General features: G+C 56.9%; 210 protein-coding genes, 4 tRNA genes, 6 pseudogenes and 2 riboswitches. Of the genes and pseudogenes, 119 read left to right on the top strand and 101 right to left on the bottom strand.

What is annotated here, in order from left to right; genetic code table 11:
• On the top strand, positions 1-450 hold the full coding sequence (locus M3A44_01100) for a DUF4124 domain-containing protein (GenBank protein MEQ6340266.1): 450 nt from the start codon (positions 1-3) through the stop codon (positions 448-450).
• A gap of 88 nt (positions 451-538) precedes the next feature.
• On the opposite strand, the gene M3A44_01095 is transcribed toward M3A44_01100, so the two are convergent.
• Positions 539-3,199: a hypothetical protein gene (locus M3A44_01095; protein ID MEQ6340265.1), complete on the bottom strand. Its 2,661-nt coding sequence runs from the start codon at positions 3,197-3,199 to the stop codon at positions 539-541.
• Positions 3,200-3,219: 20 nt separating this feature from the next.
• Entirely contained in the window at positions 3,220-4,062 is an 843-nt protein-coding gene (gene speE, locus M3A44_01090) for a polyamine aminopropyltransferase (GenBank protein MEQ6340264.1), read from the bottom strand.
• A gap of 114 nt (positions 4,063-4,176) precedes the next feature.
• Between speE and speA the strand changes: the two genes are divergently transcribed.
• On the top strand, positions 4,177-6,060 hold the full coding sequence (gene speA, locus M3A44_01085; GenBank protein ID MEQ6340263.1) for a biosynthetic arginine decarboxylase: 1,884 nt from the start codon (positions 4,177-4,179) through the stop codon (positions 6,058-6,060).
• A gap of 57 nt (positions 6,061-6,117) precedes the next feature.
• On the opposite strand, the gene waaA is transcribed toward speA, so the two are convergent.
• The 4 genes from waaA to M3A44_01065 are packed head-to-tail and all read right to left on the bottom strand — an operon-like array spanning position 6,118 to position 9,851.
• Entirely contained in the window at positions 6,118-7,419 is a 1,302-nt protein-coding gene (gene waaA, locus M3A44_01080) for a lipid IV(A) 3-deoxy-D-manno-octulosonic acid transferase (protein MEQ6340262.1), read from the bottom strand.
• Between the two features lie 43 nt (positions 7,420-7,462).
• Positions 7,463-8,014 (bottom strand): autotransporter outer membrane beta-barrel domain-containing protein, encoded by a 552-nt coding sequence (locus M3A44_01075; GenBank protein ID MEQ6340261.1) that lies wholly within the window; start codon positions 8,012-8,014, stop codon positions 7,463-7,465.
• A complete protein-coding gene (locus M3A44_01070; GenBank protein MEQ6340260.1) occupies positions 8,011-9,120 on the bottom strand; it encodes a 6-bladed beta-propeller in 1,110 nt (369 codons plus the stop codon). Before M3A44_01070 ends, M3A44_01075 begins: the two co-directional genes overlap by 4 nt.
• Positions 9,105-9,851 carry a cytochrome c3 family protein gene (locus M3A44_01065; protein MEQ6340259.1) on the bottom strand — a complete coding sequence of 249 codons (747 nt, stop codon included), beginning with the start codon at positions 9,849-9,851 and terminating at the stop codon, positions 9,105-9,107. Before M3A44_01065 ends, M3A44_01070 begins: the two co-directional genes overlap by 16 nt.
• Positions 9,852-10,042: 191 nt before the next feature.
• Between M3A44_01065 and M3A44_01060 the strand changes: the two genes are divergently transcribed.
• The 9 genes from M3A44_01060 to M3A44_01020 all read left to right on the top strand — a co-directional run bounded on the left by M3A44_01060 (position 10,043) and on the right by M3A44_01020 (position 21,413).
• Positions 10,043-11,242 (top strand): c-type cytochrome, encoded by a 1,200-nt coding sequence (locus tag M3A44_01060; GenBank protein ID MEQ6340258.1) that lies wholly within the window; start codon positions 10,043-10,045, stop codon positions 11,240-11,242.
• 74 nt (positions 11,243-11,316) lie between these two features.
• Positions 11,317-12,219, top strand: coding sequence for a c-type cytochrome (locus M3A44_01055; GenBank protein MEQ6340257.1), 903 nt, complete (start codon positions 11,317-11,319; stop codon positions 12,217-12,219).
• A gap of 396 nt (positions 12,220-12,615) precedes the next feature.
• A complete protein-coding gene (locus M3A44_01050; protein ID MEQ6340256.1) occupies positions 12,616-15,399 on the top strand; it encodes a DEAD/DEAH box helicase family protein in 2,784 nt (927 codons plus the stop codon).
• Positions 15,396-16,961 (top strand): restriction endonuclease subunit S, encoded by a 1,566-nt coding sequence (locus M3A44_01045; protein ID MEQ6340255.1) that lies wholly within the window; start codon positions 15,396-15,398, stop codon positions 16,959-16,961. The genes M3A44_01050 and M3A44_01045 overlap by 4 nt, the downstream gene beginning before the upstream one ends.
• Positions 16,962-16,963: 2 nt before the next feature.
• Positions 16,964-17,800, top strand: a complete 837-nt coding sequence (locus M3A44_01040; protein MEQ6340254.1) for a Bro-N domain-containing protein — start codon at positions 16,964-16,966, stop codon at positions 17,798-17,800.
• A 157-nt stretch (positions 17,801-17,957) separates the two neighbouring features.
• Positions 17,958-18,248: a GIY-YIG nuclease family protein gene (locus M3A44_01035; GenBank protein MEQ6340253.1), complete on the top strand. Its 291-nt coding sequence runs from the start codon at positions 17,958-17,960 to the stop codon at positions 18,246-18,248.
• A 178-nt stretch (positions 18,249-18,426) separates the two neighbouring features.
• Positions 18,427-19,905: a type I restriction-modification system subunit M gene (locus M3A44_01030; protein MEQ6340252.1), complete on the top strand. Its 1,479-nt coding sequence runs from the start codon at positions 18,427-18,429 to the stop codon at positions 19,903-19,905.
• 123 nt (positions 19,906-20,028) lie between these two features.
• Positions 20,029-20,433, top strand: coding sequence for a PA2779 family protein (locus tag M3A44_01025; protein ID MEQ6340251.1), 405 nt, complete (start codon positions 20,029-20,031; stop codon positions 20,431-20,433).
• 8 nt (positions 20,434-20,441) lie between these two features.
• Positions 20,442-21,413 (top strand): PA2778 family cysteine peptidase, encoded by a 972-nt coding sequence (locus M3A44_01020; GenBank protein MEQ6340250.1) that lies wholly within the window; start codon positions 20,442-20,444, stop codon positions 21,411-21,413.
• 3 nt (positions 21,414-21,416) lie between these two features.
• On the opposite strand, the gene M3A44_01015 is transcribed toward M3A44_01020, so the two are convergent.
• Entirely contained in the window at positions 21,417-21,824 is a 408-nt protein-coding gene (locus M3A44_01015) for a M67 family metallopeptidase (GenBank protein MEQ6340249.1), read from the bottom strand.
• Between the two features lie 333 nt (positions 21,825-22,157).
• Here M3A44_01015 and M3A44_01010 point away from each other — a divergent pair, with 333 nt between their 5' ends.
• From M3A44_01010 to M3A44_00995, 4 genes are all read left to right on the top strand, one after another.
• The gene (locus M3A44_01010; protein MEQ6340248.1) at positions 22,158-22,835 is read left to right on the top strand and encodes a lytic transglycosylase domain-containing protein; all 678 of its coding nucleotides are present in this window, start codon (positions 22,158-22,160) and stop codon (positions 22,833-22,835) included.
• A gap of 99 nt (positions 22,836-22,934) precedes the next feature.
• Positions 22,935-26,786, top strand: a complete 3,852-nt coding sequence (locus M3A44_01005) for a DUF3683 domain-containing protein (GenBank protein ID MEQ6340247.1) — start codon at positions 22,935-22,937, stop codon at positions 26,784-26,786.
• A gap of 346 nt (positions 26,787-27,132) precedes the next feature.
• On the top strand, positions 27,133-29,001 hold the full coding sequence (locus M3A44_01000; GenBank protein ID MEQ6340246.1) for an RNA-directed DNA polymerase: 1,869 nt from the start codon (positions 27,133-27,135) through the stop codon (positions 28,999-29,001).
• A gap of 99 nt (positions 29,002-29,100) precedes the next feature.
• The gene (locus M3A44_00995; GenBank protein ID MEQ6340245.1) at positions 29,101-30,267 is read left to right on the top strand and encodes an IS4 family transposase; all 1,167 of its coding nucleotides are present in this window, start codon (positions 29,101-29,103) and stop codon (positions 30,265-30,267) included.
• 783 nt (positions 30,268-31,050) lie between these two features.
• Here M3A44_00995 and arsC read toward each other — a convergent pair.
• Positions 31,051-31,404: an arsenate reductase (glutaredoxin) gene (gene arsC / locus M3A44_00990; protein ID MEQ6340244.1), complete on the bottom strand. Its 354-nt coding sequence runs from the start codon at positions 31,402-31,404 to the stop codon at positions 31,051-31,053.
• Between the two features lie 67 nt (positions 31,405-31,471).
• Here arsC and apaG point away from each other — a divergent pair, with 67 nt between their 5' ends.
• The 3 genes from apaG (at position 31,472) to M3A44_00975 (ending at position 33,232) form a co-directional block, all read left to right on the top strand.
• Positions 31,472-31,849, top strand: coding sequence for a Co2+/Mg2+ efflux protein ApaG (apaG, locus tag M3A44_00985; protein MEQ6340243.1), 378 nt, complete (start codon positions 31,472-31,474; stop codon positions 31,847-31,849).
• Between the two features lie 193 nt (positions 31,850-32,042).
• Complete coding sequence (locus tag M3A44_00980; GenBank protein MEQ6340242.1) at positions 32,043-32,351, top strand: hypothetical protein; 309 nt, start codon at positions 32,043-32,045, stop codon at positions 32,349-32,351.
• Positions 32,352-32,365: 14 nt separating this feature from the next.
• On the top strand, positions 32,366-33,232 hold the full coding sequence (locus M3A44_00975; protein ID MEQ6340241.1) for a PfkB family carbohydrate kinase: 867 nt from the start codon (positions 32,366-32,368) through the stop codon (positions 33,230-33,232).
• Between the two features lie 124 nt (positions 33,233-33,356).
• Here the strand turns inward: M3A44_00975 and M3A44_00970 are convergent, their stop codons facing one another.
• Positions 33,357-34,748: an insulinase family protein gene (locus M3A44_00970; GenBank protein MEQ6340240.1), complete on the bottom strand. Its 1,392-nt coding sequence runs from the start codon at positions 34,746-34,748 to the stop codon at positions 33,357-33,359.
• Positions 34,738-36,120 carry an insulinase family protein gene (locus M3A44_00965; GenBank protein MEQ6340239.1) on the bottom strand — a complete coding sequence of 461 codons (1,383 nt, stop codon included), beginning with the start codon at positions 36,118-36,120 and terminating at the stop codon, positions 34,738-34,740. Before M3A44_00965 ends, M3A44_00970 begins: the two co-directional genes overlap by 11 nt.
• 115 nt (positions 36,121-36,235) lie before the next feature.
• Between M3A44_00965 and ftsY the strand changes: the two genes are divergently transcribed.
• From ftsY to rpoH, 5 genes are all read left to right on the top strand, one after another.
• On the top strand, positions 36,236-37,279 hold the full coding sequence (gene ftsY / locus M3A44_00960; protein MEQ6340238.1) for a signal recognition particle-docking protein FtsY: 1,044 nt from the start codon (positions 36,236-36,238) through the stop codon (positions 37,277-37,279).
• 13 nt (positions 37,280-37,292) lie between these two features.
• The gene (locus M3A44_00955; protein MEQ6340237.1) at positions 37,293-37,598 is read left to right on the top strand and encodes a hypothetical protein; all 306 of its coding nucleotides are present in this window, start codon (positions 37,293-37,295) and stop codon (positions 37,596-37,598) included.
• Between the two features lie 3 nt (positions 37,599-37,601).
• A complete protein-coding gene (gene ftsE / locus M3A44_00950; protein MEQ6340236.1) occupies positions 37,602-38,267 on the top strand; it encodes a cell division ATP-binding protein FtsE in 666 nt (221 codons plus the stop codon).
• Positions 38,268-38,305: 38 nt separating this feature from the next.
• Positions 38,306-39,226, top strand: a complete 921-nt coding sequence (gene ftsX, locus M3A44_00945; GenBank protein ID MEQ6340235.1) for a permease-like cell division protein FtsX — start codon at positions 38,306-38,308, stop codon at positions 39,224-39,226.
• Positions 39,227-39,409: 183 nt separating this feature from the next.
• Positions 39,410-40,267, top strand: coding sequence for an RNA polymerase sigma factor RpoH (gene rpoH, locus M3A44_00940; protein MEQ6340234.1), 858 nt, complete (start codon positions 39,410-39,412; stop codon positions 40,265-40,267).
• A 105-nt stretch (positions 40,268-40,372) separates the two neighbouring features.
• Here the strand turns inward: rpoH and M3A44_00935 are convergent, their stop codons facing one another.
• From M3A44_00935 to M3A44_00915, 5 genes are all read right to left on the bottom strand, one after another.
• Positions 40,373-40,675, bottom strand: a complete 303-nt coding sequence (locus tag M3A44_00935; protein MEQ6340233.1) for a DUF3240 family protein — start codon at positions 40,673-40,675, stop codon at positions 40,373-40,375.
• 28 nt (positions 40,676-40,703) lie between these two features.
• On the bottom strand, positions 40,704-43,757 hold the full coding sequence (locus M3A44_00930) for a CusA/CzcA family heavy metal efflux RND transporter (GenBank protein ID MEQ6340232.1): 3,054 nt from the start codon (positions 43,755-43,757) through the stop codon (positions 40,704-40,706).
• Positions 43,757-44,881, bottom strand: a complete 1,125-nt coding sequence (locus M3A44_00925; protein MEQ6340231.1) for an efflux RND transporter periplasmic adaptor subunit — start codon at positions 44,879-44,881, stop codon at positions 43,757-43,759. The genes M3A44_00930 and M3A44_00925 overlap by 1 nt, the downstream gene beginning before the upstream one ends.
• A complete protein-coding gene (locus M3A44_00920; protein ID MEQ6340230.1) occupies positions 44,878-46,149 on the bottom strand; it encodes a TolC family protein in 1,272 nt (423 codons plus the stop codon). Before M3A44_00920 ends, M3A44_00925 begins: the two co-directional genes overlap by 4 nt.
• Before the next feature lie 97 nt (positions 46,150-46,246).
• Complete coding sequence (locus M3A44_00915) at positions 46,247-46,678, bottom strand: hypothetical protein (GenBank protein ID MEQ6340229.1); 432 nt, start codon at positions 46,676-46,678, stop codon at positions 46,247-46,249.
• A gap of 106 nt (positions 46,679-46,784) precedes the next feature.
• Between M3A44_00915 and M3A44_00910 the strand changes: the two genes are divergently transcribed.
• A complete protein-coding gene (locus tag M3A44_00910) occupies positions 46,785-47,018 on the top strand; it encodes a hypothetical protein (protein MEQ6340228.1) in 234 nt (77 codons plus the stop codon).
• Between the two features lie 53 nt (positions 47,019-47,071).
• Positions 47,072-47,572, top strand: a complete 501-nt coding sequence (locus M3A44_00905) for a DUF1499 domain-containing protein (protein MEQ6340227.1) — start codon at positions 47,072-47,074, stop codon at positions 47,570-47,572.
• 62 nt (positions 47,573-47,634) lie between these two features.
• Here the strand turns inward: M3A44_00905 and M3A44_00900 are convergent, their stop codons facing one another.
• Positions 47,635-47,868 carry a hypothetical protein gene (locus M3A44_00900; GenBank protein MEQ6340226.1) on the bottom strand — a complete coding sequence of 78 codons (234 nt, stop codon included), beginning with the start codon at positions 47,866-47,868 and terminating at the stop codon, positions 47,635-47,637.
• A gap of 259 nt (positions 47,869-48,127) precedes the next feature.
• Here M3A44_00900 and M3A44_00895 point away from each other — a divergent pair, with 259 nt between their 5' ends.
• Positions 48,128-48,859, top strand: a complete 732-nt coding sequence (locus M3A44_00895) for an alpha/beta hydrolase (protein MEQ6340225.1) — start codon at positions 48,128-48,130, stop codon at positions 48,857-48,859.
• 77 nt (positions 48,860-48,936) lie between these two features.
• Here M3A44_00895 and M3A44_00890 read toward each other — a convergent pair whose 3' ends face one another.
• The 5 genes from M3A44_00890 to M3A44_00870 all read right to left on the bottom strand — a co-directional run bounded on the left by M3A44_00890 (position 48,937) and on the right by M3A44_00870 (position 54,538).
• Complete coding sequence (locus M3A44_00890) at positions 48,937-50,334, bottom strand: HDOD domain-containing protein (protein ID MEQ6340224.1); 1,398 nt, start codon at positions 50,332-50,334, stop codon at positions 48,937-48,939.
• 26 nt (positions 50,335-50,360) lie between these two features.
• Positions 50,361-51,530, bottom strand: coding sequence for a molybdopterin-synthase adenylyltransferase MoeB (gene moeB, locus M3A44_00885; protein ID MEQ6340223.1), 1,170 nt, complete (start codon positions 51,528-51,530; stop codon positions 50,361-50,363).
• A 193-nt stretch (positions 51,531-51,723) separates the two neighbouring features.
• Positions 51,724-52,530 carry an RMD1 family protein gene (locus tag M3A44_00880; GenBank protein ID MEQ6340222.1) on the bottom strand — a complete coding sequence of 269 codons (807 nt, stop codon included), beginning with the start codon at positions 52,528-52,530 and terminating at the stop codon, positions 51,724-51,726.
• Positions 52,531-53,553: a formylglycine-generating enzyme family protein gene (locus M3A44_00875; GenBank protein ID MEQ6340221.1), complete on the bottom strand. Its 1,023-nt coding sequence runs from the start codon at positions 53,551-53,553 to the stop codon at positions 52,531-52,533.
• A 79-nt stretch (positions 53,554-53,632) separates the two neighbouring features.
• A complete protein-coding gene (locus M3A44_00870) occupies positions 53,633-54,538 on the bottom strand; it encodes a LysR family transcriptional regulator (protein ID MEQ6340220.1) in 906 nt (301 codons plus the stop codon).
• A 171-nt stretch (positions 54,539-54,709) separates the two neighbouring features.
• Between M3A44_00870 and M3A44_00865 the strand changes: the two genes are divergently transcribed.
• From M3A44_00865 to M3A44_00840, 6 genes are all read left to right on the top strand, one after another.
• A complete protein-coding gene (locus tag M3A44_00865) occupies positions 54,710-55,930 on the top strand; it encodes an efflux RND transporter periplasmic adaptor subunit (GenBank protein ID MEQ6340219.1) in 1,221 nt (406 codons plus the stop codon).
• 15 nt (positions 55,931-55,945) lie between these two features.
• Positions 55,946-59,122, top strand: a complete 3,177-nt coding sequence (locus tag M3A44_00860; protein MEQ6340218.1) for an efflux RND transporter permease subunit — start codon at positions 55,946-55,948, stop codon at positions 59,120-59,122.
• 109 nt (positions 59,123-59,231) lie between these two features.
• The gene (locus M3A44_00855; GenBank protein MEQ6340217.1) at positions 59,232-59,930 is read left to right on the top strand and encodes a pirin family protein; all 699 of its coding nucleotides are present in this window, start codon (positions 59,232-59,234) and stop codon (positions 59,928-59,930) included.
• A 27-nt stretch (positions 59,931-59,957) separates the two neighbouring features.
• A complete protein-coding gene (locus M3A44_00850) occupies positions 59,958-60,587 on the top strand; it encodes an NAD(P)H-dependent oxidoreductase (GenBank protein ID MEQ6340216.1) in 630 nt (209 codons plus the stop codon).
• A gap of 10 nt (positions 60,588-60,597) precedes the next feature.
• A complete protein-coding gene (locus M3A44_00845) occupies positions 60,598-61,212 on the top strand; it encodes a nitroreductase family protein (protein MEQ6340215.1) in 615 nt (204 codons plus the stop codon).
• Positions 61,213-61,243: 31 nt separating this feature from the next.
• Positions 61,244-61,900 carry a DUF3047 domain-containing protein gene (locus tag M3A44_00840; GenBank protein ID MEQ6340214.1) on the top strand — a complete coding sequence of 219 codons (657 nt, stop codon included), beginning with the start codon at positions 61,244-61,246 and terminating at the stop codon, positions 61,898-61,900.
• 13 nt (positions 61,901-61,913) lie between these two features.
• Here M3A44_00840 and M3A44_00835 read toward each other — a convergent pair whose 3' ends face one another.
• On the bottom strand, positions 61,914-62,885 hold the full coding sequence (locus tag M3A44_00835) for a hypothetical protein (GenBank protein MEQ6340213.1): 972 nt from the start codon (positions 62,883-62,885) through the stop codon (positions 61,914-61,916).
• A 17-nt stretch (positions 62,886-62,902) separates the two neighbouring features.
• Positions 62,903-64,444 (bottom strand): glycosyltransferase family 39 protein, encoded by a 1,542-nt coding sequence (locus tag M3A44_00830; GenBank protein ID MEQ6340212.1) that lies wholly within the window; start codon positions 64,442-64,444, stop codon positions 62,903-62,905.
• Positions 64,445-64,553: 109 nt separating this feature from the next.
• On the opposite strand from M3A44_00830, the gene M3A44_00825 reads away from it, so the two are divergent.
• The gene (locus tag M3A44_00825; protein MEQ6340211.1) at positions 64,554-65,714 is read left to right on the top strand and encodes a DUF484 family protein; all 1,161 of its coding nucleotides are present in this window, start codon (positions 64,554-64,556) and stop codon (positions 65,712-65,714) included.
• Between the two features lie 12 nt (positions 65,715-65,726).
• On the opposite strand, the gene M3A44_00820 is transcribed toward M3A44_00825, so the two are convergent.
• Positions 65,727-66,050: a pentapeptide repeat-containing protein gene (locus tag M3A44_00820; GenBank protein ID MEQ6340210.1), complete on the bottom strand. Its 324-nt coding sequence runs from the start codon at positions 66,048-66,050 to the stop codon at positions 65,727-65,729.
• Positions 66,051-66,218: 168 nt separating this feature from the next.
• Here M3A44_00820 and M3A44_00815 point away from each other — a divergent pair, with 168 nt between their 5' ends.
• Positions 66,219-66,941, top strand: a complete 723-nt coding sequence (locus M3A44_00815) for an SDR family oxidoreductase (GenBank protein ID MEQ6340209.1) — start codon at positions 66,219-66,221, stop codon at positions 66,939-66,941.
• A gap of 122 nt (positions 66,942-67,063) precedes the next feature.
• Here M3A44_00815 and M3A44_00810 read toward each other — a convergent pair whose 3' ends face one another.
• Together M3A44_00810 and M3A44_00805 are read right to left on the bottom strand one after the other, a co-directional pair.
• Entirely contained in the window at positions 67,064-68,623 is a 1,560-nt protein-coding gene (locus M3A44_00810) for a methyl-accepting chemotaxis protein (GenBank protein MEQ6340208.1), read from the bottom strand.
• Positions 68,624-68,658: 35 nt separating this feature from the next.
• The gene (locus tag M3A44_00805; protein MEQ6340207.1) at positions 68,659-70,290 is read right to left on the bottom strand and encodes a methyl-accepting chemotaxis protein; all 1,632 of its coding nucleotides are present in this window, start codon (positions 70,288-70,290) and stop codon (positions 68,659-68,661) included.
• Between the two features lie 494 nt (positions 70,291-70,784).
• Here M3A44_00805 and M3A44_00800 point away from each other — a divergent pair, with 494 nt between their 5' ends.
• From M3A44_00800 to M3A44_00790, 3 genes are all read left to right on the top strand, one after another.
• Positions 70,785-72,707 (top strand): PrkA family serine protein kinase, encoded by a 1,923-nt coding sequence (locus M3A44_00800; GenBank protein ID MEQ6340206.1) that lies wholly within the window; start codon positions 70,785-70,787, stop codon positions 72,705-72,707.
• Between the two features lie 125 nt (positions 72,708-72,832).
• Positions 72,833-74,095 carry a YeaH/YhbH family protein gene (locus M3A44_00795; GenBank protein ID MEQ6340205.1) on the top strand — a complete coding sequence of 421 codons (1,263 nt, stop codon included), beginning with the start codon at positions 72,833-72,835 and terminating at the stop codon, positions 74,093-74,095.
• Between the two features lies 1 nt (position 74,096).
• A complete protein-coding gene (locus tag M3A44_00790) occupies positions 74,097-75,596 on the top strand; it encodes a SpoVR family protein (GenBank protein ID MEQ6340204.1) in 1,500 nt (499 codons plus the stop codon).
• 167 nt (positions 75,597-75,763) lie between these two features.
• Here M3A44_00790 and metH read toward each other — a convergent pair whose 3' ends face one another.
• From metH to M3A44_00775, 3 genes are all read right to left on the bottom strand, one after another.
• Complete coding sequence (gene metH / locus M3A44_00785) at positions 75,764-79,456, bottom strand: methionine synthase (protein ID MEQ6340203.1); 3,693 nt, start codon at positions 79,454-79,456, stop codon at positions 75,764-75,766.
• A 93-nt stretch (positions 79,457-79,549) separates the two neighbouring features.
• Positions 79,550-80,233 carry a zinc metallopeptidase gene (locus M3A44_00780; GenBank protein ID MEQ6340202.1) on the bottom strand — a complete coding sequence of 228 codons (684 nt, stop codon included), beginning with the start codon at positions 80,231-80,233 and terminating at the stop codon, positions 79,550-79,552.
• A 69-nt stretch (positions 80,234-80,302) separates the two neighbouring features.
• Positions 80,303-80,827 carry a hypothetical protein gene (locus tag M3A44_00775; protein ID MEQ6340201.1) on the bottom strand — a complete coding sequence of 175 codons (525 nt, stop codon included), beginning with the start codon at positions 80,825-80,827 and terminating at the stop codon, positions 80,303-80,305.
• Positions 80,828-80,942: 115 nt separating this feature from the next.
• On the opposite strand from M3A44_00775, the gene sat reads away from it, so the two are divergent.
• Positions 80,943-82,160: a sulfate adenylyltransferase gene (sat, locus tag M3A44_00770; protein MEQ6340200.1), complete on the top strand. Its 1,218-nt coding sequence runs from the start codon at positions 80,943-80,945 to the stop codon at positions 82,158-82,160.
• A gap of 36 nt (positions 82,161-82,196) precedes the next feature.
• On the opposite strand, the gene M3A44_00765 is transcribed toward sat, so the two are convergent.
• From M3A44_00765 to M3A44_00755, 3 genes are all read right to left on the bottom strand, one after another.
• Positions 82,197-82,550 carry a hypothetical protein gene (locus M3A44_00765; GenBank protein ID MEQ6340199.1) on the bottom strand — a complete coding sequence of 118 codons (354 nt, stop codon included), beginning with the start codon at positions 82,548-82,550 and terminating at the stop codon, positions 82,197-82,199.
• Positions 82,551-82,688: 138 nt separating this feature from the next.
• Positions 82,689-83,246, bottom strand: coding sequence for an ankyrin repeat domain-containing protein (locus M3A44_00760; GenBank protein ID MEQ6340198.1), 558 nt, complete (start codon positions 83,244-83,246; stop codon positions 82,689-82,691).
• A gap of 102 nt (positions 83,247-83,348) precedes the next feature.
• The gene (locus M3A44_00755; GenBank protein ID MEQ6340197.1) at positions 83,349-84,281 is read right to left on the bottom strand and encodes a carbohydrate kinase family protein; all 933 of its coding nucleotides are present in this window, start codon (positions 84,279-84,281) and stop codon (positions 83,349-83,351) included.
• Positions 84,282-84,534: 253 nt separating this feature from the next.
• Here M3A44_00755 and M3A44_00750 point away from each other — a divergent pair, with 253 nt between their 5' ends.
• The 8 genes from M3A44_00750 to M3A44_00715 all read left to right on the top strand — a co-directional run bounded on the left by M3A44_00750 (position 84,535) and on the right by M3A44_00715 (position 92,785).
• Positions 84,535-85,098, top strand: a complete 564-nt coding sequence (locus M3A44_00750; GenBank protein ID MEQ6340196.1) for an AraC family transcriptional regulator — start codon at positions 84,535-84,537, stop codon at positions 85,096-85,098.
• A gap of 288 nt (positions 85,099-85,386) precedes the next feature.
• Complete coding sequence (locus M3A44_00745; GenBank protein ID MEQ6340195.1) at positions 85,387-86,535, top strand: tetratricopeptide repeat protein; 1,149 nt, start codon at positions 85,387-85,389, stop codon at positions 86,533-86,535.
• 1 nt (position 86,536) lies between these two features.
• Entirely contained in the window at positions 86,537-89,740 is a 3,204-nt protein-coding gene (locus M3A44_00740; GenBank protein MEQ6340194.1) for a tetratricopeptide repeat protein, read from the top strand.
• Complete coding sequence (locus tag M3A44_00735) at positions 89,737-90,006, top strand: hypothetical protein (GenBank protein MEQ6340193.1); 270 nt, start codon at positions 89,737-89,739, stop codon at positions 90,004-90,006. The genes M3A44_00740 and M3A44_00735 overlap by 4 nt, the downstream gene beginning before the upstream one ends.
• Positions 90,007-90,092: 86 nt before the next feature.
• On the top strand, positions 90,093-90,743 hold the full coding sequence (locus tag M3A44_00730) for a MotA/TolQ/ExbB proton channel family protein (GenBank protein MEQ6340192.1): 651 nt from the start codon (positions 90,093-90,095) through the stop codon (positions 90,741-90,743).
• The gene (locus M3A44_00725; protein ID MEQ6340191.1) at positions 90,743-91,246 is read left to right on the top strand and encodes a biopolymer transporter ExbD; all 504 of its coding nucleotides are present in this window, start codon (positions 90,743-90,745) and stop codon (positions 91,244-91,246) included. Before M3A44_00730 ends, M3A44_00725 begins: the two co-directional genes overlap by 1 nt.
• Before the next feature lie 21 nt (positions 91,247-91,267).
• Positions 91,268-91,759 carry a biopolymer transporter ExbD gene (locus M3A44_00720; protein ID MEQ6340190.1) on the top strand — a complete coding sequence of 164 codons (492 nt, stop codon included), beginning with the start codon at positions 91,268-91,270 and terminating at the stop codon, positions 91,757-91,759.
• Between the two features lie 3 nt (positions 91,760-91,762).
• Complete coding sequence (locus M3A44_00715) at positions 91,763-92,785, top strand: AgmX/PglI C-terminal domain-containing protein (GenBank protein ID MEQ6340189.1); 1,023 nt, start codon at positions 91,763-91,765, stop codon at positions 92,783-92,785.
• Positions 92,786-92,797: 12 nt separating this feature from the next.
• Here the strand turns inward: M3A44_00715 and M3A44_00710 are convergent, their stop codons facing one another.
• The 7 genes from M3A44_00710 to lipA form a co-directional block, all read right to left on the bottom strand.
• A complete protein-coding gene (locus M3A44_00710; GenBank protein MEQ6340188.1) occupies positions 92,798-93,157 on the bottom strand; it encodes a diacylglycerol kinase in 360 nt (119 codons plus the stop codon).
• A gap of 3 nt (positions 93,158-93,160) precedes the next feature.
• Positions 93,161-94,612 (bottom strand): aminomethyl-transferring glycine dehydrogenase subunit GcvPB, encoded by a 1,452-nt coding sequence (gene gcvPB / locus M3A44_00705; GenBank protein ID MEQ6340187.1) that lies wholly within the window; start codon positions 94,610-94,612, stop codon positions 93,161-93,163.
• A gap of 74 nt (positions 94,613-94,686) precedes the next feature.
• On the bottom strand, positions 94,687-95,187 hold the full coding sequence (gene tpx / locus M3A44_00700) for a thiol peroxidase (GenBank protein ID MEQ6340186.1): 501 nt from the start codon (positions 95,185-95,187) through the stop codon (positions 94,687-94,689).
• A 31-nt stretch (positions 95,188-95,218) separates the two neighbouring features.
• Positions 95,219-96,586: an aminomethyl-transferring glycine dehydrogenase subunit GcvPA gene (gene gcvPA / locus M3A44_00695; protein MEQ6340185.1), complete on the bottom strand. Its 1,368-nt coding sequence runs from the start codon at positions 96,584-96,586 to the stop codon at positions 95,219-95,221.
• A gap of 31 nt (positions 96,587-96,617) precedes the next feature.
• A complete protein-coding gene (gene gcvH, locus M3A44_00690) occupies positions 96,618-97,013 on the bottom strand; it encodes a glycine cleavage system protein GcvH (GenBank protein MEQ6340184.1) in 396 nt (131 codons plus the stop codon).
• A 239-nt stretch (positions 97,014-97,252) separates the two neighbouring features.
• Complete coding sequence (gcvT, locus tag M3A44_00685) at positions 97,253-98,395, bottom strand: glycine cleavage system aminomethyltransferase GcvT (GenBank protein ID MEQ6340183.1); 1,143 nt, start codon at positions 98,393-98,395, stop codon at positions 97,253-97,255.
• Between the two features lie 161 nt (positions 98,396-98,556).
• Positions 98,557-99,480, bottom strand: a complete 924-nt coding sequence (gene lipA, locus M3A44_00680; GenBank protein MEQ6340182.1) for a lipoyl synthase — start codon at positions 99,478-99,480, stop codon at positions 98,557-98,559.
• Between the two features lie 143 nt (positions 99,481-99,623).
• Positions 99,624-99,723: riboswitch (glycine riboswitch) on the bottom strand.
• 138 nt (positions 99,724-99,861) lie between these two features.
• On the opposite strand from lipA, the gene M3A44_00675 reads away from it, so the two are divergent.
• Positions 99,862-101,676: a diguanylate cyclase gene (locus tag M3A44_00675; protein MEQ6340181.1), complete on the top strand. Its 1,815-nt coding sequence runs from the start codon at positions 99,862-99,864 to the stop codon at positions 101,674-101,676.
• A gap of 36 nt (positions 101,677-101,712) precedes the next feature.
• Positions 101,713-102,405, top strand: coding sequence for an EAL domain-containing protein (locus tag M3A44_00670; GenBank protein MEQ6340180.1), 693 nt, complete (start codon positions 101,713-101,715; stop codon positions 102,403-102,405).
• Between the two features lie 343 nt (positions 102,406-102,748).
• On the opposite strand, the gene M3A44_00665 is transcribed toward M3A44_00670, so the two are convergent.
• Together M3A44_00665 and M3A44_00660 are read right to left on the bottom strand one after the other, a co-directional pair.
• The gene (locus M3A44_00665) at positions 102,749-104,365 is read right to left on the bottom strand and encodes an iron ABC transporter permease (GenBank protein MEQ6340179.1); all 1,617 of its coding nucleotides are present in this window, start codon (positions 104,363-104,365) and stop codon (positions 102,749-102,751) included.
• A gap of 13 nt (positions 104,366-104,378) precedes the next feature.
• Positions 104,379-105,395, bottom strand: a complete 1,017-nt coding sequence (locus tag M3A44_00660) for a Fe(3+) ABC transporter substrate-binding protein (GenBank protein MEQ6340178.1) — start codon at positions 105,393-105,395, stop codon at positions 104,379-104,381.
• A 216-nt stretch (positions 105,396-105,611) separates the two neighbouring features.
• Between M3A44_00660 and M3A44_00655 the strand changes: the two genes are divergently transcribed.
• The 4 genes from M3A44_00655 to M3A44_00640 all read left to right on the top strand — a co-directional run bounded on the left by M3A44_00655 (position 105,612) and on the right by M3A44_00640 (position 110,687).
• The gene (locus tag M3A44_00655; GenBank protein MEQ6340177.1) at positions 105,612-107,555 is read left to right on the top strand and encodes an Ig-like domain-containing protein; all 1,944 of its coding nucleotides are present in this window, start codon (positions 105,612-105,614) and stop codon (positions 107,553-107,555) included.
• A gap of 140 nt (positions 107,556-107,695) precedes the next feature.
• Entirely contained in the window at positions 107,696-108,226 is a 531-nt protein-coding gene (aroK, locus tag M3A44_00650) for a shikimate kinase AroK (GenBank protein MEQ6340176.1), read from the top strand.
• Between the two features lie 114 nt (positions 108,227-108,340).
• A complete protein-coding gene (aroB, locus tag M3A44_00645; protein ID MEQ6340175.1) occupies positions 108,341-109,423 on the top strand; it encodes a 3-dehydroquinate synthase in 1,083 nt (360 codons plus the stop codon).
• A gap of 82 nt (positions 109,424-109,505) precedes the next feature.
• A complete protein-coding gene (locus tag M3A44_00640) occupies positions 109,506-110,687 on the top strand; it encodes a deoxyguanosinetriphosphate triphosphohydrolase (protein ID MEQ6340174.1) in 1,182 nt (393 codons plus the stop codon).
• A gap of 189 nt (positions 110,688-110,876) precedes the next feature.
• Here M3A44_00640 and M3A44_00635 read toward each other — a convergent pair whose 3' ends face one another.
• Together M3A44_00635 and M3A44_00630 are read right to left on the bottom strand one after the other, a co-directional pair.
• A complete protein-coding gene (locus tag M3A44_00635; GenBank protein MEQ6340173.1) occupies positions 110,877-111,845 on the bottom strand; it encodes a formylglycine-generating enzyme family protein in 969 nt (322 codons plus the stop codon).
• Positions 111,835-112,776 (bottom strand): formylglycine-generating enzyme family protein, encoded by a 942-nt coding sequence (locus M3A44_00630; GenBank protein ID MEQ6340172.1) that lies wholly within the window; start codon positions 112,774-112,776, stop codon positions 111,835-111,837. Before M3A44_00630 ends, M3A44_00635 begins: the two co-directional genes overlap by 11 nt.
• Before the next feature lie 410 nt (positions 112,777-113,186).
• Here M3A44_00630 and M3A44_00625 point away from each other — a divergent pair.
• A tRNA-Phe gene (locus M3A44_00625) sits at positions 113,187-113,262 on the top strand.
• 62 nt (positions 113,263-113,324) lie between these two features.
• Here the strand turns inward: M3A44_00625 and M3A44_00620 are convergent.
• From M3A44_00620 to M3A44_00605, 4 genes are all read right to left on the bottom strand, one after another.
• Entirely contained in the window at positions 113,325-114,344 is a 1,020-nt protein-coding gene (locus tag M3A44_00620) for a site-specific integrase (protein MEQ6340171.1), read from the bottom strand.
• Positions 114,345-114,827: 483 nt separating this feature from the next.
• The gene (locus tag M3A44_00615) at positions 114,828-115,082 is read right to left on the bottom strand and encodes a hypothetical protein (GenBank protein MEQ6340170.1); all 255 of its coding nucleotides are present in this window, start codon (positions 115,080-115,082) and stop codon (positions 114,828-114,830) included.
• Positions 115,079-115,417, bottom strand: coding sequence for a hypothetical protein (locus M3A44_00610; GenBank protein MEQ6340169.1), 339 nt, complete (start codon positions 115,415-115,417; stop codon positions 115,079-115,081). Before M3A44_00610 ends, M3A44_00615 begins: the two co-directional genes overlap by 4 nt.
• A 5-nt stretch (positions 115,418-115,422) precedes the next feature.
• A complete protein-coding gene (locus M3A44_00605; GenBank protein ID MEQ6340168.1) occupies positions 115,423-116,709 on the bottom strand; it encodes an ISL3 family transposase in 1,287 nt (428 codons plus the stop codon).
• Between the two features lie 83 nt (positions 116,710-116,792).
• Here M3A44_00605 and M3A44_00600 point away from each other — a divergent pair, with 83 nt between their 5' ends.
• The 3 genes from M3A44_00600 (at position 116,793) to M3A44_00590 (ending at position 118,946) form a co-directional block, all read left to right on the top strand.
• Entirely contained in the window at positions 116,793-117,293 is a 501-nt protein-coding gene (locus M3A44_00600; GenBank protein MEQ6340167.1) for a hypothetical protein, read from the top strand.
• A gap of 99 nt (positions 117,294-117,392) precedes the next feature.
• Positions 117,393-118,559: an IS4 family transposase gene (locus tag M3A44_00595; protein ID MEQ6340166.1), complete on the top strand. Its 1,167-nt coding sequence runs from the start codon at positions 117,393-117,395 to the stop codon at positions 118,557-118,559.
• Between the two features lie 108 nt (positions 118,560-118,667).
• Positions 118,668-118,946: a type VI secretion system Vgr family protein gene (locus M3A44_00590; GenBank protein ID MEQ6340165.1), complete on the top strand. Its 279-nt coding sequence runs from the start codon at positions 118,668-118,670 to the stop codon at positions 118,944-118,946.
• Positions 118,947-118,972: 26 nt separating this feature from the next.
• On the opposite strand, the gene M3A44_00585 is transcribed toward M3A44_00590, so the two are convergent.
• The 3 genes from M3A44_00585 to M3A44_00575 form a co-directional block, all read right to left on the bottom strand.
• On the bottom strand, positions 118,973-120,529 hold the full coding sequence (locus M3A44_00585) for an IS66 family transposase (protein ID MEQ6340164.1): 1,557 nt from the start codon (positions 120,527-120,529) through the stop codon (positions 118,973-118,975).
• Positions 120,530-120,680: 151 nt separating this feature from the next.
• Positions 120,681-121,022, bottom strand: coding sequence for an IS66 family insertion sequence element accessory protein TnpB (tnpB, locus tag M3A44_00580; protein MEQ6340163.1), 342 nt, complete (start codon positions 121,020-121,022; stop codon positions 120,681-120,683).
• Positions 121,019-121,336, bottom strand: a complete 318-nt coding sequence (locus M3A44_00575; protein ID MEQ6340162.1) for an IS66 family insertion sequence element accessory protein TnpB — start codon at positions 121,334-121,336, stop codon at positions 121,019-121,021. The genes tnpB and M3A44_00575 overlap by 4 nt, the downstream gene beginning before the upstream one ends.
• Positions 121,337-121,390: 54 nt before the next feature.
• Here M3A44_00575 and M3A44_00570 point away from each other — a divergent pair, with 54 nt between their 5' ends.
• The 5 genes and pseudogenes from M3A44_00570 (at position 121,391) to M3A44_00550 (ending at position 125,012) form a co-directional block, all read left to right on the top strand.
• The gene (locus M3A44_00570) at positions 121,391-122,461 is read left to right on the top strand and encodes a type VI secretion system tip protein VgrG (GenBank protein MEQ6340161.1); all 1,071 of its coding nucleotides are present in this window, start codon (positions 121,391-121,393) and stop codon (positions 122,459-122,461) included.
• 9 nt (positions 122,462-122,470) lie between these two features.
• Positions 122,471-123,163: a hypothetical protein gene (locus M3A44_00565; protein MEQ6340160.1), complete on the top strand. Its 693-nt coding sequence runs from the start codon at positions 122,471-122,473 to the stop codon at positions 123,161-123,163.
• An 89-nt stretch (positions 123,164-123,252) separates the two neighbouring features.
• Positions 123,253-123,603: a hypothetical protein gene (locus M3A44_00560; GenBank protein ID MEQ6340159.1), complete on the top strand. Its 351-nt coding sequence runs from the start codon at positions 123,253-123,255 to the stop codon at positions 123,601-123,603.
• A 21-nt stretch (positions 123,604-123,624) separates the two neighbouring features.
• Positions 123,625-124,311 (top strand): penicillin-insensitive murein endopeptidase, encoded by a 687-nt coding sequence (locus tag M3A44_00555; GenBank protein ID MEQ6340158.1) that lies wholly within the window; start codon positions 123,625-123,627, stop codon positions 124,309-124,311.
• A 5-nt stretch (positions 124,312-124,316) separates the two neighbouring features.
• Positions 124,317-125,012, top strand: a pseudogene (locus M3A44_00550) (type VI secretion system Vgr family protein).
• A gap of 45 nt (positions 125,013-125,057) precedes the next feature.
• On the opposite strand, the gene M3A44_00545 reads toward M3A44_00550, so the two are convergent.
• Together M3A44_00545 and M3A44_00540 are read right to left on the bottom strand one after the other, a co-directional pair.
• On the bottom strand, positions 125,058-125,441 hold the full coding sequence (locus M3A44_00545) for a response regulator (protein MEQ6340157.1): 384 nt from the start codon (positions 125,439-125,441) through the stop codon (positions 125,058-125,060).
• Between the two features lie 15 nt (positions 125,442-125,456).
• Positions 125,457-125,987, bottom strand: a complete 531-nt coding sequence (locus M3A44_00540) for a hypothetical protein (GenBank protein MEQ6340156.1) — start codon at positions 125,985-125,987, stop codon at positions 125,457-125,459.
• A gap of 254 nt (positions 125,988-126,241) precedes the next feature.
• Here M3A44_00540 and M3A44_00535 point away from each other — a divergent pair, with 254 nt between their 5' ends.
• The 4 genes from M3A44_00535 to M3A44_00520 all read left to right on the top strand — a co-directional run bounded on the left by M3A44_00535 (position 126,242) and on the right by M3A44_00520 (position 129,194).
• A complete protein-coding gene (locus M3A44_00535) occupies positions 126,242-127,162 on the top strand; it encodes a LysR substrate-binding domain-containing protein (protein MEQ6340155.1) in 921 nt (306 codons plus the stop codon).
• 133 nt (positions 127,163-127,295) lie between these two features.
• Positions 127,296-127,769: a rubrerythrin family protein gene (locus tag M3A44_00530; protein ID MEQ6340154.1), complete on the top strand. Its 474-nt coding sequence runs from the start codon at positions 127,296-127,298 to the stop codon at positions 127,767-127,769.
• Positions 127,770-127,805: 36 nt separating this feature from the next.
• The gene (locus M3A44_00525; protein ID MEQ6340153.1) at positions 127,806-127,976 is read left to right on the top strand and encodes a rubredoxin; all 171 of its coding nucleotides are present in this window, start codon (positions 127,806-127,808) and stop codon (positions 127,974-127,976) included.
• 75 nt (positions 127,977-128,051) lie between these two features.
• Positions 128,052-129,194 carry an FAD-dependent oxidoreductase gene (locus M3A44_00520; GenBank protein ID MEQ6340152.1) on the top strand — a complete coding sequence of 381 codons (1,143 nt, stop codon included), beginning with the start codon at positions 128,052-128,054 and terminating at the stop codon, positions 129,192-129,194.
• Positions 129,195-129,404: 210 nt separating this feature from the next.
• Here the strand turns inward: M3A44_00520 and gyrB are convergent, their stop codons facing one another.
• The 17 genes and pseudogenes from gyrB to greB all read right to left on the bottom strand — a co-directional run bounded on the left by gyrB (position 129,405) and on the right by greB (position 147,720).
• A complete protein-coding gene (gyrB, locus tag M3A44_00515; protein ID MEQ6340151.1) occupies positions 129,405-131,825 on the bottom strand; it encodes a DNA topoisomerase (ATP-hydrolyzing) subunit B in 2,421 nt (806 codons plus the stop codon).
• Positions 131,826-131,897: 72 nt separating this feature from the next.
• Complete coding sequence (recF, locus tag M3A44_00510; GenBank protein ID MEQ6340150.1) at positions 131,898-132,983, bottom strand: DNA replication/repair protein RecF; 1,086 nt, start codon at positions 132,981-132,983, stop codon at positions 131,898-131,900.
• 56 nt (positions 132,984-133,039) lie between these two features.
• Positions 133,040-134,140 (bottom strand): DNA polymerase III subunit beta, encoded by a 1,101-nt coding sequence (gene dnaN, locus M3A44_00505; GenBank protein ID MEQ6340149.1) that lies wholly within the window; start codon positions 134,138-134,140, stop codon positions 133,040-133,042.
• A 209-nt stretch (positions 134,141-134,349) separates the two neighbouring features.
• Complete coding sequence (gene dnaA, locus M3A44_00500) at positions 134,350-135,711, bottom strand: chromosomal replication initiator protein DnaA (protein ID MEQ6340148.1); 1,362 nt, start codon at positions 135,709-135,711, stop codon at positions 134,350-134,352.
• A gap of 542 nt (positions 135,712-136,253) precedes the next feature.
• Positions 136,254-137,627 carry a magnesium transporter gene (gene mgtE, locus M3A44_00495; GenBank protein MEQ6340147.1) on the bottom strand — a complete coding sequence of 458 codons (1,374 nt, stop codon included), beginning with the start codon at positions 137,625-137,627 and terminating at the stop codon, positions 136,254-136,256.
• 117 nt (positions 137,628-137,744) lie between these two features.
• A pseudogene (gene ptsP / locus M3A44_00490) lies at positions 137,745-139,491 on the bottom strand (phosphoenolpyruvate--protein phosphotransferase).
• A gap of 44 nt (positions 139,492-139,535) precedes the next feature.
• Complete coding sequence (locus tag M3A44_00485; GenBank protein ID MEQ6340146.1) at positions 139,536-139,805, bottom strand: HPr family phosphocarrier protein; 270 nt, start codon at positions 139,803-139,805, stop codon at positions 139,536-139,538.
• 8 nt (positions 139,806-139,813) lie between these two features.
• Entirely contained in the window at positions 139,814-140,215 is a 402-nt protein-coding gene (locus M3A44_00480; GenBank protein MEQ6340145.1) for a PTS fructose transporter subunit IIA, read from the bottom strand.
• Positions 140,212-141,063, bottom strand: a complete 852-nt coding sequence (gene rapZ, locus M3A44_00475) for an RNase adapter RapZ (protein MEQ6340144.1) — start codon at positions 141,061-141,063, stop codon at positions 140,212-140,214. Before rapZ ends, M3A44_00480 begins: the two co-directional genes overlap by 4 nt.
• Positions 141,060-142,046 carry an HPr(Ser) kinase/phosphatase gene (hprK, locus tag M3A44_00470; GenBank protein MEQ6340143.1) on the bottom strand — a complete coding sequence of 329 codons (987 nt, stop codon included), beginning with the start codon at positions 142,044-142,046 and terminating at the stop codon, positions 141,060-141,062. The genes rapZ and hprK overlap by 4 nt, the downstream gene beginning before the upstream one ends.
• A 273-nt stretch (positions 142,047-142,319) precedes the next feature.
• On the bottom strand, positions 142,320-142,802 hold the full coding sequence (ptsN, locus tag M3A44_00465) for a PTS IIA-like nitrogen regulatory protein PtsN (protein ID MEQ6340142.1): 483 nt from the start codon (positions 142,800-142,802) through the stop codon (positions 142,320-142,322).
• 71 nt (positions 142,803-142,873) lie between these two features.
• The gene (locus tag M3A44_00460; GenBank protein MEQ6340141.1) at positions 142,874-144,427 is read right to left on the bottom strand and encodes an RNA polymerase factor sigma-54; all 1,554 of its coding nucleotides are present in this window, start codon (positions 144,425-144,427) and stop codon (positions 142,874-142,876) included.
• Positions 144,428-144,672: 245 nt separating this feature from the next.
• Complete coding sequence (gene lptB / locus M3A44_00455; protein ID MEQ6340140.1) at positions 144,673-145,398, bottom strand: LPS export ABC transporter ATP-binding protein; 726 nt, start codon at positions 145,396-145,398, stop codon at positions 144,673-144,675.
• A complete protein-coding gene (gene lptA / locus M3A44_00450; GenBank protein MEQ6340139.1) occupies positions 145,395-145,970 on the bottom strand; it encodes a lipopolysaccharide transport periplasmic protein LptA in 576 nt (191 codons plus the stop codon). Before lptA ends, lptB begins: the two co-directional genes overlap by 4 nt.
• Positions 145,951-146,544 carry an LPS export ABC transporter periplasmic protein LptC gene (lptC, locus tag M3A44_00445; protein MEQ6340138.1) on the bottom strand — a complete coding sequence of 198 codons (594 nt, stop codon included), beginning with the start codon at positions 146,542-146,544 and terminating at the stop codon, positions 145,951-145,953. The genes lptA and lptC overlap by 20 nt, the downstream gene beginning before the upstream one ends.
• Positions 146,545-146,594: 50 nt before the next feature.
• Entirely contained in the window at positions 146,595-147,131 is a 537-nt protein-coding gene (gene kdsC, locus M3A44_00440) for a 3-deoxy-manno-octulosonate-8-phosphatase KdsC (GenBank protein MEQ6340137.1), read from the bottom strand.
• Between the two features lie 88 nt (positions 147,132-147,219).
• Positions 147,220-147,720, bottom strand: coding sequence for a transcription elongation factor GreB (greB, locus tag M3A44_00435; protein ID MEQ6340136.1), 501 nt, complete (start codon positions 147,718-147,720; stop codon positions 147,220-147,222).
• Positions 147,721-147,986: 266 nt separating this feature from the next.
• Here greB and M3A44_00430 point away from each other — a divergent pair, with 266 nt between their 5' ends.
• Genes M3A44_00430 through msrA form a run of 3 tightly spaced genes read left to right on the top strand, consistent with a single transcriptional unit; the run spans position 147,987 to position 150,708 of the window.
• Positions 147,987-149,249, top strand: coding sequence for a hypothetical protein (locus M3A44_00430; GenBank protein ID MEQ6340135.1), 1,263 nt, complete (start codon positions 147,987-147,989; stop codon positions 149,247-149,249).
• A gap of 12 nt (positions 149,250-149,261) precedes the next feature.
• Positions 149,262-150,053 (top strand): dienelactone hydrolase family protein, encoded by a 792-nt coding sequence (locus tag M3A44_00425; protein ID MEQ6340134.1) that lies wholly within the window; start codon positions 149,262-149,264, stop codon positions 150,051-150,053.
• Positions 150,054-150,057: 4 nt separating this feature from the next.
• On the top strand, positions 150,058-150,708 hold the full coding sequence (msrA, locus tag M3A44_00420) for a peptide-methionine (S)-S-oxide reductase MsrA (GenBank protein MEQ6340133.1): 651 nt from the start codon (positions 150,058-150,060) through the stop codon (positions 150,706-150,708).
• A gap of 120 nt (positions 150,709-150,828) precedes the next feature.
• Here msrA and M3A44_00415 read toward each other — a convergent pair whose 3' ends face one another.
• From M3A44_00415 to M3A44_00395, 5 genes are all read right to left on the bottom strand, one after another.
• A complete protein-coding gene (locus tag M3A44_00415; GenBank protein ID MEQ6340132.1) occupies positions 150,829-152,139 on the bottom strand; it encodes an OmpA family protein in 1,311 nt (436 codons plus the stop codon).
• A 164-nt stretch (positions 152,140-152,303) separates the two neighbouring features.
• Entirely contained in the window at positions 152,304-152,960 is a 657-nt protein-coding gene (gene rpiA / locus M3A44_00410; protein MEQ6340131.1) for a ribose-5-phosphate isomerase RpiA, read from the bottom strand.
• 72 nt (positions 152,961-153,032) lie between these two features.
• Positions 153,033-153,614: a hypothetical protein gene (locus M3A44_00405; protein ID MEQ6340130.1), complete on the bottom strand. Its 582-nt coding sequence runs from the start codon at positions 153,612-153,614 to the stop codon at positions 153,033-153,035.
• Positions 153,615-153,660: 46 nt separating this feature from the next.
• Positions 153,661-153,918, bottom strand: a complete 258-nt coding sequence (locus tag M3A44_00400) for a GIY-YIG nuclease family protein (GenBank protein ID MEQ6340129.1) — start codon at positions 153,916-153,918, stop codon at positions 153,661-153,663.
• 16 nt (positions 153,919-153,934) lie between these two features.
• Positions 153,935-155,035 carry an alkene reductase gene (locus tag M3A44_00395; protein MEQ6340128.1) on the bottom strand — a complete coding sequence of 367 codons (1,101 nt, stop codon included), beginning with the start codon at positions 155,033-155,035 and terminating at the stop codon, positions 153,935-153,937.
• A 194-nt stretch (positions 155,036-155,229) separates the two neighbouring features.
• On the opposite strand from M3A44_00395, the gene M3A44_00390 reads away from it, so the two are divergent.
• From M3A44_00390 to M3A44_00375, 4 genes are read left to right on the top strand one after another with little or no spacing between them, the layout of a single operon-like run.
• Positions 155,230-155,610 (top strand): transposase, encoded by a 381-nt coding sequence (locus M3A44_00390; protein MEQ6340127.1) that lies wholly within the window; start codon positions 155,230-155,232, stop codon positions 155,608-155,610.
• Positions 155,532-156,086 carry a transposase gene (locus M3A44_00385; GenBank protein MEQ6340126.1) on the top strand — a complete coding sequence of 185 codons (555 nt, stop codon included), beginning with the start codon at positions 155,532-155,534 and terminating at the stop codon, positions 156,084-156,086. Before M3A44_00390 ends, M3A44_00385 begins: the two co-directional genes overlap by 79 nt.
• Positions 156,087-156,114: 28 nt before the next feature.
• Positions 156,115-156,630 (top strand): hypothetical protein, encoded by a 516-nt coding sequence (locus M3A44_00380; protein MEQ6340125.1) that lies wholly within the window; start codon positions 156,115-156,117, stop codon positions 156,628-156,630.
• Positions 156,615-156,992: a hypothetical protein gene (locus M3A44_00375; GenBank protein MEQ6340124.1), complete on the top strand. Its 378-nt coding sequence runs from the start codon at positions 156,615-156,617 to the stop codon at positions 156,990-156,992. Before M3A44_00380 ends, M3A44_00375 begins: the two co-directional genes overlap by 16 nt.
• A gap of 41 nt (positions 156,993-157,033) precedes the next feature.
• Here the strand turns inward: M3A44_00375 and M3A44_00370 are convergent, their stop codons facing one another.
• Entirely contained in the window at positions 157,034-157,153 is a 120-nt protein-coding gene (locus M3A44_00370) for an Arm DNA-binding domain-containing protein (protein MEQ6340123.1), read from the bottom strand.
• A gap of 865 nt (positions 157,154-158,018) precedes the next feature.
• On the opposite strand from M3A44_00370, the gene M3A44_00365 reads away from it, so the two are divergent.
• The 8 genes and pseudogenes from M3A44_00365 (at position 158,019) to M3A44_00330 (ending at position 164,052) form a co-directional block, all read left to right on the top strand.
• Positions 158,019-159,252, top strand: a protein-coding gene (locus M3A44_00365; GenBank protein ID MEQ6340122.1) for an IS3 family transposase whose coding sequence is annotated in 2 segments (ribosomal slippage) — positions 158,019-158,311 and positions 158,310-159,252 — 1,236 coding nt in all. Because the reading frame shifts where the segments join, the coding sequence is not laid out codon by codon here.
• A gap of 24 nt (positions 159,253-159,276) precedes the next feature.
• Positions 159,277-160,362: a hypothetical protein gene (locus tag M3A44_00360; GenBank protein MEQ6340121.1), complete on the top strand. Its 1,086-nt coding sequence runs from the start codon at positions 159,277-159,279 to the stop codon at positions 160,360-160,362.
• A gap of 127 nt (positions 160,363-160,489) precedes the next feature.
• A complete protein-coding gene (locus tag M3A44_00355; GenBank protein MEQ6340120.1) occupies positions 160,490-160,780 on the top strand; it encodes a nucleotidyltransferase domain-containing protein in 291 nt (96 codons plus the stop codon).
• A complete protein-coding gene (locus M3A44_00350; protein ID MEQ6340119.1) occupies positions 160,777-161,133 on the top strand; it encodes a DUF86 domain-containing protein in 357 nt (118 codons plus the stop codon). The genes M3A44_00355 and M3A44_00350 overlap by 4 nt, the downstream gene beginning before the upstream one ends.
• Before the next feature lie 70 nt (positions 161,134-161,203).
• Positions 161,204-161,572: a hypothetical protein gene (locus M3A44_00345; protein MEQ6340118.1), complete on the top strand. Its 369-nt coding sequence runs from the start codon at positions 161,204-161,206 to the stop codon at positions 161,570-161,572.
• 43 nt (positions 161,573-161,615) lie between these two features.
• The gene (locus M3A44_00340) at positions 161,616-161,861 is read left to right on the top strand and encodes a ribbon-helix-helix domain-containing protein (GenBank protein ID MEQ6340117.1); all 246 of its coding nucleotides are present in this window, start codon (positions 161,616-161,618) and stop codon (positions 161,859-161,861) included.
• A 12-nt stretch (positions 161,862-161,873) separates the two neighbouring features.
• A pseudogene (locus M3A44_00335) lies at positions 161,874-162,044 on the top strand (transcriptional regulator).
• A gap of 721 nt (positions 162,045-162,765) precedes the next feature.
• Positions 162,766-164,052 (top strand): ISL3 family transposase, encoded by a 1,287-nt coding sequence (locus M3A44_00330; GenBank protein ID MEQ6340116.1) that lies wholly within the window; start codon positions 162,766-162,768, stop codon positions 164,050-164,052.
• Between the two features lie 293 nt (positions 164,053-164,345).
• Here the strand turns inward: M3A44_00330 and M3A44_00325 are convergent, their stop codons facing one another.
• From M3A44_00325 to trmB, 6 genes and pseudogenes are all read right to left on the bottom strand, one after another.
• Positions 164,346-164,903 carry a hypothetical protein gene (locus tag M3A44_00325; protein ID MEQ6340115.1) on the bottom strand — a complete coding sequence of 186 codons (558 nt, stop codon included), beginning with the start codon at positions 164,901-164,903 and terminating at the stop codon, positions 164,346-164,348.
• Positions 164,875-165,525: pseudogene (locus tag M3A44_00320) on the bottom strand (type VI secretion system tip protein VgrG). Before M3A44_00320 ends, M3A44_00325 begins: the two are co-directional and overlap by 29 nt.
• A gap of 78 nt (positions 165,526-165,603) precedes the next feature.
• Positions 165,604-166,419 (bottom strand): annotated as a pseudogene (locus M3A44_00315) (type VI secretion system tip protein VgrG).
• Between the two features lie 143 nt (positions 166,420-166,562).
• On the bottom strand, positions 166,563-167,237 hold the full coding sequence (locus M3A44_00310) for a hypothetical protein (protein MEQ6340114.1): 675 nt from the start codon (positions 167,235-167,237) through the stop codon (positions 166,563-166,565).
• A 157-nt stretch (positions 167,238-167,394) separates the two neighbouring features.
• The gene (locus M3A44_00305; GenBank protein ID MEQ6340113.1) at positions 167,395-169,389 is read right to left on the bottom strand and encodes a phage late control D family protein; all 1,995 of its coding nucleotides are present in this window, start codon (positions 169,387-169,389) and stop codon (positions 167,395-167,397) included.
• Positions 169,390-169,613: 224 nt separating this feature from the next.
• Complete coding sequence (gene trmB, locus M3A44_00300; GenBank protein MEQ6340112.1) at positions 169,614-170,249, bottom strand: tRNA (guanosine(46)-N7)-methyltransferase TrmB; 636 nt, start codon at positions 170,247-170,249, stop codon at positions 169,614-169,616.
• Positions 170,250-170,383: 134 nt separating this feature from the next.
• Between trmB and M3A44_00295 the strand changes: the two genes are divergently transcribed.
• From M3A44_00295 to M3A44_00285, 3 genes are read left to right on the top strand one after another with little or no spacing between them, the layout of a single operon-like run.
• Positions 170,384-171,142, top strand: a complete 759-nt coding sequence (locus tag M3A44_00295; GenBank protein ID MEQ6340111.1) for a pteridine reductase — start codon at positions 170,384-170,386, stop codon at positions 171,140-171,142.
• A gap of 30 nt (positions 171,143-171,172) precedes the next feature.
• Complete coding sequence (locus M3A44_00290; protein ID MEQ6340110.1) at positions 171,173-172,354, top strand: hypothetical protein; 1,182 nt, start codon at positions 171,173-171,175, stop codon at positions 172,352-172,354.
• A gap of 15 nt (positions 172,355-172,369) precedes the next feature.
• Positions 172,370-173,767 carry an RsmB/NOP family class I SAM-dependent RNA methyltransferase gene (locus M3A44_00285; GenBank protein MEQ6340109.1) on the top strand — a complete coding sequence of 466 codons (1,398 nt, stop codon included), beginning with the start codon at positions 172,370-172,372 and terminating at the stop codon, positions 173,765-173,767.
• A 19-nt stretch (positions 173,768-173,786) separates the two neighbouring features.
• Here M3A44_00285 and M3A44_00280 read toward each other — a convergent pair whose 3' ends face one another.
• The 3 genes from M3A44_00280 to M3A44_00270 are packed head-to-tail and all read right to left on the bottom strand — an operon-like array spanning position 173,787 to position 176,135.
• Complete coding sequence (locus tag M3A44_00280) at positions 173,787-175,109, bottom strand: TolC family outer membrane protein (protein ID MEQ6340108.1); 1,323 nt, start codon at positions 175,107-175,109, stop codon at positions 173,787-173,789.
• 15 nt (positions 175,110-175,124) lie between these two features.
• Complete coding sequence (locus M3A44_00275) at positions 175,125-175,445, bottom strand: rhodanese-like domain-containing protein (protein ID MEQ6340107.1); 321 nt, start codon at positions 175,443-175,445, stop codon at positions 175,125-175,127.
• Positions 175,446-175,493: 48 nt separating this feature from the next.
• Positions 175,494-176,135 carry a protein-L-isoaspartate O-methyltransferase gene (locus tag M3A44_00270; GenBank protein ID MEQ6340106.1) on the bottom strand — a complete coding sequence of 214 codons (642 nt, stop codon included), beginning with the start codon at positions 176,133-176,135 and terminating at the stop codon, positions 175,494-175,496.
• 147 nt (positions 176,136-176,282) lie between these two features.
• Positions 176,283-176,381: riboswitch (TPP riboswitch) on the top strand.
• 106 nt (positions 176,382-176,487) lie between these two features.
• Here M3A44_00270 and thiC point away from each other — a divergent pair.
• The gene (thiC, locus tag M3A44_00265; protein MEQ6340105.1) at positions 176,488-178,362 is read left to right on the top strand and encodes a phosphomethylpyrimidine synthase ThiC; all 1,875 of its coding nucleotides are present in this window, start codon (positions 176,488-176,490) and stop codon (positions 178,360-178,362) included.
• Between the two features lie 50 nt (positions 178,363-178,412).
• Positions 178,413-178,808, top strand: a complete 396-nt coding sequence (locus tag M3A44_00260) for a YkgJ family cysteine cluster protein (GenBank protein MEQ6340104.1) — start codon at positions 178,413-178,415, stop codon at positions 178,806-178,808.
• A gap of 62 nt (positions 178,809-178,870) precedes the next feature.
• On the opposite strand, the gene cysK is transcribed toward M3A44_00260, so the two are convergent.
• The 3 genes from cysK to M3A44_00245 form a co-directional block, all read right to left on the bottom strand.
• Entirely contained in the window at positions 178,871-179,788 is a 918-nt protein-coding gene (cysK, locus tag M3A44_00255; GenBank protein ID MEQ6340103.1) for a cysteine synthase A, read from the bottom strand.
• Between the two features lie 189 nt (positions 179,789-179,977).
• Entirely contained in the window at positions 179,978-181,711 is a 1,734-nt protein-coding gene (gene recJ / locus M3A44_00250) for a single-stranded-DNA-specific exonuclease RecJ (GenBank protein MEQ6340102.1), read from the bottom strand.
• 44 nt (positions 181,712-181,755) lie between these two features.
• On the bottom strand, positions 181,756-182,808 hold the full coding sequence (locus M3A44_00245; GenBank protein ID MEQ6340101.1) for a hypothetical protein: 1,053 nt from the start codon (positions 182,806-182,808) through the stop codon (positions 181,756-181,758).
• Positions 182,809-183,041: 233 nt separating this feature from the next.
• On the opposite strand from M3A44_00245, the pseudogene M3A44_00240 reads away from it, so the two are divergent.
• Positions 183,042-184,934 (top strand): annotated as a pseudogene (locus M3A44_00240) (potassium transporter Kup).
• 241 nt (positions 184,935-185,175) lie between these two features.
• Here the strand turns inward: M3A44_00240 and M3A44_00235 are convergent.
• The 3 genes from M3A44_00235 to M3A44_00225 form a co-directional block, all read right to left on the bottom strand.
• Positions 185,176-185,252 (bottom strand) — tRNA-Glu (locus M3A44_00235).
• Positions 185,253-185,297: 45 nt separating this feature from the next.
• Positions 185,298-185,373: transfer RNA gene (locus M3A44_00230), tRNA-Ala, on the bottom strand.
• Between the two features lie 156 nt (positions 185,374-185,529).
• Positions 185,530-186,537 (bottom strand): class 1 fructose-bisphosphatase, encoded by a 1,008-nt coding sequence (locus M3A44_00225; GenBank protein MEQ6340100.1) that lies wholly within the window; start codon positions 186,535-186,537, stop codon positions 185,530-185,532.
• 104 nt (positions 186,538-186,641) lie between these two features.
• Here M3A44_00225 and M3A44_00220 point away from each other — a divergent pair, with 104 nt between their 5' ends.
• The 5 genes from M3A44_00220 to M3A44_00200 all read left to right on the top strand — a co-directional run bounded on the left by M3A44_00220 (position 186,642) and on the right by M3A44_00200 (position 192,066).
• Positions 186,642-187,454: a ferritin-like domain-containing protein gene (locus M3A44_00220; GenBank protein MEQ6340099.1), complete on the top strand. Its 813-nt coding sequence runs from the start codon at positions 186,642-186,644 to the stop codon at positions 187,452-187,454.
• A 169-nt stretch (positions 187,455-187,623) separates the two neighbouring features.
• Complete coding sequence (locus M3A44_00215; GenBank protein ID MEQ6340098.1) at positions 187,624-189,795, top strand: YgiQ family radical SAM protein; 2,172 nt, start codon at positions 187,624-187,626, stop codon at positions 189,793-189,795.
• A gap of 116 nt (positions 189,796-189,911) precedes the next feature.
• Positions 189,912-190,265: an iron-sulfur cluster insertion protein ErpA gene (gene erpA / locus M3A44_00210; GenBank protein ID MEQ6340097.1), complete on the top strand. Its 354-nt coding sequence runs from the start codon at positions 189,912-189,914 to the stop codon at positions 190,263-190,265.
• A 115-nt stretch (positions 190,266-190,380) separates the two neighbouring features.
• Positions 190,381-191,541, top strand: a complete 1,161-nt coding sequence (locus M3A44_00205; GenBank protein ID MEQ6340096.1) for a citrate synthase — start codon at positions 190,381-190,383, stop codon at positions 191,539-191,541.
• A 180-nt stretch (positions 191,542-191,721) separates the two neighbouring features.
• The gene (locus tag M3A44_00200) at positions 191,722-192,066 is read left to right on the top strand and encodes a hypothetical protein (GenBank protein MEQ6340095.1); all 345 of its coding nucleotides are present in this window, start codon (positions 191,722-191,724) and stop codon (positions 192,064-192,066) included.
• 350 nt (positions 192,067-192,416) lie between these two features.
• Here the strand turns inward: M3A44_00200 and M3A44_00195 are convergent, their stop codons facing one another.
• Complete coding sequence (locus M3A44_00195) at positions 192,417-192,926, bottom strand: hypothetical protein (protein MEQ6340094.1); 510 nt, start codon at positions 192,924-192,926, stop codon at positions 192,417-192,419.
• Between the two features lie 189 nt (positions 192,927-193,115).
• On the opposite strand from M3A44_00195, the gene nudE reads away from it, so the two are divergent.
• The 18 genes from nudE to glmS all read left to right on the top strand — a co-directional run bounded on the left by nudE (position 193,116) and on the right by glmS (position 208,940).
• On the top strand, positions 193,116-193,664 hold the full coding sequence (gene nudE, locus M3A44_00190) for an ADP compounds hydrolase NudE (GenBank protein ID MEQ6340093.1): 549 nt from the start codon (positions 193,116-193,118) through the stop codon (positions 193,662-193,664).
• Positions 193,654-194,472 (top strand): 3'(2'),5'-bisphosphate nucleotidase CysQ, encoded by an 819-nt coding sequence (gene cysQ, locus M3A44_00185; protein ID MEQ6340092.1) that lies wholly within the window; start codon positions 193,654-193,656, stop codon positions 194,470-194,472. Before nudE ends, cysQ begins: the two co-directional genes overlap by 11 nt.
• Positions 194,473-194,480: 8 nt before the next feature.
• Positions 194,481-195,146 carry a 16S rRNA (guanine(527)-N(7))-methyltransferase RsmG gene (gene rsmG / locus M3A44_00180; protein MEQ6340091.1) on the top strand — a complete coding sequence of 222 codons (666 nt, stop codon included), beginning with the start codon at positions 194,481-194,483 and terminating at the stop codon, positions 195,144-195,146.
• A gap of 5 nt (positions 195,147-195,151) precedes the next feature.
• Positions 195,152-196,015 carry a ParA family protein gene (locus M3A44_00175; protein ID MEQ6340090.1) on the top strand — a complete coding sequence of 288 codons (864 nt, stop codon included), beginning with the start codon at positions 195,152-195,154 and terminating at the stop codon, positions 196,013-196,015.
• 64 nt (positions 196,016-196,079) lie between these two features.
• Positions 196,080-196,958 (top strand): ParB/RepB/Spo0J family partition protein, encoded by an 879-nt coding sequence (locus tag M3A44_00170; protein MEQ6340089.1) that lies wholly within the window; start codon positions 196,080-196,082, stop codon positions 196,956-196,958.
• A 114-nt stretch (positions 196,959-197,072) separates the two neighbouring features.
• Positions 197,073-197,273, top strand: coding sequence for an AtpZ/AtpI family protein (locus M3A44_00165; protein MEQ6340088.1), 201 nt, complete (start codon positions 197,073-197,075; stop codon positions 197,271-197,273).
• 1 nt (position 197,274) lies between these two features.
• Positions 197,275-197,664: an ATP synthase subunit I gene (locus M3A44_00160; protein MEQ6340087.1), complete on the top strand. Its 390-nt coding sequence runs from the start codon at positions 197,275-197,277 to the stop codon at positions 197,662-197,664.
• A 44-nt stretch (positions 197,665-197,708) separates the two neighbouring features.
• Positions 197,709-198,557, top strand: coding sequence for a F0F1 ATP synthase subunit A (gene atpB / locus M3A44_00155; protein ID MEQ6340086.1), 849 nt, complete (start codon positions 197,709-197,711; stop codon positions 198,555-198,557).
• Between the two features lie 53 nt (positions 198,558-198,610).
• Complete coding sequence (gene atpE / locus M3A44_00150; GenBank protein ID MEQ6340085.1) at positions 198,611-198,904, top strand: F0F1 ATP synthase subunit C; 294 nt, start codon at positions 198,611-198,613, stop codon at positions 198,902-198,904.
• A gap of 43 nt (positions 198,905-198,947) precedes the next feature.
• Complete coding sequence (locus M3A44_00145) at positions 198,948-199,418, top strand: F0F1 ATP synthase subunit B (protein MEQ6340084.1); 471 nt, start codon at positions 198,948-198,950, stop codon at positions 199,416-199,418.
• A 2-nt stretch (positions 199,419-199,420) separates the two neighbouring features.
• On the top strand, positions 199,421-199,957 hold the full coding sequence (locus M3A44_00140; GenBank protein ID MEQ6340083.1) for a F0F1 ATP synthase subunit delta: 537 nt from the start codon (positions 199,421-199,423) through the stop codon (positions 199,955-199,957).
• A 98-nt stretch (positions 199,958-200,055) separates the two neighbouring features.
• Positions 200,056-201,597 carry a F0F1 ATP synthase subunit alpha gene (gene atpA / locus M3A44_00135; protein ID MEQ6340082.1) on the top strand — a complete coding sequence of 514 codons (1,542 nt, stop codon included), beginning with the start codon at positions 200,056-200,058 and terminating at the stop codon, positions 201,595-201,597.
• Positions 201,598-201,611: 14 nt separating this feature from the next.
• Complete coding sequence (gene atpG / locus M3A44_00130) at positions 201,612-202,475, top strand: F0F1 ATP synthase subunit gamma (protein MEQ6340081.1); 864 nt, start codon at positions 201,612-201,614, stop codon at positions 202,473-202,475.
• A gap of 64 nt (positions 202,476-202,539) precedes the next feature.
• Positions 202,540-203,916: a F0F1 ATP synthase subunit beta gene (gene atpD, locus M3A44_00125; protein MEQ6340080.1), complete on the top strand. Its 1,377-nt coding sequence runs from the start codon at positions 202,540-202,542 to the stop codon at positions 203,914-203,916.
• Between the two features lie 26 nt (positions 203,917-203,942).
• Entirely contained in the window at positions 203,943-204,368 is a 426-nt protein-coding gene (locus M3A44_00120) for a F0F1 ATP synthase subunit epsilon (protein ID MEQ6340079.1), read from the top strand.
• 520 nt (positions 204,369-204,888) lie between these two features.
• The gene (locus tag M3A44_00115; protein ID MEQ6340078.1) at positions 204,889-205,470 is read left to right on the top strand and encodes a hypothetical protein; all 582 of its coding nucleotides are present in this window, start codon (positions 204,889-204,891) and stop codon (positions 205,468-205,470) included.
• A gap of 267 nt (positions 205,471-205,737) precedes the next feature.
• Positions 205,738-207,102 (top strand): bifunctional UDP-N-acetylglucosamine diphosphorylase/glucosamine-1-phosphate N-acetyltransferase GlmU, encoded by a 1,365-nt coding sequence (gene glmU, locus M3A44_00110; protein ID MEQ6340077.1) that lies wholly within the window; start codon positions 205,738-205,740, stop codon positions 207,100-207,102.
• An 11-nt stretch (positions 207,103-207,113) separates the two neighbouring features.
• A complete protein-coding gene (gene glmS / locus M3A44_00105) occupies positions 207,114-208,940 on the top strand; it encodes a glutamine--fructose-6-phosphate transaminase (isomerizing) (protein MEQ6340076.1) in 1,827 nt (608 codons plus the stop codon).
• Positions 208,941-209,005: 65 nt separating this feature from the next.
• Here glmS and M3A44_00100 read toward each other — a convergent pair whose 3' ends face one another.
• Positions 209,006-210,202, bottom strand: a complete 1,197-nt coding sequence (locus M3A44_00100; protein MEQ6340075.1) for a hypothetical protein — start codon at positions 210,200-210,202, stop codon at positions 209,006-209,008.
• 230 nt (positions 210,203-210,432) lie between these two features.
• Between M3A44_00100 and M3A44_00095 the strand changes: the two genes are divergently transcribed.
• The 4 genes from M3A44_00095 (at position 210,433) to M3A44_00080 (ending at position 214,694) form a co-directional block, all read left to right on the top strand.
• Positions 210,433-210,828: a YchJ family metal-binding protein gene (locus M3A44_00095; protein MEQ6340074.1), complete on the top strand. Its 396-nt coding sequence runs from the start codon at positions 210,433-210,435 to the stop codon at positions 210,826-210,828.
• A gap of 228 nt (positions 210,829-211,056) precedes the next feature.
• A complete protein-coding gene (locus tag M3A44_00090; protein MEQ6340073.1) occupies positions 211,057-211,788 on the top strand; it encodes a DUF3025 domain-containing protein in 732 nt (243 codons plus the stop codon).
• Between the two features lie 64 nt (positions 211,789-211,852).
• Positions 211,853-213,886, top strand: coding sequence for a DNA helicase Rep (gene rep / locus M3A44_00085; protein MEQ6340072.1), 2,034 nt, complete (start codon positions 211,853-211,855; stop codon positions 213,884-213,886).
• Between the two features lie 136 nt (positions 213,887-214,022).
• Complete coding sequence (locus M3A44_00080; GenBank protein ID MEQ6340071.1) at positions 214,023-214,694, top strand: hypothetical protein; 672 nt, start codon at positions 214,023-214,025, stop codon at positions 214,692-214,694.
• A gap of 148 nt (positions 214,695-214,842) precedes the next feature.
• On the opposite strand, the gene M3A44_00075 is transcribed toward M3A44_00080, so the two are convergent.
• The 3 genes from M3A44_00075 to M3A44_00065 form a co-directional block, all read right to left on the bottom strand.
• Positions 214,843-218,709 carry a TIGR02099 family protein gene (locus M3A44_00075; protein MEQ6340070.1) on the bottom strand — a complete coding sequence of 1,289 codons (3,867 nt, stop codon included), beginning with the start codon at positions 218,707-218,709 and terminating at the stop codon, positions 214,843-214,845.
• A gap of 46 nt (positions 218,710-218,755) precedes the next feature.
• Complete coding sequence (rng, locus tag M3A44_00070; protein MEQ6340069.1) at positions 218,756-220,228, bottom strand: ribonuclease G; 1,473 nt, start codon at positions 220,226-220,228, stop codon at positions 218,756-218,758.
• A 104-nt stretch (positions 220,229-220,332) separates the two neighbouring features.
• Complete coding sequence (locus tag M3A44_00065; protein MEQ6340068.1) at positions 220,333-220,923, bottom strand: Maf-like protein; 591 nt, start codon at positions 220,921-220,923, stop codon at positions 220,333-220,335.
• A gap of 207 nt (positions 220,924-221,130) precedes the next feature.
• Here M3A44_00065 and M3A44_00060 point away from each other — a divergent pair, with 207 nt between their 5' ends.
• The gene (locus M3A44_00060; protein MEQ6340067.1) at positions 221,131-222,465 is read left to right on the top strand and encodes a L,D-transpeptidase family protein; all 1,335 of its coding nucleotides are present in this window, start codon (positions 221,131-221,133) and stop codon (positions 222,463-222,465) included.
• A 187-nt stretch (positions 222,466-222,652) separates the two neighbouring features.
• Here M3A44_00060 and M3A44_00055 read toward each other — a convergent pair whose 3' ends face one another.
• From M3A44_00055 to M3A44_00040, 4 genes are all read right to left on the bottom strand, one after another.
• On the bottom strand, positions 222,653-223,792 hold the full coding sequence (locus tag M3A44_00055) for a 5-(carboxyamino)imidazole ribonucleotide synthase (GenBank protein ID MEQ6340066.1): 1,140 nt from the start codon (positions 223,790-223,792) through the stop codon (positions 222,653-222,655).
• On the bottom strand, positions 223,789-224,283 hold the full coding sequence (gene purE / locus M3A44_00050) for a 5-(carboxyamino)imidazole ribonucleotide mutase (GenBank protein MEQ6340065.1): 495 nt from the start codon (positions 224,281-224,283) through the stop codon (positions 223,789-223,791). The genes M3A44_00055 and purE overlap by 4 nt, the downstream gene beginning before the upstream one ends.
• Before the next feature lie 36 nt (positions 224,284-224,319).
• A tRNA-Arg gene (locus tag M3A44_00045) sits at positions 224,320-224,396 on the bottom strand.
• Between the two features lie 284 nt (positions 224,397-224,680).
• Positions 224,681-225,082: a hypothetical protein gene (locus M3A44_00040; GenBank protein MEQ6340064.1), complete on the bottom strand. Its 402-nt coding sequence runs from the start codon at positions 225,080-225,082 to the stop codon at positions 224,681-224,683.
• A gap of 411 nt (positions 225,083-225,493) precedes the next feature.
• On the opposite strand from M3A44_00040, the gene M3A44_00035 reads away from it, so the two are divergent.
• The gene (locus M3A44_00035) at positions 225,494-226,639 is read left to right on the top strand and encodes a hypothetical protein (protein MEQ6340063.1); all 1,146 of its coding nucleotides are present in this window, start codon (positions 225,494-225,496) and stop codon (positions 226,637-226,639) included.
• A complete protein-coding gene (locus M3A44_00030; GenBank protein MEQ6340062.1) occupies positions 226,605-227,090 on the top strand; it encodes a phosphate ABC transporter substrate-binding protein in 486 nt (161 codons plus the stop codon). The genes M3A44_00035 and M3A44_00030 overlap by 35 nt, the downstream gene beginning before the upstream one ends.
• 82 nt (positions 227,091-227,172) lie before the next feature.
• Here the strand turns inward: M3A44_00030 and asd are convergent, their stop codons facing one another.
• Positions 227,173-228,069: an archaetidylserine decarboxylase gene (gene asd, locus M3A44_00025; GenBank protein ID MEQ6340061.1), complete on the bottom strand. Its 897-nt coding sequence runs from the start codon at positions 228,067-228,069 to the stop codon at positions 227,173-227,175.
• 109 nt (positions 228,070-228,178) lie between these two features.
• Between asd and M3A44_00020 the strand changes: the two genes are divergently transcribed.
• The 3 genes from M3A44_00020 to M3A44_00010 all read left to right on the top strand — a co-directional run bounded on the left by M3A44_00020 (position 228,179) and on the right by M3A44_00010 (position 229,887).
• Positions 228,179-228,673 (top strand): nicotinamide-nucleotide amidohydrolase family protein, encoded by a 495-nt coding sequence (locus tag M3A44_00020; protein MEQ6340060.1) that lies wholly within the window; start codon positions 228,179-228,181, stop codon positions 228,671-228,673.
• Complete coding sequence (gene thpR, locus M3A44_00015) at positions 228,657-229,235, top strand: RNA 2',3'-cyclic phosphodiesterase (GenBank protein MEQ6340059.1); 579 nt, start codon at positions 228,657-228,659, stop codon at positions 229,233-229,235. Before M3A44_00020 ends, thpR begins: the two co-directional genes overlap by 17 nt.
• A gap of 331 nt (positions 229,236-229,566) precedes the next feature.
• Entirely contained in the window at positions 229,567-229,887 is a 321-nt protein-coding gene (locus M3A44_00010) for a hypothetical protein (GenBank protein ID MEQ6340058.1), read from the top strand.
• A gap of 88 nt (positions 229,888-229,975) precedes the next feature.
• Here the strand turns inward: M3A44_00010 and M3A44_00005 are convergent.
• The coding region (locus M3A44_00005; GenBank protein ID MEQ6340057.1) for a TorF family putative porin at positions 229,976-230,686 on the bottom strand (711 nt) is incomplete at its 5' end.

Genomic DNA, 230,686 nt, shown 5'->3' with positions numbered 1-230,686 from the left:
ATGAAATACACTTTGATAGCAGCAAGCCTGATGATGCTGGCTTGTGGGGCAACTGCGCAGGCTGATGGTGTTTACAAATGGGTCGATGCCCAGGGCCGAGTACACTATGGCGATCAACCTCAGAGCAATAAGGCGCAGCCGCTCAACATACAGTCTGCGCCACCTGTGGATGAAGGCCTGCGGCAACGGCGAGAAGCCATGAGCAAGCAGCCCAAGGCCAAGCCGGAGGCACAGAAAAAACAGGATGACACCATCAGCAGCGCCAAAGAGGCGCGGGAACAGATCACCCAAAATTGCGAGCGAGCAAAGGAGCGCCTAGGCAAATACGCAGCCGCCGCGCTGCTCTCTGACAAGGGCAATGATGGCGAACAGCGCCTGCTCAATGAGGATGAACGCAGCAAATTAATTGAAGAGACGCGCGGCGAGGTTGAGAAGTGGTGCGCCCCATAAGGGAAACCCTGAAAAATCCATCCGTGTATTTTTCAGAGACGCATCCATGCGCCGCACGGAACCTCAAATAAATCAGAGGCTCCTAAGGTCATGCCGCCAGCAGGGTCCGCCGCTTCCAACCCACCAACAGGCCCGACGCCCCCACTAAAAACAGTCCCAAGGCAGGCCAGGGATACTTCACCGCATACACCACGGGCGTCAACACCGCCCGTGCGGCCATCTTCAAGCCTTCATGCTTTGCGATAAACGCCGCGAGCGGCGGAGAGTTCCGGTAATACCACGCAACGAAGTCTCGACCCAGCGCATTGGTCAGCAAGTATTTGTCCCTGAAATCACGCAACACCTGGACATGCGGATCGAGGAATGAGCCATAGGCGGCGGTGGCGATGAAGCATTTGTTGGTCGAGGCGCCAACCGACGAGTTGCTGATACTGGAAAACTCGGGATTGGCTTCGTTGGCGATAACGCGGGCGGTGTTGTTAAACGTGACATCCGGGCCATTTGGACTAACAACAACCCTGACGGACACGCTTTTGCCGGCATCCAGATCGCCTAATTGGCAGGTCAGGATATTATCGTTTGACGCGTCGCATGGCGTGGCCTGCGTGGAACGGAAAATGACGTTGTCCGGCAGCCAGTCGGTTACCACCACACCCGTGGCTTTGGTGGTAGTGCTGTTGTTGGTTACTGTAAGGGTGTATGTGACCGGAACATATTGCTGATAAGGGCCGGGGGATATGGTTTTTGTGATGGAGAGTCGCACGGTGGGCACCCCCGTGGCAGGGTTGAGCAGAAAGCCGTGGGGCACCCCATTAAGCTCCCCCGACCCCACGATCTGCCCGGCATTGTTGATGGCCGTGGCGTTGTGCAGCTTCCAGTTCGCACTATCAGCAGCAGGGATGAGGCCGTTGAGGTCTTGCATGTTGTTGGTTAATAACCAGCTTGTGCCGGTTTCGGTGAATCTGAACATGCCGCTCTGGGTGCCGGCGTAGATCGCAGGATTCGGTGAGAGCGGTGCTACTGCCAGCGAGGGTATATCCTTGTTGGTCAGGCCAGTGTCAGGCATGGCTGCCCACGTCGCCCCGCTATCTGTGCTTTTGAAGACCCCACCCGTGGTGGCGGCATAGACAGCTCCTCCAGTGGGATTAGTGACCAATTTTCGGATATTGAGGCTTGTGAGTCCGGAATTGGCAGCGCTTAAGGATGTGCCGCCAACAGCACCTTTAAAAACCCCTCTGAGGGGCGTCCCCGCATAGAGGGTGGCAGGCGTGGTAGTGGGATCGACGGCTACCGTGGCGACGGTGTTTTCGGTGTACCCTTCAAGGGTGATTAGTGTCCAGGCAGCGCTTCCGTCGCCCTTGAACAGACCGGCGGAGGTCGCGGCATACAGTGTAGAGCCGCTGACTTTCAGATCGTTGATGGCGGGTATATTGGTAAACCCATTGTTGATGGCGCTCCAGCTCACACCGCCATCGCTGGTTACATACACGCCATTCGGCGTTCCTGCAAAGAGGGTCGAAGGGTTCGCAATGGCTAACGCATTTATTGCCTGTATCACCTGCACAGGGGGTGACTGGGTATTTGGTGCAGACAAGCCATTACTGAGGGCAACCCAGCTCTCGCCGCCATTGTCGCTTTTGAACACGCCCCCTGAAGTGCCTGCGTACACAATATCAGCAGTAGCGCCAAGGGCCAGTGCGGTCACGTTGAGGCTGGTCAATCCGCTATTTTTCGCTACGATGCTCTCACCACCATCCGTGCTTTTGAACACACCATTGGAGGTACCCAGATAAAGAGCGGTGACAGTGGTCGGGTTGGTGGGAGAATTAAGCGCGCCCGCAATCGCGGCGACGCCGCCACTCTTCCTGTCATTGAAAAAGGCGCGTGTATCGCCCTCGGTATCGGAGCGGGCGGAGTAACCCACGACATGGCCGGCGTTATTGATGCTATTGGCGGCGCTGCCTTTATCGCCACCGATCACACCGAGATCCTGCATGTCGCCACTGCCGGGCGCCCAGACGAAAGCGCGCCATCTGCTGGAAGGCAGCGGCACTGAAAACGCCCAGCCAACCACCTGATTGGCATCGTTAATGGAAGCCGCATGGCTGGAGGTGAAACCCAATCCCTTGAGGGTTCCGAAATTCCGTCGATCCGTTCCTGCTGCATTGGTATAAAAGGCAAGCTGGATACCATTATCATCAAACGCGCTGCCCGCCAGTGACCCGGCACTATTAATAGCGCTGATCCAGTGCTCACTCACCAGGGTTGTGATCTGGCGCATCCGCCCGGTTTTGTAGTTATAAATAAACCCGCGGCGTTGCCCGTTTACCAACATTGACCCGACTAGTTGATCAAGCTCATTAACGCCGAATGCCTCAACGGCGTTAGCGTCAAAATTGTTAAGGCCCTTTCCCTCCTGCCACAGGAACGCGCGCTTTTGTGTTGAATCAAGAAAGTTGTAACCTACCACCAGCCCCGCGCTGTTGACGGCGCTGGCACTACCCTCAAACGTGGACGGCGATATCGGTGCAAGCGCACCGGCCTTGCCCGCAACGGCAGAAAATGGCGACTTGTTTTTGTCAACGCCAGCAATGATGCCATTGTTGCTGATGCCGTTGGGAAACACGTTGGCGCCCAGATCGGTGATGGTGTAGCTTTCCGCGCTCGCCTGCGGAACGGAGAAAAAGCCCGCCACGGCGCAAAAAACCAGGCCAATACGGCATAAAATCGGATTTTTCCGGTTACGCATGGCGGGGGGTACTCCTCACTTCAGGTGGTCATGAACTCAGGCTGCGCCATCGCGGCGCGGTGGATGGCGGCATTGTAATACAGGGTTTTGAAGGTATTGTTGGACGCATCCTGCTCGCGGAAACGCGACAAATCACCCCCCTTGCCGGCCATGGTCGCCGACCACCAGCCGGAGGGATAGCTGCACTGCGGGAAATTCAGCGTCAACGTGCTGTCGAAGCCGGCACTGCGCATCGCGGTATACATGTCGTTGATCAGCTTCTTGTGATACAGCGGCGACTCGCTCTGCTGCACGATAATGCCTCCCGCACGCAGCGCACGGTGGCAATCGCGGAAAAACGCGGCGGAAAACAGACCTTCGGCGGGGCCGACCGGATCGGTGCTATCGACGATAATGATGTCGTAGCTGCCGGGTGCGGCATCCTTCACCCACTTGATGCCGTCATCGAAATACAGCTCCGCGCGCGGATCATGGTTGGAGTCGCATAGCTCCGGAAAATACAGTTCGGCGGCGCGCGTTACGCCCTCGTCGATATCCACCTGCTGCGCCCGCGTCACGCCCGGATGCTTGAGCACCTCGCGCAGCGTGCCGCAATCTCCACCACCGATGATCAGCACATCCTTGGGGTTGGGGTGGGTAAACAGCACCGGGTGCGAGATCATCTCGTGGTAGATGAAGTTGTCGCGGTCGGTGACCATGACCAGGCCGTCGATAGTCATCAGCGTGCCGAACCCTTCCGTCTCATAGACCTCGATGCGCTGGAAAGGGGTCTGCACGTCGTGCAGCTTTTCCTTGATTTTCAAGGAAAAGGCGGAGCCTTCCGACGCATGGATTTCGGTGTACCAGCTTGTGTCTAATGCCATGCCAAACTCCAAGGATAAGATGTAAAGATACAAGATTATGAAAGATTCGTCCTCGGAATGAAACCAAACCCGTTATAATTCTTGCACCTTCCACATTGTATCAGCCCTTTTACCATGACCGACTGGAACATACAGCACGCCCGCGACGCCTATAACGTCTCCCACTGGAGTGGCGGCTATTTTGATGTCAACGACAAGGGGCACCTGCTGGCCCGCCCTGACCGCAAACATGCCGGGGTGGATCTCTATCGCCTGACCGATGAGATCCGCCAGGCCGGCCTTGCACTGCCGGTGCTGGTGCGGTTCACCGGCATCCTGCACGATCGCGTCGACACCCTGTGCAACGCCTTTAGCCAGGCGATGGCCACGGATGGCTACCAAGCGCGCTTTACCGCCGTCTACCCCATCAAGGTCAACCAGCAGCGCAGCGTGGTGGAGCAGATCCTCAGCCACGGCGGCGAGCGGGTGGGGCTGGAGGCGGGCAGCAAGCCGGAACTGCTGGCGGTGCTGGCGCAGGTACATCCCAACGGTGGCACGGTGATCTGCAACGGCTACAAAGACCGCGAATATATCCGCCTGGCGCTGATCGGCAAGCAGCTCGGCCACCGCGTGTACATCGTGGTGGAAAAGCTCTCCGAACTGGAGCTGATCCTGCAAGAGGCGCAGAACATGGGCATCAAGCCTCTGTTGGGAATGCGTATGCGTCTGGCCTCGATCGGCGCGGGCAAGTGGCAGAACACCGGCGGCGAGAAGTCCAAGTTCGGTCTCTCGGCATCCCAGGTGCTGGAGGTCGTGGATCGCCTGGGTGCAGCGGACATGCTTGATGCACTGCAATTGCTGCATTTTCACCTGGGCTCGCAGATTGCCAATATCCGTGACATCCAGAATGGCATGCGCGAAGCGGCGCGCTATTACGCCGAGCTGCACCGCATGGGCGTCCCCATCGCCTGTGTCGACGTCGGCGGCGGCCTGGGCGTTGATTACGAGGGCACACGCTCGCGCAGTTTCTGCTCCATGAATTACAGCGTGGAGGAATACGCCAACAACGTGGTGCATGCCTTGTGGGAGATTTGCGCCGAACAAAATCTGCCGCACCCCGATATCATCACCGAATCAGGGCGCGCCATGACCGCTCATCATGCGGTGCTGATCACGAACGTCACCGATATCGACCGCATCCCGGACGGGGCCGCGCTCGCCCCAGCCACCAGCGACGAGCCGCTCATCATCCAGGATCTTTGGTATGGCCTGGCCAACCTCTCCAGCCGCTCGGCGCTCGAAGCCTATCACGACGCGCAGCACTGGCTGGCCGAGGCCCAGGCCATGTATACCCACGGCGTATTGACCCTGGAGCAGCGTGCGCGTGCCGAGCAGATCTATTTCGCCACCTGTCACAAGGTGCGCGCACTGCTGCAACCGGGCGCCAAATCGCACCGGGAGGCGCTGGACGAGCTCAACGAGAAGCTGGCGGATAAATATTTCTGCAACTTCTCGCTGTTCCAGTCGATGCCCGATGTATGGGCCATCGACCAGATCTTCCCCGTCGTCCCGCTGCATCGGCTCGACGAAGCGCCCACCCGACGTGCCGTGATCGAAGACCTGACCTGTGACTCCGACGGCTGCATCGGCCAGTATGTCGACCGCGAAGGCGTGGAAAGTACCCTGCCGGTACACGACTGGCAACCGGGACAACTCTACCTGCTGGGCATCTTCCTGGTCGGCGCCTACCAGGAGATTTTGGGCGACATGCACAACTTGTTCGGCGACACCGACTCGGTGAACGTCGAACTCACCCCCGACGGTAATTACCGCCTCACGCAGCCGCAACGCGGCGACACCGTGGAATCCGTGCTGCGCTATGTTAATTTCGACGCCGCTGATCTGCTCGAAGCCTACCGCACCAAGATCAACAACGTGCCACTGACCGGCGAGCAGCGTAGTGCATATCTGGTGGAGCTGGCGGCGGGGCTGGAGGGATATACTTACCTGGAGGAGTGACCCCAACTCTAAAGTCAGTAGTAGAATCACAGGGTGCGTGGGACGCACCCTGCATAATTATTGGTGCGTTGAAATAGGACTCGAGTAACCAGCCTGAACGATATCCACAAGCTTCATTAACGCGCCGCGATTCTGTTCCACCAAGTGCCTGCCTTTTTCGCCCGCCGCCCGGCGCAGATCGTTACCCTTGAGATACGCTGTCACCACTTCAGCGAGCTGCGTTGCGTCATTCACCTGCCGTGCCGCGCCTGCATTAAGCAGCATGCGGCTGATCTCCGTGAAATTGAAGGTGTGCGGGCCGGTAATGACGGGGATTCCCAGTGCTGCGGGTTCCAGCATGTTGTGGCCGCCGGTGGCAACCAAACTGCCGCCGAGAAACGCGACATCGGACGCCGCATAAAACAGCATCAGCTCGCCCATGCTGTCGCCGACAAACACCGCTGTCGTGGCATTTACCCTAAAGGGCACAAGGCGCAGGCTTTGCTCGCTGCGCAACGCCACCTCATAGCCCCGCTTGCGGCATAGCGCTGCTACCCTGGGAAAGCGTTCCGGGTGACGCGGCACTAGCACAAGCAAGGCATCGGGCACCGCCTGACGCACGGCAGCGAAGGCTTCCAGCACCTGTTCATCCTCGCCCTCGTGCGTGCTGGCGGCTATCCATACCGGGCGTTCCGCGCCCCACTCTTGGCGTAGCGCAACCGCCTGTTCATGCAGACTCGCCGGAATGCTTATGTCGAACTTTATATTGCCGGTGACGTGGACACGAGCGTCATCTGCGCCCAGTGAAATCAGGCGTCGTGCGTCGTCCTGGGTTTGCGCGGCGACGGCGGTGATATTACCCAGCGTCTGGTGGGTCAGTCCAGCGATGCGCCGGTAGCCTGCCGCCGAGCGTTCGGAGAGGCGGGCGTTGGCCAAAATCAGGGGTATGCCGCGCGCGTGGCAACCGTGGAACAGATTGGGCCACAGTTCGGTTTCCATGATGATCGCCACGCGCGGGCGAATGCGTCTCAGAAAACGCCGTACCGCGCCGGGCAGGTCATAGGGCGCGTAGACGTGAAACACCGTATCCCCCAACGCCGCCCGCACCCTCGCTGAACCGGTGGGCGTCGTGGTCGTCACCACCATACGGACGCTGGGATAACGCGCTTGCAGCGCCTTGATGAGCGGCAACGCCGCCTGAAACTCGCCCACCGAGACGGCATGTATCCAGATCGTCTCGTTCAACCTTGGAGCGGAAAAAAAGCCAAACCGCTCCGGCCAACGCTTCCAATACTCCGGCGCACGCGTTCCGCGCCACGCCAGACGCAGCAACACCAGAGGCGTCAGCAGGTATAAGATGAGCGAGTAGATGAATCTCATAAAAGCGCAACCAAGCTGGCTGCTTTTGCACGCATGGGGAACTTTAGAAAGTGACGCCGACGCTGATAATGTTCATGTTAACGTTCTTGCTGCCTATCGTATTTGAATATTTTATGATGACAGCCGAGGTTCTCGTGGTTTTGATCGTGGCGCCTAAACCATAGGTGGCGCCCGTCGAGCTGAACTGTGTTGATCCGCAGGTGTTCCCGTTACCAGGTGTGGCGTTATCACCAGCGGCCTGCTCCACAGGGCATGTCTGCCGATTCAGTATCGCGCCTGTCACGCCCGTCAGGATAAATGGGTTTACCTGCGACTCGGGAAGCATATTATATTTTACAAAAACGTCGGATTTTAAGCTGACTCTTTCGCTGCCGCTTTGATCACCTAACGTAACATTCATGCCGCCCCCCACGAGACTGGCCGGATTGTAGTCAACCCCCAGATTGAGTAATGCAGCTCGATTATCGCGCGCGCTACCAACCGTTGAGGTGATGAATTCAGTCCCGATAAAGGGCTTAACATCGCTTCCGCAGGCATTTAGGGAAAAGAGGGCCAGACAAATTAAAAATAATTTTTTAACTGTACCGTTGATCATAATTTCGCCTTCTCCTGAAAGCCCTTCCCCGCATACCCCTCATCCGCCCGCAGTCCCACCGGCCTGAACACATCCACCTTGCGGAAGAACTGGTCGACGACGTAGATGCGGCCGTCTTCGTCGACATCGATCCCGGCGGGGAGCATGTATTTGGCAGGGGCGCCGGAGGACCCGCGCTCGCCGATGAACATCAGCAATTGCCCATCCTTGTTGAAGATCTGGAAATTACCGAAGGCGGTGTCCACCACATAGATGTTGCCCTGGGGGTCGGTGGCGATGCCTTTGGGGCTGGCGAACTGGCCAGGGAAACGTCCGGGCGTGCCGAAAGCCAGCGCGAAGCTGCCATCGGGCCGGAAGGCCTGGACGCGGAAGTTACCCTTGTCCACCACGTACAATGTGCCATCGGGGCCGACGGCAGCCTGCAAGGGCAGGTTGAACTCGCCGTCCTTGATGCCGCGTTTTCCGATGGTTTGCAGCAGTGCGCCCGTCTTGGCGTCATACACATACACATGGTGCGATTCCGAGTCCACGCCGCCGGTATCAGCCACATAAAGGCGGGTGCCGTCGGGATTAACGGCCACGCTTGAAGGGCGCTGCAGGGTGTCTTTGTCGCCGATGGAACGCAGGAATTTGCCGTCGCTGTCGTAGACCAGGATGCGCTTGAGCGTCATATCGGAGACGAAGACCTCGCCCTGGTTGGAGACGTCGATACCCATCGGCTTGGTGAGCTGGCCCGGCTTGTCTGTACCGATTTCGACGTAACGCCCGCCGGGGATGTCAAACATGACAACCAGCCGCTGCGCAGTATCGGATACATAGACACGGCCCCGGTGAACGGCGACGCCGAACGGTTTGATAAGGGCCTTGGCCCCCTTTTTCTCGCCCAGGGCGAAGAGTCTGAGGCGTTCGGCGGCACTGCTGGCCTGTTCGACGTTGTCGCTGAAGCTGAGGGTGCGCTCATAAATGAAGCGCGGGGCATCAGGGGCGGCGGGGAAGACCGGCGGAATAAATGCCGCCTCTTTGGGCGCGGTGGCGCATCCCGCCAGGGCGAGGATGAAAAGCGCATGAAACATGCCGCGCCACAGGCGAGCTATTTGATGTGGCATGTCTCGCACAACCTGTCGGACGTGGCACGCAGCAGCAGGTTGATGTCCGGGTTGTGAACATTATGGCAAGTGGCGCATTCCACCTTGCCATCGTACAGCTTCACGCCATTGTCGAAGCCATATGGCCCATCGGGCTTCCAGAAATCTACATCTTTCTGGTTCAGCCCGGCGTATTGCATGGAGATGGGATGATCGTTGCGCAGATCCGTGCCCAGATGCTTGATTTCGATGCTGTGCGCCACGTTTCCATTGTGGCATTTGCCGCAGCTCATCAGGTCATTGCCGCCATTGAGCCGGACATGCAGTGCGGCGTCCTGGCTGCTGTTCCAGCCGTTGGGTTTGAATACCGTCATGTCCAGGGCCATGGTGCCGTCGTGGCAGGACAGGCACAGCAGGCTGATCGGGCTGGGGGTGCGCACCTTGTTTTCAAGGCTGCGGCTGTCATACAGGGCGTAGCTGTCGGGATTCGGGACAAATCGATTCCAGCCCGGATTGCCGCCCGTCTCTGCCGAATCGGCGCCCTTCTTGTCCGGTGGGATATGGCAATACACGCAGGGCGAACCGTAATCCGAAAACGCCACGCCGGACATCGCAGTAACACCGACGCGGGCATTCAGCCCGGTGAAGTCGTGCTTGGTGCCAAGGATCGTGCCGCTCAGGGTGGGGCCGATCCACGCACTATTCAGCGCCAACGCCACACCACCCGCAATAAACCATTTACGCTTGTTCACGCATCGCCTCGTTCCGGTTTTCTGCAAGGTAGTGATGGGCATGCATGTTGTTTTGTTATGGCGCCAGCGAATTTTTGGTTTAACAGTAGTCAAATATAGCGCACGGTGTCAAGATATCGCAAACTTTCAGTGTGTTTGTTATGTTGGGCGCTGATCTGTGAGCGTTTTTATTTGAGAGTGGCGGGTTTTGCATGACAAAGTTTTTGCGGCGGATGGTATGGGTGTCTATGATTGCCGCTGTGCCGGTAAGCGCGTGGTCTGCGCCCTCTGCGCCTGCGTTATACCAGAAATACTGCTCGGCCTGTCATGGCGAAAAAGGCAACGGCCAGAGCCGGGCGGGGAGCGCGCTGAATCCCCCACCGCGCGATTTCACTGCGCCCGCCGTGCGTCAGGATCTGACGCGGGAGCGCATGATCACCTCGGTAACGCACGGCCGTCCCGGCACCGCCATGGTCGGCTGGGGTAACCGCCTGTCGTCACAGCAGATCGAGGGTATCGTAGATTACATCCGCGCAACCTTCATGCAGCCCCAACCTGCCGCCGCCGCGCCTGCATCATCTGTAACGGCACCTTCCGCGCCATCACCGCACGCCCATACGGCCACAGCCCCGCGCGGCGGGCCAGGCTCCAACTCGCGGCGGGTGATCCCGCCCAACGCCAGCCTCGGTGAGCGCATATACATCAACAATTGCGCGGTGTGTCATGGCGACAAAGGTGCGGGGGCGATGTGGACGCAGACTACCCTCAACCCGTCACCGCGCAATTTCACCTCGGCACAGGCGCGGCAGGAGCTGACGCGGGAGCGCATGATCAACTCCGTGACCTATGGTCGCCCCGACACGGCCATGATGTCATTCAAGTCGCGCCTGTCAGACCCGGAAATTGCCGCAGTGGTGGATCATGTCCGTGCCACTTTCATGAGCGGTGCGGTACCCAGCGATGACACTGCAGCCAGCGCCCCCGCCACCGTTCCGCAGCACGGCCACGGCGCTGCGGGCGCCGGGCAAGGACAGTCGCCCCCACCACCGCCCGCCGCGATAGTTGATGCCGACATGTCGCAGCCCTTCCCCAATGGTTTGAAGGGCGACCCGGCCAAGGGGCAGGCGTTTTACATGTCCAACTGCTTCACCTGCCACGGCAAGGCGGGCGACGGCGAGGGGCCGCGCTCCACGTTCATCCGCCCCAAGCCGCGCAACTTCCTGCATCCCGATGCGCGCCGCACCCTCAATCGCCCGGCACTGCTCAAGGCCATTCATAACGGCAAGACCGGCACGGTCATGCCCGCCTGGGGCAAGGTATTGAACGACCAGGAAATCGCCAACGTCGCCGAGTTCGTTTTCCGGGAATTTATCCAAGCGGACGAGCAGAAAAAAAAAGTCCCCGGCAACTAGGTAATCCCAGCCCCACTTCCGGTTATGGTGCCGGCCGGGCAAAGCCGAGTAACGCCCATGAACTGGGGCGCGACATCTATAACTACCGCTGCTATTTCTGCCACGGTTATTCCGGCGACGCCAAGACCGTCGCCGCCACCTATCTTTCCCCTCCACCGCGCGACTTTACCAGCCGTACCATTGACCGCCGGAAAATGATCAGAGCGGTGACGGACGGACGCTCCGGCACCGCCATGATGTCCTTCAAGGGGATGTTGAAGCCGCGTGAGATAGAAGCGGTGGTGGACTTTGTGCGCCAGGAATTCATGGCCCGCAAGGCCGAGAACACCCGCTACCATACGCCGGAAAACGGCTGGCCCAACCACGAACGCTACAGGGCCGCCTATCCCTTCGCTAGTGGCGAAATGCCGCTCGATACACCATGGGAGGCGCTGACGGCCGAACAACGCACCGGCAAGCAATTATTCATGTCTTCGTGCGTCACCTGTCATGAGGGTTCGCGCACCAAGGGCGGCAAAGACCCCGCAGTGTGGGATCCGCGCGCGCTGTCCTATCCGCGCAACGGCTATTCGCACCGGCAGCCGCCACCTAAACCGGTTGATAGCGTGTCAGGCGCGAGCGTCTACGCCAAACACGATGTTGCCCCAAAACTGACAGGGCTTTCTCCTCAGGAACGGCAGGGCGAAGCGCTGTTTCAGCAAAATTGCGCCTTCTGCCACGCCGCAGACGGCACCGGCCGCAACTGGATAGGCAGCTTTCTGCAACCGCATCCCCGCGACCTCACCAGCCGTACCACCATGGCGGCCATGACCCGCGCCCGCCTGAAACACGTCATCCGTGACGGCCTGCCCGGCGCCACCATGCCGGCATGGAAATCGGTACTCACCGACGAGCAGATTGATGCGGTGATTGCTTATGTGGCGCGGGCGTTTTATCCGTTGGCGACGCAGGGGAAAAACATGCAAGACCTCCGTTAACGCCATCACCGTAATCACCGTGAAGGTGACAATGAGGTGACAATGTGTCAGCAACGGTATCAACGGGTCGGCAGTGAGAACATCAAACGTGACATGATCTTCTCGTGACCGCGCGCCCTGGAGCTAACGAGCGGGGGGCAATCTCACTCTGCGCTATTCGCCATCGTTGCATCAGTTGTGCGCGTTGCGTAGTATTCGTTTGACTGTGAAACTCAATTAGATTCCCGTTTCTTGGAAATACTACGGCATTCGGCGTCGAGAGCGGCGCGCCAAAAACCGAGGGACGGTGCATGTTCCAACATGGCATCGCGAGCAAAAGGAAGTATGTTTGGCTGCGGCAGGGGCTGATGCCCGAAATATCATCGGAGAACTCTTCGCCCAGGGCCAGCAAGCGACATGACTGAAAACCAAAACCCCGAACAGAAAGCCCGCGACACTATCGACGCCCAGCTCAAGCAGGCCGGCTGGGTCGTTCAGTCATCCAAGAAGATGGACTTTAATATCGGGCCAGGTCAGGCCGTGCGCGAATATCATACCGATGCCGGTCCGGCTGACTACGTGCTGTTTGTGGACAAAAAAGCGGTGGGCATAATCGAGGCCAAGCGCGAAGAAGAAGGGCAGCGACTCACTGCCCATGAAACGCAAACTGAAGGTTATGCCAGCGCTAGGCTGAAGTGGGTCAACAACAAGGAGCCGCTGCCCTTCCTGTACGAAACCACCGGCATCATCACCCGCTTTACCGATGGCCGCGACCCCAAGCCGCGTTCGCGCGAGGTATTCAGTTTTCATCGCCCGGAAACGCTCAAGGAGTGGCTATCCCAAAGCGCCAGCTTGCGCGAACGCTTGCACCACATCCCACCACTCAACCCGAACCATCTGCCCGCCAAAGAGCTGCGCCTGCGCGATTGCCAGGAGATCGCCATCACCAACCTGGAAGCGTCTTTCAAGTTGGATAAACCGCGCGCCCTGATCCAGATGGCCACCGGCGCCGGCAAGACCTACACCGCCATCACATCTATTTACCGCCTGCTCAAATACGCCCACGGCAAACGCATCCTGTTTCTGGTCGACACCAAAAACCTCGGCGAACAAGCCGAACAGGAGATGATGTCCTATGTGCCGCTCGACGATAACCGCAAGTTCACCGAGCTCTACAACGTGCAGCGGCTCAAATCCTCGTTCGTCGCCAAGGACAGCCAGGTCTGCATCAGCACCATCCAGCGCCTCTACTCCATCCTCAAGGATACGCCACTCGACGATGCCGCCGAGGAGATCAACCCCGCAGAACTGAAGCAGCCCAAAACGCCGATGCCCGTCGTCTACAACGAAAAAATCCCGCCGGAGTTTTTCGACTTCATCTTCATCGACGAATGCCACCGCTCCATCTACAACCTCTGGCAACAGGTGATCGACTATTTCGATGCCAGCCTCATCGGCCTCACCGCCACCCCCGACAACCGCACCTACGGCTTTTTCAAGAAGAACGTTGTCAGCGACTACAGCCACGAAAAAGCGGTGGCCGATGGCGTGAACGTCGGCAATGAAGTCTATGTGATCGAAACACAGATCACCCAGCAAGGCGCGCAGATCAGCGCCCATCAGCAAATCGAGCGGCGCGAAAAACTCACGCGCAAAAAACGCTGGGAACAGCAGGACGAAGACGAGGCCTATTCCGCCACGCAGCTCGACCGCAACATCGTCAACCCCGACCAGATCCGCACCGTCATCCGCACCTTCCGCGACAAACTGCCGGAGATCTTCCCCGGCCGCACCGAAGTGCCCAAGACACTGATCTTCGCCAAGACCGACAGCCACGCCGACGACATCATCCAGACCGTGCGCGAGGAATTTGGCGAGGGCAACGCCTTCTGCAAAAAGCTCACCTACAAGATCGAGGAAGACCCCAAATCGGTACTGGCCGATTTTCGCAACGCCTACTACCCGCGCATCGCCGTCACCGTCGACATGATCGCCACCGGCACCGACGTGAAGCCGCTGGAGTGCCTGCTCTTCATGCGCGACGTCAAAAGCCGCAACTACTTCGAGCAGATGAAGGGGCGCGGTACCCGCACGCTGGACATGGACGACCTGAAGAAAGTCACTCCCTCCGCCGTCAGCGCCAAGACCCACTACGTCATCGTCGACGCCATTGGCGTCACCCGGTCGCTCAAAACCGCCAGCCAGCCGCTCATCACCAAGCCCAGCGTGCCGCTCAAGGATTTGGCCATGAGCGTGATGATGGGTGCAACCGACGATGACACCGTCAGCTCACTCGCCGGACGCCTGGCGCGGCTCAACAAACAACTCGATGCCGACGACCAGCGCCGCATCCGCGAAGCCGCCGACGGTCTGGAACTCACCCAACTGATCGGCAGACTGTTCGGTGCAATCGACGCCGACAACATCGAAGCCCGCGCCTTGGAGCTGGCAGGTCAGCCCATCGGCACCGACCCCGGCGACGACAAACGCCAGCAGGCACAAGAGCAACTGGTAAGCGAAGCCGCGAAAGTATTGAACGGCGAACTGATCGAACTCATCGACACCATCCGCCGCGACAAGGAACAGACCATCGACCACGACAACATCGACACCGTATTACGCGCCGAATGGGACAAGAATGCCGCAACCAATGCGCAAGCCCTCACCGCTGAATTCGCCGATTATCTCAAAGCCAACCGCGACAACATCGAAGCGCTCACCATCTTCTTCAGCCAGCCGCAAAGAAGACGCGAACTCAGTTATGACCTCATCCGCCAGGTGCTGGACAAACTCAAGGCCGACAAACCCAAGCTCGCTCCTCTGTATGTGTGGCAAGCCTACCGCCAGCTGGACGACTATAAAGGCGCGCAGCCCGTCAGCGAACTCACCGCACTGGTCGCGCTCATCCGCCGCGTCTGCGGCATGGATGCCAAGCTCTCCACCTTCGACGACACCGTGCGCCGCAACTTTCAGAACTGGATCATGAAACACCACTCCGGCGGAAGCGAAAAATTCAATGAAGAACAAATGGAATGGCTGCGCATGGTACGCGACCACGTCGCCAATTCCTTCCACATCGAGCGCGACGATCTGGAAATGTCACCGTTCGACGGGCAAGGTGGGCTGGGCAGAATGTATCAGTTGTTCGGGGCGCGAATGGATAGGTTGCTGGATGAATTGAATGAGGTTCTAGTAGCGTGAACGGAGAAGAGAAAGAAATTCCATTTGGCTGGACGGCTGCAAATATTGAAGTCGTGTCATCAGAATTAATCTCTGGCTCTGGGTTTCCCAAGGAATATCAAGGTGACTCATCTGGTGAATTTCCATTCGCAAAAGTTGGCGATATTTCCAAAGCATTCCGCGCAAAACAAAAATGTATAGATAGCGCGAACCACTTTATCTCTGAAGAGGTTCGGGAGGAAATTAAGGCAAAGATATTTCCGAAGGGCACGATTGTTTTTCCCAAAATTGGAGAAGCACTAAAAGGCAACTATCGCTTGGTTACAAGCCGGGAAATGCTCTTTGATAATAATGTTATGGGAATAGTCCCAAACACGAAAATCATCAGCGCAGACTTTCTCTTCTATTTTCTAAACACGCAGGACCTCGGGAAATTTTCGGTTGCTACGGCGGTACCATCTGTTCGTCGCGGAGATGTGGCAGCAATTCAGATGCTTCTTCCACCTATCAATGAACAACACCGCATCGTCGCCAAAATCGAAGAGCTGTTTTCCGAGCTGGACAAGGGCATCGAAAACCTGAAGACCGCCCGCGCGCAGCTCAAGGTGTATCGCCAAGCGCTGCTGAAACACGCCTTCGAGGGCAAGCTCACCGCGCAGTGGCGCGCGGAGAATCAGGACAAACTCGAAACCGCCGACACCTTGCTCAAGCGCATCCAGCAAGAGCGCACGCAACGCCACCAGCAACAACTCGCCGACTGGGAAGCCACCGGCAAACAAGGCAGTAAACCCAAAGCCCTCAAACCCCTGCCGCCGCTCACCCAAGAAGAGCTGACCGAATTGCCAGAAGGATGGATTGCGCTTTGTGTTGAAAATCTCTGCGATATCGAAGATGGAGACAGAGGGGAACATTACCCAACTAAAGGCGATTTTTCTGATTCCGGATATTGCCTATTTCTTAATGCGAAAAATGTAACGAAGCGAGGCTTCGCATTTCAAGAGAATAGTTTTATCTCCGAGCAAAAACACTTGGCACTGAGGAAGGGAACGCTCAAACGAGGCGACATTGTTTTTACGAGCCGTGGAACCTTGGGCAACATTGCACATTACAACGATGCAATTAAATATGAACATGTCAGAATAAATTCAGGAATGTTCCTCATCAGAAATTACGACGTTTCTTTAACTCCTGATTTTCTCTACTACCATTTGAATGCACCAATCATCACGAGGCAAATTGAGAAGCTTCAATCTGGAACTGCACAACCTCAGTTGCCAATTCGTGAATTCAAATCTTTTCGGTTTGTTATTCCAGGCAAAGAGGAACAACAACAAATTGTTCAAGAATTGGAAGCAAAGCTGTCTGAAGCCGACCAACTCGACCAAACCATCACCACCGCTCTGCAACAAGCCGAAGCCCTGCGCCAGTCCATCCTGAAAAAAGCCTTCTCCGGCCAGCTGGTGCCGCAAGACCCGCACGACGAACCCGCCTCCAAGCTGCTGGCACGCATCAAGGCAGAACGGACTGATATCGCCGCCAAGCCGCGCAAGAATGTAAGCACAAAATTCATTAAGGAGACCTGACCATGCAACCTCAACCAGCCATTTTTGAAGAACACGAAATCCGCCGCGTATACGACGAGGCCATGGAAACCTGGTGGTTTTCGGTGGTGGATATTGTGCAGGTGTTGACCCAGCAGCCCGATTACCAGACGGCGCGTAAGTACTGGAACAAGCTGAAAGAGCGGCTGGGCAAGGAAGGAAGCCAACTGGTGACAATTTGTCACCAGTTGAAAATGACCGCCGAGGACGGCAAGCAGCGCCTTACCGACGTCGCGACCGCAGAGACATTGCTGCGTTTGGTGCAGTCCGTACCCAGCCCCAAGGCCGAGCCGATCAAGCTGTGGCTGGCGAAGGTGGGCTTCGAGCGGATGCAGGAGATGGCCGATCCCGCCCGTTCGCTGGATCGCGCCCGCGAGACCTGGCAAAAACACGGACGCAGCGAGAAGTGGATACAGCAGCGCATGACCGGCCAGGAGACACGCAACAAGCTGACCGATTACTGGAAAGAGCACGACATCAAGGAGGGCGAGGAGTACGCGATCCTCACCAACATCATCCATCAGGAATGGGCCGAAGTGGATGTGAAGGCGCATAAGGCGATGAAGGGCTTGAAGTCGCAAAACCTGCGCGACCACATGAGCGAGGCCGAGCTGATCTTCACCGCGCTGGCGGAGCTTTCCACGCGCCAGATCGCCGAAAGCATGGATGCCACCGGCATGAATGAGAACGAGGCGGCGGCGAAAACCGGCGGTGGCATTGCCAAAAAGGCGCGGTTTGAGCTGGAAGGTAAAACGGGCAAGAGGGTGGTTTCGGCAGAAAACTATTTGCCGCCGAGCAAGAAGAAATTAGCGCAGAAATAATGGGTGCGTTGAATAGCGTATAAGCCGTCATCCCCGAATGTTTTTATCGGGGATCCATGATGTTGGTCGGCTACAAGCTGGATTCCCGATCAGAAGCGTCTCGGGAATCACGGGGTTGGAATTGCTTCGGGAATGACGGGATAACAGAGGTGGCGCAATGGATAAACAGCCTGCGGTTTATATTCTGGCGAGCGGATATAACGGTACGCTGTATATCGGTGTAACCAGCAATTTGATTCAGCGAACTTGGCAACACAAGAATGATCTGGCTGAGGGATTTACAAAAAAATATTCAGTTCACTCTCTGGTGTACTACGAGGTGCATGAAGAAATGCTTTCAGCGATTCAGCGCGAGAAACAACTCAAGAAATGGAACAGGAAATGGAAAATAGATTTGATCGAAAAGACCAACCCGGAGTGGAAGGATTTGTGGGATGAGTTGGTGTGAACAGGATCACTAATCTTTCGCAACCAGCTCGTCATCCCCGAATGTTTTTATCGGGCCGTCATCCCCGAATGTTTTTATCGGGGATCCAGAATTGCAACCAGTTAAAAGCTGGATTCCCGGTCAGGACCGTTTCGGGAATGACGGGAGCACAGAATAACGGCATATTTGAGGTAAACACATGAACGCAACCGCATCCATCGTCTCCAAGGTCTGGAGTTTCTGCACCACGTTGCGCGACGACGGGGTGGGCTATGGCGACTATCTGGAGCAGCTCACCTATCTGATATTTTTGAAGATGGCGGACGAGTACAGCCAGCCGCCCTATAACCGCAAGGTGGTCATCCCCGCCGAGTACAACTGGCAGAGCCTGAAGGCGAAGCGCGGAGCGGAGCTGGAGGTGCATTACGTGACGTTGTTGCGCGAGCTGGGCAACAAACCGGGGATGCTGGGGACGATTTTCACCAAGGCGCAGAACAAGATTCAGGACCCGGCCAAGCTCTATCGCCTGATCGATATGGTGAACGAGACGAGCTGGGTGACGATGGGGGCGGATGTGAAGGGCGACATCTACGAGGGGCTGTTGGAGCGCAACGCCGAGGACACCAAGTCTGGCGCGGGGCAATACTTCACGCCGCGCGCCTTGATCCGCGCGATGGTGGAGTGCGTGCGGCCGGAGCCGAACAAGACCATTGCCGATCCGGCCTGCGGCACGGGCGGCTTCTTTCTGACGGCTTACGACTTTCTGGTGAAGGAGTACCCGATGGACAAGACGCAGAAGGCCTTTCTCAAACACGACACCTTTCACGGCAACGAGATTGTGGCGGGCACACGTCGCCTGGCGTTGATGAATATGTTCTTGCACAACATCGGCGAGATCGATGGCGAGAGCATGGTGTCGCCCAACGATGCTTTGGTGGCCGACAGTGGCAAACGCTACGACTATGTGCTGGCGAATCCGCCGTTCGGCAAGAAGAGCGCGATGAGCTTCACCAACGAGGAAGGCGAGCAGGAGAAGGACGACCTGACCTACAACCGCCAGGATTTCTGGGCAACCACGTCCAACAAGCAGCTCAACTTTGTGCAGCATATACGCACCATGCTGAAGACCACCGGACGCGCGGCAGTGGTGGTGCCGGATAATGTATTGTTTGAAGGCGGCGCGGGCGAAACGGTGCGCAGAAGGCTGCTGGAAACGACGGAGCTGCACACCATCCTGCGCCTGCCCACCGGTATCTTCTACGCCAACGGGGTGAAGGCGAATGTGCTGTTCTTCGACAACCACGCCGCCAGCAAAGAGCCGTGGACAAAGGAGGTGTGGTACTACGACTACCGCACCAACATTCACCACACGCTGAAAAAGAAGCCGCTGCGCTTCGACGATTTGCAGGAGTTCATCGCCTGCTACAACCCGCTCAATCGCCATGAGCGCAAGGAAAGCTGGAGCGAGGCTGCGAACCAGGAAGGCCGCTGGCGCAAATTCAACTACGAGCAGATCATCGCGCGCGATAAAACCAGTCTGGATATTTTCTGGCTGAAGGACAAGAGCCTCGCCGATCTGGATAATCTGCCCGAGCCAGATGAGCTGGCGCTGGAGATCATCGACAACCTTGAGGCGGGGTTAAATAGCTTTCGGGAGATTGCGGCGGCGCTTTCGTAAATAGAAGGGCGCAGCGCCATTCTGCCACATGTAAAAAGATACCCTCTTGGGGTACACTATCAATAAATCCGAATCAAAAAAACAGGCTTTTATTCTCAAACCCTCAAACCAAGGAGAACCATCATGGAAAAACTTCGCCGTATCGCCAAGCCCATCAGCCACTTTGTGATTCTCGCCTTTCTCTGGCTTGGCGTTCAGCTTCCCGCCGCTCATGCGGGCATAGTAGGCACCGAAACCCTGGTAAGTTCTGAACAGGCACAGCAGGATCGTGCGCATATTCTGAAGCTGCTGGAAAGAAAGGACGTTCAGGAGCAGTTGGTGGCTTATGGTGTTGATGCGGAGCAGGCCAAGGCCCGCGTGAATAGTCTCACCGATACCGAGATGCGCAGCCTGGCGGGCCAGTTGGATCAACTGCCGGCAGGCGGCGATAGCGTGGTGGGAATACTTTTCGCTATCTTCATCATTCTGCTGATCACAGACATTTTGGGCCTGACCAACATTTTCCCGTTTGTCAAACACAGACGTTAATTTACCCTATGCTGATCAAACGGCCGCCTGGCGTACTCCGGGCGGCTTTTTGGCTGATAGCGGCGCTGCTCGTTACGGGATGCGGCGCACCCCTGCAAATCGACCATCTGCTGAAATCGCCCGATGCCATCGGGCCGCCGGTGGAGCTGACCGCCGTTCCCTTTTTTCCACAGGAAGATTTTCAGTGCGGCCCGGCTGCGCTGGCCACGGTGCTGAACTGGTCGGGCACTGCCGTCACCCCCGAGGCATTGGCACCCCTGGTGTATCTGCCGGAGCGGCAGGGCAGCCTGCAAGTGGAGCTGCTCGCCGCTACCCGCCGCGCTGGCCGCATCCCGTATCTCATCCAGCCCAAGCTTGAGACACTGCTCGCCGAAGTCCGGGCGGGCAATCCGGTGCTGGTTTTGCAGAATCTTGGGTTAAGCTGGTATACCAAATGGCATTACGCAGTAGTGGTGGGGTTTGACCTCCGCCAGGACGTGGTGATCCTGCGTTCGGGCCGCGAGCGGCGGCATCTTTTGCCGTTCAAACTGTTCGAACGCACCTGGCGGCGCGGCGATTATTGGGCAGTGGTTGCCTTACCCCCAGACCGCCTGCCTGCAAGCGCGGAGGAAATGCCTTTCCTGCGGAGTGTTGCCGGGCTGGAGCGGCTGCAACGCTGGCAAGAGGTCAAAACCGCCTATACCAGCGCACTGACGCGCTGGCCGGACAGCACGGCGGCGCGTATGGGGTTGGGCAACAGCCTGTATGCGATGAAGGATCTGCCCGGCGCGGAACAGGCCTACCGGCACGTTACTTTGGCCAACCCCACGCTCGCGCCCGCCTTCAATAACCTGGCTCAGGTGCTCGCCGAACAGGGCCGCCTGCAAGAAGCCGAACAAGCCGCACGGCGCGCCGTGAGCCTGGGTGGCCCGTTGCTGGCAAGCTATGAGGAAACCCTGCAACAAATACTTGTGCTCCAGTCACGGGAAAATCAGAACTGACGGTTACTGTAATTCGAGCATTACTTCGGCAACATCCTGGCCAGTCAAACGAAAACCCCGCATCTCCAGCACACCCTTGGTGTTTAACGAAGTTATCAGGTAAAGCACGCCGGGATAAGCCGCCTCGTCAAGATCCATGGCCGATGGCAGCGCCGGGGAAGCAGGGTGCGAATGATAAATGGCAAACAATTCCTCGCCGCGCTCGCGCATCTGACGCATGGCGCCGATCTGCGCCTTGGGGTCCATGGTATATCGCACCTGGGGCGAGGGTGCAACATTGGCAACCGGGTAACAGCGCACCGGATTTCCCTCGCGCGCGCCGATCAGGCCGCACACCTCCCTGTCTGCGCCAAGCTGGGCCTGGTGCAGCAATTGGTTGACCAGCGGGCGAGGTAATTTGATAGTTGGCATGGTTGCAATGTCGATTAGAGGCTATTCACCCGCCAATACTATCAAAATCGCTTGAGAAACGGGGGCGCGCGCAAGAGCGAAAAACCTGCTCGACCAATTGGACATGCCCTACGAGGTACTGTGATCGCCACAGCGTCTGAGCTAACCAGCCAGCAGCTTATAGCTCTTGACGGTAGCGGATGTTACCAGGCTGTGATGCTCGCTACCAGAAAGTAGCTACATCGACATGCTATTTCACAGCGCCTGGCACAGCACTAAAGGTATAATCCCGGGAGCCGAAACAAAGACGAGAGCGGTGGAATATATTTCCGCCGCCATGATTTGCTGATTTCTGTGACCCTGTCCACAGAATATTTGGTGGATAATCCGCAAAATGACAACAAAGTCGAGGATTACCGCGTGACATTCAGGCTCACATTGTTGCTCTTAATGCTCACTGCCTGGATATGCCCCGTCCGGGCGGACCTCTACGCCTTTACCGACGAGAACGGTGTGCTCAACATCACCAATGTGCCGAGCTACGATGCGCGCTACAAGGTAATCCACAGGGAGCCGAAAAGCGCGCCGCGCCGCGATTATTCCACCGGATCGTTACGGTCGCTGCGTGTGGCGAAGAGGCCGCCGGGGCTTGACGGCATGGTAAGCAGAGCGGCGCAGACCTATCAAGTGGATCCTGCATTGGTACATGCGGTGATTCATGCCGAATCCGGCTTCAACCCGCAGGCCGTGTCGCCCAAGGGCGCGTCGGGGTTGATGCAGCTCATGCCTGCTACCGCGCGCCGCTATGGGGTGCGCGATATTTTCGACCCCTCCCAGAACATCACCGGCGGGGTGCGTTATCTGCGCGACCTGCTCAAGATGTTTGGCAATAACCCGCGCCTTGCGGTGGCGGCCTATAATGCCGGCGAAAACTCCGTGTTACGCTTCGGTGGCGTCCCCCCTTATCCCGAGACTACCAACTACGTCAGCCGTGTGTTGAGCCTGCATAGCCGTTACCGCAGTCACAGCTAATCCGTTCCCCGTTAAATCCCCTAGCAACTGCTTCTCAATTATCCGCGCTGCGCGTGTTAAAATGCCGATTCTTTCATACACTGTACCGGCCATCCCCCCATGAGCAGCACCCCCCGCATCCGTGAAATTCCGTATAACTATACCTCGTTCTCCGACCGCGAGATCGTGATCCGCTTTCTGGGCGAGCGCATGTGGGAGGTGTTGAACGAGCTGCGTGGCACGCGCCGCACCGGGCATTCGGCGCGCCTATTGTTCGAAGTGCTGGGGGATATGTGGATCGTGACGCGCAACCCCTATATCCAGGACGATTTGCTGGAAAACCCCAAGCGCCGCGCATCGCTGATTAATACCTTGCTGCAACGCCTGGAGCAGATCCGCACCCGCGCCGGAGAAAATCCCTTGGCGCTGGAGCTGGAGCAGGCGGCGCACAAAGCGGTACAGGAGTTTCAAACCTGGTTTTCGAGCCAGTATGACTTGCGCAAAAAGACGCTCAAGCGCCTCACCAAGGTCACGCGGCGTGACAACATTGATTTCAGCGGCTTGGCGCGCGTCTCTCATGTCACCGACGCCACTGACTGGCGCGTGGAATATCCGTTCGTAGTGGTGGCCCCCGACAGCGAGGAGGAAATGGCGGGTGTGGTGCAGGCCTGTATCGAGCTGGGGCTGACCATCATCCCGCGTGGCGGCGGCACTGGCTATACCGGCGGCGCGGTGCCGCTGCATCCGGACAGCGCGGTGCTCAATACCGAAAAACTGGAAGGGCTGGGAGCAGTGGAGTTCCGCACCTTGCCCGGCGTGCCACAACAGGTCGCCACAGTGCGCGCCGAGGCGGGCGTGATCACCAAGCGTGTCTCGGAGCTGGCCTATGCCGCCGGTCACGTGTTCGCCGTCGATCCCACCTCGCAGGACGCCTCCACCATCGGCGGCAACATCGCCATGAATGCGGGCGGCAAAAAGGCCGTGCTGTGGGGCACGTGCCTGGACAACCTGGTGTCGTGGCGCATGGTTACCCCCGATGCGCAATGGCTGGAGGTGGAGCGTCTCAACCACAATCTGGGCAAGATCCACGAGGTGGCGTTCGCCGAGTTCCGCGTCACCCATTATCGTGCCGATGGCAAGACGCCGACCGGCGTCTCCGAGATTTTGCGCATCCCCGGCCCGGAGTTGCGTAAAGAGGGTTTGGGCAAGGATGTCACCAACAAATTCCTGGGCGGGCTGCCCGGTGTTCAGAAGGAAGGCTGTGACGGGCTGATCACCTCTGGGGTGTTTATTCTGCACCGCGAACCGCGCTTTACCCGCACCGTGTGTCTGGAGTTCTTCGGTGCCGACCTGTGCAACGCCGTGCCCGCCATCGTGGAGATCAAGAATTATATAGATACCGTGCCCGGTGTATTGTTGGCGGGCATGGAACATCTGGATGAGCGTTATGTGCGCGCGGTGAATTACAGCACCAAGGCGCCGCGCCGCGAGCGGCCCAAGATGGTGTTGATCATCGACGTGGCGGGTGACGAGGAAAATGCGGTGGCGCAAGCCGTCTCCCAGGTGGTGCGTCTCGCCAACGCCCGCGAGGCGGAGGGCTTCGTCGCGGTGAGCCCCGAGGCGCGCAGCCGCTTCTGGGCAGACCGTTCCCGCACTGCCGCCATCGCCGCGCATACCAACGCCTTCAAGATCAACGAAGATGTGGTGATCCCGCTGGAACGCCTCGCCGATTACACGCTGGGCATCGAGCGCATCAACATCGAGCAGTCGATGCACAACAAGCTGCTTCTGGTTGCAGCGCTGCTGGAGTATCTGGGTGGTGATTTGACAGAATTGCGCCGCAGTGCCGATTATCAAACCAGCACAGAGAGCGACGAGATCATCGCCAACAAGATCAGCGCTGCCCGTGACTATTTGCTCAAGATCCAGCAACAGTGGACGGCCATCCTGGAGTATCTGGATGCCCCCGCTTCGTTATCCCCAACCTTGCTCGATACCGAGACACGGGCCAAGGTGCGTGTAGGCGATACCCTGTTCGATCTGCTGCAGCGCCGTGAATTGCGCATCTCATACCGCCACGAGGTGGAACGACCGCTGAAGGCTATCTTCGCCGGCCGCGAACTGGAGAAATTCCACACGCGCTTCGACGAAATCCACACCCGCATCCGCTCCAGCCGATTGTTCGTGGCGACCCACATGCACGCCGGCGACGGTAACGTACACACCAACATCCCGGTCAACTCCAACGATTACGAAATGCTGCAAGAGGCCGACCGCATCGTTGATCGCGTCATGGCTCTGGCCGTGGCGCTGGGCGGGGTGATTTCCGGCGAGCACGGCATCGGCATCACCAAGATGCACTATCTGGAGCCCGAGGTAGTGGCGGCCTTTGCAGGCTACAAACAGAAGATCGACCCCCATGGCCGTTTCAACCGTGGCAAGCTGCTGGCCGGTTCCGGTCTGCACAATGCCTATACGCCCTCGCTGCGGCTGGTGCAGCAGGAGGCGTTGATCCTGGAACAAAGCGAGCTCGGCGCGCTCAACGACGACATTCGCCACTGCCTGCGCTGCGGCAAGTGCAAGCCAGTGTGCAACACCCATGTGCCGCGCGCCAATCTGTTCTACTCGCCGCGCAACAAAATCCTCGCCACCGGCCTGATCATCGAGGCCTTTCTCTACGAAGAACAGACCCGGCGCGGTATCTCGATTCGTCATTTCGACGAGATGAACGATGTCGCCGATCACTGCACGGTCTGCCACAAATGCCTTAATCCCTGCCCGGTCAACATCGACTTCGGCGATGTCACCGTGCGCATGCGCCGCATTCTGAAGCAGCGCGGTCAGCGTCACGCAAGCCCTGGCACGGCGGTCTCGATGGCCTTCCTGAACGTCACAGATCCAGCCACCATCAAGCTGATGCGCAAGACCATGATCGGCTGGGGCTATGCCGGCCAGCGCCTGGGGCATAACCTCGCCAAACGCATGGGGCTGCTCGGCAAAAAGCAGGAGCGCCCTGCCGCCACCACCGGCAAGCCCAAGATCACGACGCAAGTGATTCAATTCGTGAAAAAGCCGCTGCCCGGCGCCCTGCCCGCCAAGACCACCCGCGCCCAGCTCGGAGTGGAAGACAAAGGCGTCATACCCATCCTGCGCGACCCCGCCAAGGTCAACGACGATTCCGATGCGGTATTTTATTTCCCCGGCTGCGGCTCGGAACGGCTGTTCAGCCAGGTTGGGCTTGCCACCCTCGCCATGCTCCATGAGGTGGGCGCGCAGACGGTGCTGCCGCCGGGTTACTTGTGCTGCGGCTATCCGCAGACCTCCAGCGGTGACGAAGCCAAAGGCCGCCAGATCAGCACCGAAAACCGCGTGCTGTTCCATCGCATGGCCAACACCCTGAGCTATCTGGACATCAAGACCGTGATCGTCTCCTGCGGCACCTGCATGGACCAGCTTCTCAAATACGAATTCGATTCCATCTTTCCCGGCTGCCGCCTGCTCGATATCCACGAATACCTGATGGAAAAGGGCATAAGCCTGAATGGCGTGCCCGGCGTGAAATACATCTATCACGACCCCTGCCACACGCCGATGAAAACCCACAACCCAATCAGCGTGGCCTCCAACCTGATGGGTCAGGGCGTGCAACTCTCCGAGCGCTGCTGCGGCGAAGCCGGCACCTTCGCCGTCGCCCGCCCCGACATCGCCACCCAGGTGCGCTTCCGCAAGCAGGAAGAACTGCACAAGGGCATCAAGGCACTCACCGGTGCGGAAACCGTGGAACACAACGAAGTTAAAATGCTCACCTCCTGCCCCGCCTGCCAGCAAGGCCTGTCGCGCTACGCCGGTGACACCGGCATGCAGACCGATTACATCGTGGTGGAGCTTGCCAATAGACTGCTTGGCGAAAACTGGCAGCAGGTGTTTGTCGAGAAAACGAAGCAGGGTGGGATTGAGCGGGTGCTTTTGTAGGTAAGGGGAAAGCGAGTAAGTAGTCCGGATGGAGTAACACGCAATCCGGGATTGCGAAGGAGTGGCGACCTCCGGAATACGCTATCGCTTCATCCGGGCTACTCGCTGGATTTGTTGCAGGATAAGGGGGTGATGGGGAAGGGGTGAGGCCAGCTTTAACACGTGATGTGGCGGGCTTCAAAATGGCCGTATTCGGCGTTTCATCGTTTGGGGGGCAAGGCATTTATCCGCCGGATTGGGCGGGTGGTGAGAAAACGGAGTTGGGTTATTCCGATTGACATCCGGCGCAATGCCCTTCGGATATTGCGCACTGGTATAGGCAAGCAAACAGAGCACAAGAACAATAATGGGCAAGACCATGGTCGACGACTATGACCGGATGTGTTCATCTGCGAACCTGCAAAGGGCTTATCGGTGGACGCAATCCAACCCAGATGCCTTCTACAAAGGCCATTTCCGGGACACGTACACAGCTTATGCAGCCGCCTCGAAGCTCCACCTTTCCCGTCTTCGGCGGGTTCTGGCAAGGAAGGCGTTTCGGCCTTCTCACGCCTCCAAGCTCTACTTCCCGAAGCCATCTGGCCTGCTGCGAACGTTTTCGCTGCTCAGCGTCGACGACCAAATCGTCTACCAAGCGTGTGTGAACATCATCGCGGATAAGTTGAAACCCCTCGTAAAGAGCCGATACAACAAGTCCATCTTCGGGCATTTGTACGCCGGCAAATCCTCCCTGTTCTTCTATCTCAAGTGGCAGGACGGATACCGCGCGTTCGGCCAACAGATCGTTGCTCACGTAGAGAGCGGCCACCGATTCGTAGCCAATTTTGATCTCACTGCGTTCTACGACTCCATCGACCATCGCGTGCTTCGGCACTTCCTGCAAGACATCGAGGTCGATGCAGACCTCATCGACTTCCTGATGTCCGGCCTAGTGGTCTGGACCTCCAGCACCTGGCCGAATGGTGAGGAACCTATCTATCACGGTCACGGCATACCGCAAGGTCCGTTGCCGTCTGGGCTTCTGGCCGAGGCTCTCCTTAAGTACCTCGACGACAAAGGCATCCAGTCCGGCGCTCGTTATCTGCGGTACGTCGACGACATCAAGATTTTTGCGAAGACGGAACATCAACTCCGTCAGCGGTTGGTGGGTCTTGACCTTGCATCGAAAGAGGTGGGCCTGTTCCCACAAAGCTCGAAAGTCGCCATCTCCGAGGTCAAAAACCCGTACGAGCAAATCAAGTCGGTCAGTCACCCTCCAGAACCTTCACTGCGGCCCAAGGCGAACCAGGAGAAGCTCCGCAAGAGACTGCTGGAACTGACACGGCGTGGCCGAGTATCCGACGACACCAAGACGCGCTTCAAGTACTTGCTGGGCAATGCCCAGCCGCATTCCCAGCTGAACCTGCGGCTCCTGAAGGTCCTTGAACACCAACCCGCGCTATCGACGAACATCAGCAACTACATTGCCAAGTACCCAAAGCTACCCCAGCAATTTGGCGCGACCTTGGTGCAGGTCATCAAGGAACAACACATCTACCACGCCGTCGCCGCCGACCTGCTACGCGCGTCCCTAATGAACTTGGCCGGTAAGCCACGAATCGACTGCGCCGCATACTGCGAGACAAGACTATTCAATCCGCCAGCCAAGTCCGAGCCACTGCAGGGCTCGCTTAGAGCAGCCCTCTGGGCGTGGATACTGAAGGAAGGGCGAGTAACCTACGCCCGCACGCGAGAGGGCTTAGAGCAGGAACACGACCCGTGGGTGGTGAAGGAAATCGTGATGCACCTTCGTGTCGATGCCTTCGGTCCAGCATCCCACGAAGAACTCCTCAACATCTCGCTTCGGTCACAGCATCCGGACGTTTCCCGTTGCAGTGCGTTGCGCTTAGTGGAGGATAAATTGGCGGTCACTGGCGAAGAACGCACGATACCGGAATCAGCAAAGCCTATCCTGTTCTCGGCTGCGAAGATACGCCGCATCGGGCAGCCGGAAAGCCTCATCCATATTGCCCTTTCTCAAGTCTTGGCTCAAAATTTTGGGGCATTAAATTGGCAGAAATTCTTGGGTCCGGGCCATCATGTCCAAGCTGAACACATCGCTTTCGCGGTCAGAAGCTACTTTGAGTCGAGCATCGACTCGTGCATTCTCAGCCTTGATAGCCTCTGTGATCTTATATCAGAAGTGTCCGGCAATTTCGCAAAGACGGCTATATAACATGATGATGTTGAATAGGAAAGTGTGTGTTTAGGGGTGTCACCGACTTGAACGTGAATTTTTTGGGAAACTGGGGCTTTCCCCCCAGGAGTTTCCGTCATGTATTCAGGCCAGTTGGTGTTCGCACAACTCATGGAGCATTTGCCCCTTCACACATTCCGTCGCTGCGTGCAGCGCTACCCTTCCAAATATCCCACCAAGACTTTTTCGCATCTCGATCAATTTCTCTGCATGGCGTTCGCGCAGCTGACTTACCGCGAAAGCCTGCGCGACATCGAAACCTGTCTGCGCGCCCACCAAGCCAAGCTCTATCACTTGGGCATACGAGGCAACATCGCCAAGAGCACGCTGGCCGATGCCAACGAGCAACGCGACCGTCGCATCTACGCGGATTTCGCGATGAGCTTAATCCAGACCGCCAGAAAGCTTTACGCCAGCGACAGCTTTGCGGTCGAACTGGAACAGACGGTCTACGCACTCGATACCACGACCATCGACCTGTGCTTGAGCGTCTTTCCGTGGGCACGCTTCCGCTCCACCAAAGCTGCCGTCAAGATGCATACGCTGCTCGACCTGCGCGGCAACATTCCAACCTTCATCCACATCAGCGATGGCAAGATGCACGAGGTCAATGTGCTCGATATCCTGATACCCGAAGCCGGCAGCTTTTACATCATGGATCGTGGCTTCACCGACTTCGCTCGCTGGTTCACCCTGCATCAAGCACAGGCGTTCTTTGTCATCCGTGGCAAATCCAATCTGCTCTTTCGTCGCGTCTACTCTCGCACCGTGGACAAGTCCACTGGACTGCGCTGCGACCAGACCATTGCATTGACTGCTCGCAAGGCCAGCAAGGATTACCCGCAGCACCTGCGACGCATCAAGTTCTACGATGCCGAACACGACAGGTTTCTGGTCTTTCTGACCAACAACTTCGACCTGCCTGCGCTGACCATCGCTCAGCTTTATCGTTGCCGCTGGCAGGTCGAGCTATTCTTCAAGTGGATCAAACAGCATCTTCGAATCAAGCGGTTCTATGGCACCACCGAGAATGCAGTCAAGACGCAAATATGGATCGCCATCGCGGTTTACGTCTTGGTCGCCATCGTGAAAAAGCGGCTCAATACCGAGGCTTCGCTTTACACAATCCTACAGATTTTGAGCCTGACTCTTTTCGAGAAAACGCCACTCGATCAATTACTTAAAAATGCGGAGACGCAAATGAGCATGCAGAAAGACAATAACCAATTGAATCTATTCAATTAAATTACCGGACACTTCTGATCTTATATACACCTCAATCTATCGGCAGGTGAAGCCCAACGCTCAGCGCCCCAAGTACGGCCATGCACTAAAGGACGCCGCTGCCCAAATCGCTTACCCCTTGGTATGCGCAGGGTTCAAGGCGCTGCATGACTTACGAATTCAGTCATCGACCGCGCATCCGGTACAGCAGGCTACAGGGCAACCATCTCGTCGGCTGAAACACCAGGACCTCTACAAGGTTCGGCCCGCAGTGGTAGCTGCGATAAATGAAATCGTGCAAAAATTCGCCTAAATCTTTCGGGCAATAGGGTAGGTGCGCTTTGCGCACGACGCTTTAGGTGCCGGTCTGTCAACCTGCTGTGCAAAGACATGGAAATAATCTGCTGGCCCGCCACATTAATCCCAGATTGTCCATTAGGCGAAATAGAGCGCACAACGCCGTTCGTGGCGATCTGGTCGAACCATGAACGGCCCTTCGACAGGCTCAGGGCGAACGGTTTTGGGGCTAATGGACAATCTGGGTTAATACCTTACGAAGTGTTGTGAGATCAGTGCAAACACGTCACCCATTTCTGATCCATGGTTGTGTTGCCCGAGCATCTTCATTGTGTGATTGAATTACCGTCCAGTGACACAGCAAGTAGCCCGGATGGAGCAAGTAGCCCGGATGGAGTAACACGCAATCCGGGGTGCGACGGAGTGGCGAGTCCCGGATTGCGCTATCGCTTCATGCGGGCTGCTCGCTGGAAAGGAAAGCCGGGCGGGGCATGACCCACCTCGGTATTAAAGAATATCCAGCACAGCTTCCGGCGGACGTCCCACCGCCGCCTTGCCATCAACCACCACGATGGGCCGCTCAATCAGGATGGGATGCGCAACCATAGCTGCGATCAGCTCATCACGTGTCAACGCTGGATCATCCAGCCCCGCCTCCTTGTATATCGCCTCCTGCTTGCGCATCAAATCGCGCGGTGCCATGCCAAGGAGGGAGAGAATCTTTTTCAGCCCGGCCTTGCTGGGCGGATCTTTCAGGTATTCGATGACGAGCGGTTCGATACCCTTATCCCGCAAAAGCTGGAGCGTTTGCCGTGATTTGCTACAATGCGGATTATGGTAGATGGTGACGTCGGCGCGCATGGCGGATATCCCGGAAGTTTGGATGGGTCATTTTATCAGGTGCGCCGCCCTTAGATGAGACAAGTTTATGAACAGTGATTACAACGTGCAGGTCCAGGCGGAATCCTTTTACATCGAGGATCAGTCTATCCCGGAGCGGGACCAGTATGTATTTGCCTACCGCATCACCATCCGCAATGCCGGGGAGGTGGCGGCCAAACTCATGACCCGTCACTGGGTTATCACCGATGCCAATGGCAAGGTGCAGGAAGTACGCGGCGAAGGGGTGGTCGGCGAGCAGCCACATCTTAAGCCGGGCGATGAATTCCAGTATACCAGCGGTGCGATTATCGAAACCCCGGTCGGCACGATGGAGGGTAGTTATCAGATGGTCGCCGATGACGGCGGACATTTTGACGCGGAAATCTCTCCATTCACGCTCGCCGCGCCGCGCGTGTTGCACTGACAAGCCGCCTCGAGCACAGATTGTCCATTACCCAAAAACCATTCGCCCTGAGCCTGTCGAAGGGCCGTTCATGGTTCGACCAGCTCACCACGAACGGCGGTGTGCGCTCTATTTCGCCTAATGGACAATCTGGGCTGAATGGACGAGGCCGCTGACTTTATGGTAGAACTTTTATCTCCCGCAGCAAATTGAGATGACCATGCACAACTTCCCCTGCCCACGCTGCCAAACACACAGCATTACCTTCAAAGACAAGTTCCGCGCCGACTTATGGATACCCATCTTTTGCAGCAATTGCGGAGCGAAATTGACAGCGCTGCCAATTTTACTTGCGCTGCTGCACGGTGTTTATGTTTGGAACGTTCTGTGGCTTTATGCCACCTACAAGTTCGATCTCACCGTGTGGTGGTACCCCATTGTCATGGTGGAGTGGGTAGTGTTTGAACTGCTAAGCATCTGGTATATGCCGCTCGCCGTATTGCGAGCCGCGCCTCGCGAATAAGCCCGTCCCGGCCCATGACGCGAATACTCGGTGTCGGCATCGCCACCCTGGACATCATCAATACCGTGGATGGCTTTCCCGCGGAAGATAGCGAGGTCCGCGCATTAACCCAGCGTATTTGCCGTGGCGGCAATGCCACCAATACCCTGGTCGTGCTGAGCCAGCTTGGACATGCTTGCGCCTGGGGCGGAGTGCTGGCGGACGAGCCGGACGGCAAGCGCATCCTGGAAGATCTCTCCCGTCACCGCATTGATACACGCGCCTGCCGCCAGGAGGCGCAGGGCAAGGTGCCGACCTCGTACATTGCGCTGAACCGACGCAACGGTTCACGCACTATCATTCATTACCGTTACCTCCCCGAATATAGCTTTGACGACTTCAGCCGCGTCGACTTGTCCGCTTTTGACTGGCTGCACTTCGAAGGGCGCGCAGTTGACGAAACACGCCGCATGTTGGAGCTGGCTCGCGCCGTAACGCCCTGCACTCCGCGCTCGGTCGAGATCGAAAAACCGCGCGACGCTATCGAGAACCTGTTTCCCCTCGCCGATGTGCTGTTGTTCTCGCGCAACTACGCCCAGTCGTGCGGCATCGAAGATGCCGGCGCTTTTTTGCGCCACGCGCGCAACCTCGCACCACACGCCAATCTAGTGTGCGCCTGGGGTGAGGATGGTGCGTATGGCCTGACGCGGGACGGAAAAACGCACCACAGCCCCGCCTTTCCTCCATCTGTAGTGATTGACACCCTGGGCGCGGGCGACACATTCAACGCGGGCATCATTCACGCCCGTTTGAACGGCTTTACCTGGGAGCACGCCTTACGATTTGCCTGCGAGCTTGCAGGGAAGAAATGCGGGCGGGTGGGGTTTGATATTGGGTTGTGAGGCCGCTGCGAACCTGTTTAATTGCGATTTAATCGAGAGAATTATATACACCCTCTCCCCAACCCTCCCCCGCCTTGCGGGAGAGGGGAAAAATACACCGAATTAAATCAGAAACTTTCCTCGCTTACTTCTGCGCAGCCGAGCGGCCCACGACTACCGTCACCATTTTGTCAGGCTGGATGCGCCGCTTGAAGGCATCCTGTATTTGCGGCAGGGTGACGGCGTCCACCTTAGCGATAAAGGCATCGAGGTAGTTCAACGGCATGTTGTAAAAACCGATCATGCCGATGTAATCGACAATCTTTTTATTGGTGTCGATGCGCAGCGGGAAACCGCCGGTGATGTTTTTCTTTGAGGCTTCGAGTTCCTTGGCGGTGGGGCCTTTTTCCACGAAGGTAGCCAGCGTGTCGCGCATCACCTTGAGCGCTTCATCGGCCTGATCGGAACGGGTTTGCAAGCCCATGGTGAACGGCCCCCGGTCGCGCAGCGGCATAAAATAGCTGTAAGCGCTATATGACAAGCCGCGCTTTTCGCGGACTTCCTCACTCAGACGTGACACCAGCCCGCTGCCGCCCAGGGTGTGGTTGCCCACGTACAGCGCGAAATAATCGGGGTCGTTGCGGCTCATGCCCGGCTGGCCGGAGAGGATGTGGGTTTGCGCTGAAGGGTATTCGATGTTGACGGATTGGGATGCCGTCAAATCGTTCACCTTGGGCAAGGCAGGCGCAGGCTCGCCCTCCGGCAGCTTGCCCACCAGTGCATCGGCCAGCGCTTGTGCCTGTGCGCGATCCAGCGCGCCAACGATGGCCACCACGGCATTGCGTGCCACATAGTAGCGGCTGTGGTGGTTGACGGCGTCATCGCGGGTGAGCGCATTGAGCGATTCCTCAGTGCCCAGCGGTGGCGCGCCATAGGGGTGATCGCCATACATGGCCTTGTCGAACGCCTTGTCGGCAATGGCATCCGGTGATTGCTGCTGCTGACGCAGGCCAATCAGCATGCGCTTGCGCACGCGCTCGAAGGCGTCCTGCGGAAAGGTGGGCTGACGCAGGATCAGCGCCAGGGTGTCGAGGGCCGGTTGCAGCACCTCCGGTTTGCTCAGGCTGCGCAGGCTGACCGTGGCGCTGTCCAGCTCGGCAGCGGTGGCGAATTGCGCGCCCAGATCGCCGAAGCGCTCCGCAATCTGGTCGGCGTTCAAATCACCCGCGCCATCGTTAAGCAGGCCGCTGGTAAGTTGCGCCAGACCACCCTTGCCCTCGTTGCGCGCACCGCCCGCGTCGAACATGACGCGCACATCGACTATCGGCAGCTCCGGCGCAGGCACGAAATAGACGCGCGCGCCGTTGGCAGTCTGCCATTGCTGGATCGCGGGGGCGGCGCCGGCAAAGGTTGGGGATAACAGGCTGAATACTGCGACAACCGTAAACACTACCGTTTTTTTTGCATTCTGGAACATAGGATATTGCTTCCTGGGCTGAATGGTCGGGGAATTGGCCATATGGAGATTAACGACCATGGCGACCTCCTCCGGCAGGCATTGCGCCATGCGCCGGTTTATCGCTCATCGGCTGCGGATCGAGCACCGCCACGGTGAGGCCGTCGTCGACAAGATATTTGCGCGCCACCTGCTGGATCTGTTCAGGGGTGATGGCGCTGAGCTTGTCGACATACTCATCGAGCAGCTTGGGGTCCAGCCCCACTGTGACCAGTGTGCCGATCTGCATGGCCTGGTAAAACGGCGAGTCCAGTTCGTAGACCTTGCTGGCGATAACCTGCGCCTTGATGCGGGCAAGCTCCTGCGCGCTCACCGGCTCGTCCTGGAGACGCTTGATCTGACCGCGGATCGCCTGCTCCAGATCCGCTACGCTGCGATCCTGGGACGGCGTGCCGGCGAAGTTGAATACATCCGCGCCGCGGTTATACATATTGTAGCCCGCACCCGCTTCGGCGGCGATTTGTGATCCGCGCACCAACTCTTTGGCGAAGCGCGCGCTGTCACCGCCATCCAGCACACCGGCCAGCATCTCCAGCGCATACGGCTCCCAGCTTTCCTTGGTGGTCTTGATGACCGGCACCTTGTAGCCCATCAGCAAATAAGGCAGCTCCGCCGGGGCCTTGACGGTGACGCGGCGCACGCCCTTTTGTTCTACTTCCTTGCGCGGCTTGTCGGGGGTGATCTTGCTGGATTTGAGCGGGCCGAAATACTGCCTGGCCAGCTTGAATACCTCGTCGGCCTTCACATCGCCCACCACCACGACCGTGGCGTTGTTCGGGGCATACCATTTCTGGTACCACTCACGCAGATCTTCAGCATGCAGATTTTCCAGGTCATCCATCCAGCCAATAATGGGATGACGATAGGGGCTGTTGACAAAGGCGGCGGCGGTGAACTGCTCCTGGGTCAGAGACTGTGGCTCATCGTCGGTGCGCAGACGGCGCTCCTCCATCACCACCTTGATCTCTTTGGCGAATTCCTCTGGTTGCAGCAGCAGATTGCGCATGCGATCCGCCTCCAGCTCAAAGCTCACCTTGAGGCGGCTTTTCTCCATTTGCTGGAAATAGGCGGTGTAGTCCTGGCCGGTAAAGGCGTTCTCACGCCCGCCGTTGGCGGCGATGATGCGCGAAAACTCCCCCGCCGGACGTGTGGTAGTACCCTTGAACATCATGTGCTCCAGCACGTGGGAGACGCCGGTGATGCCGTCGTGCTCGTAGCTGCTGCCCACCTTGTACCAGACCTGCGACACCATCACCGGGGCGCGATGATCCTCTTTGACGATGACTCGCAAACCATTGTCCAGCGTGGTTTCACGTAAGGCATTCTCCGCCTGGGCGGATGGCATGAGAGACAGACTGAGAACGGCGGTGAATAACAGGAAGCGTATCGGCATATAGATGTGGTCCTTGTTGTTGTCTTGAAGCTGGCAGCTTTCCAGGCTGAAACCGGGGCCTGAATGATGTTAGAATGTCATGCATCATCACGCCTGATCTCAGACACTGAGCTTATTGACCGAGAATAGCATGTTTGGTTTCCTGAAAAAAAAGGGCGACGATAAAATTCCGCCCGATACGACTACAGCCCCGGACGTTGCAACGCCTGTTGAGCAGTCCGCAGGACTATTCGATCGCCTGAAAAATCGCCTAACGCGCACCCGCCAGGGCCTGACTGAAGGCCTGGCCAGCTTGGTGCTGGGCAAAAAGCAGATCGACGCGGAGGTGCTGGAAGACCTCGAAACCCGGTTGCTGAGCGCGGATGTCGGCGTGGACGCCACGCGCAAGATCATCGGTGATCTGACAGCGCGGGTGGCGCGCAAACAGCTCGCCGACGCCGATGCCCTGTTTGCCGCGTTGCGCGAGGATATGCTGGCGATTTTGCAACCGTGCGGCAAGCCCCTTGTGATTCCCGAGGACCGCAAAGCGCCCTTTGTGCTGCTCATGGTAGGGATTAACGGCGCGGGCAAGACCACCACCATCGGCAAACTCGCCAAGCGCCTCCAGAGCCAAGGGCATTCCGTCATGCTTGCTGCGGGCGACACCTTCCGCGCTGCGGCGGTGGAGCAGTTGCAGGTCTGGGGCGAGCGCAACGGTATCCCGGTGATCGCCCAGAAACAGGGCGCCGACCCCGCCTCGGTGGCTTACGACGCCCTCCAGGCCGCCAAGGCGCGCGGCGTGGACGTGCTGATCGCCGACACGGCGGGCCGGCTGCACACCCAGACCAACCTCATGGAAGAACTGAAAAAGATCAAACGCGTCATCGCCAAACTCGACCCCGACGCCCCGCATGAGGTGATGCTGGTGGTTGACGCAGGCATAGGCCAGAATGCGCTCAACCAGGCCCAGCAATTCGGCCAGGCGGTAGGCCTGACCGGCATCACCCTTACCAAGCTGGACGGCACCGCCAAGGGCGGCATCATCTTCGCCATCGCGCAAAAAACGGGCCTGCCGATCCGCTTTATCGGCGTCGGTGAAGGCATCGACGATCTGCGCGAATTCGATGCTGCGGAATTTGTTGACGCGCTGCTGGGGGACGAAGGGGTGGCAAGAAGATAAAGATGGAGCTGACATGAATGGCGCTTACTTAACCCGAATGTTTCATAAATTAACGCGCGCCCTCGCTGGTCTTTTGATCGCTATGGGAATTTTGTTCAGTCGGCCGTATGAATCACTACGACGCTTCTTCACAAAATCCCCCTATCAATCAAAATCCGGCGCGATCATCACGCGAATTTATGAAACATTCGGGTTAAATCAAAATGTAGGGCGGGTTAGCGTTTTTTGCGTAACCCGCCAAGCGTTGCGTAGCAACACAACCCATTTTTTAATGGACCCTTCGGAACTGACAGCCCTCCTGCAACCTGCTGCTTTATAAAACATGATCCAATTCACCAATGTCACCAAGCGCTACCCCGGCGGCCATCAGGCCCTGAACAATGTCAGTTTCGAGCTAAAGTCTGGGGAGATGGCCTTTCTCACCGGGCACTCCGGGGCGGGCAAAAGCACCCTGCTCAAGCTCATCACCTGTATCGAGCGGCCCACCACTGGGCAGGTGATGGTCAACGGCAAGAATCTCGGCAAGCTGGGCCGCCGCCATGTCCCTGCGATACGGCGCCAGATCGGCATGATCTTCCAGGACCACAAGCTCATCAATGAGCGCACCGTGTTCGACAACGTGGCCCTGCCGCTGGTGATCGCCGGTCTGCACAACCACCAGGAAATCGCCCGCCGGGTGCGCGCTGCACTCGACAAAGTGGGGCTGCTGGGCAAGGAGAAACAACATCCGGTGACGCTCTCTAGCGGCGAGCAGCAACGCGTCGGCATCGCCCGCGCCGTCGTCAACAAACCGGCGCTGCTACTCGCCGACGAACCCACCGGCAACCTCGACCCCGATCTGGCGGCGGAGGTGATGGGGTTATTCGGGCAATTCAACCAGGTTGGCGTCACCGTACTGATCGTCAGCCATAACGTCGATCTCATCACCCGCTTCCGTTCACGTATTCTGCACCTGGAAAAGGGCGGTCTGGTGAATCAGCAAGTGTAGGGTGCGTCCAATCACCGAAAAAGATATGTAACGTATTAATGCGTATAAAAAACTATTTCCTAAACCACCTCTACGCCTTCTTTTACAGCCTGGGCCAGATCAGTCGCGCGCCGCTGTCCAGCGTCATGACTATGGTGGTGATCGGCATCACCTTGGCCTTCCCCGCCGGTCTGTATGCTGTGCTGAAAAATGCCCAGCAACTCAGCGCGGGTTGGGATGATGTAGCGCAAATCTCGGTGTTTCTCAAAAAAGAAGTGGGCGACCAGGCCATGGCCGATCTGGCAAAGCGTTTGCATGACCGACCGGATATCGCCATGATTACGCCTGTCCCGGCGGCCCAGGCGCTGGAGGAATTCAGAAAACTTTCCGGTTTTGACGACACCCTGCGCGCCCTGGAGGAAAATCCCCTACCTTCCGTACTGGTAATCCAGCCGGCTGCGGGGTATGCTGACCCGGTGGCCGTCGAACATTTACAGGCGTCGCTGCGAAAACTTCCGGAAGCGGATTTTGTCCAACTCGATATCCAGTGGGTACAGCGCCTGCACGCGGTGCTTGAAATCGCCAAACGCGGCGTGGAGATCCTCGCCGTATTACTGGGGCTGGCAGTGCTGCTGATTGTGGGGAATACCATCCGTTTGGGAGTCCAGAGCAACCGTGATGAAATCGCGATTACCAAACTGATCGGCGCCACCGATGGCTTCGTGCGCCGCCCCTTTTTATATGCCGGGGTCTGGTACGGATTGCTGGGCGGCATCATCGCCTGGGGGCTGGTCAGTCTCGCACTGCTGCTGCTGGATGAGCCGGTGAGGAAGGTGTCGGCCTTGTATGACAGCGCCTTCGCCTTGGGTATGCTGGATGTCTGGACCACCCTGTTGCTGCTAACCTCGGGCACACTGCTCGGCCTGCTTGGATCGTGGTTGGCGGTGGGCAAGCATTTGCGGGCGGTTGAACCTGATTGACGGTTTGAACCTAAAAACGGCCGTTTTTAGGTTCAATGGAACATTTTTCCGGGTTAGCACTCTAACGCTGTGAGTGCTAATATTGGCACCTACTTTGTGATTTCTTGAGATAGATCAAATCATGGGACCGGAAAAACTGCTATATACACACCATAACTCTAAAATGGAGAGGGGGGTACAGCAATGAACAAAACCATGCTATTGGATATAGTGTTGCCGCCAGTAGGCAGTATCGAGGCCTACACACAAGCGGTGGCACGCATACCTATATTGACTGCGGAAGTTGAGCACGAACTCGCCCTACGCCTGCGCAATGATAATGATCTGGATGCCGCCCGGCATCTGGTCATGTCGCACCTGCGCTTTGTAGTGCATGTCGCGCGCGGCTATAGCGGTTATGGCCTGGCGCAGGCGGACCTCATCCAGGAAGGCAACATCGGCCTGATGAAGGCGGTCAAACATTTTGACCCCACCATGAATGTGCGCCTGGTGTCGTTCGCCGTGCATTGGGTGCGCGCCGAAATGCACGAATTCATTCTGCGCAACTGGCGCATCGTGCGGGTGGCGACCACCAAGGCACAGCGCAAGCTGTTCTTCAATCTGCGCAGCTCCAAGACGCACCTCGGCTGGTTCAGCCGCGAGGAGGTCGATGCTCTCGCCAAGAAATTGGACGTAAGTTCGGAAGTAGTGCGGGAAATGGAAATGCGCATGAACGGCTACGACGCTTCCTTCGACCCCTATAGCGAGACTGAAGATGCCGACTCCACCAACATAGCCCCTGCGGCCTATCTGGCGGACGTGCAGGCGGATCCTTCGCTAGTGCTGGAGAACAGCGATTGGGAGTCGCGTGGAACGGAACGTTTGCGTAACGCCCTCACCGCGCTGGACAAGCGCAGCCAGGACATCCTTCAGCGCCGCTGGCTGGCCGAGGACAAGGCTACCCTGCATGACCTGGCCGACAAATACCAGGTCTCGGCTGAGCGCATCCGCCAACTGGAAAAGAGCGCCATGAAAAAGCTCAAGCAGGCGCTGGAAGCATAATCCACCCTCTCCCCAACCCTCTCCCGCCTTGCGGGAGAGGGGGGGTAAATACACCTTTGCATTGGAACCAACATGACGCCGTAGCTTTGCCGTCATCCTCCATCTTCACTCCAACCGTCCCGCCTCCAGCACCGGCACCATCCAGTAGTGCAAGCCGCTACCGGCGAAGTCACGTTTAAGCCCTTCGATTATGTCCCGCGCCACCTCGATGGGGAGGTGACATTGAAACATCAGTTTTCGGCTCCGGCCTGTGACCTGTTCAGCTATGCTCAGACACTGGTGTCCGGTGCCGTGGCCGTCTATCTTCAGGCTTGTGAAACCATTCATTCCCTCACGGGTAAGTAGCCAGTCCACCAGCGCGTCTTCGATTGTCGGAGTGGCGATAATCACAAGCAGACATTCATTCATGATGTTGTCCTCAATCAATCAATCAGGTTCAACGTGGCTCTCCGAAACGCCGGTACAAAATCGGCAGCAATACCAGCGTAAGAAGGGTGGATGTGATCAGCCCGCCGATCACGACTATCGCCAGCGGTCGCTGGATTTCCGAGCCGGGGCCAGTGGCGAATAGCAGCGGCGCGAGGCCGAAGGCGGTGATCGAAGCGGTCATCATCACTGGCCGCAGGCGGCGCTTGGCGCCTTCCACCACTACTTGGGCCAGCGCCATGCCCTGGGCGCGCAACTGGTTGAAGTAGCTCACCAGCACCACGCCGTTGAGCACGGCGATGCCGAGCAGGGCGATAAAGCCCACCGAGGCGGGCACCGAGAGATATTCGCCAGACAGCCACAGGGCGAACACGCCGCCGATCATGGCGAAAGGGATGTTGGACAGCACCAGTATCGACTGGCGCACCGAACCAAACGTGGAAAACAGCAGCAGGAAAATCAGGCCTATTGCAACTGGCACCACGATGGACAGGCGCGTAGCGGCGCGTTGCTGATTTTCGAATTGACCGCCCCATTCCAGATGGTAACCGCTGGGCAATGGCACCCGTTGCGCGACCATGCGCCGCGCCTCCTCGACAAAGCCCACCAGATCACGGCCCTGCACGTTGGCGATTACTATGACCATACGCGCGGCGCGCTGGCGATCCACCTTCACCGGGCCTTCCACGCGCGTGAGTTTTGCCACGGTGGCAAGCGGCACATTGTGACCATCCGGCAAGGTGATGAGCAGGTTGGCGAACGTGGCGGGCGAATCCACGCCAGTGCGCAGAATCAGTGGGGTGCGACGCATACCCTCGTGGATGGTGCCTACCCGGTTGCCTTCAAGCTGGGCGCGTAGCGTGTTTTCCAGCTCGTCGACGGAGAGGCCGAGGCGGCCCGCCGCCAAGCGGTCAATGTCGATTTTGAGAAACTGCATGCCTGCATTGCGGGTGGTGTAGACATCCTGGCTGCCTTTGATGGATCGTACCGCGATGGCGATTTCTTCGGCCTTTTTGTTGAGTGTATCAATGTCGGTGCCGAACAGCTTGATGGCCAAGTCGCCGCGCACGCCGATAATCATCTCCGAGACGCGCATCTCGATAGGCTGGGTGAAGTTGTAGACCAGGCCAGGAATGCCATCCATTACTTTGCGCAGCTCCTCAATTAGCGCCTCCTTGCTCTGCATCCGCCACTGCTCACGCGGTTTGAGCACGAGAAAGGTATCCGTCTGATTGAGGCCCATCGGGTCGAGTCCTATCTCGTCCGATCCCACTCGCGCAACAATGCCGGTCACCTCCGGCACACGCTTCATGATCTCCTGCTGGATCTTGAGGTCGAGGGCGGCGGATTGTTCGAGCGTGATCGACGGCAGTTTTTCCACGCCGATGATAATGTCGCCTTCATCCATGGTGGGCATGAAAGTCTTGCCGATTTGGGTATAAACCACTGCGGTGAGCGCCAATGCGACCAGCGCCACGATGACAATGGTGCGCGTATGAGACAGGGACCAATCGAGCAGTGGCGTATATAGCCGGGCAATGGTTCGCACCAGCCAGGGGTCGCCGTGCCCCGTGCTCTTGAGCAGGTACGAGGCAATTACCGGGATCACGGTGAGCGACAGCAGCAACGAGGCGCTCAGCGCGAACACGATGGTGAGCGCCACCGGGCTGAACAGCTTTCCCTCCAGCCCTTGCAGGGTGAGCAACGGCAGGAACACGGTGATGATGATCAGGATGCCGGCGGTAACCGGCACCGCGACCTCGCGCACCGAGCGGTAGATCACGTGCAGGCGCGGCAGGCGCGCGGCCTGTTCGTGGGCGAGATGCGCGACGCTGTTTTCCACCACTACCACCGCAGCATCGACCAGCATGCCGATGGCAATCGCCAGTCCACCCAGGCTCATCAGATTGGCGGACATGCCGAACTGGCTCATCAGGATAAACGTGACCAGCGCGGCCAGGGGCAGCGCGAGGGCCACCGTCACAGCGGCGCGCAGGTTGCCGAGAAACAGCACCAGCAGGATCACCACCAGCGCGATGGCCTCAAGCAGCGCTTCCGCTACAGTAGTGACGGCGCGTTCCACCAGGTGACCGCGATCATAAAAGACCTGGAGGCTGACGCCTGGCGGCAGGCTGGGCTTGATCTCGTCGAGCTTGGCGCGCACCCCCGCCACCACCTGCCGGGCGTTGGCACCACGCAGCCCCAACACCAGCCCCTCCACCGCCTCGCCCTGGCCGTTGCGCGTCACCGCGCCATAGCGCGTAAGCGCGCCGATGCGCACCTCGGCGACATCCGCAACGCGCACCGGCACGCCACGGTCGTTTTTGACCACGATGGCGCGCGCGTCGTCGAGGGTTTTGATGCGGCCCTCGGCACGCACCAGCAATGCCTCTTCGCCGTCATTTATGCGTCCCGCGCCGTCGTTGCGGTTGTTCATCTCCAGCGCCTGTTGCAGCATTTGCAGGGTAACGCCGCGTGCAGTCATGCGCACGTTGTCCGGCGCCACCTCGAAGGCGCGCGCCAGCCCGCCCAGTACGTTCACATCGGCCACGCCCGGCACGGTACGCAACGCCGGGCGTATCACCCAGTCGAGCAGGCTGCGCCGCTCCATCAATGACAGGCCGCCGCCCTCGATGGTGAACATGAACATCTCGCCCAGCGGTGTGGTCAACGGCGCTATGCCGCCGCTGATGCCGGGCGGCAGATCGCCGCGCACACTGTTGAGACGCTCGGTCACTTGCTGGCGTGCCCAATAGATGTCCGTGCCGTCAGCGAAGTCTACGGTGACATCGGTGAGCGCGTATTTGGTCACGGAGCGCAGCATGGTCTGGTTGGGAATGCCCAGCATCTCCACCTCGATGGGCGCGGTGATACGCGCCTCCACTTCCTCGGGCGTCATGCCGGGGGCTTTGATGATGATCTTGACCTGGGTGGACGACACGTCCGGGAAGGCGTCGATGGGCAGGTTTTTGAAGGCCAGCGTCCCGCCGCCCACCAGCAGAGCCACCACCAGCATCATCAGCAGGCGCTGGGTCAGTGCGAATTGGATCAGGCGTGACAACATCACTCATGCCCTCCGCTACCGCCCAATCCCATCCACGCGCCTTTCACCGCCGCCACACCGCGCACCGCGATGCGCTCATCGCCACGCAGCTCGCCCGCGATCACGCTACGGCCATTCTGTTCGCTGACGATTTGTACTGGCAGGGCGCGGAAGCCCTGTGCGGTCTGAACGAAAATCACACTCTGCTTCGCGCTACGCGCCACGGCAGTGACAGGTACGCTATAACGCTGCCCCGCCACCGAGGCCACCAGTTGCGCCTCGATGAACTGGCCCGGCCGCAGACTATCCGTGCCACGCGTGATCTCGGCGCGCAGCAGCACGGTCTGGTTTTCGGGGTCCATGTCACGCCCGATCATGATCAGACGGCCCGATGCCGATGCGGTTGGCACCTCCACGCCCTGCCCGATTGCCAGGCCATTTACCCGCTCCTGCGGCACGCGCAGCTCCAACCACAGCGTGTCCAGCCGTGCCATGCGGTAGAGCGCTTCGAGGCGGTCCACGCGCTGCCCGGCCACCACCTTTTGCTCCAGCACGATCCCGGCAATGGGCGCTGTTATGGTGAGCGTACCGCTCAGCGCCCGCGTCTGCTCCAAGCGGCGTAACGCGGCTTCATCCATCCCTGCCAGGCGCAAGGTTTGACGGTGCTCATTGAGCGCCGACGCCAACTCCTCGTGGCGGCTTTTGGTGGTCAGGTAACGGCGCTCGGCGATGATGCCGTCCTTGAACAACTGCTCGTCGCGCGTCAACTCGGACTTGGCCAGCCTCACCTGGGTCAACGCCTGGAGATAGCTGCCTTGTTCTGTGACAATCTCTGTACTGCGGAGGGTGGCCAGGGGTTGTCCCTTGCTTACCTTGTCACCCACTGCGGCCAGCAGCGCCTCCACCAGCCCGCTTTGGGAGGCGCTGACCACGCGTTCCTGTGCAGGCGGAATCACCACGCGCGCCGGGAAGCGGCTGCTCAATACCACCGGCGCCGGTTCCAGCGGCGCAACCACGATGCCCAGCGTCTTGAGTTGAGCAGGAGTGAAATGGATATCGTCAGCGGCCTGCGCCGCAGGGGAGGCCCCTGTAATGGCCAGCAAACAGGCCGCCATTACGGCCCGCAAAATGTTTATTTTTTTCATGGTATTTCTCCAGCGGCCTGGTTATAGCGTGCGATATCTCTTTGTAATTGCAGTCCAAGCTGCTGTTCGGCGCGTTCTGCGGCAAACGTCAGGGTCTGTACGCGCAGCAGAGCCACCAGATCAATCTCGCCGATGGCAAAAGCCTTTTTCATCAGGCGCAGGTTTTCCTGTGCCAGACGGTTTTGCTCGACGGCCAGATCGAACTCGGCGCGCGCCAGCGCCAGGGCGTGCTCTGCTTCATCCAATGCCAGATCCAGCTCGCGCTTGAGCGCATCGCGCACACTCTGTGCTTCGGATTGAGCTACCACCGAGGCGGCCAGCCGGGGGCCGGCATGGGCCGCGCTGTGCAGCGGCAGGGTTAGGGCGATGCCGACGCTGTCGTTACCCGCGCTTCTGAGCGTTGACCGCTCACTCCGGGTGCCCAGGGTAAGCAGGGGATTGCCGCGCCGCTCCTCCCTGGCCAGTTGTGTCTCGGCGACGGCCTGCGCCACGCGGCTTTGACCATCGGCAAGCAGGGGGTGGTCGTCGGCAACGGCAGTTTGCGTTGACGGGACTTCGTTGCGCACTGCGGGCAACGCTTCGATACCTGTCAACATCTCATAACGGTGCAGCGCGTGCTTGAGTTCGGTGTGGGCACGCAGGTATTGCGCCTGGCGGCGTAGCGTTTCATCCTGCGCCAGCAGCAGATCGACCCTGGCCAGTTCGCCTGCCGCCATGCGCTTGCGCACATCCTGCTCCAGCGCCTGCGCGGCGCGCCATTGCTGCTCCGCCAACGCCAGATCATTTTCCATCAATGCCACATCCCACAGGCGCTCACGCACCTGCCCGGCTACCTCCAGCCGCAGGGCACCTTCCAATGCCTTTAGCCCCACCCCTGCTTGATCGGCGACCGCCTTTCTCGCCTGCTTCTGTCCAAGCAGCCACAGCGGCATCTGGATACCGCCCTCCCACTCGCGCAACCCGTCCTGGCTACCGATCCGGTCGGTCTGGTGACGCAATATCAACGCTGTGGGACCTGCCAGCGGGTTGCCCGCCTGACGGCGCAGCGCATCCACCTGCTCGCCACGCGGCGCAATCACCTGCTGGCGCGGGTAACGCTCAAAGGCCCGTTGCGTCACGTCATGTAGCGTTAGATGCGGGTCTACCGTCACACGGATGGCGTCTTCGGCAGGAGGTGCTGCCAGGGCATAGCCCGTCAGGCAGGTCCAAAGCACCAGACCCCAGATATGGGCATACGACATCGCACCCCGCAAGGGCATCAATCGCATAAAGTCTCCACACTAATAAAAGGAATTATCACCGCCGTACCCGCAAGGTAAGGCAACACACCGTTGGCAGGATATCCTGCCAGAGGTTAAGGCAGGCTTAAATAAGCGGGGGAGCGCGCGGCGCGCAAGGGGCGGTGTGAGGGCTGGGTTGAAATGAAGGGGCGTCGTCCAGGGCAATGTGTTGTACCACCATCGGGGCCGGAAACACCGGAACAGAGGGAGAAACACCCGTAGGTGGGCTCTTCTTCGACTTGAAAGGCGGAACCTCAGCCACACCGCCTTCGATACCGATGGGCATTCCGACGGCGGCAGGCACTGTGTCAATGGCTGTAGCATCCGTACCAACGCTCGAGTCATTACCGACGCCACCCGCGTTTAGATAGGCGGGCAGCACATGGATATGCACCCCCATCGCGGCGGCCGGACCATCACCGTCATTGCCGCCCACATGCGCATGGACCAATGGGGACATCGCCTGGATGACCACGATCAAAAATACCAAAAACAAATTGCTGCCGCGTTTCAGCATCGTATGCGTATCGCCTGGACGCCTCGGAACAAAACAGAAGGTGAACACTGTGCCTGAGTGTACATCAGTTTTTAAAGCGCGTATCCCATCGAATGATATCAAATAGATGCACAGAATAATTATAGCACGCGATGACGCCATGACGGGTTGTCAGCGCAGCTCCATCCCCGACGGAACGGTGCTTACCCCCGGCATTTGCACAAGAGAAGTGCAAGGCGTAGCGCCATCGTTACTGGAAGCGTTTGCGGAACGCGGACGGGAATGCGAACATAAGTTGGAAGAACTACCGTTGGCCGCAACTTGCCGGTCATCAGCGGCGCCGAAGGTTGGGTGCCGGTGACGACTCAGGCAACCGACGCCTTGTGCGATTGTCTTGGTTTTGGAGGGTGAAAAGTGGATGTTTCGACAACATCGTTGATCTTGCGAGTAGTATTGGTTGTGGTGCTCATCCCTGCTGTGTTGCTGGCATTGGGGCTGGCGTGGAACCATCCGCCCTTGGGCGAGCCGCCAGGCTTTTCCTTCCGGCTCAAGACCTATCTTACGACACATGTGGCGGAAGTGCGTGATGACGCGATTTTCCCCGAGCTGCGTCCGCGCCATTACGATATTGCAGTGCAACCCCTGTTCGAGGCGGTAAGCCACGCCGCGCAAAGTTTGGGGTGGGAAATTACAGGAATTGACGCTGAGCACAAGGTCTTGCACGCAGTGGTAGCCACGCCGGTATGGCGCTTCAAGGACGATGTGACAGTCTGGTTGCAGTCTTCGCCGCAAGGAGGAAGTGCAGTCTATGTGCGTTCGGAATCACGTATTGGAAAGGGTGATTTGGGGGCGAATGCCCGGCATGTTCTGGATTTGATCCAGGCAACAGAGAAAAGCATGGGCGTGAAAAAATAAAAGCCGGCACCAAGGCCGGCTTTTAAAAACAGCAATGCTATAAGTTATAAGTTACAAACTTATTACTGACCAGCGGCAGGAGCGGCAGGAGCAGCAGGAGCAGCTTCGGCAGCAGGAGCGGCAGGAGCAGCTTCGGCAGCAGGAGCGGCAGGAGCAGCTTCGGCAGGAGGAGCAGCAGGAGCAGCTTCGGCAGCAGGAGCTGCTTCAGGAGCGGGAACTTCGGCTGTTTCTTCCTTTTTGCCGCAAGCAGCCAAGGACAGCGCCAATAAAGAAGCAAGGAGAATTGGGTGTTTCATGTCAGTTCCTATAATCCTAATAAAAAAATAAACGCGAATATCCACCATTTCCCGATACTGAAAACAGTTAAGTATCGAGCAAGCGCCATATTCTAGTGCTATTTGAGAAAATTTCCAATAGTTTAGCAATATTTTTTAGAGCGTCTCCAGAATTTGCGATCCATAGCTCGCGCTCATACGGTTAATCCCGCGCGCCAATGATATAATTTAACGTTTGATCAGATGGAAGTCTTCATGTGTGCTTTTATCTTCCAGTGTCATGCAGAAATATCCGGAGGTCATCTTGCCGTTGAGCCTGGATAGCCATCTTTACGATGGTGAAATTGATGTCCCTTGCGTCAGTGCTCCCTTGACTATAGCGGGCCCTGCGGGTGATCTTGAGGCGATTGTCTCTTTGCCGCTTGAGATTGGGGCAATGCGTGCCGTGGCGGTGATCTGTCATCCACATCCGCTTTATGGCGGCACCATGGCCAACAAGGTAGTTCATTACATGTCGCGCACTTTTAATGAATTGGGCGCGGGAACGGTGCGCTTTAATTTCCGTGGTGTGGGGGCGAGTGCGGGTAGTTATGCGCATGGCATCGGTGAAACAGAAGACCTGCTGGCGGTGCTGGACTGGGTGGAGGAGCAGTACCCAGGACATGCTGTCTGGCTGGCAGGCTTTTCTTTCGGGGCCTACGTTGCGCTATGCGGTGCTGGCCGCAGGCCGGTGGCACGGCTTATTACGGTCGCGCCGCCAGCGAATCTTTTTGATCTTAACGCGGCGCCTTTGCCGTCATGTCCGTGGCTGTTGATTCAAGGGGATCAGGATGAAATCGTTCCCTGCGATGAAGTGCTGGATTGGGTGGATAGCCTGGCTCGTCCACCGCGGGTGATCTGCATGAAGGGTGTTGATCATTTTTTTCACGGTCATCTCAACGATTTGCGCGATAGACTCAAACAGGCGCTTGCGCCTCGCGGCACTAAAACTGGGGATGCAAAGGTTGCATGATCGGTTGCCAGCTATGCTTCTGTGGTCAGAGACCGTGAAAATATTCCCGCCGTAGCGAGGGATTTTTTCACGGTCTCTCAGACCACCATTTGCTGCGCCATTGCATCAAGCCCTTCGCAGCCTTCCAGGACGCGGTTCATTACCATGACTACCTGCACCTCATCCAATTGCAGCGCTTGCAAGATGGCGGGCGGCAGATCATGGCCTTCGCCCTCGCCGATGCCGTGGGTTTTGAGCATACGGTCGGCGATCAGCGCCAGGTTGGCATAGGTCGCGTGCGGGCCGACATACGCTTCGTTATGGTGCTCACGTACCGTGACAGTGAGCTCTTCGGGCAGGCGCCACGCCTCGGTCAGCCAGGCGCCCATTTGGCCGTGGGTTATGCCCAAGGTCTCGGTTTCCAATGTAATGATGGATTTTTCGGGGTTTTTACCCACCAGATCGTTTAATTGTAAAAACTCCTGCTTGAACATCCCCCCCATCAGAAGGTGCCCGATGTTGTGCAGCAAACCTGCCAGGTAGCTTAACCCGGCGCGTGGGCGGATGGGTTCGGGCATGGCCTTGCCCAAGGCCTGCGTCAACGCTGCGCTGTAGGTGGCGTGGCGCCAGAAAGCGCTCAAACCCAGGGGGCCGTGTTGAGGGATCTTGAATGGCTTTGCCGCGGCCAGCCCCAGGGCGAGATTCATGACCATTTCATAGCCCAGTACGCGGGCTATGGCGACGCGCACCGAATCGACGCGCCCCTGGTAGCCAAAGAATGACGAGCTGGCGTAGCGCATGACCTGGGCGGCCAGCGCGGGGTCCATTTCGACAAGCTTGGCGAGATCATCCGCGCGCGCATTCGGGCTTGCGCTCAGTTGAATGATTTTCAGCGCCATCTCCGGCAGCGCGGGGAGCGCCCCCATGCGCTCGATGCGGTGCTTGATGTCCAGGGTGCGGTCACTTTCCTTCTGTGCACCCTCTTGAGCGCCGACGGACGCCACTGAGCCGTCATCAAGCGCTGCCACGGGGCGTGCGAAGCTACCGCCCAGCCAGGCATTGCGCTGCATGATATGAAAACTTTTGCTGGTCACTTTGACAAGATGCGCGGGGCTGCCCGAGGTGAAGCAGATGTCTCCTGACTGAATCAGACTGTCGTCAATGATGGCCCGCACACCGTAAGCCTCTCCCAGCGGGGGGATAAAGCCGGGCTTGCAGTCCCGGAAAATGGCGGTGATTTGCATGTCCTGAGCAGGCTCCAGTTTGCGGTGCAGCATCTTGCAAAGGGCGTCGATGTCCAGTTCATGCGTGATCGGCATGACGGCCATCACCAGCCCGATCTGGTCTTTCAGAAGCACGGTGCGCGCCAGGGAACGGGGAGATATTCGGGCGGCGGTGGCGGCCTCCGCAAGAGAGGCGATCTCGGGCAGGTCCAGCACGGTGTATACAATCCGGTTGTTATCCAGATATTGCTTTATCGTGTATGCGATAGCCATGCGAGTGCCTTTTCTTACGTGGGGAATCAGGATGCGGTGGCGCAGACCTGGGCGTAGTCAGTGTAACCAGTGATGCTCGCCTCGTCGCCGCAATGGCGGCAGTTTGGGTCGCGTTTGACCTTGAATTCGTTGAAACGCGCGCCCAACGCGTCGTAATACAGCATCCGGCCCACCAGCGGCTCGCCGATGCTGAGCAGAATCTTGAGCGCCTCGACCGCCTGCAGCACGCCGATCACGCCCGGCATTACCCCCAACACGCCAATCTCGGAGCAGGACGGCGCCATTTCGGCGGGCGGCGGTTCGGGGAACATGCAGCGGTAGCACCCACCGCGCTGTTTTTCATAGCCCGGCCAGAACACCGTCACTTGGCCCTCGAAGCGGTATACCGCGCCATGCACATTGGGAATGCCAAGTTTGACGCAGGCATCGTTGATCAGATAACGGGTGGGCAGATTGTCCGTGCCGTCCACCACCACGTCGTATCCGGTGAGGATTTCTTCCACGTTGTGGCTGCTCAGGTGGGTCTGATAACCAACGACTTTGATCTTGGGGTTGAGGGCTTCGAGCGTCTCGCGTGCTGAATCGACCTTGGGGATGTCTACGCGGGCTTCGGTGTGCAGGATCTGCCGCTGCAAATTGCTGCGGTCTACCACATCATGGTCGACGATACCCAGCGTGCCGACCCCCGCCGCCGCCAGATACAGCGCGGCGGGCGAGCCCAGTCCGCCGGCACCGATCAGCAGTACCTTGCTGTCCATCAGCTTGAGCTGGCCGGTCTCGCCCACTTCGGGGAGCAACAGGTGGCGCGAATAGCGTTCACGTGCATCCGCATCCAGCGCACGGGGTGTCTCGAAGGGCAGGCCGTTATTCTTCCAGCGGTTGAAGCCGCCAGCCACCGAGCGCACGTCATTGTAGCCCATGCGCTGCAACGTCTCGGCAGCAAACAGCGAGCGCACGCCGCCAGCGCACATCGTCAGGACGGTATGGGCGGCATCGGGCACGGCCTCTTCCACGCGCAACTCCAGAAAGCCGCGCCCCAGGCGCAACGCCCCCTTGGGGCTGCCCTGCGCGATTTCGTCAGCCTCGCGCACGTCGATCAAGACGGCACCCTTGCTTTGCAGGGCCAACGCCTCTTCGGGCGTGATTTCGGGAATGGCGGCTTTCAGCTCGGCCAGGCGACGGTCTTTGGCTTTCATCATAATTCTCCTAACTGGTCGGACGCATTCGGATGTATAACACGATGGCCATATACTACCAAACTACGACGCACATGGATGTGCTAGTGCCGGTCGCTCCCGGCATCCTACCTCTTGCGACACTCGTGCATCCATGCACATCGCAGGAGGTAGGATGCCGGGAACGGCCACCGTCACATATCCGCAACGGTTGTTACCCCCCACCTGAGAACATCGTATACAGCGTCAACAGTATTTCCACTACGATCAGAATGACGATGTACCATTCCACGCGCAGACTGCGGTTGTGCTGCAACAGATCCAGCAGCGTCTCCACCGTGCGCGAGATCAGCTCCAGTTTGCGTTCCAGCGCCAGATGGCGTTCGCGGAGTTCGTATTCATCCACCAGCCGCAGATATAACCGGTCGAGATCCGGTCGATCCCACAGTATCTCCGGCTTCTCCCCCATCTCGACACGGCCCACCATTTTGTGCTGGATCAGTAATGTGCCGCCGATATGGCGCAACAACTCCTTGCTCTGGTGTCCTCCGCTGCCATCGCGCTGCAAACTGGCCGCCAAAGGTTCAATGCGGTCGAAAACACCGGCGACGCTGGCCTCGTAGTGGGCAAGCACCACGCTTTTGGCGAGGATATCCGCCACGGTTTGCAGGCGCTCGACACTGAACGCATGAAGTGAGACCACGCCGCCTTCCACGCGTTCATCGCGCTGCGGATTGATGCTCATTTCTGCTTCTTCTGTCTCCGGCCTGGGAAAGGGCTCGCTGATCAGAGGCTTCAAAAGAGACAAAAACGAGGCCTCTTCCATGGCGTCGAGGTCAAACAAGACCACCACACCGTACCGGAACAGCACCGCGCAACCTTGCGCGCCCGCGATTACTGCCAGTGGGGCGACCGCCAGGCGCTGCGCAGCCTCTAGCGCACGCAGGTCGATACGCTCACCCACACACAGGGCGCGCACCCTGACAGTGATTTTGCCTGCAAAGAGTGTCGGCCGCTGCATTTAGCGCATATCCTTGGCGCAACGAAAGCCAAGATCGCCGAATGCCGAGTGCGGCGCCAAATAAAACCTGTACGCTCCCCGGTAAAAATGGCTGACGACGTAGTGGCCAACCCCTCCCCAGCCGCCGCCTCTGACGACCTTGTTCTTGTTGCCGAACGCGGTGCTTTGATAACGGGAGCCGGGATAGGGCTGATACCAGTCATCTACCCATTCCATGACATTGCCCGCCATATCATGGACGCCGTATACCGATTTTCCTGATGGATACGAGCCCACGGGAGCGACCCCCGTTTCCCAGTTATCGGCGCTCCCGGCATTAAGTTTAGAGGGATCCCATTGGTTTCCCCAGGGATATTCCTGTCCGTCCGCGCCGCGCGCTGCCTTTTCCCATTCGGCCTCGGTGGGCAGCCGTTTGCCCGCCCATTTGCAGTAGTCGCGCGCATTGGGCCAGGTTACGCTGGTGACAGGCAGGTTATCCAAGGCCTTTTGATGCTTTTCGATGGCCGCCAGCAGCGCTTCTTTGGTCATCGTCCGCGTATCCATATCCAGTCGCAACGTCTCCGCCACAAATTTTCTCAGCTTATTTACGTCCGCGCTATCCAGAATCTCCCGTGTCAGCAGATAACCGTTTTTTTCCCACTGCGCCGGTAGCCAATAGTTGTTTTGAATGACAAACGTGCGGTAGTGCGCATTGGTGACTTCGTGCTTGTCGATCAGAAAGACAGGGAGCCGCAGCGTGCGTTGGGAATGCTCGTCGAGATACCAGGGTTTTGCGGAGCCAAACTCTTTGGCTTTTCCGCCAGTGTCGGTTTTGTTGCTGCCCATGATGAATGGACCGGCCGGGATGAGCACCATATCCTGGGTGGAGGGCTGTGGCGTACTCTTACTGTCTTGCGCCGTCCATGCTACCGCTGGGTGAATAACCAGGGATGCCAGAAGCGCTATGTTGCGCATGGAGGAAAACGGATTCATGCGGCCGAGCGTGCAGGTGCAATACCGGCCATGGATGGATTTTTTCGGCATGTTGCTCTATCTGTCTGGTGCCAATGATTTTTACTTGATCGGATATATCATATCAATTCCAGCCTGGGCAGGGGTGGCGTTACTCGCTGAGGAATCCGGCCAGTAACTCTGGATCTTCCATCTTTTCCAAAAACCACGCCAGTGCATTCCCCGCCAGAATGGTGCGCCAGGCGATAAACAACCGTGGCTCGGGCACCGGGCAGGCTACTTCCTTGATGATCAGGCGCCCCGCCGCGAGATCGTCCTTGATCATCGCGCGCGGCACAAAGCCGACACCCAGACCCATGCGGTGCGCCTCCAGTTTGGCGCGCATGTCCGGCACAGTGAGGACATCCTGGCCGGATAGCAGGTACGAGGTGCGCGGGGGGATGTTGCGCGAGCTGTCGGCGGCGGCGATGGCGCGATACTGTTGAATATCGTCACTGGTCAGCGGCGTGGACGTGCCGGCTAGTGAATGGTCGGGCGTGACGACAAACACGAATGCCATCTCGCCCAGGACGCGAGTGGCATAACCACCGCCCGCCGGGCCTTCGCCGCTCGCTCCAATGGCAAGGTCGGCGCGCCCTGCCGCCAGCGCGTCCCAGGTGCCACCGAATACCTCCGTGATAATGCGCAGCCGGGTGCCGTGGTTTTCTGCGTAAAATGCGGCAATCAAGGGGTAGATTCTGGCGATTGGTATCAGGTCGTCGACGGCGATGGTCAGCTCGACTTCCCAGCCCGTCGCCACACGCTTGACGCTGCGTTCAAGCTCGGCTGCGGCACGCAGCAAATGGCGGCCATCTTGCAGCAGCTTTTCTCCCGCCGAGGTCAATTTGGCGCGGTGGCCGCTACGGTCGAACAGCGCAATATCGAGGTCCTGCTCCAGCTTTTGCACGGTATAGGTGATTGCCGAAGGTACGCGGTGCAGTTCTTCGGCTGCGGCGGCAAAGCTGCCCTTGCGCGCAATGGCGTCCAGCACATAAAGGGCATCGAGGGTCAGGCGCATATTCAATGTTTACGAAGAGATGATAAGATGGATGTAGTCTAATACCAATCTTGCCAGCGTAATAGCGGCGTGTTTTCCGTAGAGCCTTTTTAAGGTTTCGCGAAAGCAGGATCAGCCGCTGCACAGCTTTTCTCCGAGAGTGTTCGGAGGTTTAACTACGAGGATTAAGGGATGACCCTGCCAAGGAAGCCCAGCTTTCATTTTTCCCCCGTCTTGATGGTTGCGCGCAGCAGGCGCTGGGTCGGCACATTACTTATCCTGCCGATAACCTTGCTTGCATCGGCTTGCCGCAATCCTGAAACCCAGACGCCACCGCCTCCTCCGCCGCCACAAGTCAGTGTTGCCAGCGTGATCGAGCGGCAAGTGGCCGACTCGGATGAATTTTCTGGCCGGCTGGAGGCGGTGGAAAGCGTGCAGGTACGTTCGCGGGTGACGGGGTATATCGACAGCATCGCTTTCCAGCAGGGCAAGGATGTGAAAAGGGGCGAGGTGCTGTTCGTTATCGACCCCGGCCCCTATCGCGCCGAGTTGAACCGCGCCGAAGCGGATCTGGCGCGCTCCCTTGCCCAAGCGGAGCTTGATAAGAGCCAGCTTGCGCGCGCGGAAAAATTACTTCAGGCGCGGATGATCGCGCAACAGGAATATGACGATCGCGCCAGCGCCCAGCACCAATCGGAAGCGAGCGTGCGCGCAGCAAAGGCGGCAGTTGATCTGGCGCGCCTGAATCTCGGCTATACCCGCGTCACGTCCCCCATCAGTGGCCGCGCCGGCCGCGCCGAGGTGACTACCGGCAATCTTGTCACGGGTGGCGATGCGGGCGCGACAGTACTGACCACGGTGGTATCGCATGATCCCATATATGCCTACTTTGAAGGCGATGAACGTGCCTACCTTAAATACGCCGCAGCAGCGAAAAAGACGGCCCGCAGCCCAGTATCCATGGGGCTGAGCAACGAGCAAGGCTATCCGCACCAAGGGCATCTGGACTTCATCGACAACCGGCTTGATCCTGCAACAGGCACGATTCGTATCAGGGCGGTTTTCGACAACAAGCAGGGACTGTTCACGCCGGGACTGTTTGCCCGCATTAAACTGGGTGGCGGCAGCTACAACGCGGTATTGATTGATGATCGCGCGGTAGGTACGGATCAAAGCAAAAAGTTTGTGATGGTGCTCGGGCCGGATAACAAGGCGAACTACCGCCCGGTGACGCTGGGGCCAATGGCCGATGGCCTGAGAGTCGTGAGAGAAGGACTCAAGGCGGGTGAAGTGATCGTCGTGGATGGGTTGCAGAGGGTGCGTCCCGGGGCCGTCGTATCGCCACAGAAGGTGCCGATGGAGAAGCAGCCTGAGAACAGTCAGGCAAGCTCCGCGCAGCCACAGCATAACTAGCGCGAGGCTACGTCCATGAACTTCTCCCGGTTCTTTATCGACCGCCCGATATTCGCGGCGGTGCTGTCCATCCTGATTTTCATGGCGGGTGCGTTGGCGATTCCGCAACTGCCGTTGAGCGAATATCCCGAGGTTGTTCCGCCCTCGGTGGTGGTGCGCGCCACCTACCCCGGCGCGAACCCCAAGGTGCTCGCCGAGACTGTGGCTTCGCCTTTGGAGGAGCAGATCAACGGCGTGGAAAACATGCTGTATATGTCATCCCAGGCCAACGCCGATGGCGTGATGATGTTGACGGTAACATTCAAACTCGGCACAGACATCGACACCGCGCAGGTGCAGGTGCAAAATCGTGTTGCACAAGCACTCCCCAGGCTGCCTGCGGAAGTGCGGCAATTTGGTGTGACGACCGTCAAAAGTTCGCCTGATCTCACCATGGTGGTGCATCTGCTCTCGCCGGATGAGCGCTATGATGCGGTCTACTTGCGCAATTATGCGCTGCTCAACGTGAAGGACGCGCTGGCACGGGTATCGGGTGTGGGCCAAGTGCTTATATTTGGCGCGGGCGATTATTCGATGCGAGTATGGCTCGACCCACAAAAAGTGGCGGCGCGTAATCTCACCGCCAGCGACGTGGTGGCCGCTATCCGCGAGCAAAACCTGCAAGTGGCTGCCGGTGTAATCGGCGCCCCGCCCACCCCTCCGGGCGTGGATTTTCAGCTGAGCGTCAACGCCGCAGGCAGACTCGTTACCGAAGAACAGTTCGGTGACATCATCATCAAGGCAACGCCTGATGGCGCCACCACCCGCTTGCGTGATGTGGCACGCATCGAGCTGGGTGCCAGCGGCTATGCCTTGCGCAGCCTTCTCAACAATAAATCCGCCGTGGCCATCCCCATTTTCCAGGCACCAGGATCGAATGCGCTGGAGCTGTCCGATAATGTGCGTAAAACGATGGCGGAACTCAAGCACGGATTTCCACAGGGGATCGATTACAAGATCGTTTACGACCCCACCGTGTTCGTACGCGACTCGATCAAGGCGGTGGTGAAAACACTGCTGGAAGCCGTGGCGCTGGTGGTGCTGGTGGTGATCCTGTTTTTGCAGACGTGGCGCGCCTCGGTGATCCCGCTGATCGCTGTGCCGGTATCGATTATCGGCACGTTTGCGCTGCTGTGGGTGTTTGGCTTTTCGATCAACACCCTGACCCTGTTTGGGCTGGTGCTTGCCATCGGCATCGTGGTGGATGACGCCATCGTGGTGGTAGAGAACGTCGAGCGCAATATCGGGCTGGGATTGAACCCGCGCGATGCAACCTACAAGGCCATGCAGGAGGTAAGCGGCCCGATCATCGCCATCTCGCTGACCTTGTGCGCAGTGTTTGTTCCGCTGGCCTTTGTCAGCGGGTTGACGGGGCAGTTCTACAAACAGTTTTCCCTGACCATTGCCATTGCAACGGTTATCTCCGCCTTTAACTCGCTCACCCTCAGCCCGGCATTGTGCGCGCTCTTGCTGAAATCGCACAAGGCGCCCAAGGATCGCCCATCACGGCTGCTTGATTTTTTATTCGGCTGGCTGTTCAGACTGTTCAACCGGACTTTCTCCAGCGCATCGAACGGCTACGTGCGCACTGTGGGCGGCGTTCTCCAGCACAAGACCATCGCCATGCTGGTGTACCTGATTCTGATCGGCGCAGCCTATGTGGTCTTTAACAAGGTGCCCGCAGGTTTTGTGCCCAGCCAGGACAAACAATATCTGGTGGGATTCGCGCAACTTCCCGATGGGGCTTCGCTGGAGCGTACCGAGGAAGTGATTCGCAAAATGTCTGACATAGGCCTTGCGCAACCCGGAGTACGGGACTCTGTTGCCTTTCCGGGATTGTCGATCATCGGCTTTACCAACAGCCCCAGCGCGGGAGTGGTGTTTTTCGGTCTCAAGGATTTTAGCGAGCGTCAAACACCCGACCTGTCAGGGTTCGCCATTGCTGGTGCCTTGAACCAGAAACTCTCCAGCATCCAGGGTGCCTTCATCGCAGCGTTTCCACCCCCGCCGGTGATGGGTTTGGGTTCGATCGGCGGCTTCAAGATGCAAATCGAAGACCGTGCCAACCTGGGCTATGAGGAGCTTTATGGCGCCACGCAGGGATTGCTGATGAAAGCCTATCAAACGCCGGGTTTGGCAGGTCTTTTTTCAAGCTTCCAGATCAACGTGCCGCAGATCGATGCGGACATCGACCGCGTCAAAGCCAAGCGCCAGGGCGTGGCGGTCACCGACGTTTTTGACACCATGCAGATTTACCTTGGATCGTTGTATGTGAACGATTTCAACCGCTTTGGCCGCACCTATCAGGTCATCGCCCAGGCGGATGGCCCCTTCCGCTCGCACGCCGAAGATATCACTCAACTGAAGACGCGCAATGCGGCGGGCGAGATGGTGCCACTCGGCGCGGTATTGAAGATAAATGAAGGCTATGGGCCGGACCGGGTGTCGCGCTACAACGGCTATACCTCGGCGGATATCAACGGTGGCCCCGCGCCTGGCGTCAGCTCCGGGCAGGCGCAGGCCATGATGGAAAAACTCGCCAGGGAAAACCTGCCAAACGGCATCAGTTTTGAGTGGACGGATCTTACCTACCAGGAAATCCTGGCCGGCAATACCACCATGCTGGTCTTTCCGCTCTGCGTGCTACTGGTATTTCTGGTGCTCGCCGCGCTGTATGAAAGCCTGAAGCTGCCCCTGGCGGTGATTCTGATTGTTCCGATGGGCCTGTTGTCGGCTATCGTGGGTGTGTGGCTGATGGGTAAGGACAACAACATCTTTACGCAAATGGGCTTTGTGGTGCTGGTGGGCTTGGCGTGCAAAAATGCCATCCTGATTGTCGAGTTCGCCAAGGTGCTCGAAGACCAGGGCAGAGATGCCATGACCGCCGCCCGTGAAGCCTGCCGCCTGCGTCTGCGTCCTATCCTGATGACCTCGCTGGCCTTCATTATGGGCGTATTTCCGCTGGTGATCTCAAGCGGCGCGGGCGCGGAAATTCGCCAGGCGATGGGTATTGCGGTATTCGCCGGCATGCTGGGCGTGACCTTCTTCGGCCTGTTGCTGACGCCAGTGTTTTATGTGCTGCTAAGAGGTTGGGGTAAACAGCGTGCCGTCACTACTGATGCAACGGCGGCATCCACGGACTACCCTGGATAACAGGTGATTGCGGATTCATAAAAACTGAACAAGTAGCACAAAGTTATTTGCTATCAACCGCAAAGAGACTGGCTTACGATGGTATTTTGATGCACAGGAGATACCGCACATGATTATTATGCGTAAAAGCCAGGCGCGAGGCCACGCCAATCATGGCTGGCTCGACAGCTATCACACCTTTTCCTTCGCTGGTTATTACGATCCCGCACATATGGGATTTTCCAGCCTGCGCGTGATCAACGACGACCGCATCACCCCCGGTGCGGGTTTCGGTACGCATGGCCACAACGACATGGAAATCATCACCTATGTGCTGGACGGCGCATTGGAGCACAAGGACAGCATGGGCAATGGCTCGGTGATCGTTCCCGGCGACGTGCAGCGTATGAGCGCCGGTACCGGGATCACCCACAGCGAATATAATGCATCAAAAACCGAGCCTGGGCATTTTCTACAAATCTGGATTCTCCCGAATCAGACCGGCGTTACACCCAGTTACGAACAGACGCACTTTAGCGAGGCTGACAAACGCGGGCGGTTACGCCTGATTGCATCGCCGGACGGGCGCGACGGCTCAGTCAAGATACATCAAGACGCCTCTGTTTACGCAACCGTACTCTATGCTGGCGAATCCGTCAGTCATGCCTTGATGGCGGGCCGAAAAGCGTATGTGCATGTTGCGCGTGGCGAGGCGCAGCTCAACGGCCAGCCACTGGCCGACGGCGACGGTGCCCGCGTGATTGATGAGCGCAGCATAAGCTTTACCACCAGCAGCAAGGCTGAGATATTGCTGTTTGATCTTGATTGACAACCCAATACACAAGGAGCATTGGATATGGCCAAACTGTTGTATATCGAAGCCTCACCCAGAAAAGAACGTTCTGCCTCCATCGAAGTCAGCAAAGTATTTTTGGATGCTTACACGGAATCACACCCTGACGACCAGATAAAAAAGCTTGATCTATGGAATATGGCATTGCCAGAGTTCAACGGCGCGGTGCTCGATGCAAAATACGCCGTGCTGCATGGCGAATCGCACACGCCAGAGCAGGCCGAGGCATGGAGCGACGTGGTCAACATGTTCGAGCAATTTAGATCTGCCGATAAATATCTGATCAGCCTGCCGATGTGGAACTTCGGCATTCCCTATAAGCTCAAACACTACATCGACGTAATTAGCCAACCGGGGCTGGCCTTTAGTTTTTCGCCTACGGAAGGGTACAAGGGGCTGGTGACGGGCAAACCAATAACCGTCATTTATGCGCGCGGCGGCGAATATCATGATGGTTCCGGCGCGGCCGCCTATGACCTGCAGAAGCGTTATATGGAGCTGTGGCTAGCGTTCATCGGCTTCACCAGCATCCGCTCCATCCTCGTCGAGCCGATGCTCTATGCCCCCGAGGTGGTGGCGAGCGCCAAGACTATCGCCAAAGAAATGGCCACGACCATAGCAACACATTTTTGAAAGAGTAATCATGCACAACAAAATCGCAAAAACCCACGTGCCCATCCACGAGCTTATCGCCATGCGCTGGAGCGGGCGCGCCTTTGACGCCAGCAAGCCAGTCACTCGCGAGGGCATTGTCGCCCTGCTTGAAGCCGCGCGCTGGGCGCCTTCCTGCTATGGCGATGAGCCATGGCGCTTTATCGTCTGGGATAAAAACAGCGATGCCGTCGCGTGGCAGAAGGCCTTTGATTGCCTGGTCGAGTTCAACCAGCAGTGGGTAAAAAATGCCCCCGTATTACTGCTGGCTACCGCCGGCAGCGTATTCCATAAAAACGGCAAACCAAACCGCTGGGGCCAGTACGACACTGGCGCGGCCAGTGAAAATCTGTGCCTGCAAGCGGCGGCTCTGGGTCTGATGGCGCACCAGATGGGCGGCTTTGATGCCGACAAGGTACGAAAAGCATTCGGTATTCCGTTACAATATGAATGTATGGCAATGATAGCGGTGGGCCATCCGTCTACGCCTGGCGTATTAGACGGCGAGCTTCGAGCGAGCGAGATCGGCGAACGGGTGCGTAGCCCATTGGGCAAATGTTTTTTTGATGGTGGCTGGGAAATTCCCATCAACCCGAATGTTTCGTGAATTCGGGTTCACATATAACAAGGTGTTTTGCATGATGAAGTTGCGTTGGCCGGTAGCGCTCGGCGCGTTGTTTACCTCTGTTGCGGCAGGCGCCGCGCCATTGACAGTGACGGTGGGTAATTTTGCGTCGGGCGACAAGTCCGGCTGGGAGGAGCAGGAATTCAAGGGAAAGGTGAATTATTCGATTGTGAAAGTAGGCAATGGCGCGCACGCGCTGGAAGCGCGCAGCTCAGACGCCGCCTCCGGCCTGCACAAGAAAGTCTCCGTGGATCTGGAGAAAACGCCCTATATCAACTGGACATGGCGGGTTACCAATACCCTCAAGGGTGTCGACGAAACCACCAAAAAAGGCGACGACTATCCGGCGCGGATTTATGTGATTCTCTCCGGTGGCCTGCTTTTCTGGAAGACCCAGGCATTGAATTACGTCTGGTCCAGCACCGAACGGCCTGCGGACGCCTCCTGGCCGAACGCCTACACATCAAGCGTTGTCATGCTTGCTGTAGATTCAGGAAACAGCAAGGCTGGCACCTGGGTAACGCATAAGCGCAACCTGCGCGAAGACTTGAAGCGCCAACTCGGGAAGGACGTTAAACATGTCGACGCCATAGCCGTAATGTCTGACACGGACAACTCCGGCCAAAGCACCACCGCCTACTACGGCAATATATTCATGTCGAGCGAATAACCCAAAAACAGGCTTATAACCGCCATCCCCAAAACTCAAGAAACCGCGCAAATTCCCACATATCCGAAGCCGTGCGGTTCCACGGTTTCAGGCTGGTGTAAAACACTGTGCCGGTCTCACGGCTATCGCCAAGCTCTTTATCCGAACCGATGTGGGGATCCAGCGCCCACCAACTCATCAGCAGCACTTCAAGCGGCTTGACAGCCCCTTTAACGTAGCCTTTGCGGAAGCCTTGCGTTTCATAAAACGATGTTGTGGTGCGGCTATCCAGCGGCAGCTTTTTCAATGATGCCATTGGCTCGATGGGGATTGGAATGATGTTGTAGGTGTTGCCCTGCACTCCCATCTTCACGTCCATCACGCGGTGGGTGGCGTCCTTCAGGAACACGACAGGCCGCTTATCCACGCCGGAAGACGCCGGATAATCGAGCATCGCGGGCAGTTGTTCACCATAGATAGACTGGGGCTGTGCAAAATTCCATTCCTGGGGATAGGCGTCGTCCGGCAAATAACGGGTGGGGATGATGGCGAGATAGCAGCCGCAGCTATGGACGGTGGTTATCAGCACTGGCTGTTCTTTTTCATTTAGGGTGACGACGACAAACAGCCCGGAATTTTTCCCGGCGGTCAGGTGAAAATACGGCACACCCTGAAAATGCACACGGTAAATCAGATTGGTGTAGTTGCCTTTGCTGGTCTGGAACATCTGCTGCTGGGCATACATCACAGGCACCGCAGGGTCGACATAGATCTGTTCGCGGCCCTGTGCATCATAGTGGGCGGAGGGACGGCCGATCTTATTGTAGGTTTTGTAATGTTGCTCCGGCACAAAGACCGGGGCGTGTCGCGCGAACAGGCTGCCGTCATCTTTTGCCACATAGGCTACTGGCGGCTGCTCTGTAATGGTGCGGGTGCTTGCACAAGAGGCGAGCAGCATGGCCAAGGCCAGAGCGCTGAGAATCCTGATTAATACGTGCCTTGACATGTTTTTCCCTCGTCGAATCAAGAGAGCACCTTCACCAGCGCGATGCCATTTTTTTGATAGAGAATCTCAAAACGATTCAATTTTGGCAAAAAGATGGATTTGGTCAAAACCACATCTCCGACGCGCGGTTCGCGTTTCTCCACCAGACGCTCGCTGTACACATTAAAACTGGGCGTGTTTAACTGCCACATCACCACAGCGTAATTGTGCTGTTTGGCGATTAGCGCAGCCTCTTTGATGGGCTCCTGCTGGAGGCGCCCAGCAAGCGGTATCACAAAGTGGGACAGGGCAAAGATTGTGAACAGTCCGCAGGCAAAGATTTTATTAATGTTAGTGAACCGTTTCTCGATCATGAAATACAGCGTAAGCAGCGCCGCAAGCGCGAAGAACAGCCGGTAACCCGCCGTGAAATACTCCTGGTATCCCGCCAGTGCCGATTGGGCGAAGGTGTCCTTAATGTTTGGCAGTGCATAACCAATCATTTCAGGCAAAAACAGCAGGGTCAAAAAAAGCAGTAGCGGTGGCAGAAATAGCAGGAATTTTGAGCGCAGATTCGGCAAGTGCAGGGCCATCAAGATAAATAGCGGCGGATAACCGTACACCACGTAATGCGGCAGTTTGGTGCTGGAGAGCGAGAAAAAGATGAACACAAACGCAAACCACAGCGCGAGGAACAGACGCAGATCGTCCTTGATGATGTCCCGTACCCGCGCCAGGCTGCCGATCAGCACGGTGGTATAAGGCAACACGCCGAGCAGGATAACCGGCAGGTAATACAGCAGATTCCCGGTATGCCCTTCCATGCCCTCCTGAAACCGGCTGAGGTTGTGTTTGAAAAAGAAGCCCTGGATGAAGGCATCCCCTTCCTTCAGGTATTGTGCCACATACCACGGCATGGCGACCGCGATAAAGAGGGTGATTCCTGCCGGGTTGAAAATGGCCTTGAGCCAGGATTTGAGGTCGCCTTTGATCGCATAAAACATGAAACTCACTACCAGCGGTATCATCACCGCCACTGGACCCTTGGTCAGAAATCCCAAGGCCATGAATAAAAACATCAGGTACAGATGCTTGCGGCGTTTCTGTTGAAAAAAAAGATAGCCTGAGAGCATCGCCGCAGTGATAAACAGGTTCAGCAGCGCATCCGCCGTGGCCGCCTTGCCCATCACCGATATCTCCAGCGTGGTGGCCATTATGATGGCGGCAAAAAACGCGGTCTGGGTATTTCTTACGGCTTTTACAAACAAAAACACCGTCGTCACCCACGCCGTGGCGGCCAGCGCCGAGGGCAGGCGAAAGGCAAACTCGTTAATGCCAAACAGCGCGACACTGGCCGCCTGCAGCCAGTAGATCAGGATCGGTTTGTCGTAGCGCGGCTCGCCGTTGAGATAAGTGGAGATGAAATCGCCGCGCAAAAACATCTCGCGGGTAGCCTCGCTGAAAGCCCCTTCATCAAGATCGAACAGCGGCGCCATATGAATGTTGTAAAAAAAGCTCAGTGCTACTGCGGCCAGCAGCAAATAAAGCAGGAGTGTGTTATAGCGCGTATCGGCTTTCATGGGAGTATCGTTAACAAATTGGATGCCGGGCACGGCTTGCTTGTCCGCAATCAACCTGCCAGTATTATACAGCCATAGTGTGGCATTGCCCCGTTCACGGAGGTGGGTTGTGGAAAATAGCCGTGCCAGCAGTCATATCAGCGAAACAGCCATGCCCATGGAGCATGGCCCGGACAAGGCTTTGCGCCAACGGCTTGAAGAGGTCATGGCCGAGGCACGCCACAATGAACGCAAACTGCGGCGTTTTCAGTCGCTGGAACTGCAACTGATCAGCCTGGGCTCGCTGTTTGAGCTCATTCAGGCGGTCATCTACCCCGACGCCGCCACGTCTCATTGGGACGTGGTCACCTTGCTGCTGATCGACCCCGAATACGAAATACAGCGCATTCTTGAAGAGGAAGACGTCAAACTGCCTGACCACCCCGCGCTGATTTTCGCCAGTAGCGGCGACGGGCTGGACGCCTTGCACCCCTATTCATTATTTCCCATGCTCGGCCCCTATCAGCCCAATCGCCACGCCGCGCTGTTTCCCCTGCCGCGCCGTCCCGCGAGCGTGGCCTTGTTGCCGATGGTACGCAACGGCAAGCTGATCGGCAGCCTGAACATCGGCAGTTTCACGCGGGAACGCTTCGTCAAAGGCGTAAGAACCGATATTTTGGAGCACTTCGCTGCAGTCGTGGCGATCTGCCTGGAAAACGCCGCGAATCTGGAACGACTCAAGCGCCAAGGGTTGACGGACACGCTGACCGCGATCAACAACCGGCGTTTCTTCGACCAGCGCCTGAACGAAGAAACTGCGGCGGCGCTGCGTAACCAATGGCTGCTTTCCTGCATGCTGCTCGACGTCGATCATTTCAAAAAGGTCAACGACAGCTACGGCCATCAGATCGGTGACCAGGTGCTGCGCGAGGTCGCCGCCGTGATCCGCTCGCAATTGCGCGGCGGCGATGTACTGTCACGCTATGGCGGCGAAGAATTTTCCGCGCTGCTGGCACAGACCGGCGCCGAAGGAGCAGCCGAGGTTGCTGAACGCGTGCGAAAAAACGTGGCGGAACACCGCTTCACCTTACCCGGCGGCGAACAGTTCGGTGTAACCATCTCCATCGGTATTGCCACCTACAACCCGGAACACGACTCCAGCGCCGCCAAAATGAACGGCGACATCCTCATCGGCCACTCCGATCGTGCTCTTTACGATGCCAAGGCCGCAGGCAGAAACCAGGTAATAAGCGCAGGTGATGTATCGGCGGCTGAACCGGAGGCGTGGTGATCGACGCTGAAGCTACTGCTCCCGCGTAATCTCATCAATAACCGCCCTGAGGCTATCAGCGGCCAGCACGGTACCTGTCACATCGGCCCCTTCCAGATCGGCCCCAGCCAAATCCGCGCCGGTGAGATTGGCATTGGTAAGCTTGGCGCCGCGTAGCGTGGCCAGACGCAGATCGGCGTGCGACAAGTTGGCGTCGCTCATGTTTGCCCCGCTTAAATCGAACTGCACCATATTCGCATTTTGCAGGTTCATTCCGGCCAAATCCGCACCGCGCAATGTATCGGCATCGAGTGTCAGCAGCACATCGAAACCTTTTCTGTCGTAAATCGAAATCATAGTATTGCCCGCAAGATTCTATCTGAATGCGGATAGTGTACTGAATCTCCTCCACGACGCATAAGATTTACGGATTTTTTGTTAGCCTTTGCCGTTGACAGCATGCCGCCTTGTGCTAAGGTTTTTATCACCGCCACTGCAATATCCCGGCAAACTATGGAGATACACATGAGTACACATCAAAAAATCGCTGTCGTCACCGGAGCCAACCGAGGCCTGGGTTATGAAACTTGCCGGCAGTTGGCGCAACAAGGCTACCAGGTGGTATTGACCAGCCGTGATGCCGCAAAAGGACGGGCTGCAACAGAGCGATTAAACGCGAAAGGATTGGATGCCGTCTATCATCAGCTGGATGTGACAGACCCCGGCAGCATACGCCAGTTTGCCCAGTTTATTGAAAGGGAATTCGGTCATCTTGATGTTTTAGTGAATAACGCCGGTGTGCTTCTGGATGTGAACAATGCTTCTGACATGGCGGAGGCGAGCGCGCTGCAAGCTGATATCGGCATCGTGCGCAAGACCTTCGAGACCAACACCTTGGGGCCGCTGATGCTCGCCCAAGCGCTCGTCCCGCTGATGAAGAGCGCAGGGTGTATCGTCAACGTCTCATCCGGTATGGGACAACTTGCGGAGATGGACGGCGGCTGGCCGGGTTATCGTCTCTCCAAGACCGCGCTGAATGCAGTCACCCGCATTCTGGCCAGCGAGCTTGCCGGTAGCCGAATAAAAGTGAATTCGGTCTGCCCCGGCTGGGTGAAAACTGACATGGGTGGAGCCTATGCGGAAAGGCCCGTCGAAAAAGGGGCGGAAACCATTGTGTGGCTCGCCACCTTGCCAGAGGATGGGCCAAGCGGCGGATTTTTCCGGGATATGCAGCCTATACCTTGGTAAAGCCCTCTTGAGATGATGCCCGACTCAGAATGGAAGCTGACGTTATACAATAACGTGCTGGATTAATGTAGGAGCGGGCAAGCCCGCTCCTACATTAATCCGCCAGGGAAAACAGTACCACCCTAAGCCTTGAACTGTATCACCAAACACTGCAGCTCTGCGGCCAGCCGCGCCAGTTCGTCGCTGGCGAAGGAGGTCTGCTGCGCTCTCGCCTCGGCCTGGTTGCCCATCTGGCTGATGTTGACGATGCTGCGGTTGATCTCCTCGCTCACCGCGCTTTGCTCTTCTGCCGCGCTGGCGATCTGCGTGTTCATGTCAGTGATATTGGCCACGGCGCGGGTGATTGACTCCAGCGACTCGCCGGCCTGGGCCGCCTGTTTCACGGCGTCCTGTGCCTGACTGCGCCCCTGTACCATTACCTTTACCGCCTCGCTGGCGCCCGCTTGCAGGCGCTGGATCATTTGCTGGATCTCTTGCGTGGATTGCTGGGTGCGGCTGGCCAGGGTACGCACCTCGTCGGCCACCACGGCGAATCCTCGCCCCTGCTCACCGGCGCGTGCGGCCTCGATAGCGGCATTCAATGCCAGAAGATTGGTCTGCTCGGCGATGCTCTTGATGACATCCACCACCGTGCCGATACTGCCGCTTTCCGCCTCCAGTTTTTGGATAACCTGGGCGGCCCTTTCCACCTCGGCGGCCAGTGCGTCAATGGCGTCGATGTTGTCACCCACCACCCGTTTACCCTTTTGCGCCTCTGCATCCGCATTGCGCGCCGCGCTTGCCGCCTGCTCCGCATTGCGCGCCACATCCTGCACCGTGGCGGACATCTCGTTCATGGCGGTGGCGACCTGATCGATTTCCGATTGCTGCTGCCGGCTGCCTTGGGTCACCACTGCGAGTTGTTCGGCGGCAGCAGCAATCTGGGCAGCAGGGTCCGTGATCCGTCCCATCGCCGTGCGCAGCCGCGCCTGCAGCATCGTGATCGCCAGTTGCAACCGCCCCGCCTCGTGCGTATTCCCGATATAGATGTGTTGCATCAGGCGATTGTCGACCACCGCCCGCGCATCGGTCTGAGCTGCGAGCAGGGGGGCGATGGCAAAGCGGCTGGCGCCCAGCGCAACACCCGCCGCCATCAGCCATGCCAGCGCGCTGGCCCAGAGCGGGATATCGCCAGCGAACGCGGTGAACGTGAACAGCGCCCCCAGGATGACCAGAAAACCCACGCCAAGCCGCGCGGCGATGCTGCCTTTGATCCCACCGGTCTTGGGCATTTTGCCAGCGCTAATCTGCCGGTAGAGGGCCTCGGCGCGCTCGATCCGTTGCCGGGAGGCCATGGTGCGCACCGACTGATAGCCGGCGATGCGATTCCCCTCATAGAGTGGCGTGACATAGGCATCGACCCAGTAGTGGTCGCCGTTCTTGCAGCGGTTCTTGACGATGCCCATCCAGGGTTTTCCCGTTTTAAGGGTATTCCACAAATCGGCGAATGCCGCAGTAGGCATATCAGGATGACGCACGACATTATGACTTTTGTTTAGCAGTTCCTCTCTGCTAAAGCCGCTGACCTTAACAAACTCCAGATTCATGTCCGTGATCATCCCTTTCAAATCGGTCGTGCTGATCAGCGTTGTATCATCGCGCAACATCACTTCCCGGCCAGTGACAGGCAAATTGATTTTCATTGATTCCTCCTGGATGTAAAAGCCACGTCCACAAATCAGACCCTGAACCGCCCCACCAGCGTCTGTAACTGTGCCGCCAGCCGCGCCAGTTCCTCGCTGGCGGAGGAGGTCTGCTGCGCGCCTGCAGCGGTCTGGCTGCCGACTTGGCTGATGGTGACGATGTTGCGGTTGATCTCCTCGCTCACCGCGCTTTGCTCTTCCGCCGCGCTGGCGATCTGCGTGTTCATGTCGGTGATATTGGCCACGGCGCGGGTGATAGCTTCTAGCGACTCGCCGGCCTGGGCCGCCTGTTTCACGGCGTCCTGTGCCTGACTGCGCCCCTGTACCATTACCTTTACCGCCTCGCTGGCGCCCACTTGCAGGCGCTGGATCATTTGCTGGATCTCTTGCGTGGATTGCTGGGTGCGGCTGGCGAGGGTACGCACCTCGTCGGCCACCACGGCGAATCCTCGCCCCTGCTCACCGGCGCGTGCGGCCTCGATAGCGGCATTCAATGCCAGAAGATTGGTCTGCTCGGCGATGCTCTTGATGACATCCACCACCGTGCCGATACTGCCGCTCTCCGCCTCCAGTTTTTGAATCACCTGGGCGGCCCTTTCCACCTCGGCGGCCAGTGCGTCAATGGCGTCGATGTTGTCACCCACCACCCGTTTACCCTTTTGCGCCTCTGCATCCGCATTGCGCGCCGCGCTTGCCGCCTGCTCCGCATTGCGCGCCACATCCTGCACCGTGGCGGACATCTCGTTCATGGCGGTGGCAACCTGATCGGTTTCCGATTGCTGCTGGGCAATACCATGGCTGGTCTGCATGCTCACTGCAGAAAGTTGCTCTGCCGCAGCGGCCAACTGGGATGTAGAACCCGACACTTCTCCGATGGTATTCTTGAATCTGTCCGCCATGTGATTGAAGGCTTTGGCCACCCGGCCCAACTCGTCAGCGCTGTGATTGTTGACCCGGGCATTCAAATCCCCGTCTGCCAGCCGCGCCGTAGCGCGTTCCAATTCCGCAACGCCACGGGTGATGCCGCGCACAGTGAAAAAGGCGAGCAGCACGGCCAGGGCAATGCACACCACCATACCTGCGATAGTGATGTTGCGGGTGATTTCATAGGTGTGCTGGGCCTTCTCGTATTCCTCTTTGGCGACATCCATTTGCAGCTTCAGGAGCGCCTTGGCACCCTCTTGGACGGGGCCATAGGCAGGCTCGAGAAATTGATGGGTGATGTTACGGGCCGCATCCAGCTTGCCGTCACGCAACAGGGCTATTACCGGCACTAACCCATCCTCGACAAACCGTTTCCGGTCAGCGGCGAGCTTGTCCGCCAGTTGCTTTTCTTCCGGTGTCAGAGAGGTGGCCATGTACTCCTTCCACTTTTGATTGATTTGTTCGCGGTTCTGCCGCACCTGGTCAATCGTGGCCTGGATCTGCTCCGGCGTGGGGCTTTCCAATGCCTTCAGGATATGGAGACGGCTGGACATGTTATTATTCAAGATAGAAGAAATCTGTTCCACTGGCACCATGCGGTCGACATATACCGTGCGCAAACTCTCATTCGATGCCTTGGTGGCGTGCAACCCCATTGCACCGAGGACCACCATCAACACCGCCATGAACCCCACCAAAATCGTCAAACGCGCCTTGATAGTCATTTTTTCCAGAAAACTCATGAAACACCCCCCGGGAGGCCTCGCTAAAGCATCGGCACAACCCTTGTGCCGGTATCGTGTTTGAGCTATCGGCATCAGACGGCGATTCTTGAGGCACGCCGGACACGCTTGTTACCCGCGCTTGATTTTCTGGACGTATCGTTTCACAGTGTTTCATGCTTGGAACAATCGCACAGGTTTCCGGTCAAATTTTACCGGGTGGACTGCGAGAGACACGATTCCGGCGCGGCGTCAAAAAATGGTAACCGGCTGTTGTCATAATGACGCTGAGGCGAAGCGGACATGCATCCGTCCGGCAATATGGATACGGACCGTGGTTTACTGGACATGGAAAGTGCGGGCTTAGGCTGTTGCATATATTGATGAAGGCATTCCCAGCAGCTAAATGTTGGCCCACGTTTTGCTTGAAAATAGACAAGGGAATGGTGCCCGCGCTTAAATAAGCCTGTGGGTAACCTGCGCGTCAGGCGGCATATCGCAACGAGGTGATCAGTATGAATATTTTCAACAGCTACATATCCCGCTACGAAGAAAGCAAGCAGGAGGAGATGTCCTTGCAGGAGTACCTGGAACTCTGCAAGAAGGATCCTTCCGCCTACGCCAGCGCGGCAGAGCGGATGTTGATGGCCATAGGCGAACCGGAAACGCTGGACACCCAGACCGACCCGCGCCTGAGCCGGCTCTTTTCCAACAAGGTGATCAAGATCTACCCGGCCTTCCGCGAATTTTACGGCATGGAGGAAACCATCGAGCAGATCGTATCCTACTTCCGCCATGCGGCCCAGGGGCTGGAAGAGAGAAAGCAGATCATCTACCTGCTCGGCCCACCCGGTGGCGGCAAATCGTCGCTGGCCGAAAAGCTCAAGTCGCTGATGGAGAAGATGCCGTTCTACGCCATCAAGGATTCGCCCGTCAACGAATCGCCGCTGGGGCTGTTTTCGCCGGCGGAAGATGGTCAGATCCTTGAGGAGGACTACGGCGTGCCACGCCGCTACCTACCCGGCATCATGTCGCCGTGGGCGGTGAAGCGCTTGCACGAATTCAATGGCGACATCACCAAGTTCAGGGTGGTGAAGCTGCATCCATCGGTGCTGGAGCAAACCGGCATTGCCAAAACCGAACCCGGCGACGAGAACAATCAGGATATCTCCTCGCTGGTCGGCAAGGTGGACATCCGCAAGCTGGAGCAGTACTCCCAGGACGACCCGGACGCCTACAGCTATTCCGGCGGCCTGTGCCTGGCCAACCAGGGTCTGCTGGAATTCGTCGAGATGTTCAAGGCGCCGATCAAGGTACTACACCCTCTGCTCACGGCTACTCAGGAAGGCAACTATAAGGGTACGGAAGGCTTTGCCGCGATCCCCTTCAACGGCATCGTGCTCGCGCACTCCAACGAGTCCGAGTGGACCTCCTTCAAGAACAACAAAAATAACGAGGCCTTCCTCGACCGTATCTATATCGTCAAGGTGCCGTATTGCCTGCGCGCCTCCGACGAGGTGAAGATCTATCAGAAGCTGCTCAAGAATAGCTCGCTGTCGCAGGCCCCTTGCGCGCCGGGCACGCTGGAGATGATGGCGCAGTTCGCGGTGTTGTCGCGCCTCAAGGAGCCGGAGAATTCGAATATCTACTCCAAGATGCGTGTCTACGACGGTGAGAATCTGAAGGATGTTGACCCAAAGGCGAAATCCTATCAGGAATACCGCGATTACGCCGGGGTGGACGAGGGCATGAACGGTTTATCGACGCGCTTTGCGTTCAAGATTCTTTCCCGCGTCTTCAATCACGACACTGTCGAGGTTGCGGCCAATCCGGTGCATCTGCTGTACATTATCGAGCAGCAGATCGAACAGGAGCAATTCCCACCCGACATCATGGAGCGCTATCTTGCGTACCTCAAAGGCTATCTCGCACCGCGTTACGCCGAATTCATCGGCAAGGAGATACAGACGGCGTACTTGGAGTCATACTCCGAGTTCGGCCAGAACATCTTCGACCGCTACGTCACCTATGCTGATTACTGGATCCAGGATTCGGAATACCGTGACCAAGACACTGGCGAGATCTTCGACCGGGCCGCGCTGAACGGGGAGCTGGAAAAAATCGAAAAGCCTGCGGGCATCAGCAATCCCAAGGATTTCCGCAACGAAATCGTCAACTTCACGCTGCGCGCACGTGCCGCCCTCGGCGGCAAGAACCCGGCGTGGACCAGCTACGAAAAACTGCGCGTGGTGATCGAGAAAAAGATGTTCTCCAGCACGGAAGACCTGCTGCCGGTGATCTCCTTCAACACCAAGTCCTCCACCGATGACAAGAAGAAGCACGAAGACTTCGTAGCGCGCATGGTGCATAAGGGCTATACGTCAAAGCAGGTACGGCTGCTGTGTGAATGGCATCTGCGCACCCGCAAGTCGTCGTGATGTGACGCAGGTGTAGGGTGCGCCGCGCGCACCAATTGCTCGTTTTCTGTGGTGCGCGCGGCGCACCCTACATCTACTAAATGGGCGAGAGGGACAGCCGTCCCTACCTAAAATAGGATCGATCCGTGGCGCAATTTATCGACAGACGATTGAACGGCAAGAACAAGAGCGCGGTCAATCGCCAGAAATTTATCCGGCGCTTCAAGGGCCAGATAAAAAAGGCCGTGGGCGACGCCATGTCTGGCCGTTCCATCACAGACCTGGAGCGTGGCGAGAAGATCAACATTCCGGCCCGGGACATCTCGGAGCCAGTGTTTGGCCATGGCCCCGGCGGCAAACGCGAGGGCATCCATCCCGGCAACAGCGATTTCGTCACGGGCGACCGTGTATCACGTCCCTCCGGCGGGGGAGGTGGCGGCAAAGGCAAAGCCAGCAACAGCGGCGAGGGTGAAGACGAGTTCAGCTTCGAGTTGTCGCGCGAGGAATTCCTCGATCTGTTTTTCGAAGACTTGGAGTTGCCCGACCTGATCAAGACGCAACTGGCCAAACAGGTGCTGTATAAATCGGTGCGCGCCGGTTATACCTCCGACGGCGTGCCCAGCAACTTGAATGTGGTGCGCTCGATGAAGAGCTCGCTGAGCCGGCGCATCGCCACACGCAATCCGTACTCCCGTCGTCTGCGTGAGGCCGAACAGGAGCTGGAACTACTGTTGGTCACGGAGGGCGAGGGTGGCGCGCTGGTCATGGCGCTGCAAGAGGAGATCCTCCGGCTTAAGGCCAAAATCCGTGCGATTCCGTTTATCGACACCTTTGACCTGAAATACAACAACCGCATCAAACAACCGCAGCCCACGACGCAGGCGGTGATGTTTTGCCTGATGGATGTGTCCGGCTCAATGGATGAGGGCAAAAAGGATATGGCCAAACGCTTCTTCACGCTGCTGTATCTGTTCCTGACACGCAGCTATGAGCGGATCGAGCTGGTGTTCATCCGCCATCACACCGTCGCCAAGGAAGTCGACGAACAGGAATTTTTCTATTCGCGCGAGACCGGCGGCACGGTGGTGTCGAGCGCGCTGGAAATGATGCATGACATTATCAAGGAGCGCTACCCCTCGTCGGAATGGAACATCTACGGTGCGCAGGCCTCCGACGGCGATAACTGGACCGACGATTCACCGATCTGCCGCGACATTCTGATCAACGCCATCATGCCGAACGTACAGTATTACGCCTACATCGAGATCACCGAAGAGAATCACCAGGGGCTGTGGCGCGAATATCTGACAGTGAAGCGGTCCTGCTCGAATTTTGCCATGCAGCATATTACCGAACCTGCGGATATCTATCCCGTGTTTCGCAAACTCTTCCAGAAAAAGCTGGTGTGACATGGAAAATCGCGTGTTATCCGAAACATCCGAGTGGACGTTTGATCTGCTCGACACATATCACAATGAGATTGCCCGTGTTGCCGCACATTACAAGCTCGACACCTATCCTAACCAGATAGAAATCATCACCGCAGAACAGATGATGGACGCCTATTCCTATGTGGGCATGCCGGTGGGCTATGCACATTGGTCGTTCGGCAAGCAGTTCCTCGGCGTCGAGCAGCGATACCGGCGCGGCCAGATGGGCCTGGCGTATGAGATCGTCATCAACTCCAGTCCGTGCATCGCTTACCTCATGGAAGAAAACACCATGATGATGCAGGCCCTGGTTATCGCCCACGCCGCTTATGGCCACAACTCCTTTTTCAAGGGCAATTATCTGTTCCGCGCCTGGACAGATGCGGAATCCATCGTCGACTATCTGCTATTCGCACGAAACTACATCGCCGAGTGTGAACAGCGCTATGGTGCCGATGAGGTCGAGGCGGTGCTGGATTCTTGTCACGCCCTGATGAATTACGGCGTAGACCGCTACAAACGGCCCGCCCGCCTCTCTCTGCAAGAGGAGCAGCAACGGCACAAGGAGCGGGAAGAGTATCTGCAATCGCGCATCAACGACCTGTGGCGCACCGTGCCGGTGACTGACAAGCGTACCAATGTGCAGGAGGAAGAGCATTTCCCGCCGGAACCGCAGGAAAATCTCCTCTATTTCATCGAGAAAAATGCCCCGTTACTGGAGCCGTGGCAACGCGAGGTCGTGCGTATCGTCAGAAAAATGGCGCAATATTTCTATCCGCAACGCCAGACCCAGGTGATGAACGAAGGCTGGGCGACCTTCTGGCACTATACCATCCTCAATACCCTGTATGACGAAGGCCTGCTCAGCGACGGCTTCATGATCGAATTCCTGCAGTCCCACACCAATGTGGTCTATCAGCCGCCGTATGACAGCAAGTACTACAGCGGCATCAATCCCTATGCGCTGGGTTTCGCCATGATGAGCGACATCCGCCGCATCTGCGAGCACCCCACCGATGAGGACAGGCACTGGTTCCCGGATCTTGCCGGTAGCGATTGGATCAAGTCATTGGATTTCGCCATGCGTAACTTCAAGGACGAGAGTTTTATCGCGCAATACCTGTCGCCCAAACTGATCCGTGACCTGAAACTGTTCGCCGTGCTCGACGACGACATGGACAATCAATTGGAAATCTCGGCAATACATGACGAACGCGGCTACCGCGACATCCGCCAGGCGCTCGCAGAGAATTACAACCTGGGTAACCGCGAACCCAACATCCAGGTCTACAACGTTAATCGCCGTGGTGATCGCTCGCTGACCCTGCGCCACATCCAGCACAACCGGCGCCCATTGAACGACGACGCGGACGAAGTGCTCAAACACCTCACCCGGTTATGGGGATTCACCGTGCGCATGGAAACCGTGCATGAGGATGGCGAGGTGGAAGTGACGCACGAGTGCCGGAAGGAGAGCTGAACCTGAAACACTCAGTTATCCACGAAAGTCACGAAAAAACACGAAAATACTCAAATACATATAGCGATTTTACTTGCCACCCATCCGGTGAATTGATGAAGCAATCCATGTTTTTGTTTTATTTCGTGAATTTCGTGTTTTTCGTGGACAAAAAGCGGTTTTAAGGTTCAAGCGTCATACGCCAGCACCGGCGCCAGCCAACGCTCTGCCTCTTCGACCGTCATGCCCTTACGCCGCGCATAGTCCTCGACCTGATCTTTCTCGATCTTGCCGACGGAAAAATAGCTCGATTCGGGATGCGCGAAATAAAACCCGCTTACCGCTGCGGTGGGCAGCATGGCATAGCTTTCAGTTAGGATGATCCCGGCATTTTCTGGCGCATGGAGCAACTCGAACAGCGGGCCTTTTTCGGTGTGATCGGGGCAGGCGGCATAGCCGGGGGCGGGGCGGATGCCGCGGTACTTTTCTTCAATCAGCTCTTCGTTGCTTAAGCATTCATCTTTAGCGTAACCCCAAAATTCCTTGCGCACGCGTTCGTGCAGGAATTCGGCAAAGGCTTCGGCAAGGCGGTCGGCGAGGGCTTTTAACATGATGCTGTTGTAGTCGTCGTGGTTCTTCTCGTACTCGGCGACACGCGCGTCGATACCGATGCCAGTGGTAACGGCGAAGGCACCAATGTAGTCTTTCACACCGCTGCTCTTAGGCGCGATCAAATCAGCCAGGCACAGATTGGGGCGGCCCGGTGGCTTGATCATCTGCTGGCGCAGGGCGTGAAAGGTCATCGCCACATTGGTGCGCGATTCATCGGTATAGATTTCGATGTCTTCGTTCACGCTATTGGCGGGGAACAGGCCAATCACGGCATTGGCTTGCAGCCAGCGTTCCTCGATGATGCGCTTGAGCATCGCCTGGGCATCACTGAACAAATGGGTGGCGGCCTCGCCCACCTTCGCGTCACTGAGAATTTTGGGATAACGCCCAGAGAGTTCCCAGGTCTGGAAGAACGGCGTCCAGTCGATGCGTGCGCTGATGTCCTGCAATGGGTAATCGGTAAGCGCCTTCAGGCCAAGGAAGGCGGGGTGCGGCGGCGTATAGGTGGCCCAGTCGGTTTTCAGGCCGTGCTCGCGCGCCTCAAGCAGCGTATAGCGCTTGCTCGATGCCTTTTTGCCCTTATGCTCGATGCGGATCTTTTCGTATTCGGCCTTGATGTCCCTTACATACGGATCTTTAAGGTCATCGCTCACCAGTGAGGTACACACACCCACGCTACGCGAGGCGTCCGTCACATAAACGGTGGGGCCGCTATAGCCGGGCTCGATCTTTACGGCGGTGTGCACGCGCGAGGTGGTGGCGCCGCCGATCAGCAGCGGCAGGGTGAAGCCTTCACGCTCCATTTCTTTGGCGACATAGGCCATCTCTTCCAGCGACGGCGTGATCAGGCCCGACAGGCCGATGATATCGACCTTTTCATCACGCGCGGTTTGCAGGATTTTGGCGCACGACACCATCACGCCCAGATCGACCACGTCGAAATTGTTGCACTGCAACACCACGCCGACGATGTTCTTGCCAATGTCGTGTACATCGCCCTTCACCGTCGCCATGAGGATCTTGCCCTTGGCCTTTTGTGCGCCGCCACCGGCTTCTTTTTCCGCTTCAATATACGGTATGAGATGCGCCACCGCCTGCTTCATGACGCGCGCACTTTTCACCACCTGCGGCAAGAACATTTTGCCCGAGCCGAACAGGTCGCCGACCACGTTCATGCCGTCCATCAGCGGCCCTTCGATCACATGGATGGGACGCACCGCCTGCTGCCGCGCCTCTTCGGTATCCTCGATGACATGGGTAGTGATGCCCTTCACCAGAGCATGCGTAAGGCGCTCCGTCACCGTGCCGTTGCGCCAGGCGAGGTCTTCGATCTTGGCCTTGTCGCTGCCCTTGACCGATTCGGCGAACTCCACCAGGCGTTCGGTGGCGTCGGGGCGGCGATTGAGAATCACGTCCTCCACGCGCTCCAGAACATCCTTGGGGATCTCTGCATACACGCCCAACTGCCCGGCATTGACGATGCCCATCGTCAGACCCGCCTGGATAGCGTGATAGAGGAACACAGTGTGGATGGCCTCGCGCACTGGCTCATTGCCACGGAAGGAGAACGAGACGTTGCTCACGCCTCCACTGATCTTGGCATAGGGCAGGGCTTTCTTAATGATGCGCGTGGCTTCGATGAAATCCACGCCGTAGTTATTGTGTTCCTCGATGCCGGTGGCGACGGCGAAGATGTTGGGGTCGAAGATGATGTCTTCGGGCGGAAAGCCGACCTCATTGACCAGAATATTGTAGGACTCGGTGCAGATTTCCACCTTGCGCGCCTGGGTGTCGGCCTGGCCCTGTTCGTCGAACGCCATCACGATCACCGCCGCACCATAACGCCGCACCAGTTTGGCCCGCTCAACAAACTCCGCCTTGCCTTCCTTCATGCTGATGGAGTTGACGATAGGCTTGCCCTGCACGCACTTCAATCCCGCCTCGATCACCGACCACTTGGAGGAGTCGATCATGATCGGCACGCGGCTGATGTCGGGCTCGGAGGCGATCAGCTTCAGAAAGGTCACCATCGCCTTTTCCGAATCGAGCATGCCTTCGTCCATATTGATGTCGATAATCTGCGCGCCGCTTTCGACCTGGTTGCGTGCTACGTCGAGCGCCTTGTCGAATTCACCGCCAATGATGAGCCGCGCGAAGGCCTTCGAGCCGGTCACGTTGGTGCGCTCGCCGACGTTGACGAACAACGTGTCCTCGCCAATATTGAAGGGTTCCAGGCCTGAGAGTCGGCACTTCTTTTCGATCACCGGCACAATGCGCGGCGGGATTTGGCTTACCGCATCGGCAATCGCCTTGATGTGTGCGGGGCTGGTGCCACAGCAGCCGCCGACGATATTGAGAAAGCCGCTTTCCGCGAATTCGCGGATGATGCCCGCCATCGTCTCCGGCGTCTCGTCATACTCGCCAAAGGCGTTGGGCAGGCCTGCGTTGGGATGCGCGCTCACATGGGTGTCGGCGATCCTGGACAATTCCTGCACGTAGGGGCGCAGTTCCTTGGCGCCAAGCGCGCAGTTCAGGCCGATGCTCAAGGGCCGCACGTGCGACACGGAATTCCAGAACGCCTCCGTGGTCTGCCCGGACAGGGTGCGTCCGCTGGCGTCGGTAATCGTGCCGGAGATCATGACCGGCACGCGCACATGGTGATCTTCAAAGTACTGATCAATAGCGAACAGCGCCGCCTTGGCGTTGAGCGTGTCGAAAATAGTTTCGACCATCAGGATATCCGCACCGCCATCGAGCAGCCCACGCATCGCCTCGGTATAAGCCTCTACCAGTTGATCGAAGGTGACGTTGCGAAAGCCGGGGTCGTTGACATCGGGTGAGATCGAGGCGGTGCGGCTGGTGGGCCCCAGCACACCCGCCACGAAGCGCGGCTTGCCGGGCGTTTTGGCCTGCACCTCATCCGCCGCCGCGCGCGCGAGCTTCGCAGCTTCCAGATTCAACTCGTATACCAGGTCCTCCATGTGGTAGTCGGCCATGGAGATCGAGGTGGAATTGAAGGTGTTGGTCTCAAGAATATCCGCCCCAGCCTCAAGATAGGCGGTATGAATGGCGCGGATGATGTGTGGCTGGGTGAGGGTCAGCAGATCGTTGTTGCCCTTCAGATCATGCGCAAAATCGGCAAAGCGCGTGCCGCGATAATCTTTTTCATCCAGCTTGTAGGTCTGGATCATCGTCCCCATCGCGCCGTCCAGAATGAGGATGCGCTGTTTCAGGAGCTGTTCGAGGGTGGTAGTGCAGTTATTTTTCATAAGCATTCAGTGTAGTTTGGGTCAAGGAACGCACGTTCCGCACCCAGCAAAATCTCAAAGGACGGATGGACAGACATAACAGGGTATTATCGCCTATCTGCGCCGCAATATCGCTATCCAGCGCCATAGATTGAACAAACTGGCCAGCGAACCGGCCACGTAGGTGAAGGCGCACGCCCGCAGGATCCGGCGCGCGGCGCGTTCCTCCTGCGCCGAGATGTAGCCCCCGTCGCGCAACACCGGCAACGCCCGGCCAAAACTGGCGTCCCATTCCACGGGCAGGGTAACGAGATGAACAAGCGTAGACATGGCAAAACCGGCAACACCCACGAGAAATAGCGCAAAACCTGCCGATGGGGAGCGCGCCAGCGCTGCCGCCACGGGCATCAGCAGCATCGCCATGGACGCCAGCTTTTCTGTGCGCTGGGCGATCTGCACCAGATTGCTGCGCATCTTCAGGGGGCCATATCCGGCCTGATCCTGCAAGGCATGCCCCACCTCGTGCGCCGCCACCGCCATGGCCGTGAGCGACTTGCCATTGAGATTGGCGGGGCTCAGCCGCACGCGCTTGGCGAGAGGATCGTAATGATCGCCGCTCTCGGTCTGCTCCACACCCACGTCCAACAGTCCGTGTTTGTCCAGCAGGTGCCGCGCCAATTGGCCGCCAGTGCCCGGCAAGTCATCCTGGGTTTTACTGTAACGCTTGAGAACGTGCCGCGCCCAGAGTTGCGGGCCAAAAACGAGGAGGATGCCAAGCAGGATAAGAACGATATACATAGATACAGCCCCACTTTTGCAGCAAATTCGACCTACGTCCGACAAGCTGCCAGGGGAAGCTGTTTCAGCCTATAGCGCCGAAATCGGTTTTGCAACACCGACCGCATGGAGTTTCGGGGCGGCCTCCTTGGCGCTGAACAAGTCAACGCTTTCCGCGATAAAATACACGCCACGGAACTCGCCATCCACCGGCTTGAAAACCAGGAAATAGGTCTGGCCGCCCGCGAAAGACCAATTCTTGTCTTTTGACATTTCCTTGATGGTCCAGTTCGGGCCGACAGCGGTCTTTGATTTCAAGGTCATCGTAGTGGTGACACGGGGCTTCAGGCGTAGCATGGTGTACTCGCCCTTGCCCAGCGTCAGCAACCTTTTCCGATCCATCTCGATGGTCAGCGGGTTATCGGGAAACCCCATGGCGCGCTCGGTGTTTGGGCGGATGAAATAGACCGTGGCATACTGGCCCGCGCCCTGCTCGAGCAACGGGTGATTCGATACGACCCTGGTCATGTCGAGCCCGGTCATCGCACAGCCGGAAATGGCCGTTGCAACCAGCGCAGCCGCGACACCGGACGAGTACAGCCGATATTTTTTCATCACATCCTCTTACAGGAAGAAAGGTAATTCTTGCCGGATAATAATCTCACTCTTCTGTCCACAACACAATCGGGTACAATATTTCAAAATAATGTCACTTTAGTAAGGAAAATCCATGTCCAAACTCGTTAAACCTCATGGCGGCGGGGGGCTCAAGCCGCTGCTGCTGCAAGGCGCGGAACGCGCCACTGAACTTGCTCGGGCTCAGGGCTTGCCCAAGGTGCGCATCAGCTCGCGCGAGGCTGGCGACCTGATCATGATGGGCATCGGCGGTTTCACCCCGCTGGAAGGTTTCATGACCCGCGCCGACTGGGAGGGCGTGTGCGATGGTTACCGCATGGCCAACGGGCTGTTCTGGCCGATCCCGATCACTCTGTCCACCGACAAGGCCACCGTCGACGCTATCAAAACCGGCGCCGAAATCGCCCTGGTGAGCGACGAGACCGACGAGATCATGGCGACCATGCGCGTCACCGAGAAATACACCATCGACAAGGAGCACGAGTGCGTCATGGTGTTCAAGACCACCGACGCCGAGCACCCCGGCGTGCAGATGGTTATGGCGCAGGGCGACATCAATCTCGCCGGGCCGGTGAAGGTCTTGTCCGAGGGCGATTTCCCGACCCGCTTTGCCGACACCTACCTCACCCCCGCCCAAACCCGCGCGCTGTTCGAGGCCAAGGGCTGGTCAACGGTAGCCGCATTCCAGACACGCAACCCGATGCATCGCTCGCATGAGTATCTGGTGAAAATCGCGGTGGAGATCTGCGACGGTGTGCTGGTCCACTCGCTGCTGGGCAAGCTCAAGCCCGGCGACATCCCTGCTGAGGTACGCAGCAACGCGATCAGCACGCTGATCGACAAGTATTTCGTGAAGGACACCGTGATCCAGGCCGGTTATCCGCTCGATATGCGCTACGCCGGGCCGCGCGAGGCGCTGCTGCACGCGCTGTTCCGCCAGAACTACGGCTGCTCGCACCTGATCGTGGGCCGCGATCACGCCGGCGTGGGCGACTACTACGGCCCGTTCGACGCCCAGCACATCTTCGATGAAATCCCCGCCGGGGCGCTGGAAACCAAACCGCTGAAGATCGACTGGACCTTCTGGTGCTACAAGTGCGGCGGCATGGCCTCGATGAAAACCTGTCCGCACGAGGCGCAAGACCGCCTGCTGCTGTCCGGCAGCAAGCTGCGCAAGGCGCTGTCCGAAGGCGGCGAAGTCCCCGCCGAGTTCAGCCGCTCCGAAGTGCTGGCGATCCTGCGTGACTACTACGCCACCATCAAGGATGAAGATAAGGTGGAGGTGAAGTTAACCGGGCATTCGGCAAAGTAATCGAATGTAAGGGCGGGCTTCAAGCTCGCCCTTACATTACTTCATCTTACCCTCCAGTGCCCGCACATCCCGCAGCTCATCGGCGGAGTAAACTTCCTCCATCGCCACACTCAAACCGCGGTGCGGCATCAGCAGCAATTCGGCCAGATCCTTGGTGTTTTGATCCGACGCGTTCAGTGTGCTCGCGGCCATTTTGTGGAGGGTGACGGAATAATTATAGCCACCTTCCGCAAACACCATTTCAACAAACTTTTTGCGCGCGTCCGCGGGCAGGCTCAACGGGGACAGGGAGAGTTGCTGCTTCTCTTGCACGCTCTGATATGCCTTGGCGAGCACTTCCAGCGCTGCTTTATCGCCGATGGGAGCGGCCGTTTTCGGGGACCCCGCCATATCACATGCCGAGATACTCATCATTAACGCCGCAGCACACGCCAATCCGGAAAATCTATCAAATGTAATCATAACGAACGGACTCGAGACTGTAGCCAAAAATAAAGATCATATGTGGTTCCGAATAAAATAAACCATTTACTCCTTTCTCTGCGCCTTATTAAGCAGATTCGCAATGTCAGCATGATCCTCCTTGACCGCCATCATCATTGCCGTCCAACCCTCCCGGTTTTTGATGTTCGGATCGGCGCCTTTGGCGAGCAGCAGCTTCACGATCTCGATATAACCCTCGAACGCCGCCCAATGCAGCGCCGTCCCGCCGCTGTCTTCCTGGGCATTGATGTCGGCGCCATGGGCAAGCAGCATTTCCACAATGTCGGCATGCCCTTTCTGGGCAGCCCGCACCACGGGAGTCCAGCCCATGTGATCCTTGCCGTTAACCTGCGCGCCGCTGGCAAGCAGCAGTTTGACCATGTGCAGATTTCCCGCTCTCGCCGCATGCGTTAACGCTGTCCAATCGTATTTATTTTTGGCATTAACATCAACCCCTTGCGCCAGAATCTGCTTGACTTCCGCCACGTCGCCGTCCATTACCTTTTCCATCAGGGGGGTGTTCCTGTCACCGCCCGCCACCAACAGAATAATCAGCGCGGCAACCATAAAGGCAATGATGATGAAAATTCTTCGGCGAACCATATTTTTCTGGCGTCTTTAGTGAAACGGCGATGGGCAATCGTCCATGTTAGCAAGCACACTGGCAGCTACGCTACTTTGCCAGTGCCATGGCAACAATATAAATTACAGGTGATACCCAAAACTATCCTTGAAGCGGGCGTAAAATTCCTCGCGCTCGAAGTGGTGGTTCTGGGTGCCGTGATGCTCGATCTTGATGGCACCCATGAGCGAAGCGACACGGCCGGTGGTTTCCCAATCCATGTCGTTCATCAAACCATATAGCAGGCCGGCGCGGTAGGCATCGCCACAGCCCGTGGGATCTACCACCGCTTTGGGTACGGCGCAGGGGATGTCGATGCGCTTGTTTGCGGTATAGATGTGCGAGCCCTCGCCGCCAAGCGTGATGATCAGCGCCTCGACATGCTCGGCCAGTTCGTGCGGCGATTTGCCGGTACGCTCTTGCATGAGCTGCGCTTCGTAGTCATTGAGCGTTACCCAGGTGGCCTGTTCGATGAACTTTATCAGGTCATCGCCGTCGAACATAGGCATACCCTGACCGGGATCAAAGATGAAGGGGGTGCCCGCCTCGGCAAACTGGGTAGCGTGCTGTAGCATGCCTTCGCGGCCATCGGGCGAAACTATGCCAAGAGTGATGCCTGCGGCGTTTTCAATCTGATTTTCATGGGAAAAATTCATGGCGCCGGGATGAAAGGCGGTAATCTGGTTGTCGTCCATGTCGGTGGTGATGAAGGCCTGAGCGGTGTAGGTGTTGTTGATCACCTTGACATGCTCAAGACCGACGCCACAACGTCCCAGCCATTCGGCATAAGGACCGAAGTCCGCGCCCACCGTGCCCATCAACGTGGGTTCGCCGCCCAGCAGCTTGAGGTTGTAGGCAATATTGCCCGCGCAGCCGCCGAATTCGCGGCGCATGTTTGCCACCAGAAAGGAGACATTCAGGATATGCACCTTGTCAGGCAGGATGTGATTCTTGAATTTGTCATGAAACAACATGATGGTATCATAGGCAATGGATCCACAGATCAGGGCTGACATAGGTATTTTCCGTTTTGGTTGTAAAGATGAGAACAGGGATTATACGGGGTTCCCGCACCGGTTTTCGAGTGTGGATGGATTAGTGCAAGCCCAGACAGATTTCCGCTTGACTGATAGTTCCACGGATTCTGACAGCAACGCCGCTGTCAAGAAAGTCCTCGATTTAGCCGATAAACACCATGCCACCGAATCTCGATGCGCACAATATGCGCCGCACTAGTGAGCTACGGCAGGTGTTAAGGACGCGCCAGAAATGACAAGAATTGCCGGAATAATCACGCTCTTGTTTTTATGTCCACTCATGGTGGCGGGGGTTGCTTATGCCCAGGAAACTCCCTCTGGCACTACGGCAAAAATCTTGCGGAGCGAGCTTCTTGCCCTGGACAACCAGGTGCAGGCCCTCCAAAAAACAGCAGCGGACATAAACCGCGACCTCACGATTCTTGAGGAAGAGGCACAGTTCCCCGAAAGGTCTCGGATCGCCGTCTTTCTGAGTATGGGTCAGATGCTGCACTTTGATCTGGACTCTGTTGAATTAAGTGTGAATGGCAAAATTGTGACAACTCATACGTACACACCTGAAGAGACGGCGGCGCTGCAACTTGGCGGCATACATCGGCTCTATATCGGCAGCCTGAATGATGGTGAACAGTTTCTATCCGCCATTTTCAAGGGAAAAACTCCGGCCAACCCACTCTACCGCAGCAGCGCATCCCTTAATTTCAAGAAAGGACAAAAACCAAAGTTTATTGCGCTGAGCATTAGTGATCTTCTCCAAGACAACACGCCAGCAATGACCGTGAGGGAGGCGCAGTAGGCGTAAAATTCAATGGGATGCTCAGCCATAAAGTATTTTCTAGCACGCTGGATCATCTTCCTTATCGCAGGCCTGTTGCTACCGGCAGCTAATGCGGCGGACGACCTTCGCGGCGATCTATCATGGAAGGTAAAAGACCCGCATTTCGGAGCGGCGTTATTCGACTTCTACCGGGGCGATAACTTCTCTGCCATAACACGGCTAACCGTCGCGCAAGAAACCCGCGTCTTGGTGAGCCAGGAACAAGAGGGCGATCTTCTATTGGGCATGCTTTACCTTGCCAGTGACATGCCCAACGAGGCGCAAAAGGTTTTTTCACGCCTTATAAGTAACAGCTCCTCCTCATCTATTGGCGACATTGCCAGCCTTTATTCCGCAAAAATACTTTACGGCCAAGGTTCATACCCGGCGGCAGAGAAACTTCTTTCAACGATTGAAGATCTGCCGGGAAAACTGCGCATCCAGCAGGATTTGCTCCTGATAAATCTCTTAATAGCAAAAAAACAATTTCAGCAAGCAGGAACACGGCTGCCTCGCTTGGACAGCGATACCAAGCCAGGCTATTTCAGCCGCCATAATCTCGCCGTGAATATGCTCAAGGATGGCATATCATTGCAAGGTGCGGGATTGCTTGATGGCATCAGCAAAGAAATTTTTTCTGATGCCGAATTGAAGATGTTACAGGACAAGGCCAATCTTGCCCTTGGGTACCATTACCTTCAAAAAAAAGAACCTGCTTTAGCCAAGGTGTATTTCCAGAAAATCAGGTTGAACAGCTATTTCTCCCCGAAGGCATTGTTAGGATCAGGGTTTGCGGAGTCAGCGCAAAATCAGCATAAACGCGCGCTAATACCGTGGATGGAGTTGGCGCAGCGAGAGATAAGGGATGTAGAAACGCAAGAGGCTTTGCTGACCGTACCTGACACTTTATTCAAGCTTGAATCTTACAAAGAGGCGCAGAAACACTATCAGAACGCCATTTCTCACTATGCTGCTGAAGCATTGCGTGTCAAACAGTCGATAGACGCGATTCGTGCAGGAAAACTGGAGAATAATGTTCTGCGCCTTGATGCGGGTGATGATACGCAATGGCAAAACACGCTAAGAAAGCTGCCGGATGCACCGGAGAATCACTATTTTCCGTGGCTAATGGAAAATTCGCAGATACAGGAGGCTGTTTTACTTTATCGTAAATCTCTCGCCCTGCAGAATATTCTGGAGCAGCAGCGAGCACGCCGCACATCCGCAGCCAACACGCACATCGATCAGGCCTTGGTGGAAGCGCAAGGCCTGATGAAAAAGCTGGATGCCTATATACAGAAAACCATGATTTCCGAACTATCGCTACGTGAGCAACGGTTGGACAACTATCTTACGCAAGCGAAACTTGGCATGGCGGAGCTTTATAATCACGCTGCGGCACGGGGAGACGAGTAAGTTGAAACACTACAGTCGCCTGACCCCACTACTCTTGCTCGTCTTTGCTGGCTGCGCACAGGTAAAAGACGATAGCCCAACCCTCAAAAGTCTGGAGCGTCGTAACATTTCCGTCGAAAAGGATACCACCATCCCGGACAGCCGCAGCAAGGCCATCGAACAGTACCAATCCATCGCGGGCACGGCAAATGATAAATCAGTCCAGCGCGAGGCAAAACGCAAGATCGCCGATTTAGAGGTGGATAATGCGGAGTCCATTTTCCTGGGCAAGATCAAGAAATCCCAACAAGACGCCCAAACCAGCGCACCGCCACCCCCTGCGGATAACCGCAATGCGATCAATCTGTATCAGGAGCTGTTACAGGAACAAGCCCCAAAATCCGACGCTGAAAACACACTGTATCAACTGGCAAAAGCATATGAGCAAAGCGGTGATTATCAAAACACGTTGCAAACGCTGACTCGCTTGGCGAATGCCTATCCAAAGATAGGCTATATGGATGAGGTCCAGTTCCGGCGCGGGGAAATTCTGTTTACGTTAAAGGATTATGCTCAGGCCGAGAAGGCCTATGCCTCCCTGTTTCCCCTGAAAAAGTCCCAATTTTACGAGATGGCGCTGTATAAACACGGCTGGAGCCTTTACAAGCAGGAGCAGTATTTGCCCGCCCTTGGTTCTTTCTTTGCGATTTTGGACAAAAAGTTTCCTGTGAACAAAGCCGTAGCCGATGACTTTGTCTTGCCGCGCGGCGAACAGGAATTTGTAAAAGATACACTGCACGTTACCAGCCTCAGCTTTTATCATCTTAATGGCGCGGAATCGATCGACTCGTATCTTTCCGCCAAAGGTTATCGCCCGTATGAACACCTTCTGTATAAATCCCTCGGTGAACTTGCTCTTGAGAAAGACCGTGTCAGCGACGCCGTAAACAGCTACAGGGCATTCATCAAGGCGCATCCGGGCCATCCCTACAGCGTGCTCATGCAGCAGCGAATCATCGATGCCTACAAAAGGCCTGAGTTCGTATCCCTGCTCCTGCCTGAAAAACGGGAATTTGTCCGCGTCTATGATGACTACAATCAACGTCGCATCAGCAATTCCACAAAAACGTATACCGAACACCTGATATACGGCGACAAAATCGCCCAAGACAAGATTACCTCCTACTTAAGGGTCATCCTTGAGGACTTGGCGCGCCATTATCATGCTGAAGCGCAAAAGAGCAAGGCGCGCGCGGCATACAAGGAGGCCATGGATTGGTATACGAAATTTCTGAAAAATTTCCCCGAGGATAACGATGCCCCAGGCATCACCTTCCTGCTCGCTGAAAGCTTGTACGAGAATGGGCGTTATGCCGATGCAGTCACACGTTATGAAAACGTCGCCTATGATATTCCCGCCAATCAAAATGGTGCCGAAGCAGGCTATGCGGCCCTGCTCGCCTATCAGAAACATGGAGAAAAACTCTCGGGCTATGAAAAAAATCTGTGGCGGCGTAATGCTGTGGTGAGCGCGATGCGGTTCTCCGAAAAGTATCCCAAGGACAAACGGGTGCCCGCCATTCTGGTCTCCGCGATGGAAGAGCTGTTCTCTCTAAAGCAGTATGACAAGGCTGAATTCGCCGCGCGGCGAATTCTGAAAATGGAGCCCCCCGCTGACATCAAGCAACGCAGCTTGGCGACAACCATCATCGCGCACACTGAATTTGAACGGGATAATTTTGATCGTGCGGAGGCAAGCTATCGCGAGGCACTGAATCTCCTTCCCGCAGGTGATCCAGGCAGGGTGGAAATCATGGAGAATCTGGCATCGGCAATATATCGGCAAGGTGAACAATCCCGTACCGCAGGCGATATGCCAGCGGCGATCCAGCACTTCCTTCGGGTCGGCGCGGCGGCGCCTGCATCACCCATCCGCCTCTCGGCGGAATATGATGCTGCCGTCGGCTATATGTCGCTGAACGACTGGGGTAACGCACTGCGCATCTTTAGCCAACTCCAGAAAACCTACCCTGACAACGCCTTCCAGACCGATGTATCACGGCAAATGGTAACGGCCTACCTTCAGCTGGATCAGCCCGCAAAGGCCGCCGCCGAACTTGAAAAAACGATTGCCAGCAACAAGGATGCCTCGGTTCGCCAAGACGCCACGTGGCAAGCTGCGGAGCTTTATGAAAAAGCCAAAGACACCAAGAACGCCGCCAAGGTCTATGGGCTGTACGTCGAGCAGTTCCCCAGTCCGCTGGAGCAGGCCATCGAGGCGCGCAACCGCCTCGCGGAAGCCTATAAGCAAGGCAATGACGCGAGCATGCAAAATTATTGGCTGAAGGACATCATCAAGGCAGACCGGGAAGGTGGCGCGGAGCGCACGCCGCGCACCCGCCAAACTGCTGCCCATGCTGCAATCACCTTGGCCGATCTCGGATATCAGGCATTCACCCAGGCGCGACTGGTTGAACCGCTGCAACAGAACCTGAAAATCAAAAAGGAAAAAATGGAAGCGGCCTTGCGGGCCTATGGCACTGCTGCGGAGTTTGGCGTGGCGGATGTAACGACTGCCGCGACGTACCAGATGGCAAAGATATACAGCGACCTCAGCCGTGATCTGCTTGAATCCCAACGCCCCGAAGGACTCACCCCCGAGGAGCGGGAACAATATGATGTACTCCTGGAAGAGCAAGCCTTTCCGTTTGAAGAGAAGGCAATCCAGATATATGAATCGAATATCCGGCGCGTGTCCGCCGGCATCTATGACGAATCCGTCAGGAAAAGCTTTTCCGAACTGGGTAAACTATTGCCGGTCAAATATGCAAAGCACGAGAAAAGCGAACCCTTGACCGGCATTACGTTGAAAAACGACGGCAAGGATGAAGACGAAAAGATATTGATAAACGCCACCGCACAAGTCCCGCCGAACGTTGAGGCATACAACCACCTCGGGATTCATTATCGCGACAACGGACGCTTCGATGACGCACGCAACGCCTACGAAAAAGCCCTGGTTATCGACCCGAATCATTCATCAATCCACCTCAACCTTGGCATTCTTTACGATCTTTATCTGCGCGACACCGGCAAGGCATTGGAGCAGTACCGGCTATATCAAGGCCTGTTGCCCACCGCTGACAAGCAAGTGGGAATGTGGATCGCAGATCTCGAAAAACGCCATAATGGTGCAGAGAAAACCGCGGGGGTGACGGATAAATGAAACCATCAGCGCTTTTGATCATGGGCGTTTTATGTTTATTCACTGGCGTTTCGGAGGCAGAAGATACTATTGAATCATCTGGCACGAAAATCATAGGTGATTCTGACATGCCAAAAACGCTCTACATCGTTCCGTGGAAGAAACCGGAAACTGCCCCACTGCCAGCCCGGTCAATGGGTGAGTTCGCCAACGCCGCCCTTGCGCCGCTGGACAGGGACACCCTGTTACGCCAGATGCAATACCACGCAATTTTTAATTCCAGATAGAGCAGCATTTCTTCTCATTAACCATCAAGATTTTTGTCTGAAATGCCGAATACAAGGCAGGGCATGACGCAGCATAGGAGATCAGCATGGATTTTTTTAGTTCCTCAATCCGCTTCTTTCAAGACGGCGGTTTTATTATGTACCTCATCCTCGGGATCTTCGCCCTGGGACTCGCCATCGCCATCGAGCGCTATGTCTTCCTGACAGCCGCCCGCAACAAGAACCGGGAAATGTGGGACAAGCTGCTGCCGGTGCTCAAGCGTGGCGAGTACAAAGCCGCACAAGACATGATGTCGCAGTCCAATGCCGCCATCAGCAACATTTTGTCTTATGGGTTGTCCCGGATTGTTACAAGCCGACGGCATGACGATGTTGAAACCGCCATGGAGGAAGGACTCCTGGAAACCGTCCCGCGCCTTGAAAAACGCACACACTACCTCACCACCTTCGCCAATGTTTCCACACTGTTGGGGTTGCTCGGCACGGTTATCGGCCTGATTGATGCGTTTACCGCCGTCTCCAGCGCCAACCCCTCCGAGAAAGCTGCGCTGCTTTCCGCCAGTATTTCCGTGGGTATGAACTCAACGGCATTCGGATTGATGGTGGCGATACCGCTGCTGCTGATCTATAGCGTGCTTCAGTCCAAAACCGTTGAGCTGGTGGACAGCCTGGAGATGGCCTCCGTAAAAGTATTGAACATCATCAAGGAACACTCCGACAAGCAAGGCTCACCCTAATGAAACGCCGCACCCTACTCGCGCGGAACGAAGGTGACGAGCTGGACCTCACCGCCATGATCAACATGATGGTGATTCTGGTGTGCTTCCTGTTGACCTCGGCGGTATTTTCGCGCATCACGGTGCTTGAGCTGAATATGCCCCCGGCCGCTCAGGCATCATCCAGTAGCGCCCCACAACCGAAAAAGGAATTTCTGCTGGAGGTGATTCTGCGCAAGGATGCTATTGAAATAAATGACAGAAACGGCAGCTTTTTTGAGCGGATAAATAATACATCCGGCAGTTATGACATCAAATCCCTGGCGCAGAATCTTCATCAATTAAAAGCTCGCTTCCCGGAAAAACGGGATGCGTCGATCCTGCTGGAAGATGACACTCCTTATGACCTCCTGGTGCAGGTGATGGATGCGTTGCGCGAGGAAAGAAGCGGGGCGATGGGATCCGCCGAGCTTTTCCCTGATATATCCATTGGCGACGCCCCGGCCGGCAAGAAAATAAAATAACAAGGGATACGGATAGTCGATATGAAAATGTCACGGCGCGCCAGACGCATGGAGCGGCACCACGCTCGAACAACGCGGGGTGGCAAACTCAACCTGATTGCCCTGGTGGATATCTTCACCATCCTGGTGTTTTTTCTTGTGGTAGGTGCCTCCGAGGTGGAAATTCTGCCCAACACCAAGGTGGTAAAACTTCCCGAATCCATCGTTGAAAAACAACCCAAGCAAACCATACTGATCATGGTGAGTGGAACCGACATTATCATGCAGGGCCGCAAAATAGCCTCCGTAAAAGACGTGCTGGACGCCCCTGAAGATGTCATCGCGCCATTGAAAAACGAGCTTGAGCATCAAGCCGGGCGGCAAGGCAGCAAAGCCAACAGCGACATTACCATCATGGGTGACCGGCAAATTCCCTACAAGCTTTTGAAGAAAATCATGGTTACGTGTACACAAGCCAATTACAGCAACATTTTTCTCGCTGTGCTGCAAAAACCAAGAGCGGCGGGGCAATAGGCCGTGGCGGTTCATTATCACTCCCCCGACCTGCCATGGGCCATGACCACCCAGGACGAACACCGTTTCCGGGTAATCCTGGCATCGGTGCTGATAGGCTTTCTGGTGATTTCGAGCATCATCACTTTTATCCAGGTTCCAAAAATCACCCGGGAACAAGCCGAGGAAGTGCCGCCACGGCTGGCCAGACTGGTGCTTGAACGCAAGCAATTGCCCCCACCGGTTGCGAAACCCTCGCCCGTCAAACCATTGGCCACAAAGCCGGAGCAAGCTCCCAAGCCACAGCCCGCGCCAAAGGCGGAGCTGAGAATCAAGCCCCAGCCCGAGAAGAAAATCGAGCCTGTGCAAGTGACCAAGCAAGAGCCTACGCCTGAGCCGCTGCCCGTAGAACCGCCCAAGGTCAATATCGAGGCCGCGCGCAAGAAGGCGGCCAGCTCGGGTCTGCTGGCGTTAAGCAACGATCTGGCGGCATTGCGTGACAAGCCCGTCGTAACCAGTGCGCAAACGGACGAGAAGCTTATCCAGCCCAGCAAGATCGAACCCTTTGTGCAGCGCTCGATGATTACATCCGGTACGGCTCGCGGGAACGAGGGGGTAAAGACCGCCAGCGCCAGCCGCAACGTCAGCGGTACGCAACTGGCGGAACGGACGACCACGCGTGTCAACAATCCGCAGCCCACGGCTCACCCTGGTGAAACCGAGGCGCCTAAATCGACCAAGCAAAAAACCGGCGGTTCGCGCACCGACGATGAAATTCAGTTGGTGTTCGATAAGAACAAGGGAGCACTGTATTCGCTTTATAACCGCGCGCTTCGGCAAGATCCATCCCTGCAGGGCAAGGTGGTGCTCAAACTAACCATAGAACCCTCCGGCAAGGTCAGCGCTTGCGAGGTGGTGTCCAGCGCGATGGAGGCACCCGAGTTGATACAAAAGATCGTGGCGCGGGTGTTGCTTTTCGACTTCGGAGCCAAAGAAGTCGCCACTACCGTGACCAAGCTTCCCATCGACTTTTTACCATCGTCATAGACCACGCCTATGCTAGCCCAGCAGCACCAGCCCCCACACCACCAGTACGTTGACGTGAGCAACCATCACAGCCGCTGAACCCAAGTCTTTCGCGCGTCCAGCCAAGGTATTGAACTCCGTGCCGACGCGATCCACGGCCGCTTCCAGCGCGGAATTGAGCAGTTCAATTACCAGGACGAGCATCAGGCAACCAATTAACAGCGCCCGTTCCATGCCGCTATTGCCCAGCCAGATGCCGAGCGGGGCAAGGATCACGAACAGCGCGATCTCGATGCGAAAGGCTGGCTCCAGGGCCAGCGCGGCTTTGAGTCCTTTGAGCGAATAACCCATCGCCCGGACGATATGGACGAGTGGTTTATCCTGGCTCGCCATGAATCACCTTGACGGCTTCCAGGCAAGATCCAGTTCGCGGGCGGCCTTAACATCATCCAACCGCCGCACGGGCAAGGTGTGGGGGGCGCCTTTGACGATCTCGGGCGTGGTTTGAGCCTCAGTGAGAATCTGTTGCATGGCGGTGATGAAGCGGTCCAGCTCTTCTTTGGCCTCGGTTTCGCTCGGCTCGATCAGTAGACACTCCGGCACCAACAGCGGGAAATAGGTGGTGGGCGCGTGATAGCCCAAGTCGAGCAGGCGCTTGGCGACATCCATGGCGGTGATGCCCAGCTCCTTGGCCTGACGCTTGAGGGTGACGATAAATTCATGCGTGGCGCGGCGCTCTGGAAAGGCCAGGTCATAGCCGCTGTGCGCCAGACGCGCCATCAGGTAATTGGCGTTGAGTGTGGCGAATTCGGCGACGCGATGCATGCCTTCCGATCCCAGCAGGCGCGCATAGATATAGGCGCGCAGCAACACGCCCGCATTGCCCGCAAAGGCCGAGAGACGACCAATGGTTTGCGGCCGGGCCGATTCGGTGAGGAGGCGGTAGGCCTTGCCGTCGTAGTCGACAATGGGTACCGGCATGAAGGGCAACAGTCTTTCACTTACGCCCACCGGCCCGGCACCGGGGCCGCCGCCGCCATGCGGGGTGGAAAAGGTTTTGTGCAGATTCATGTGGATGACATCGAAACCCATGTCGCCGGGCTTGACCTTGCCGAGAATTGCATTGAGGTTGGCGCCGTCGTAATACAGCAGTCCACCGGCCTCATGCACAATCTGCGCAATCTCCTTGATGCGGCGCTCAAACACCCCCAGCGTCGAGGGGTTGGTGAGCATGATCCCCGCCGTGTGCGGACCGACCGCAGCCTTCAGCGCTCCGATATCCACGTCCCCCTGTGCATCGGTGGGGATCTCGCGCACCGTGTAGCCGCACATCACCGCCGTGGCCGGATTGGTGCCATGCGCCGCGCTGGGTACCAGAATTTCGGTGCGCTGCACATCATTGCGCGCGTCGTGATAGGCGCGGATCATCGCCACGCCTGCGAACTCGCCTTGCGCGCCCGCCATCGGCGTGAGCGATACGCCCTTCATCCCCGTCACTTCCTTGAGCATTTCCTGCAGTTCGTACATGCAGGCAAGGAATCCCTGGCTCAGGGATTCCGGTGCATAAGGATGGCGCGCCAGAAAGCCCGGCAGCATCGCCAGCTTGTTGCAGGCACGCGGGTTGTACTTCATGGTGCATGAGCCCAGCGGATAAAAATGCGTGTCGATGGAGAAGTTCTTCTGTGACAGCCGCGTGTAATGCCGCACCGCCTGAAGCTCGGAGACCTCAGGCAGCAGTGGACGTATTTTGCGCCGGAATTTTTCGGGGATGGCTATTACATTTGCCTTGTCTTGCGGAGCCTGCGAAGGATTACGGCGAGCGGGGTGGGAGTGTTCGAAGATCAACATGACATGACTGCCTTTCTAGTTTTTCGTACTAAATTCGATCGCATATGTAGGGTGCGCACGGCGCACCCTGCAACTTACTTCAGTGCCGCCAGCGCCTTCTCATAATCCGGCTCCTGACCGATTTCCGGCACGAGTTCGGTGTAGATCACGCTATCACTCTCGTCCAGAACTACCACGGCACGGGCGGTGAGGCCGGCAAGCGGGCCGTCCTGAATCAGCACACCGTATTCCTTGGCGAAATTACGGCCGCGCATCATCGACAGCGGAATGACGTTGCTCAGCCCCTCGTTACCACAAAAGCGCTTCATGGCGAACGGCAGATCGGCGGAAATGATCAATATCACCATGTCATCGCGGGTTTTGGCGAAATCGTTGAACTTCTTGGTGGAGATGGCGCACACCGAGGTGTCAAGGCTGGGGACAATGTTGAGCAGCTTTTTCTTTCCTTTGAAATCGGCAAGTTCCTTGTCGCTCAAGTCCTCTGCCACCAATTTCAGGTACGGGGCTCTGCTGCCGGTTTTCGGCAGATCGCCATTGGTGTGTATGGGATTGCCCTTCAGTGTGATCGTTGCCATAACCTATCTCCTTTAGTTAAACCCGGGTGAATTACTGCGGTTTTAGTATATCGCGCAAATGCTTGGCAAACATTTCAATATCAGCCGCATTTTTGGTTTCGGTAGCGCACACCAGCAGCGCGTTGCTCAATTCGGGATAATCGCCGCCCAGCTTATAGCCACCCAGCAGCCCACGCTTCGCAAGCTCATCCAGCACCTCGTCCACCGGGCGCGGTAGCTGCAACACGGCCTCGTGGAACAGGGGCCGGTCGAATAGCTTGGTAACGCCGTCGATAGCGGTGAGCGCCTCGACAAGGGCCAGGGTGTTGGCGTGGCATGCGGCCGCCACACGTTCCAGACCATCGGGGCCGAGCAGCGCCATATGGATAGTGGCGGCGGTGACTATCAGGCCCTGATTGGTGCAGATGTTGGAAGTGGCCTTTGAGCGGCGGATATGCTGTTCGCGTGCCTGTAGCGTGAGTGTAAACCCTGGTTTGCCGTCGAGATCGACGGTGCGTCCCACGATGCGCCCCGGCATCTGGCGTACATGCTCCATTTTGCAGCACATGAAGCCGAAGTACGGTCCGCCGGAGGACAGTGGGGCACCCAAGGGTTGACCCTCGCCACACACGATATCGGCTCCGTTTTCTCCCCATTCACCCGGCGGGGTGAGCAACGCCAGCGAGACGGGGTTGACCACGCCGATCACCAGCGCGCCGTGGCGGTGCGCCCAGTCGGTGAGGGCGTCCACTTCTTCCAGCACGCCGAAGAAATTGGGCTGCGGGATCACCAGTGCGGCGATGTCGTCGCCGCTGTATTTTTCCAGCGATTCTGGCACGGTATGCCCGCACTCCATGCAGAAAGGTAGCTCGATCAACTCGATATTCTGCATGGTGACTATGGCGCGCACCACCTTGCGATAGGCCGGATGCACCGTGCTAGGCATCAGCACGCGTCTGGATTGTGACTTGCGGTTGGCGCGCACCGCCATCAACACCGCCTCGGCCAGCGCCGATGCGCCATCGTATAGGGAGGCATTGGAGACATCCATGCCGGTGAGGCTGGCCATCATGGTCTGGTATTCGTAAAGCAGTTGCAACGTACCCTGGCTGGCCTCGGCCTGATAGGGGGTGTATGCGCTGTAAAACTCCCCACGCGTGGCGATCTCCCACACGGCGGCAGGAATGTGGTGGTCATAGGCGCCCGCACCGGCAAAGCACAGCGGGCGGCCATCCTGCTCGGCGCGCTGCATCATCAGGCGCGTGACATCCATCTCACTCATGCCGGGAGGGATAGACTTCAGCGCTGCGGTGGCGCGTAACTCCTCGGGGATTTCGTCAAAGAGATCCTCAATACCCGTCGCGCCGATGGCGGCGAGCATGTGTTGGATATCATCTTCTGTGTGTGGAATAAAAGGCATGGATTATCTCTTTTTATATTTATTAGCCAAATCAATGCGCCTCGGCGGCAACCAGCTCGGCATAGGCGTTCGCATCCAGCAGGCTGTCCAGCTCTGCGAGGCTGGCGGGCTTGATGTGCATCATCCAACCTTCACCATAGGCGTCTTTGTTAACCAGGTCGGGGCTGCCCCCCAGTGCCTCGTTGACGGCGACGACCTCACCAGTGACGGGACTATAGACATCCGAGGCGGCCTTCACCGATTCCACCACGGCGCACTCCTGGCCTACCGTGACGCTACGGCCCGGCTCCGGTAGCTCAACAAATACCATGTCGCCCAGCAAATCCTGGGCGTGGTCGGTGATGCCAACACGCAGCGTTCCGTCAGCCAGCAACTCAACCCATTCGTGGCTCTTGGTGTATTTCAAATTGGCGGGGGTTTTGCTCATTTCATGATCCTCATTTTGTTCAACCTAGAAACGGCAGTTGGACGGGGTGGAGTGTGCGGTTTTCGGGGTGCAGGGCAAGGCGCAACGACGCGGAATGGTTGTTCCGTTCCAAGGAGTTGCAACGCTGCCATGCGCACTGAAAACCGTGCGATCTACCCCGTAGCGTGTTCACCAAACAGGTGAGCACGCAGGGCAAGATTAAACCTTTAAAATATATTGCTAAACGTCCACAGAAGCGGTCAACTACCGTTTCTAGGTTCAATACATGATGCGCCATAGCGCACAAACGGCGGCTTGACTATTCTCACGGCCAGCAATTTGCCACGCACATCCACTTCGGCCTGCTCGCCGGCCTCTCGCAGCACGCGCGCGAATGCGATGGCCTTGCCCAGTGTCGGCGAAAAGCTGCCACTGGTGATTTCGCCAGCCTCGCGGCCGTCGATGATGACTTTTTGGTGATTGCGCAGTACGCCCTTGTCGTCGAGCACCAGGCCCACCAGCTTGAATTTGGCCCCTACACGACGTTGCGCCTCCAGCGCAGTGCGCCCGATAAAATCGCGCCCGGCGGGTTCCCATGCCACGGTCCAGCTTAATCCAGACTCCAGCGGGGTGATGCTCTCATCCATATCCGCGCCATACAGATTCATCCCCGCCTCCAGGCGCAGCGTATCACGCGCACCCAGGCCGATGGGCTTTACGTCGGCTTGGTGCAGCCGCTGCCAGAACCCGGCGGCCTGCGCGGCGGGCAGCATGACCTCGTAACCATCCTCACCGGTATAGCCGGTGCGTGCAATGAACATCTCGCCCGCTTGCAGTGCATAGAACGACCCCAGCGCGGCGGCCTGCGGGCCGATCAGCTTATGAACGGCCTCACGCGCTTGGGGACCTTGCACAGCAATCATGGCGAGATCAGCGCGCTCCTTCACGTGTACGGCAAATGCGGCGGCATGATGGGTGATCCACGCCAGATCTTTGTCGCGGGTGGCGGCGTTGACTACCAGCCGGAACCACTGATCGTTTACGAAATAGACGATCAGGTCATCAATGACGCCGCCTTTTTCATTCAGCATGCAGGTGTATAACGCCTTGGTCGCTCCCGGCATCCCGCCTCCTGCGACACTAGCGCATCCATGTGCGTTGCCCGGCTGCGTCAGGCGGTCGACATTATTCGCCAGCAGATAACGCAAAAACTCGCGCACCCGCTCGCCTTCGATATCAACGATGGTCATGTGCGACACGTCGAACATGCCCGCCGCACGGCGCACGCTGTGATGCTCCTCGATCTGCGAGCCGTAATGCAGCGGCATGTCCCAGCCGCCGAAATCGACGATTTTCGCCCCCATGGCGAGGTGCGCTTCATACAACGGTGTTTTTTTGCCCATATTCACCTCGGGTAGTTATTCCTACTGTGTCACAAAGCGCTGAAGGGCGCATTGCGGCGTTAAAATCAGACTCAAATGCTCATTTACTCCGTGTAAACTCCGCTTTTTCGCCTGATTTTGCCTTGCACTGCATCCCTTGATCACTTTGTGACACAGTAGGATTATATTTTTGCCACAGAGGGCGATACCGGCCCCTGTTTTTCTTCCGCGTGGTACGAAGAGCGCACCAGCGGTCCCGCCTTCACCCACGCAAACCCCAGCGCGCGCGCCTCTTGCTCGTAATCGGCGAAGGCCTCAGGGGTTATGTACTCTTTGACGGGTAGATGATGACGCGTCGGCCGCAGATATTGACCCAGCGATACGCGGCTCACACCTATGGCGCGCAGATCACACAGCACCTGCGTCACCTCCTCGCGGCGCTCGCCCAGGCCCAGCATCAACGACGACTTGGCTGCCACGCCCGGCCGGCTGGCGGCCCGCTCCAGCAGGCTCAACGAGCGCTCATAGCGGGAACCTTTGCGCACGGTCTTGTATAAACCGGGCACGGTCTCGACGTTGTGCCCCCATACCAGCGAACCTGCCCCGTCCAGCGCAGCGGTAATGGTCTTTATCGCCTGCTCCTGGCACTGCTGAAAATCCGGCGTCAACAGCTCCAGGCCAATGCCGGGCTTGCGGCGGCGCAGCTCGCGGACCGTATCTGCGAATACTTTTGCCCCGCCGTCCGGCAGATCGTCGCGATTCACCGAGGTCAGCACCACATACCCCAAGCCCATGCTGATGACAGCATCCGCCACGCGGCGTGGCTCGTTGAGATCGTATGACTCGGGGCGGCCGGTCTTTACCGCGCAGAAGCCACAGGCGCGGGTACAGGTGTCGCCAAGCAGCATGAAGGTGGCCGTGCCACGGCTCCAGCATTCGCCCCGGTTCGGGCAGCGCGCCTCCTCGCACACCGTGTGCAAGGCATTGCCGCGCACGGCATCTGCGGTTAGCGCGTATTGGGAATGATCGCCGAGATGCTGGCGTATCCAATGCGGCATACGCCCTACATTGGGCTGATCAAAAACAGGTTTTATGGCTAGCGGCATGGGTTTCCTGGAACTGCAAAACAAAAAAAGGGCGGCAGATAAACTACGCGCTTATCTGCCGCCCCTCTGTCCTGTGTACCTGAGAGCTTGAGCCCCTTCGGCGGGCCTGTCCGGGCGTACCGGCGACCACTCTCCAGAGTCAACCCTCTCCCCCGGTCCTTTTGCCTGAGCGATTCCGGGCGGTTTGCGCCTTCGGCGTCCCGCATCTCAAAACGAGCGCGGGATCTCTTCCAGGGGAGGGATGTTGAAGTAATAATATACTATGCCTGCACCAGCGACACCAGAGCGACGCAACATTTGGGGCCAGAACATAAGTAGCATTAAATATGCTATAACCACTACTACACAACACCTATCAAACAGACCGCCAAGGTTACCCGAATGCGCTTTGACACTATATTCGAGCACGCCCCGTTCAGCATCCAGGTGTTCTCGCCGGATGGCGAGACCATCCTCGCCAATCGCGCCTGGATGGAGCTATGGCGCATCTCACTGGAAAGAATAAAGGGTTACAACATCCTGCGTGACCCGCAGCTGATCGAAAAGGGGGTAATGCCCTACATCCAGAGGGCTTTTTCGGGAGAAGCTACCGTGGTTCCCGCTATCTGGTATGACGCCGAGAGGGTTGATCCTGACTGCGTACCACCACGTTGGGTACGCGCGTTCATGTATCCCATCAAGGACGGCGCGCAGATCACCGAGGTGGTTATCATGCACGAGGACCTCACCGCTCAAAAGCTCGCCGAAGATGAATTGCTCAAAACACACGATGCGCTGGAACAAAGGGTACACGAGCGTACCATCGAGTTCGAAAAGGCCAATGCCGCGCTGCGGGCGGAAATCGCGGAGCGCAATTTGGTCGAACGGGCTTTGTTTTCAAGCGAAGAACGCCTGGCGCATTTTTTCACGGCTTCTTACGAGGGGTTGTTGTTCCATGACAATGGCGTCATCATCGACATTAACCCTGCCATAAGCGAGCTCCTCGACACCCCTCCGGAAAAAATCATCGGAAAGCATATCCTGGAGCTTGTCGCGCCGGAGTCTCTCAAAAAGGTGATCGCCAACATGCAGGCCGGGGAGGAAGGGCCCTATGAGGTGATCGTCCAGAGAAGCGACGGCTCGACCATACCTGCGGAGGTGCGCGCCAAAAGCGTCGAATACCAGGGCCGCACGATCCGGGTAGTGGCCGCACAAGACATCCGGGAACGAAAAAAAGCCGAAGAAAAACTGCGTCAAGCCGCCACGGTTTTCGACAATACCAGCGAAGCCATTGTCATTACCGATGCCGAACACAGTATCGTGGCCGTCAACCGGGCGTTCAGCGATATCACCGGCTATGAGTCGCCCGAGGTGCTGGGCAAGGCCCCGCGCATCTATCAGTCAGGCCGACATAACAAAACCGTGCTCACCGAGCTGCAAAGTTCGCTGGAAACCCACGGCCAGTGGCGCGGTGAAATCTGGAACCGGCGCAAGAACGGCGACGTCTACCCTGCCTGGGAATGCGTGACGGAAATAAAGGGTGAACAGGGCCGTGTTACCAACACCGTGAGAGTGTTTTCGGACATAAGCGCCATGAAAGAGTCAGAAAAACGACTCCATTACCTTGCCCACCACGACGCGCTCACCGGCCTTCCCAATCGCCTGCTGTTCCAGGAAAACCTCAATCAAGCACTACGCCGCGCCAAGCGGCACAAGCAGCGTGTCGCGCTGCTGTTCCTGGACCTGGATCGATTCAAGATCATCAACGACACATTGGGACACGCCTGCGGCGACCGGCTGTTGCAAGAGACGGCCTTGCGCTTGCGGAAGGCGGTGCGGGCCGAAGACATGGTGGCACGGCTGGGCGGCGATGAGTTCACCATTATCCTGGCCGATATCGCCCACCCCGAGGACGCGGCGATACTCGCCAAGAAACTCATCGACGCCGTCGCTGAGCCCATCGCTACCGACGGACACGAAATCACCACGTCCACCAGCATGGGCATCAGCATTTATCCCGACGATGCCGAAGACAGCGAAGGCCTTGCCAAGGCGGCCGATGCGGCGATGTATCGCGCCAAGGAACATGGTCGACACAATTATCAGTTCTACGCTGCGGAACTGACCACAAAGGCCTTCGAACACCTATCCCTTGAGCAGGGTTTACGGCAAGCCCTGGCCCGGGATGAGTTCATTCTGCACTATCAGCCGCAGTAAACACTCAAAGACAACAGCCTCTATGGCGTAGAGGCCTTGATTCGCTGGCAACATCCCAAACTCGGCCTGGTGCCGCCGAGTAAATTCATGCCTGTGGCCGAGGAAACCGGGCTCATCGAACCCATCGGCGAATGGGTGCTGCGCACCGCCTGCAATGACGCCAAGGCATGGCGCGAGACTGGCCTGCCGTGGTTACGGATCGCAGTCAACATCGCAGGGCGGCAAATCCTGCGCGGCAACATCCTGAACTCACTGAACACCATTCAGCAGGAAGCTGGGCTGCATCCCGGCGAATTGCAACTGGAACTGGAAATTACCGAGAGCGATCTTAAACTCGCGGAGCACAGCATCGACTTGCTAAAAAGTCTCAAATCACTGGGCGTGACGCTCGCCATCGACGATTTCGGCACAGGCTACTCCTCACTGAGCCGCCTGAAACACCTGCCGATCGACACACTCAAGATCGACCGTTCGTTTGTCCGGGATATCCCTCATGATGCAGATGATGCCGCCATCGCCAACGCGATTATCGCCATGGCCCACAGTCTGAAATTGAAGGTCATTGCCGAGGGCGTGGAAACCGCCGAGCAGCTCGCGTTCTTGCGGGCGCAGCACTGTGATATCGTGCAGGGGTATTTCTTCAACAAACCGATGCCTGCCGACGAAATACTGGCGCTGCTGTCGAATCCGGCTGGGATGGCTGTGAACCCTGTCGGGCGTTTACCCTAAAAAAGCTATTGAACCGCAGAGAACGCAGAGGACGCAAATGCCGGGCAGGACGCCCAAATGCGGTGGATGGTCGCTCCCGGCATCCTGCCTCCCGCGACACTTGTGCATCCCTGCACGTCGCAGGGATGCACAGGAACCGCGAAATCCAGGGGGTTAGCGTTACAAGCACATCTACCCAGTAGATGACTCAGCACACCTTGTCAATGTCTTGTTTTTCCTCTGCATTCTCTGCATTCTCTGCATTCTCTGCATTCTCTGCATTCTCTGCATTCTCTGCATTCTCTGCATTCTCTGCATTCTCTGCACGCTCTGCACGCTCTGCGGTGAATCGCCGTTTTTAGGTTTACTTCGCCGAACGCCTCACCAGTAAAATCACCGGGATCAACCCCACCAGCACCAGGGTCAGCGCGGGCAAGGCGGCGGCTTCCCATTCGCCCTCCGAGGTCATCTCGAAGATGCGGATCGCCAGTGTGTCCCAGTCGAACGGGCGCAGCAGCAGAGTAGCGGGTAACTCTTTCATTACGTCGACGAACACCAGCAGCGCGGCGGTAAGCAGGCCAGGGCGCAGCATGGGGAGGTAGATGCGCCACAATATCTCGCGGTTGCCCGCACCCAGACTGCGGGCGGCCTGCTGGATGGAGGGGGTGATGCGCTCCAGCCCGCTCTCCACCGGGCCATGCGCCACGGCGAGAAAGCGCACCAGATAAGCAAACAGCAGGGCGATGACGCTGCCGCTGAGCAGCAGCCCGGTTGATACGCCAAACCAGCGCTGCGCCAGCACATCTACACCCTGATCCGTCCAGGTGAAAAACAGCATGATGCCCACCGCCAGCACCGAGCCTGGCATGGCGTAGCCGAGCGTCGCCATGCGCACCGCCAGGCCGGTCATCTTGCCCGGCCAGAGCTTGTTTACATAGCCAAGCAGCAACGCACCGCTTGCCGTGAGTAGCGCGGCGAATACACCCAGCATCACGGTATGGGTTACAAACTCCCAGTAACGCTCATCCAGATCGGCTAGCGCCGTGCCGGACGCCCAGATCGCCAGTTGCGCCACCGGGATCAGAAAGGCCAGCGCCAGCACCAGCGCAGCCGCCGCCGTGGCAGACCACGCGCGCAAACCTTTCAGCGTATAGCGGAATTCGGAAGCACGCCTGCCGCTGCTGTAAAAGCGCGCCCGCCCCCGCCAGCGTCGCTCGCCGTACAGCGCAAGGGCGACAAACAGCAGCAGCAGGGTAGAAAGCTGCGCCGCAGCATGGATGTTGAATAAACCGAACCAAGCCTTGTAAATGGCAGTGGTGAAAGTATCGTAATTGAAGATTGCCACCGCGCCGAAATCGGCCAGCGTCTCCATCAAGGCCAAGGCTGTGCCTGCGGCTATCGCCGGACGCGCCATGGGCAGACAGATGCGCAAAAACACCTGCCACGGCGCAAGGCCGAGGATGCGCCCGCTCTCCAGCATGTTGCGCCCCTGACCGAGAAAGGCCGCGCGTGCCAGCATATACACATAAGGATAGAGCGCCAGCGCCAGCACGGCGATAACCCCGCCCTCGGAGCGGATGGGTGGAAACCAGACATTATCCGGCCCCAGCAGCTCTCGCAGGCCGCTCTGCACCGGCCCGCTGTAATCCAGCAGACCCACCGCGACAAACGCCAGCACGTAGGTGGGGATACCCAGCGGCAACATCAGCGCCCAGTCGAAGACGCGGCGCCCCGGAAACTCGCACATGGCTGTCAGCCACGCCAAGCCCACGCCGAGCAGCAGCACACCAAGTCCGACACCGATGAGCAGTACGGCGGTGTTGCGCAGCAGCTCACCCAGCACCGTATCGGCCAGATGCCGCCACACCTCACCTTCCGCCACCAGCCAGGCCGGCAGCAACGTCAGGAGGGGGATCGTTACCAGCAGCGCCAAGGCCAGGCTGGCCAGCCGCCACCCACCGCCGCTGGCGGCAAAGCTCACGGGTACTCCGCTGTCATTTATACCCGGCCCGGTCCATCAACATCACTGCTTTGGCCTGCAACTTGCCGGCTTCCGCGACGTTGATGCTGTCCTGCTTGAAGCTGCCCCATGCCGCGACGAGTGGATCAGGCTTGACCTTGGGGTTCACCGGGAACTCCAGGTTGGCGTCGGCGAACAGGTTCTGCGCCTCGGTGGAAGATAGCCACTCCAGGAACTTCACTGCGGCTTCGCGATGCTTGGTATGCTTGGTCACGCCCGCGCCCGATACGTTGACGTGCACGCCACGGTCATTCTGGTTGGGCCAGAAAATGCCCATCGGCACATTGGGATTCTTGCGTTTGAGGCGGCCATAGTAATAACTGTTGACGATACCCACGTCGCACTGTCCCGCCGCCATGGCATCCAGCAGGTTCTCATCGTCCGAAAAGGGCGGGGTCGCCAGGTTTTTCACCCACGATTTCACGATCTCTTCGCTCTTCGCCTCACCCAGCTCAGCGATCATCATTGCCACCAGCGACTGGTTATAAACCTTTTTGGAGCTGCGCAGACACAGCCGGCCCTTCCATTTGGCATCGCCCAGCGCCTCGTAAGTGGACAGATCGCCGGGCTTGACCTTCTTGGTGTTGTAGACAATCGTGCGGGCGCGCACCGACAGGCCGTACCACTGGCCGTCCGGATCGCGCAGATGCGCCGGGACATTCTCGTTGAGAACTTTCGAATCCACCTTTGCCAGCAACCCGCTTTGCTCCGCCTGCCACAGATTGCCCGCATCCACCGTAATCAGCAGATCCGCAGGCGTCTTTGCCCCTTCGGCCTTGAGACGCTCCAGCAGCGGACCCTCCTTGCCCGTCAACAGCTTGATGTGTGTGCCGGTTTCTTTTTCGTAGGCATTTATCAGCGGCTTGACCAATTTCTCAATACGCGCGGAATACACCACCAGCTCCTCTGCGGCGTGGGCGGTCGGCTGAAAGGCAAACAACGCGCTCACTGCGAGGGTGGCAAAAAAGGCGCTACGTTTAATTTGAGGCATTGTTGTTCTCCAGGAAATCCACAGTAATTTCCAGTTAATGATAATGATTATCATTAGTAAGCGCAACTGGTTTTACGGCGCTGCGCATCCCGATGAATTGCACGCTAAAGATGCGCGCCGCGCTGCCGATACCTCTCGAGCGAAGCTGGATTTTGATGGGCGCCCTTTGCCCCCGGAAAGCAAAGGACCAGCGCAAACGTTTGTGGAGATTGAGACATGCATAAAACCGTAAGAAAAATTATTGCCTTACTAATGATGGCCGCGCTGGCGGGATGCGGCGGGGGGAGTGACGCATTTACAGGCAGCACCTCATCCACCACAACCACCCCTACCACGGGCACGGGCACAACAGGCACAGGCACGACTACACCCGTCACGCCTTCCGCCCCCGTCGCCAGCCTGCAGTTTCTGGTCAGCAGCCCGCAACTGCTCTCCGCCGGCTCCCAGGATGTGACATTGACGGTGCTCACCAAAGATGCCAGCAATAATTTTGTATCCGGGGCGCCCGTAGCGTTTGCCGCCTCGTCAGGCGGTATCCAGGTAACCCAGGGCACCACCGATGCCTCGGGAGCAGCCACCGCCAAGCTCTCACTTGGCGGTGATCCAACCAACCGAACCATCACCGTGACCGCAACGACCGGCACACTGGTCGCCACCAACAAGGTTTCGGTGACCGGCACCGCGATTACCTTCAACGGCAGTAAATCGGTGGTGATGGGCAAAACGGCAAAATGGAGCATCTTCCTGAAGGATTCGGCAGGAAAAGGCATACCGAACGCGCCCGTGACCGTGACCTCCGCCAAAGGCAACACCCTCGCCCTCAGCAGCACCGTGACGGATATTCTCAACAATCCGGTGACGGATGCCAATGGCGCAGTAACCCTGAATATAACCGCCGTGGCGGCAGGCGCCGATACCATTACCGCCACCGCCGCAGGAACCAGCGGCCAATCCACCTTGACCGTGGATTCGTCGAGCTTTGCCTTCACCAGCCCGGTCAGCGCCACAGAGGTGCCACTGAGTACCGCACAAAGCGTCACCGTCCGCTGGCTGGTTGGTGGCACGCCACAGGTGGGCCAAACCATCGGCTTCAGCGCCAGCCGTGGCACGCTCAGCAGCACCACGGCCGTTACCGATGGCAGTGGCGATGCTGCGGTCAGCATCTCCGCCCTCAGTGCCGGCCCGGCGGTGATTTCCGCCACGACACCTGGCGGCTCTGCCTCAACGGATCTGACCATTGAATTTGTCGCAACCACGGTGACCTCCATGACCGTACAGGCCGATCCGGCGGTGATATCGACCAACGGCGACACCAGTACGATCACCGCCACGCTACGCGATGTGAACAACAATCTGATCAAGAACAAGACCGTCAGATTTTCCGTATTCGATGTGAGCGGCGGCAACATCTCGCCCAACGAGGCGGTGACTGACAGCTCTGGCCGCGCCAGCACCACTTACACCAGCAGCATGGTGTCCAGCGCCAAGGACGGCGTGGTGATAACAGCGACTGTAGACGGCACCAGCGTGAGTAACTCCGCCAAGCTCACCGTCGGCTCCAAATCGCTGTCCATCGCGCTGGGTACTGGAAACAAGGTTGCCGTCGAGGATGCCACGCGTTATAGGCTACCGTATTCAGTGCTTGTTACCGATTCAGCAGGCAGTCCGGTCAAGAATGCGTCGGTAACGCTAAGCCTGGTACCGTATGAGTATTACAAAGGCGTGAATGTTCGGGTCTATAGTGGTAGTGGCACTTTCGTAGGCTGGCAGGCGAGCGTTAGCAGCCTTCCATGTGTCAACGAGGACTTAAATTTAAACGGGATTTTTGATAAGGCCCCCGCGTCGTCAACACCAGACTTTGACGAAAACAATAATGGCCGGTTGGAACCAGGCAATGTCGCCACAGTAACACCAAGGAGCGTGACTACAGACGCAAACGGCTTTGCCTTGTTCGACATCATATATGCAGCAGAATATTCTCAATGGGTAACACTGTCACTGGAGGCGAGGGCGTCGGTATCGGGTAGCGAGGCGTTGACTCGGGCGAGGCTGACACTCCCTCGGCTTGCTGATGACTTTAACCAGCAAACAGTGTCGCCCCCAGGCTATGTGAGCCCCTTTGGCACAGCTGCAACCTGTGCCATCAATGAAATGCCATAATTAGGCCCGGCTTCCCGGCCAAGTTAGACCCCTTCAGCCCCGACGCCCCAAAAAGGCCTCGGGGTTGAAGTCTTTTTGCTCTCCCCATCGGCACCACCAAAACCGGCCATCCCCACCCGGTTTTAGGGTAATATTTGCCCATGGCAAAATCCGACAACATTTTTCTGATCGGCCCGATGGGCGCAGGCAAGACCACCATCGGGCGACAGATCGCCAAGAACCTGGGCGTGGAGTTCGTGGACAGCGACCATGAGATTGAGCAGCGCACCGGGGCGAGCATCCCCCTGATCTTTGAGATCGAGGGCGAAGAAGGTTTCCGCAAGCGTGAGCGGGAGGTGATTGACGACCTGACGCGCCGCAAAGGCATCGTACTGGCCACCGGCGGGGGCGCCGTGCTGGACACCGCCAACCGCAACCATCTGGCCGGGCGCGGCACAGTTATCTATCTGCGCGCCTCGCTGGATCACTTGCTCAAGCGCACCGCACGGGATCGCAACCGCCCACTACTGCATACCGAAGACCCGCGCGCCCGGCTGGAGGGGATCATCAAAATACGCGAGCCCCTCTACCGCGAAATCGCCGATATCATTATCGACACCGACAGCAACACCGTGCGCGCCACGGTGCGGATGATTGAAGACCAACTGCAGGCGTCGAGTAATTATAAATAATCTATGTAGGGTGCGTCCCACGCACCACAATCATTGGTGCGTGGGACGCACCCTACGATTCTCAGGCCAAACGGTTAAACAATTTTTTGCAGGAACCCGCGGGATTCACACACCATGAAAACATTACACGTTGAACTTGGGCCGCGCAGCTACCCGATCCATATCGGCAGCGGTTTACTGGGGCGCGCTGAGTTACTGAAACCATTCATCGCCGGCAAACAGGTGATGGTCGTAACCAACGAGACGGTCGCACCCTTATACCTGGACAAAACGCTCGCCGCACTGAGTGGCTATCAGTGCGAATCGGTGATCCTGCCGGACGGTGAGCAATACAAGACGCTGGAGGTGCTGAACCGCATCTTCGACGCCCTGCTGCGCAAGCATCTCGACCGCCGTGTCACGCTGGTGGCGCTCGGCGGCGGGGTGATCGGTGACATGACGGGTTTTGCCGCCGCCTGCTATCAGCGCGGCGTGGATTTCATCCAGATCCCCACCACGCTGCTCTCACAGGTGGACTCCTCGGTGGGCGGCAAGACCGGCGTCAACCATCCGCTGGGCAAGAACATGATCGGCGCGTTTCACCAGCCGCGTTGCGTGATCGCCGACACCGACACCCTTAACACGCTGCCGGACCGCGAGTTGAGCGCGGGGCTTGCCGAGGTGATCAAATACGGCCTGATTCGCGACCCGGCCTTTTTCGACTGGCTGGAGCTTAACATGGACAAACTCCTGGCCCGCGACACGCAGGCACTGGTCTATGCCATCGAGCGCTCCTGCGCCAACAAGGCCGAGGTGGTGGCGCTCGATGAACGCGAGGGCGGCGTGCGCGCCACGCTCAATCTGGGCCACACCTTCGGACACGCCATCGAAACCGGCATGGGCTACGGCGCATGGCTGCACGGCGAGGCCATCGGTGCGGGCATGTGCATGGCGGCAAGGATGTCGGCACGCCTGGGCTGGCTAAGCGAGGCAGATGTGACACGTATCGAGACATTAATCAGGCGCGCACGCCTCCCGCTGCAATCCCCGGCAGGGCTGGATACCGCGCGCTTTATTGAACTGATGGGCGTGGACAAAAAGGTGCAGGACGGCAAAATCCGCCTGGTGCTGCTCAAGGCCATCGGCGAGGCGGTGGTGACCGATGATTTCCCGCCCGGTCTGCTGCGCGAGGTGATCGAGGCATGCAAAGAAACGTAGGGTGCGCCGCGCGCACCATAGGCCCATATGCAAATGAGTTGGTGCGCGCGGCGCACCCTACTACCCTTTAACAGGACAAGCCATGGCCGCGCAACCCGAAGCTCGAAACCCGACACTGGATCTCGCCCCCTACGCCGCCCACCCGGTAGCCTCGCGCGGGCGCCGCTTCCTTGAGCCGTCACCCACCTATCGCAGCGAATACCAGCGTGACCGCGACCGCATCGTCCACTCCGCGGCGTTCCGTCGCCTCGAGTACAAGACCCAGGTGTTCGTCAACCACGAGGGCGACATGTTCCGCACCCGTTTGACGCACTCCATCGAGGTGGCGCAGATCGGCCGCTCCATCGCGCGCGTGCTGCGGCTCAACGAGGATCTCGTCGAGGCCATCGCACTGGCGCACGACGTGGGCCACACCCCCTTCGGCCACGCCGGGCAGGACGCGCTCAATCACTGCATGAGCGCACACGGCGGTTTCGAGCACAACCTGCAATCGCTGCGGGTGGTGGATGATCTGGAGGAAAAGTACGCCGAATTTCCCGGCCTGAACCTCACCTTCGAAACACGCGAGGGCATCCTCAAACACTGTTCGCCACGCAAGGCCCTGGAGCTGGGGGAAGTCGGGCTGCGCTTTCTGGACAAGCAACAGCCCGGCCTGGAGGCGCAACTCGCCAACCTGGCGGATGAAATCGCCTACAACAATCACGACGTGGACGACGGGCTGCGCGCCGGGTTGATCGACGTGGCGCAATTGTGCGAAGTGACGGCGTTCCGCGAGCAGTATGCGATTGTCAAAAACACCTACCCTGATCTACCAGAGCGGCGCACCATACACGAGGTGGTGCGCCGCATGATTAACCGCCAGGTGATAGACCTCGTGGAAACCAGCCGGACACGGCTGGCGCAGGCAGCGCCCGCCGATATCGGCGCAGTACGCGCCTGGGCCACGCCCCTGATCGGCTTCAGCGACGCCATGCGGACACAAAATCTCGAATTAAAGCAGTTTTTGCGCAAGGAGTTGTATCAACACTACCGCGTGCGCCGCATGACCACCAAGGCCGCGCGCGTCATCAGCGAGCTGTTCGAGGTCTTCATGAATGACCCGCGCCTGCTACCGCCGGAACCTGCCCACCACACACAGATTCTTGAAGAGGCCCAAGGCACGGCTGGCCGTGCCCGCGCGGTGGCAGACTATATCGCTGGCATGACCGACCGTTATGCAATCAAGGAATATAACCGGCTGTTTGACCCGTTGCAGCTCACGTAAACCTAAAAAAACTATTGAACCGCAGAGGACGCGAAGAAATTCAGGGGGTTAACGTAGCGAGCACACCCACCCAGCGGGTGGCTAGGCACACATTGTCAAGGTCTTGTTTTTCCTCTGTGTTCTCCGCGTTCTCTGTGGTGAATCGCCGCTTTTAGGGTAAAACACCTGGTGGGGGCGGACCCACCACCATCAACCCGCATCCGCCGCACACCTAAACCCCACATCGGTGCTGATCGTGGCGGGCTCGGCATGCGCACGACGCGCCGCCCGGTAAAACGAACTCAAGGCGTAATGCCCCTCGCCCGCGCCGCCGCCACGCACCACCTTGTGGACCTCACCAAAGGCCTCATTTTTGTATGTGGCGCCGGGGTAGGGCCGATACCAATCGTTCACCCACTCCGAGACATTGCCCGCCATGTCGTAAACGCCATGGGGTGATTTGTCCCCCGGATAGGAGCCTGGCGCGGCAACCGCCTCGGCGCCTTCGCCATCCGCGCCAGTATTGGGCCGTTTGACATCCCACTGGTTGCCCCACGGATACTCAAACCCCTGCGTCCCACGCGCGGCCTTTTCCCATTCCGCTTCGCTGGGCAGGCGCTTGCCCGCCCACCTGCAAAAGCTGTAGGCATCGTCCCAGCTCACGCCCGTCACCGGCAGTTTGTTGCGCTGTCTCTGTATCTTTTCCAGCTCGGCAAGCAACACCTCGCGCGTCATCGTGCTGGCTTCTTTGTCGATCTTGAAGTAATCCGTGGCAATCCAGCGCAAATTCTCCACGCTGGCGGCGCGTAGCTTATCGTCGCGCACGTTGTAGCCATTTTGCACCCAGGAAGGCGGATCAGGCGCCTTGGTCTCCAGAACAAACGCCTTGTACTGCGCGTTGGTGACCTCATACTTGTCGATCATAAAGGCGGGGAGATCCACCTTGCGGGGGGGGTGTTCATCCACGTAGAGCGGATTCACAAAGCCATACTCTTTCTGGAGGTCCGTATCGTCGGTCTTGTTGCTGCCCATGACGAACCCCCCGGCCGGGATAAGCGCCATGCCCTCCACTACCGGCGGCTGTTTCATACGCCCTTGAGGCGCATCCTCGTTCTTGCCGCAACCAAAGAGCACTACGGCTAGCGCGGCGACTAGCGCAGTACCATGGTTATTTATCATCTTTGGCGCAACGAAAGCCGAAGCTGGCATTTTTCACCTTCGCATTAAAAAAAGCGCGATTGAACACCGGGGCGGAGATGCCGCATTTGTAAAACGAGCAATCCCACCACGAACCACCCTTCAGGGTCTTGTACTGCTCGCCATAATTCTCGCTGGGTTTTTTGTTGCCGGGATAGGCCCGGTACCAGGAATCGGTCCACTCCCACACATTGCCCGACACATCGTGAAGCCCATACGGACTGGCTCCTTCCGGGAACGCGCCCACCGGTGTGGTATCTCCTTCCACCTTGAGCTGCCCCCAGCGCACCGGCGAGTTGACCTTATTGATATCAAACTGATTGCCCCACGGAAACATCCTGCCATCCGTGCCGCGCGCCGCCTTTTCCCATTCCTCATCGGTCGGCAGACGTTTGCCCGCCCAGGCGCAGTAGGCCTTCGCATCATGCCAGGAGACAAAGGTTACGGGATGATCCGCCTTCCCCGCAGGGAAGGTACGGTTGACAAAATGGTCTGGTGAGCGCCGCCCCGTGGCGGCCACTTCCGGCATCCTGCCTCTCGCGGCACTTGCACTTCCCTGTGCGGCGTCGATAAACTGCTTGTATTGCAGGTTTGTCACCTCATACTTGTCGACCCAGTAGGACTTCAAGCGCACGGTATGCTGCGGCCCCTCGTCCGACAGACGCTCATTCGTACCCATGATGAATGGCCCCGCCGGAATATGCACCATCTCATTGGGCTTGGAGCCGATGCGGGTGCTGTCATAATACATCGGGATCGACAAGGGTCGGGGCACACCCAAACCTTGCCCTGGTGACACCCCAGATGTATCCTCCAGCGCGGGTGATGATACCCGCGCAACCGGCGTGACCCGCCCCTTAACCACACGAGACGCATGGCAATCCACGCACCCGGCCGCCAACGACGCCTTCATGAGCTGACTGCCGTTCTCCTGATGGCAAACAACACAGCCTTGCGCCTGCCGATGATGAAAACTGGCTAGCTGACGTGTACTATCAGCGCAAACGATCCCGCCATAAGCACTCAAGCCAATGATAGATAGATATAAAGTTAATTTATGCGGTTTCAAAACAACCCCGTGAAAGAACAATCGATGGCCTATTGTAATAGAGGACTTGCCGGTACAGCACAAAAAATAGGCAGTATCACTTGACGCACCATGCCTGACTTAGGTCTAATACGCGTTCCTCGCAGATCAGTGCGCACAGGTAGCTCAGTCGGGGGAGTCCGCTAAGCGGACGAACGCCAAGTCAGGATGACATGGTCAGGGCAAGTTAAATCGCGACGGCACCGCAAGGGAAGGCAAGAGTACACTATCATTCGGCCCAGGTAGCTCAGTCGGTAGAGCAGGGGATTGAAAATCCCCGTGTCGGCGGTTCGATTCCGTCCCTGGGCACCAGCTTTTTCTAGCATTTTCATAATCTTACCTACCTCCATCGTTGTGTTAAGAATTGAGTGCGACTACCCTTGCACCGATTTTGCACCAGTCACGAGCTTTGGACGGCACAGGTTTTCCGCGTAGTCGGACAGGTGGTCGGCGCTCAGGTGAGCGTACCGGCGCACCATCTCGACCGATGACCAGCCAGCCATCTCCTGGAGCGCATACAGTGGCGTTCCAGCCTGAACATGCCATGAGGCCCACGTATGGCGGAGATCGTGGAACCTGAAGTCCTCAATACCAGCACGCTTGAGCGCTTTGCGCCAGGCGTGATTGTTGGCGCGGGTGACGCGGTTGCCCTGGTAGGTAAACACCCAGCGGTCATGTTGGCCAACCTGACGGCGCAGAATCAATACAGCTTCGGCGTTGAGCGGTACGGTAATGGCCTTGCGTGCCTTGGCCTGGTCGGGGTGAATCCAGGCAATACGGCGTTCGAGATCGACTTGAGACCATTCCAGGCCGGTGATGTTTGACTCGCGCAGGCCTGCGGCCAACGCAAAACCGGCCATGGCCGCCAGATGCGGCGGCAATGCTGCTAAGAGGCGTTCGGCTTCTTCGCGGGTCAGCCAGCGAATGCGGCGTTTAGATTCGGAGAGCATACGGAAGTTGGGAGACTTATCCAGCCAATCCCATTGGTTGGCGGCACACCGAAGTATCGATCTGATGACAGCCAGCATGCGGTTTGCGCGAGCAGGGGAAGCACCGTCATCGAGCTTGGCTTGGGCGATGGTTTCCAAAAGGGCGGTGGTGATGGAGGCAAGAGGTATGTCGCGCAGGTGAACATCCAGCCAGCGGAGGTGAGACTTATCAGTTTTGAGACTGGCCTTATGCGCCTTTTCAGCTAACCAACGCAAAACGGCCTGCTGCCAGAGGTAGCGGGGACGGTCTCCGATCTGATGGACGCGCCAGTATTCGGCTTTCAGGCGGTCGTGGTATTCCTGGGCGGCTTGCCTGTCGGTAGTCCGAGCGCTGACAAATATTCGGCTGCCGTTGGGAGACGTGAAACGGACGTACCAGGTTTTACCGCGTTTGACGACGGGCATAGACTCTCCTCAGTTTTTGCAGCGTACCCACTACGTAGGTGTTCGACCAAATCGGCGTCGATGAACCTCCAATGCCGACCAAGGCGAGTTGCGGGAATCCTACCGGCGCGCGCCATACGGCGCAGCGCCTCGGGATTCACCGCAAGGAAAATGGCAGCATCGTGAAGGTTCATCACGCGCATGAGTGACGGTTACCCACCGCTTCCCTCCCGCCAGGGGATACGCAGAGGCATCCCCTTCTGGTCGGCGCTACGCGGCCGTGGATAGCCGTCGCTGTTGGTTCATGTGCGCTCATAAAATACCTCTAGCACCAGGCGTCGAGTGTCACAGGTACACAACCAGGATACAAACCAAAAAAATTCACAATAAACAGAAATGAAATACAACATATAAGAACGAGCAGATTTTTAAAAAATCCGCTCCAAACAATCATCGACACCAAATCTTGCCAAAATTTTCCTAAGTCCATAAATTCAAACCTCTTTAAGATAGGCGTAAAGTAACTGTCGCGACTCCGGCACGACGCAGTGTTGCAACGAGAGTTTCAAGATCCTTGAAAACACGACAGCCGCCACGCTGCCTTTCAAGATAATAAACAGCCCCGTGAAGTTCGGTGCCGATTGAGACTACCCAGCCCGATGGGTCACGGTTTTCAGACACCTCGACAGTATTGACCAGCCGCATTTTGATGAACTCCTTGAACATGACTAATTTGAGAAGTTTCGTTTCTGTGTTCACCTGCTCACCATATCCATTTGTTGGCGCTCGCTGACGCGGCCCCACGACTCGATTGGCCATGTCATGGCTACGTATTTCGATTTCCCTTTGGTGATCTCAACGCCGTAACTATGCCAGCGGACCTCCCAACCCAATGCGTTCAGGTCAGGGGAGCGGAAGGATTGGATGATGCGATAACTCGCATCCATTACATCGACCAACGCCATAACATCGGGGCCGACGCCAATCGTCCCGGAGAAACGCAAGCGATTACCCGATGCCTCTATCAAATTAACGAGAAAATCATCGCTGAATTTCTTTGTGGCTCTTCGCGTGATCGTGTGGGTAAATTTCATGTTTTTTAGAGCCTCGGGAGCATAGACGTGAGTATTTTTAGTCGCAGATATTCTTCATCGCGCAGACCATATGCACGGCGTTGGATGACGCATATCTTATTGTTGAGCCCCTCAACAAAGCCGAGTGAAACTTTATTCTCTGGCTTGCAATAGGCTGCGATCCCATCCCAATGGCGCTCAACCATCTCGGCAAATTTCTCGTAAGGTTTCAGGCGCTGCCACTTCAGGCTGGTTTTCCAATTCTCGAAGAAACGCCGCGCCCATGCTTCGCTCCTGTAATCCCACAACTGGCCAAACGACTCTTTCAGCAGGTACGCCGTGTTCAGCCGTTTGTTCGCTGCCAGCAAAGCCTTCAAAGAACGTCTGCCGTCCAGTGTCATATTTTCGTGATTGGAAAGCAGTACGTATTTCTGCCCCTTAATGTAGCGCCTATCCTTGCCCTGAAGACGTGCATATTCCATCTTTCTGACTTTATCCAGAGCATCGCCGAGATGGCTCATGATGTGGAATTTGTCGAACAGGATGGCCGCCTGCGGGGCGCGTTCGTTGGTTACGTTACGAAAGGGCTTCCACATATCCATCACTGCAAGACAAATGCCTTTGGATTTCTTCTCTCCCAGCCAGTCATAGAACTGTCGCATGCTGTCCTCCGAACGGTCGGCACCGCCAAACCAGATGGGACGACCACGGATCAAGTCGCTGACTACAATGCGATAGGTATGTCCTTTGCGAATCGATATTTCGTCGATGCCAATGGCCTTGGGTGCTGGCGTTCCGGCGCGTTCCAGTTGCGCGGTCATGTATTGCTTGTCCAGTTCCTTGACGGTGTGCCAGTCCAGAAGCAATTCGCGGGCAATGTCCGACACCGTGCTGGCGCGACACCGTCTGCCTACATACCAAGAAAATCGCTTTGTATAGAGTGGGTTGTCGGCGAGAAAGTCGAGTCGTTCGCGTTTCACTTTCCCGCAGTGCCGACAAAGCACCCGTCGAATTTCGATTTCCAGATAGATACGTGTGTCGCCACAGGAGAGGTCGCGAACTCGTCGAAGCCTCTTGTCGTACCAACCAGAGCGCGTTCTGCCGCAACTGTTGCAGGCCGTTTTTTTGAGCGCCGAACGAGCGTGATGATCCGTGCTTTGGAGTCGCCAAAGATGCCGCGTATCTTTTCCAGCGGGCGAAAACAGGGGAATCGATGTGCGTCGAGAATGCGTTTGGGTTTGCGTGAAATAGCCATTGAAAAAACCTCCCATTTTCTGCAACAGGTGCAGGATGCATTTTGCCTGATGCCACAAGGCTTGCAGAGGTTTTCATGTTAAATTTCACCCACTCGATTTCACGAAGACCCAAATTTCGCAGCCTTCAGCCTGGGTTGGCAATGAGCGAAATACTGAAATCACTCAAGCTTCGCGTTTACTATTCATCAGAAGGCGATAAAACGCATGCCATTAAACTTTCCGGGAGTTGGGTGAAAGTTGAATGTCAATTTCAAGGGCCAAGTGAACCCTACGCCCTTCTTGCGGATTTGAATTTTGATGGAAATGCCGATATTTGGATTACAGGTTTTACTAACGGTCAAGGACGATCACGGTGTTCCGACGTTTGGCTGTTCAACCCAAAGAAAAAGAAATACCAATATAATGTGGAACTCTCAAGAATCCATAACCTTGAGGTTGCTCCCCAAGAAAAAAAACTGGAGGGAGGAATATACAACTGTGGATGCGCTGCACAATGCTTTTTCCATGACACCTACATTTGGCAATCCGGCGCTTTATTGAAAATCGCACGTCGCGAACAAGATTGTGAGATTTATCGAGAATTTGTATTGATTGATGGAAACCCAGAAGTGTCCGGCAATTTCGCAAAGACGGCTATATAACATGATGATGTTGAATAGGAAAGTGTGTGTTTAGGGGTGTCACCGACTTGAACGTGAATTTTTTGGGAAACTGGGGCTTTCCCCCCAGGAGTTTCCGTCATGTATTCAGGCCAGTTGGTGTTCGCACAACTCATGGAGCATTTGCCCCTTCACACATTCCGTCGCTGCGTGCAGCGCTACCCTTCCAAATATCCCACCAAGACTTTTTCGCATCTCGATCAATTTCTCTGCATGGCGTTCGCGCAGCTGACTTACCGCGAAAGCCTGCGCGACATCGAAACCTGTCTGCGCGCCCACCAAGCCAAGCTCTATCACTTGGGCATACGAGGCAACATCGCCAAGAGCACGCTGGCCGATGCCAACGAGCAACGCGACTGTCGCATCTACGCGGATTTCGCGATGAGCTTAATCCAGACCGCCAGAAAGCTTTACGCCAGCGACAGCTTTGCGGTCGAACTGGAACAGACGGTCTACGCACTCGATACCACGACCATCGACCTGTGCTTGAGCGTCTTTCCGTGGGCACGCTTCCGCTCCACCAAAGCTGCCGTCAAGATGCATACGCTGCTCGACCTGCGCGGCAACATTCCAACCTTCATCCACATCAGCGATGGCAAGATGCACGAGGTCAATGTGCTCGATATCCTGATACCCGAAGCCGGCAGCTTTTACATCATGGATCGTGGCTTCACCGACTTCGCTCGCTGGTTCACCCTGCATCAAGCACAGGCGTTCTTTGTCATCCGTGGCAAATCCAATCTGCTCTTTCGTCGCGTCTACTCTCGCACCGTGGACAAGTCCACTGGACTGCGCTGCGACCAGACCATTGCATTGACTGCTCGCAAGGCCAGCAAGGATTACCCGCAGCACCTGCGACGCATCAAGTTCTACGATGCCGAACACGACAGGTTTCTGGTCTTTCTGACCAACAACTTCGACCTGCCTGCGCTGACCATCGCTCAGCTTTATCGTTGCCGCTGGCAGGTCGAGCTATTCTTCAAGTGGATCAAACAGCATCTTCGAATCAAGCGGTTCTATGGCACCACCGAGAATGCAGTCAAGACGCAAATATGGATCGCCATCGCGGTTTACGTCGTGGTCGCCATCGTGAAAAAGCGGCTCAATACCGAGGCTTCGCTTTACACAATCCTACAGATTTTGAGCCTGACTCTTTTCGAGAAAACGCCACTCGATCAATTACTTAAAAATGCGGAGACGCAAATGAGCATGCAGAAAGACAATAACCAATTGAATCTATTCAATTAAATTACCGGACACTTCTGATGGAAACCTTAAGGTTGTACGCCAAGAAAAAGGCATGCCAGACGATAGCCAATATGCGCGCCGCCAAAATGGTGAACTTCATTTTCTAAATTGGGACCCGCATTAAAACGAGGAAAATATGAAGATATTCTCTGCATGATTCCCCGAGTCCTGACCCACCACCCCGGCACCCTCTCCGGCATCCACAGCCACAGCCTCGACGGCACCGGCTACAACCAGTGGGTGATCGACGACACCCAACACCAGCTGCGCATGCGCCTGGCCAGCAGCACCGCCGCCTCCCAGCTCAACCTCGGCCACCTCATCCACCAATCCCCCGCCAGCGCCCAGCGCGGCAGCTTTAGGGGCGAGGGCTTCGAACTGCGGTAAGCGTCCAGCCGCCCCATCTATACAGCTCAGCCTGATGCCTGCACAGACCGCAACGGCAACAGCTCATCAATGCGGCTGTTAGGCCAGGTCGGTAGTTTCTCCAGCGTATCCTTCAGCCAGGCCGCCGGCTCGATGCCGTTAAGTTTCGCCGTTGCGAACAGGCTCTGGATGGCGGCGGCGCGGCGGCCCGCGCGTTCACTGCCGGTGAACAGCCAATTCTTTTTACCAAGCGCAATAGGACGGATGGTGTTTTCCACCGGGTTGTTGTCGATGGGGTAACGGCCATCCCCGAGGTAGCGCTTGATTGCATCCCAGCGTTTGAGGCTGTAGTCGATGGCCTTGGCGGTGCCGCTACCCGTGGCGGTGGTGAGCCGTGTGCGCTGGAGCCAGGCATGGAATTCGTCCAGCTTCGGCTTGGCGTGTTGCTGGCGTAATGCATGACGATCTTCGATGCCCAGGGTCTTGCCCTGATCTTCGATGGCGTAGAGTCCGGCAATGCGCTTCAATGCCTCGGCCGCAATCGGGCTCTGATGGGCGGCATGCAGATCGTAGAATTTCCGCCGCGCATGGGCCAGGCACGCCAGTTCCACCACGGCGTGGGCGAACAGGCCTTTGTAGCCGGCATAATCATCGACCATAAGGGCACCCTTCCAGCCTTGCAGGAAGTTCCTGGCATGTTTGCCGCGCCGGTCGGCCTGGTAGTCGAAGAGGACGAGGGGGTCTCCCTGTTCGAGATCGCAACTTCGGTAGGCCCAGAGGAAGGCGCGTAGCGTTTTTCCCCGTCCGGGGTCGAGTTGCTGCACCGGGGTCTCGTCGGCGTGCAGGACGGTGCGCTGGCGGAGTCTCTCGGCCAGCCGGTCGGCCAGCGGCTGGAGTGCCACGCCAATGCGACCTACCCATTCGGCCAAGGTGGAGCGTGACAGGGTAACCCCACTGCGGGCCGCGATCTGCTCCAGCCGGTAGAGAGGCAGGTGATCCATGAATTTGCTGACCATCACCCAGGTGAGCAAGCCCGGCGCCGCCATGCCGCCGTCGATGACCGCCGGCGGAATCGGCGCCGCACTGACGGTCTCACAAGCACGGCAAGCATACTGCGGACGAATGTGGCGATGCACGAAGAAGCGGGCGGGCTCGACATCCAGTTGCTCGCTGATGTCTTCGCCGATCTTGACCAGATCCTTGCCGCACTGGCCGCAGGTGCAACCCTCAGGTTCGTGGCGATGCTCGATGCGCGGGACGACTGCATGGATGCAGGAGGTAGAGCAACGCATGGAGCGGTTGCCGAGATGATTCGGCAACGGCTGGCGACCGGCGCGTTCGCGCTTGGGTTGCTGGGTAGATGCCAGCTGTTCCACTTCGGCTTCCAGCGCACTGGTGTCGGTATTCCAGCTTTCCTCGAACAACTCGCGCTGCTCCAAGGAGAATTGTTCGCTCTTGTTGGCAAAGCGAATGCGCTTGTAGTAGGCGAGTTCGAAGGTCAGGGCCTGGATTTTGAGGTCGGCGTGTTTGAGCTGCTGGTCGCGCAGTGACAGTTGATCGCTTAACTGTTGTACTTTGTTACTCTTTTCGTCGAGCTGCTGCATCGCCAGCACAGCCCAGTTTTTGAGAGCGGCAGGAGCGTCTTGCAGGGCTGCTTCGGCAACGTTTTTCATGACAAAATTATACCATGAAACACCGCAGAAAGCCGCATAAATACAGGTTTTTATTCACCATTTTTCATGGCGGCTTCAATCGTCACAAACGCCAGTCGGCCGCCGGTTGGGCCGACATCCGCTGCCAGTCGACACCAGCAATCAGCCACTGCCATTGGGCAAGTTCCAATGACCAGACCGGACTGTCCGCCTGCGGCCAGACGAAGCGCCCCCGATGCAACCGGCGCTGGCACAACCACACGCCATTGCCATCCCACAGCAACACCTTGAGCCGATCACCGCGACGGTTACGAAACACATAGGCCGAGCCATCGCAGGGGGCCTTGCCCAGCGCCTGCTGCACCCGCAGCGACAGACCATCGATGCCCACCCGCATGTCCATCGGCGCGACCGCCACCCAGATCGTATGCGGCTGCGCAATCATGACAAGCCCCGCAGCAAGGTTGCCAGCCAGCTTGCCGAAACACCGGACGGCAGCGTGAGCTGCCACCCCCCCGCGTTCTGCAACACCAACCCAGCACCGTTGACCTCCTCGATCTGCACGGGCACCAGCGTGACCGCATCCGTGCCGCTCACGCAAACGTCGTTTCGACGGTCTTTGGCGATCCGGTAGCGAAGCTGCTTCGGCACCAGTCCATGCTGCCTGCAATAATCAATCTGCTTCAGGCCACTACACCGCCAGGCCGCGACGTGCTGCTGCCAGTAGTGGCGACTTGCCTCCAACGATTTCATATTCATGTGCCGCTCTCCTGTGAAAACCACAGGGTGGCGCAAGGGTAACTATAAAAACAGGTGGGACGGCTGGACGCTTACGAACTGCGCACCGATGCCTGGGCCTCTATACGCAGCGCGGACGGCATCCTCATCGCCACCACCCAACGCCCCGGCCTGGGCGCCAGCGTCACCTCCACCCAGATGGACGCCGCCGAAGCCGTGGCGCAGATGAAAGCGGCACACGCGCTGTCCAAAACCCTGTGCGACGCCGCCACCCACCAAACGGCCCTGAACAGCAAGACGGCCCAAACCGCCCAACACGACCTCATCAACGCCATCGACCCCGCCCAGCAAGGCAAATACACCGCCCCAGTCAACAGCCAGACCGCCCAGAAGACACAGCCGGGCACGAGAGACCTCGATCCCACAACACCGGTCGAGAAATTCGCCACCCCGGCCATCCTGCTGGACAGCCCCACCAACATCAACTGGGACACCCCCGCCAGCACCGCCCTGTTCGCCGGGCAACACCTGCACTGGACCAGCCAGGCCGACCTGCACCTCGCCGCCGCCCACACCCTCGCCAGCGTCGCCGGTGGCGCCACCACCCTGTTCACCCACAGCGGCGGTATCCAGGCCATCGCCGCCAACGGCCCGCTCTCATTACAAGCCCACACCGATCAACTGGAGATCCTCGCCGACGACAGCGTCACCGTCACCTCCGTCAACGGCGACATCGAAATCAAGGCCAGCCAGAAGATCGTCCTGCAAGCCGGGCAATCGTCGATCACGCTGGAAGGCGCCAACATCACCCTGGCCTGCCCGGGCAGCGTCTCGGTGAAGGGGGCGGTGCATGGATTTGAGGGGGCGATGCGGGAGGAGGCGGGGTTGGAAGGGTTGCCGGTGGGAGTGGTGGGGGCCGCTGATAATGAGCTTGCAACATTTTTGGAAGAGAAAACGTGGGTTGAGTTCCAGCTTGTTGATTCCACCAACCAACCTCTACCATTTGAGAAATATGTTCTACAGCTACCTGATGGCCGAAAAACTACGGGACAGCTGGATGCAACTGGGGGCGTTAGAATTGAAGCGGTAAAGCGGGGAGAGTGCATAATCTCGTTTCCATCACATAACTTAACGCTAAGGACGTAAAATATACCGATGGTTGCAGTAACCGAGAGTGCGGCTAAAACTGGCGTTAAAGGCATGACAGGACGCGCCACGAAGATTGAGGTGCAGCTTGCCTCGGTGGAGGTTCTAATTGGTGGCCCTTATACCGACGTAAATGGAGAGAGGCACGAATATGGGCATGCCGCTCTACGTGTGCTCACCCAGAATAACGAACGGATTTACGACTTCGGAAGGTATCAGCCGCCTTATTGGGGAATCGGGGATTCCGAGGGATACGGTATTTTGCGCGTATGGACCAGCTTTACGGAATACATAAAGGGTGAAAATGCCTATGGCCGAACTACTAAAGGTTTCACATACTCGCTCGGAAATGAGCAGGCAGAACGCACTAACCAGCATTACAATCAAATGTTGAATGGTCTAAAACCGACTCGCCAGTATGGCAACCACATGAGCCAATATCGACTTGCTCGTGACTACCATGGTTTATACAACAATTGCACAACTATGGTGATGAGCGGTGTAAGACTCGTTTTTCCGGAGTTAGAAAAAGAGACGAGCCAGTTCAATGTTGGCCGCGGCCTGGATTTCACCACTAGAGCGGCTGCGAGCTTGAAGGGATGGCCTGCCCATATCTTTATGCCCGCCGATCTGCAAGCAATGCTGGAATCAAATACTGTGCGTCGCCCCATAAAAATCCAAGCCTACGGGCTTAAACGGTGAGCACAAGAAACTCTGTATTCGCAATAATTGCCGCCTTGTTTTTTGGAGCGGGGATCGGTTCATTAATCATCTATCATGGGGTATATACGATGAAAAAAGATCTTGCATTTAAACTGTCCGAGCCTTTGTTGTTTGCAACCCAAGATGGTTCTCAGCACTATCTGTTACCTGCGGGGGCAACACTGTTTTTTCAAAAAGGTTATGACGAGGGGCACGCCATATATACAATGGAAGTAGTATTTAAAGGAAAATTTGAAGCCGAACGTATAACAGACTTACAACAGGCTGAGCCGCTATGGGTCTATACCATAGAGGATAAGGATTTGAAAAAACTTGTTCAAAACTACCCAATATCTAAAGATGACCTGGTTCGTATTCTAAAAGCTCGTAAGATGACCCGTGACGATCTTGCCGATATCGTCCGCAATTGGAAAGACTGATTGCAAGCGGCGCACTTGAACATGGTATGGATTGGTAGTGTTCTTATTCTTGCACTATCCTTGCCGTCAAATTCAGCTATGGCGATTGAAAGCACATGTTACGGTAGCAAAAGCAATGGGCGGCTTGAAAATGGTATTCAATTGCCTCTACAGGGGAAAAATTTCTCCCCCTACAGCACTCTCGCACCCCATCTCGGTCGAACCTATGTGCATACAAAGGTTCACGACGTTGTGGTTGCCGCTTATCATGCGCTGGAGTTGGCGGCACCAGGAAAAACCTTCGTGTACGGGGAGACCGGGTGGAAATTGGGGGGTCGATTTCAGCCCCATCGCACACATCAAAATGGACTCTCCGTAGACTTCATGGTTCCGGTGCTTGATGAGGACGGACGTTCAGTCCCGTTACCAACGGGGTTGGTAAACCGCTTCGGTTATGACATTGAATTTGATACTGATGGCAAGTACATGAACTACACCATCGACTTCGAGACAATTGCGGAGCATCTTTACCATCTGCACGTTGCCGCAAAGGCCAGAGGTATAGGTTTGGATAGGGTGATATTTGATCCACGATACCTCTCCCGATTGTTTCAGACGCGGCGAGGAACATTTTTAAAAGAGCATGTCAGCTTCATGCGTGGGGAAGCGTGGGTGCGGCATGATGAACATTATCATGTCGACTTTGCAGTGACATGCAAGCCCCTATAGATCAAAAAATCCAGTTCCCCTGGCAGCGCGGCGTAGCGCCCCACCCGGGCGGTCTTTCCGATACGGGTACCGCAGGTGACGCGGCCAACGCCCCCGGCAACGAACGCTCCGGCACCTGGGTACGCGTCGCCGAGGCCCTCGCCGGCCCCAACTGGGGCAGCCACTTCACCCCGCGCATCGGCACCGAAGTCCTGGTCGACTTCATGGAAGGCGACATGGACCGCCCGGTGGTCGTCGCCTGCCTGTATAACGGCGCAGACCTGCCGCCTTACGCGGCGGGCGTAGACTCAAACGCCAATCACCCCGGCACCCTCTCCGGCCTGCACAGCCACAGCCTGGACGGCGCCGGGAGCGGCTATAACCAATGGGTCATCGACGACACCCAACACCAACTGCGCATGCGCCTGGCCACCAGCACCGCCGCCTCCCAGCTCAACCTCGGCCACCTCGTCCACCAATCCCCCGCCAGCGCCCAGCGCGGCAGCTTTAGGGGGCGAGGGCTTCGAACTGCGCACCGATGCCTGGGCCTCTATACGCGGCGCGGACGGCATCCTCATCGCCACCACCCAACGCCCCGGCCTGGGCGCCAGCGTCAACTCCACCCAGATGGGCGCCGCCGAAGCCGTGGCGCAGATGAAAGCGTCGCACGCGCTGTCCAAAACGCTGTGCGACGCGCCACCCACCAAACGGCGCTGAGCAGCCGGACTGCCCAGACCTGGCGTTGGAGTGAATGTGACAAAGTAGAATTAGAGTGTCACGAAAATATCCGAAAGCATACTTGGGCCATCTGAAGCATTGATTGGTTTGAGGACATAGTTTGTAATTCCTTGCTTGCTGCATTCCATGATTGAATCCTTATCGGCAACTGAAGTAAGCATTATTATTGGAATCACCTTGTTAGTTTCCCGAATCTTTTTCAGTGTTGCTTTTCCGTCCATTATTGGCATGACAATATCCAAGAATATCAAGTCAATCTTCTTGTCGGAAGTGCTGAGTATTTTTATTGCTTCCCGGCCATTCTCGGCTTGAATAACGTGTTCATATCCCATCGTTAGCAGAACACGCCTGAGCGATTCACGCATAATATGCGTGTCGTCAACTATCAATATAGTTGAATTTTTATCTAACATTCTTCACTCCTCCATTTAGCTCAAAAGATAGCTGAAATAAAATCGTCCAATATTTTTTATATCAATGGGAACAGTAAATATTCGTTTAACATCCGTCAATAAAAACTCGCTATCTTGCTTATTAGATATATAAAGAGGTGCACTAAAGCTAATTTTGTACTTGCTATTGTTTATGCTACGAGTCGCAAGACCAATAACGATGTTCGAGAATTCAGCCAACGCTTCTCTAATGCCATCATTTAATACTGTAAAATTTTCAGTAGTGCCCAACATTTTTGATCGCACTCTATTTCCAATCGCTATGGATGTGCTCAGGTCAAAATTCATAATTATTTTCCCTAAAACAGCAATATCACCCGAAGTTTTTGAAGATACACATACTGCGAATTCTTTAAATACAAACACATCAAGTGGGTCGCTATAACCTAGAAGGTCACTTGTGCCATGTAAGTCAGCCATGCTGTTCAGGGCAACAATTGTTTCGTTAATTAATGGCAACAATATCGAATTACGTATATTGTCGGTCAACTCACCTTGTAGTTCCATGTAGTTAGATGCTCTGCAGTTATGGTTTACAGGTATAGAATCGGCATTAATAGGAATATACTTAACCCGAATGTTTCATAAATTCGCGTGATGATCGCGCCGGATTTTTATTGATAGGGGAATTTTGTGAAGAAGCGCCGTAGTGATTCATACGGCCGACTGAACAAAATTACCATAGCAATCAAAAGACCAGCGAGGGCACGTGTAATTTATGAAACATTCGGGTTACCTCTACCTCAACATAAAAATTAATCATGACCCTCACCGAACTCCGCTACATTGTCGCCGTCGCCCGTGAACGCCATTTTGGGCGTGCGGCAGAGGCGTGCTTTGTCAGCCAGCCTACGTTAAGCGTGGCGGTGCGCAAGCTGGAGGATGAGCTGGGCGTGGTGCTGTTCGAGCGCGGCCCAAGTGAAGTAACGGTGACGCCGGTAGGAGAACGTATCATCGCACAGGCGATGCGCGTGCTGGACGAGGCTCGCACGCTCAAAGAGCTTGCCAAGCAGGGGCAGGATCCGCTATCCGGCCCAATACGTCTGGGTGCGATTTACACCATCGCTCCTTATTTATTGCCCCACCTGATTCCTGTGCTACATAAGTGCGCGCCGCACATGCCGCTGCTGATCGAGGAAAATTATACCGGCACACTGGCCGGACGCCTGCAGCAGGGCGAGCTGGATGTGATCGTGATCTCGCTGCCTTTTGAGGAGTCTGGCATTGTCACCCAACCGCTGTACGACGAAGATTTTGTGGTGGTATTGCCCGTTGGTCACCCGCTAGCGAAGAAAACCGCCGTCAAACCGACGGACATCACCGATGAGACAGTATTACTGCTGGGGGCGGGTCACTGCTTCCGTGACCAGGTGCTGAGCGCTTGTCCGGCCTGCAATCGTAGCAGCGCCGCGCCCGGCAGCCTGCAAAAGACACTGGAGGGCAGCTCACTGGAGACTATCCGGCTGATGGTGGCCTCCGGTGTGGGGATCACGGTGCTGCCGGGCACTTCGGTAAGCACCCGACACAACAAGCTACTTGCTGTGCGCCCCTTTGTTAAACCCGTCCCCACCCGCAGAGTAGCGCTGGCCTGGCGTAAGAGCTTCACCCGGCCCGAAGCGATTCAAGCCATCCGGCAGGCTATCCTTTCCTCGGATCTGCCAGGCATACGCCCTATTATGTGATAGTAATATACTATCAATATAATAATAACGATCAATTAGATTAATTACTCTTGTGCATCTAATATGCGTCTTACGTGGTTACGGCCACGTGCAAAAATGAGATGTCATACCCTTGGATACACAGGAGAAAATCATGAAACACGACGGTTCGGTAACCATCCAGAATCTTGAAGCGGCCTTCGCCGGCGAGTCGATGGCATACATCAAATATATGTACTTCGCCAAAATCTGCCGTGCGCAGGGAGACGAGGAAACCGCCAAGGTCTTTGAAGATACGGCGGCGCAGGAAGTGCAGCATGCCTTCGGCCACCTTGATTTGCTTTACCCTAAGGACCGGATGGATGCCGCGCGCTGCCTGGATATGGCAATTGCCGGGGAAACCTACGAGTTCACCGAGATGTACCCCAAGTTCAGGCATTTGGCGGTGCAGGAAAACAACGAGGCGGCGGTGCGTGAATTCGACGAACAAATCGCCGAGTCCGTTGAACATGCGCAACGCTTTCAGGCGACGCTGGAAAAGGCCGCCAAACGGTTTGCCGCCTTGACCAAGGTTGAAGAGCGTCACGCCAACCACTATCGCGCGACTCTCGCCAAAGTGCGCGGTTAAATTGCTCATTTAAGAATGATTAAGAGGAAAGAGATGATGAAAAAATGGCAATGTGTAGTCTGTGGCCTGATCTATGATGAAAGCGCCGGAATGCCTGCGGAAGGCATCGCTCCGGGTACGCGCTGGGCGGACATCCCCGATAACTGGGCCTGCCCGGATTGCGGGGTAACAAAAAGCGATTTCGAGATGATTGAAATCGCGGCATAATTTCCACACCTGATCCGCAGGGGGGCGGTTTGTGAACCGCCCCCTGCTTTTATCTTAATCACTCTTGGAGATCCCATGAACCCCATCATCATCGTCGGTAGTGGTCTTTCGGGTTATACCCTGGCCCGCGAATTCCGTAAACACGACAAAGACACGCCATTGCGGATCATAACGGCGGATGACGGGCGCTTTTATTCCAAGCCTATGCTTTCCAATGCCTTGAGCAACGGCCGGACACCGGATCAGCTGGCCACGGCTGACGCCACACAAATGGCGGCCCAATTGAACGCGGTGATCCAGACGCATAGCCAGGTGAACGCTATCGACACGGCGCGTCATATCATTACCGTGGATGGCCAGGAGCTGGAATACGCCAAGCTTGTGCTTGCGCTGGGCGCCGATGTAATCAAACCCCCATTGAAGGGCGATGCCGCTGATGCCGTGATGTCGGTGAATGACCTGGGCGACTACACACGTTTTCGTGCTGTCATTGCCGACGCCAAGCATGTCGCTATCATCGGCGCGGGGCTGATCGGCTGTGAGTTCGCCAACGACCTGCGCAGTGTAGGTATCGCCGTGGATGTCATCAGCACAGGCAACGCACCGCTCAATCGCCTGCTGCCCGAGGCGGCCGGACACGCATTGCAGGAAGGTTTGGCACAGATCGGCGTCAACTGGCACATTGACAAGGCCGTTACGGCGGTAGACCGTGCCGCTCAAGACTACCGCCTTACACTCTCTGATGGCTCAAGCGTCGAGGCAGACGCGGTGTTGTCCTGCGTGGGCCTGCGTCCGCGCACCACTCTGGCCAATGCTGCGGGCATACACACAGTGCATGGTATCGCCGTGGACCGCTTCCTTGCCACCAGCGCACCCGATGTTTATGCCATGGGCGATTGCGCCGAGGTAGAAGGCTTGGTGCTGTTCTACGTCATGCCGCTGATGAACGCCGCACGTGCCCTGGCCAAGACCTTGGCGGGCGAGCCTACCCCCGTCGCCTATCCGCCCATGCCGGTGGTTGTGAAAACACCGGCACATCCCGTAGTCGTTTCCCCGCCGTCGCCCGGCGTTATGGGCGTATGGAAAATCGAGGGATTGGACACCGGCGTGCGCGCGCTATTTTTTGATGGTGACAACAAACTGCGCGGCTTTGCCCTGACCGGCACAACGGTGAGTGAAAAAAATGCGCTGGTCAAGGAATTGCCAGCGCTGCTTTAATCATGACAGCGGTTCGCCATAGAGAACAAATGCCTTACGGGCCAATGCACACTACCGTCGACAACCCATTGAATTATCTGGGTGTTCTGGCAGCCGCTCCATGCTTCGCTCTACCTCCGATGCACTGGGACGTGCAAGTGCCGCAGGCGCAGGATGCGCAGGAGTGGCCCGCATCCATGCTGTCGTCTGTGGCCAACCACAAATCAAGAATTAAATATCCAGATTAGCCACGGTCAGCGCATTCTTCTCGATAAAGGCGCGGCGCGGTTCGACCTGATCGCCCATCAGGGTGGTGAACATTTCGTCGGCGGCCACGGCGTCTTCGATCTGAACGCGCAGCAGACGGCGAACCTCCGCGTCCAAGGTGGTCTCCCAGAGCTGTGAAGGGTTCATCTCGCCCAGGCCCTTATAACGCTGGATATGCTGGCCACGCTTGGCTTCTTCGAACAGCCAGTCCAGCGCCTGCTTGAAGCTCGCGACTTTTTGCTGCTGTTCGCCACGCTGTATATAGGCATCCTCACCGAGCAGCCCATCTAGTTTTCTGCCCAGTTCGACCATACTACGGTACTCGCCGGAGCTGAAGAATTCTCCGTTCAGCTCACGCGTCATCGGCACGCTATGGGCAATCTCGATGATACTGGTGCGGCAGGCGGGCGTCTCGGCGCTCTGTTCTACTTTGATTTCATAGCGCAACGCGCTGCTTTCATCACTGTTGAGACGATGCTGAAGTTCCGTGAACCACGCCGTGGTACGGTCCTTGTCGCGCACATCCTCTTCGCTCAACACAGGCATGTAGATCATCTTTTCGAGCACGGTGGGAGCGACCCGACGCGACAAGCGCTTGATGGTCGCCATCACCGCCACATAACCCCTGGCGAGGTCTTCCAGCGCCGGTCCGGCAATAGCCGGGGCCTCAGTGTTAACAAACAGCCTGGCGTCATTCAAGGCGGTTTCCAGCAAATACGCATTCAGCTCCGCGTCGTCCTTTACGTAACGCTCCTGCTTGCCCTTTTTCACCTTGTACAGCGGCGGCTGGGCAATATAGAGGTGGCCGCGCTCGATCAACTCGGGCATCTGCCGGTAGAAGAAGGTGAGCAGCAGGGTGCGGATGTGCGACCCGTCCACGTCGGCATCGGTCATGATGATGATGCGGTGGTAACGAAGCTTGTCCGGGTTGTATTCCTCGCGTCCTATACCGCAACCCAGGGCGGTGATGAGCGTGCCGATCTCGACGGACGACAGCATCTTGTCGAAACGGGCCTTTTCCACGTTGAGGATCTTGCCTTTGAGAGGCAGGATCGCCTGATAGCGGCGGTCTCGCCCCTGCTTGGCCGAGCCACCCGCAGAGTCACCCTCCACCAAGAATAATTCCGATTTTGCCGGGTCCTTTTCCTGGCAATCCGCAAGCTTGCCTGGCAATCCGGCAATATCCAGCACGCCCTTGCGGCGCGTCATTTCGCGCGCCTTGCGTGCGGCTTCACGCGCCCGTGCCGCCTCAACGATCTTGGCGCTGATGATCTTAGCCTCGTTCGGGCGCTCCAACAAAAACTCCTCGAGTTTTTCCGCCACTGCTGACTCTACCGCCGCCTTGACCTCGGAAGAAACCAGCTTTTCCTTGGTTTGGGAGGAAAACTTGGGGTCCGGCACCTTGACTGACAATACTGCGGTTAGTCCCTCACGTGCATCATCGCCAATGGGTGCAACCTTGGCTTTCTGTGCTATCCCCTGTTTTTCAAGATACTGATTCAGCGTACGTGTCAGCGCGCCGCGAAAGCCCGCCAGATGTGTACCCCCATCGCGTTGCGGTATGTTATTGGTGAAGCAGAAGATATTCTCCTGGTAGGATTCATTCCACTGCAACGCCACTTCCACACCGATATTGTCTTTTTCCGTGCTGAAATAAAACACCGTGTTATGGACGGGCGTCTTGTTACGGTTGAGGTATTCGACGAAGGCACGGATGCCGCCGACATATTCATACGTATCGCTCTTGTCGTCGCGCTCATCAGTCAGCTTGATGCACACCCCGGAATTGAGGAATGATAACTCACGCAGACGTTTTACCAGGATGTCGTAGTGAAATTCCAGATTGGTGAAAATAGTGTCGCTGGGTTTGAAGCGGATCTCCGTACCACGCTGATCTGTGTCGCCGATGATGCGCAATGGCGCATCGGGCACACCTAGGTGGTATTCCTGGTAGTACACCTTGCCTTCACGGCGGATAGTGAGATGCAGATATTCCGACAAGGCGTTGACCACGGACACACCCACGCCATGCAGGCCACCCGAAACCTTATAGGAGTTATCATCAAACTTTCCGCCGGCATGCAGTATGGTCATAATGACCTCGGCGGCGGAGCAACCTTCCTCGGGATGGATATCCACTGGGATACCTCGCCCGTCATCCGTTACCGTCACCGACCCATCACTGTGAATGATTACGCGTATCTGCGAACAGTAACCCGCCAAGGCCTCATCAATGGCGTTATCGACCACCTCAAACACCATGTGGTGCAGGCCAGTACCGTCATCGGTATCGCCGATGTACATCCCTGGTCGCTTACGTACCGCATCCAGGCCTCTTAATACCTTGATGTTTGATGAGTCATAACTTTTGATTTCGTCGTTCATGGCGCGCTCTGTACTGAAATCCATCCAAAACTGGAGATGCATTGTAACATATTGTTACTGTATAGAATCCGGTCAAAAAGCCTGTTCGGTTACCGCTCCATGTTCCACGTGGAACATCTTCCTCCCAGCCATTTCCGGCATATGAATCAATTCTCTGTCTGTAGTCGTTACCATTATCTGTGCATCAAGCTCGCACAGTAGATCTATCAATTTTCTTCGGTGCTGTGTATCCAATTCGGCAGGTAGATCATCGACCAAAATTATGCACTGGCGTTGCACGCGGGCTTTTAGAAGTGCGGCTTGTGCCAGATACATTGCGCATATCAGTAATTTCTGCTGCCCCCCCGAGGTATATTCCTGTGCGGGTTTACCAGCAACCTCAATCATCACGTCGGCGCGATGCGGACCCCTGCTGGTATAGCCAAGTGATCTATCTTTTTCCAGTGAACGCGCCAGCACCTCATGATATTCAGCATCCTGAGCCCAACCGCGTATATAACGCAGCGACACCCCTTCAAGAAGAGGGAGCAGTTTTTCAACAAATCCAACAAACAACGGCAGATAGTCCCGCAGGTACTCACGTCTGAGAAAATCTATTCGACTCGCGCTTTCCTGCAACTCGATACTCCACACATCTTCCGGCATTGAACGGCCAGAACAACGCAGTGATGCATTCCTTTGTTTAAGAGCACGGCAATAACGCGCCCAAATAGGCATAAAGGCATGTTCCACGTGGAACACACCCCAGTCCATAAAACGGCGACGCTGTCGTGGGCCTAGGGTTAATATCTTGTGGCTATCAGGATTAATCAAAAGGAGTGGTAGATGGGTGACAAGATCCGAGGTACGCTCCAGCGTTTGCCCCGCCGCGCGCATGCGCATCTTTTCCGCCGTATATTCAATGCCCAGCGGAATACGCTGATCGGCGCCAATGTTGACCTGGCCAACTACGGTAAAACCGTCCGTGCCCTTGCTAAGAACATTCTGGATATGAGAGGTACGAAAAGAGCGCGCCCGCCCCAGCAGGTAAATAGCTTCTAAAATGCTTGTTTTACCGCTGGCATTAGCGCCGTGAATAATATTCAGGCACGGGGCAGGCTCGATATGGGTCTCGGCAAGATTCCGGACGTTTTTGATATAAAGGGAGGCTAGACTCATTAAAAATAATCTAGCCTGAATGTTCCAAGCTGCAAACAACCATTATCCAAGCATTACTACAGCCGCATCGGCATCACAACATACTTGCAATGCTCCATGCCGACACCCTGTATCAAACAACAGCTATTGGCATCTGAAAGCACCAGCTGCACCTGCGCTCCGGTAACAGCAGAAAGCGCATCTATCACGTAACTTACATTAAAGCCTATTTCCAGGGCATCGCCCTGATAGTCGACAGTGACTTCTTCTTCCGCTTCTTCCTGCTCCGGGTTGTGGGCAAAGATGCGCAGGCTGCCCTTCGCCAACTGGAAGCGCACGCTACGGTGTTTTTCATTGGAAAGAATCGAAGCACGCACCAGCGCCTGTTTGAGCGTTTCCTTGTCACTGATAACGAGTTTATCGCCACCCTGCGGGACGACGCGCTGATAGTCGGGGAAGCGCCCATCGATCAGCTTGGAGGTAAAGCTGATTTCCGGCGTTGAAAGTTGTATATGGTTTGCGCCAAGTTGAACCTGGATCATTCGGTCCGAATCCTCAAGCAACCGCGACAGCTCTTGTATACCCTTCCTTGGTATTATAATCTGCTGGATTTCAGATACCTTAATATCGACATCGGCGTCGCACAGAGCGAGGCGGTGGCCGTCGGTGGCAACCGTGCGCAGTCTGCCATCGGTGATCTCCATCAACAGTCCATTCAGATAATAGCGAATATCTTGTTGCGCCATCGCAAAACCTGTCCGGTCAATAAGATTCTTCAAAATATTCTGTGCGACAGAAAAGCTGATCACTTCACTAAATGAACCGATATTCGGAAATTCGGCTGCAGGCAGTGCAGAGAGGGTAAAACGGCTCTTGCCGGAACGGATCACGGTACGCTCACCTTCAACCGTGAGTTCCACTTGGGCCTGATCTGGTAAGGCACGGCAGATATCCAGTAACTTACGGGCAGGCAAGGTAGTTTCCCCGGCCTCAGCACCATCGAATTGAGTATGCGCAGTCATCTCAATTTCCAGATCTGTCGCCGTAAGAGACAACCCCTCTCTCCCAGCCCTAAGCAGCACGTTGGATAGAATGGGTAAGGTCTGCCTGCGCTCCACAACACCACAGACCAATTGAAGCGGTTTCAACAAGTTTTCGCGTTGTATTGTGAATTTCATAATTTTACCTAAATATTTAAAATTATTATTATAGTTATAATGCCCTAATATACTCTGTATATCTCTAAAAAAACATTTATAAACAGAGTGTTATGTACTTTACAAAGAGGCTCAAAACCGCATCCAAAAACACACCCGATCCTGTTGATGTTTTGTGGATAACTTTACTTTTTTAAAAAATTACTAAGGTTATCCACAGATTACAAACATTAATTAGTAAGAGTTCTTAACAGGTTTGAATAATCCTGGTTAATGTGGTTATCGCTCTCTTTCAACTCTACTATTTTTCTGCACGCATGCAGTACTGTGGTGTGATCCCTGCCACCAAAGGATTTTCCTATTTCCGGCAGACTGTGCTTGGTCAGCTCTTTGGCAAGAGCCATGGCAAGCTGGCGCGGACGAGCGATTGAACGTGTGCGCCGCTGGGAAGTAAGATCGGTGACGCGGATCTTGTAGTAGTCCGCCACAGTCTTCTGGATGTTTTCAATCGTAACCAGGCGGTCCTGAACAGCCAGCAGGTCGCGTAGAGCCTCTTTGGTGAACTCAACGGTAATGGGCTTACCGGTGAAGCGTGCATTGGCAATAACGCGGCGTAGCGCCCCTTCCAGCTCGCGTACATTGGAACGAATACGCTTTGCGATGAAGAAGGCAACCTCACTGGGTAGATCGCACTGGGTTTGTTCGGCCTTGTTCATCAGGATGGCGACACGTGTTTCCAGCTCAGGCGGCTCGATATGTACCGTCAGTCCCCATCCGAAACGCGACTTGAGGCGTTCTTCCAGGCCATCGACCTCTTTCGGATAACGGTCGCAAGTCATGATGATCTGCTTCTGGCCTTCCATCAAGTAATTGAATGTATGGAAGAATTCTTCTTGAGAGCGTTCCTTTCCGGCAAAGAACTGAATATCGTCGATAAGCAGGCCATCCACCGAGCGGTAATAGCGTTTAAAGTCGTCGATGGTGTTGTGCTGCAACGCCTTCACCATGTCGACAACGAATTGTTCTGAGTGCAGGTAGATGACCTTGGCATCAGGCTTGGTCTTTACCATCATGTTGCCGACGGCGTGCATCAAGTGTGTTTTGCCCAGGCCTACGCCCCCATAGATGAATAAAGGGTTATAGGCCCCGCCAGCGTTTTCTCCTACCTGCAGGGAGGCGGCATGCGCCAACTGGTTGGATTTGCCACTCACAAAGGTATCAAAGGTGAACTCTGGCTTCAGGTTGCTGACATGGTCCATTTCAGACGCATCTTCTTTTGCGCTGGGATGAAACCGTCTTTTGATTGGAGCAGGCTTGGCAGTGGCGGCGGAAGGAGCACTTGCCGCCTTGGAACTGCCGATTTCCAGAATCAACCGGGGGGATTCGCTACCCCCTGATTTTGTAAGAACATCGTTGATCTGAGTGGAGAACCGTTCATTAACCCAATCCAAGACGAACTGATTGGGCGCAAGAAGACGTAGCGAAGACGCATCCTCAACCGCATGCAGTGGACGAATCCAGGTATTAAACTGTTGTGGCGTGAGCTGGCTTTCCAGCCGCTCAAGACATCGTTGCCACAAAGAAAGCTCCACGGATATAAGTCTCCAGAAAGGCGGCTATACGGAACACCAAGCACGGAAGTCTATACCTCTTGGGGAAGGTTATCCACAACCTTGCGACAGCTTTTTTTTAACTTTTTGAAAGAAAAGAAAATTTTGTTAATTATTTGTTTTAAATAATAATTTTAAAAATTTTCAGGGTAATTAAAGCAGCAGGGCTTGGTCTTCGGCTATGCAGGTGCAGCTGATAAACCAACATTACACGCTTTGTGGTGAGTCCATATTTATACAATTTCAAAAATATTCCGAAGACGGCAACACCATCTTTAATTATCTAAATATTTAAAACATTATTATTACTATTATTAAGTGCTTCATATCGCTGGATACATTTAAAAAAACCTTTTTAAACATAATATTATGTCAATGACAAGGAGGCTTAAAACTATATCTCAACCCCCCCTGGATCTTGTTGATGCTTTGCGGATAACTTTGGTTTATTTAAAAATTAGAAAGTTATCCACAAATTATAAACATGAATTAGCAATACTTCTTAACAGGTTCTAAGTCCTAAATTAAATCAAAAACACCGTCGCCAGCCCCAAAAAGGACATAAACCCAATAACGTCAGTGACGGTGGTTAATACCACGGAACCCGCCAGCGCAGGGTCGGCGCCCATTCTGCGTAGCAACAGCGGCAGGGTGGCGCCGACCAGGGCGGCGGTGATGAGGTTGATGGCCATCGCTGCCGCGATGATTGCACCGATTCGGTAGTCCTTGTACCAGACGCTGGCTACGGCGGCGACTACCGCTGCCCACAGGATGCCGTTCAATGCGCCTACGGCAAGCTCTTTCATCACCACATGCTTGGCGTTGGCAGCGCCGACACGCCCCAGCGCCATGCCGCGTATCACCAGTGTGACGGTCTGGCTGCCGGCGATGCCACCCATACTGGCGACGATAGGCATCAGCACCGCCAGCGCCACGATCTTTTCGATGGTTGCCTCAAACAAACCGATCACCCAGGAGGCGAGGAAAGCGGTCATCAGGTTGATGCCCAGCCAGACTGCGCGACGTCGTGCGCTGACTATCACCGGGGCGAAGATGTCTTCCTCTTCGTGCAAACCGGCCATGCTCATCAGGGAGTGTTCGGCTTCGTCACGGATCACGTCCACTACGTCGTCGATGGTGATGCGGCCCAGCAACTGGCCGGCATCGTTAATCACCGGCGCGGAAATCAGGTCGAGCTGCTCGAACAGGTTCGCCACTTCGCCAGCGGGCAGGGTGGCCGGGATGCCTTCGACATCCCGCATCATGACTTCGGCGACTGCCAGGGAGGGATCTTGCGTCAGCAGGTCGGCAAGTGACAGCAGACCAATGTATTGATCGGCGCGGGTCACCACGATCAGGCTGTCCGTCGTCTCAGGAATCTCGCCGCGCCGCCGCAGGTAACGCAGCACGACATCCAGCGTCACGTCGGGCCGCACGGTGATGGTATCGGTGTTCATCAGGCCGCCTGCGGTGTCCTCCGGATAGGAGAGTACCGCCTCCACTCGCTGACGGTCTTGCTCGTCCATGGATTGCAGCACAGTGCGGATCACTACGCGCGGCAGGTCTTGCAGGATATCCGCCAGATCGTCGGTTTCCATGCCTTCAGTGGCCGCCACCAACTCGTGGGTATCCATGAGGCGCAACAGGGATGCACGTACCTCGTCACCGGCGTGAGACAACACATCCCCCTCAAGCTCCGCATCCACCAGCTCCCATGCCAAGGTGCGTTCGCGCGGCGGCACGGATTCCAGCAGGTGTGCGATCTCGGACGGATGCAGGCTATTGAGCATCTTGCGGGCATTCACCAGCGCGCCGCCGCTCTCCAGGGCTGTAGCCAGTGCGGTGGTGAGGGTTTTCAGACGCCCTTGGCGTGTTTCTTGTTTGACGGGTTCGGTCATCTCAATCCCTCGATCCTCGGTGACCGCAAGTGTATGAAAAAGCGGGGGGATTGGAAAGGAAAAAGCGCATAACGCACGGTTTATTCTAAAAAATAATCACTCATTTGCGAGAGGCTTTTACGTTTCGATAGCGTTGATTTTCACGATCAGCGCGCGAATCTCCTCGGTATCGCTGCATTTCAGCACTTTGCGTGCCATTTTGGCCAACTCAGTCAACCGGCTGGCGTGGATGATGCTCTTTATTTCCAGCAGCATGGAAGGATGCATGCTGAACTCGTTCAGTCCCATGCCGAGCAGCAAACGGGTATAACGCACATCTCCGGCCATCTCGCCGCACATCGCCACCGGGATGCCGACGTTGCGCCCGGCGCGGAGAGTCATTTCAATCAGACGCAGCACTGCGGGGTGAAGCGGGTCGTAGATATAATTAACCGCCTCATTGGTACGGTCGGTGGCAAGCGTGTATTGAATCAAATCATTGGTGCCGATGGAGAGAAAGTCCAGGTGACGGGCCAGGCTTTCGGCGATGAGAGCAGCGGCGGGCACCTCGATCATGCCCCCCCACGCGCATGTTTTCATTGTATTTAAGGCCTTGCCCTTTCAGTTCGTTTTTGACATCTTGCACAAGCCGTAACACCTGGTGCAGTTCCGGCAGGCTCGATAGCATGGGGATCATCATGCGCACCCGCCCATACGCCGAGGCGCGCAGGATGGCGCGCAGTTGCGGACGGAACAGGGACGGTTCATTCAGGCACAGGCGTATTGCCCGTAGTCCCAACGCGGAATGCGTGGAGGATGAGGCCATCTGTTGCCCACCGCCCGGCATCTTGTCGGCGCCAAGATCAAGGGTGCGGATGGTGACCGGCGCTCCCCGCGCGGCTCGTGCAATATGCACATAGGCGCGGAGCTGCTCTTCTTCATCGGGGATGTCCGGGCGGTTCATAAAAAGAAATTCGGTGCGGTATAAGCCCACGCCTGCTGCTGCCGTGCGCTTGATGGCCTGGATATCCTCGGGTAGTTCAATATTGGCGCGGAGTGTAATCGACCAGCCATCACGGGTTACTGCGGGCTTTTTTTTAAGTCTGGCAAGCGCCGCCTGGTGAAGTTTCTCTTCCCGCTGTTTACTGCGGAAGTAACGTATTGATTGCGCATCGGGATCCACCAGCACCATGCCTTGCTGGCCATCCATGATCAGCGGAGCGCCAGGCAGTATATGGCGCCGCGCATGAGCGACCCCAATGATCGCGGGGATGCCCAGGCTACGGGCCAGAATGGTGGTGTGGGAGGTGGGGCCGCCCGTTTCGGTGATAAATGCGGCAACACCCTGGTGCTGCATCAAGAGCAGATCCGCCGGGGAGATATCCCCGGTAACAATGATGGTGCCCTTTAACCGGTTGTCAGAAAACTCCAGGGGATGGGCAGGTTGGTTAAGCAGAATGCGTTGAATACGGTTGACGACGTGATCCACATCATCCTTGCGCGTGCGCAGGTAGGGGTCATCCATGGCGTCGAATATGCTTACCAGGATGTCGCGCTGCTGCTTGAGCGCCCACTCGGCGTTGCACTGCTGGGTTTTAATCAGCTTCACTGGTGCATCCGCCAATGCGCTGTCTTCGAGCATCAATACATGGGTTTCAATAAAGGCGGCGATGTCTGCCGGGGCGTCGCGCGGAATCTGCTTGCGGATCGCGCTGAGTTGTTGCCTGGCAATGTCCAGCGCGGCTTTGAAGCGCACTACCTCTTCAGCGATGAGATGTTTCGGAAGGGCATATTCCGTGATTTCGGGTGATTCGGGCTGCAACAGATAGGCATTGCCTATCGCAATCCCTCTGGATACCCCCACCCCTGTTAGCGTCAATCCCATGATCGCAAGAATACCCAGTTAAACCTAGCGGCCTATCCGAACGATTACTCCTCTTCCCCAAAGCGCATTTTGATCAAATCATCAAGCAAGCGGATGGCGTCTTCCTCATCCGCACCATCGGCTATGATTTCCAGCGAAGTGCCGCGCCCCGCAGCCAGCATCATCACCCCCATGATGCTTTTGCCGTTGACTTCTCGACTGCCTCGCGCCAAGCGGATATCGCTCTCGAACCCCGACGCCAGGGTGACGAATTTCGAGGCGGCACGCGCATGCAGCCCCAGTTTGTTGATAATCATGACGTCTTTGCGCAGCATGGGTGGGCCTACGTATCCGAGCCGGGGTTGCTCAGCAAGATACCATCCCGCCCGCCGCTTAACGCCTTGTTGACCAGCTCATCAAGGCCCAGACGAGGATAGTTGAGTACACGCACCAGCATGGGTAGATTGACGCCGGCGACAACCCGAACCTGATTATTGTCTATCAACTGAGCGGCAATGTTGCTCGGCGTTGAACCATAGATATCCGTCAGCACCAGCACGCCGGCGCCTTGATTGAGCCTCGCTACGTTACGCCGCGCCTCGTTTAAAACATCATCGGGATCGTTGTCCGGTGTCACTGATAAGGCTACCGTCATAACAGGACACATGCCGAGCATCCCTGTGGCGGTTTTCAACAATTCGTCACCGATCCGGTTATGCGTGATGAGCAATAATCCGATCATTATGTCAGCTCCCTGTGGCGGGTCAGTACATTATCACGCGTGCGAAGAAAATATTCCGCCAGCCGCTCAACCAGATAAACCGAGCGGTGCTGACCGCCGGTGCAGCCGACTGCCACTGTGATATAGCTGCGATTCTCCGCCTCGAAACGGGGAATCCAGGTTTCCAGGAATACTTTCATATCCCCCAGCATTTGCGCAACCAGCGGCTGATTTTCCAGAAATGCCGCGACCCCTGCGTCCAACCCCGTCAATGAGCGCAGGTGTGCTTCCCAGTGGGGATTGGGCAGGCAGCGCACATCGAATACAAAATCGGCGTCCACCGGCAGCCCGTGCTTATAGCCGAACGACACAAACAGCAGCGACAGGGCGGTGCGATTTGCGACGCGCGCCTGAATCATGCCGCGCAACTGATGGACATTGGTGCGGCCGGTATCGATGTGCCAATCGGCAAGGCCAGCGATGGGCTCAAGCAGCCTACGTTCGGCACGGATCGCTTCCGCGAGCGATACCTCACCGCTGGTCAATGGGTGTTTGCGGCGTGTTTCGCTGAAGCGTTTGAGCAGGGTGGCATCATCGGCATCGAGAAAAAATATCTCGCATGCCAGCCCCTGCGCCTCGATGTCTTTTAATATTTCCGGAAAGTGCAAGAAATCCGCGGAAAGGTTGCGCGCGTCGATGCCAACGGCGGCGTCTTTGGGAAGACGTTCGGGCGCGCTCTTCATTTGTGCCGCAAAGGCCGGCAACAACCCAACCGGAAGGTTGTCGATGCAGTAGTAGTCCAGATCTTCCAGCGCATGCAGTGCAATGCTCTTGCCGGAACCTGACAGCCCGCTGATGATCAGTAGCTTCATACCGATTGTTGCGCCATGATGTGCCGCTGCTGCTCCATAAAGGCCTTACCGGCATGATATCCACCGAGAGACAGGATGTGGTTGCGCACTGCACCCTCCACCAGTACGGCAAGATTGCGCCCCGGCGCCACCGGCAACAGGATTTGCGGGATCTCGACCTCCAACACGGTGCGGATGCTGTGCTCACCGCGCAAGCGATCCATTTTGTACACCTCTTCGTCTGTCATACGCCGCAAATGAACGACCAGCCGCAAGCGTTCACTTTGCTTAATCGCGCTGTCGCCGAACATGGCGCGGATATCGAGCACACCTAACCCGCGCACCTCAAGGAAATCGCGCAGTAATTCGGGGCAGGTACCGTCCAGCGTGTCGGGGGCAATATGCGAAAACTCAGGAGCATCATCGGCGATCAGGCAGTGGCCACGGCTCACCAGCTCTAGCGCCAGCTCGCTTTTACCTACACCGCTATCGCCGGTAAGCAGCACGCCGATCCCCAGCACATCCATAAAGACGCCGTGCAGGGTGGTTTTGTCGGCCAGGAAGTTGACCAGATAGTAATGCAGGTGATCGACTATTTTGTCGCTCGACTGGCGTGATGCAAACAGCGGTGTGGCGGTGCGCTCGGCATATTGCTTCAACTCCGCTTCGGCCGCTTGTCCGTCGGCGACAATCACTGCGGCAGGGGCATAGTCGAACAAGTGCTTGATGGCGTCGTCGTGCGAATTCTTTCCCAGCCCCTGCAAGTAATCGCACTCCGAGCGTCCCAGCACCTGGACGCGGTTAGGATGAATAAGATTAAGATGCCCTACCACGGCAGGGCCGGATGAAGTACCCCAGGAAGAGTCCGTGGACGGGCCAGTGGCATGCCGCCGCTTTTCCAGCTCTACGGCGCGCCCCGCCCCCGTTTGGCCCGCCAGCCATTCCAGCGCGAGTTTTTCGCGGTGGATGTCAAACAGAGTTCCGACGGTGAGAGGGGTAGGCATAAGGATTAGAGCCTATCCGTGAATAAATCATCCCTGCGACGGAGGTCGGTTTTGCGCAGGGCAAGGAATGCTGAGTGTAGTGTGCTTGTTGCACATGAGCGAAGCGTGACGCCGCACTGCGCAAAACCGGCCCCGTCCCTTCGGGTTGCGCCCCAAAACACGCCATGCGGCGTTGCTCGCCGCTTATTTGGAACAACCAAACTTCGCGTCTCGCGCCTTGCCTGGCGTGTTTTGGGGCAGCAACGCAGGGATGATTTATTCACGGATAGGCTCTTAGGCATGCATCGTGAGCTGCATATCGGAAGGTGGTCTGTGGGTGACCAGATCGCACAGTTCATCACGCGTCTGGGCGCAATGCAATTTCTCGCGCAGTTCCTCGTTACTGAACATTTCAGCTAGCTGAGCGAGCAACTCCAGATGTTCCTCCGTTGATTTCTCCGGCACCAGCAACACAAACAGCAAGTCCACCGGCAGATTGTCGCTGGCGTCAAAGTCTATGCCTTTTTCCAGTTGCACAAAGGCGCCCAGCGCCTTGTCGATCTTCTTGAGGCGGCCATGAGGAATCGCCACCCCATGACCCAGCCCAGTACAGCCCAGCCGTTCACGCGCAAGCAGGCTATCGACGATTTCAGTCTGCGTCAGCCCGGATTGGCCGCCCGCCAGCAACTCACCCAACAATTCAAATACGCGCTTTTTGCTGCTTGCCTTGACATGGCACGCAATGCGATCAAGCGTAATGACATCAGCTATTTGCATATTTACTGGAACATCCCCCGATTATAATGAGCAGGGGCGGGTTTTAAAGCCCACCCCTGCGTGATTGTATTTCAGGCCATCCGCTTGCGTTCGCTTGAAGGCGCGATGCTCATCGCCTCGCGGTATTTCGCCACAGTCCTGCGCGCCACATTGATCCCCTGCTCGGAGAGAATCTCCGCAAGCTGGCTGTCGCTGAGTGGTTTCTGTGGGCTTTCCGCCGCCACCAGCTTCTTGATCAGCGCACGTATCGCCGTGGCGGAACACACGCCGCCAGTGGCGGTGGAAACGTGGCTGGAAAAAAAGTATTTTAGCTCGAAGATGCCTTGCGGGGTATGCATGTATTTTTGGGTGGTAACGCGCGATATGGTGGATTCATGCATCCCTACCACTTCGGCGACATCATGCAATACCAGTGGCTTCATCGCCTCCGGGCCATAATCGAGAAAGGCGCGCTGCCGCTCGACTATACACGAAGCCACCTTGAGCAGGGTTTCGCTGCGGCTTTGCAGGCTTTTGATAAACCAGCGCGCCTCCTGCAGGTGGTTTTTTAGATAGGTGTTGTCAGTGCTGTTGTCGGCGCGCCGGATCATATTGGCGTAGCGGGCGTTGACGCGTACCCGCGGCATGGCATCAGGGTTAAGTTCGACGCGCCATGCGCCGCGCGTTTTCGTGACGACCACATCAGGAACCACGTATTCAGGCGCCTTGCTGGAAAAAATGCTGCCGGGACGCGGGTTCACGGTCTGAATCAGCGTATTCACCTGGCTTAGCTCGTGTTGGGTCAGTTTCATACGGCGCATCAACTGCGTGTAATCGCGGCCCGCCAGCAGATCCAGGTGTTCCCGCACCAGTTGCAGCGCCTGCGTGCGCCAGGGCGTTGCCGGATCGTACTGCTGGAGCTGGAGCAGCAGGCATTCGCGCAGATCGCGCGCCGCCACGCCGGGAGGGTCGAAGTGTTGGAGGCGGCGCAGTACGGCTTCCACCTCATCCAGTTCGACATCCAGGTCACTGTGTAGCCCGGCGCGGATCTCTTCCAGCGGGCTGGTGAGATAACCGTCATCGCTAATCGAATCAATCAGCGATGTGGCGATGGCGCGGTCGGTGTCGCTGAACGGGGTAAGCTGCATCTGCCACATCAGGTGTTCATGCAAGCCCTCGACAGACTCGCCCTGGACCTCGTAATCACGCCCATCCTGATCGCTGCCTTGCGTCTGTGGCGCGATGCTGTCATAGACATCATCCCAAGAGCTGTCGACCGGCAGATCGTCGGGCATGTCGGACGACTGCAAATCGAGCGTGGACTCGGAGCTGGCACCGCTCGCGCTCCCTACGGGCTGCTCATCCATGTCGCTGCCGGTATCAATGCCTATATCCATGGGGGTGGGTGGCAGAAATTCATCCGACCCGCCAGTGTCGCCCTCGCTGGACGTTTCAAGCTCGCCACCGGCCAGGGCGCTTTCGAACTCGCCCTCCTCGGCAAGCTCAAGCAAGGGATTGGCTTCAAGGGCCTGCTGTACTTCCGTCTGCAACTCGAGCGTAGACAACTGCAACAGGCGAATCGCCTGCTGTAGTTGTGGCGTCATGGTCAGGTGTTGACCCAGGCGAAGCTGAAGTGATTGTTTCATGGTAAAACGGCTGACTCAATCATGCGTAAAAGAACAATATACGCCTATGTGGCGAAGGACGGCTAGTCTAGCAGCCTGTCGGACTTAGGTCGAATCTGCTGCGAAAGCGGGGGAGCGGTCCATTTTTCCGCTATTTTTCGTCGAATAGTGCCAGCTATTTTCCTCAAAATAGCGGAAAACTGTCCTCGCTCCCCCACTTTCTCGCTACGATCTCCTAAGCCCGACAGGCTGCTAGCCCCAAATCATCAAAGTTGGAACTGCTGCCCCAGGTATACATCCCTAACCTGCTGATTGCTCAAGATCTCAGCGGGCGCCCCGGCAGCGATTACCTTGCCTTCACTTACTATATAGGCGCGGCCGCAAATACCCAAGGTTTCGCGCACGTTATGATCGGTGATCAACACGCCGATGCCCTTGGCGCAGAGGTGATTTATTATATTCTGAATATCCACCACGGAAAGGGGGTCGACACCGGCAAACGGCTCATCCAGAAGAATAAAGCGCGGCCGGGTGGCCAAGGCGCGGGCGATTTCGACGCGCCGCCGTTCGCCGCCAGACAGGCTCATCCCCAGGCTGGCGCGGATGTGGCCAATGTGCAGCTCTTGCAGCAACTGCTCCAGTTCCTGTTCCTGCTGTTCGCGGCTCAATCCCGGCACGGTTTGCAGAATGGCGCGGATGTTGTCGGCGACGGTAAGTTTGCGGAATACCGAGGCCTCCTGAGGCAGGTACCCTATTCCCAGCCGTGCCCGCGCGTGCATGGGATAGGCGGTGATGTCCTGACCATCGAGCATGATGGCGCCATTTTCACAGGAAATCAGGCCGACGATCATGTAAAAGCAGGTGGTTTTACCTGCTCCGTTGGGGCCCAGCAAACCCACCACCTCACCGCTGTTTACTTCCAGGGATACACCGTTAACGACATTGCGCGCACGGTAGCGCTTGGCGATGTCATGCGCGCTTAAAATGCTCACGGAGCTTTTTCCTTGCGTCGCGGCTGGATCACGGCCTGCACACGCTCCTGGCCGGCTTGTGCCTTGCTGGCCTTGACCGTCTCCTCGCGGCCGTCGTATTCAATGACGTTGCCAGCAAATTCACTGCCTTCTTTCCAGAGATAGGCGCTCCTTTGCAACACGATACGTTCCTCATTGGAAAAATAGTCGATACGTTCGGCGCGGGCGCGCAACTCCTCATTCTTGCCGGTCGTGGCATCTTTGCTGTCCAGAAGCTGGCGATAATTCGCAAGCTTGCCTTCGGCGATAATCTTGTCCAGTTGCCGCTCCTTTTTTTTGCCCGCCGCGCCGGGTTTGGCGTCGGTGGCGAAGGAGGCATAGGTTGTCACCGTGTCGGCGGTCAGCACGATGCTGCCTTGAGTCATGCGCACATTTCCCCGGTAGACACTGACACCCTTTTTGTCGTCGATGTCGACACTGTCGGCCTCGATGTGTATGGGCTGTTCCCGGTCACCGGTCATGGCCATGACGGCGACAGGGAACAACCCTAGAGATGCGGCGATCAGTATAAGTTTAAGGTGTTTCAGATACATAAGTTCCACGCACTTTAGAGAGCAACTGCAGGTGTTCGTCTTTCAGACTGGCACGCATTCCCACCGCATCGACTACGCTACCCGCATTATTGCTGAAGGTGACGGGCTGGTCCGTTTCCGCGTATTCATCATCCGGCTTGAGATGCAGTTCGGTGGTGCGCACTATTTGCTCACGGCCCAGCGTGGGATCAGTTTGGCGCATCATCACCTTGCCGTGCAGTATCACGGTCTTGCCGCCCGACGATATCCATCCCTGCTCAGCGTCGATGTGCCATGGCGCCTCATCCTTGCGGAATACGGTCATGTGCGGCAGCGTGAGCAGCGCACTGTCGTCGTCCGCGTAATGTACCATGGATGGTGCGGCCAAATGATTGCGCGGCGCCCCCGCCTTGTCCATGGTGGTCAGTGTGAAGTCCTTCAGATAAAAGTCAGGGTCGTGCCGCGTCGATCCGGGGCGACTGGCCTGCGGGGTCTGCGCGGATTGCAGCAGCCACCAGCTCAGGGTGGCGAGTGCGACGAGGGCAATCAGAATAAACCAATATCGCCAGTGAAAAGTGATGCTTGTATTAACCAAGGGTTGTGTAATCCTGCAAGCTAATCATTACTGAAACAGGCCCGTCCCTGTCAAGAATCGCCCGCCATCAAATACCTGCCCAACTGCGCTGCCAGCGTTCCCTGCGCCTCCATGACCAGCTCGCATACGTCTCGTGCTGCACCACGCCCACCCGGGCTGGGAGTTTGCCAGTGAGCGTGTTTTTTGACCAGGTAATGGGCGTCCTGCACTGCAATTGCCAAGCCCACCTGCCGCATGACCGGCAGATCGATTACATCGTCACCGACATAAGCCACCTGCTGTGTATCCAGCGCCAGCTTTTCCAGTAGCACTTTAAAGGCGGCGAGTTTGTCCTGCTGGCCCTGGTAGACGTGCTTGATATTGAGGCCCGCCATGCGGTGGGCGACGGCTTCGGAGGTGCGCGCGGTAATCACGGCGATGTCGACGCCGCTGTTTTGCAGCATCTTCATGCCATGCCCGTCGCGCGAATGAAACACCTTGAGCTCCCGGCCTTCGGCGTCTATGTACAGGCTACCGTCGGTGAGTACGCCGTCCACATCAAAGATCACCAGTTTGATATGTGCGGCTTTTTCGAGAATGTCTTGCATGAAGGTATCCTGGTTTTTGAGATAACGTTAGCATGACAGGGTTGGGTATCGCAAAAAACATGAAAAATCCGGGGCGCTGTTGCGAAGTTCACTTGCCCGCATAATGGACTTCTGTCACGTAATAGGTTGTGCTGCCCTCCGGCGTTTGCACCGTGACCTCGTCATCTACCGCTTTTTTCATCAAGGCGCGCGCAACCGGAGAGTCTACGCTGATATAACCCTTTTTTACGTCGAATTCGTCGGGGCCGACGATGCGGTAAACCACGTGCTTGCCGTACTCGTCTTCAAGATGCGCCCAGGCACCAAAGAAGATGCGGGTTTGGTCCTGCGGGGTATCTCGCACCACTTTAAGGTCCGGCAAGCGCTTTTGCAGATAACGGATGCGCCGGTCGATTTCACGCAGCTCTTTTTTGCGATAGATATATTCGGCGTTTTCCGAGCGGTCCCCCTCGGCTGCGGCAGCCGTCAGTGCCTTGGTCACCTCGGCGCGCCGTTTCCACAGGGCCTCCAGTTCGTCCTGAAGGCATTGATAGCCCTCGGGGGTGATGTAGGGGGAGGCTTTGGGTTGTGGCGGGCGGTAGCGTGACATCGTGGCGAATCTCAGGATCCATTTTCAAATCCGCGCGAGTATGGCATAGATAGCAGTGTAGAATAATCATTTGGAACCTCTGATTTATTAGAGATTCCGTGCGGTGCATGGACGCGCCGCCATTTCTCGAACACGCAAGTGTTTGAGAAATGAAGAAAAACAAAAATCACATTTTTTGGTTTTCGTCTCTGAAAAATCCACGGATGGATTTTTCAGAGTTTCCATTTCAGGGTTAGTGGGCCACAACGATTTGACGAGTGCAGATAATGAATAATTCAAGCAAGGCATCGCAGGATTTCTCCGTGGCGTATTACATCGGTGACCGCAGCACCGGAGCGATTCATGTTGTAAACCGCAGCAACGGTCAAACTACGATTGAGCATCTCCCGGTCGCGCCGGGCACGGATCTGGACAAGCTGCTCAAGCCCGTCATGGCGGGTTTGACGCAAGACCGCTCTGTTGTTCTGCTTGATCCGCGCAGCAAGGAGGTTCGGCTGCAGGCGGATTTTCCGGCGGATACCTTTCCCGCCCATCTTTATGCCGATCCGTATTCCGAACGTGACTGGTTCATGAACGATGGTGACAAGGCGACCGGCAACGACACCCTGAATTGCGGAGATAAAGGCTCCTCGGTGACAGTCATTGCAAGCACGGCGAGCCGCGACGCAACATTCCTGAAAACCATTTGCATCGGACGAGGCCATCATCAGGCGGCGTTTACTCCGCCCGCCGCATCCGCGTCCAGCGTGCCGCAGCGCGCCTACATCAGCAATCTCAACGACGGCACGGTCTCGGTCGTCGGCAATGACCCCAACGATGCCGCAAGCTATCTGAAGCTGCTTGCCACTATTAATCTGTGCGAGCCGGAGCGCGAAGAGGGTGTGGCGGACAAGATCCCGAACACCGCATATCCACATGGCTTGGCGTATTCCACGGCCGCCGGCAAGCTGTACAACCTCAACAGCGGTTACGGCACGGTGACGATCATCGACCCGGTCACAAACGTCATTGAACAGCGCTTGAATTTCAAGGGTTACAGCAACCTGTTTGCGGCGCCGGGCGGCCGTTATCTGATCGGGCGCGGCGCGGATCGCAAGTCCGACTCCAACCACGTGATCGCCAAGATCGCCGCACTGGATACCGCCACCAACACCGTGACGGACAATCTCGACCTGCCAGATATTTATTTCAGCAAGTACTACTTCAATGCTGAAGGCACCAAGCTGTACATGACCACCAGCAGCTCGGGCAGCCCTGAGCAGCAGGCGAATATCAAGGCCGATGTGGTGCTGGTGTTCGACCTCACTACCTTGCCGAAGCTGCGGCTGATCCAGGAGATCAAAACAGGATCTTCGGGATCGCTGGCTTTTCTGGTTCAGAATGGCGTCACTGAACTGGTATTTTCCGCCAACGCGGAGGCTGGCTCGCTGGTGGTGATCGACGGCAAGACGGACGCCGTGCTGGAGACTGTCGAGGTTACGGTGGGCGCATCGCATGCGCGAATCTGGATGTTGGGTGAACGGGCGTAACAGGAGAAACACATGAAACATTTTTGGATAATCGTTGCGTTGTTTTTTGCCGGTATCTCCTCCGCTCAGGCGGCGGTGCAAGGCGAAGAGGTTGACTACAAAGCCGGCGGAACGGTGCTGAAAGGCTATCTGGCCTACGACGACAGCATCAAGGGAAAACGCCCCGGCGTGATGGTCGTGCATGAGTGGTGGGGTCATAACGAATACGCACGTAAGCGGGCGCGCATGCTGGCGGAGCTGGGATACACAGCGCTGGCGGTGGATATGTACGGCAACGGCCAGCAGGCCGAGCACCCGGATGACGCGGGCAAATTTGCCAATGAGGTGGCGCAGAACAGGGAGGCCGCCAAGGCGCGTTTCCTGGCGGCGATGAAGCTGTTGCAAAACCATTCAACCGTCGATTCGCGTCATATCGCGGCGATTGGCTATTGCTTCGGTGGCGGCGTGGCGCTGGAGATGGCGCGCATGGGCGTGCCACTCGACGGCGTGGTGAGTTTTCATGGCAGCCTGGGCACGGCCCATCCCGCGCAGCGCGGTAAAGTAAAAGCCAGGGTGCTGGTGTTGCACGGCGCGGACGATCCGTTCGTCAAGCCCGAGCAGATCGCACAATTCAAGAAAGAAATGGAAAATGCCAAAGTGAATTACAAGTTCATTTCCTACCCCGGCGCCAAGCATTCATTTACCAATCCCGATGCCGACGGTTACGGTCAGAAATTCAACCTGCCGTTAGAGTATAACGCCGAGGCCGACCGGCGTTCTTGGGACGAAATGCAGGCGTTTTTCGTCAAGCTCTTCAGGAAATAGCTTGATGATTTTTCGCCCCGGCCAAAAACCGGCTATGCCTGCGCCGCACGAGGCGCTGCCAGGCCGCAACGAAAAGATGCCGGTGCCGGAACATCACTACGTGAACCGCCATCGTATCGTACCGCCATTCCCTGAAGGCATGGCGATGGCGATGTTCGGCCTGGGGTGTTTCTGGGGCGCGGAACGCAAATTCTGGTTGGTGGAAGGCGTTTACTCCACGGCGGTGGGTTATGCGGCCGGCTATACGCCGAATCCCACCTATCAGGAGGTCTGCTCCGGGATGACCGGCCACAATGAGGTGGTGCGGGTGGTGTATGACCCCGGCAGGGTGAGTTGCGAGCAATTGCTGAAGGTATTCTGGGAGTCGCATGACCCTACCCAGGGCATGCGACAGGGCAATGACATCGGCACACAATACCGCTCGGGAATATACGCCTGTGACGATGCGCAAAAGACCGCGGCGCTGGCTTCAAGAGAGACCTATCAGAAGGCACTGAGCGCGGCGGGTTATGGGGCCATCACCACCGAGATCGTGGATGCCCCGGAATTTTATTATGCGGAAGACTACCACCAGCAATACCTGGCGAAAAATCCTGACGGTTACTGCGGCTTGGGTGGTACCGGAGTGGCGTGCCCAGCGGGGCTTGGAGGATAGCCAGCAACTAAAAAAGCGCGGCAGATAGCGGTATTTCTGGTTTCAGATACGCCCAATAAAAAACCCCGGCTGATGCTGGATCAGCCGGGGTTCAAGCTCAAACCCAAAAATGCCGGGCTATTACTTCTGGATGCGCAGCTCTACACGGCGGTTTGTGGCGCGTCCTTCTTCCGTTTTGTTGTCAGCAACCGGGTCTTCCTGGCCGTAACCTTTGGCGGTCAGGTTCGCGGCATTCACGCCCTTCGACACCAGGTAGTGCATCACGGCCTCGGCACGCTGCTGCGACAACTTCTTGTTGTTGGCAGCAGCGCCGCGGTTATCGGTATGACCGGCTACTTCCGCTTTGATGTCGCTGTGCTTGACCAGTGTTGCAGCGGCTTCATCCAGGATAGCCAGTGAATCCGGGGTCAGCTTCGCGGCGTTGGTGGGGAAGTTTACGCCCTTGAGTGCGATAACACCGGCGATCTCGCAACCTTTATCATCGACCTTTGCACCAGCTTTGCTGTCCGGGCAGCTATCTTTGCTATCCACGACACCGTCGCCATCGCTGTCCAGTTCACAGCCATCGGCATTTACCTTCGCGCCAGCAGGGCTGTTGGGGCAGCGATCCTTGCTGTCCACTACGCCGTCACCGTCACCATCCAGCTCACAGCCGTCGGCATTCACCTTCGCACCGGCAGGGCTATTGGGGCAGCGGTCTTTGCTGTCCACCACGCCGTCACCGTCGCTATCCAGCTCGCAGCCTTGGGCATTGACCTTGACGCCAGCGGGGGTGTTGGGGCAGCGATCTTCGCTGTCGATCACGCCGTCACCATCGCTATCCGCCGGCTTGGGAGCCGCCATAACGACAGGGGCCGCAGCAACTGCCGGCGCAGCAGCCATTGCCTTTGCTCCCAGCGGGATGGAGAGGCCCAGGTTCAGTATCCAGTCGCCAAAACGATTCTGGTTAGCAACGCTCTTATCGTCTTTATCCCAGCGGTAACGCACATCGGCGCGCAGCGCCAGGGCGTCATCTATCAGGCTGGTCATGAAGCCCAGGCCAACATTTGCCATGGGATTCGTGCTCTTTTCACCGGGCACGCTGGTTCTGAGTGCGCCTGCACCCAGCAAGGCATAAGGCGCAAAGGCGGAATCACGGTTAAAGAAATACAGGCCGTCGATGCCTAGGCCGCGCTGCTTGAACTCGTTCGAGCTGTTCTTCATATCGAGGTTGTCTGCGACGATATTGCCCTCGATGTTCCACGACTCGCTGACCGGCTTGCCGATGCCAAGCTGAAGACCGGGGCTGTTATCAGCATTGCGGTCTTTGTCAGGCTTGATGTAGCTAAGCCCGGGCGCAATATACCAACGATCATCGAGATCGGCGGCATGGGCATGGGAAGCCAGCGCAATTGCGCTTAAAGCGAGTCCCGATATTATGACTTTTTTCATATTTGGTTTCCTTGGATATCTCATACGGATGCTCCTTTTGTGTATGTAGAGAGGGGGTATATTTTTGCGTTCTTCTTCTGCGACGAAACGGGCCTGGAACTAACCAGAACGCGGATAATAGCATACCTCACAGAACGATGGAGATGGCCCGTTACCCATATTCATCAAGCCAATTTGCGCACGCCTTCGGCGGTGCCTAGCAGCAGCACATCGGCAGACCGGATGGCGAAGAGGCCATTAGTGACTACACCCGCGATGTTGTTCAGCTCCGCTTCCAGACGCGCTGGCTCCATAATGCTCAGGCCATGCACGTCGAGGATAATGTTTCCGTTGTCTGTCACAAAACCTTCGCGCAACACCGGCTTGCCGCCGATCTTGGCGATCTCGCGCGCGACATAGCTGCGTGCCATCGGGATCACCTCGATGGGCAGGGGAAACGCGCCCAGCACGTCGACCAGCTTCGACTCATCGGCAATGCAAACGAACTTTCTGCTGGCTGCGGCCACAATCTTCTCGCGCGTCAACGCACCGCCGCCGCCCTTGATAAGCTGCAAATAACGGTTGGCTTCGTCAGCCCCGTCGACATAGACGCCGATCTCATTCACGGAATTCAGCTCGAACACCGGGATGCCATGCCCTTTCAGGCGCTCGGCGGTTGCCACCGAGCTTGCGACGGTGCCTTCGATCTTGTGTTTGATGCCTGCCAGGGCGTCAATAAAAAAATTGGCGGTGGAACCGGTGCCCACCCCGACCACGGCGCCCGCCTCGACATAGTCCAGCGCAGCCAGCGCAACCGCTTTTTTCATTTCGTCTTTTGTCATAACCCTTCTCCTCGAACCACATTTTATTCAGAATATACATCCCTGGAAGCAAGATGTCATGCGCTATGATCACTACCACCAGGCAGGGCCGGAACCTTCGTGCGGGACGCTATGGCAGCGTTCGCAGACAAACAGGCTGAAGGACACTTTGTCGTGGCAGCGGCCGCAAAATTCCCCCTTGAGAATTTTTTCCATTGAGATGCGATTGGCGCCGCGCTGCGGAACGAAAATCGCCGAGTGGCAATTGCTGCATGCAAGCCATTCGGTATGGGCGCGATGCGGAAACCGTACCCATGGCATTTGCGCGGTATTTTTTAACATGATATCGAGATCCATCTCCTGCATGACCTCCTTGCCACCGTACTCGTCTCCATCAATGCTTTTGCGGGGATTAATCAGGCCCTGGCGCAGCGTTTTTACCCAATCCACCTCGCCGCGCCGGTCTTTCGGAAAAGTGGACAGCGCCTCTGCCGGTTGCTGAAGTTTGGTAATGGCGGGGTTGGCAGGATCACGAATACCGTCTTCGGCCAGCGGCGTTAAAGGCGGCACATTCTTGATGCGCCACCGCTCCTCCGCTACACCGATGCAACACCACGCCGTTGCCACGAAAATCATTCCTGCGGCACCACGTTTCAGCCACCCTTTTTTGCGCATTATCCTTTACCCGTAGCGTATAGTCTTTTTATCTGTCACAAAAGCATCATGCAGGGTCATGCACGACCCCTTCCAGAAAACCCCGCTTCTTCCCTCGGGGCAGTTGCTTGATCTCCCATTCTGCGCGAGATGCGCTTGAACGATCCGGATAAGACTTCGCTCCTATAAGCCGCAAGGGTGGATTGCCTCGCGTGTACTTGGCGCCCTTGCCGTCAACATGTGCCTGATACCGCGCGGCGAGATCATTGGTGATCCCCGCGTAGAGTGCGCCGTTGCGGCATTCGATCAGGTAGAGAAACCACATGCGGTTTGCCTGGTCGTCAGGGGTTTTCAAGAAACGGATAATCCGTATATCCACCGGCACCACCGCCGTAAAACGTGGCGGGATCGGGCGTGTTGAGCGGTGCGTTGCGGGCGAAACGCAGCGGCAAGTCGGGGTTGGCGAGCAACAACACACCGAAGGCAATTAGGTCAGCCTCGCCCGCTGCCAGCGCCGCATTGGCGCGTTCCAGATCATACCCGGCGTTGGTCATGTATATGCCTTTCCAGATGCGTCGCAGCTTGCGCAGATCAAAGGCGGGGCCGGCGGCACCGGGGGTGTCCTTGCCCGCTTCAGTCACATGCAGATAGCCTAGCCCGAAGCGATTAAGCTGCCCAACAACATAGCTGAAGGTGGCTTCGGGGTTGGAGTCGCGCATATCATTGAAGGGTTGCAGCGGCGAGAGGCGGATGCCCACACGCTCCGCGCCCCACACCGCACATACTGCCTCGGTCACTTCGAGCATCAAGCGCGCACGGCTCTCAATGGGGCCGCCATACTCATCAGTGCGCTGGTTGCTGCCATCCCGTAAGAATTGATCGAGCAGATAACCGTTTGCGCCGTGGATTTCCACACCATCGAAGCCCGCCGCGAGTGCGTTTTGCGCACCACTGCGGTATTGCTCGATAATGCCGGGGATCTCGGAAATATCCAGCGCCCTTGGTGTAACAAAGTCTCTCGGACCCTCGTAGGTAAAGGCCTGACCCTCGGGCCTGATTGCTGAAGGCGCCACCGGCAGCGCCCCGTCCGGCTGCAGCAAGGGATGCGATATGCGCCCCACATGCCACAGTTGCAGAAAGATTCTTCCGCCACGCGCATGCACCGCATCGGTTACGCGCCGCCATCCCTCGATCTGCGCCGCGCTATGAATGCCGGGCGTGGCGGGATAACCCACCCCCTGCGGCGAGACCTGCGTCGCTTCAGTGATAATCAGCCCCGCCGTCGCCCGCTGTGCGTAATACTCGACATTCAATGGCTGCGGCACATTGCCTTCGCCCGCACGGTTGCGCGTCAACGGCGCCATCACGATGCGGTTCGGCAGCGCATAGGGTCCGACCTGAGCGGGCGTAAAAAGATCTATCTTTTCGGGTGTCGTGTTCATGTGTCACATTCCTTTATTATGGTTGAGTCGCATCGTTAATTCTACTTTGTCAGATTTCAAGCTGGACACACATTCTGGATAGAATTATAATAAACCTTTGTTTTATAAAGGTAAACAACGATGACCCCGTGAAAATGCCTCGCCCTGCCTTAAATCCACCCTGGAGAGCCTCCCTAAAGCGCTGGAGGCGCATCTTGATCCTTATTCCCCGTTTTTCGTCTCTCGCACCCGCGACGCCTTGGCGGCGTTTCGGGGCTATGTGCGCGGACTGTTTCAGTCTGAGCAGCGCCAACATGCTGCGGATGAGCGAGGTGAATGCCACTGGCCACCAGACGATGGCAGCCTATGCTGACCGAGGCGATGGTGGATTGGCGAGGCTTGGGCGATGCGCTGGCGGTAGAGAGCGATGCCTTGCTGGGGGTGAGCAATCGGTGTTGCTGCTCGATGAAAGCGCCTTCGCCAAAAAGGGCGAATCCTCCGCCGGGGTGGCGCGGCAGTGGAATGGACGGCTGGGCAAGGTGGACAACTGCCAGATGGGGGGGCGGCGCTGTGCCGGGGCGAGCAGGCCAGCCTGATCGATGCGCGGTTTTATCTGCCGCAACGCTGGGTGAGTGATGGGTTGCGGTGTAATAAGGCCGCGATCCCCGAGGCCGAACGGCGCTATCGCAGCAAGTCCGAGCTGGCCTTGGCGATGGTGGACGATGCGGTGCGCCGCGGGGTGCGCTTTGGCGCGATAGCCGTCGATGGCGGTTATGGCAAGGAGCCCGCCTTTTTGCGGCAGCTCGACCGGCGCCGACAACGCTTTGTGGCCGATGTGCACTGCGATCAGCATGTCTATCTGGAAGACCCCAGGCCGACGGTGCCGGACCGGCTCTGGGCGGGGCCGACAGCCCCGCCGCCTAGCCGCACATACCAAGGCGGTACGCGTGGACCACTGGAGCGCGACCCCGCCGGCGAGCGCGTGGCGCCGGCTCGGTTTGCGCGGCGGAGGGAAGGGCAACGTGGTGGCCGATTATCTGCGCACGCGGGTCTGGGTCTGGGATGGCCGTGAAGACGCGGCCCATTGCTAGCATCTGCTGGTGCGCCGGGAGGTCGGGGCGCGCACGGTCTCGCACTACTGCCTGTCCAATGCGCCTGAGGATACCCTGCTCGAAGAATTGGCCCGCCTCCAGGCCCAGCGTTATTTCATCGAGCATAGCTTTCGCGAGGCCAAGAGCGAATGCGGCCTGGCCGATTATCAAGTGCGCCGCTGGGATGCCTGGCGCCACCACATGGCACTGGTCATGCTCGGCACCCTGTTTCTGGTCAAACAGAAGCTTGCCGCCCGGCAGCACTGGCCGATGATGTCGCTGAATGATCTGGTGACCGTCATGGCGCATCTGTTGCCGCGCCGACAACAGTGTCAGCCGAGGATCTCGCCGCAACCATCGCTACACGTCACCGTATGCGGCTGCAGGCGAAGGAATCCCACGCCAAAAGGTCATCCCTGGCGTTGGGGTGAATGTGACAAAGTAGAATTAGTCGGTGGCAGGATGTCCTTTAGCTCTATGTCCCTGGAAGGGTCGCGGGTGGACAGGCCATGCCCGACGGCGTAGCGGAAGATTCGCCCACAGATGTTGTGCATCCGCCGGTCAATATCCATGGCACCTCGGGCTTCGATACGCCGTATTACCGCCAGCAGATCAGGCACGGCAAGCTCGGTAATCGGTCTGTTACCGATAATCGGGAACACGTCGCGCTCAAGGTGCGTCAACAGTTTGGCCTTGGTGCTTTCGGCCAGTGTCGGCGCGGTTTTGGCGTACCACACACGCCCGCCCGATCACCTCAAAGGTGTTTGCCGCTGTGCCGGACTGCATGGACTTGGTGGCCTTGCAGTGTTCGCTGGGGTCGGTGTGGTTCGCCAGCAGTTGCCGCGCGTCGTTACGTTAGCGGTAGCGAGCGACACGTCTGGGTATGAGCCTAAGGCTAGAAGTTTCTCTTTCGAGTTAAAGCGGTATTTCAAGCGCCATAGCTACCGCCAGCGGGGGAGATTTCCAGGTATAAGCCGCCACCGTCAAACATACGGACAGGCTTGCAGCCGGGCTTGGCGTTACGGATCGCAGTATCAGTGAGCGGCATCTGGGGGTATCTCTTTACGGTTGGATGTCGAATACCCCCACATACCCCCGGATTGCAACAGCTTCGCTCGGACTGCTATGGACGAAGAAAAGGCCGGAAGCCTTGTTTTTGCTTGGCTTGCCGGCCTTCTTTGGACTGCTTTGGAGTGTTTAATGGTGCCCAGGGACGGAATCGAACCGCCGACACGGGGATTTTCAAACCGCCAGTATCTCATAAAAGATTAACAAAAACATCAATTTATAACATACAAGCCGAACCGAACCCTACTTTACCCGCCTTAGTAAACAATCACTTAGCAAGCACCGCTGGTGCAAATCCGGTGCAGCCTGGCCAGTTCACCAGGTTTTATTATTGTCCCGCGTGCCGTTTGCCCTTTACCTGCCACCAACCCTCTGGTGTCGATCCTATTGCGTCTCGCATGGTCAATTGTGCGCATTGTTCCATACCCGTTTCCACTGAATCCGTTGTTTTGGTTATTGCACGTCGTCACGGTACCTTGAAGAGCGTTACCACATGAGCCGCGCCGTGATGTTACCGGATTTGTGTCCTGAGGTAACCGTGCCCGGCAGATGCATTGCATGGGTTTCCGGTCTGGGTTATATCCACTCCAGAAATAGGGTTATAAGGGTTCGTTTTTTGTGTTTGGTACCGGACATTTCAACCACAAAGCGTGGGGGAGTTAGTTCGGGAGTTCCTGTTACACCCGAACTAACTCCGGACGTCCGGAATTTTAGGGGGTCAAATGTGGTTCGTTGACTACCTTGAGATTTACCAGGATCACAACGACGGCGGTCGGTGATTATAGTGGACCCCAGTTTTCGGACAGTAAATTAAGATGGTAGCCTGCTGTAAAAAGGAGCAGGTCATGAGTGAAACGAAGCGGAAGAATTTTAGTGGTGAGTTGAAGGCCAAGGTTGCACTTGAAGCGATCCGAGGGGTCAAGACAGCGAACGAAATTGGTCAGGAGTTTGGGGTTCATCCGACCCAGGTTGGGGTATGGAAGAAAGATCTCCTGGAGCAGGCATCCAGCCTGTTTGATGCCAAGCGCGGCCCGAAGCCTGCCGACCCCTCGGCGAGTCCTGAGCGACTCTACTCTGAGATCGGGCGGTTGAAGATGGAGCTGGACTGGCTCAAAAAAAGTCCGGGATCAGCCAGTAGCGGCGCGTAAGCAATGGATCAGCGCCATCGAGCCACTGACGTTGACCCGGCAATGTGAACTGGCGGGTATTGCCCGTTCCACCGTCTACGCGCCGCAAATGGCCGCGAAACCGGGCGAACAGGAATTAGCGTTGTTATCGGCGATTGATGCCGAATACACACGGCATCCGTTTTACGGCAGCCGCAAGATGCGGCATTACCTGCGAGGTTTAGGTCACAATATCAATCGCAAGCGGGTGCAACGGTTGATGGGACTATTGGGACTGGCAGGCATGGCGCCGGGGCCGAACACCGGCCGACCGCACCCGCAGCACAAGGTTTATCCGTATCTGCTCAGAGGCGTGGTGGTGACACGACCCAACCAGGTGTGGAGTACTGACATTACGTATATCCGCCTGACGCGGGGGTTTGTGTACTTGGTGGCAGTGATCGACTGGTACTCACGCAAAGTGCTGGCATGGCGATTATCGAACACGCTCGACAGCGTGTTCTGTGTGGATTGTTTGGGGCAGGCGCTACTGGCCTATGGCATCCCCGAGATATTCAACACCGATCAGGGCTGCCAGTTTACCAGTGAAGCTTTTACGGGCGTCCTCAAGGCGCGCGGTATTGCCATCAGCATGGACGGACGTGGGCGGGCACTGGATAACATCTTTGTGGAGCGGCTCTGGCGTAGCGTCAAACACGAAGATGTGTATCTGAAAGGCTACACCACGATGCCTGAATTACTGCTGGGATTGACGGAATATTTTGTGTTTTATAACACAGAAAGAATACACCAATCATTGAACTACATTACGCCTGATGAGGTTTACCGTACAGCGAGCGGAGGCGGTGCAAGCATTGTAGACAAATTCAGTGAGACAGAAAAAACTCACTCAAAAATAGAAGCAATAACGGGGCAGCGCCGTTCTGCTGCATGTGAAAGGTTACCCTCTTAAACTCGATGCATTATTGTCTTGACTGTGGGGTCCACTATAGATTACAAAATCACGGCTCATCCAACATGCGGTGATTCTAGCGATTTCATCCGCAAGGGTTTGCCTTCTCAGTGGTACAAAAAAAGTAAAAATAAAAAGAAGTCTCTTCCTTTGGTAGGAAAAAAGCTTTATCGGTCGGTTGATCTTGAAACCGGCAAGCAATGCCAGCCTAACACCTCGCCTCTGGCGTTTGAGGGTTCCTACAGCTCAACCCTGCGAATCCGGTGCGATGGCCAACGGGTGACGGTCGGAGGCAATCCTTCGCGCTGGCAACGGCCTGATAATCTCTTCGGCTACGCCACCTTGGAGGATTGTGTAGCCGTGTATAACCGTGTCCTTCTTGAACTCGGTCTGCCACCCTTCTCAAAATGCACCAAGTTCGATTGGCTACAGTCGGGTGATAATGATCGTTCCCGGCTGTGGACGGATGGCGCCGTCATTACCCGGATCGACTGGACGCGCAATTTGGGCGTTGGGCGTGACAATGTGCTGCCGTTTTTGCGGGGATTATCTACCCAAGCCCTCAACCGGGGTAAACTGCCCTACCTCTACCCGAACGGACGCACAACCGACTGGAACAAGGGCAGTTCGTGGCGTTATGATAAGATTTACGATAAGGGCCATGATATGGCTTGTCGGAAAAAGCTTAAAAAACTAAAGACAGATGAAGAGCGCGACTACTACAAACGTTTGATCGACTATTGTGAAGAAATGGGCATAGCCAGAGAAGAGCACACCTTCAAGCAGAAATTTTTGAGCCGACATAATTTTTGCTTCTACGGAATGGTGCGCGAGAGCGACTTTGAACCCCACTTGAACGAGATAGATAATGCCATGAAAAGACTAGAGATAGCTGCTGTTGACTATATAACCATTGCCGATCAATTGCTGGATCGTGAGATTGTAAAATCCAGGCAGGCCGCCAATGCTACTCAAAATTATGCCATGCCTTGGTTCCATGCCATTCGTTGGAGCATAACAGTCAGTACTATGTTCATCGTGCCCGCTTGTTGCAGTTGGGTATCGATATTTCTGTTCAGTTCGATGGTACAAAATCTTTGCCGCAGTTGAAGCGTGATCGTGAAATCCACGTCAGCACAGTGCTGCCGCCGCCGTGGTACCGCATGCCGGAAGTGCCAACCCTTAAGTTGGTGGCTTAGGTGCCATTGAATCCTATTTGAATAACGAGGTACATGTCATGAAGCCTTCTGTTGCTCTTGACGAGAAACGCAGTTCTGTACGCGAAGTAGCCAATCGTTTTCACACCGCCAACCTGCGTGTATTCGGTTCCGTGCTTCACGGTAATGACAGAGACGGCAGCGACCTTGATTTGTTGGTAGACACCTTGCCCGGTACCACCCTATTCGATTTGGGTGGTTTACAACTAGAACTGGAAGAATTGCTTGGCGTACACGTCGACTTGCTGACCCCCGGCGATCTACCACGCAAGTTTCGTGATCGGGTTCTGGCAGAGGCCATCCCGGTATGACGGAGAACCGCTTACCCGATTACCTTGACCACATGATTGAAGCCGCGCAGCAAGCGTGTAGCTATGTCGAAGGCATGGACAAGGAAGACTTTCTTGCTGACAAGCGTACTCAGCAAGCAGTAATTCTAAACCTTGTGATCATTGGTGAAGCGGCAACTAAGTTGATACAAAACCATAGCGCTTTTCTCGATCAACATGCAGACGTTCCTTGGCGTAGCATGAAGGGTATGCGAAACCGCATTGCGCATGGCTATTTTGAAATTAACCTTGATGTAGTGTGGGAGACGGTGCAAACCGCATTACCACAGTTACTTGATCTCCTGCCTGCAATTCGTCAACACGTCGATGACTAAGTCCACGTCCGAAATCTAACCAGTGGACGCTTGTCCCATAGTGGGACTTTTCATGTTATGAAGTAGGGATATGGAAAAGAAAAAGTGGGATATACGTTGGGAGGGCCGTCATTGGCGTGGTGACGAGTGTTTAGAGAGGAACGAGCGCTTGCCGGAATCGTTTCGTGTTCAGATCCACGATGGTCAACTGGGTTTCGGCGAACAGGAACGTTTGACGGTGCTCGCCATGCTGCTGGAAAACCTTGGTCTTGATTCAGCATTCCGCTTTTTGCTGGATATATCTTTTCAAGATGGCGAAATTTCAAGGGAAGATTTCCAGCTGTTGAACGAATTCATCACGAATTTTTCGCTTCGGGGGGATGAATCACCCCCCTCTTGTCTTGCTGCTGCTTTGGTGTCGATGCCAGATGTGGGAAAAGATTCGGATTTTGATAGATAAACATTACGAATTTAGTGAATCAGGGGAATGAGCTACCCCACCTATGATCTTCCCTTCTTTCATGTCCGTCGATAACAGTTCCAGCCGCGTCCGGCTCAGTCTCGATGTCTCTTCCAAGGTGAATGACCAGCTGGAGGCCTTGGCGGAGGATGAGGGCACCTCGAAGAGCGATATCATGCGCAAGGCCATCGCCTTGGTTATGGTGGCCTTGCAAGCCAAGCATAAAGGCCAGAAGCTAGGTACTCTGGACAAGGACGGTCACGTGCTGTCCGAGATCATTGGCCTGTAGAAGGCAAGCGCAATGGTTGAAAAACTGACTACCTATGATCCTGCCGAGGATCTGACTACCGACGAAGCGATTGAGATCTTCATGGCCGAAGCGTATCTGACGGATGACGCAGACTACATCGCGCACGCTCTGGGGGTTGTTGCCCACGCTAAAGAGATTGCAGGCCAAGCCGGGCTTTCCAAACCGTAGGTCATCCGTCACGGTTACGGTCAATACCTGTGGATAATCCGGCATCGCTAGCGTTTTTTGGTGAGTCGTGACGTAAAGTGTGACGTTTGACCTACGCCCCAATTTTCGCGCCCGCGAAAATCTTTTCCTCAATTCCCTCATGATAAACATTACCACGTAATGTAATTACCAAGACATGGTTGCGTTGTGCCGCTTTCAATGATGCGCGTCATGAATAGATGCCGCACTCAATTTGATTGTGAAGGTGAAGTGTGACGGATGACCTACGCCACAACTTTATCTCATAAAAAATACATAACATTCATTAATTCACAATAATTATTTTAATAATTATTTTATCTTTTAATAACAATATATTGATGGATTTACTCTTTTAAAATGTCAGCTAATTTGGTTGACGTTCGATAAAAAAGTAAACCAATTTTGTTGACATTCAATAAGTTGATAAATTATGAGTATTGACGTTTAAAAAACTTGGTGATAGCTTTTATATCGAATGGGATGAAAAACAATCATTGTATTTTTAAAACTACATAGGAGAAATGAAATGAAAATCGAGATTAAATCGAGTCAGGTAGGCAGATTTGAAGGTCAGAAAGATGGCCGCAATTATGTAATCCGTAACCAATTCGCTTATGCCTCACTCCCCGGCAAACCTTACCGGGTCTTCGTGAAATCGAGTGGGTGAAATTTAACATGAAAACCTCCGCAAGCCTTGTGGCATCAGGCAAAATGCATCCTGCACCTGTTGCAGAAAATGGGAGGTTTTTTCAATGGCTATTTCACGCAAACCCAAACGCATTCTCGACGCATACCGATTCCCCTGTTTTCGCCCGCTGGAAAAGATACGCGGCATCTTTGGCGACTCCAAAGCACGGATCATCACGCTCGTTCGGCGCTCAAAAAAACGGCCTGCAACAGTTGCGGCAGAACGCGCTCTGGTTGGTACGACAAGAGGCTTCGACGAGTTCGCGACCTCTCCTGTGGCGACACACGTATCTATCTGGAAATCGAAATTCGACGGGTGCTTTGTCGGCACTGCGGGAAAGTGAAACGCGAACGACTCGACTTTCTCGCCGACAACCCACTCTATACAAAGCGATTTTCTTGGTATGTAGGCAGACGGTGTCGCGCCAGCACGGTGTCGGACATTGCCCGCGAATTGCTTCTGGACTGGCACACCGTCAAGGAACTGGACAAGCAATACATGACCGCGCAACTGGAACGCGCCGGAACGCCAGCACCCAAGGCCATTGGCATCGACGAAATATCGATTCGCAAAGGACATACCTATCGCATTGTAGTCAGCGACTTGATCCGTGGTCGTCCCATCTGGTTTGGCGGTGCCGACCGTTCGGAGGACAGCATGCGACAGTTCTATGACTGGCTGGGAGAGAAGAAATCCAAAGGCATTTGTCTTGCAGTGATGGATATGTGGAAGCCCTTTCGTAACGTAACCAACGAACGCGCCCCGCAGGCGGCCATCCTGTTCGACAAATTCCACATCATGAGCCATCTCGGCGATGCTCTGGATAAAGTCAGAAAGATGGAATATGCACGTCTTCAGGGCAAGGATAGGCGCTACATTAAGGGGCAGAAATACGTACTGCTTTCCAATCACGAAAATATGACACTGGACGGCAGACGTTCTTTGAAGGCTTTGCTGGCAGCGAACAAACGGCTGAACACGGCGTACCTGCTGAAAGAGTCGTTTGGCCAGTTGTGGGATTACAGGAGCGAAGCATGGGCGCGGCGTTTCTTCGAGAATTGGAAAACCAGCCTGAAGTGGCAGCGCCTGAAACCTTACGAGAAATTTGCCGAGATGATTGAGCGCCATTGGGATGGGATCGCAGCCTATTGCAAGCCAGAGAATAAAGTTTCACTCGGCTTTGTTGAGGGGCTCAACAATAAGATACGCGTCATCCAACGCCGTGCATATGGTCTGCGCGATGAAGAATATCTGCGACTAAAAATACTCACGTCTATGCTCCCGAGGCTCTAAAAAACATGAAATTTACCCACACGATCACGCGAAGAGCCTCCAGTATTTTCTGCGGCCATCGAGAGCATAGACCTTGCATTGGTCTAGGGAAGAACATACCCAATGGATAGATATTTTTTTATCTTGAGAAACACTTGCTCCCTGATATTCCTGAGAAGTTCTCGCATCCACCAAAACAGGCAAGCAGCAGCCGAATAGAATAACAATTACACTGAAAATTCTGACTATCACGTCAACGTATACCTCGATAAAACCGAAAATCCCGTGGTGATACGCCGTCAGACGTAGGTATTTCAACGATCCTTCTTGGGGTCGAAGGCAATCGACGACAGACAGCGAGGGTTGCTTTCAGCGAAACTAAAGGACAGATCGCCCCAAGGTAGCCGGGTTGAATGAGAGGTGACATCAGCGAGCGATCCACGCGGTGATTGCGTAATCTCCAGTGCGCTGTAATGGTTGCGTACCTGCTCCAGGGTGATGCAGGCGCCTCCTATTTCCAGAACCATGAAGCCGGGGTGCGTGCCATGGCGCTTGATCCGCAGATCAATATTTGAAATATCGACGTCATCTTTCAGTTCAATCCGGTTGCTTTTCAAAAATTGGAAAACATCGTTACTCGTGTTGTCGGTCTCGGTGAGCGTTGCTGAAAACAGCGTCTCCACTTTGGCTTTTGAAAACGGTATTTGCTGTGCCACGGCTTCAATGGCCTGCCATAGTGTCATTTGTTTTGTCGTCATTATCTTGTCCTTTTCCTGAATATCACTAATCTGTCCGCATCCAGCGAGGCAGGCTGTCACGCTCATCAATAACCAATGCCAAACGCTACTTTTTCGGCGGGAAGGCTTCATCATACCAACCCCCGTAATAGTCTGCGTAGGATTGCCCAGTGTTCGACGTGATCTCACCCATACCGAACTGTGCGCCGATAGACTGCCGCGCTGTCGCCGCGTTGCCATCCTTCAGAAACTGGTCATACGCCCGGTTATAGGCGGCATGATTGGCACTGTTGCCCGCGATGCCAATGTCAGGTCCGCCATTGGCTATAATTTCGCGCTGTACCTTGATGTTGTTGAGTGTAGCGGCACCCTCATCAGCCAGCGCGCCATTGACGTAAGCGGTTTTGGACGAATAATCCTCTTTGTAAGGGTAGGTGGCGTGCCCTACTTCGTGCGAGAGAGATTGCATCGCGGCAGTGGGATTGTCCTTTTCGGCGCCGTCGATAGTAATCAGCTTGTCGCGCCTATTGGCAGTCGAACCTTTTCCGGCAGGGCCATATTTGACCCCCCAGCCTTCATTTTTTAGTTTCTGCCAGTCCTTCTGCAAACTCGGCGACTTGGCAGCGAGTTTGTCCACATCATCGCCCAGCCCCGTCTTGATGGGCGTACCTGCACTGGCCGTAGGCGCTGCTGCGCCTATTCCTGATACGCCGACGGGTGCGGGCGCTGCCACCGATCCACTCGGCAACCCCACCAACACCGTCTCCCCCCTCTCCGCCCCCTCAAATCCATGCGCCGCCCCTTTCACCGAGGCGCTGCCGATGCAGGCGAGGGTGATGTTGCCGCCCTCCAGGGTGATCGAGGCACCCTCGGCTTGCAGGACGATCTTCTGCTGGGCTTTGACTTCGATGTCGCCGTTGACGGAGGTGATGGTGACCGCCTGGTCGGCGAGGATCTCCAGTTGATCGGTGTGCGCTTGTAATGAGACCGGGCCGTTGGCGGCGATGGCCTGGATGCCGCCACCGTGGGTGAACAAGGTGGTGGCTTGGTCCGAGACGGCGGCGAGGGTATGGGCGGCGGCGAAGTGCAGGTCGGCTTGGCTGGTCCAGTGCAGGTGCTGACCGGCAAACAGGGCGGTGCTGGCGGGGCTGGCCCAGTTGATGTTGGTGGGGCTGTCCAGCAGGATGGCCGGGGTGGCGAATTTCTCGACCGGTTGTGTTGGATCGAGGTCTCTCGTGCCCGGCCGCGTCTTCTGGGCGGCCTGGCCGTTGACCGGGGCGGTGTATTTGCCGTGCTGGGCGGGGTCGATGGCGGTGATGAAGTCGTTTTGGGCGGTTTGGGCCGTCTTGCTGCTCAGGGCCGTTTGGTGGGTGGCGGCGTCGCACAGGGTTTTGGACAGCGCGTGCGCCGCTTTCATCTGCGCCACGGCCTCGGCGGCGTCCATCTGGGTGGAGGTGACGCTGGCGCCCTGGCCGGGGCGTTGGGTGGTGGCGATGAGGATGCCGTCCGCGCCGCGTATAGAGGCCCAGGCATCGGTGCGCAGTTCGAAGCCCTCGCCCCTAAAGCTGCCGCGCTGGGCGGAGGTGGGGGATTGGTGGACGAGGTGGCCGAGGTTGAGCTGGGAGGCGGCGGTGCTGGTGGCCAGGCGCATGCGCAGTTGGTGCTGGGTGTCGTCGATGATCACCCACTGGTTGTAGCCGGTGCCGTCGAGGCTGTGGATGCCGGAGAGGGTGCCGGGGTGGTGGGTCAGGACTCGGGGAATCATGCAGAGAATATCTTCATATTTTCCTCGTTTTAATGCGGGTCCCAATTTAGAAAATGAAGTTCACCATTTTGGCGGCGCGCATATTGGCTATCGTCTGGCATGCCTTTTTCTTGGCGTACAACCTTAAGGTTTCCATCAATCAATACAAATTCTCGATAAATCTCACAATCTTGTTCGCGACGTGCGATTTTCAATAAAGCGCCGGATTGCCAAATGTAGGTGTCATGGAAAAAGCATTGTGCAGCGCATCCACAGTTGTATATTCCTCCCTCCAGTTTTTTTTCTTGGGGAGCAACCTCAAGGTTATGGATTCTTGAGAGTTCCACATCATATTGGTATTTCTTTTTCTTTGGGTTGAACAGCCAAACGTCGGAACACCGTGATCGTCCTTGACCGTTAGTAAAACCTGTAATCCAAATATCGGCATTTCCATCAAAATTCAAATCCGCAAGAAGGGCGTAGGGTTCACTTGGCCCTTGAAATTGACATTCAACTTTCACCCAACTCCCGGAAAGTTTAATGGCATGCGTTTTATCGCCTTCTGATGAATAGTAAACGCGAAGCTTGAGTGATTTCAGTATTTCGCTCATTGCCAACCCAGGCTGAAGGCTGCGAAATTTAAAATCGTATCGTTGCGCATGAGCAACGGATATCGCGCATAAAAAAAAGAAAGCAGGAAGCGTATTGGTTAATGCCATCTTCATTTATGCGCCTTGCTGCGGCCAATGTGGCCAACGTTCAATTATGAAACATTTAAAGGTGTTGTCGTCATTAGAAAGGTATCGCCCTGTTATCAGGTTTCCAACCTTCGATAATCCTGTTTTTTTAAGAGAGCATTTTTTTGGATTTAATCGTAATAAATTATCGATCAAGGCGAATATTTTCCTTGACAACTCCTTCAGTTGCATTTTTCTTGTAGCTGAGAAAAATCTCGGAAGGATTGATAAATCTAATATCATGGATTAAAAGTGAAATATCCGAAGTCAATAAAAATTCAGATTTAACGATTTCTTTAATTATTTTTTTCTTTGGAAACAGCTTGTAGATTATAATTTTTTGTCCGGCTACAGAGGCAATCAAATTTGCCTCTGTATTTACTGCTGCCACCAATGGAAAAGGACCTACTGCTCCAGCATTACTATGGAAAAAGAAAGAGGCGCTACAAGCGGTTCCACAGCCAAAAAGTATTTCGGCAAAATCGTTAGAGTGCCAAGTGACGATGGGTTCGCGTAACGGCACGCGGGTTATCCAGTATTTTCTGCGGCCATCGAGAGCATAGACCTTGCATTGGTCTAGGGAAGAACATACCCAATGGATAGATATTTTTTTATCTTGAGAAACACTTGCTCCCTGATATTCCTGAGAAGTTCTCGCATCCACCAAAACAGGCAAGCAGCAGCCGAATAGAATAACAATTACACTGAAAATTCTGACTATCACGTCAACGTATACCTCGATAAAACCGAAAATCCCGTGGCGATACCCCGTCAGGCGGCCGCAGGCGGTGGGCGCGCGGATTCCGGCGGTGGCGGCGGGGACGATGGCCACGGCCTGGCGCACGCAGGTGAAGCGGTTGCGGTAGGTGCCGTGTTCGAGGGTGTGGGAGGAGAGGTGATCGGTCTGATGGGTTGGGCCGGGATGTGCTGCCGGGCTGGCGATGGTCGCTCCCGGCATCCTGCCTCTGGCGACACTCGTACATCCTTGCACAGCGTCGGTGTCCAGGTTGTTGACGGCGGCGTGCTCGACCCACAGCACGGTGAAGGCGTTCTTGCCCAGCGGGTAGCGGGTGTGCTGGGTGAGCATGAAGTGGTGTCCGGCCGCCAGGGTGCGTATCGCGCCACCGCCGGTGAAGGTTTTGTTGCCCATTTCGAGGGCCTGCAGTGCCAGGCCAGCGTGCTGCAGGGCGGCGGCGCTGTCGGCATAGCGTCGCTCCCCGCTGCCGTCGTAGAGGGACAGTACCGGCAGGTCGCCCGCGTCCAGGGCGGAGGTGAGTTCGGCGGTGGGGGCGCTCACCTGGAAGGGATCCCAACTGGACAGTGATACGGCGTTGGGTTGTACCTGGCGCCGGGCGGAAAACTGGTTGATGGCGTCGCGGGCGTCGGTGGCGCGCACGCCGTGGAAGCGGATCTCGGCGCCTCCGGGCATCGCGGGGGCTTGGGCATGGACGTCAAAGATGACGAGCTGGTGTTTGGCGTGGGCGCTGGAGGCGCGCTCCCCCGGCGATGCAGCAGCCAGGGCATCTGTCTGTGCATGTTCAAAACGCCAGCTCAATCCTTCGGCGGCCAGCAGGCGCGTAAAGAAGTCGAGGTCGCTCTCGCGGTATTGTGTGCAGATGGGGCGCGGCGCGAGGGTTTGTGTGATGTCACAGCGGACGTTAGCGGCGGGGTAATCGTCCAGCAGGGCGGAGGCGATCTCTTGGGCGTTTTTGTCCTGAAAGATGTAGCTGTCGCGGCGCAGCCGCAAAAACGCCAGAAACGGCTCCAGGCGCAACCGGTAGCGCGCCATGCCCCCGTCGGCGCCGAGCCACGACATCTGGGTGCAGTAGCCATGCCAGGCGCGGTAGCGGCCATCGGCCTGCAACACGCGCAGGGTGAGTTCTTCGCCGATGAAGCCCTTGAGGTCGAGGTGGGTGGACAGGCTCAGGGCCTCGATGTCGAAACAGAACAGCTCGTTGATGCCTTCCCGCCCGTGGAAACGCTCGACGACCAGTGTCTCGGGCAGGCCGGATTGTTGCGGGGTTTCGAGCGTGATCAGGCGCGCGTGTTGCGTGAAAAGTGACCCAAAGCCCAGCTCCCTCACCAGCGCCCCCAAGCGCGCCAGGTATGCGTCGGGCGCGGGGAGGTAGGGGATGGGCATGGGGGGCTCCTTATGGAATTAAATGGTTTGATATGAAACGGTTATGTGCGGGGAGTCTAGCATTGGGGGGGTAGGGGGGCAAGCAAACAGTTTTGAACTGGGCAAGGAGATGCGAGCCGTTGGGGTGTTGTCTGGCCCGGTCACTGATGTATTCCACGGGTGGTTATGTCAAGGCAAGGTAATCGTGATATTGGAGCCTGTCAATTTTGTGATGAGGGTTTTGTTCAGGCTTTTTTGCGCTCAAAGATCATATCCCATATCCCATGCCCCAGTCGCTGCCCGCGCCGCTCGAATTTGGTGAGGGGGCGGTAGTCCGGGCGGGGCGCGTATTGTTTTTCCCCCGCCACATTGGTGAAATCGTGTGTGGCGCTCATCACTTGCAACATGTGCCGGGCGTAATCTTGCCAGTCGGTGGCCATGTGGAAATGTCCGCCGGGTTTAAGTTTGCGGGCAACCAGCGTGGCGAAGGCGGGATTGACGATGCGCCGTTTGTGATGGCGGCGCTTGGGCCAGGGGTCGGGAAAAAACAGGTACACGGCATCCAGGGAGGCGGCAGGTATGCGTTTTTCGAGCAGCTCAACGGCATCGGTGCTGATCACGCGGATATTGTTTAATTCCAGCGCGTGCGCCTTTTGCATGAGGCTGCCGACACCGGGGCTATGTACCTCGATGCCGAGATAATTATTCTCCGGGTGGGCGTGGCCCATGCCCGCCAGCGCGTCGCCCATGCCGAAACCGATCTCCAGATGACATGGCGCGGTACGCCCAAACAGCGCCTCCAAATCCAGAGCATCCGCGCCTTCATCCACACCATATTTTGCCCAGAGCGTCTCTAGCGCATGGCGCTGAGCGTCCGTCATGCGGCCTTCACGCAGAACAAAACTACGGATGGGGCGGATCTTTGGGGTGCCGGTCACGAAAAATTCCTACAAATTTACCATTATGAGAGGCGCGCCAATCCTTTAGAAAATCGCGGGCGTAGTATACTTGAAAGATGACTAGCCATAATTGTGAAGACTTAACCGGCAAGGTGGTGCTTATTACTGGCGCAGCCCATCGCATTGGCGCGGTTACCGCGCGCAGCCTGCACGAGGCGGGCGCAAATCTGGTGCTGCACTATCGCTCATCTTCCGACACCGCTCACGCGCTGCGGGATGACCTCAACGCCCGCCGCGCGGGTTCGGTGGTGTTGATGCAGGCCGATCTGCTGGATACGTCCAATCTACCGCGTCTTGTGCAGTATGCCATGGACACGTGGGGGCGGCTCGACGTGCTGGTGAATAACGCCTCCAGTTTTTACCCCACGCCGGTGGGCGGCGTCACTGAAGCACAGTGGGATGACCTGACGGGCACCAACCTCAAGGCGCCGTTCTTTCTATCCCAGGCCGCCGCACCCTATCTTGCGCATCACCATGGCTGCATCGTCAATATTGTAGACATCCACGCCGACCGCCCCCTCAAGTCGCACCCGGTGTACAGCCTGGCCAAAGCGGGGCTGGTGATGCTGACCAAGTCCCTGGCGCGTGAGCTTGGCCCCGATGTACGCGTCAACGCGGTGGCGCCAGGCGCCATCCTGTGGCCGGAAAACAGCATGGACGAGGAGACCAAGCAGCACATCCTCTCCCGCACCGCGCTCAAGCGCCAAGGCCGCCCAGAAGATATCGCCAAGGCCGTGCTGTTCCTGATCCGCGATGCGGCGTATACCAGCGGGCATGTGCTTACTGTGGACGGCGGGCGGTCTTTGAGCATTTGACGGCTTTTTTCGTGGATAACTGAGTTTTTTATGATGAAAGCTACACACCTCGACTTGCTTCTGGACATCCTCGCCCAGCCCACTGCGCCCTTTCGTGAGGAGCATGTTATCGCTACCGTGACCCGCGTTCTGGAGCAGGCAGGGGTGCCCTTTTTTGCCGATCCGCTGGGTAATCTGGTGGTCGGTGCGGCATCGCGCGCCGAATACCTGCGTCTGGTGCGGGGAGAGCGGAGCGAGGGGCCAAGCACGGAGCCGTTGCGGGTGTTTATCGCGCATATGGATCACCCGGGATTTCACGGCGTGGAGTGGCTAACCCCACGCCGTCTCAAGGTGCAATGGCATGGCGGCGCGCCGGTCAAGCATCTGGCAGGCGCATCGGTGTGGCTGGCTGATAGCCAGGGCTGGGCGGGATCGGGCACGCTTGCCCGCGTTAAGCTCACCGCCTCAAAACGCACCATCGACACCGCCGAAGTCCACATAAATGCCCCACTGGATTTACCTGCCAACACACTGTACGGCGGCTTTCGATTCCGTGCCCCGGTATGGCGCAGCGGCAAAAGACTCTATACCAAGGCCGCCGATGATCTGGTGGGCGTATTTGCCATTGTTGCCACCGCGCTCGCCTTGTTCAGCAAGCGTCGCGCTGCACAACCGCCGCCGTTCCTGGGGCTGCTCACCCGCGCTGAAGAGGTGGGCTTCGTCGGTGCCATCGGCCATTTCGAGCTTGGCTGGCTCGCCCAGAGTCAGGGGCGGCGGCCCGTGGTGTGCGTGAGCCTGGAGGCCTCCCGGACACTGCCCGGTGCGCTTGTAGGCAAGGGCCCCGTGGTGCGCCTGGGAGACCGGCGCACCGTGTTCAACCCGGACGCGCTCAAGGTGCTCGCGGACGTGGCGGAACGGGTACTGCCCGGTGGTCATCAGCGCCGCATTATGGATGGCGGCGCCTGCGAAGCGACCGCCGCGACCGCCTATGGCTTTCCCTCCGTCGGCATCTCGGTACCGCTCGGCAATTACCACAACCAGGGCTTCGAAGGCGGTCCCGATTGCAAACGGCCCGACGGCCCGGCCCCTGAGTTTGTTCATCTGGATGACATCGCAGGCGAGCTTGATCTATGCCGCGCCCTCATGAAAACCGGCCTGCCGTGGGACGACCCCTGGAAAAAACAGCGCCAACTTCTTCAAAAAAACCTGCGTCACTACCGTAAACTATTGTAAGACACCCACATACCGATGAAACACCGCAAAAACACCACTTCCACGCCCCCCCGCCATACGCAAATCCAGCAAGCCATCGAGTTGCTGAACATTGTCCTTACCCAAGGCGGACGCCCCGCCGACAAGCATATGGAGGCATACTTCCGTCAGCATAGAAACATGGGTGTCCGCGACCGGGGATTCGTCGCCGAAACCGTCTATGGCTGCCTGCGGCGACGGCGTTTTCTGGAATATCTCGCGCAGGACACCTCAAGCGAGGCGCTAATAATGGCCTACCTGCTGGCAACGCAAGGCTGGAGCGCGCGGGCGCTCACGGAAGCGGGGTTTTCGGTAGACACCGACGCAGATGAGGGTGCTAGTGCCACAGAAGGCCGGATACCGGGAGCAGCCAACGCACAAGGAAGTGCTAGTGCCGCAGGAGGCCGGACGCCGGGAGCGGCCGACGCACTGGCCACTCGGGTACGCACCTTGGATAAATCGTCCCTCCCGCTGGAAGTGCGTACTGATCTGCCCGACTGGTTGCTCGAACGGCTGCTTGCGCATCTCGGTGAGTCCGAAACCATTGCCTTGGCCGATGCCCTCAATCAACCCGCCACTCTCGACCTGCGCGTCAACACCCTCAAGGCCGACCGCGACACCGTGGCGCGGCGTCTCGCCGAGGAAGGCTTTCCCGCCGAACCAACCCTCTATTCGCCGACGGGTCTGCGGCGAAACGAGCGCACACCGTTATTCAACAGTGCCAGCTTCAAGGAAGGTCTGTTTGAGATCCAGGATGAGGGCAGTCAATTGCTGAGTCTGTTGCTCGAACCCCGGCGGCGCGAGATGGTGGTGGATTTCTGTGCCGGGGCGGGGGGGAAGACCCTGCATCTGGCCGCGCTGATGGCCAACACCGGCACGCTGTACGCCTTCGATACGTCGCCAAAGCGACTGGAAGGCATGAAACCCCGTCTCATCCGTGCCGGACTCGACACCGTGCGCATGATCACCATCGCCCACGAGCGAGATGTGCGCGTGCAGCGGCTGCATGGCAAGATCGACCGGGTGCTGGTAGATGCCCCCTGTTCCGGCACCGGCACGCTACGGCGCAACCCGGATATCAAATGGCGCGAGATCAACCTGGCGGAGATCATCGCCACCCAGCAGCGCATCCTAGCCGCCGCCGCGAAACTGCTCAAGCCCGGCGGGCGCCTGGTATATGCCACGTGCAGCCTGCTGACAGAGGAAAACGAAGATGTCGTGAGCGACTTCCTCGCACAAAACCCCGACTTCCACGCTTTGCCCGTCCAAGACATTCTGGCGCGTCGACAGATCCATATCGACAACAGCAGCGGCATGGACGGCGCGCTGCGCCTGTATCCCCACCGCCACGGCACAGACGGGTTTTATGCGGCTGTTCTGGAGAGGGTAAAGTAACCCTGAAAATGGCAGTTACTTACTTCAGCCAGCCATTAACCTGCTCAAGATCGGCCAGCGAGATCATCCCTGCGGCCTGTTTCAGGCGCAGGGTGTTGATCAGATAGTCATAGCGTGCGCGCGACAAATCGCGTTTGGCGCGGAATAAATCGCGTTGCGCATTCAAAACATCAATAGTAGTGCGCGTGCCAACCTGCATCCCAGCCTCGGTGGCGTCCAGCGCGCTCTGGTTGGACACCACCGCCTGCTTCAGCGCGCCGACGCGGCTGATACTGGAGGTGACATTCAGGTAGCTGTCGCGGGTCTGGCGTGAAGCGGCGCGGGTTTGCTGTTCCTGGGTTTCCTTGGCCTGATTGAGACGGTATTGCGCCTCGCGGATGCGCGAGTTGACCGCGCCGCCCTGGTAAAGCGGCACGCTCAGTTGCAAGCCGATGGCGCTATCCAGCGTTTCTCTGGCGCCGAAAGCCCCCCCGGAGAATTTTGAGTAGCCGTGGCTTACCACTGCGTCTACCACCGGATAATGGCCGGAGCGCTGCAGGTCAATAGTTTGGCTGGCGACATCGGTGGCGGCCTGGGCTGATATTAGCTGAAAGTTCTGTTTGAGCGCCGTATCTACCCATGTCTCAACGTTCTGCGGGTCGGGGGAGGCCAGCGGTATTTGTTCAGTCAGGCCGCGCAGGGATTCGGGGAGCGTGCCAGTGACCTCACGCAATGCCTCGCGGTTGCTGGACAGGCGGCTTTGCGCGTCAACCTCCTGGCTTACAGCCAGGTCAAAGCGGGCCTGGGCCTCGTTCACATCCGTGATGGCTACCAGTCCCACGTCGAAACGTCGTTGCATCTGCTCCAGTTGGCGCCCTATCGCCTCTTTTTCGGCGCGCGCGAACTCCACTGTGTCGGAGGCCGCCAGCACCTCGAAGTAGCGCTCCGAGACCCGCAACAGCAGCGCCTGCTGTGCCGCGTTATAATCCGCCTCGGCCTGGCGGGTGCGGGCGTCCGTCTGACGCAACTGTACATAATAATCGCGGTGATAAATGGGCTGGTTGAGGTTGAGGGTCAAACCTTCGTTCGTGGAATAGAACGTGCCGGAACGGCCAAAAAAACCGCCGCTCAAAAACTCTTGCCGGTTGCGCGTGAGATTGGAGTTGAGACTCAGTTGCGGGCGGAACAGTGCCAGACGTTGATTGCGCGTCTCCCCCACTGCCTGCCATGCCGCTTCAGCGGCCTTGACCTGCGGGTCGCTGTCAGCCGCGAGGCGATAGGCGTCGAGCAGATTTTCCGCATGTGCGCTGGAGCTAACCGCCAGCAGCATTGCAATCAGGAGCGGCAAGTTTTTTTTGGTCATGGGGAGGGCTGCTCTTTAGTAGGTAGGCATGCTCGGATCAACCTCACGCGCCCAGGCGGCGACGCCGCCGGTCAGGTTGACGATTTTTGTGAATCCCCCCTGCTCCAGGTAGACAGCCACACGCTGGCTGCGCATCCCGTGATGGCAGATGACGATGGTTTCCTGCTGTGCGTCGAGATCACGGTAAACGGCGGGTACCTGTGCCATGGGGATATTCCGCGAGCCTTCGATATGGCAGGTTTGAAATTCCCACGGCTCACGTACATCCAGCAGCAAAGGCGCCGGATTGGCGTGTTCAAGGTACTCTTTAAGTTGGGTGGCGGTGAGGTGATTCATGGCCATGCTCCACTATATATTAGTGATTAATTATATTCTAACTACTGCTTAGAATACAAATTGGGGCGGTTGTTCGGCATGCAGCAGTACCGGGATGCTGCTTTCAAATAGGCTCTCCCGCGCCCCGCCGTGAGTGACGAGAATTGCCTCCATCACGGGCGGTTCGCCAACGATTGCCACCATGCGTCCGCCGGGCTTCAGCGCACTCAGAAAAGATTCCGGCAGCACCGGAAGCGAGCCGGTAATAGCTATGACATCATAAGGGCCGTGTTTATCCCACCCCCTGACAGCGTCGCCGGTTTCCAACGTCACGTTATGGATGCCGTGTTCGGTGAGCGCGCGTTGCGCACTCTGTGTGAAATCAGCGATGATGTCCACGCTGAACACGTGCTTGCCCTGCTTGGCCAGCAACGCCGTGAAATAACCGCTGCCTGTCCCGATCTCCAGTATAATGTCAGTGGGTTCGATGGCCAGCGCCTGTAACAGCCGCGCCTCAACCTTGGGTTCCATCATCACCTGGCTGTGGCCAAGGGGGATCATGATGTCGGCAAATGCCAGGTCGCGGTAGTGCGCGGGGACAAACTCTTCACGCCGGGTGCTCGTGATCAGGTCAAGAATGCCAGTGTCCAGCACCTCCCATGTACGGATCTGTTGTTCGACCATGTTAAAGCGGGCTTGTTCTACGTCCATCCTTATCCACCATTATTCTGACTTAGAGGCTAAACAACTAGGTTAAGCGGTTTGAATGCCGGACACAAGGCGCATTCGGCTTGCAAATTGTAGCCACATAATATAATTTTGGGCTAAATTCGGCTAGCAGGGGTTATAGTACCCCTGCGTGCCTGCTGGGGGTGCCTCGTATCAGGCGAGGCTGAGATATACCCTTTGAACCTGATCCGGTTAATTCTGGCGTAGGGAAAGCAGTATCACAATGAATTCTCGCCTGTGGCGTCTGTTCACGGCCTTTCACGTTTCCTTTCCTGCGCTTGTTTCCGAATACTTTTATGTTTTCGCCGGATCCTTTTTTGTAGAGGAACAGATGATGAGCGCCATACCAAAAGATTTTTTAAGTCAAACCGCCCGCGTTAGCGAAGATGCTGTGCGACCTTTTCCGAATTCGGAAAAGGTCTATATCACGGGCAGCCGCCCCGATATCCGTGTGCCGATGCGCAAGATTTCCCTGTCGGACACGCCCGCCAGCTTTGGCGCGGAACAGAATGCGCCCGTGCATGTGTATGACACCTCGGGACCCTATACCGATCCCAAGATGAACATTGATTTGCGCGTAGGGCTGCCTGCATTACGTGCCGGATGGATTGAAGAGCGCGGCGATACCGAGGCGCTGCCTGGCCTCACCTCCACCTATGGCCAGCGCCGTGCGCAGGATCCCAAGCTTTCCCATCTGCGCTTCGAACATATCCGCACGCCGCGCCGTGCCAAAGCGGGCGCCAATGTTAGCCAGATGCACTACGCCCGGCGCGGCATCATCACGCCCGAGATGGAATATATCGCCATCCGCGAAAATCAGAAGCTGGAGTTGGCGCGCGCTCAAGGGTTGGTGCAACACCCTGGCGAATCGTTCGGCGCAGACATTCCGCAGGTCATTACCCCCGAGTTCGTACGCGACGAAGTGGCGCGCGGACGTGCCATCATCCCTGCCAATATCAACCACCCCGAACTGGAGCCGATGATCATCGGCCGCAACTTCCTGGTAAAAATCAACGCCAACATCGGCAACTCTGCAGTGAGTTCCTCCATCGAAGAAGAAGTCGAAAAAATGGTGTGGTCCACCCGCTGGGGCGGCGATACGGTAATGGATCTATCTACCGGCAAGAACATCCATGAGACGCGCGAGTGGATCATCCGCAACTCGCCCGTACCCATCGGTACCGTACCCATTTACCAGGCACTGGAAAAGGTGGATGGCCGCGCCGAAGACCTGACCTGGGAGATCTTCCGCGACACGCTGATCGAGCAGGCCGAACAGGGCGTGGACTATTTCACCATCCACGCCGGCGTGCTGCTGCGCCATGTGCCGCTCACTGCCAAGCGCGTCACCGGCATCGTCTCGCGCGGCGGCTCGATCATGGCCAAGTGGTGCCTGGCGCACCACAAAGAGAATTTTCTCTATACCCATTTCGAGGACATCTGCGAAATCATGAAGGCCTATGATGTGTCCTTCTCTCTGGGCGATGGCCTGCGCCCCGGTTCCATTGCAGATGCCAATGATGCCGCGCAATTCGGTGAGCTGGAAGCGCTGGGCGAGCTGACGCAAATCGCCTGGAAGCACGACGTGCAGACCATGATCGAAGGCCCAGGCCATGTGCCCATGCACCTGATCAAGGTCAACATGGAAAAACAGCTCAAAGAGTGCGGCGAGGCACCGTTTTACACCCTCGGGCCACTGACCACCGACATCGCCCCCGGTTACGACCACATCACCTCTGGCATCGGCGCCGCCATGATCGGCTGGTACGGCTGTGCCATGCTGTGCTACGTGACGCCCAAGGAGCATCTGGGCCTGCCTGATAAAGAGGACGTGCGTACCGGCATCATCACCTACAAGATTGCCGCCCACGCCGCCGACCTCGCCAAGGGCCACCCTGGTTCACAGGTGCGCGACAACGCGCTGTCCAAGGCGCGCTTCGAGTTCCGCTGGGAAGACCAGTTTAACCTTGGCCTCGACCCGGAGCGCGCGCGCGAGTACCATGACAAGACCTTGCCCAAGGACTCCGCCAAGATTGCCCACTTCTGCTCCATGTGCGGCCCGCAGTTCTGCTCGATGAAGATTACCCAGGATGTGCGCGACTATGCCGCGAAGCACGGCATGGATGAACAATCCGCCGTACAGGCCGGCATGGCGGAAAAGTCGCAGGAGTTCAAGGCGCAAGGGGCGGAGGTTTATCGTAAAGTCTGATTATCGATGCGGGGCGAACCAGGTGTTCGCCCCTTTCCATGGAAAATATTATGGCCGCTGTCATCCCCATTTACCCCGCAATTCCGTCCGAGCTCAAGTGCGGCTATTGCACCAACTCAAAGTGCTGCACCTACATCACCCAGCACATCACCACCCCGCGCTCCAAGCACGACTTTGACCACATTCTGTGGCAGGTGTCGCATCAAAACGTCAATGTATATAAGGACAAGGACGGCTGGTACCTGCTGGTAAACAATACCTGCCTGCATCTCCAGCCCGGCGGGCGTTGTGGCATCTATGAAATACGGCCCGAGGTGTGCCGCAATCACTCCAATAACTATTGCGAATACGACGCCCCCGCAGAGGATGGCTTCGAGCTGTTTTTTGATGGCTATGAAGCGTTGCTTAAATACTGCAAGAAACGCTTCAAGAGTTGGGGGAAATAGTTGTAGGCCCGCGCGGATCTCTAGCAGGGTGCGCATGGCGCACCCTGCTTCATGTTGACTATCTACGCGTCAAACAGTCCATCAACCGACAGGTAGCGTTCGCCGCTATCGTAGCAGAAGGTTAATGCGCGACTGCCATCGGGCATGTCCGGCAGTTTTTGGGCAACTGCGGCAAGGGAGGCGCCGGAGGAGATGCCGATGAAAATGCCCTCTTCCTTGGCGCAACGGTTAGCGAAACGAAATGCGTCCACATGATCCACCTGGATAATGCCGTCCAGAATCGCCGTGTTGAGAATTGTCGGCACAAAGCCCGCGCCGATCCCCTGGATAGGATGCGGGCCACGCGCACCGCCGCTGAGCACCGGAGATCCGGTTGGCTCCACGGCGAACACCTTGAGGTTGGGGTTTGCCTGTTTCAATATCTCGGCGCAGCCAGTGATATGGCCACCCGTGCCAACACCCGTAATAAGGTAATCAACACCTTCAGGAAAATCGGCCATGATCTCGCGCGCTGTGGTTTGGCGATGTATCTCGGGGTTGGCTTCATTTTCGAACTGTTGCGGCATCCAGGCGTTCTTCGTTTCGGCCATGAGTTCATTTGCGCGTTCGATAGCGCCGGGCATTCCCTTTTCTTTTGGCGTGAGCACCAACTGCGCACCGAGGGCAGACATGTAGCGGCGCCGCTCGATGGACATGGATTCGGGCATCGTCAGAATCAGCCGGTATCCACGCGCCGCCGCCACCATGGCCAAGCCGATGCCGGTGTTGCCGGAGGTCGGCTCAATGATCACAGTATCCTTATTGAGCAGTCCTTTGCGCTCGGCCGCGTCTATCATGGCAAGGGCAATGCGATCCTTGATACTACCGCCGGGGTTCGCGCGCTCCAGCTTCATCCAAACCTCTGCGCGGCCATCAAACAGCCGATTGATGCGCACATGCGGGGTTTGACCGATAGTTTCCAGAATGTTAGCCGCTTTCATGGTTTCTCTCTCTAGGATATATGTGGATTCTGAGCCGGTATGGTGGAGGAGCTTTGCCCCTGCTTTATTTTATATACCGCCGCTGTTGATTAGTATAGGACAGCCAAGTAGGGCAGGCACGTTTTTTATGCCGGCAAGAGTGATGCCCAGATATTGGAAGAGGCGGGCTGTAGGAGCCGTCTAACACCCCTACTCCGGCCCCACAATGTGCTCCACAATCAACTGCACGCTGCGCCGCCCCTGGTACTCATTGACATCCAGCTTATACGCAATGTGCGATTGCTGTGATCCCTCCAGAAACGCTGCCGCGTCGCTTGCGTTAAAGGCGATTGCATCGAATATCCGCGCATCGCCCGCTATTTTGAGCACCATTTTAAGGTGTTTTTCGCCGACGATGCGCTGATTCACGACCTGGAACTGGCCATCGAAGATAGGCTCGGGAAAGCCCTGGCCCCACGGGCCGCCATTGCGCAGGGTCTCGGCCAGATCCAGGCTGATATCGCCAGCGGACAGCTCGCCGTCGCTGAGGACGATGCCTTGCAGTGCATTATCACCCAACTGGCGGCGCACTTCTTTGTCAAAGGCCTTGCTGAAGGCGTCATAATGTTCGCGTTTGAGGGTCAGGCCAGCCGCCATGGCGTGGCCGCCGAATTTGCTGAGCAGGCCGGGGTGGGTGGCGGCAACGGTGTCGAGCACGTCGCGGATGTGGATGCCGGGGACCGAGCGTGCCGACCCTTTGATCTCGCCAGTTTTATTAATGGAGGCGAGGGTGAAGGCGATCACGGGGCGGTGCCAGCGGTCCTTGATGCGTGAGGCGAGGATGCCGATCACGCCTTGGTGCCAAGATTCGTCAAACAGGCACAAACCGGCAGGAAGCGTTGCGCCGTCGTCCATAGGCAAATCGGCAAGGGCCGTAAGTGCCTGGTCCTGCATCTGTGTTTCGATGCTGCGGCGCTCGCGGTTGAGCTGGTCAAGTTGCCTGGCCATGGCCTGCGCCTCAAGGTCACTCTCCGTCAGCAGGCATGAGATACCCAACGCCATGTCATCCAGTCGGCCTGCGGCGTTGAGCCTTGGGCCGACGGCAAAGCCCAGGTCGCCCGCGCTGATGCGGTCGCGCGGCCTGCCCGCCACCTCCAGCAATGCACGGATGCCGGGGCAGCACGCGCCTGCACGGATGCGTGCCAGCCCCTGTGAAACTAGGATGCGATTGACATGATCGAGCGGTACGACATCGGCAACTGTGCCCAGCGCCACCAGGTCGAGCAGTTGCGCGAGGTTCGGCGCGGGGATGCCGCGACTTTCGAACCAGCCCGACTCGCGCAACCGCGCACGCAACGCCAGCATCACATAGAAAATCACGCCCACACCCGCCAGATTTTTACTGGGGAAGCTGTCTCCCGGCTGGTTGGGGTTGACGATGGCATCCGCCTCGGGCAGCACCGGCCCAGGCAAGTGATGGTCCGTGATCAGCACCTGCATGCCATGCCGGCGCGCCGCGGCCACGCCGTCGACACTGGATATGCCGTTGTCCACCGTGATGAGCAGATCAGGCTCCTGCTGTGCCGCCACCGCGACGATCTCCGGCGTGAGGCCATAACCAAACTCGAAGCGGTTGGGCACCACAAAGCGCACATCGTTTGCCCCCAGCAGGCGCAGGGCACGTACCGCCACCGCGCAACTGGTCGCGCCATCGGCGTCGAAATCCGCCACGATCAGGATACGCTTGTTGTCACGCAGCGCCGCGCACAATAAATCGACGGCAGGTTCGATACCGCGTAGCCGTGCGGCGGGTGGTAGATGTTCCAGCGATTTTTCCAGCTCTTGTGCGCAAGACACGTGGCGTGCGGCATAAATGCGCCTGAGTGCCGGGTGTATTTCCGCAGGCAATGCGGCGCCGTCAGCGGCAGCACGCCTGACGATGATCTTTTCTTGATGTTGCCCTTCGGGGTAATTCTCACCAACTTTTTTCACAGATAGATTTCCAGGGAACGTCGCCGCTTCCAGAAGCGGCGCAATGATGACGGGGTGATACGATACTTTCGGCCATCGGCAGGGAGAATATCCAGCGCACATATATCACGCCGTTTCAAGGCATCCAGCAAGGGTGAAAACCAGTTGTCAACGAGCCGCTCCATCGCCTCGCCCCACGCGCTGACATCGCCGTAAAGGGCCGCGCCGTATGCCGCATCCAGCACCATCAGGTGTGCACCGGGTGCAGGGTTGTGCTCCAGCCACTGATTTGCGGAAGCAGGGATGGCGGAATGAGAGGTGCCCGCGAGATGCGACAATCCCGTTGCTACCGGCTCGTCGCTCCACACATGGCTCCACCGTGCCGGTATATTGCGGGGCGCTTGCCCACCGCCCCAGAACCACACGCTGTTGATGGGGGCGCCGCCGCGCGCTATGCGGGCCTGATTCACCGGGCTGGCATGAAACAGCATTTGCACCTCGTTGAGCACGGTATGCCAGCGCCTGCCCCGTGCGCCAGAGGGCAGAAAGCCATCAATACTGCGGCCTAAAGCCTCGCGCAGATCATAGGTGCGGATGTGTGGATCTTCAGGCAGGCGCAGATACCAACGTTCAGGGTGTGGCGCTTCGAGATGCCAGCCATCCGGCGAAAACAGCGCGTTAAACTCCGTTACCAGGCTGTCTGCCTCGGCTTGGGTAATCTTCAATGTTTGACTGTCGAACAGTATCAAATGGGCTTGATCGGCGCGCAGATGCACCGGATCGGCACGTAGCCAGAAGGCATCGGATCGCTCCCCGACATCCGCCGCCCGCGTCACCGCCGCCACCGGCAGATCCTGCGCCGGATCGCGCTCCACGTCGAACAGGTGAAACAGCGTTGCCTCCAGGCCTTTGGCGGGGATATCTTCCGCGACGGCGCGGGCAAGCAAGGTCTCCACTGCAACGCAGTTGAGATTGGCGAAATCCGCAGCACGCAAGCCCGGCGGGCCGAACAGGCCAGGAGCGAGTATGGTCAGGGTGTTTATGCCCTTCAGGGCAGGTGAGTTTGTCATGGCGTTATTGTAAGGCAAAAGGGACGTGCCCATCGCAGATCCACGCATTCCCTTTAAACAACCATCCGGTTACAACCATAACAACGACCGCATATGTTTTCACCGGCAAGAAAAGCAGGCTTCTCGAAAGCCCCTCCGGTCAAAAGTGCTTGCGCTACGCTCCAGCCAAAGCGATACAATGCAGGGTTACTCTATACGAGTGCCCAGCCCACCTACCGTTGCCCCATGGATTTATGATGCCAGTCAATAACCCTCACGCCTCCCGCCAGCGCGACACGCTCCCTCTCATGGTGGGTGCGATGGGTGTCGTCTATGGCGATATCGGGACGAGTCCACTTTACGCCATGAAGGAGACCTTCGGCGGCATCCATGCGGTCGCTCCTGAGTTGGACAATGTGTTCGGCATACTTTCCCTGATCTTTTGGGCGCTGGTGATTGTTGTCTCTCTCAAGTATGTGGCGTTCATCATGCGGGCCGACAACAAGGGCGAGGGTGGAATCATGGCGCTCATTGCCCTGACGCAGCGGGCCACCTCAACCAGTTTCCGCGCGCGCTGGCTGCTGGCGTCGCTGGGCCTGTTTGGCGCGGCCTTATTCTATGGCGATGGCATGATCACTCCCGCGATTTCGGTGCTCAGCGCCGTGGAAGGCCTGCAAATCGCCGCCCCCGCGCTGGAGCCCTAAGTAATTCCCGTGGCGCTGGTAGTCCTGGTGATATTGTTCCTGTTTCAGCGCAGAGGTACCGCAGGGGTCGGGGCGCTATTCGGGCCGGTCATGGGTCTCTGGTTCGCAACCCTCGCCGTGCTCGGTGTTGTCAATATTGTTAATTTCCCCCAGATATTGGCGGCTGTTAACCCCGCCTACGCCGTCGAGTTCTTTCTTCATAACAAGTGGCAGGGATTCCTCGCGCTGGGCACGGTGGTGCTAGCGGTGACCGGCGCCGAGGCGCTGTACGCCGACATGGGGCATTTTGGCAAAAAGCCCATCCAGGTCGCATGGTTCTTCCTGGTTCTGCCCGCCCTGCTGCTCAACTATTTCGGCCAGGGTGCGCTGCTTATCCACGACCCATCCACCGCGCGCAATCCCTTTTTCATGATGGCCCCCTCCTGGGCCCTGTATCCCCTGATCGCGTTGGCGACGGCGGCTACGGTTATCGCCTCCCAGGCGGTGATCTCCGGTGCCTTCTCGGTGACGCGTCAAGCCATCCAACTCGGTTACGCGCCGCGCATGGAGATGCTGCACACCTCCGACAAGGCAGCGGGGCAGATTTATCTGCCCTTCATCAACTGGAGCTTGCTCATCGGCATCGTGGCATTAGTGATCGGTTTTGAGTCTTCGAGCAACCTGGCCGCCGCTTACGGTATCGCTGTAACCGGAACCATGGCGATCGACACTATCCTCGCCTTCGTTGTGGTGAGCACGTTGTGGGGCTGGAACTGGATTGCCGCTGCGGCGGTCATGTCGTTTTTTCTTGTGGTCGACCTTGCATTCTTCGGCGCAAATGCCCTGAAAATCGCTCACGGCGGCTGGTTTCCTCTGGTCATCGCCGCCATCGTCTTCACAATCCTGGCGACATGGAAAAAGGGACGCGAAATTCTTATTGCCCGCCTGAGCGCCGAAGCGATGGCGCTGGCCCCCTTTCTGACGACGATTGCTGCTCACCCACCGATGCGCGTGCCCGGTACTGCGGTCTTTCTTACCGCGAGCTGCGAGGGCGTGCCTCACGCCCTGCTGCATAATCTTGCCCACAACAAGGTGCTGCACGAAAAAGTGGTATTCCTCACCATCGTCACCGAAGACATCCCCTACGTGTTTGCCCAAGACCGTTTTGAGGTAGAGCCGTTGGGCAACGGCTTCTTCCGCATCATCCTGCATTTCGGTTTCAAGGATGACCCGGACGTACCCAAAGCCCTTGCCCGATGCGAACCGTTGGGACCGCAATTCAACATGCTCGAAACCTCTTTCTTCCTGAGCCGTGAAACCCTCATCGCTACACGCATACCAGGAATGGCGCTATGGCGGGAGAAGCTATTCATTGGCATGGCGCGCAACGCCTCCAGCGCGATGACCTTTTTCAAAATCCCAACTAACCGCGTGATCGAATTAGGAGCGCAGGTGGAGTTGTAAAGTCTGTAGGCCCAATCGTCGGAGGGATAGGAGGAAGGCGTAGCTGCCTATTTTTCGGATGCTGCCTGGCGATAAGGTGACATTTGGATACGGCTCAGAGGATTCGGAAAAACATGCTCCCGAATGTCAAGCACCCTGAAAACAGCTATTGAAAACGTAGTGCGTGACTGACGAGAATAACGAAGACATTGGGGATGTTCCCTGAAAACCGGGAACATTTGTTAGGCGTGACGCACTGAAATGGCGTCCCCAAGGGGATTCGAACCCCTGTTACCGCCGTGAAAGGGCGATGTCCTAGGCCGGCTAGACGATGGGGACGTATACGGCTACAACAAAAAGGCGGTTAGACCAACCTTTGAAACTTGGTGGAGCCAGGCGGGATCGAACCGCCGACCTCTTGCATGCCATGCAAGCGCTCTCCCAGCTGAGCTATGGCCCCTCAAAAATTAGACGCGCACTTTACCGTCTATGGAAGGTGCCTGTCAAGGCGATTTCCTCTTAAATTCCCAAACAGGGTGAATTTAAGGCCACAGAAAAATCAAAGAAAAAACAGGGAAGGGGGCGAATGCACCCCGCCCCCTCCAATGAAGTCACATTAACCCTCTTTGTGATACGCCACAACGCGCTCGACTTCGTTCTTGGAGCCAAGAATTACGGCAACGCGCTGGTGCAGTCCGGTAGGCAGCACCTCCTGGATACGTTCACGGCCCGTGGAGCTCGCTCCGCCTGCCTGCTCGACGATGAAGGACATGGGGTTGGCCTCGTACATCAGGCGCAGCTTGCCGGCCTTGGTGGGGTCCTTGGTGTCGCGTGGGTACATGAAGATACCGCCACGGGTGAGGATGCGGTGAACTTCAGCAACCATGGAAGCGACCCAGCGCATGTTGAAGTTTTCCTTGCGCGGCCCTTCTTTGCCCGCCAGGCATTCGTCGACATAACGCTTTACAGGTTTTTCCCAGAAGCGTGCATTCGAGGCGTTGATGGCGAATTCACGGGTATCCTCGGGGATGCGCATGTTCGGCTGGGTCAGCACAAACTCGCCGACGTTGTGATCCAGCGTAAAGCAGTTGACGCCGTTGCCGGTGGTCAACACCAGCAGGGTGGAGGGGCCATAGAGCGCATAGCCGGCGCAAACCTGCTGGGTGCCGGGCTGCATGAAATCAGCGACGGCGGGGTCGGTTACGCCTTCTGGGCAGCGCAGAACGGAGAAGATGGTGCCGACGGAGATATTGACGTCGATATTGGAGGAGCCATCCAAGGGATCGAACATCAGCAGGTATTTGCCTTTCGGGTACTCGGCGGGGATGGGGTAAAGGTCATCCATTTCTTCCGAGGCCATGCCTGCAAGATAGCCGCTACGCTGAGCGGCCTCGATCACGATGTCATTGGAGAGCACGTCCAGTTTTTTCTGTGTCTCGCCCTGCACGTTTTCGCTGCCCGCGCTGCCCAACACGCCAACCAATGCGCCCTGGCTGATCACATAGGACAAGCGCTTGCACGCAACGGCAATGTCGTTGACCAGTGCGGTAAGATCGCTGTCCGTGCCACCCAGGCGGCGCTGTTCTTCGATAAGAAACTGGTTAAGGGTAGTGCCGTTTTGCATGGTGGTTTCCTTAATCTTAGACTACAGAGAGTGAGAGAATTTTTTCCTATTATCCTTGCTTTTGGAGGTAAAATCAAAGAAGCCCGCCGAATGTTGAGCACGCCATGCCAGAAGATCTATTCCGCCGTGCATTAGTTTGCCTTAAGGCCGGCGATGTTGACGCCAAGCTCGCGCTGGTTGCTGCGCTGGAGGCGGATTGGAGGCAAGGCCACCTGGCGTTTGAGGGCAGCCACACGCCGCCCGAACCCATCAACGAGCCCGGTCGCCCGGATAAGCCCGTGCTGGTGTCCGCGCGGGAGGTAGAGCAGCGCAAGGTCTCCACACTGGAAGGCCGAGCGGCATTGATCCACTCCCTTGCCCACATTGAGTTCAACGCTATCAATCTGGCGCTGGATGCGGTGTACCGCTTCCGGGGCCTGCCGGAAGAATATTATGACGGCTGGGTACAGGTTGCCGCGGAAGAGGCCTACCATTTCACCCTGCTGCGCGATCATTTGCGCACATTCGGATTCGATTATGGGGATTTCACCGCGCACAATGGCCTGTGGGACATGGCCATGAAGACCGCCCATGACCCGCTGGTGCGCATGGCATTGGTGCCGCGCGTGCTGGAGGCGCGCGGCCTGGATGTTACCCCCGCCATCATGCACAAGCTGGCCTCGTGCGGCGACAAAAGGGCGGTGGAGATTCTCGAAATCATCCTGCGCGATGAGATCGGCCATGTCCGCACCGGTAATCACTGGTACGCCTGGTTCTGCGCCCAGCGCGGGGTCAACCCCATCGCCACGTTCCGCCAGTTGTTGCGCGAACACAACGCCCCCCAGTTTCGCCCGCCATTTCATCGTAACGCCCGGCTGGCGGCAGGGTTCAGCGAGGCAGAGATGGCGATGCTGGAGGGTTTCAGCGCAAGCGATTAAAGACGGAGAAGCTGTTCACGGTCTCGATCAAGGGATGCAGCGCTAGGCAAAAATGGCCGAAAAAGCGCAGCATACACGGAGTATGTGAGCATTTTGAGGCCACTTTTAACGCCGCGATGCGCACTTCAGCGAGACCGTGAATAATTTCTGAGTTATAATGTCAACAATTATGCATACCGCTCCCAATATCTTTTCCTACCGTAAATTCTGGGCCAAACGCTTCGGCGTGGCGCCCGTGTTGCCCATGTCACGCGCCGAGATGGAGGAGTTGGGCTGGGATTCGTGCGACATCATCATCGTCACCGGCGACGCCTATGTGGATCATCCCAGTTTCGGCATGGCGGTGGTCGGGCGGTTGCTGGAGGCGCAGGGTTTCCGGGTCGGCATCATCGCGCAGCCAGACTGGACCTCCGCCGAAGCGTTCACTGCCCTGGGTAGGCCGAACCTGTTCTTTGGCGTGACCGGCGGCAATATGGACTCGATGATCAATCGCTACACCTCGGAAAAGCGCATCCGTTCCGACGACGCCTATACCCCGCACGGCGTGGCAGGCAAGCGCCCGGATCGCTCCGTGGTCGTTTACTGTCAGCGCCTGCGCGAGGCATTTGAGGACGCGCCTATCGTCATCGGTGGCATCGAGGCCAGCCTGCGGCGCATCGCGCATTATGATTATTGGTCCGACAAGGTGCGCCGCTCCATTTTGCCCGATGCGCGCGCCGACCTGCTGGTGTTCGGCAATGGTGAGCGCCAGATCGCCGAGATCGCCCACCGCCTGGCGGCGGGAGAACCCATCGCCAACATTACCGACGTGCGTGGCACGGCCTTCATGCGCAAGCATCTGCCTGAAGGCTGGACGGAAATAGACTCGACTGAGGTGGACACCCCAGGGCGCGTCGAGCCGCACCGCGACCCTTACGAGATGGAGCCTGCCCAAGCCACGCAGAGCAACACACCGCCGGAAGGGACACACGTGGTGCGTTTTCAGCGCCGCGTGGTCAAAACCGACCCCAACCGGAGCATGATCCGTCTGCCTTCTTATGAGAAGGTCAGCCGTGACCCGGTGCTCTATGCTCATGCCTCGCGCATCCTGCACATCGAATCGAACCCCGGCAACGCCCGCGCTCTAGTGCAGCGCCACGGCGACCGCGACGTGTGGCTGAATCCGCCGCCGATCCCGCTCACTACGCCAGAGCTCGACGGTGTGTTTGACCTGAACTACAGCCGCCTGCCGCATCCCACCTATGGCGACGCGCGCATTCCGGCCTACGAAATGATCCGCTTCTCGGTGAATATCATGCGCGGCTGCTTCGGCGGTTGTACCTTCTGCTCGATCACCGAGCACGAGGGGCGCATCATTCAGAGCCGTTCCGAAGGTTCCGTATTGCGCGAGATAGAGAGCATCCGCGACAACACACCGGGCTTCACCGGCGTGATTTCCGATGTCGGCGGCCCCACCGCCAACATGTACCGCATCGGCTGCAAAAGCCCCGAAATTGAAGCCGCCTGCCGCAAACCTTCATGCGTCTACCCCGACATTTGTTCCAACCTCAACACCGACCATAGCTCGCTGATCCAGCTTTACCGCAAGGCGCGCGCCCTGCCTGGGATCAAAAAGGTACTGGTGGCGTCGGGGCTGCGCTACGATCTGGCAGTTGAATCACCGGAATACGTTAAGGAGCTGGTAACCCATCATGTGGGCGGCTACCTCAAGATCGCCCCCGAGCACAGCGAGGAAGGCCCGCTGAGCAAGATGATGAAACCGGGCATGGGCTCGTATTACCGCTTCAAGGAACTGTTCGAGAAATACTCCAAAGAAGCCGGCAAGGAGCAGTATCTCATCCCCTACTTCATCGCCGCCCATCCCGGCGCAACGGACGAGGACATGCTGCAACTGGCGCTGTGGCTCAAACAGAACAACTTTCGTCTCGACCAGGTGCAAAACTTTCTGCCATCGCCCATGGCCACCGCCACCGCCATGTATCACTCCGGCAAAAACCCGCTACGCAAAGTAACGCATGCCAGTGAAGACGTGGTCATACCGCGTGGCGGCCGTCAGCGCCGCCTGCACAAGGCCTTCTTGCGCTACCACGACGCCGAAAATTGGCCGTTGTTGCGTGAGGCGTTAAAAAGCATGGGGCGCGCCGACCTGATCGGCAACGGCAAGCACCACCTCATCCCCGCCTGGCAGCCTGCGGGGACGGGGACCGCACCGGAAGGTGTACGGCGGACGGGAAAAATCAAAACTGACAATCCCATGGCCAAACGCCCTATGCGTGCAGATCCCGCAGCCAAACGCGGTGCGCTGGGAAGGCCGGCCACGGCGGCGAAACGGCGCGGGTAAATCCGCCTCCTTAGACCGATTTTTGACATGCAGCAAGCCAAGCAGCAGAATCGAACCATTCCTGCCGGTTGATTGTCAAAAACCGCAAGTAATCCTATGTTTTACTGGAGATCATCATGAACGCAGTTGCCATTGAAACACCCGCCCTGCTGAATTTCACCGATAACGCGGTCAACAAGGTCAGGGAATTGATCGTCGAGGAAGGCAACGACAACCTGAAGCTCCGCGTCTTTGTCTCGGGCGGCGGCTGCTCGGGCTTCCAGTATGGCTTTACTTTTGAAGAAAGCGTTGACGAGAGCGACACCCTTGTTGAGAAAGGTGGCGTCACCTTGCTGGTTGACCCTATGAGCTATCAATACCTCGTAGGTGCCGAGATCGACTATACCGAAGGATTGGAAGGCGCGCATTTTGTCATCCGCAATCCCAACGCCACCACTACATGTGGATGCGGATCGTCGTTTTCTGTGTGATTTCTTGAACTAATCCGCCTTATCCTCACTTCCTGCCCAAATAGGAGGGGTTTCCCCCTCCTATTTTTCTGTTATCCTTGATTTCCTAGTCATTTTGTTCTGAAAAAGGTGCGTGATGAGCGAGTATCTGCCTGGCCTGGAGGGCGTCCCCGCCACCCAATCAAATATCTCTCATATTGATGGTGAGCGCGGCGTACTCGCGTACCGTGGCTACCCCATCGAATCACTCGCCGAACACAGCACCTTCGAGGAAGCCTCGTTATTGCTGCTCGACGGACGCCTGCCCACTGCCCGGGAACTGGCCGAATTCGACGAACAGCTGCGCGGCAACCGGCGCGTTAAATACAACATCCGCGAGATGATGAAAAGCCTGCCGCCGACTGGCCACCCGATGGAAATGCTCCAGACCGCCGTGGCCAGCCTGGGAATGTTTTATCCCGGCCCCGAAGGCCTAACAGGGCGCGACATCCGCGAAGACCTGGATTATGTGCACAGCATGACGGTCAAGATCCTCGCGCGCATGGCGACCCTGGTGGCGATGTGGGAACACATTCGCAATGGCTACGACCCAGTGCCGCCACGCACCGATCTCACCTATGCGGAAAATTTCCTTTATATGCTGAGTGGCAAGGAGCCCGAGCCATTCTACGCTGATATCATGGACACTTGCCTGGTACTCCATGCCGAGCACACCATCAACGCCTCCACCTTCGCCGCGCTGGTGGCCGGCTCCACGCTGGCCGCCCCCAATGGTGTCATCGCCGCCGCCATCGGCACCCTCTCCGGGCCTTTGCATGGCGGTGCGAATCAACGGGTGGTGGAGATGCTTGAAGACATCGGCAGTCCGGACAACGCCCGGCCGTGGGTGGAAAAACAGCTCGCCGCCAAGGCCAAGATCTGGGGCATGGGCCACCGCGAATACAAGGTCAAAGACCCGCGCGCCGTCATCCTGGAAAAGCTGGTGGAAAAACTGGCGGCCTACAAAGGTGGCCGGGTCAGCCCGCTCTTCGAGACCGCCCTGGCGGTGGAAGAGATCTGCCGCGAGCGGCTGGCACACAAGGGCGTGTACCCCAACGTGGATTTTTATTCAGGTGTTCTCTATGCGGAAATGGGCATCCCCGCCGATCAATTCACCTCCATCTTCGCCATCTCACGTTGCGCCGGCTGGCTCGCCCACTGGCGCGAACAACTCGCAGACAACCGCATCTTCCGGCCTACGCAGGTATATACCGGCGAAAAGGCTCGGGACTATGTGATGCTTGGTGAACGTGGGTAGCGCATCTGGCGATGACCATGGATACAGCCTCGCTGGCAGGGGTGTTTTGCGGGAAGTTCTAAAAATAAACCCAAAACTGTGACAGAGTTCATAGAAAAAATGACAGTTTGGGACTAGACTCCCAAAAAATATGATTGCATAATCTATCTTGTCATTTTTTCGCCCAAGGAGAGAAAAACCATGAGTCGTATAAATTTTGCCGGATTGGCGTTGCTGGTGTCGGTAAGCATGATTGCCCCGGCTCACGCAGACGGTGTGGATGGCAGCGCGGTGATCGGTGGCGCCTTGGGCGGTGCCGCCGGCGCGGCGATTGGCTCAGCAGCGGGTGGGCGCAACACGGCCATCATCGGTAGCGCCATTGGCGCCGCGGCTGGCACGGCGATAGCTACTAATAGGGGCGAGCGGGTTGTGGAAAGAAGGGTGGTTGTCGGTGATGGCCATTATTATGACCGCGGCCATGACCGTGGCCGGCATCGCGGGCATTACAAACGCAAGCACCGCGGCCGTGACCATCATGACGATTAAGCCGCTCTATTTTTAAGATCGTCTAAGTCCGTCAGGCTGTCAGGTTCTGTTGACATTTGGCCGGCTGCAATATGTCAACGGAGCCGCAATGATGTTAGTGCTCTGCATCGTTTGCCCCCGCCATTAACTTTGCCACGGCAACTTCAAGTAAATTTGGCGACTGGCTCAATTCATCAGCCACGCGCTGCTGGTCTTCGGCCGAGTGGTTTTAGCACAGCCGGGAGCGGTCACCAGCGTGCCAAAGGGATAGTCTTCGATCAGCGCGCTGACATTGTCACCTTTACGGTGATGCGCTCTGGGTCTGTTTCTTTGAAATGTTCGGTGATGTACATGGCCTGAAGGTCTCTACGTTAATCTTCTGCCGCAGGCACGTTGGCATGAGCGTCTACCCAGTGCTTCATGGCATCTGCTTCTCCCTGAACAAGTGGCCTTCCCTGGGCGGCGGCCAGTGCTTGATAGGCGGCAATAATGGCGTCCTGATGGTTCCAGGCAGCAATTCTTGCGGTTTCATCAGGGGCGAGTTCGGCCAAAGACGCAAGGGTGTTATTCACGTCCTTCTTTGGCGTATCCACTTGCTTCTGGCGAATGTTGCCGTAGATGGCGAACACCCAGAAAACGATGTACGGGGTAAAAAGGACGAGTGAGGTAACAATGATGGAGCTGCTTTTTCCTGGCTCAAGGAGCGGGCGGCCCACAGTCAGTGCCAGAATTAACAGTGCGACCATGACTATAATCATCGCCAGAAAAAGCTTCCAGTCCCGGTGTTCGAGCACAACCTTGTCTCGCAAGAGTTGTTCACGTGCAGTCGCGATGTCAGTGGCTGTGGGCGGGACGCTCTGGATGTCAAACGTAATTCCCATGCTTTCTTCTCCGATAACCATCAGCCGATTGCTATTTTTAGGTTGAATGGCATGTGAGTGTCCCACATTTCAAGTTGCGTCAACAACTGAAAGGCTGCCGGAGATTTTTCAAGGCCTCCAGAAGAATAACGCGGTATAATCCGGTAGAATCCTGTTCCGGACCCTCTCAAACTCACTCAGAAACCAGGCATGCGTAAACCCCCTCGGATCTTGGATGCGCAGACGATAGCCAAGACGCGGCTCTTTCACATTGAGCAAATGGACCTGGAGTTTTCCAACGGGGTCGTTGTGCAATATGAGCGGTTAAAAGGCTCTAGTCGTGGCGCGGTGCTTGCCGTGCCGATGCTGGACGAGGATACCGTGTTGCTGATCCGCGAATACGCTGCCGGGGTGCAGCGCTATGAGCTGGCGTTGCCCAAGGGCCGCATCGAGCCAGGCGAAGACCTGCTGGAGGCCGCTAATCGTGAGCTTGCCGAAGAGGTGGGGTACGCCGCAAAGAAGCTGCGGCACATCACTTCGCTGACGGTGGCGCCGGGTTATCTGAGTCATACCACGCATGTGGTGCTGGCTCAGGATCTGTATCCCAGCAAGTCTGTTGGTGATGAGCCGGAGGAGATCGAGGTGGTGCCGTGGCGCCTGAGTCGTCTTGGCGAATTGCTTGAATGTGAAGATTGTACCGAGGCGCGTTCAATCGCAGCCCTATTCATGGTGAGGGAGTTATTGCGTGATGATAATTGAAAGCCTTGCTAAGCTGCTCATGCCGGTAATCGACATAGCCGAGGATGCCGGGCGCAGGATCATGGAAGTCTATGCGCAGGATTTTAGTGTCGCGAGCAAATATGATCGCTCCCCACTCACTGATGCCGATATGGCTGCGCATGATGCAATCCTGGCAGGCCTGGAAATACTCACGCCTGACGTACCGGTGTTGTCCGAAGAGTCGGCGGCCATCCCCTATGCGGAGCGGGCGGCGTGGAATCGTTACTGGCTGGTGGACCCGTTGGACGGGACACGCGAATTCATCAAGCGCAACGGTGAGTTTACGGTCAATATTGCGCTGATTGAGAACCATCAGGCTGTGCTGGGAGTGGTGTATGTTCCGGTGAGCGGTGTTTGTTATTTCGCGAGCAAAGGTGACGGCGCATATAAGCAAGAACATGGCGGTGATCCCACGCAGATCCGTGTGCGGCCTTGCGACGGTGGGCGCGTGACGGTGGCAGGCAGTCAATCGCATCGCAACGAGGCGTTCGATGCCTTTCTTGCCAACCTCCCCGATCACGAGGTGATCTGCATCGGCAGCTCGCTCAAGTCCTGCCTGGTGGCGGAGGGTAAAATAGATATTTATCCGCGCCTCGGGCTGACCTCTGAGTGGGACACCGCTGCGGCTCAGTGTGTAGTCGAGGAGGCGGGTGGCCAGCTCACCGATACCAGCCTGCGGCCGTTGCGCTACAACACCAAGGATTCGCTGCTCAATCCGTCCTTTCTTGCATTTGGCGATGGCCGGCACGACTGGTCGAAATATGTACCGGAAGAGCACCGAGGTTAACTATTAACGTGACAGAGCCTGCTGCAACAGCATCGAATAACGAAGATTTGTCTGTGCTGCTGGCGCGCGGCCTGGAGCAGATGAATTTACCCCTGCCGCCGCAAACCCAAGCCAAACTCATTGGCTACCTGGCGCTGCTGTCTAAATGGAACCGCGTCTACAATCTGACTGCTGTACGCGATCCTGTGCAGATGGTTATGCGTCACTTGCTCGACAGCCTCTCTGTGGCGCCCTACATTAAAGGCCCCCGCGTGCTGGATGTGGGGACGGGGGCGGGCCTGCCGGGTATTCCGCTGGCGTTGGCGCTGCCGGATGTACATTTCGTGCTGCTCGACAGCAACCGCAAAAAAACCCGTTTTGTCACCCAGGCCGTTGCGGATCTGGGGATGAGTAATGTCACCGTCGAGGCGTGCCGGATTGAGAGCTATCGTCCTGACGAACCCTTCGATACAGTGATCTCGCGTGCGTTCTCGGAGCTGGTTGACATGCTGACCGCTACGGATCGTTTGTGCCGCGCGGGCGGCGTCATGCTCGCCATGAAGGGTGAGTATCCGGCGCAAGAGATGGCTGTAGTGCCCGAATGTTACGCGGCGGCTGACGTACATCCGCTGATTGTGCCGGGGCTGGATGCGAAACGGCATGTCGTGTGTGTCGCTGCTAGGGGCGCGAACTAATGCGCATGGCCAGGATTATTGCGGTAGCCAACCAGAAGGGCGGGGTCGGCAAGACGACCACCAGCGTCAATCTCGCCGCCTCGCTGGCGGCAACCAAGCGCCGTGTTCTGCTGGTTGATCTCGACCCTCAAGGGAACGCTACCATGGGCAGCGGCGTCGACAAAAAATCCCTGGCGCTCTCCAGTTATGACGTTTTGCTTGGCGAGCAGGAAGCGGCAGGCGTCACCGTGGCGGCAGGGCAGGCTGGTTACGTCCTGATGCCCGCCAACGCCGACCTGACCGCCGCCGAGGTGAGTTTGATGTCCCTAACTGCGAGCGAGCAGCGGCTACGCGAACGCCTCGACGTTGCGCGCGGCAAACCGCCCTTGGCCGCACGCGAGCAGCGGCTACGGCAAGCTCTGGAGCAGGTGCAGGCAGAATACGACTACATAATCATAGATTGTCCGCCCTCGCTGAACATGCTTACCGTTAACGCCATGGTGGCGGCGCATTCGGTGATCATCCCCATGCAGTGCGAGTACTACGCGCTGGAAGGCTTGACAGCGCTGATGGAAACTATTGAGCAGATCCGCGCCACCCTCAATCCGCAGCTCAGGATCGAAGGCCTGCTGCGCACCATGTTTGACCCGCGCAACAATCTTGCCAATGAAGTTTCCGACCAGCTTGCCCAGCACTTTGGCGAGCAGCTCTACCGCACCGTGATCCCGCGCAATGTGCGTCTCGCCGAAGCTCCCAGCCACGGCTTGCCGGTATTGCTGTATGATAAGGCCTCGCGCGGCGCCTTGGCCTATCTGGCGCTGGCTGGGGAAGTGCTGCGCCGGGAACAAAAAGCGGACGCAGGTCAGGTTGCCGCGAACGTGGTTGCCTGATACTCAAATTTAAACACCGGGGAGCGCGTTTCGCATACCCCGGCCTACTCGAAACGTGAAGCATATGTCGACAAAAAAACGCGGCTTGGGTAAAGGTCTTAACGCCTTGTTGGGCGATATCCGTCCCATAGGGTCGGATGAGGGCGAGGCCGCCGGTGATTTGCGCAATCTCCCGGTAGATCTGATCCAGCGCGGCAAATATCAGCCACGCATCGACATGCATAGGGAAAGTCTGGAAGATCTGGCCAGCTCGATCCGCGCCCAGGGCGTGGTGCAGCCCATCATAGTGCGCCCGCTGGCTGAGCACGGCCGCTACGAGATTATCGCCGGCGAACGGCGCTGGCGTGCCGCGCAGCTCGCTGGTCTACAGGAGATCCCCGCCATAGTGCGCGACGTGCCGGACCGCGCCGCTATCGCGATGTCGCTGATCGAAAATATACAGCGCGAGAATCTTAACCCGCTTGAAGAGGCCAACGCCCTGCAGCGGCTGATTGATGAGTTCGCCATGACCCACCAGCAGGCCGCCGAAGCAGTGGGACGTTCGCGCGCCGCGGTGAGCAATCTGCTACGCTTGCTGGAGCTGGCTGACGACGTCAAGCGCCTGATTGAGCACGGCGACCTGGAGATGGGGCATGCGCGCGCTTTGTTGGGCCTGCAAGGCGCGAGTCAAGGCGAGGCGGCCCGGCAAGTTGTTGCCAAGGGGCTATCCGTGCGCGAAACCGAACAGATGGTGCGCCGCTTGCAATTGATCGCCCAAGAAAAGGGCGAGCAGTCCAAGGAAAAAAGACACCTTGACCCGGACATCCGCAAATTGCAGGAAAATTTGTCTGAGAAAATTGGCGCCAAGGTGGACGTGCAGCACGGCGCGCGCGGCACAGGAAAATTGGTCATCCATTATAATAGCCTCGACGAGCTCGACGGCATCCTGGCGCACATAAAATAGTGCCATTATTTCCCATATGTCTGGTTGAACCGCGATTTTGGCAAAGTTTGGGGTTGTGATGTGTGCTGCCCCAGTGTTAGAATGCCGCCCGTCTTTTTGTTCGGCGCGCGCACCATGAAGACCCCTCCGCAAATGGGTTGGTTGCTGGTGGGAGTTGGCTCCCACCTGGCGGCAATGGTCGTTGTGGGTTTTGTTCTGGGGTATGCCCTGGATTCTTGGTTGGAGACCCGTCCCCTGCTGATGTTTCTCTTCGGTTGTCTCGGTTTTGTCGGTGGCATACTGAAGGCGCATCAGATGTTGAGCAGGTGGGGATAGATTGGATAACGCCGAGCACGAAATTGCTGAAAAAACCCGCAAGATCATCGTCCTGCAGGTGGTCGTTGGCCTGCTGGTCGCTGCGGGGTTTTATTTTGGCAAGGGTGGCTGGGAGGCGCGCTCCGCGCTGTATGGCGCGTTCATAAGCATCGCTGCCGCGCTATTGTTGCGCCGGGGTGTGCGCCGCGCAGCAGCGCAGGCGGCCGAGCATGGCCCCAAGCATGTCATGCTGACGCTCTATATGGGCGCAGTACAACGCTTTGTGATGGTGCTGGCGCTGTTTGGATTGGGTTTGGCGGTATTCAAGCTTGCGCCGTTGGCGACCATCGCCGGTTTTGGCGCAGCGCAGTTGGTTTATTTGGCGGGCGCAAGCGGTTCGCGGTCAAGCTGAGCGGTTAAAGATTTTTTATTGAGCATTGGGTGGGGGATAGAGTCTTGAGTGAGGCAGCACATAATTCCGGCGGTGGCGGCACCGTTGAGTATATTCAGCACCACTTGACCAATCTGTGCGTCGGCGACTGTGATCCCGTTACGCATCAGGCGTCCGGTTTCTGGTCGCTACACCTCGACACAATATTTTTCGGCTACCTGATTGCGGCGTTGATCGTGTTTGTTGGCTGGCGTGTCGGTAGCAATCTCAACCCGGACAAGCCGAGCGGCTTTCAGAATTTTGTTGAGATGATCCTGGATTTCGTCAGCACCCAGGTTAAAGATACCTTCCCCGGCCACAATCCGTTGATTGCCCCACTGGCGCTGACCATCTTCCTGTGGGTGTTCCTGATGAATTTCATGGATCTCATCCCAGTGGATTTGCTGCCGCTGATCGCTTCTACCATAGGCATCCCCTATTTGAAGGCAGTCCCGACCACCGACCTGAATACCACGCTGGCCATGTCGCTCACAGTGTTCGTGCTGGTGGTTTTCTATAGCATCAAGGTCAAAGGCCCTGCGGGCTACCTCAAAATGTTCCTGTTCCACCCCTTCGGCAAGTTCTTTGTGCCGGTCAATGTCGTCATGACCACCATCGAAGAACTCGCCAAGCCCCTGAGTCTGGCGTTGCGTCTTTTCGGCAACCTGTTTGCCGGTGAGCTGGTGTTTTTGCTGATTGCATTGATCGGCGGCACATTGACTGTAGGCGCCGCGGCATTCTTCTGGTTCCCTCTGCAGGTAGTGCTGGATCTGGGTTGGCTTATATTCCACCTGCTGGTAATCACCTTGCAGGCGTTTATCTTCATGGTGTTGACCATCGTTTACCTGGGAATGGCGCACACTGAAGAGCATTAAAAGCGGTTTTTTGATTTTTATCTTTAATTTTCATCAATGAGGAGAGCAGTAACATGACACCCGATATGGTTGCACAAATTTATGCCTACACCGCGATTGGCGTTGGCGTCATCCTGGCCGCCGCTGGTTTAGGATCCGCCATTGGCTGGGGCTTGATCTGCGCCAAGACTTTGGAAGGCATTGCACGCCAGCCCGAGATGCGCCCTGCCTTGATGACCAACATGTTTATCTTTGCCGGTTTGATGGAATCCTTCCCCTTCATCATCTTGGCGTTCGCCATGTGGTTCCTGTTTGCCAACCCCTTTGTTGGCGCCTTGGAAGCTGCGCTCAAGACGGTGGGCGGCTAATTCTGTCGGCTTTGTACGGTGATCATGCCGAGAGGAATGTAACGTGAATATAACCGCAACCCTGATAGCCCAGATGATAGCCTTCGTGCTGTTGATCTGGTTTGTGAACAAGGTGCTGTGGGGACCGATGTCCGCCATGCTGGCCGAGCGCCAGAAACGTATCGCGGATGGTTTGGCCGCAGCGGAAAAGGGCAAGCACGATCTGGAGCTCGCTGAGAAGCGCGCCAAGGAAGAGTTGCAAGTAGCGAAGGCAAATGCTGCCGAAATCATGGCCCAGGCCGAGAAGCGTGCCAATGCAATAGTCGACGAGGCACGGGTTAATGCCCGCGCCGAAGGCGACCGCCAGCTTGCCGCTGCTCAGGCCGAGATCGAGCGCGAAACCAATCGCGCCAAGGAACAGTTGCGGGGCCAGGTGGCATCTGTTGCCATGGCCGGTGCCGCGAGGATCCTCAAGCGCGAAATCGACGCCAAATCGCACAGTGAAGTGCTTAACGACGTAATTGCGCAGATCTAGCCATGGCAGAAAAATCTACTGTTGCCCGCCCTTATGCCCAAGCCATTTTTGATCTGGCGCACAGCCAGGGGGCATTGCACGAGTGGTCCGATAGTCTGCAACTGGTGGCGGCGATTACCGCTGACATTAGGGTGCAGCGTCTGATCGCCAATCCTCGGGTCCGTGGTGACCGGCTGCAGAGCTTGCTGCTGGATATCGGCGGCGCGCGGCTTACCCCAGGTGTTCAAAACCTGATCAAGGTGTTGATTGTGAACCACCGCCTGGTGCTGCTGCCTGAAATTGCCGCGCTCTATGAGTTTTACCGTGCAGAAGCGGAGCGGACCATGCAGGCTGAGGTGGTTTCCGCGTTCCCGGTCAGTGAGGAACAGCAAAAAAATATTGCCGCCGCACTGAAAAAGCGCTTGGGGCGTGACGTCAGCCTGACCTGCAAAGTTGACAGCGACTTGCTGGGTGGAGCGATTATCCGCGCCGGGGACTTGGTGATCGACGGTTCAGTGAAGGGACAATTGGTTAAGCTCTCTGGCGCGCTGAGAGGATAAAGTAGGGGCGGACTTTAAAGCCGCGCACTATGAAAATACCGGCGCACCCCGCGCCACGCAAGGTTTCGCTAATTTAAGGTTTTATAGAGGATTAGATAATGCAATTGAGCGCTACAGAAATCAGCGAGCTGATTAAACAGCGGATCGAGAAATTCGAGGTGGTGACCGAGGCTCGCACCGAGGGCACTGTGGTCAGCGTCGCCGATGGTATTGCGCGTGTCCATGGTCTGGCCGACGTGATGCAGGGTGAAATGATCGAATTTTCTGGTAACACCTACGGTATGGCGCTCAATCTTGAGCGTGATTCGGTTGGCGCGGTGATTCTGGGCGACTACGAGCATATCAGCGAAGGCGACAGCGTCAAGTGCACCGGCAAGATCCTTGAGGTGCCGGTCGGTGAAGGCCTGCTGGGGCGTGTTGTTGATTCCCTGGGTATCCCGATTGATGGGAAAGGGCCGATCAAGGCCAGCGGCATGTCCCCGATTGAGAAAGTGGCGCCGGGCGTCATCAGCCGCCAGTCGGTGAACCAGCCGGTACAGACCGGTCTAAAAGCTATCGATGCGATGGTGCCTATCGGGCGCGGTCAGCGTGAGCTGATTATCGGTGACCGTCAGACAGGCAAGACTGCCGTGGCCATCGACGCCATCATCAACCAGAAAGGTACCGGCGTTAAGTGTATCTATGTGGCGGTTGGCCAGAAGGCCTCCTCCATTGCCGCCGTGGTGCGCAAGCTGGAAGAACACGGCGCACTGGCCCACACCATCGTGGTGGCTGCCGGCGCCTCCGACTCCGCCGCCATGCAGTTTATTGCCCCCTATGCCGGCTGCGCGATGGGTGAATATTTCCGCGACCGCGGTGAGGATGCACTGATTGTTTATGACGATCTGACCAAGCAGGCCTGGGCCTACCGCCAAGTGTCGTTGTTGCTGCGCCGCCCGCCGGGCCGCGAAGCCTATCCGGGCGATGTGTTCTACCTGCATTCGCGCCTGCTGGAACGTGCTGCACGCATCAATGCCGAGCATGTGGAAAAGATCACCAATGGGGAAGTCAAGGGTAAGACCGGCTCACTGACCGCACTGCCGATCATTGAGACCCAGGCCGGTGACGTGTCGGCATTCGTGCCCACCAACGTGATCTCGATCACCGACGGACAGATCTTCCTCGAAACCGATCTGTTCAATGCCGGTGTCCGCCCCGCTATCAACGCCGGCCTGTCAGTGTCACGTGTCGGTGGTGCAGCTCAGACCAAGATTATCAAGAAACTCGGTGGTGGTGTGCGTCTTGATCTGGCTCAGTACCGTGAACTTGCGGCATTCGCCCAGTTCGCGTCTGACCTGGATGAGACGACCCGCAAGCAGATTGAGCGCGGTCAGCGCGTCACCGAGCTGATGAAACAGAAGCAGTACGCACCGCTTTCCGTTGCCGAGCAGGCGTTGTCGTTGTTTGCCGCCAGCGAAGGCTTCTTGGATGATGTGGACCGCAAAAAGGTCGTGGATTTCGAGCAGGCCTTGCATGCCTATGCCAGAGCCAATAGCGCCGAATTGTTGGATCTTATCAACAAGAGCGGCGATTATAACAACGACATTGCCAACGGCATGCGCGAGACGATCAAGGCCTTCAAGGCGAGCAGCGTCTGGTAACCAGGAGCAGATAAATGGCCGTCGGTAAAGAAATCCGCACTAAGATCAAGAGCGTAAAAAACACGCAAAAGATCACCCGCGCCATGGAAATGGTGGCCGCCAGCAAGATGCGCAAGGCGCAGGACCGCATGGATGCCGCGCGTCCCTATGCGGAGAAGATCCGCAATGTGATCGGTCATCTGGCGCACGCGCATCCGGAGTACAAACATCCCTATTTGCAGGATCGGGAAGTCAAGAAGGGTGTAGGGTTTATCATCATTTCTTCTGACCGCGGTTTGTGCGGCGGACTGAACGCCAATATGTTCAAGGCCACCGTGCGCACCATGCGCGAGTGGAATGAGAAAGGTGTCAGGATTGATCTGTGCACCATAGGCGCAAAGTCCAATGCCTTCTTTAAGCGCCTGGGCGGCAATGTCATCGCGCAGTCTTCACACCTGGGCGATACACCTCAGGTGGCAGACCTGATCGGGGTGGTGAAGGTAATGCTGGATGCCTACGATGCCGGTCAAATTGACCGGTTGTTCCTGGTGTACAACGAGTTTGTAAACACCATGACGCAGCGGCCCCACGTCGAGCAACTGCTGCCGATCCACGGCGTGGATGATCCGCAGCTCAAGCATCATTGGGATTATCTCTACGAGCCGGATGCCAAAGACGTGCTGGACGGCTTGTTGATGCGCTATATCGAATCGTTGGTTTATCAGGGTGTGGTGGAAAATCTCTCCTCCGAACAAGCGGCGCGCATGGTGGCGATGAAGAGCGCTTCCGACAACGCGGGCGATCTGATTGGTGATTTGCAGTTGGCCTACAACAAGGCGCGTCAGGCGGCGATTACCCAGGAACTGTCCGAGATCGTGGCTGGCGCTGCGGCCGTATAACAAGTGGTTGGGTTGAGCCCAACCGACATCGTTTTTTTATCTTTATGTGTGAGGAACTGAAGCAATGAGCTCGGGGAAAGTGGTACAGATTATCGGCGCCGTGGTCGACGTGGAGTTTCCGCATGATGCGATGCCCAAGATTTATGATGCACTGATGGTAACGGACGTAGGTCTGACCCTGGAAGTGCAGCAACAGATCGGCAACGGCGTGGTGCGTACCATCGCCATGGGTTCGACCGATGGGCTGCGCCGCGAGCTGGCGGTAACCAACTCCGGAGCGCCGATTTCCGTGCCAGTGGGCAAGCAGACGTTGGGTCGCATCATGGACGTGCTGGGTAGCCCGATTGATGAGAAAGGTCCGATTGGTGAGGAGCAGCGTTGGGGTATCCACCGCAAGGCCCCTGCCTTCGATGAGCTGGCTGCCTCCACCGATTTGCTGGAAACCGGTATCAAGGTGATCGACCTGGTATGCCCCTTCGCTAAAGGCGGTAAGGTCGGTCTGTTCGGCGGCGCGGGTGTTGGCAAGACCGTGAACATGATGGAGCTGATCCGCAATATCGCTATTGAGCACAGCGGTTACTCGGTGTTTGCCGGCGTCGGCGAGCGTACCCGTGAAGGTAACGACTTCTACCACGAAATGAGCGAGAGTAACGTGCTCGACAAGGTGGCGCTGGTCTATGGCCAGATGAACGAGCCGCCCGGAAACCGTCTGCGTGTAGCGCTTACCGGCTTGACCATGGCCGAGTTCTTCCGTGAGGAAGGTCGTGACGTGCTGCTGTTCATCGACAACATTTACCGTTATACCCTGGCAGGTACCGAAGTGTCCGCGCTGCTGGGACGTATGCCCTCCGCAGTGGGCTATCAGCCTACGTTGGCGCTGGAGATGGGCGTGTTGCAAGAGCGCATCACCTCCACCAAAACCGGCTCGATCACCTCCATCCAGGCGGTATACGTGCCAGCCGATGACTTGACCGATCCGTCTCCGGCCACCACCTTTGCTCACTTGGATGCTACCGTGGTGTTGTCGCGCCAGATTGCCGAGCTGGGTATTTATCCTGCTATTGATCCGCTGGATTCCACCAGCCGCCAGCTTGACCCGCTGGTTATCGGCCAGGAGCACTATGATGTAGCCCGCGCCGTGCAGGGTACTTTGCAGCGTTACAAAGAGCTGAAGGATATCATCGCGATTCTGGGTATGGATGAACTGTCCGAAACCGACAAGCTCACCGTATCCCGCGCACGCAAAATCCAGCGCTTCCTGTCACAGCCGTTTTTTGTTGCTGAGGTGTTCACAGGCAGCCCCGGTAAATACGTGTCATTGAAGGATACCATTACCGGCTTCAAAGGCATCGTCAGCGGCGAATATGATCATTTGCCGGAGCAGGCATTTTACATGGTCGGCACCATTGAAGAGGCCATTGAAAAGGCCAAGAAGCTCTAATCCGGTAGTCCACGCAGGAGTAAAATATGGCCATGACCATGCACGTAGACATCGTTAGCGCAGAGGCGGAGATCTTCTCCGGCCCGGCGCACATGGTGTTCGCGCCCGGAGTGATGGGCGAACTCGGTATCATGCCGCGCCACGCCCCGCTCCTCACCCGTCTTAAAGCGGGTGAGGTAAGAGTGCGTACCCCTGAAGGCGAAGAAGAGTTTTTCTATGTTTCTGGCGGAGTTCTGGAAATCCAGCCGCATAGCATCACGATTCTCAGCGACACAGCACAGCGCGCCAAGGATCTTGATGAGGCGGCAGCGCTTGAGGCTAAGCACCACGCCGAACAGAAGCTGCAGGATCAGGTTTCCGAGTTTGATTATGCTCAGGCGCAGACCGAGCTTGCAGAGGCAATGGCGCAACTGCAGACCATACAAAAAATGCGTAAGAAGTTGGGTCGTTAAGTAGCAAGCTGTAACAGATAGCCAGAGATCCACGCGCGGGTCTTTGGCTATAGATGTTCCCCTCTAATATTTCGGGCCTCCATGCAGTTTAGAGGCTCGCTGCCATCTGTCACATGCGACAATTTGCCTTTTTCTGAAAAGTTATCAATTTATTTTTGAATTTACTATAACATGGTATGCGGGTTTACTTACTTAGTGAACCCTCTACGGGCGGGTTGCCCAGTTTTAGTCGTGCAGGGAGTGTTGCAACATTCATGGAATGACCTCGATTAGATATTTCCACCCATTGCCCCTTTCACGGGTACTCACGGTGGAGCGGCCATACCAATTGTTGCGTCCTCTTACGTCCTTTTAGGACTAGGCCCTCACTGCGAGATCTGCGTACCTCGCCCTGTCCAATGACCGTTTCTAGTTAAGGAACCCCTGATTTATTCAGAGGTTAAGCGGCACAAGGACGTGGCTGAAAAATTCTTAGGATGAATTTTTCAGAATCTTCTTAAATATAACGGTCGGGGGTATTATGAATAAAAATAAAATCATTTCATCTGTCACGTTGTTGGCGATCGGTGTGTTGAGCACGGCCGGGTCTGAGGCGAAGGAGTATCACTGTAACTTGGTGAGTGGCAGTGTGGTTTTAGTGCCAGATGCCGGGTGCGGTATCAAAAAAGCCTACCCGGGTTTGGCCTACGTTGATTTGCCTGGCACCTGTTTCTCGGTGAAGTTTACGATGGGAAAACAGAAGCTTTCCGGTGTTGCGGGGCTGACGGCCGAGGGAATGACTCATCCCTTGGAAGGGTCGCAGACACAGCGTGGCACTCCAGCGATGCTGAATGAGCAGGGTCTTCCTGCTGTTACGAATGAGTTTGGTGTTGTTGAGTCGCGGCGGCTATTTACTGGGAGAACTGCGTTATCTCTTTCTGGAGGGGAAGTCTATACGGCTGATGCCGGCGTGGCTGCAGGTTCTTCTTCCACCGAGCAAATGTTGATCACGGGTGGTAGTGGCGTCTATGCGGGTGCGAAGGGTACTATCTATGCGACCGGCGATCTTATTGGGAAGGGAGGCGGGTATTTTGGTAAAATATGTACGCCTGTTTCTCCATAAGCCCAAGTGGTTGAGTGATGTCTGATTCAAAATGAAAAGGCCGCTGTTTGCGGCCTTTTCACGTTTGCGACGAGGGTTATGTGATTTGAAATCTCTAAGAAACCGAATTAATGTCATTTTGTGCAGCTAAAGTGTGGTTTTGATTGCGCCTCATGGTTGTGAATTTAAGTCATTATTTGATGAGTCAGTACATCGAGTGTCCTGTGAGTTTCTCAGGTGCTGCAATTCTGGCATTATTAACCCCTTTTCAATCCATCGGTTATCGCTATGAGTCTTAACGTCATTATTCTTGCGGCGGGTGCAGGGACGCGGATGCGTTCCAAATTGCCCAAAGTATTGCATGAGGTGGGTGGCAAGCCCATGCTGGAGCATGTGGTGGATGCCGCGCGGCAACTCGATGCGCGGCGCATCCAGGTGGTGTACGGCCATGGCGGCGAGGCGGTGCGCTCGGCGCTTGCCCATCTGGAGGTGGTCTGGGTGGAGCAGGGCGAACAGCTCGGTACTGGCCACGCAGTAGCTCAGACGCTGCCTCATATGGGGGCGGGCGATACGGTGTTGGTGCTGTATGGCGATGTGCCGTTGATCAGCGCCGAGACGCTGCGGCAGGTGGTTGCGGTGGCGCAGCAGGATAGTCTGGGTCTGCTGACGGTGCGGCTGGATGACCCGCGTGGCTACGGCAGGATTGTGCGCGATGATCAGGGCAGCGTGGTGCGCATTGTTGAAGAGAAGGATGCCAGTACAGAGCAGCGTGCTATTGCCGAGATCAATACCGGCATGCTGGCGGTCTCGGGTGAGAGACTCCAGAAATGGCTGGCGGTGCTCGATAACAATAACGCCCAGGGTGAATATTACCTGACCGATATCATCGCCATGGCGGTGCGCGATGGCGTGAAGGTCAGTACGGTCGCGCCACGCTCGGCGGCTGAGGTCATGGGGGTCAACAACCGGGTGCAACTGGCGGAGGTGGAGCGTCATTACCAGCGCGCTCAGGCTGAGCATTTGATGCTTGCCGGCATTACTTTGCGTGATCCAACCCGCTTTGATGTACGTGGTGAGCTGAGCGCGGGCAGCGATGTGACGATTGATGTGAATGTGGTAATAGAAGGCAAGGTGGTGCTGGGCAACGGCGTGCGGATCGGTCCAAATGTGGTGCTACGCAATGCGGCCATCGGGGATGACGTGGAGATCCTGGCGCAGTGCGTGATCGAGGATGCCGTGATTGGCGCACACTGCCGCATTGGGCCGTTTGCCCGCATCCGCCCTGAGACGCGCTTGGCCGCCGATGTGCATATCGGCAATTTTGTCGAGATCAAGAAATCGGAGATCGGCCAGGGCTCCAAGATTAATCATCTGAGTTATGTGGGCGATGCCACTGTGGGTGGCAACGTGAATATCGGCGCGGGTACGATTACATGTAACTACGATGGTGCGAACAAACATCGCACTATCATCGGCAATGATGTGTTTGTCGGCTCCAGTACCCAGCTTGTCGCGCCAGTGACAGTGGGTGACGGTGCGACGATAGGCGCAGGCTCCACCATCACCCGTGATGCCCCACCCGGCGAACTGACACTGAGCCGTACGCCGCAACAAACGCGCCTTGGGTGGAAACGCCCAATTAAAAAAAAATAGGAGATTAGATCATGTGTGGCATTATCGGCGCGGTTGCGCAGCGCAACGTTGTTCCCATCCTGATCGAAGGCTTGAGCCGCCTGGAATACCGCGGCTATGATTCGGCGGGTGTGGCGGTGCTTAACGGCGGTATCAAGCGTGTCCGCGCAGTGGGCCGCGTTGCCGGCATGCAAGCCAAGGCGACGGAGGAAGGCCTGCACGGTTTGGTGGGCATCGGACATACCCGCTGGGCGACCCACGGCGGTGTCACTGAGTACAACGCCCATCCGCACATTTCCCACGGCGAGATCGCGGTGGTACATAACGGCATCATCGAAAATCACGACGAGCACCGCGCGCACCTCCAGTCCTTGGGTTATATCTTCGAGTCGCAGACCGATACCGAGGTGATCGCGCACCTCATTCATCACCATTATGCGCAATGCGGTGATTTGTTTGCCGCCACGCAGCGTGCCGTGGCTGAGCTGGTCGGTGCTTTCGCGATTGGCGCGATGGCCCTCAAGTCGCCGGAAATCATCACCTGTGCACGCGTGGGTTGTCCGCTGCTGATAGGGTTGGGCGAAGGCGAGAATTTTATTGCATCCGATGTCTCTGCCGTGCTCTCAAGCACGCGTCGCGTGATTTACCTTGAGGAAGGTGATGTCGCCGAACTGGGGCGTGATCATGTGACTATCGTTGACAGGTCGGGCGCTCAAGTCGTGCGCCCGGTGCATGTCAGTGATGTCTCGCTCGCCTCGATGGAGCTGGGGCCTTACAGCCATTTCATGCAGAAGGAGATCCATGAGCAGCCGCGCGCGCTCACCGACACCATCGAACCCGTCATCAGCGAAGGTTTTAATCCCCTGTTGTTCGGCGCCGAAGCCGAGGCGATTTTCAAGGACATAAACGGCATTCTGATTCTCGCGGCGGGCACCAGCTACTATGCGGGACTCACCGCCAAGTACTGGATCGAAGCAATCGCCAAGCTACCGGTGTCGGTGGAAATCGCCAGCGAATATCGTTACCGCGAGTCGGTGCCGAATTCGAAACAGCTCATTATCACCATCTCCCAGTCCGGTGAAACACTGGATACGATGGAGGCCTTGAAACATGCCAAGGCTTTGGGGCAGAACAAGACACTGGCCATTTGTAACGTACCGGAAAGCGCTATCCCGCGTGCCTCCAGTCTGGTGTTCTACACGCGCGCCGGTGCGGAGATCGGCGTGGCTTCCACCAAGGCCTTCACCACACAGCTCGCTGCGTTGTTTGTACTGTCAGTCACACTTGCCAACACCCGTGGTTTGCTGACGCCGGAGAAGGATGCGGAGTATCGCGACGCGTTGCGCCACCTGCCCGGTAGCGTGCAGCATGCGTTGAATCTGGAGCCTCAGGTCGCCGAGTGGGCCAAGGCGTTCGCGCACAAGCATCATGCGCTTTTCCTTGGGCGCGGCATCCATTATCCCATCGGCTTGGAAGGCGCGTTAAAGCTCAAGGAAATCTCCTATATCCATGCCGAGGCCTATCCCGCCGGTGAACTGAAGCACGGGCCGCTGGCGCTGGTGGACAGTGACATGCCGGTAGTCGTCATTGCCCCAAATGACGCGCTGCTCGAAAAGGTGAAATCCAATATGCAGGAAGTCCGCGCGCGCGGCGGCGAACTTTTTGTCTTCGCCGATCTGGACAGCCATTTCGCGGAAAGCGAGGGCGTTCACGTTATCCGCACGCCACGCCATGCCGGCATGCTCTCGCCTATCGTCCATGCCATCCCGGTGCAAATGCTCGCCTATCATGCGGCATTACAGAAAGGCACCGACGTCGACAAGCCGCGTAATCTGGCCAAGTCGGTGACAGTGGAGTAGGGGGATGCGTGATTCACCTACCATGTAGGAGTAGGACAAAATGATGGCAGCACCGCATCGGTCTACTATGGCTGAGTGACCAGCTTCGGACTGAGATAGGCTGCCTGGCTCATGCCCATCAGGGCGACCATTTCCCATGGAACGTCCCATAGCACGCCATCAAGAACGCTCTTGACCATAAACAGCACCACGGTCAGGCCGGTCCAAAACACCATCTGCGCTCGCGCTAATGATAGTTGTTGCTGGCCGTTTTCATCTGTAGCACAGACAAGGTCGCAAAACTGCGGCTTTATCGCTGCTGATGGAGCAGGTTGTATCGCCTGGCCGCTGCCTGTTCCTTTCCCGTCTCCTTTGACATAGCTAATGCCGCCTGTGGCTAAGGACATCCCCATGAGTACAACAATCGTTTCCGGAATGTCTGGCACATCCAGCTTTAATAATCCATATCCACCGACCACCATGCCAATCGCCAAGGTCCACAAAGCCACTTGGGTGCGCGAGAGCGACAGCCGTCCATCACTGCCGCAGAAAAATAATATGACGGGATGTCCCGTGCGCCTCGCGAGCAGCACGATCAGCGTGAGAAACAGGCCGACGATCGCCACTGCCCATGCGGCGGCTACCCCGATGTTACCCAGGTTGATTTCGTGCGAGGCGACAACCGTTTGTTCTACTGGCCCGGTAGGTGTCGATTCCGACCAAACCAGTATGGGTGTAAGGCGAATCATCCCTTTGTATGGTGGCGCTGGGTACTTCTGCAAATCGAATAAGAGCAGGGTTCCCGTCATCTGGACCTTCTGATCAGCCACCGTCTCGGTGCTGATCTGGTTGCGTGCTATTATGCGCGGTTTGATTCTTTCAAACTCCCCCTTCTGCACAGGCGAGATGGTGTGGCTGGCCTGTAACAATAAGCGAGGCTGCATATCGGGCGTGATATCGTGTGTCACGAATACGCGGAACGGATGTGACATCAATTGTCCATCCGCGACAAACAGTTCAATGCCAGAACTATTGGCGTCTTGCGCTTCGCCTATGGAGGCCAGTGCAATCCAAAGCATAGCGATGACGGGCCAGCGGCGTAGGTTGATTGAGAGGCGTATAACCATACAAGCATCGTGTCCGATTAGTACTGACAAGCCTGAGAAGAAAGGATCTGGAATGCGCTGGATACTTGCATCATAAGCCACGCCGAATCCTGGATCAATGCATTGTTTTGATTCCTGCGTGGCGTGCCTGTACCTACGAATCTCGGTGGCGGCCATCTCCGTCCCGCGCATCACAGTTACGAGGATGCCAGTCCTGTGCGGCTCTGCAGCGGTGAGTCGCGAATGGGGTTACAGCCAGCACGCTTTATTGTTTCGACCTGTGCCGTGGCGGTTGATCGGGCTATTCCGTTAAAATGCCGCATCTATCATGGTGGCAAGCGCAAGTGGCGCCCTGGGTGGTAGTTGGGAGATGGCTTCTAACGCCAACTTACCGGAGTTAAGGCGGAATGCGGCAAGTTGATCAATTATGTCCGTGCGGCTTGGGACAGGACTATGCGGCCTGTTGCGGGCGTTATATCGGTCGCGCGGCCGCCGCACCCACTGCGGAGGCATTGATGCGCTCACGTTATAGCGCGTATGTGCGCGGTGACGCGAAATATTTATTACACACCTGGCATGTCTCCACCCGGCACCAGGATCTGGAATTGGATGCGGAGCGGGCCGTGAAATGGCGTGGCCTGGAAATCCTGGTGACCGAGGCGGGTGGAGGTGGCGATGCCCAGGGTGTAGTGGAGTTTGTCGCCCGCTACAAAGTAAATGGGAAGTCTTGTCGGCTCCATGAGCGCAGCCGCTTCGTCAAAGAGGATGGGCGGTGGTTTTATGTGGATGGTGACGTCAGGTAACCGCGAGGTGCATTAGGTGTTTGGTTGGGTGAGTGATTATGGTTGATCAGACGTTGTCGCCTTATGTCCGTTTGGGCGGTGAACAGGCGGCGTACCGCCGCATACATCGCCATGAATAGAAGCCTGCAGTTACCATGGGACCCGGAGTTTCCGTCCCGCTCACCCCTCTATGAACCCTTGCATCGATGGGCGGATGAGTTCTCGTCGTTTAGAGACGCATGGCCTGCTTTGGATGATTATCAGCGTGTATTAGATGACCATGGCGAGCCGATTCTGACTGCAACTGGCAAGCCGATAAGAATCATCAGGCAGGAGGCAAGCCCTGGCCGCTTTGAAGAGCATTATGCGCCGAGAATATATATCACGGGCGAGATACAAACCCGGACCGAAAATTGGCATGATTTTTTTCAACTTCTCACGTGGTTAATATTTCCAAGAACCAAGGCAGTGATTAACGCTATTCATATTCCTGCAGTCAAGCAGCGTCTTTGTGGCGGGGCCGAGCCGGGGCGTCGCTCCGCGATAGAAAATATGCTTTCACTGTTCGATGAAGGTGGTGCCATTGTTGTTTCTTCGGATAAGTCCTTGCTGCAATTGATCCGTGACTTTCGCTGGAAAACATTGTTCTGGGAGCGGCGCGACGAGCTTGCGGCAAAGATGCGGTGCATCACCTTTGGTCATGCGCTGTATGAAAAGGCTTTGGCGCCTTATGTCGGTATGACGGCCAATTGCATCCTGCTGCCGGTTGACGACGATTTCTTTGCCAAGGAATTGGCTGAACAATTAGCCTGGCTTGATGCCCAATTGGCGCAGATGTTCGCCACTGGCGAGGCGCTGAGCCAGCCCCATGACCTGTCTCCCCTGCCTATACTAGGCCTGCCCGGCCTCGATCCTGATAATGAGCAGGAAAAGTATTATGACAATACCGGATATTTCAGGCCCGCACGTAGAGTGCGATAACGAAGGTATTGCACCTCTGGTTCAGCTACAATAGCCCCCTTCCCCAGGCTTCTGTGACCCCTTAATGTCCGACTTAAACCCCCGCCAACGCGCCGCCGTGCGGCATCTGGATACCCCATTACTGGTGCTTGCCGGTGCGGGCAGCGGCAAGACGCGCGTCATTACACAAAAGATCGCCTATCTGATCCAGGAGTGCGGCATCGCGCCGCGCCATATCGCTGCCGTGACCTTCACCAACAAGGCCGCCCGCGAGATGAAGGAGCGCGCGGGCAAGCTGCTGGGCGGCAAGGATAGCCGCGGACTGATGGTGTCTACCTTTCATACCTTGGGGTTGAATATTATCCGTCGCGAGTTCAAGGCGTTGGGATACCGGTCGGGGTTCTCGATTTTTGATGCGCAGGACTCCGCCACCCTGCTGCGCGATTTGATGCACAAGGCATTTTCCGGCGACGGTGAACAAACAGAAAAAGTTCAATGGCAGATATCGCGCTGGAAAAGCATGGTGGTCAATCCAGAGCAGGCGTTGGAGTTGGCGGGCGGTGATGCCATATTGACCGCCGCCTCGGCAGTCTATGGCGAGTACGAGCGTCACCTCAAGGCATACAATGCCATGGATTTCGACGATTTGATCTTGAAGCCGGTGACGCTGTTCGCAAGCCACCCGGAAATCCTTGATGCCTGGCAAAACCGCATCCGCTATCTGCTGGTTGATGAGTATCAGGATACCAACGCCAGCCAGTACCGCATGGTGCGGCTGCTGGTCGGCCCGCGCGGGGCGCTCACCGTGGTGGGCGATGATGACCAATCCGTCTATGCCTGGCGTGGCGCGCAGCCGGAGAATCTCGCCCTGTTGCAGGACGATTTCCCGCGCTTGACGGTGATCAAGTTGGAGCAGAATTACCGCTCCACCGGCTGCATCCTCAAGGCCGCCAATCGCCTGATCGCCAACAACCCCCACGTCTTCGAGAAGGCGCTGTGGAGCGACAAGGGCTTTGGTTCGCAGATCCGAGTGATTCAGGCGCGCAACGACGAGCATGAGGCGGAGCGGGTGGTTTCGGAGCTGGTCAGCCACAAATTCAAGCACCGCACTGAATTTCGCGATTACGCTATTCTCTACCGTGGCAATCACCAGTCGCGCCTCTTTGAGCGCATGTTGCGCGAGCAGCGCATCCCCTATTTCCTGAGCGGCGGCACCTCGTTTTTCGCGCACACCGAAGTCAAAGATGTTATGGCCTATTTGCGTCTTCTGGTGAATCCGGATGACGACAGCGCGTTTCTGCGCGTGGTGAACACGCCGCGCCGTGAGATCGGCCCCACCACACTGGAAAAACTCGCCGACTACGCCACCGCGCGTGGTACTAGTCTGTTGACCGCAAGCTTCGAGCTGGGATTGGAGCAGCATCTATCCGAACGTGCCGTCACCAAGATCCGCTATTTCTCTGAGTGGCTGGTGGACCTGGGTGACCGCGCCAAGCGTGGTGACCCCATTGCCGCAGTTAAAGATATGATCCGCACCATGGATTACGAAACCTGGCTCAAGGACACCTGCAAGGATCTCAAGACCGCCGAGCGGCGCATGGAAAACGTCAACGAACTGATCGCCTGGTTGCAGCGCCTTTATGAGCCGTCTGAAGGCTTTGGCGAAAATCAGCAGGAAAAAAGCCTGGCCGACCTGGTTTCGCATATGACGCTGATGGATATCCTGGATCGTGGTGAGGATGAAAACACCAGCGATTGCGTACACCTGATGACGCTGCATGCCGCTAAGGGACTGGAGTTTCCGCATGTTTTTCTGATCGGCATGGAAGAGGAGTTGCTGCCGCACCGCACCAGCATCGAGGAAGGCAATGTGGAGGAAGAGCGGCGGCTGGCTTATGTTGGCATCACCCGCGCCCGCGAGACCCTTACCTTCACCCTTGCCGGACAGCGTAAACGCTACGGCGAGACGATTACCTGCGAACCCAGTCGGTTTTTGAAGGAGTTGCCGGAAGAGGATCTGGTCTGGGAAGGCGTGGGGACCGAGGTTGACCCACAAATTCGCCAGGAGCGCGGCCAGGCGCATCTGGCGAATCTGCGCAATTTGCTCGGGGGCGGGTAAGGGCGCGGCGTCGTAGAGCACGCGCGCTATCCTGATGTAAATTGCCCATGGAGATATGTTAAACTGCCGTAAAGGTATTCCGGTTCATTGGCCCAGGCACGGGTTCGTCATAACAAACAAAATTGTGGAGAATGCAATGTTGCCAAAGAAAGTGTGGTTAGGCCTGGGCTTAATGTTTGCAGCCAGCGGCGCGTATGCGCAATCCTATGTAATGAATTTTGGCACTCCGTTGAACAGCGGCGCGCCTGCCGCTACCGTGGCTACGCTTACCCTGACTCAGGATGGCGGCGATGTAGACTTCTCGTTAACCAAGGTGTCTGGTGTAAGCGGCCTGGGCAGTAGTTCATTCATTTCGGAGCTGTCGTTGACGTATTCCGGTTCTGCGCTGTTGGGGTCGTTTGGTAACGTCGGCAACCAGGCAATTGGTGGGTTTAAGGTTGATCCGTCCGGGAAGGACGCCGGCTACGATTTTGCCATCCAGGTGAAGTTCCCTACCTCCAACGGCAAGAATTCGGACAGGTTCGTAGATGGTGACGTGGCCTCATGGACGCTCACCAATGCCAAAGTGAACAGCTTTTTGGCGCCCATTTCCGGCAGCGGTGCCAATGCCTTGGGCATGGTGCATGTGCAGGGCGCGTTGGGAGGCGACTCTTTCAAATACGTGGTCACACAGGACGGCTTGATTTCGCCCGTACCGGAGGCACAGACCTGGGTTTCCATGCTGGCCGGGCTGGTTGTGATAGGTCTGGTGCTGACGCGCCGTAACAAGGTTGGCGCGCAACGCACCCAGCTTTCTTCCGCCGCATAAGTTTTTGCCCGGCGCGCAGAGGTTACCTCTGCGCGCCGTGGTTTTTCCTTCCTCGCCAATCTCCCTGTGGCTTTTGTCCAGCTTCAAAAATATCGCCCTCCTTTGCCAGGCCATACTCCACCTCGTCCAACTGCCGTTTCTGGGTTGTTTACTTTCCCGGTGGTGTATCCATCTTTTTTTCGCCAACCGGCACATCAATGACGGGATTATCCCACGAGCCTTTCACTGTGTATTGGTAGCGGGTAAGGCGGTCAAGGCCGGGTTGAAAAAGTTTCTGAAACAAGAACACCGCCGCGCCGAGAGGTAACCCCCCCGCCAAGGCGCCCGCCAAGGGAAGCGTGGTGGATGAGCGCGGCGTGACGGTGACGCGTTGGTCGTAATCCTTGGCCGCCAGTCCTACCCGGCCTTGAATGGCAACCTTGGCCACCGGACCCTCCATGGCAAGATTGTCGGTATTGGCATTGCCATCCTTGATGGAAAAATCCCCGTCGATGCGGTCGAACGTGAAGCCTTTGGAGAACAAGTCATTGAAATTTAGCGTCCCCAACAGGCCGAACACCCTCCCCGCGCCGGGTTCGATACCTAGTATCCGTCCTTTTTTGAAATTCAAGCGCAGGCTGCCATTGAGCCGCTCGTATGAAAACGCGCTGGGCGCTCCGGCCCAACGCGCTACGATATCGCTGCGGCCTTTGCCGTTCTCGATGGCGCCCCCATGACCAAACAGAGCGAACGTTTTCTCAAGATCGTCACTCTCCATGGCGATAGTGAAGGACGACACCTGCCGCCCCTTGTCGATCACCCAATCACCCGACGAGGTAATACGCAAGGTGTCGGACACCATGGACAGGTTGTCCAGATGCAGGCCTGCGGGACGCTGGGATGTCGCTGCGGTGAGGGCACCAAAATCGTTGCCGGCGTAAGTAAAATGTTTGACTTGCAGGCGTATGGGCGGAATCTGGCGCGGATCAGTCTCAATTTCGCCCGCGCCTTTTCCTTCCGGCATTTTTTCCAGGGCAAGGCGCTCCAGATCCACAACTACGGGAGAGGACGGCGCATGAGGAAGCTGCACCCCACCCGCCAGCCTGGCGCTATCAATATTGGCGCGCCAGGTCTGTGGCGTATTTTCAGCCCGCAGATCGACCTTGCTGAAGCGCTGCCCGAAGATTTCCAGTTCGCCGATACGCAGATCGATGCTGCTTAAATCGTGAGTTGGCGCCGACGCGACGCTGTCTTTGCCCGGCTTCATGAAGGACACCCACTCTGTCGCGGAGATACGCGGCGCCTCCCCTGCGATGCGCAGACCTTTCCGCTCGGGCAGTGCCGCCGCGCTACCACCAAAACGCAGCTCACCACGTTCCAGATCATTGTTTGAGGCAAGCGTAAATATGCTTCTCAGATTGTCACCATAGCGCACAGTAAATGGGGTGTCCTGTGTTCGCGGAAAAGCGGTTTCAACCACCAGCGCGCGTCGCTGTGCCGCAGCTTTGTCCAGCGGGTCCGGGAGTGTTACCGCCATGCCTTTCAGGTCAGACTCAACGCGCAATTCCGCGCTTGTTGTTTTGTCCTGCCCCTCACGAATACGCAACGTGGCCAGCCAATCCGCGTTGCCTTCGAGGTGCTTCAAAAGCGGGGATTTAAATTGCCGCACAAGATCATTAGCCGTAGCCTTGCCGCGCGCGTCAAAACGGAGCACGCCATCCTGCGGCGAAGATGGCGTATCCACGCCGATGACGGCCTCCTGACCCAGCAGTTGGGCATGGACGCCGCGCGCCGTCAGGCTGGACTCGGTATAGCCCAGCACGCCGTTCACGTGCGTCAGTTCAAGATCACCATCGGCGAGAATCAGCGTGCTGTTATCAAAATTCAATGCGCCCTTGATTTGATTTGGATGCTGCGATGACAGCGGCATGAGCACATCAAGGTCGAGTGTGCTGTGCCCACTAGCGCGGGCTTTGTCGAGATATTTGCCAAGGATTTCATGGAGCGGGCTTTCCCTGACAAAGCGTAGCGCATCACCCGTTGGCCCCTGTGCCTTGCCGTGAATGGTAAGAATGGCCGGCGTTGCTCCCATGTCACTAATTGCGACGTGTGTTTGATTGATTGCGGAATCGAAAGCCTTGCCGCCAGTGGCGTTGAGCTCCATGCTGTGGCCACTGAAAACAACCTCGGTTTCGATCTCTTCCAGGCGCGGCCAGCCAGGGGCATAATCAAGAATGCCGTCGATGACATTAAAGCGCACCTCAAAGCGGCCCGTGCCGTGAGCGTAAGGAAAGTCACTGACACGGCCATGCAGCAACATCGTCCCCGACGTTACTCGCCCACTGACTATGGCGCTATCCAACCACTGCACAACATCAACCGGCATCACATCGACGGGCAGGTAACGCGAGGTGTGCTCCGCATTGCCGTTTTCAAAATTGGCCACAAGATTGAGAAAGGGCGATGCGCCATTGTCCGGTATATCCACCACGCCATTAACACGTCCGCTCAAGTCCGCATTGCGTAGCACCAGGTCATTGGCTTGAACGCGCCACGCGCCGTCCTGATGGCGCCAGGCTATATGGCCCGTCGGGCTACCGGCAGACAAGGGGCCGCGAAACAAAGTGCCGAAATCAACGATGGTCGGTGCGGGTTTCAAGCCACCCCCTGTACCTGCCAATGCAATCACGCCGGATTGATCATCCATGCGCAGCGCGCCACTCAGGCCAGCCCCGGTAACGGCGGGGATATTTTTCCAGCGCTGCATAACGAGATTTTGAAACTGGGCGTGGGCGGCATAGGAGGAGTGTCCTGCTTCCTCGCCAGACCGAAAACGGATATAGGCATCGCGCAGATCAGCGCTGGGCTGTAATGCTGCCAAGGCGTCGCGGCTGGACGTGTCGAGCATATTGCTTAACGTTAGTAACGCCGCGGCATCCTGCAACCGCAACCGGCCAACGCCCGCTTCAAGCACGGACGCCTGCCCATTGCGCGTCATGGTGGCTTTAAAGGAGGTGGCGGGCAATATGGCGCTGCCATTGCTCGCAAGCACAAAGCGATCCACATCAAGTTTCCAGCCTTGGCGTATCTGCCGCTGCCAGACAAAGCGCCCAGAGAGCGTGGCGATATCGACAGGCGTCAGGGGGCCGCTGTCCTCCGGTCTCTGGCCCGCCGTCAAAAGCACATCACGGACACTCGCTTCGCCCGTCAGCCGTTGCAGGCGGGCATGTTGCCATTCGGCCCACAACTTGACATCGGCTATACCCTTGCCGGCGGTGAGGCCCATTGCCTCGTGCCCATCCAGCCACTGCCCCAGGTTCACCCCCGCGCCATCCACGTACCCCCTGCCTGACCAGGCATTCGCCTGAAACACGTTGCCCGTCAGATCAAGCGCAAAGGTAATCTTATTGCCAAGGCCAGCCGGCAGGACGACAGCGCCCGACAACCGATGCCGTTGTCCATCGTTACGCAGATCCAGGTTGACGCCGGTAAAGTTTCGCTCGCGCCCGGTGCTCATATCGCGCCAGTGCACCTGGCTGTTTTTGACAACCAGGTAGGACTGGCTCAGCAACCATTGCTGCAACATCTCCTGAAGATGAGGATCAGGCGGCATGCCTTCCAGGCCAGCGATAGTAAAACTACCGTCCAAATTCCGCAGCACGGAGAGATTAGCGCCCACCACTGTCAGTTCACTGGGTTCTGGTCTACCGCGCCATATTGACGCGAGCAGGTCAATGGAAAGTTGCGCCTCTTTGAAACACATCACGGGACGCACTCCCTGCTTTTCCAGCAGACAGATATCCCTTAGGGCAAGACGAGGACTCAGCCCGCGCCATTGCACATGAATGGCGCCCACGGCGACCGGCAACCCAGTATATTCAGATACCCAGCGCTGGATATCCTCGCGGTATTGCCCCGCCTCCGGCAACCACAGGCGCGCCAAGGTAAATGCCACTGCCAGCAACATCACTACGGCAGCGAACAGCGGCCAAGCCAGCGACCGGTAATAACGGGCTATACTTCGATGCGGTTTCACAGCAAACTTTGACGGCAAACGTTAGAGGGTACGGAAAAGAGCCATATCACATGGGTACGACATCGAACTGCTCTTGGGCATAAAGTGTTTCCACCTGAAACTTTATCGGCTTGCCGATAAATGCCTCCAGCTCGGCAACAGTGGCCGACTCCTCTTCCAGAAGCATATCCACCACGACCTGTGGTGCCAACACCAAAAGCTGTTTTGCATCGAACTGGCGCACAGCACGCAGAATTTCACGGAAAATTTCATAACATACGGTTTCCGGCGTCTTCAGTATGCCGCGTCCGCTGCAGGTGGCGCATGGCGCGCACATCACATGCGCCAGGCTCTCGCGGGTGCGTTTGCGTGTCATTTCAACCAGCCCCAACGCCGAAACACCACTGATATAGCACTTGGCATGATCGCGCTCCAGGCTTTTCTCAAGGGCACGCAACACCTGACGCTTGTGATCCTCTTCGGTCATATCGATAAAATCGATGATGATGATGCCGCCCAGATTGCGCAAACGCAGTTGGCGCGCAATCGACTGCGCCGCCTCAAGATTGGTCTTGAAGATGGTCTCTTCCAGATTGCGGTGCCCGACGAACGAGCCGGTGTTCACGTCAATAGTGGTCATCGCCTCGGTCTGATCAATGACCAGATAGCCGCCCGACTTGAGTTGAACCTTGGACTCCAGCGCCTTCTGGATCTCATCCTCCACGGAATACAGGTCAAAAATCGGGCGCTCGCCGGGGTAGTATTCTATGCGTGGCACCAGGTCAGGAATAAAATTTTCGGCGAACTCGACCGCACGACGATGGGTCTCACGTGAATCAATGCGCACCTTTTCCACCGCGCTTGCGACCAGATCACGCAGAATGCGCAAACCCAGCGGCAGATCTTCATGCACTACAGCGCCCGCAGACAGTGAAGGAATACGCTCGCGGATCGACTCCCATAAGCGGCACAGAAATTCCATGTCCGCGCGCAAGGCCTCCTCCGTTGCCCCTTCCGCCGCAGTACGCACGATAAAACCTGCATCCATACCGGACAAAAAAGACGCCGCAACCTCTTTGAGACGCTGCCGTTCCTGCTCGTTCTCGATGCGCTGTGATACCCCGACGGTGCGGATCCCCGGCATCAATACCAGATAGCGCGATGGGATGGAGATATGCGTAGTCAGGCGCGCCCCTTTGCTGCCCAATGGATCTTTCACCACCTGCACCAGCACCTCCTGTCCTTCCCTGAGCAAATCGGTGATCAAATCCGTTTTTTTGTTCTCGGCAGGCTTTTCCTCACCGGGCATAGGCGACGCCGATATATCCGATGCGTGCAGAAACGCAGCCCGCTCCAGTCCAACCTCGACAAAAGCCGCCTGCATCCCCGGCAAAACCCGGCTGACCCGGCCCTTGTAAATATTACCCACCAGACCGCGACGCCCGGTGCGCTCGATACACACCTCCTGCAACACGCCGTTTTCGACAGTCGCCACACGCGTTTCCCGCGGCGTGATATTGATCAGTATTTCCTCACTCACGCATTTATCCTGCAAAAATTTCTTATATTTAGCCGCGGATCATACCGAGGCCACAGAGAATTCATATGACGTGTTGCGTCTGTTCGGCAAAAAAACAGATCCCGTCAACCGCCAAAAACATCGACCCCAAACTCGCCCAACAGCTCGGCAGTCTCATACAGCGGCAGCCCCATCACTCCGGAAAAACTCCCTTCCAGGCGCGAGATAAAAACGGCTGCGCGTCCCTGGATGGCATAGCCTCCCGCTTTATCAAGCGGCTCGCCGCTGTCCCAATAGGCCTCACGTTCCGCCGCTGTGATGGTGCGGAAGGTCACTGTGCTGACGCTCAGGCGCGCCGCCTCCCGCTCATTATCCACCAGCGCCACCGCAGTCAAGACCTGGTGGCTGCGCCCCGAGATCCGCGCCAGCATCGCCAGCGCATGTTCGCGGTCATGCGGCTTACCTAGCACCTCGCCGTCAAGCACTACAGCAGTATCCGCGCCCAGAACCGGATATCGCGCCTGCGGATCCAACGACCGCCAGCCAGCGCGCGCCTTTTCCAGTGCCAGGCGTAAGACATACATTTCAGGCGTTTCGTGCAAGCGCACATCTTCATCAACGTCCACGACCAGCGTCCGGTAGCGGATCCTGATCTGTTCGAGCAACGTGCGCCGCCGCGGTGATGAGGAAGCCAGATAAATATTAAGGTCTTGCATTGAAGGGGAAGTTTCAGGTTTTAAGCGGCAAGATGCAAGCACAGCGTACTTTTCACTGAAAGCATGCCACAAAACATAGTAAAATACTGGAAAATAGTATTTGTTTGTTGCACTATAGAGCCAGCGGCCCATGCTGGCTATGAACCACGGGCACGGATGCCCGTTTCGCCATGCACACCATCACTCGCGCAAGGAGGCTGTTAATTCATGATGACATTTCAAGCAAATGCGGCTCTGCCCAAGTATTTCCTTGCAGGCATATTGGCATTCGCCGGCTTACCCACACTGGCGGACACGTTTCCCTTGCCCCTGCCCGGCACCGATGTTATCGGCGAACTGCGCGTGGTAATGGCCCGCCAGGAAGACACCCTGCTGGACATCGCGCGGCGTTACAATCTTGGCTATAACGAAATCACCGACGCCAATCCCACGGTCGACCCCTGGTTGCCCGGCGCGGGGACGCCGGTATTGCTGCCAACCCAATTCATCCTGCCCAACGTGCCGCGGCAAGGTATTGTCCTAAACATCGCCACGATGCGCATGTTTTATTATCCCATGCCTAAGCCGGGAGAGTCCCCTGTAGTCATCACTCACCCGGTTGGCATCGGCAAAGAGGGCTGGTCTACCCCTCTGGGCGCCACCAAAGTGGTCTCCAAGCAGAAGGACCCCACTTGGAATGTTCCGGTTTCCATTCAGGAAGAGCACGCCAAGAAGGGTGAGCCGTTGCCGTCGGTAGTGCCGCCCGGCCCCGACAATCCACTGGGACAATACGCCTTCCGGCTTGGCCTGCCCAGCTATCTCATCCACGGCACCAACAAACCTTCCGGCATAGGCATGCGCGTCAGCCACGGATGCATTCACCTGTACCCCGAGGATATCGCCAGACTGTACGACCAAATCCCCGTCGGCGTCTCCGTCCAGATCTCGAATCAACCGTACCTTGCCGGCTGGCGAGATGGCACATTGTACCTGGAAACACATAAGCCACTGGAAGAAGACGCCAAAGCGCTGGATGGCAATCTGACGCCCGTGGTCAACGTCATTATTGGCGCCACGGGCGAACGGCGCCGCGACATTAACTGGCGCAACGTCATCCGCATCACCCGGCGCGGGGGAGGATACCCTCTGCCCATATCGGCAAACAGCCCGGCGCTGGAAGATATCATCACGGACCTCCCCCTCGTCAACGAGCAACGGGAAACGCCCGCACCCGCCAGCGTAGTGCCCGCACATAGCGCCAATGCAGAAAAAAATGATGCGCCATCGCCTTCATCCGAAGTGGCGGCATTCGATGCCAAGCGATGGTATGTGCAGGCCGGCAACTTCAAAAATATGGGCAAGGCGCACCGCTTAACCGCCATGCTACGCCATCTGGGGCCACCCATTCCGGCGCTGCATGTTGCCGCACCGGGAGGATATCGCGTCCTGGCCGGCCCTTTTATCAGTAAAACCGAAGCGCAATCCCATCAAAAACTCATCCAGGTCCGTCTGGGACTTGAGACCTTTATCAAGCCGCCGGAAATTAAACGCCAGATCAACTAAAGCGGGACGCATCGAGAATCTTTTCAGGCTGCAGAGAATTGCCCTCTGGAGCCATGAATGATTTGAAGAGGGGGCTGAAACTCTTCGAGATAAACTGCGGGGCTAGTCCTATTCGGACTTAGGGGTCGTAGCGAGAAAGTAGGAGGGCGATGACAGTTTGCGTTCGTGACACGCGGCCGACTGGCTGTTAGCAGCTTTCAGTGGCACTAATTCGCCGCTTAATCTCCAGCGCTACGGCCAATGCGCCATCGACTGAACTATCCACGCAAGTATAGTGCCCCATTTTGCGCCCAGGGCGGGCTTCGCGTTTGCCGTAGAGATGGAGTTTGGTTTGGGGATGCATAAGAAGGTGCTCCCACTGCGGCGCGCCCTTGCCCCACAGGTCGCCGATGAGATTGACCATTACGGCGGGGGTAAGCAGGCGGGTGTCGCCGAGCGGCAGGCCGCATAGGGCGCGCACTTGTTGTTCGAACTGGTTGGTAACGCAGGCGTCTAGCGTGTAGTGGCCGCTGTTGTGAGGGCGCGGGGCCATTTCATTGATGAGCAGGCGTTCGCCTTGTAAAACAAAAAACTCCACGGCCAGCACGCCGCAATAATTGAGCCGCTCCGCCAGGGCGATGGCAGTCTGTGTGGCCTTGAGTGCCAGATCACCGGAGATACGCGCAGGGACGATGCTCACGTCGAGAATGCCATCGCGGTGCTGGTTTTCGGCCGCTGGATAGACAGCGGTTTGACCATCCGCGCCACGTGCCAGCACCACTGAAACTTCCAGCGCCAGCGGCAGCAATTCTTCCAGCACGCAGGGCACGGCGCCCATTTCATTAAAGGCCGCCAGCGTCTCTTCAGCGCTGTTCACCCGCGCTTGGCCCTTGCCGTCGTAACCAAACTGGCTAACCTTGAGCAGGGCAGGAGCACCGATCTGCTGCACCGCCTGGGCTATATCTTGCTGTGAGTGGATCACGGCGAAGCGGGCGCAGGGAAAACCGTTTGCCGCCAGGTAGCTCTTTTCCGTGATGCGATCCTGGGCGACCGCCACCGGCTCCGCCGCCGGGCGTGCTATGCAGAATTGGGCGAGAAAACGCAGGGTATCGGCGGGAACATTTTCGAACTCAGTGCTTATGGCGGTACAGGTTTCACCGAGCTGCTCCAACGCCTTCCTGTCAGCAAAGTCGGCAACGATATGGACGTCGGCAAAGTGCGCCGCAGGGCTGTCAGGGTCGGGGTCCAGGACGGTGACCTGATAGCCCATGGTGCGCGCCGCGACAGCAAACATTCGGCCCAGCTGGCCACCACCAAGGATGCCTAGCATCGCACCCGGCAATATCATTGAGGCGCGGGCAGTTCCATCGCCAAAACAGTTTCTTTCTGGCGGGAGCGAAAGGCGTTGAGGCGTTGCGCAAGATCGGGGTTGGTGCGCGCCAGCAGGGCAGCGGCAAACAAGCCGGCATTGGCGGCGCCCGCCTCGCCGATGGCGAAGGTGGCGACAGGAATGCCCTTGGGCATCTGTACGATGGACAGCAAGGAATCCATGCCGTTGAGGTGTTTGGATGGTACTGGCACACCGAGCACCGGCACGATAGTTTTGGCGGCCAGCATCCCCGGCAAATGCGCCGCGCCACCCGCGCCCGCAATAATGCAGGCGAGGCCGCGCGCCTCGGCGGTCTCGGCATATTCAAAAAGGAGATCAGGCGTGCGGTGCGCCGACACTACTTTGGCTTCATACGGAATACCAAAGGCGTCTAGCTGTTTGACGGCATGCTGCATGACATCCCAGTCACTGTTGCTGCCCATCACCACACCGACCAGTGGATTGCTCATGTCTTCGATCTTTTATGTATGCCGGGATTTCTGTTGTGGCGCGCCCGAGAGGATTCGAACCTCTGACCTTTGGGATCGGAACCCAACACTCTATCCAACTGAGCTACGGGCGCGGAATCGCGTAGAATAACTTATTCCTGGGGGTAACGTCCATATACAAACAGACGTAAAACAGAAACCCCTAGTTTTTAACGGGAGGTATCGTACGATGGTAGAGAAGCTCAGCACCACCGACATCGAACAACGAATCGTGCTTATCCGGTTAACGCACCCAAGTGCGTATAAGGCGCATTGCCGACATACACGCCGGTATGGCGAGGCCGTTTCACGGAGGACATTATGCCTTGGTTCGCGCCAGAAAACCCTATAGCGCCTCGATTAGGCCGTCTGTCTGGCATCAATTTAGCTTAGGGCGTTGGGTGTGACAACCGGATAAGCACGGTTCATAGGCGGAACAGGCCTCCATCGCGGAAAGGACATGCGCCAGTCCGGGATGCTTGCCGCGCCGGGCAATCACCTTGGCCACCAGGTCTTCTTTGCGGATGTGTGGTTTGTTGACGTGCTCTATGGACACGCCCTGCGCAGTGGCGAGTTCATGCGCGTGCTTACGGATGCGCTCGCGCAAAGGGTCGGCAAAGACTTTGGCATAGTCAAATATCTTGATATGGCGGGAATACAGGAAGCTGGTCATGCCGCCCGCATAGCAGGCACCGGGCAATGTGCCCGTGATAATCATCCGGTCATAGCAGGAAAGCACACCCAGCAGGTCTGCTTGGTAACGTTCGGTCAGCAGTTTCATGATCGGCGTCTCCTCGGAAGGTGGGCTACGCGGACTTTAACCTTTTTGGTTCCGGCTCGTCCGGCTTAGGGTAATGTTTTTTTAGAAAAAATCAGATATATAACTCCATTTTCGCCGTCTCATTCATGGCCAGCTTCCAATATCATCAAAATCCTTTTAAGCTCCGTCGGTAAAGTTTACACTACCCGCTTCATCAAGCCCGCTGACGAAACCAATATCACATTGTTTATAATAAATTTTATTGAATGCAAAAATTTATGGCGTAAATTATGCCGATAAGCATTTGCCTTTGGTGCTTTACGGGGAGATGTAACCTGAAAATGGCGGGGCACGATAAGGCTGGTTCAAAACATCTTGTTAACCGCCGTTTTTAAGTTTTAAGGGGAACTGGGGTTAATTCGGGAGGAAAATATGAAGAAAACAGAAAAATCGAAGACATGCCATGCCTTAGTGATGGCCGCGTTTGTGACGCCATTTCTTGTGGCCAGCCAATCCACATTGGCTGCGGTTCTGGGGGGTGAGGTACCTCTGCATGGTTTTGCCGATATCGGCTATAGCCACGTTAGCAAGAATTTAAACGGTGACAAGCCCGAACGCGGCTTTGCCTTGGGTTCGCTGGACTTGTTTTTTACGCCGCAATTTGGCGATCGGGTCAAGATGTTGGCGGAACTTTATTTTGAGTTTGAAGAGACGGGCGGGATGGTCACGGATCTGGAGCGGCTCCAGCTGGGATACGCGATCGGCGACAGGACTACCGCCTGGGTCGGGCGTTTCCATACGCCTTTGGGTTATTGGAATACCGCCTATCACCATGGCGCCCAAATTCAAACTTCGTTACTGCGGCCGAAATTTATGGAATTCGAGGATCGTGGCGGTATTCTGCCCGTCCACACCACTGGTCTGTGGGCGACCGGCAAGTATGGGGTGTCACAGGGGGCGTTGACCTATGACGTGTATGTCGGCAATGGTAGCCGCATCCTCTCCGATGCTCCCGCGAATGGCGTCCTGGATCCGAGCAATACCAGGGATGATAATGGCAGCAAAGCCACAGGATTCAATTTGGGTTACCAATTCGGAGGCTTTCTGGAAGGATTACGGCTTGGCGCGCACGGCCTCAGGCAGGAGGTAGGTACTTATGTCAGTGCGTCCTCAACGCCTGCCAACCGGACGATGCTGAAAACGGTTGGTGGCTACATGGTTTATATCAATAATAATTGGGAAGGGATCACCGAGTACTACCGGTTTAACAACCAGGATTTGTCCGCAAGCACGGGGAGCCATAAAAGCTGGGCGAGTTTTGTGCATCTTGGCCATTCCTTCAGTACGGGGCTTACGCCCTATGTGCGCGCGGAAAAGGCTGATCTTAACCAGGATGACAGTTATTTCGCGCAGCAGGCTAGTGGCCGATCCTACACGCGTCAGGCGTTGGGCATCCGTTACGACGTGAATCCCAGGGCGGCCATCAAGTTCGAAATCAATCGTACCAAGCAAACTGATAGTCCCCCTTCCGCCGGGAGTTTCAATGAAGCGCGCGCGCAATATGCCATTCGGTTCTAAAAAAAGAGGGGGCATCATGCGAATCAAACCTGCGATGGTGTCTTGTGCCGCAGCGCTGTGGCTGGTGTATACCGTGGCTGCGGATGCGGGTGAGATCTACGCCATCACCCATTCCTGCATGCCTATAACCAATGGCGATGTGGGAAGTATATTTCTGGGCGAAAGGCAAAGGGTTGATGGAGTCAATCTTGTTCCGGCGGATAATGAAGCCGCCCAAGAAGAGTTCCTTAGCAAGTTTCTCAAGATCAGCAGGGTCAGGTACGAGGACGTTTGGGCAAAAAAGGCATTTCAGGAGGGGCTTACCGTTCCCCAAAGCAAGCGAGACGATGTCGAGGTTATCCAGTTCGTCAAACGCACACCGGGAGCAATTAGCTACATGGCATCTTCTCCCCTTTTCTTCCAATTGACAAAAATCTGTTCTCGATCCCACATTTTCACGCCTATACCATAGAAACCTGCAGGATGAGAGAAATAACAAAATGCGGCGGGGCGTCACTGCTCCGAAATAACGCTCGTCATTGCATCTGCGGTTTTTAGCGGCCTGCCGGGTCAAATGTTCCCATCAGCTGTCCCATATTGACCGGGTCATCGGGCTGGAGGGTCGAAGCAAGATCGACGCAATCCGCGCCGAACAGCACGATCACCGTCGAACCCATGTTGAAGCGCCCCATCTCCGCGCCGTGCTCCAGCATGATGGGGGAATCCTGGTAATTCCAGGTCTGCGGGTTAGTGCTGGGGTGTGGGTTGATCAGCCCTGCCCAGACGGTCTCGATACCTGCGACGAACAGCGCGCCGACCAGGATCAGCGCCATCGGCCCGGCAGGGGTATCAAAGATCGTGACCAGCCGTTCATTGCGGGCGAACAGGCCGGGCACATAGCGTGTGGTGCGTGGGTTGACGCTGAACAGGCGGCCGGGGATATAGGCCATTTCTTGCAAACGCCCCGTCAGTGGCATGTGGATGCGGTGGTAGTCCTTGGGGGAGAGATAAATTGTGGCGTAGCGCCCGCCGGCGAACAGAGTTGCCCGCTCCGGTGAGCCACCCAGCAGGGTCTCCAGGCTGTAATCGTGTCCTTTGGCCTGGAAGATGCGTCCATCCACAATATCGCCAGCCTGGCTCACCGCACCATCGACCGGGCAGGCGATTTCGCCTGGACCGTGTACTATTGGGCGTGCTCCAGGCTTCAGGGCGCGAGTGAAAAAAGTGTTGAAGTCCGGGTAGGCAAGCGGGTCGGGCTCCAGAGCGATGCCCATGTCCACCTGGTAACGCTTGATAAACCATCGAATCTGCCATTTTTTCCAGGCCGGCCAGCGCGCGCGCGTCAGGATATACATGAGTTGCGTGAGCCAATGGTGCGGCAGCGGGTACTGGGTAAGCAGGGTTTTTAGATGGTCAGAAAGCGAAGAGGACGTGATCGGCGAATCGGCCATGCGGAAAATGAGTCCCTGTTTTGTAGTCAAACGCGCCACTGTACCAAAAATACCCGCTTTTGGGCAGTGTTGCATGGTGTTTAATCAGGGTGGTTGCTAGAATTTAGATATGGATGAAGAACTTGACACATTGTCCGCGCAGGTAGGCGATGCCTTGCGGCGCCATGGTTTCATGCTCGCCACCGCCGAGTCCTGCACGGGTGGCTGGGTGGCGCAGACCGTGACGGCGGTGGCGGGTAGCTCGCAGTGGTTTGAGCGCGGTTTTGTCACCTACACCAATATCGCCAAGCAGGAGATGTTGGGCGTGCGTGCTGCCACCCTGGCCGAATTTGGCGCGGTCAGTGAACAGGCAGTGCGCGAGATGGCCCAGGGGGCGCTCAACAACAGCCATGCCCAGATCAGCCTTGCCATCAGCGGTATCGCCGGGCCGGGCGGGGCTACCCTCGATAAGCCGGTAGGAATGGTGTGCTTTGCGTGGGCGGGGATAGATATGCCCGTGCGCAGCCGCACCGAACATTTTTTAGGCAACCGCGAGGCGGTGCGGCGTCAGGCGGTGTTGGCCGCCTTGCGTGGCGTGCTGGCAACCCTTGACGAACGTCGCTGAACAACAAATGCAGAGCACTCCGGCGGACCAGGCCAAGGAGGGTTTGACTCAGCGGCTGTTTTTCGCTCTATGGCCGGACGATACCCTGCGCCGGCAGTTGGCTGGGCTCGCGGAGGATATCGGTTCGCGCGTGACAGGCCGGATTGTGGCGGAGGATAACCTGCATATCACGCTGGTCTTTCTTGGCGCCCTGAACAGCGCGCGCAGGCAATGCGCGGAGGAGGTGGCGGCAGCCATCCGGTGTGAGCGGTTTACGCTGACGCTGGACCGGACTGGCTATTGGTCCACGCCTCGTATCCTGTGGGCCGGTTCGATGCAGACCCCGGAGGCATTGCAATCGCTGGTGAGTGCATTGCAGACTGGCTTGGCGAACTGCGGCATCCCCCTCGAAACCCGGCCCTACCAACCCCATTTGACGCTCATGCGCAAGGTGGTTCGCCGTCCTGCCGCAGCCGCCATTGGCCCCATGGATTGGCGCGTCCAACGGTTTTGCCTGGTGGAGTCTGTCTCCGGGAGCAAGGGCGTAAGTTACCGAGTACTGGCGTCCTGGTGCTTGGGGTAAAGTGCATAGGCTGGATTGCGTTGCCGCCCCCACTGGGCTCACGCGGAATCAAAGATCGCTATGTACGCAACGGGTGGTTTGATTTTTTATTGTTTCTGGTTATTTTATGGAAGATCTAAACGGTGGGGCGGATGCTTGTCCGTGTGGGCACAGAAGGCGTGCCCACCCTACTGGACTGTCAAGAAAATGCTATTGGCCAATGCCATGCCATTAACAACAATGATTGCCACGCGCACAAAAATCCTTTGACATTTAGACTAATTCTAATATAGGATTAGCCAACGATCGCGAATCACTTCACACCCATGAAGCAACCCGAGGAGACTGAGTCATGAACAGCACGAGAAAGATAATCATCACAATAGCCGCCTCCGCCACGTTGGCTTGCGTGATATCTGCGTCAGCTTGGGCATCTGACGCGTCCACTACGGCAACCAGTGCTGCGTACCAAGGATATGGTTACGGCAAGAGATATGTCCCGTTGAATGCCGGGTTTGAGGTTGCTGCGGATGCTAAAGATGCCGCTAATCCTGAGGGATATAATTATGGCAGGCAGTATCAAAGGATACCCCACGAGGGAATATCCCAACCGGAAAAATCTTCTGGCGGTGTTGGCTATGAGTATGGGAAACAGTACCAGCGCTTAGGCTAAGCTGAGATATAAATAACGTCAGCCAGGAGCGGAAGTACGCCCTTGGCTGACATTTACAAGACAGTGGGCAGCATACTGGGCAACTTTTCTAAAAATCAAAAGGTTTAACTACCGCAACAAAAAACTCCCTTTTAGCACCACTCACATTTGTAGTCGCAACCCCAGCCTTGACATCATAACCAGCAAATCCTTTGCCTACGCTGAAGCCGTAATCAAGGATATTTTTGCCTTGGTCTGGCATTTTGGAACCGGCACGGACGTTCACATGGATTCCCGAGAGCGTTCCATCCGCCACAATTTCAGCGTAATCATAGCCATCGCCCAAAACATAAGTGGTGTGGAGCATCTTGTAACCACCACCAATATAAAATTCATTAAAGTCTTTGTGAGCCGAATTCGTGAACTGGCGTGTCACAGCTCCAACATTGTAATTGAAGTCGCCTAATTTTCTGGAAACTCCTCCATAAACATCCGCCTCAACGCCTTTTGCGTTCGCCTTGTCTACGTTCGACGCCCACGTCCCAAGATACATACCTGATGAATGCCTATAGTCCAACCCACCCTGAAGGGCTGGTCCGCCATTCGTCTGACTCACACCATGAAAGACAAAGTTACTCGTAACACCAAGATTGGCGGATAACTCAGCTATTGCGGATGTTGCGCACACCAAACTCAGCATGCTGGATAAAACGATTGTAGAATGCTTGATTGATTTCATTAGTTGCTTGCCCTCTGGGCCATAAAAAAACAAAAGTGAGTCAGCGATATAAAAACCACTTAATCCTTTATCGGCTACAGG

Source organism: Gammaproteobacteria bacterium (genome assembly GCA_040183005.1).
GTDB lineage: Bacteria > Pseudomonadota > Gammaproteobacteria.
The sequence above is the reverse complement of the archived record's forward strand: the minus strand, read 5'-3'. Positions and strand labels throughout refer to the sequence as shown.

What these genes read in the sequence shown, in the direction of transcription:
- M3A44_01100 (MEQ6340266.1), top strand. Translation starts at nt 1, where the DNA reads ATGAAATACACTTTGATAGCAGCAAGCCTGATGATGCTGGCTTGTGGG.
- M3A44_01095 (MEQ6340265.1), bottom strand. Translation starts at nt 3,199, where the DNA reads ATGCGTAACCGGAAAAATCCGATTTTATGCCGTATTGGCCTGGTTTTT.
- speE (MEQ6340264.1), bottom strand. Translation starts at nt 4,062, where the DNA reads ATGGCATTAGACACAAGCTGGTACACCGAAATCCATGCGTCGGAAGGC.
- speA (MEQ6340263.1), top strand. Translation starts at nt 4,177, where the DNA reads ATGACCGACTGGAACATACAGCACGCCCGCGACGCCTATAACGTCTCC.
- waaA (MEQ6340262.1), bottom strand. Translation starts at nt 7,419, where the DNA reads ATGAGATTCATCTACTCGCTCATCTTATACCTGCTGACGCCTCTGGTG.
- M3A44_01075 (MEQ6340261.1), bottom strand. Translation starts at nt 8,014, where the DNA reads ATGATCAACGGTACAGTTAAAAAATTATTTTTAATTTGTCTGGCCCTC.
- M3A44_01070 (MEQ6340260.1), bottom strand. Translation starts at nt 9,120, where the DNA reads ATGCCACATCAAATAGCTCGCCTGTGGCGCGGCATGTTTCATGCGCTT.
- M3A44_01060 (MEQ6340258.1), top strand. Translation starts at nt 10,043, where the DNA reads ATGACAAAGTTTTTGCGGCGGATGGTATGGGTGTCTATGATTGCCGCT.
- M3A44_01050 (MEQ6340256.1), top strand. Translation starts at nt 12,616, where the DNA reads ATGACTGAAAACCAAAACCCCGAACAGAAAGCCCGCGACACTATCGAC.
- M3A44_01040 (MEQ6340254.1), top strand. Translation starts at nt 16,964, where the DNA reads ATGCAACCTCAACCAGCCATTTTTGAAGAACACGAAATCCGCCGCGTA.
- M3A44_01035 (MEQ6340253.1), top strand. Translation starts at nt 17,958, where the DNA reads ATGGATAAACAGCCTGCGGTTTATATTCTGGCGAGCGGATATAACGGT.
- M3A44_01030 (MEQ6340252.1), top strand. Translation starts at nt 18,427, where the DNA reads ATGAACGCAACCGCATCCATCGTCTCCAAGGTCTGGAGTTTCTGCACC.
- M3A44_01025 (MEQ6340251.1), top strand. Translation starts at nt 20,029, where the DNA reads ATGGAAAAACTTCGCCGTATCGCCAAGCCCATCAGCCACTTTGTGATT.
- M3A44_01020 (MEQ6340250.1), top strand. Translation starts at nt 20,442, where the DNA reads ATGCTGATCAAACGGCCGCCTGGCGTACTCCGGGCGGCTTTTTGGCTG.
- M3A44_01015 (MEQ6340249.1), bottom strand. Translation starts at nt 21,824, where the DNA reads ATGCCAACTATCAAATTACCTCGCCCGCTGGTCAACCAATTGCTGCAC.
- M3A44_01005 (MEQ6340247.1), top strand. Translation starts at nt 22,935, where the DNA reads ATGAGCAGCACCCCCCGCATCCGTGAAATTCCGTATAACTATACCTCG.
- M3A44_01000 (MEQ6340246.1), top strand. Translation starts at nt 27,133, where the DNA reads ATGGGCAAGACCATGGTCGACGACTATGACCGGATGTGTTCATCTGCG.
- M3A44_00995 (MEQ6340245.1), top strand. Translation starts at nt 29,101, where the DNA reads ATGTATTCAGGCCAGTTGGTGTTCGCACAACTCATGGAGCATTTGCCC.
- arsC (MEQ6340244.1), bottom strand. Translation starts at nt 31,404, where the DNA reads ATGCGCGCCGACGTCACCATCTACCATAATCCGCATTGTAGCAAATCA.
- apaG (MEQ6340243.1), top strand. Translation starts at nt 31,472, where the DNA reads ATGAACAGTGATTACAACGTGCAGGTCCAGGCGGAATCCTTTTACATC.
- M3A44_00980 (MEQ6340242.1), top strand. Translation starts at nt 32,043, where the DNA reads ATGACCATGCACAACTTCCCCTGCCCACGCTGCCAAACACACAGCATT.
- M3A44_00975 (MEQ6340241.1), top strand. Translation starts at nt 32,366, where the DNA reads ATGACGCGAATACTCGGTGTCGGCATCGCCACCCTGGACATCATCAAT.
- M3A44_00970 (MEQ6340240.1), bottom strand. Translation starts at nt 34,748, where the DNA reads ATGGTCGTTAATCTCCATATGGCCAATTCCCCGACCATTCAGCCCAGG.
- M3A44_00965 (MEQ6340239.1), bottom strand. Translation starts at nt 36,120, where the DNA reads ATGCCGATACGCTTCCTGTTATTCACCGCCGTTCTCAGTCTGTCTCTC.
- M3A44_00955 (MEQ6340237.1), top strand. Translation starts at nt 37,293, where the DNA reads ATGAATGGCGCTTACTTAACCCGAATGTTTCATAAATTAACGCGCGCC.
- ftsE (MEQ6340236.1), top strand. Translation starts at nt 37,602, where the DNA reads ATGATCCAATTCACCAATGTCACCAAGCGCTACCCCGGCGGCCATCAG.
- ftsX (MEQ6340235.1), top strand. Translation starts at nt 38,306, where the DNA reads ATGCGTATAAAAAACTATTTCCTAAACCACCTCTACGCCTTCTTTTAC.
- rpoH (MEQ6340234.1), top strand. Translation starts at nt 39,410, where the DNA reads ATGAACAAAACCATGCTATTGGATATAGTGTTGCCGCCAGTAGGCAGT.
- M3A44_00935 (MEQ6340233.1), bottom strand. Translation starts at nt 40,675, where the DNA reads ATGAATGAATGTCTGCTTGTGATTATCGCCACTCCGACAATCGAAGAC.
- M3A44_00930 (MEQ6340232.1), bottom strand. Translation starts at nt 43,757, where the DNA reads ATGTTGTCACGCCTGATCCAATTCGCACTGACCCAGCGCCTGCTGATG.
- M3A44_00925 (MEQ6340231.1), bottom strand. Translation starts at nt 44,881, where the DNA reads ATGAAAAAAATAAACATTTTGCGGGCCGTAATGGCGGCCTGTTTGCTG.
- M3A44_00920 (MEQ6340230.1), bottom strand. Translation starts at nt 46,149, where the DNA reads ATGCGATTGATGCCCTTGCGGGGTGCGATGTCGTATGCCCATATCTGG.
- M3A44_00915 (MEQ6340229.1), bottom strand. Translation starts at nt 46,678, where the DNA reads ATGCTGAAACGCGGCAGCAATTTGTTTTTGGTATTTTTGATCGTGGTC.
- M3A44_00910 (MEQ6340228.1), top strand. Translation starts at nt 46,785, where the DNA reads ATGCACAGAATAATTATAGCACGCGATGACGCCATGACGGGTTGTCAG.
- M3A44_00900 (MEQ6340226.1), bottom strand. Translation starts at nt 47,868, where the DNA reads ATGAAACACCCAATTCTCCTTGCTTCTTTATTGGCGCTGTCCTTGGCT.
- M3A44_00895 (MEQ6340225.1), top strand. Translation starts at nt 48,128, where the DNA reads ATGCAGAAATATCCGGAGGTCATCTTGCCGTTGAGCCTGGATAGCCAT.
- M3A44_00890 (MEQ6340224.1), bottom strand. Translation starts at nt 50,334, where the DNA reads ATGGCTATCGCATACACGATAAAGCAATATCTGGATAACAACCGGATT.
- moeB (MEQ6340223.1), bottom strand. Translation starts at nt 51,530, where the DNA reads ATGAAAGCCAAAGACCGTCGCCTGGCCGAGCTGAAAGCCGCCATTCCC.
- M3A44_00880 (MEQ6340222.1), bottom strand. Translation starts at nt 52,530, where the DNA reads ATGCAGCGGCCGACACTCTTTGCAGGCAAAATCACTGTCAGGGTGCGC.
- M3A44_00875 (MEQ6340221.1), bottom strand. Translation starts at nt 53,553, where the DNA reads ATGCCGAAAAAATCCATCCATGGCCGGTATTGCACCTGCACGCTCGGC.
- M3A44_00870 (MEQ6340220.1), bottom strand. Translation starts at nt 54,538, where the DNA reads ATGCGCCTGACCCTCGATGCCCTTTATGTGCTGGACGCCATTGCGCGC.
- M3A44_00865 (MEQ6340219.1), top strand. Translation starts at nt 54,710, where the DNA reads ATGACCCTGCCAAGGAAGCCCAGCTTTCATTTTTCCCCCGTCTTGATG.
- M3A44_00860 (MEQ6340218.1), top strand. Translation starts at nt 55,946, where the DNA reads ATGAACTTCTCCCGGTTCTTTATCGACCGCCCGATATTCGCGGCGGTG.
- M3A44_00855 (MEQ6340217.1), top strand. Translation starts at nt 59,232, where the DNA reads ATGATTATTATGCGTAAAAGCCAGGCGCGAGGCCACGCCAATCATGGC.
- M3A44_00850 (MEQ6340216.1), top strand. Translation starts at nt 59,958, where the DNA reads ATGGCCAAACTGTTGTATATCGAAGCCTCACCCAGAAAAGAACGTTCT.
- M3A44_00845 (MEQ6340215.1), top strand. Translation starts at nt 60,598, where the DNA reads ATGCACAACAAAATCGCAAAAACCCACGTGCCCATCCACGAGCTTATC.
- M3A44_00840 (MEQ6340214.1), top strand. Translation starts at nt 61,244, where the DNA reads ATGATGAAGTTGCGTTGGCCGGTAGCGCTCGGCGCGTTGTTTACCTCT.
- M3A44_00835 (MEQ6340213.1), bottom strand. Translation starts at nt 62,885, where the DNA reads ATGTCAAGGCACGTATTAATCAGGATTCTCAGCGCTCTGGCCTTGGCC.
- M3A44_00830 (MEQ6340212.1), bottom strand. Translation starts at nt 64,444, where the DNA reads ATGAAAGCCGATACGCGCTATAACACACTCCTGCTTTATTTGCTGCTG.
- M3A44_00820 (MEQ6340210.1), bottom strand. Translation starts at nt 66,050, where the DNA reads ATGATTTCGATTTACGACAGAAAAGGTTTCGATGTGCTGCTGACACTC.
- M3A44_00815 (MEQ6340209.1), top strand. Translation starts at nt 66,219, where the DNA reads ATGAGTACACATCAAAAAATCGCTGTCGTCACCGGAGCCAACCGAGGC.
- M3A44_00810 (MEQ6340208.1), bottom strand. Translation starts at nt 68,623, where the DNA reads ATGAAAATCAATTTGCCTGTCACTGGCCGGGAAGTGATGTTGCGCGAT.
- M3A44_00805 (MEQ6340207.1), bottom strand. Translation starts at nt 70,290, where the DNA reads ATGAGTTTTCTGGAAAAAATGACTATCAAGGCGCGTTTGACGATTTTG.
- M3A44_00800 (MEQ6340206.1), top strand. Translation starts at nt 70,785, where the DNA reads ATGAATATTTTCAACAGCTACATATCCCGCTACGAAGAAAGCAAGCAG.
- M3A44_00790 (MEQ6340204.1), top strand. Translation starts at nt 74,097, where the DNA reads ATGGAAAATCGCGTGTTATCCGAAACATCCGAGTGGACGTTTGATCTG.
- metH (MEQ6340203.1), bottom strand. Translation starts at nt 79,456, where the DNA reads ATGAAAAATAACTGCACTACCACCCTCGAACAGCTCCTGAAACAGCGC.
- M3A44_00780 (MEQ6340202.1), bottom strand. Translation starts at nt 80,233, where the DNA reads ATGTATATCGTTCTTATCCTGCTTGGCATCCTCCTCGTTTTTGGCCCG.
- M3A44_00775 (MEQ6340201.1), bottom strand. Translation starts at nt 80,827, where the DNA reads ATGAAAAAATATCGGCTGTACTCGTCCGGTGTCGCGGCTGCGCTGGTT.
- sat (MEQ6340200.1), top strand. Translation starts at nt 80,943, where the DNA reads ATGTCCAAACTCGTTAAACCTCATGGCGGCGGGGGGCTCAAGCCGCTG.
- M3A44_00765 (MEQ6340199.1), bottom strand. Translation starts at nt 82,550, where the DNA reads ATGGCGGGGTCCCCGAAAACGGCCGCTCCCATCGGCGATAAAGCAGCG.
- M3A44_00760 (MEQ6340198.1), bottom strand. Translation starts at nt 83,246, where the DNA reads ATGGTTCGCCGAAGAATTTTCATCATCATTGCCTTTATGGTTGCCGCG.
- M3A44_00755 (MEQ6340197.1), bottom strand. Translation starts at nt 84,281, where the DNA reads ATGTCAGCCCTGATCTGTGGATCCATTGCCTATGATACCATCATGTTG.
- M3A44_00750 (MEQ6340196.1), top strand. Translation starts at nt 84,535, where the DNA reads ATGACAAGAATTGCCGGAATAATCACGCTCTTGTTTTTATGTCCACTC.
- M3A44_00745 (MEQ6340195.1), top strand. Translation starts at nt 85,387, where the DNA reads ATGCCCAACGAGGCGCAAAAGGTTTTTTCACGCCTTATAAGTAACAGC.
- M3A44_00735 (MEQ6340193.1), top strand. Translation starts at nt 89,737, where the DNA reads ATGAAACCATCAGCGCTTTTGATCATGGGCGTTTTATGTTTATTCACT.
- M3A44_00730 (MEQ6340192.1), top strand. Translation starts at nt 90,093, where the DNA reads ATGGATTTTTTTAGTTCCTCAATCCGCTTCTTTCAAGACGGCGGTTTT.
- M3A44_00725 (MEQ6340191.1), top strand. Translation starts at nt 90,743, where the DNA reads ATGAAACGCCGCACCCTACTCGCGCGGAACGAAGGTGACGAGCTGGAC.
- M3A44_00720 (MEQ6340190.1), top strand. Translation starts at nt 91,268, where the DNA reads ATGAAAATGTCACGGCGCGCCAGACGCATGGAGCGGCACCACGCTCGA.
- M3A44_00710 (MEQ6340188.1), bottom strand. Translation starts at nt 93,157, where the DNA reads ATGGCGAGCCAGGATAAACCACTCGTCCATATCGTCCGGGCGATGGGT.
- gcvPB (MEQ6340187.1), bottom strand. Translation starts at nt 94,612, where the DNA reads ATGTTGATCTTCGAACACTCCCACCCCGCTCGCCGTAATCCTTCGCAG.
- tpx (MEQ6340186.1), bottom strand. Translation starts at nt 95,187, where the DNA reads ATGGCAACGATCACACTGAAGGGCAATCCCATACACACCAATGGCGAT.
- gcvPA (MEQ6340185.1), bottom strand. Translation starts at nt 96,586, where the DNA reads ATGCCTTTTATTCCACACACAGAAGATGATATCCAACACATGCTCGCC.
- gcvH (MEQ6340184.1), bottom strand. Translation starts at nt 97,013, where the DNA reads ATGAGCAAAACCCCCGCCAATTTGAAATACACCAAGAGCCACGAATGG.
- gcvT (MEQ6340183.1), bottom strand. Translation starts at nt 98,395, where the DNA reads ATGGGCAAAAAAACACCGTTGTATGAAGCGCACCTCGCCATGGGGGCG.
- lipA (MEQ6340182.1), bottom strand. Translation starts at nt 99,480, where the DNA reads ATGCCGCTAGCCATAAAACCTGTTTTTGATCAGCCCAATGTAGGGCGT.
- M3A44_00675 (MEQ6340181.1), top strand. Translation starts at nt 99,862, where the DNA reads ATGCGCTTTGACACTATATTCGAGCACGCCCCGTTCAGCATCCAGGTG.
- M3A44_00660 (MEQ6340178.1), bottom strand. Translation starts at nt 105,395, where the DNA reads ATGCCTCAAATTAAACGTAGCGCCTTTTTTGCCACCCTCGCAGTGAGC.
- M3A44_00655 (MEQ6340177.1), top strand. Translation starts at nt 105,612, where the DNA reads ATGCATAAAACCGTAAGAAAAATTATTGCCTTACTAATGATGGCCGCG.
- aroK (MEQ6340176.1), top strand. Translation starts at nt 107,696, where the DNA reads ATGGCAAAATCCGACAACATTTTTCTGATCGGCCCGATGGGCGCAGGC.
- aroB (MEQ6340175.1), top strand. Translation starts at nt 108,341, where the DNA reads ATGAAAACATTACACGTTGAACTTGGGCCGCGCAGCTACCCGATCCAT.
- M3A44_00640 (MEQ6340174.1), top strand. Translation starts at nt 109,506, where the DNA reads ATGGCCGCGCAACCCGAAGCTCGAAACCCGACACTGGATCTCGCCCCC.
- M3A44_00635 (MEQ6340173.1), bottom strand. Translation starts at nt 111,845, where the DNA reads ATGATAAATAACCATGGTACTGCGCTAGTCGCCGCGCTAGCCGTAGTG.
- M3A44_00630 (MEQ6340172.1), bottom strand. Translation starts at nt 112,776, where the DNA reads ATGAAGGCGTCGTTGGCGGCCGGGTGCGTGGATTGCCATGCGTCTCGT.
- M3A44_00620 (MEQ6340171.1), bottom strand. Translation starts at nt 114,344, where the DNA reads ATGCCCGTCGTCAAACGCGGTAAAACCTGGTACGTCCGTTTCACGTCT.
- M3A44_00610 (MEQ6340169.1), bottom strand. Translation starts at nt 115,417, where the DNA reads ATGAAATTTACCCACACGATCACGCGAAGAGCCACAAAGAAATTCAGC.
- M3A44_00600 (MEQ6340167.1), top strand. Translation starts at nt 116,793, where the DNA reads ATGAGCGAAATACTGAAATCACTCAAGCTTCGCGTTTACTATTCATCA.
- M3A44_00595 (MEQ6340166.1), top strand. Translation starts at nt 117,393, where the DNA reads ATGTATTCAGGCCAGTTGGTGTTCGCACAACTCATGGAGCATTTGCCC.
- M3A44_00585 (MEQ6340164.1), bottom strand. Translation starts at nt 120,529, where the DNA reads ATGCAGCAGCTCGACGAAAAGAGTAACAAAGTACAACAGTTAAGCGAT.
- tnpB (MEQ6340163.1), bottom strand. Translation starts at nt 121,022, where the DNA reads ATGATTGCGCAGCCGCATACGATCTGGGTGGCGGTCGCGCCGATGGAC.
- M3A44_00575 (MEQ6340162.1), bottom strand. Translation starts at nt 121,336, where the DNA reads ATGAATATGAAATCGTTGGAGGCAAGTCGCCACTACTGGCAGCAGCAC.
- M3A44_00565 (MEQ6340160.1), top strand. Translation starts at nt 122,471, where the DNA reads ATGGTTGCAGTAACCGAGAGTGCGGCTAAAACTGGCGTTAAAGGCATG.
- M3A44_00560 (MEQ6340159.1), top strand. Translation starts at nt 123,253, where the DNA reads ATGAAAAAAGATCTTGCATTTAAACTGTCCGAGCCTTTGTTGTTTGCA.
- M3A44_00555 (MEQ6340158.1), top strand. Translation starts at nt 123,625, where the DNA reads ATGGTATGGATTGGTAGTGTTCTTATTCTTGCACTATCCTTGCCGTCA.
- M3A44_00545 (MEQ6340157.1), bottom strand. Translation starts at nt 125,441, where the DNA reads ATGTTAGATAAAAATTCAACTATATTGATAGTTGACGACACGCATATT.
- M3A44_00540 (MEQ6340156.1), bottom strand. Translation starts at nt 125,987, where the DNA reads ATGGAACTACAAGGTGAGTTGACCGACAATATACGTAATTCGATATTG.
- M3A44_00535 (MEQ6340155.1), top strand. Translation starts at nt 126,242, where the DNA reads ATGACCCTCACCGAACTCCGCTACATTGTCGCCGTCGCCCGTGAACGC.
- M3A44_00530 (MEQ6340154.1), top strand. Translation starts at nt 127,296, where the DNA reads ATGAAACACGACGGTTCGGTAACCATCCAGAATCTTGAAGCGGCCTTC.
- M3A44_00525 (MEQ6340153.1), top strand. Translation starts at nt 127,806, where the DNA reads ATGAAAAAATGGCAATGTGTAGTCTGTGGCCTGATCTATGATGAAAGC.
- M3A44_00520 (MEQ6340152.1), top strand. Translation starts at nt 128,052, where the DNA reads ATGAACCCCATCATCATCGTCGGTAGTGGTCTTTCGGGTTATACCCTG.
- gyrB (MEQ6340151.1), bottom strand. Translation starts at nt 131,825, where the DNA reads ATGAACGACGAAATCAAAAGTTATGACTCATCAAACATCAAGGTATTA.
- recF (MEQ6340150.1), bottom strand. Translation starts at nt 132,983, where the DNA reads ATGAGTCTAGCCTCCCTTTATATCAAAAACGTCCGGAATCTTGCCGAG.
- dnaN (MEQ6340149.1), bottom strand. Translation starts at nt 134,140, where the DNA reads ATGAAATTCACAATACAACGCGAAAACTTGTTGAAACCGCTTCAATTG.
- mgtE (MEQ6340147.1), bottom strand. Translation starts at nt 137,627, where the DNA reads ATGACCGAACCCGTCAAACAAGAAACACGCCAAGGGCGTCTGAAAACC.
- M3A44_00485 (MEQ6340146.1), bottom strand. Translation starts at nt 139,805, where the DNA reads ATGCTGCGCAAAGACGTCATGATTATCAACAAACTGGGGCTGCATGCG.
- rapZ (MEQ6340144.1), bottom strand. Translation starts at nt 141,063, where the DNA reads ATGAAGCTACTGATCATCAGCGGGCTGTCAGGTTCCGGCAAGAGCATT.
- hprK (MEQ6340143.1), bottom strand. Translation starts at nt 142,046, where the DNA reads ATGCCTACCCCTCTCACCGTCGGAACTCTGTTTGACATCCACCGCGAA.
- ptsN (MEQ6340142.1), bottom strand. Translation starts at nt 142,802, where the DNA reads ATGCAAATAGCTGATGTCATTACGCTTGATCGCATTGCGTGCCATGTC.
- M3A44_00460 (MEQ6340141.1), bottom strand. Translation starts at nt 144,427, where the DNA reads ATGAAACAATCACTTCAGCTTCGCCTGGGTCAACACCTGACCATGACG.
- lptA (MEQ6340139.1), bottom strand. Translation starts at nt 145,970, where the DNA reads ATGTATCTGAAACACCTTAAACTTATACTGATCGCCGCATCTCTAGGG.
- kdsC (MEQ6340137.1), bottom strand. Translation starts at nt 147,131, where the DNA reads ATGCAAGACATTCTCGAAAAAGCCGCACATATCAAACTGGTGATCTTT.
- greB (MEQ6340136.1), bottom strand. Translation starts at nt 147,720, where the DNA reads ATGTCACGCTACCGCCCGCCACAACCCAAAGCCTCCCCCTACATCACC.
- M3A44_00430 (MEQ6340135.1), top strand. Translation starts at nt 147,987, where the DNA reads ATGAATAATTCAAGCAAGGCATCGCAGGATTTCTCCGTGGCGTATTAC.
- M3A44_00425 (MEQ6340134.1), top strand. Translation starts at nt 149,262, where the DNA reads ATGAAACATTTTTGGATAATCGTTGCGTTGTTTTTTGCCGGTATCTCC.
- msrA (MEQ6340133.1), top strand. Translation starts at nt 150,058, where the DNA reads ATGATTTTTCGCCCCGGCCAAAAACCGGCTATGCCTGCGCCGCACGAG.
- M3A44_00415 (MEQ6340132.1), bottom strand. Translation starts at nt 152,139, where the DNA reads ATGAAAAAAGTCATAATATCGGGACTCGCTTTAAGCGCAATTGCGCTG.
- rpiA (MEQ6340131.1), bottom strand. Translation starts at nt 152,960, where the DNA reads ATGACAAAAGACGAAATGAAAAAAGCGGTTGCGCTGGCTGCGCTGGAC.
- M3A44_00405 (MEQ6340130.1), bottom strand. Translation starts at nt 153,614, where the DNA reads ATGCGCAAAAAAGGGTGGCTGAAACGTGGTGCCGCAGGAATGATTTTC.
- M3A44_00400 (MEQ6340129.1), bottom strand. Translation starts at nt 153,918, where the DNA reads ATGTGGTTTCTCTACCTGATCGAATGCCGCAACGGCGCACTCTACGCG.
- M3A44_00395 (MEQ6340128.1), bottom strand. Translation starts at nt 155,035, where the DNA reads ATGAACACGACACCCGAAAAGATAGATCTTTTTACGCCCGCTCAGGTC.
- M3A44_00375 (MEQ6340124.1), top strand. Translation starts at nt 156,615, where the DNA reads ATGCCCGACGGCGTAGCGGAAGATTCGCCCACAGATGTTGTGCATCCG.
- M3A44_00370 (MEQ6340123.1), bottom strand. Translation starts at nt 157,153, where the DNA reads ATGCCGCTCACTGATACTGCGATCCGTAACGCCAAGCCCGGCTGCAAG.
- M3A44_00355 (MEQ6340120.1), top strand. Translation starts at nt 160,490, where the DNA reads ATGAAGCCTTCTGTTGCTCTTGACGAGAAACGCAGTTCTGTACGCGAA.
- M3A44_00350 (MEQ6340119.1), top strand. Translation starts at nt 160,777, where the DNA reads ATGACGGAGAACCGCTTACCCGATTACCTTGACCACATGATTGAAGCC.
- M3A44_00345 (MEQ6340118.1), top strand. Translation starts at nt 161,204, where the DNA reads ATGGAAAAGAAAAAGTGGGATATACGTTGGGAGGGCCGTCATTGGCGT.
- M3A44_00340 (MEQ6340117.1), top strand. Translation starts at nt 161,616, where the DNA reads ATGATCTTCCCTTCTTTCATGTCCGTCGATAACAGTTCCAGCCGCGTC.
- M3A44_00325 (MEQ6340115.1), bottom strand. Translation starts at nt 164,903, where the DNA reads ATGATGAAGCCTTCCCGCCGAAAAAGTAGCGTTTGGCATTGGTTATTG.
- M3A44_00310 (MEQ6340114.1), bottom strand. Translation starts at nt 167,237, where the DNA reads ATGAAGATGGCATTAACCAATACGCTTCCTGCTTTCTTTTTTTTATGC.
- M3A44_00305 (MEQ6340113.1), bottom strand. Translation starts at nt 169,389, where the DNA reads ATGCCCATCCCCTACCTCCCCGCGCCCGACGCATACCTGGCGCGCTTG.
- trmB (MEQ6340112.1), bottom strand. Translation starts at nt 170,249, where the DNA reads ATGACGGACGCTCAGCGCCATGCGCTAGAGACGCTCTGGGCAAAATAT.
- M3A44_00295 (MEQ6340111.1), top strand. Translation starts at nt 170,384, where the DNA reads ATGACTAGCCATAATTGTGAAGACTTAACCGGCAAGGTGGTGCTTATT.
- M3A44_00290 (MEQ6340110.1), top strand. Translation starts at nt 171,173, where the DNA reads ATGATGAAAGCTACACACCTCGACTTGCTTCTGGACATCCTCGCCCAG.
- M3A44_00285 (MEQ6340109.1), top strand. Translation starts at nt 172,370, where the DNA reads ATGAAACACCGCAAAAACACCACTTCCACGCCCCCCCGCCATACGCAA.
- M3A44_00280 (MEQ6340108.1), bottom strand. Translation starts at nt 175,109, where the DNA reads ATGACCAAAAAAAACTTGCCGCTCCTGATTGCAATGCTGCTGGCGGTT.
- M3A44_00275 (MEQ6340107.1), bottom strand. Translation starts at nt 175,445, where the DNA reads ATGAATCACCTCACCGCCACCCAACTTAAAGAGTACCTTGAACACGCC.
- M3A44_00270 (MEQ6340106.1), bottom strand. Translation starts at nt 176,135, where the DNA reads ATGGACGTAGAACAAGCCCGCTTTAACATGGTCGAACAACAGATCCGT.
- thiC (MEQ6340105.1), top strand. Translation starts at nt 176,488, where the DNA reads ATGAGCGCCATACCAAAAGATTTTTTAAGTCAAACCGCCCGCGTTAGC.
- M3A44_00260 (MEQ6340104.1), top strand. Translation starts at nt 178,413, where the DNA reads ATGGCCGCTGTCATCCCCATTTACCCCGCAATTCCGTCCGAGCTCAAG.
- cysK (MEQ6340103.1), bottom strand. Translation starts at nt 179,788, where the DNA reads ATGAAAGCGGCTAACATTCTGGAAACTATCGGTCAAACCCCGCATGTG.
- M3A44_00245 (MEQ6340101.1), bottom strand. Translation starts at nt 182,808, where the DNA reads ATGACAAACTCACCTGCCCTGAAGGGCATAAACACCCTGACCATACTC.
- M3A44_00225 (MEQ6340100.1), bottom strand. Translation starts at nt 186,537, where the DNA reads ATGCAAAACGGCACTACCCTTAACCAGTTTCTTATCGAAGAACAGCGC.
- M3A44_00220 (MEQ6340099.1), top strand. Translation starts at nt 186,642, where the DNA reads ATGCCAGAAGATCTATTCCGCCGTGCATTAGTTTGCCTTAAGGCCGGC.
- M3A44_00215 (MEQ6340098.1), top strand. Translation starts at nt 187,624, where the DNA reads ATGCATACCGCTCCCAATATCTTTTCCTACCGTAAATTCTGGGCCAAA.
- erpA (MEQ6340097.1), top strand. Translation starts at nt 189,912, where the DNA reads ATGAACGCAGTTGCCATTGAAACACCCGCCCTGCTGAATTTCACCGAT.
- M3A44_00205 (MEQ6340096.1), top strand. Translation starts at nt 190,381, where the DNA reads ATGAGCGAGTATCTGCCTGGCCTGGAGGGCGTCCCCGCCACCCAATCA.
- M3A44_00200 (MEQ6340095.1), top strand. Translation starts at nt 191,722, where the DNA reads ATGAGTCGTATAAATTTTGCCGGATTGGCGTTGCTGGTGTCGGTAAGC.
- M3A44_00195 (MEQ6340094.1), bottom strand. Translation starts at nt 192,926, where the DNA reads ATGGGAATTACGTTTGACATCCAGAGCGTCCCGCCCACAGCCACTGAC.
- nudE (MEQ6340093.1), top strand. Translation starts at nt 193,116, where the DNA reads ATGCGTAAACCCCCTCGGATCTTGGATGCGCAGACGATAGCCAAGACG.
- cysQ (MEQ6340092.1), top strand. Translation starts at nt 193,654, where the DNA reads ATGATAATTGAAAGCCTTGCTAAGCTGCTCATGCCGGTAATCGACATA.
- M3A44_00175 (MEQ6340090.1), top strand. Translation starts at nt 195,152, where the DNA reads ATGGCCAGGATTATTGCGGTAGCCAACCAGAAGGGCGGGGTCGGCAAG.
- M3A44_00170 (MEQ6340089.1), top strand. Translation starts at nt 196,080, where the DNA reads ATGTCGACAAAAAAACGCGGCTTGGGTAAAGGTCTTAACGCCTTGTTG.
- M3A44_00165 (MEQ6340088.1), top strand. Translation starts at nt 197,073, where the DNA reads ATGAAGACCCCTCCGCAAATGGGTTGGTTGCTGGTGGGAGTTGGCTCC.
- atpE (MEQ6340085.1), top strand. Translation starts at nt 198,611, where the DNA reads ATGACACCCGATATGGTTGCACAAATTTATGCCTACACCGCGATTGGC.
- M3A44_00140 (MEQ6340083.1), top strand. Translation starts at nt 199,421, where the DNA reads ATGGCAGAAAAATCTACTGTTGCCCGCCCTTATGCCCAAGCCATTTTT.
- atpA (MEQ6340082.1), top strand. Translation starts at nt 200,056, where the DNA reads ATGCAATTGAGCGCTACAGAAATCAGCGAGCTGATTAAACAGCGGATC.
- atpG (MEQ6340081.1), top strand. Translation starts at nt 201,612, where the DNA reads ATGGCCGTCGGTAAAGAAATCCGCACTAAGATCAAGAGCGTAAAAAAC.
- atpD (MEQ6340080.1), top strand. Translation starts at nt 202,540, where the DNA reads ATGAGCTCGGGGAAAGTGGTACAGATTATCGGCGCCGTGGTCGACGTG.
- M3A44_00120 (MEQ6340079.1), top strand. Translation starts at nt 203,943, where the DNA reads ATGGCCATGACCATGCACGTAGACATCGTTAGCGCAGAGGCGGAGATC.
- M3A44_00115 (MEQ6340078.1), top strand. Translation starts at nt 204,889, where the DNA reads ATGAATAAAAATAAAATCATTTCATCTGTCACGTTGTTGGCGATCGGT.
- glmU (MEQ6340077.1), top strand. Translation starts at nt 205,738, where the DNA reads ATGAGTCTTAACGTCATTATTCTTGCGGCGGGTGCAGGGACGCGGATG.
- glmS (MEQ6340076.1), top strand. Translation starts at nt 207,114, where the DNA reads ATGTGTGGCATTATCGGCGCGGTTGCGCAGCGCAACGTTGTTCCCATC.
- M3A44_00100 (MEQ6340075.1), bottom strand. Translation starts at nt 210,202, where the DNA reads ATGGCCGCCACCGAGATTCGTAGGTACAGGCACGCCACGCAGGAATCA.
- M3A44_00095 (MEQ6340074.1), top strand. Translation starts at nt 210,433, where the DNA reads ATGCGGCAAGTTGATCAATTATGTCCGTGCGGCTTGGGACAGGACTAT.
- rep (MEQ6340072.1), top strand. Translation starts at nt 211,853, where the DNA reads ATGTCCGACTTAAACCCCCGCCAACGCGCCGCCGTGCGGCATCTGGAT.
- M3A44_00080 (MEQ6340071.1), top strand. Translation starts at nt 214,023, where the DNA reads ATGTTGCCAAAGAAAGTGTGGTTAGGCCTGGGCTTAATGTTTGCAGCC.
- M3A44_00065 (MEQ6340068.1), bottom strand. Translation starts at nt 220,923, where the DNA reads ATGCAAGACCTTAATATTTATCTGGCTTCCTCATCACCGCGGCGGCGC.
- M3A44_00060 (MEQ6340067.1), top strand. Translation starts at nt 221,131, where the DNA reads ATGATGACATTTCAAGCAAATGCGGCTCTGCCCAAGTATTTCCTTGCA.
- M3A44_00055 (MEQ6340066.1), bottom strand. Translation starts at nt 223,792, where the DNA reads ATGATATTGCCGGGTGCGATGCTAGGCATCCTTGGTGGTGGCCAGCTG.
- purE (MEQ6340065.1), bottom strand. Translation starts at nt 224,283, where the DNA reads ATGAGCAATCCACTGGTCGGTGTGGTGATGGGCAGCAACAGTGACTGG.
- M3A44_00040 (MEQ6340064.1), bottom strand. Translation starts at nt 225,082, where the DNA reads ATGAAACTGCTGACCGAACGTTACCAAGCAGACCTGCTGGGTGTGCTT.
- M3A44_00035 (MEQ6340063.1), top strand. Translation starts at nt 225,494, where the DNA reads ATGAAGAAAACAGAAAAATCGAAGACATGCCATGCCTTAGTGATGGCC.
- M3A44_00030 (MEQ6340062.1), top strand. Translation starts at nt 226,605, where the DNA reads ATGAAGCGCGCGCGCAATATGCCATTCGGTTCTAAAAAAAGAGGGGGC.
- asd (MEQ6340061.1), bottom strand. Translation starts at nt 228,069, where the DNA reads ATGGCCGATTCGCCGATCACGTCCTCTTCGCTTTCTGACCATCTAAAA.
- M3A44_00020 (MEQ6340060.1), top strand. Translation starts at nt 228,179, where the DNA reads ATGGATGAAGAACTTGACACATTGTCCGCGCAGGTAGGCGATGCCTTG.
- M3A44_00010 (MEQ6340058.1), top strand. Translation starts at nt 229,567, where the DNA reads ATGAACAGCACGAGAAAGATAATCATCACAATAGCCGCCTCCGCCACG.